Origin of the sequence: Curtobacterium sp. SP.BCp, assembly GCF_051903255.1 — a bacterium.
Taxonomy (GTDB): domain Bacteria; phylum Actinomycetota; class Actinomycetes; order Actinomycetales; family Microbacteriaceae; genus Curtobacterium.
On the sequence record NZ_CP194338.1, the window covers coordinates 1,288,229 to 1,517,344 of the forward strand.

At 71.0% G+C, this 229,116-nt stretch carries 195 protein-coding genes, 3 rRNA genes, 2 pseudogenes and 1 riboswitch (2 of these 201 only partly in view); of the genes and pseudogenes, 113 read left to right on the forward strand and 87 right to left on the reverse strand.

Features of this window, described 5'->3' with window-relative positions; translation table 11 throughout:
- The 4 genes from ACRQ4C_RS06370 to ACRQ4C_RS06385 all read left to right on the forward strand — a co-directional run.
- Positions 1-849: the 3' portion of a helix-turn-helix transcriptional regulator gene (locus ACRQ4C_RS06370; protein ID WP_439690523.1), read on the forward strand. It extends 141 nt beyond the left edge of the window; only the last 849 of its 990 coding nucleotides appear in the window; its start codon lies beyond the left edge, outside the window; the stop codon is at positions 847-849.
- Positions 850-889: 40 nt separating this feature from the next.
- Positions 890-2,542, forward strand: coding sequence for a long-chain-fatty-acid--CoA ligase (locus ACRQ4C_RS06375; protein ID WP_439690524.1), 1,653 nt, complete (start codon positions 890-892; stop codon positions 2,540-2,542).
- 120 nt (positions 2,543-2,662) lie between these two features.
- Positions 2,663-4,117 carry an MFS transporter gene (locus ACRQ4C_RS06380; protein WP_439690525.1) on the forward strand — a complete coding sequence of 485 codons (1,455 nt, stop codon included), beginning with the start codon at positions 2,663-2,665 and terminating at the stop codon, positions 4,115-4,117.
- 153 nt (positions 4,118-4,270) lie between these two features.
- A complete protein-coding gene (locus ACRQ4C_RS06385) occupies positions 4,271-5,065 on the forward strand; it encodes an alpha/beta hydrolase (RefSeq protein WP_439690526.1) in 795 nt (264 codons plus the stop codon).
- 52 nt (positions 5,066-5,117) lie between these two features.
- Here ACRQ4C_RS06385 and ACRQ4C_RS06390 read toward each other — a convergent pair whose 3' ends face one another.
- From ACRQ4C_RS06390 to melA, 5 genes are all read right to left on the reverse strand, one after another.
- The gene (locus ACRQ4C_RS06390) at positions 5,118-5,810 is read right to left on the reverse strand and encodes a DUF6766 family protein (protein ID WP_439690527.1); all 693 of its coding nucleotides are present in this window, start codon (positions 5,808-5,810) and stop codon (positions 5,118-5,120) included.
- A gap of 113 nt (positions 5,811-5,923) precedes the next feature.
- A complete protein-coding gene (locus tag ACRQ4C_RS06395; protein WP_258027681.1) occupies positions 5,924-6,802 on the reverse strand; it encodes a carbohydrate ABC transporter permease in 879 nt (292 codons plus the stop codon).
- Positions 6,802-7,761, reverse strand: coding sequence for a carbohydrate ABC transporter permease (locus ACRQ4C_RS06400; RefSeq protein WP_439690528.1), 960 nt, complete (start codon positions 7,759-7,761; stop codon positions 6,802-6,804). The genes ACRQ4C_RS06395 and ACRQ4C_RS06400 overlap by 1 nt, the downstream gene beginning before the upstream one ends.
- Positions 7,745-9,064, reverse strand: coding sequence for an ABC transporter substrate-binding protein (locus ACRQ4C_RS06405; RefSeq protein WP_439690529.1), 1,320 nt, complete (start codon positions 9,062-9,064; stop codon positions 7,745-7,747). The genes ACRQ4C_RS06400 and ACRQ4C_RS06405 overlap by 17 nt, the downstream gene beginning before the upstream one ends.
- A 126-nt stretch (positions 9,065-9,190) precedes the next feature.
- Complete coding sequence (melA, locus tag ACRQ4C_RS06410; RefSeq protein WP_439690530.1) at positions 9,191-10,618, reverse strand: alpha-galactosidase; 1,428 nt, start codon at positions 10,616-10,618, stop codon at positions 9,191-9,193.
- 113 nt (positions 10,619-10,731) lie between these two features.
- Here melA and ACRQ4C_RS06415 point away from each other — a divergent pair, with 113 nt between their 5' ends.
- Positions 10,732-11,565 (forward strand): helix-turn-helix domain-containing protein, encoded by an 834-nt coding sequence (locus tag ACRQ4C_RS06415; RefSeq protein WP_290132247.1) that lies wholly within the window; start codon positions 10,732-10,734, stop codon positions 11,563-11,565.
- A 48-nt stretch (positions 11,566-11,613) separates the two neighbouring features.
- Here the strand turns inward: ACRQ4C_RS06415 and ACRQ4C_RS06420 are convergent, their stop codons facing one another.
- Positions 11,614-12,222, reverse strand: a complete 609-nt coding sequence (locus tag ACRQ4C_RS06420) for a dihydrofolate reductase family protein (protein WP_439690531.1) — start codon at positions 12,220-12,222, stop codon at positions 11,614-11,616.
- A gap of 151 nt (positions 12,223-12,373) precedes the next feature.
- Here ACRQ4C_RS06420 and ACRQ4C_RS06425 point away from each other — a divergent pair, with 151 nt between their 5' ends.
- The gene (locus ACRQ4C_RS06425) at positions 12,374-13,873 is read left to right on the forward strand and encodes a protein kinase domain-containing protein (protein WP_439690532.1); all 1,500 of its coding nucleotides are present in this window, start codon (positions 12,374-12,376) and stop codon (positions 13,871-13,873) included.
- A 7-nt stretch (positions 13,874-13,880) separates the two neighbouring features.
- Here the strand turns inward: ACRQ4C_RS06425 and ACRQ4C_RS06430 are convergent, their stop codons facing one another.
- The 8 genes from ACRQ4C_RS06430 to ACRQ4C_RS06465 form a co-directional block, all read right to left on the reverse strand.
- Complete coding sequence (locus tag ACRQ4C_RS06430) at positions 13,881-14,636, reverse strand: hypothetical protein (RefSeq protein WP_439690533.1); 756 nt, start codon at positions 14,634-14,636, stop codon at positions 13,881-13,883.
- Positions 14,621-15,616 carry a hypothetical protein gene (locus tag ACRQ4C_RS06435; protein ID WP_439690534.1) on the reverse strand — a complete coding sequence of 332 codons (996 nt, stop codon included), beginning with the start codon at positions 15,614-15,616 and terminating at the stop codon, positions 14,621-14,623. Before ACRQ4C_RS06435 ends, ACRQ4C_RS06430 begins: the two co-directional genes overlap by 16 nt.
- A 54-nt stretch (positions 15,617-15,670) precedes the next feature.
- Positions 15,671-16,150, reverse strand: coding sequence for a tetratricopeptide repeat protein (locus tag ACRQ4C_RS06440; protein WP_439690535.1), 480 nt, complete (start codon positions 16,148-16,150; stop codon positions 15,671-15,673).
- 105 nt (positions 16,151-16,255) lie between these two features.
- Entirely contained in the window at positions 16,256-18,181 is a 1,926-nt protein-coding gene (locus tag ACRQ4C_RS06445; protein WP_439690536.1) for a DUF6807 family protein, read from the reverse strand.
- A 2-nt stretch (positions 18,182-18,183) separates the two neighbouring features.
- Positions 18,184-19,917 carry a hypothetical protein gene (locus ACRQ4C_RS06450; RefSeq protein ID WP_439690537.1) on the reverse strand — a complete coding sequence of 578 codons (1,734 nt, stop codon included), beginning with the start codon at positions 19,915-19,917 and terminating at the stop codon, positions 18,184-18,186.
- A complete protein-coding gene (locus ACRQ4C_RS06455; protein ID WP_439690538.1) occupies positions 19,917-20,900 on the reverse strand; it encodes a carbohydrate ABC transporter permease in 984 nt (327 codons plus the stop codon). Before ACRQ4C_RS06455 ends, ACRQ4C_RS06450 begins: the two co-directional genes overlap by 1 nt.
- Complete coding sequence (locus ACRQ4C_RS06460; RefSeq protein WP_290132240.1) at positions 20,897-21,856, reverse strand: carbohydrate ABC transporter permease; 960 nt, start codon at positions 21,854-21,856, stop codon at positions 20,897-20,899. Before ACRQ4C_RS06460 ends, ACRQ4C_RS06455 begins: the two co-directional genes overlap by 4 nt.
- Positions 21,857-21,951: 95 nt before the next feature.
- Positions 21,952-23,235: an extracellular solute-binding protein gene (locus ACRQ4C_RS06465; protein WP_439690879.1), complete on the reverse strand. Its 1,284-nt coding sequence runs from the start codon at positions 23,233-23,235 to the stop codon at positions 21,952-21,954.
- 253 nt (positions 23,236-23,488) lie between these two features.
- On the opposite strand from ACRQ4C_RS06465, the gene ACRQ4C_RS06470 reads away from it, so the two are divergent.
- From ACRQ4C_RS06470 to ACRQ4C_RS06485, 4 genes are all read left to right on the forward strand, one after another.
- A complete protein-coding gene (locus tag ACRQ4C_RS06470) occupies positions 23,489-24,490 on the forward strand; it encodes a LacI family DNA-binding transcriptional regulator (protein ID WP_439690539.1) in 1,002 nt (333 codons plus the stop codon).
- Positions 24,491-24,796: 306 nt separating this feature from the next.
- A complete protein-coding gene (locus ACRQ4C_RS06475; protein WP_439690540.1) occupies positions 24,797-26,041 on the forward strand; it encodes a Gfo/Idh/MocA family protein in 1,245 nt (414 codons plus the stop codon).
- Entirely contained in the window at positions 26,038-27,345 is a 1,308-nt protein-coding gene (locus ACRQ4C_RS06480) for a DUF993 family protein (RefSeq protein WP_439690541.1), read from the forward strand. Before ACRQ4C_RS06475 ends, ACRQ4C_RS06480 begins: the two co-directional genes overlap by 4 nt.
- A 35-nt stretch (positions 27,346-27,380) precedes the next feature.
- On the forward strand, positions 27,381-28,271 hold the full coding sequence (locus ACRQ4C_RS06485; protein ID WP_439690880.1) for a sugar phosphate isomerase/epimerase family protein: 891 nt from the start codon (positions 27,381-27,383) through the stop codon (positions 28,269-28,271).
- Between the two features lie 12 nt (positions 28,272-28,283).
- Here the strand turns inward: ACRQ4C_RS06485 and ACRQ4C_RS06490 are convergent, their stop codons facing one another.
- On the reverse strand, positions 28,284-28,931 hold the full coding sequence (locus tag ACRQ4C_RS06490) for a class I SAM-dependent methyltransferase (protein ID WP_439690542.1): 648 nt from the start codon (positions 28,929-28,931) through the stop codon (positions 28,284-28,286).
- A gap of 83 nt (positions 28,932-29,014) precedes the next feature.
- Positions 29,015-29,773 carry a FadR/GntR family transcriptional regulator gene (locus tag ACRQ4C_RS06495; protein ID WP_290132235.1) on the reverse strand — a complete coding sequence of 253 codons (759 nt, stop codon included), beginning with the start codon at positions 29,771-29,773 and terminating at the stop codon, positions 29,015-29,017.
- A gap of 222 nt (positions 29,774-29,995) precedes the next feature.
- On the opposite strand from ACRQ4C_RS06495, the gene ACRQ4C_RS06500 reads away from it, so the two are divergent.
- The 6 genes from ACRQ4C_RS06500 to ACRQ4C_RS06525 are packed head-to-tail and all read left to right on the forward strand — an operon-like array spanning position 29,996 to position 36,136.
- Positions 29,996-31,378 carry an MFS transporter gene (locus tag ACRQ4C_RS06500; protein ID WP_439690543.1) on the forward strand — a complete coding sequence of 461 codons (1,383 nt, stop codon included), beginning with the start codon at positions 29,996-29,998 and terminating at the stop codon, positions 31,376-31,378.
- A complete protein-coding gene (locus ACRQ4C_RS06505) occupies positions 31,375-33,111 on the forward strand; it encodes a dihydroxyacetone kinase family protein (protein ID WP_439690544.1) in 1,737 nt (578 codons plus the stop codon). Before ACRQ4C_RS06500 ends, ACRQ4C_RS06505 begins: the two co-directional genes overlap by 4 nt.
- Complete coding sequence (locus ACRQ4C_RS06510; protein WP_439690545.1) at positions 33,104-33,607, forward strand: ribose-5-phosphate isomerase; 504 nt, start codon at positions 33,104-33,106, stop codon at positions 33,605-33,607. Before ACRQ4C_RS06505 ends, ACRQ4C_RS06510 begins: the two co-directional genes overlap by 8 nt.
- Entirely contained in the window at positions 33,604-34,380 is a 777-nt protein-coding gene (locus tag ACRQ4C_RS06515) for a triose-phosphate isomerase family protein (protein ID WP_439690546.1), read from the forward strand. The genes ACRQ4C_RS06510 and ACRQ4C_RS06515 overlap by 4 nt, the downstream gene beginning before the upstream one ends.
- The gene (locus ACRQ4C_RS06520) at positions 34,377-35,222 is read left to right on the forward strand and encodes a sugar phosphate isomerase/epimerase family protein (protein ID WP_439690547.1); all 846 of its coding nucleotides are present in this window, start codon (positions 34,377-34,379) and stop codon (positions 35,220-35,222) included. The genes ACRQ4C_RS06515 and ACRQ4C_RS06520 overlap by 4 nt, the downstream gene beginning before the upstream one ends.
- Positions 35,219-36,136, forward strand: coding sequence for a phosphogluconate dehydrogenase C-terminal domain-containing protein (locus ACRQ4C_RS06525; protein ID WP_439690548.1), 918 nt, complete (start codon positions 35,219-35,221; stop codon positions 36,134-36,136). Before ACRQ4C_RS06520 ends, ACRQ4C_RS06525 begins: the two co-directional genes overlap by 4 nt.
- 71 nt (positions 36,137-36,207) lie before the next feature.
- Here ACRQ4C_RS06525 and ACRQ4C_RS06530 read toward each other — a convergent pair whose 3' ends face one another.
- Together ACRQ4C_RS06530 and ACRQ4C_RS06535 are read right to left on the reverse strand one after the other, a co-directional pair.
- Positions 36,208-37,161, reverse strand: coding sequence for a DUF1648 domain-containing protein (locus ACRQ4C_RS06530; protein WP_439690549.1), 954 nt, complete (start codon positions 37,159-37,161; stop codon positions 36,208-36,210).
- The gene (locus tag ACRQ4C_RS06535) at positions 37,158-37,508 is read right to left on the reverse strand and encodes a GntR family transcriptional regulator (protein WP_290132227.1); all 351 of its coding nucleotides are present in this window, start codon (positions 37,506-37,508) and stop codon (positions 37,158-37,160) included. Before ACRQ4C_RS06535 ends, ACRQ4C_RS06530 begins: the two co-directional genes overlap by 4 nt.
- 290 nt (positions 37,509-37,798) lie before the next feature.
- On the opposite strand from ACRQ4C_RS06535, the gene ACRQ4C_RS06540 reads away from it, so the two are divergent.
- The 12 genes from ACRQ4C_RS06540 to ACRQ4C_RS06595 all read left to right on the forward strand — a co-directional run bounded on the left by ACRQ4C_RS06540 (position 37,799) and on the right by ACRQ4C_RS06595 (position 54,305).
- On the forward strand, positions 37,799-37,966 hold the full coding sequence (locus ACRQ4C_RS06540) for a hypothetical protein (RefSeq protein WP_400415874.1): 168 nt from the start codon (positions 37,799-37,801) through the stop codon (positions 37,964-37,966).
- Complete coding sequence (locus ACRQ4C_RS06545; RefSeq protein ID WP_439690550.1) at positions 37,963-38,940, forward strand: helix-turn-helix transcriptional regulator; 978 nt, start codon at positions 37,963-37,965, stop codon at positions 38,938-38,940. The genes ACRQ4C_RS06540 and ACRQ4C_RS06545 overlap by 4 nt, the downstream gene beginning before the upstream one ends.
- An 87-nt stretch (positions 38,941-39,027) precedes the next feature.
- Entirely contained in the window at positions 39,028-39,921 is an 894-nt protein-coding gene (locus ACRQ4C_RS06550; protein WP_439690551.1) for an alpha/beta fold hydrolase, read from the forward strand.
- Between the two features lie 328 nt (positions 39,922-40,249).
- Positions 40,250-41,215, forward strand: coding sequence for a C40 family peptidase (locus ACRQ4C_RS06555; protein WP_439690552.1), 966 nt, complete (start codon positions 40,250-40,252; stop codon positions 41,213-41,215).
- Positions 41,216-41,251: 36 nt separating this feature from the next.
- Positions 41,252-41,656, forward strand: coding sequence for a hypothetical protein (locus tag ACRQ4C_RS06560; RefSeq protein WP_290132222.1), 405 nt, complete (start codon positions 41,252-41,254; stop codon positions 41,654-41,656).
- 9 nt (positions 41,657-41,665) lie between these two features.
- On the forward strand, positions 41,666-42,898 hold the full coding sequence (gene rlmN / locus ACRQ4C_RS06565; RefSeq protein WP_439690553.1) for a 23S rRNA (adenine(2503)-C(2))-methyltransferase RlmN: 1,233 nt from the start codon (positions 41,666-41,668) through the stop codon (positions 42,896-42,898).
- A gap of 543 nt (positions 42,899-43,441) precedes the next feature.
- Positions 43,442-44,963, forward strand: a 16S ribosomal RNA gene (locus ACRQ4C_RS06570).
- Between the two features lie 450 nt (positions 44,964-45,413).
- Positions 45,414-48,540, forward strand: a 23S ribosomal RNA gene (locus ACRQ4C_RS06575).
- Between the two features lie 138 nt (positions 48,541-48,678).
- Positions 48,679-48,795, forward strand: a 5S ribosomal RNA gene (gene rrf / locus ACRQ4C_RS06580).
- Together the 16S, 23S and 5S rRNA genes form the textbook arrangement of a ribosomal RNA operon.
- Before the next feature lie 98 nt (positions 48,796-48,893).
- Positions 48,894-50,057: an ROK family transcriptional regulator gene (locus ACRQ4C_RS06585; RefSeq protein ID WP_439690554.1), complete on the forward strand. Its 1,164-nt coding sequence runs from the start codon at positions 48,894-48,896 to the stop codon at positions 50,055-50,057.
- A 73-nt stretch (positions 50,058-50,130) separates the two neighbouring features.
- The gene (locus tag ACRQ4C_RS06590; RefSeq protein WP_439690555.1) at positions 50,131-52,149 is read left to right on the forward strand and encodes a beta-galactosidase; all 2,019 of its coding nucleotides are present in this window, start codon (positions 50,131-50,133) and stop codon (positions 52,147-52,149) included.
- Positions 52,146-54,305, forward strand: coding sequence for an alpha-galactosidase (locus ACRQ4C_RS06595; protein ID WP_439690556.1), 2,160 nt, complete (start codon positions 52,146-52,148; stop codon positions 54,303-54,305). The genes ACRQ4C_RS06590 and ACRQ4C_RS06595 overlap by 4 nt, the downstream gene beginning before the upstream one ends.
- A gap of 59 nt (positions 54,306-54,364) precedes the next feature.
- Here the strand turns inward: ACRQ4C_RS06595 and ACRQ4C_RS06600 are convergent, their stop codons facing one another.
- Positions 54,365-57,082: a glycoside hydrolase family 2 protein gene (locus ACRQ4C_RS06600; RefSeq protein WP_439690557.1), complete on the reverse strand. Its 2,718-nt coding sequence runs from the start codon at positions 57,080-57,082 to the stop codon at positions 54,365-54,367.
- Positions 57,083-57,188: 106 nt separating this feature from the next.
- On the opposite strand from ACRQ4C_RS06600, the gene ACRQ4C_RS06605 reads away from it, so the two are divergent.
- The 6 genes from ACRQ4C_RS06605 to ACRQ4C_RS06630 are packed head-to-tail and all read left to right on the forward strand — an operon-like array spanning position 57,189 to position 64,903.
- Positions 57,189-58,877, forward strand: a complete 1,689-nt coding sequence (locus ACRQ4C_RS06605) for an ABC transporter substrate-binding protein (protein WP_439690558.1) — start codon at positions 57,189-57,191, stop codon at positions 58,875-58,877.
- 29 nt (positions 58,878-58,906) lie between these two features.
- Positions 58,907-59,896, forward strand: coding sequence for an ABC transporter permease (locus tag ACRQ4C_RS06610; protein ID WP_439690559.1), 990 nt, complete (start codon positions 58,907-58,909; stop codon positions 59,894-59,896).
- A gap of 12 nt (positions 59,897-59,908) precedes the next feature.
- Positions 59,909-60,973 carry an ABC transporter permease gene (locus ACRQ4C_RS06615; protein ID WP_439690560.1) on the forward strand — a complete coding sequence of 355 codons (1,065 nt, stop codon included), beginning with the start codon at positions 59,909-59,911 and terminating at the stop codon, positions 60,971-60,973.
- Positions 60,970-61,848: an ABC transporter ATP-binding protein gene (locus ACRQ4C_RS06620; RefSeq protein WP_439690561.1), complete on the forward strand. Its 879-nt coding sequence runs from the start codon at positions 60,970-60,972 to the stop codon at positions 61,846-61,848. Before ACRQ4C_RS06615 ends, ACRQ4C_RS06620 begins: the two co-directional genes overlap by 4 nt.
- Positions 61,845-62,738, forward strand: coding sequence for an ABC transporter ATP-binding protein (locus ACRQ4C_RS06625; protein ID WP_439690562.1), 894 nt, complete (start codon positions 61,845-61,847; stop codon positions 62,736-62,738). The genes ACRQ4C_RS06620 and ACRQ4C_RS06625 overlap by 4 nt, the downstream gene beginning before the upstream one ends.
- Entirely contained in the window at positions 62,735-64,903 is a 2,169-nt protein-coding gene (locus ACRQ4C_RS06630) for a glycoside hydrolase family 36 protein (RefSeq protein WP_439690563.1), read from the forward strand. Before ACRQ4C_RS06625 ends, ACRQ4C_RS06630 begins: the two co-directional genes overlap by 4 nt.
- A 240-nt stretch (positions 64,904-65,143) precedes the next feature.
- Here the strand turns inward: ACRQ4C_RS06630 and ACRQ4C_RS06635 are convergent, their stop codons facing one another.
- Positions 65,144-65,266 carry a hypothetical protein gene (locus ACRQ4C_RS06635; protein ID WP_439690564.1) on the reverse strand — a complete coding sequence of 41 codons (123 nt, stop codon included), beginning with the start codon at positions 65,264-65,266 and terminating at the stop codon, positions 65,144-65,146.
- A gap of 144 nt (positions 65,267-65,410) precedes the next feature.
- Entirely contained in the window at positions 65,411-67,876 is a 2,466-nt protein-coding gene (locus ACRQ4C_RS06640) for an ATP-binding cassette domain-containing protein (RefSeq protein ID WP_439690565.1), read from the reverse strand.
- A gap of 79 nt (positions 67,877-67,955) precedes the next feature.
- On the opposite strand from ACRQ4C_RS06640, the gene ACRQ4C_RS06645 reads away from it, so the two are divergent.
- From ACRQ4C_RS06645 to ACRQ4C_RS06655, 3 genes are read left to right on the forward strand one after another with little or no spacing between them, the layout of a single operon-like run.
- Positions 67,956-68,258, forward strand: coding sequence for a hypothetical protein (locus ACRQ4C_RS06645; RefSeq protein ID WP_439690566.1), 303 nt, complete (start codon positions 67,956-67,958; stop codon positions 68,256-68,258).
- Complete coding sequence (locus tag ACRQ4C_RS06650) at positions 68,258-69,991, forward strand: alpha/beta hydrolase (protein ID WP_439690567.1); 1,734 nt, start codon at positions 68,258-68,260, stop codon at positions 69,989-69,991. Before ACRQ4C_RS06645 ends, ACRQ4C_RS06650 begins: the two co-directional genes overlap by 1 nt.
- On the forward strand, positions 69,988-70,461 hold the full coding sequence (locus ACRQ4C_RS06655; RefSeq protein WP_439690568.1) for a hypothetical protein: 474 nt from the start codon (positions 69,988-69,990) through the stop codon (positions 70,459-70,461). The genes ACRQ4C_RS06650 and ACRQ4C_RS06655 overlap by 4 nt, the downstream gene beginning before the upstream one ends.
- Positions 70,462-70,875: 414 nt before the next feature.
- Here ACRQ4C_RS06655 and ACRQ4C_RS06660 read toward each other — a convergent pair whose 3' ends face one another.
- Positions 70,876-72,048 carry a GTPase family protein gene (locus tag ACRQ4C_RS06660; protein WP_439690569.1) on the reverse strand — a complete coding sequence of 391 codons (1,173 nt, stop codon included), beginning with the start codon at positions 72,046-72,048 and terminating at the stop codon, positions 70,876-70,878.
- A 247-nt stretch (positions 72,049-72,295) separates the two neighbouring features.
- On the opposite strand from ACRQ4C_RS06660, the gene ACRQ4C_RS06665 reads away from it, so the two are divergent.
- The 3 genes and pseudogenes from ACRQ4C_RS06665 (at position 72,296) to ACRQ4C_RS06675 (ending at position 75,635) form a co-directional block, all read left to right on the forward strand.
- Positions 72,296-73,651, forward strand: coding sequence for a winged helix-turn-helix domain-containing protein (locus ACRQ4C_RS06665; protein WP_439690570.1), 1,356 nt, complete (start codon positions 72,296-72,298; stop codon positions 73,649-73,651).
- A 12-nt stretch (positions 73,652-73,663) separates the two neighbouring features.
- A pseudogene (locus tag ACRQ4C_RS06670) lies at positions 73,664-74,434 on the forward strand (McrB family protein); the annotation flags it as partial.
- Between the two features lie 34 nt (positions 74,435-74,468).
- Entirely contained in the window at positions 74,469-75,635 is a 1,167-nt protein-coding gene (locus tag ACRQ4C_RS06675; protein WP_439690571.1) for an McrC family protein, read from the forward strand.
- On the opposite strand, the gene ACRQ4C_RS06680 is transcribed toward ACRQ4C_RS06675, so the two are convergent.
- The 3 genes from ACRQ4C_RS06680 to ACRQ4C_RS06690 are packed head-to-tail and all read right to left on the reverse strand — an operon-like array spanning position 75,625 to position 83,626.
- Positions 75,625-80,400, reverse strand: a complete 4,776-nt coding sequence (locus ACRQ4C_RS06680) for a DEAD/DEAH box helicase (protein WP_439690572.1) — start codon at positions 80,398-80,400, stop codon at positions 75,625-75,627. The genes ACRQ4C_RS06675 and ACRQ4C_RS06680 overlap by 11 nt on opposite strands.
- A gap of 55 nt (positions 80,401-80,455) precedes the next feature.
- Entirely contained in the window at positions 80,456-81,490 is a 1,035-nt protein-coding gene (locus ACRQ4C_RS06685; protein WP_439690573.1) for a 5'-nucleotidase, read from the reverse strand.
- A gap of 48 nt (positions 81,491-81,538) precedes the next feature.
- Complete coding sequence (locus ACRQ4C_RS06690) at positions 81,539-83,626, reverse strand: 3'-5' exonuclease (protein WP_439690574.1); 2,088 nt, start codon at positions 83,624-83,626, stop codon at positions 81,539-81,541.
- A gap of 174 nt (positions 83,627-83,800) precedes the next feature.
- On the opposite strand from ACRQ4C_RS06690, the gene ACRQ4C_RS06695 reads away from it, so the two are divergent.
- Positions 83,801-84,739, forward strand: coding sequence for a hypothetical protein (locus ACRQ4C_RS06695; protein ID WP_439690575.1), 939 nt, complete (start codon positions 83,801-83,803; stop codon positions 84,737-84,739).
- On the opposite strand, the gene vsr is transcribed toward ACRQ4C_RS06695, so the two are convergent.
- From vsr to ACRQ4C_RS06710, 3 genes are all read right to left on the reverse strand, one after another.
- Positions 84,729-85,589, reverse strand: coding sequence for a DNA mismatch endonuclease Vsr (vsr, locus tag ACRQ4C_RS06700; protein ID WP_439690576.1), 861 nt, complete (start codon positions 85,587-85,589; stop codon positions 84,729-84,731). The genes ACRQ4C_RS06695 and vsr overlap by 11 nt on opposite strands.
- A gap of 85 nt (positions 85,590-85,674) precedes the next feature.
- The gene (locus ACRQ4C_RS06705) at positions 85,675-86,364 is read right to left on the reverse strand and encodes a PASTA domain-containing protein (RefSeq protein WP_439690577.1); all 690 of its coding nucleotides are present in this window, start codon (positions 86,362-86,364) and stop codon (positions 85,675-85,677) included.
- Between the two features lie 463 nt (positions 86,365-86,827).
- Positions 86,828-87,523 carry an NUDIX hydrolase gene (locus tag ACRQ4C_RS06710; protein WP_439690578.1) on the reverse strand — a complete coding sequence of 232 codons (696 nt, stop codon included), beginning with the start codon at positions 87,521-87,523 and terminating at the stop codon, positions 86,828-86,830.
- 101 nt (positions 87,524-87,624) lie between these two features.
- Here ACRQ4C_RS06710 and ACRQ4C_RS06715 point away from each other — a divergent pair, with 101 nt between their 5' ends.
- On the forward strand, positions 87,625-88,578 hold the full coding sequence (locus ACRQ4C_RS06715) for an ADP-ribosylglycohydrolase family protein (protein ID WP_439690579.1): 954 nt from the start codon (positions 87,625-87,627) through the stop codon (positions 88,576-88,578).
- Positions 88,579-88,707: 129 nt separating this feature from the next.
- On the opposite strand, the gene ACRQ4C_RS06720 is transcribed toward ACRQ4C_RS06715, so the two are convergent.
- From ACRQ4C_RS06720 to ACRQ4C_RS06760, 9 genes are all read right to left on the reverse strand, one after another.
- Positions 88,708-89,073: a hypothetical protein gene (locus ACRQ4C_RS06720; RefSeq protein WP_439690580.1), complete on the reverse strand. Its 366-nt coding sequence runs from the start codon at positions 89,071-89,073 to the stop codon at positions 88,708-88,710.
- A gap of 5 nt (positions 89,074-89,078) precedes the next feature.
- Positions 89,079-89,645, reverse strand: coding sequence for a hypothetical protein (locus tag ACRQ4C_RS06725; RefSeq protein ID WP_439690581.1), 567 nt, complete (start codon positions 89,643-89,645; stop codon positions 89,079-89,081).
- Positions 89,646-89,655: 10 nt separating this feature from the next.
- The gene (locus ACRQ4C_RS06730) at positions 89,656-90,258 is read right to left on the reverse strand and encodes a TMEM175 family protein (protein WP_439690582.1); all 603 of its coding nucleotides are present in this window, start codon (positions 90,256-90,258) and stop codon (positions 89,656-89,658) included.
- Between the two features lie 45 nt (positions 90,259-90,303).
- Complete coding sequence (locus ACRQ4C_RS06735; RefSeq protein ID WP_439690583.1) at positions 90,304-91,329, reverse strand: MupG family TIM beta-alpha barrel fold protein; 1,026 nt, start codon at positions 91,327-91,329, stop codon at positions 90,304-90,306.
- Positions 91,329-92,831, reverse strand: coding sequence for a PTS transporter subunit EIIC (locus ACRQ4C_RS06740; RefSeq protein ID WP_439690584.1), 1,503 nt, complete (start codon positions 92,829-92,831; stop codon positions 91,329-91,331). Before ACRQ4C_RS06740 ends, ACRQ4C_RS06735 begins: the two co-directional genes overlap by 1 nt.
- A gap of 35 nt (positions 92,832-92,866) precedes the next feature.
- Positions 92,867-93,772: an N-acetylmuramic acid 6-phosphate etherase gene (gene murQ, locus ACRQ4C_RS06745; RefSeq protein WP_439690585.1), complete on the reverse strand. Its 906-nt coding sequence runs from the start codon at positions 93,770-93,772 to the stop codon at positions 92,867-92,869.
- Between the two features lie 6 nt (positions 93,773-93,778).
- Entirely contained in the window at positions 93,779-94,675 is an 897-nt protein-coding gene (locus ACRQ4C_RS06750; protein ID WP_439690586.1) for a MurR/RpiR family transcriptional regulator, read from the reverse strand.
- 112 nt (positions 94,676-94,787) lie between these two features.
- Positions 94,788-95,258 (reverse strand): DUF4395 domain-containing protein, encoded by a 471-nt coding sequence (locus ACRQ4C_RS06755; RefSeq protein ID WP_439690587.1) that lies wholly within the window; start codon positions 95,256-95,258, stop codon positions 94,788-94,790.
- A complete protein-coding gene (locus ACRQ4C_RS06760; RefSeq protein WP_439690588.1) occupies positions 95,255-95,692 on the reverse strand; it encodes a TlpA family protein disulfide reductase in 438 nt (145 codons plus the stop codon). The genes ACRQ4C_RS06755 and ACRQ4C_RS06760 overlap by 4 nt, the downstream gene beginning before the upstream one ends.
- Positions 95,693-95,766: 74 nt before the next feature.
- Here ACRQ4C_RS06760 and ACRQ4C_RS06765 point away from each other — a divergent pair.
- The 3 genes and pseudogenes from ACRQ4C_RS06765 to ACRQ4C_RS06775 all read left to right on the forward strand — a co-directional run.
- Positions 95,767-96,165, forward strand: a pseudogene (locus tag ACRQ4C_RS06765) (arsenate reductase ArsC); the annotation flags it as partial.
- 24 nt (positions 96,166-96,189) lie between these two features.
- The gene (locus ACRQ4C_RS06770) at positions 96,190-96,423 is read left to right on the forward strand and encodes a DUF1653 domain-containing protein (RefSeq protein WP_439690881.1); all 234 of its coding nucleotides are present in this window, start codon (positions 96,190-96,192) and stop codon (positions 96,421-96,423) included.
- Positions 96,424-96,458: 35 nt separating this feature from the next.
- Positions 96,459-99,959, forward strand: coding sequence for a TM0106 family RecB-like putative nuclease (locus ACRQ4C_RS06775; RefSeq protein WP_439690589.1), 3,501 nt, complete (start codon positions 96,459-96,461; stop codon positions 99,957-99,959).
- Between the two features lie 66 nt (positions 99,960-100,025).
- On the opposite strand, the gene ACRQ4C_RS06780 is transcribed toward ACRQ4C_RS06775, so the two are convergent.
- The 4 genes from ACRQ4C_RS06780 to ACRQ4C_RS06795 form a co-directional block, all read right to left on the reverse strand.
- Positions 100,026-100,694, reverse strand: a complete 669-nt coding sequence (locus tag ACRQ4C_RS06780) for a GOLPH3/VPS74 family protein (RefSeq protein ID WP_439690590.1) — start codon at positions 100,692-100,694, stop codon at positions 100,026-100,028.
- A 65-nt stretch (positions 100,695-100,759) separates the two neighbouring features.
- Positions 100,760-101,647 carry a hypothetical protein gene (locus tag ACRQ4C_RS06785; protein ID WP_439690591.1) on the reverse strand — a complete coding sequence of 296 codons (888 nt, stop codon included), beginning with the start codon at positions 101,645-101,647 and terminating at the stop codon, positions 100,760-100,762.
- Between the two features lie 90 nt (positions 101,648-101,737).
- On the reverse strand, positions 101,738-102,157 hold the full coding sequence (locus ACRQ4C_RS06790; RefSeq protein ID WP_439690592.1) for an SseB family protein: 420 nt from the start codon (positions 102,155-102,157) through the stop codon (positions 101,738-101,740).
- Between the two features lie 103 nt (positions 102,158-102,260).
- Positions 102,261-103,049: an SDR family oxidoreductase gene (locus tag ACRQ4C_RS06795; protein ID WP_439690593.1), complete on the reverse strand. Its 789-nt coding sequence runs from the start codon at positions 103,047-103,049 to the stop codon at positions 102,261-102,263.
- A 187-nt stretch (positions 103,050-103,236) separates the two neighbouring features.
- Here ACRQ4C_RS06795 and ACRQ4C_RS06800 point away from each other — a divergent pair, with 187 nt between their 5' ends.
- On the forward strand, positions 103,237-104,085 hold the full coding sequence (locus ACRQ4C_RS06800; RefSeq protein ID WP_439690594.1) for a nuclease-related domain-containing protein: 849 nt from the start codon (positions 103,237-103,239) through the stop codon (positions 104,083-104,085).
- 6 nt (positions 104,086-104,091) lie between these two features.
- Here the strand turns inward: ACRQ4C_RS06800 and ACRQ4C_RS06805 are convergent, their stop codons facing one another.
- Both ACRQ4C_RS06805 and ACRQ4C_RS06810 read right to left on the reverse strand, forming a co-directional pair.
- Entirely contained in the window at positions 104,092-104,865 is a 774-nt protein-coding gene (locus ACRQ4C_RS06805; protein WP_439690595.1) for an HNH endonuclease family protein, read from the reverse strand.
- A gap of 63 nt (positions 104,866-104,928) precedes the next feature.
- On the reverse strand, positions 104,929-108,246 hold the full coding sequence (locus tag ACRQ4C_RS06810; protein WP_439690596.1) for a DEAD/DEAH box helicase: 3,318 nt from the start codon (positions 108,244-108,246) through the stop codon (positions 104,929-104,931).
- Positions 108,247-108,450: 204 nt separating this feature from the next.
- Here ACRQ4C_RS06810 and ACRQ4C_RS06815 point away from each other — a divergent pair, with 204 nt between their 5' ends.
- Positions 108,451-108,900, forward strand: a complete 450-nt coding sequence (locus ACRQ4C_RS06815) for a BLUF domain-containing protein (RefSeq protein ID WP_439690597.1) — start codon at positions 108,451-108,453, stop codon at positions 108,898-108,900.
- A 22-nt stretch (positions 108,901-108,922) separates the two neighbouring features.
- Here the strand turns inward: ACRQ4C_RS06815 and ACRQ4C_RS06820 are convergent, their stop codons facing one another.
- Positions 108,923-109,084 carry a hypothetical protein gene (locus tag ACRQ4C_RS06820; RefSeq protein ID WP_290132189.1) on the reverse strand — a complete coding sequence of 54 codons (162 nt, stop codon included), beginning with the start codon at positions 109,082-109,084 and terminating at the stop codon, positions 108,923-108,925.
- A gap of 173 nt (positions 109,085-109,257) precedes the next feature.
- Positions 109,258-110,685: an amino acid permease gene (locus ACRQ4C_RS06825; RefSeq protein WP_439690598.1), complete on the reverse strand. Its 1,428-nt coding sequence runs from the start codon at positions 110,683-110,685 to the stop codon at positions 109,258-109,260.
- Positions 110,686-110,740: 55 nt separating this feature from the next.
- On the opposite strand from ACRQ4C_RS06825, the gene ACRQ4C_RS06830 reads away from it, so the two are divergent.
- Positions 110,741-111,238, forward strand: a complete 498-nt coding sequence (locus ACRQ4C_RS06830; protein WP_439690599.1) for a DUF427 domain-containing protein — start codon at positions 110,741-110,743, stop codon at positions 111,236-111,238.
- Positions 111,239-111,584: 346 nt separating this feature from the next.
- On the opposite strand, the gene ACRQ4C_RS06835 is transcribed toward ACRQ4C_RS06830, so the two are convergent.
- Complete coding sequence (locus ACRQ4C_RS06835) at positions 111,585-111,917, reverse strand: hypothetical protein (RefSeq protein ID WP_290132186.1); 333 nt, start codon at positions 111,915-111,917, stop codon at positions 111,585-111,587.
- 116 nt (positions 111,918-112,033) lie between these two features.
- On the opposite strand from ACRQ4C_RS06835, the gene ACRQ4C_RS06840 reads away from it, so the two are divergent.
- From ACRQ4C_RS06840 to ACRQ4C_RS06850, 3 genes are all read left to right on the forward strand, one after another.
- On the forward strand, positions 112,034-112,438 hold the full coding sequence (locus tag ACRQ4C_RS06840) for a DoxX family protein (protein WP_439690600.1): 405 nt from the start codon (positions 112,034-112,036) through the stop codon (positions 112,436-112,438).
- Positions 112,439-112,563: 125 nt separating this feature from the next.
- Positions 112,564-112,884: a hypothetical protein gene (locus ACRQ4C_RS06845; protein ID WP_439690601.1), complete on the forward strand. Its 321-nt coding sequence runs from the start codon at positions 112,564-112,566 to the stop codon at positions 112,882-112,884.
- 93 nt (positions 112,885-112,977) lie between these two features.
- Entirely contained in the window at positions 112,978-113,400 is a 423-nt protein-coding gene (locus tag ACRQ4C_RS06850) for a hypothetical protein (protein WP_439690602.1), read from the forward strand.
- 66 nt (positions 113,401-113,466) lie between these two features.
- Here the strand turns inward: ACRQ4C_RS06850 and ACRQ4C_RS06855 are convergent, their stop codons facing one another.
- Positions 113,467-114,084 carry a hypothetical protein gene (locus ACRQ4C_RS06855; protein ID WP_290132182.1) on the reverse strand — a complete coding sequence of 206 codons (618 nt, stop codon included), beginning with the start codon at positions 114,082-114,084 and terminating at the stop codon, positions 113,467-113,469.
- 200 nt (positions 114,085-114,284) lie between these two features.
- A complete protein-coding gene (locus ACRQ4C_RS06860; RefSeq protein WP_290132181.1) occupies positions 114,285-115,745 on the reverse strand; it encodes an APC family permease in 1,461 nt (486 codons plus the stop codon).
- Positions 115,746-115,880: 135 nt separating this feature from the next.
- Between ACRQ4C_RS06860 and ACRQ4C_RS06865 the strand changes: the two genes are divergently transcribed.
- Entirely contained in the window at positions 115,881-116,309 is a 429-nt protein-coding gene (locus tag ACRQ4C_RS06865; protein WP_290132180.1) for a DUF6892 domain-containing protein, read from the forward strand.
- Between the two features lie 150 nt (positions 116,310-116,459).
- Here ACRQ4C_RS06865 and ACRQ4C_RS06870 read toward each other — a convergent pair whose 3' ends face one another.
- Genes ACRQ4C_RS06870 through ACRQ4C_RS06880 form a run of 3 tightly spaced genes read right to left on the reverse strand, consistent with a single transcriptional unit; the run spans position 116,460 to position 119,174 of the window.
- On the reverse strand, positions 116,460-117,113 hold the full coding sequence (locus ACRQ4C_RS06870) for a uracil-DNA glycosylase (RefSeq protein ID WP_439690603.1): 654 nt from the start codon (positions 117,111-117,113) through the stop codon (positions 116,460-116,462).
- Positions 117,114-117,117: 4 nt separating this feature from the next.
- Positions 117,118-118,320, reverse strand: a complete 1,203-nt coding sequence (locus ACRQ4C_RS06875; protein ID WP_439690604.1) for a glycosyltransferase — start codon at positions 118,318-118,320, stop codon at positions 117,118-117,120.
- Entirely contained in the window at positions 118,317-119,174 is an 858-nt protein-coding gene (locus ACRQ4C_RS06880; protein ID WP_439690605.1) for a DUF429 domain-containing protein, read from the reverse strand. The genes ACRQ4C_RS06875 and ACRQ4C_RS06880 overlap by 4 nt, the downstream gene beginning before the upstream one ends.
- A gap of 32 nt (positions 119,175-119,206) precedes the next feature.
- Between ACRQ4C_RS06880 and ligD the strand changes: the two genes are divergently transcribed.
- Positions 119,207-120,247: a non-homologous end-joining DNA ligase gene (ligD, locus tag ACRQ4C_RS06885; protein ID WP_439690606.1), complete on the forward strand. Its 1,041-nt coding sequence runs from the start codon at positions 119,207-119,209 to the stop codon at positions 120,245-120,247.
- Here ligD and ACRQ4C_RS06890 read toward each other — a convergent pair.
- The 3 genes from ACRQ4C_RS06890 to ACRQ4C_RS06900 form a co-directional block, all read right to left on the reverse strand.
- Positions 120,244-120,381, reverse strand: coding sequence for a hypothetical protein (locus ACRQ4C_RS06890; protein ID WP_290132175.1), 138 nt, complete (start codon positions 120,379-120,381; stop codon positions 120,244-120,246). The genes ligD and ACRQ4C_RS06890 overlap by 4 nt on opposite strands.
- 78 nt (positions 120,382-120,459) lie before the next feature.
- The gene (locus tag ACRQ4C_RS06895; protein WP_439690607.1) at positions 120,460-121,503 is read right to left on the reverse strand and encodes an ATP-dependent DNA ligase; all 1,044 of its coding nucleotides are present in this window, start codon (positions 121,501-121,503) and stop codon (positions 120,460-120,462) included.
- A gap of 279 nt (positions 121,504-121,782) precedes the next feature.
- Positions 121,783-123,225, reverse strand: a complete 1,443-nt coding sequence (locus ACRQ4C_RS06900) for an MFS transporter (protein WP_439690608.1) — start codon at positions 123,223-123,225, stop codon at positions 121,783-121,785.
- A gap of 18 nt (positions 123,226-123,243) precedes the next feature.
- On the opposite strand from ACRQ4C_RS06900, the gene ACRQ4C_RS06905 reads away from it, so the two are divergent.
- Together ACRQ4C_RS06905 and ACRQ4C_RS06910 are read left to right on the forward strand one after the other, a co-directional pair.
- Positions 123,244-124,101, forward strand: coding sequence for a helix-turn-helix transcriptional regulator (locus ACRQ4C_RS06905; protein ID WP_439690609.1), 858 nt, complete (start codon positions 123,244-123,246; stop codon positions 124,099-124,101).
- A 62-nt stretch (positions 124,102-124,163) separates the two neighbouring features.
- The gene (locus ACRQ4C_RS06910; protein ID WP_439690610.1) at positions 124,164-125,207 is read left to right on the forward strand and encodes an MBL fold metallo-hydrolase; all 1,044 of its coding nucleotides are present in this window, start codon (positions 124,164-124,166) and stop codon (positions 125,205-125,207) included.
- Positions 125,208-125,241: 34 nt separating this feature from the next.
- Here the strand turns inward: ACRQ4C_RS06910 and ACRQ4C_RS06915 are convergent, their stop codons facing one another.
- The 4 genes from ACRQ4C_RS06915 to ACRQ4C_RS06930 all read right to left on the reverse strand — a co-directional run bounded on the left by ACRQ4C_RS06915 (position 125,242) and on the right by ACRQ4C_RS06930 (position 130,354).
- Complete coding sequence (locus ACRQ4C_RS06915; RefSeq protein ID WP_439690611.1) at positions 125,242-125,874, reverse strand: FMN-dependent NADH-azoreductase; 633 nt, start codon at positions 125,872-125,874, stop codon at positions 125,242-125,244.
- 131 nt (positions 125,875-126,005) lie between these two features.
- A complete protein-coding gene (locus ACRQ4C_RS06920; RefSeq protein WP_439690612.1) occupies positions 126,006-127,685 on the reverse strand; it encodes a putative Ig domain-containing protein in 1,680 nt (559 codons plus the stop codon).
- Between the two features lie 205 nt (positions 127,686-127,890).
- Complete coding sequence (locus tag ACRQ4C_RS06925; protein WP_439690613.1) at positions 127,891-129,195, reverse strand: hypothetical protein; 1,305 nt, start codon at positions 129,193-129,195, stop codon at positions 127,891-127,893.
- 256 nt (positions 129,196-129,451) lie between these two features.
- The gene (locus tag ACRQ4C_RS06930) at positions 129,452-130,354 is read right to left on the reverse strand and encodes a LysR family transcriptional regulator (RefSeq protein ID WP_439690614.1); all 903 of its coding nucleotides are present in this window, start codon (positions 130,352-130,354) and stop codon (positions 129,452-129,454) included.
- A gap of 81 nt (positions 130,355-130,435) precedes the next feature.
- On the opposite strand from ACRQ4C_RS06930, the gene ACRQ4C_RS06935 reads away from it, so the two are divergent.
- A complete protein-coding gene (locus ACRQ4C_RS06935) occupies positions 130,436-133,921 on the forward strand; it encodes a proline dehydrogenase family protein (RefSeq protein ID WP_439690615.1) in 3,486 nt (1,161 codons plus the stop codon).
- Positions 133,922-134,052: 131 nt separating this feature from the next.
- On the opposite strand, the gene ACRQ4C_RS06940 is transcribed toward ACRQ4C_RS06935, so the two are convergent.
- A complete protein-coding gene (locus tag ACRQ4C_RS06940; RefSeq protein ID WP_439690616.1) occupies positions 134,053-134,481 on the reverse strand; it encodes an acyl-CoA thioesterase in 429 nt (142 codons plus the stop codon).
- Positions 134,482-134,876: 395 nt separating this feature from the next.
- Between ACRQ4C_RS06940 and ACRQ4C_RS06945 the strand changes: the two genes are divergently transcribed.
- Positions 134,877-135,365 (forward strand): VOC family protein, encoded by a 489-nt coding sequence (locus ACRQ4C_RS06945; protein WP_439690617.1) that lies wholly within the window; start codon positions 134,877-134,879, stop codon positions 135,363-135,365.
- An 18-nt stretch (positions 135,366-135,383) separates the two neighbouring features.
- On the opposite strand, the gene ACRQ4C_RS06950 is transcribed toward ACRQ4C_RS06945, so the two are convergent.
- A complete protein-coding gene (locus ACRQ4C_RS06950) occupies positions 135,384-135,965 on the reverse strand; it encodes a QsdR family transcriptional regulator (protein ID WP_439690618.1) in 582 nt (193 codons plus the stop codon).
- A gap of 47 nt (positions 135,966-136,012) precedes the next feature.
- Here ACRQ4C_RS06950 and ACRQ4C_RS06955 point away from each other — a divergent pair, with 47 nt between their 5' ends.
- Positions 136,013-137,206, forward strand: coding sequence for an acyl-CoA dehydrogenase family protein (locus tag ACRQ4C_RS06955; RefSeq protein ID WP_439690619.1), 1,194 nt, complete (start codon positions 136,013-136,015; stop codon positions 137,204-137,206).
- 375 nt (positions 137,207-137,581) lie between these two features.
- Here the strand turns inward: ACRQ4C_RS06955 and ACRQ4C_RS06960 are convergent, their stop codons facing one another.
- From ACRQ4C_RS06960 to ACRQ4C_RS06970, 3 genes are all read right to left on the reverse strand, one after another.
- A complete protein-coding gene (locus ACRQ4C_RS06960) occupies positions 137,582-139,675 on the reverse strand; it encodes an alpha/beta fold hydrolase (RefSeq protein WP_439690620.1) in 2,094 nt (697 codons plus the stop codon).
- A gap of 38 nt (positions 139,676-139,713) precedes the next feature.
- Entirely contained in the window at positions 139,714-140,586 is an 873-nt protein-coding gene (locus tag ACRQ4C_RS06965; protein ID WP_290132159.1) for a patatin-like phospholipase family protein, read from the reverse strand.
- Positions 140,587-140,747: 161 nt separating this feature from the next.
- Positions 140,748-141,485, reverse strand: a complete 738-nt coding sequence (locus tag ACRQ4C_RS06970) for a S1 family peptidase (RefSeq protein WP_439690621.1) — start codon at positions 141,483-141,485, stop codon at positions 140,748-140,750.
- A 128-nt stretch (positions 141,486-141,613) separates the two neighbouring features.
- Here ACRQ4C_RS06970 and ACRQ4C_RS06975 point away from each other — a divergent pair, with 128 nt between their 5' ends.
- A complete protein-coding gene (locus tag ACRQ4C_RS06975) occupies positions 141,614-142,441 on the forward strand; it encodes a GAF domain-containing protein (protein ID WP_290132157.1) in 828 nt (275 codons plus the stop codon).
- 41 nt (positions 142,442-142,482) lie between these two features.
- Positions 142,483-142,668: a hypothetical protein gene (locus ACRQ4C_RS06980; RefSeq protein ID WP_290132156.1), complete on the forward strand. Its 186-nt coding sequence runs from the start codon at positions 142,483-142,485 to the stop codon at positions 142,666-142,668.
- 142 nt (positions 142,669-142,810) lie between these two features.
- Here ACRQ4C_RS06980 and ACRQ4C_RS06985 read toward each other — a convergent pair whose 3' ends face one another.
- Positions 142,811-143,839 carry an NADPH:quinone reductase gene (locus tag ACRQ4C_RS06985; protein WP_439690622.1) on the reverse strand — a complete coding sequence of 343 codons (1,029 nt, stop codon included), beginning with the start codon at positions 143,837-143,839 and terminating at the stop codon, positions 142,811-142,813.
- 55 nt (positions 143,840-143,894) lie between these two features.
- Positions 143,895-144,263, reverse strand: coding sequence for a winged helix-turn-helix transcriptional regulator (locus ACRQ4C_RS06990; RefSeq protein ID WP_290132154.1), 369 nt, complete (start codon positions 144,261-144,263; stop codon positions 143,895-143,897).
- Between the two features lie 99 nt (positions 144,264-144,362).
- Here ACRQ4C_RS06990 and ACRQ4C_RS06995 point away from each other — a divergent pair, with 99 nt between their 5' ends.
- On the forward strand, positions 144,363-145,010 hold the full coding sequence (locus ACRQ4C_RS06995) for an NAD(P)-dependent oxidoreductase (RefSeq protein ID WP_439690623.1): 648 nt from the start codon (positions 144,363-144,365) through the stop codon (positions 145,008-145,010).
- Positions 145,011-145,170: 160 nt separating this feature from the next.
- On the opposite strand, the gene ACRQ4C_RS07000 is transcribed toward ACRQ4C_RS06995, so the two are convergent.
- A complete protein-coding gene (locus ACRQ4C_RS07000) occupies positions 145,171-146,496 on the reverse strand; it encodes an MFS transporter (protein ID WP_439690624.1) in 1,326 nt (441 codons plus the stop codon).
- A gap of 129 nt (positions 146,497-146,625) precedes the next feature.
- Here ACRQ4C_RS07000 and ACRQ4C_RS07005 point away from each other — a divergent pair, with 129 nt between their 5' ends.
- On the forward strand, positions 146,626-147,483 hold the full coding sequence (locus ACRQ4C_RS07005; RefSeq protein ID WP_290134258.1) for a LysR substrate-binding domain-containing protein: 858 nt from the start codon (positions 146,626-146,628) through the stop codon (positions 147,481-147,483).
- Positions 147,484-147,632: 149 nt separating this feature from the next.
- Here ACRQ4C_RS07005 and ACRQ4C_RS07010 read toward each other — a convergent pair whose 3' ends face one another.
- Positions 147,633-148,778, reverse strand: coding sequence for a hypothetical protein (locus ACRQ4C_RS07010; protein WP_439690625.1), 1,146 nt, complete (start codon positions 148,776-148,778; stop codon positions 147,633-147,635).
- Between the two features lie 125 nt (positions 148,779-148,903).
- Here ACRQ4C_RS07010 and ACRQ4C_RS07015 point away from each other — a divergent pair, with 125 nt between their 5' ends.
- Positions 148,904-149,884, forward strand: coding sequence for an aldo/keto reductase (locus tag ACRQ4C_RS07015; protein WP_290132150.1), 981 nt, complete (start codon positions 148,904-148,906; stop codon positions 149,882-149,884).
- Positions 149,885-149,965: 81 nt separating this feature from the next.
- On the opposite strand, the gene ACRQ4C_RS07020 is transcribed toward ACRQ4C_RS07015, so the two are convergent.
- A complete protein-coding gene (locus ACRQ4C_RS07020; RefSeq protein WP_439690626.1) occupies positions 149,966-150,613 on the reverse strand; it encodes an NADPH-dependent F420 reductase in 648 nt (215 codons plus the stop codon).
- 51 nt (positions 150,614-150,664) lie between these two features.
- On the opposite strand from ACRQ4C_RS07020, the gene ACRQ4C_RS07025 reads away from it, so the two are divergent.
- From ACRQ4C_RS07025 to ACRQ4C_RS07040, 4 genes are all read left to right on the forward strand, one after another.
- Positions 150,665-150,961: a GNAT family N-acetyltransferase gene (locus tag ACRQ4C_RS07025; RefSeq protein WP_290132148.1), complete on the forward strand. Its 297-nt coding sequence runs from the start codon at positions 150,665-150,667 to the stop codon at positions 150,959-150,961.
- A 29-nt stretch (positions 150,962-150,990) separates the two neighbouring features.
- The gene (locus ACRQ4C_RS07030) at positions 150,991-151,452 is read left to right on the forward strand and encodes a VOC family protein (RefSeq protein ID WP_439690627.1); all 462 of its coding nucleotides are present in this window, start codon (positions 150,991-150,993) and stop codon (positions 151,450-151,452) included.
- Positions 151,453-151,618: 166 nt separating this feature from the next.
- Positions 151,619-152,092, forward strand: a complete 474-nt coding sequence (locus ACRQ4C_RS07035) for a MarR family winged helix-turn-helix transcriptional regulator (RefSeq protein ID WP_290132146.1) — start codon at positions 151,619-151,621, stop codon at positions 152,090-152,092.
- Positions 152,089-152,592, forward strand: a complete 504-nt coding sequence (locus ACRQ4C_RS07040) for a metallophosphoesterase family protein (protein ID WP_439690628.1) — start codon at positions 152,089-152,091, stop codon at positions 152,590-152,592. Before ACRQ4C_RS07035 ends, ACRQ4C_RS07040 begins: the two co-directional genes overlap by 4 nt.
- Before the next feature lie 40 nt (positions 152,593-152,632).
- Here ACRQ4C_RS07040 and thiD read toward each other — a convergent pair whose 3' ends face one another.
- From thiD to thiM, 3 genes are all read right to left on the reverse strand, one after another.
- Positions 152,633-154,084, reverse strand: coding sequence for a bifunctional hydroxymethylpyrimidine kinase/phosphomethylpyrimidine kinase (gene thiD / locus ACRQ4C_RS07045; RefSeq protein ID WP_439690629.1), 1,452 nt, complete (start codon positions 154,082-154,084; stop codon positions 152,633-152,635).
- Positions 154,081-154,797 carry a thiamine phosphate synthase gene (gene thiE, locus ACRQ4C_RS07050; RefSeq protein WP_439690630.1) on the reverse strand — a complete coding sequence of 239 codons (717 nt, stop codon included), beginning with the start codon at positions 154,795-154,797 and terminating at the stop codon, positions 154,081-154,083. Before thiE ends, thiD begins: the two co-directional genes overlap by 4 nt.
- The gene (gene thiM / locus ACRQ4C_RS07055; protein WP_439690631.1) at positions 154,794-155,687 is read right to left on the reverse strand and encodes a hydroxyethylthiazole kinase; all 894 of its coding nucleotides are present in this window, start codon (positions 155,685-155,687) and stop codon (positions 154,794-154,796) included. The genes thiE and thiM overlap by 4 nt, the downstream gene beginning before the upstream one ends.
- Positions 155,676-155,770: riboswitch (TPP riboswitch) on the reverse strand. It overlaps the preceding gene by 12 nt.
- Positions 155,771-155,838: 68 nt before the next feature.
- On the opposite strand from thiM, the gene ACRQ4C_RS07060 reads away from it, so the two are divergent.
- Positions 155,839-156,783 (forward strand): NUDIX domain-containing protein, encoded by a 945-nt coding sequence (locus ACRQ4C_RS07060; protein ID WP_439690632.1) that lies wholly within the window; start codon positions 155,839-155,841, stop codon positions 156,781-156,783.
- Between the two features lie 272 nt (positions 156,784-157,055).
- On the opposite strand, the gene ACRQ4C_RS07065 is transcribed toward ACRQ4C_RS07060, so the two are convergent.
- Entirely contained in the window at positions 157,056-158,315 is a 1,260-nt protein-coding gene (locus ACRQ4C_RS07065; protein ID WP_439690633.1) for an MFS transporter, read from the reverse strand.
- Positions 158,312-158,953 (reverse strand): GntR family transcriptional regulator, encoded by a 642-nt coding sequence (locus ACRQ4C_RS07070; RefSeq protein WP_439690634.1) that lies wholly within the window; start codon positions 158,951-158,953, stop codon positions 158,312-158,314. The genes ACRQ4C_RS07065 and ACRQ4C_RS07070 overlap by 4 nt, the downstream gene beginning before the upstream one ends.
- A gap of 153 nt (positions 158,954-159,106) precedes the next feature.
- Between ACRQ4C_RS07070 and ACRQ4C_RS07075 the strand changes: the two genes are divergently transcribed.
- The 5 genes from ACRQ4C_RS07075 to ACRQ4C_RS07095 all read left to right on the forward strand — a co-directional run bounded on the left by ACRQ4C_RS07075 (position 159,107) and on the right by ACRQ4C_RS07095 (position 162,809).
- A complete protein-coding gene (locus ACRQ4C_RS07075) occupies positions 159,107-159,847 on the forward strand; it encodes a phosphotransferase enzyme family protein (protein ID WP_400415427.1) in 741 nt (246 codons plus the stop codon).
- A gap of 21 nt (positions 159,848-159,868) precedes the next feature.
- Positions 159,869-160,951 carry a winged helix DNA-binding domain-containing protein gene (locus ACRQ4C_RS07080; protein ID WP_439690635.1) on the forward strand — a complete coding sequence of 361 codons (1,083 nt, stop codon included), beginning with the start codon at positions 159,869-159,871 and terminating at the stop codon, positions 160,949-160,951.
- A gap of 118 nt (positions 160,952-161,069) precedes the next feature.
- Positions 161,070-162,026 carry a J domain-containing protein gene (locus ACRQ4C_RS07085; RefSeq protein ID WP_439690636.1) on the forward strand — a complete coding sequence of 319 codons (957 nt, stop codon included), beginning with the start codon at positions 161,070-161,072 and terminating at the stop codon, positions 162,024-162,026.
- Complete coding sequence (locus tag ACRQ4C_RS07090) at positions 162,026-162,397, forward strand: hypothetical protein (RefSeq protein WP_439690637.1); 372 nt, start codon at positions 162,026-162,028, stop codon at positions 162,395-162,397. The genes ACRQ4C_RS07085 and ACRQ4C_RS07090 overlap by 1 nt, the downstream gene beginning before the upstream one ends.
- Before the next feature lie 37 nt (positions 162,398-162,434).
- On the forward strand, positions 162,435-162,809 hold the full coding sequence (locus ACRQ4C_RS07095; protein ID WP_439690638.1) for a hypothetical protein: 375 nt from the start codon (positions 162,435-162,437) through the stop codon (positions 162,807-162,809).
- On the opposite strand, the gene ACRQ4C_RS07100 is transcribed toward ACRQ4C_RS07095, so the two are convergent.
- Complete coding sequence (locus tag ACRQ4C_RS07100; protein WP_290132134.1) at positions 162,803-163,165, reverse strand: RNA-binding S4 domain-containing protein; 363 nt, start codon at positions 163,163-163,165, stop codon at positions 162,803-162,805. The genes ACRQ4C_RS07095 and ACRQ4C_RS07100 overlap by 7 nt on opposite strands.
- A gap of 42 nt (positions 163,166-163,207) precedes the next feature.
- Here ACRQ4C_RS07100 and ACRQ4C_RS07105 point away from each other — a divergent pair, with 42 nt between their 5' ends.
- Both ACRQ4C_RS07105 and ACRQ4C_RS07110 read left to right on the forward strand, forming a co-directional pair.
- Positions 163,208-163,453 (forward strand): hypothetical protein, encoded by a 246-nt coding sequence (locus tag ACRQ4C_RS07105; protein WP_439690639.1) that lies wholly within the window; start codon positions 163,208-163,210, stop codon positions 163,451-163,453.
- 59 nt (positions 163,454-163,512) lie between these two features.
- A complete protein-coding gene (locus tag ACRQ4C_RS07110) occupies positions 163,513-164,667 on the forward strand; it encodes a hypothetical protein (RefSeq protein ID WP_439690640.1) in 1,155 nt (384 codons plus the stop codon).
- A gap of 131 nt (positions 164,668-164,798) precedes the next feature.
- On the opposite strand, the gene ACRQ4C_RS07115 is transcribed toward ACRQ4C_RS07110, so the two are convergent.
- Complete coding sequence (locus ACRQ4C_RS07115; protein ID WP_439690641.1) at positions 164,799-166,331, reverse strand: S1C family serine protease; 1,533 nt, start codon at positions 166,329-166,331, stop codon at positions 164,799-164,801.
- Positions 166,332-166,507: 176 nt separating this feature from the next.
- On the opposite strand from ACRQ4C_RS07115, the gene ACRQ4C_RS07120 reads away from it, so the two are divergent.
- The 7 genes from ACRQ4C_RS07120 to ACRQ4C_RS07150 all read left to right on the forward strand — a co-directional run bounded on the left by ACRQ4C_RS07120 (position 166,508) and on the right by ACRQ4C_RS07150 (position 175,247).
- Positions 166,508-167,539 carry a FecCD family ABC transporter permease gene (locus tag ACRQ4C_RS07120; RefSeq protein WP_290132130.1) on the forward strand — a complete coding sequence of 344 codons (1,032 nt, stop codon included), beginning with the start codon at positions 166,508-166,510 and terminating at the stop codon, positions 167,537-167,539.
- A gap of 5 nt (positions 167,540-167,544) precedes the next feature.
- Positions 167,545-168,549, forward strand: a complete 1,005-nt coding sequence (locus ACRQ4C_RS07125) for a FecCD family ABC transporter permease (protein WP_439690642.1) — start codon at positions 167,545-167,547, stop codon at positions 168,547-168,549.
- 457 nt (positions 168,550-169,006) lie between these two features.
- Positions 169,007-171,523, forward strand: coding sequence for a glycosyltransferase family 2 protein (locus ACRQ4C_RS07130; protein ID WP_439690643.1), 2,517 nt, complete (start codon positions 169,007-169,009; stop codon positions 171,521-171,523).
- Positions 171,523-173,076: a chitinase gene (locus ACRQ4C_RS07135; RefSeq protein ID WP_439690644.1), complete on the forward strand. Its 1,554-nt coding sequence runs from the start codon at positions 171,523-171,525 to the stop codon at positions 173,074-173,076. Before ACRQ4C_RS07130 ends, ACRQ4C_RS07135 begins: the two co-directional genes overlap by 1 nt.
- A 305-nt stretch (positions 173,077-173,381) precedes the next feature.
- The gene (locus tag ACRQ4C_RS07140; RefSeq protein ID WP_242863018.1) at positions 173,382-173,792 is read left to right on the forward strand and encodes an FHA domain-containing protein; all 411 of its coding nucleotides are present in this window, start codon (positions 173,382-173,384) and stop codon (positions 173,790-173,792) included.
- Entirely contained in the window at positions 173,792-174,496 is a 705-nt protein-coding gene (gene ftsR, locus ACRQ4C_RS07145) for a transcriptional regulator FtsR (protein ID WP_290132126.1), read from the forward strand. Before ACRQ4C_RS07140 ends, ftsR begins: the two co-directional genes overlap by 1 nt.
- Positions 174,497-174,686: 190 nt before the next feature.
- On the forward strand, positions 174,687-175,247 hold the full coding sequence (locus tag ACRQ4C_RS07150; protein ID WP_058725924.1) for a MerR family transcriptional regulator: 561 nt from the start codon (positions 174,687-174,689) through the stop codon (positions 175,245-175,247).
- A 529-nt stretch (positions 175,248-175,776) separates the two neighbouring features.
- Here the strand turns inward: ACRQ4C_RS07150 and ACRQ4C_RS07155 are convergent.
- Positions 175,777-176,589 carry a ParA family protein gene (locus tag ACRQ4C_RS07155; RefSeq protein ID WP_027465232.1) on the reverse strand — a complete coding sequence of 271 codons (813 nt, stop codon included), beginning with the start codon at positions 176,587-176,589 and terminating at the stop codon, positions 175,777-175,779.
- A gap of 60 nt (positions 176,590-176,649) precedes the next feature.
- Here ACRQ4C_RS07155 and ACRQ4C_RS07160 point away from each other — a divergent pair, with 60 nt between their 5' ends.
- The 3 genes from ACRQ4C_RS07160 to ACRQ4C_RS07170 all read left to right on the forward strand — a co-directional run bounded on the left by ACRQ4C_RS07160 (position 176,650) and on the right by ACRQ4C_RS07170 (position 180,807).
- Positions 176,650-180,060, forward strand: a complete 3,411-nt coding sequence (locus tag ACRQ4C_RS07160; RefSeq protein WP_439690645.1) for a pyruvate carboxylase — start codon at positions 176,650-176,652, stop codon at positions 180,058-180,060.
- Position 180,061: 1 nt separating this feature from the next.
- Complete coding sequence (locus ACRQ4C_RS07165) at positions 180,062-180,565, forward strand: peptide deformylase (protein ID WP_400415453.1); 504 nt, start codon at positions 180,062-180,064, stop codon at positions 180,563-180,565.
- 110 nt (positions 180,566-180,675) lie between these two features.
- A complete protein-coding gene (locus tag ACRQ4C_RS07170; RefSeq protein WP_290132123.1) occupies positions 180,676-180,807 on the forward strand; it encodes a hypothetical protein in 132 nt (43 codons plus the stop codon).
- A 118-nt stretch (positions 180,808-180,925) separates the two neighbouring features.
- On the opposite strand, the gene ACRQ4C_RS07175 is transcribed toward ACRQ4C_RS07170, so the two are convergent.
- Positions 180,926-182,890, reverse strand: coding sequence for an AMP-dependent synthetase/ligase (locus ACRQ4C_RS07175; RefSeq protein WP_439690646.1), 1,965 nt, complete (start codon positions 182,888-182,890; stop codon positions 180,926-180,928).
- Positions 182,891-183,034: 144 nt separating this feature from the next.
- On the opposite strand from ACRQ4C_RS07175, the gene ACRQ4C_RS07180 reads away from it, so the two are divergent.
- The 3 genes from ACRQ4C_RS07180 to ACRQ4C_RS07190 all read left to right on the forward strand — a co-directional run bounded on the left by ACRQ4C_RS07180 (position 183,035) and on the right by ACRQ4C_RS07190 (position 186,228).
- The gene (locus ACRQ4C_RS07180) at positions 183,035-183,988 is read left to right on the forward strand and encodes an ROK family glucokinase (protein ID WP_290132121.1); all 954 of its coding nucleotides are present in this window, start codon (positions 183,035-183,037) and stop codon (positions 183,986-183,988) included.
- 33 nt (positions 183,989-184,021) lie between these two features.
- Positions 184,022-184,747: a lysophospholipid acyltransferase family protein gene (locus tag ACRQ4C_RS07185; protein ID WP_439690647.1), complete on the forward strand. Its 726-nt coding sequence runs from the start codon at positions 184,022-184,024 to the stop codon at positions 184,745-184,747.
- A gap of 95 nt (positions 184,748-184,842) precedes the next feature.
- Complete coding sequence (locus ACRQ4C_RS07190; RefSeq protein WP_439690648.1) at positions 184,843-186,228, forward strand: class II 3-deoxy-7-phosphoheptulonate synthase; 1,386 nt, start codon at positions 184,843-184,845, stop codon at positions 186,226-186,228.
- 444 nt (positions 186,229-186,672) lie between these two features.
- On the opposite strand, the gene pknB is transcribed toward ACRQ4C_RS07190, so the two are convergent.
- Both pknB and ACRQ4C_RS07200 read right to left on the reverse strand, forming a co-directional pair.
- Positions 186,673-188,742: a Stk1 family PASTA domain-containing Ser/Thr kinase gene (gene pknB, locus ACRQ4C_RS07195; protein WP_439690649.1), complete on the reverse strand. Its 2,070-nt coding sequence runs from the start codon at positions 188,740-188,742 to the stop codon at positions 186,673-186,675.
- Between the two features lie 128 nt (positions 188,743-188,870).
- On the reverse strand, positions 188,871-190,163 hold the full coding sequence (locus ACRQ4C_RS07200) for a LysM peptidoglycan-binding domain-containing protein (RefSeq protein ID WP_439690650.1): 1,293 nt from the start codon (positions 190,161-190,163) through the stop codon (positions 188,871-188,873).
- 172 nt (positions 190,164-190,335) lie between these two features.
- Here ACRQ4C_RS07200 and ACRQ4C_RS07205 point away from each other — a divergent pair, with 172 nt between their 5' ends.
- A complete protein-coding gene (locus ACRQ4C_RS07205; protein ID WP_290132116.1) occupies positions 190,336-190,692 on the forward strand; it encodes an Rv2175c family DNA-binding protein in 357 nt (118 codons plus the stop codon).
- Positions 190,693-190,782: 90 nt separating this feature from the next.
- Here the strand turns inward: ACRQ4C_RS07205 and ACRQ4C_RS07210 are convergent, their stop codons facing one another.
- Positions 190,783-191,901, reverse strand: a complete 1,119-nt coding sequence (locus ACRQ4C_RS07210; RefSeq protein WP_439690651.1) for a polyprenyl synthetase family protein — start codon at positions 191,899-191,901, stop codon at positions 190,783-190,785.
- Between the two features lie 83 nt (positions 191,902-191,984).
- Between ACRQ4C_RS07210 and ACRQ4C_RS07215 the strand changes: the two genes are divergently transcribed.
- The 22 genes from ACRQ4C_RS07215 (at position 191,985) to ACRQ4C_RS07320 (ending at position 218,616) form a co-directional block, all read left to right on the forward strand.
- Entirely contained in the window at positions 191,985-192,377 is a 393-nt protein-coding gene (locus ACRQ4C_RS07215) for a DUF3040 domain-containing protein (protein WP_290132114.1), read from the forward strand.
- A 704-nt stretch (positions 192,378-193,081) separates the two neighbouring features.
- Positions 193,082-193,513 carry a division/cell wall cluster transcriptional repressor MraZ gene (gene mraZ / locus ACRQ4C_RS07220; protein ID WP_290132113.1) on the forward strand — a complete coding sequence of 144 codons (432 nt, stop codon included), beginning with the start codon at positions 193,082-193,084 and terminating at the stop codon, positions 193,511-193,513.
- Between the two features lie 107 nt (positions 193,514-193,620).
- The gene (gene rsmH, locus ACRQ4C_RS07225) at positions 193,621-194,580 is read left to right on the forward strand and encodes a 16S rRNA (cytosine(1402)-N(4))-methyltransferase RsmH (protein ID WP_290132112.1); all 960 of its coding nucleotides are present in this window, start codon (positions 193,621-193,623) and stop codon (positions 194,578-194,580) included.
- Between the two features lies 1 nt (position 194,581).
- Positions 194,582-195,265, forward strand: a complete 684-nt coding sequence (locus ACRQ4C_RS07230; RefSeq protein WP_439690652.1) for a hypothetical protein — start codon at positions 194,582-194,584, stop codon at positions 195,263-195,265.
- A gap of 88 nt (positions 195,266-195,353) precedes the next feature.
- Entirely contained in the window at positions 195,354-197,123 is a 1,770-nt protein-coding gene (locus tag ACRQ4C_RS07235) for a peptidoglycan D,D-transpeptidase FtsI family protein (protein ID WP_439690653.1), read from the forward strand.
- Between the two features lie 14 nt (positions 197,124-197,137).
- Positions 197,138-198,775 carry a Mur ligase family protein gene (locus ACRQ4C_RS07240; protein WP_400414988.1) on the forward strand — a complete coding sequence of 546 codons (1,638 nt, stop codon included), beginning with the start codon at positions 197,138-197,140 and terminating at the stop codon, positions 198,773-198,775.
- Entirely contained in the window at positions 198,772-200,301 is a 1,530-nt protein-coding gene (locus ACRQ4C_RS07245; protein ID WP_439690654.1) for a UDP-N-acetylmuramoyl-tripeptide--D-alanyl-D-alanine ligase, read from the forward strand. Before ACRQ4C_RS07240 ends, ACRQ4C_RS07245 begins: the two co-directional genes overlap by 4 nt.
- Complete coding sequence (gene mraY / locus ACRQ4C_RS07250; RefSeq protein ID WP_290132107.1) at positions 200,298-201,401, forward strand: phospho-N-acetylmuramoyl-pentapeptide-transferase; 1,104 nt, start codon at positions 200,298-200,300, stop codon at positions 201,399-201,401. Before ACRQ4C_RS07245 ends, mraY begins: the two co-directional genes overlap by 4 nt.
- Positions 201,391-202,929 (forward strand): UDP-N-acetylmuramoyl-L-alanine--D-glutamate ligase, encoded by a 1,539-nt coding sequence (gene murD / locus ACRQ4C_RS07255; protein ID WP_439690655.1) that lies wholly within the window; start codon positions 201,391-201,393, stop codon positions 202,927-202,929. The genes mraY and murD overlap by 11 nt, the downstream gene beginning before the upstream one ends.
- Positions 202,901-204,292 (forward strand): putative lipid II flippase FtsW, encoded by a 1,392-nt coding sequence (gene ftsW / locus ACRQ4C_RS07260; protein WP_439690656.1) that lies wholly within the window; start codon positions 202,901-202,903, stop codon positions 204,290-204,292. Before murD ends, ftsW begins: the two co-directional genes overlap by 29 nt.
- Entirely contained in the window at positions 204,289-205,524 is a 1,236-nt protein-coding gene (locus ACRQ4C_RS07265) for a UDP-N-acetylglucosamine--N-acetylmuramyl-(pentapeptide) pyrophosphoryl-undecaprenol N-acetylglucosamine transferase (protein ID WP_290132104.1), read from the forward strand. The genes ftsW and ACRQ4C_RS07265 overlap by 4 nt, the downstream gene beginning before the upstream one ends.
- Positions 205,521-206,939, forward strand: coding sequence for a UDP-N-acetylmuramate--L-alanine ligase (gene murC, locus ACRQ4C_RS07270; protein WP_439690657.1), 1,419 nt, complete (start codon positions 205,521-205,523; stop codon positions 206,937-206,939). The genes ACRQ4C_RS07265 and murC overlap by 4 nt, the downstream gene beginning before the upstream one ends.
- A complete protein-coding gene (locus ACRQ4C_RS07275; RefSeq protein WP_439690658.1) occupies positions 206,936-208,174 on the forward strand; it encodes an FtsQ-type POTRA domain-containing protein in 1,239 nt (412 codons plus the stop codon). The genes murC and ACRQ4C_RS07275 overlap by 4 nt, the downstream gene beginning before the upstream one ends.
- A gap of 170 nt (positions 208,175-208,344) precedes the next feature.
- Positions 208,345-209,511, forward strand: a complete 1,167-nt coding sequence (ftsZ, locus tag ACRQ4C_RS07280; protein WP_400415004.1) for a cell division protein FtsZ — start codon at positions 208,345-208,347, stop codon at positions 209,509-209,511.
- A gap of 115 nt (positions 209,512-209,626) precedes the next feature.
- Entirely contained in the window at positions 209,627-210,304 is a 678-nt protein-coding gene (locus ACRQ4C_RS07285) for a YggS family pyridoxal phosphate-dependent enzyme (protein ID WP_439690882.1), read from the forward strand.
- A gap of 43 nt (positions 210,305-210,347) precedes the next feature.
- Positions 210,348-210,902: a cell division protein SepF gene (locus ACRQ4C_RS07290; protein ID WP_290132100.1), complete on the forward strand. Its 555-nt coding sequence runs from the start codon at positions 210,348-210,350 to the stop codon at positions 210,900-210,902.
- A gap of 117 nt (positions 210,903-211,019) precedes the next feature.
- Positions 211,020-211,319 (forward strand): YggT family protein, encoded by a 300-nt coding sequence (locus ACRQ4C_RS07295; RefSeq protein WP_439690659.1) that lies wholly within the window; start codon positions 211,020-211,022, stop codon positions 211,317-211,319.
- 179 nt (positions 211,320-211,498) lie between these two features.
- Positions 211,499-212,188 (forward strand): DivIVA domain-containing protein, encoded by a 690-nt coding sequence (locus ACRQ4C_RS07300; protein ID WP_290132098.1) that lies wholly within the window; start codon positions 211,499-211,501, stop codon positions 212,186-212,188.
- Between the two features lie 2 nt (positions 212,189-212,190).
- Positions 212,191-212,844, forward strand: coding sequence for a signal peptidase II (gene lspA, locus ACRQ4C_RS07305; protein ID WP_439690660.1), 654 nt, complete (start codon positions 212,191-212,193; stop codon positions 212,842-212,844).
- 10 nt (positions 212,845-212,854) lie between these two features.
- Positions 212,855-213,778: an RluA family pseudouridine synthase gene (locus tag ACRQ4C_RS07310; protein WP_439690661.1), complete on the forward strand. Its 924-nt coding sequence runs from the start codon at positions 212,855-212,857 to the stop codon at positions 213,776-213,778.
- A gap of 559 nt (positions 213,779-214,337) precedes the next feature.
- The gene (gene dnaE, locus ACRQ4C_RS07315) at positions 214,338-217,820 is read left to right on the forward strand and encodes a DNA polymerase III subunit alpha (protein WP_439690883.1); all 3,483 of its coding nucleotides are present in this window, start codon (positions 214,338-214,340) and stop codon (positions 217,818-217,820) included.
- Between the two features lies 1 nt (position 217,821).
- The gene (locus tag ACRQ4C_RS07320; RefSeq protein ID WP_439690662.1) at positions 217,822-218,616 is read left to right on the forward strand and encodes a hypothetical protein; all 795 of its coding nucleotides are present in this window, start codon (positions 217,822-217,824) and stop codon (positions 218,614-218,616) included.
- A gap of 175 nt (positions 218,617-218,791) precedes the next feature.
- Here ACRQ4C_RS07320 and ACRQ4C_RS07325 read toward each other — a convergent pair whose 3' ends face one another.
- Together ACRQ4C_RS07325 and ACRQ4C_RS07330 are read right to left on the reverse strand one after the other, a co-directional pair.
- On the reverse strand, positions 218,792-220,252 hold the full coding sequence (locus ACRQ4C_RS07325; RefSeq protein ID WP_439690663.1) for a glycosyltransferase family 2 protein: 1,461 nt from the start codon (positions 220,250-220,252) through the stop codon (positions 218,792-218,794).
- Positions 220,249-221,622, reverse strand: a complete 1,374-nt coding sequence (locus ACRQ4C_RS07330; RefSeq protein ID WP_439690664.1) for a glycosyltransferase family 4 protein — start codon at positions 221,620-221,622, stop codon at positions 220,249-220,251. The genes ACRQ4C_RS07325 and ACRQ4C_RS07330 overlap by 4 nt, the downstream gene beginning before the upstream one ends.
- 146 nt (positions 221,623-221,768) lie before the next feature.
- On the opposite strand from ACRQ4C_RS07330, the gene ACRQ4C_RS07335 reads away from it, so the two are divergent.
- Together ACRQ4C_RS07335 and ACRQ4C_RS07340 are read left to right on the forward strand one after the other, a co-directional pair.
- On the forward strand, positions 221,769-222,587 hold the full coding sequence (locus ACRQ4C_RS07335) for an ABC transporter permease (RefSeq protein ID WP_439690665.1): 819 nt from the start codon (positions 221,769-221,771) through the stop codon (positions 222,585-222,587).
- The gene (locus ACRQ4C_RS07340) at positions 222,584-223,312 is read left to right on the forward strand and encodes an ABC transporter ATP-binding protein (protein WP_439690666.1); all 729 of its coding nucleotides are present in this window, start codon (positions 222,584-222,586) and stop codon (positions 223,310-223,312) included. The genes ACRQ4C_RS07335 and ACRQ4C_RS07340 overlap by 4 nt, the downstream gene beginning before the upstream one ends.
- A gap of 67 nt (positions 223,313-223,379) precedes the next feature.
- Here the strand turns inward: ACRQ4C_RS07340 and ACRQ4C_RS07345 are convergent, their stop codons facing one another.
- The 5 genes from ACRQ4C_RS07345 to ACRQ4C_RS07365 all read right to left on the reverse strand — a co-directional run.
- Positions 223,380-224,486, reverse strand: a complete 1,107-nt coding sequence (locus ACRQ4C_RS07345; protein WP_439690667.1) for a hypothetical protein — start codon at positions 224,484-224,486, stop codon at positions 223,380-223,382.
- Positions 224,487-224,624: 138 nt separating this feature from the next.
- Positions 224,625-225,728: a glycosyltransferase domain-containing protein gene (locus ACRQ4C_RS07350; protein WP_439690668.1), complete on the reverse strand. Its 1,104-nt coding sequence runs from the start codon at positions 225,726-225,728 to the stop codon at positions 224,625-224,627.
- An 11-nt stretch (positions 225,729-225,739) separates the two neighbouring features.
- Entirely contained in the window at positions 225,740-227,155 is a 1,416-nt protein-coding gene (locus ACRQ4C_RS07355; protein WP_439690669.1) for a glycosyltransferase family 2 protein, read from the reverse strand.
- Positions 227,152-228,318: a rhamnosyltransferase WsaF family glycosyltransferase gene (locus ACRQ4C_RS07360; RefSeq protein WP_439690670.1), complete on the reverse strand. Its 1,167-nt coding sequence runs from the start codon at positions 228,316-228,318 to the stop codon at positions 227,152-227,154. The genes ACRQ4C_RS07355 and ACRQ4C_RS07360 overlap by 4 nt, the downstream gene beginning before the upstream one ends.
- 281 nt (positions 228,319-228,599) lie before the next feature.
- Positions 228,600-229,116 carry the 3' portion of an FkbM family methyltransferase gene (locus tag ACRQ4C_RS07365; protein WP_439690671.1) on the reverse strand. The gene runs 458 nt beyond the window's last position, so only the last 517 of its 975 coding nucleotides appear in the window; its start codon lies off the right edge, out of view — the gene reads right to left on this strand; the stop codon is at positions 228,600-228,602.

A 229,116-nucleotide genomic window follows, 5' to 3' on the forward strand; every position in this document is an offset into this window, starting at 1 on the left:
TACGTGGGAGCCGGTGACGCCGACGTGTCGATGCGCGGCGCCGAGGTCGAGGGCACCCGCTCGGGCCGGCTCGACCCCCGCCCGGACCACATCGTCTTCTGGATCGGCGACGGCACCGCCACCATCGAGGACTGCACGGACGGCTCGACCCTCACGGCCGAGCCCGGGCACCCCGTGGTGCTCTCGGCCTCCGTGCCCTACCGGTTCACCGCGGACACCCGCAAGATCACCATGCTGCACCTGTCCGACCGGATCCTCCGGCAGGCCCTCGCCCGGCGGGACCAGGTCGTGCACGGCCCACTCGTGTTCGGCCAGCAGCCGGACATCGCGTCCGCGCTCGGACCCCTCCGCGCGATCCTCCGCGACCGCGCCGCCGCGCTGACCGATGAACAGGTCGACGGCGCACACCGCGACGAACTCAACGCCGAGATCGCCGCGTCGGTCGTCGACGCGTTCCCGCTGCTCGGCGCGGACCCGGAGGAGCAGTCCTCGGCAGCGCTCCGCGCCGCCCACTGGATGCACGAGCACGCCGCGGACCCGATCGTCCTCCGCGACATCGCGGCAGCCGTCGGGCTGAGCGAACGCGGACTGCAGAGCGCGTTCCGCCGCCGGTTCGACGAGACCCCGATGGAACGGCTGCGTGCCGAGCGGCTCGACGGCGCCCGCACCGACCTCCGCTTCGCCGAGCCGGGGACGCACGTCCGCGACGTCGCCCGACGGTGGCGGTTCGGCCACTTCGGCCGCTTCGCCGCGAACTACGCGGAGCGGTTCGGCGAGGCGCCGAGCGAGACGCTGCGACGCGCCCGTGGGGACCACGGCGACGGAACGCCGTCCGAGCGGCGGCCGTAGGATCGGGCCACGCGTCCGTCGACGGAGATGAGAGACCGGTATGACCGACACCCAGCACAGCCCCCGCCGTTCCCAGGCCACCGCCTCGGTCGCGGCGATCCTCGCCGAGTCGGCGCGCCGGTTCCCCGACGACGTCGCCGTGGTCGTCGGTGACCGACGCACCACCTACGCCGAGCTCTGGTCGCAGACCCTCGCGTACGCGGGCGCACTCCGGGCGCGCGGGATCCGGGAGGGCTCGCGGGTCGCGATGCTCGTCCCGAACGTCGAGGACTTCCCCCGCGTCTACTACGCGACCCTCGCCCTCGGGGCCGTCATCGTCCCGGTGCACGCGCTCCTGAAGCGCGGCGAGATCGAGTACGTGCTGCGGGACGCCGACGTCTCGCTGCTCGTGTGCGCGGCGCCGCTCCTCGGTGAGGGTGCGGCGGGCGCGGCGCTCGCCGGGGTCGACGTGGTCACGGTCCTGGCTCCGCCGGCCGCGGGGCCCGACGCGTCGGCAGGCGCCGGAGCCGACGCGACGGCCGGTCCCGACGCGCAGGCCGCTCTCGACGCGCCCGACCGGCTCGAGGACCTCGCGCAGGCCGCCGAACCGCTCGACACCTACGTCCCCCGTGACCCGTTCGACACCGCCACGATCCTCTACACGAGCGGCACCACCGGCCACCCGAAGGGCGCCGAGGGCTCGCACTTCGCCCTGCTCGAGCAGGCGAACACGAACCTGCTCAGCACGTTCGACCTGCACCGCGGCGACGTCCTGCTCGGCGCGCTCCCGCTGTTCCACACGTTCGGCCAGACCTGCACGATGAACACGGGCTTCCGCGTCGGCGCGACGATCGTCCTGCTCCCGAAGTTCGACGGCGACGGCGCCCTCGCAGCGATGGTCGAGCACGGCACCGGCGTGTTCATGGGCGTGCCGACGATGTACATGGCGCTCCTCGACGCCGCCACCCGCACCGATGCCCGGCCCCCGCTGCGGTACGCGATCTCGGGTGGGGCGTCCCTGCCGCTCGCCGTGCTCGAGAAGTTCCAGCAGGTCTTCGACGCCCCGGTGCACGAGGGCTACGGCCTCACCGAGACCTCGCCGGTCGCGTCGTTCAACCACGTCGGGACGACACCGCGGCCCGGCACGATCGGCACCCCGGTGTGGGGCGTCGACGTGGAGATCGCCGACCCGGAGACGCAGGACCGCATCGTGATGCTCCCGCACGGGCAGATCGGTGAGCTCGTCATCCGCGGCCACAACCTCATGAACGGCTACCTCGACCGTCCGGAGGACACCGAGGCCGCGATCGTCGACGGCTGGTTCCGGACCGGTGACCTCGGCACGAAGGACGACGACGGCTACCTGACGATCGTCGACCGCACGAAGGACATGATCATCCGCAACGGGTACAACGTGTACCCGCGCCAGGTCGAGGAGGTCCTCGCCCGGCATCCCGACGTCGCGATGGCCGCCGTGTTCGGCACGCCGCACGAGCAGCACGGACAAGAGGTCGAGGCCGCGGTCGTGCTCCGCGCCGACGCGACGGTCACGCCGCAGGAGCTGATCGACATGGTGGCCGCGGAGATCGCCGCGTACAAGTACCCACGCGTGGTGCACGTGCTCGACGCGCTCCCGCTGGGGCCGAGCGGCAAGGTGCTCAAGCGCGAGCTCGTACAGCAGTTCAGCGCGAAGCCCGCGGCGACGACCGCCTGACCCGCGGCTTGCGCCGGCGCCGCCGGCGTGTGACACTCACCCCAGAGGGAAAACCGCCCGCGAGGGCGCACGGACACGGCACCGAACGGGCCGCTACTTCTTCACCACGAAGGAGTCCCGATGTCCGTCACGTCCCGGTCCACGGCCCCCGCCCGCACGGAGCGCCCAGCCCCCGCCCGTCTCAGTGACGCCTGGCTCGCTCTCGCCGGCCTTTCCGCGGTGTTCCTGTTCGAGATGCTCGACAACGCCGTCCTCACCGTCGCGCTGCCCACCGTCGGCCGTGAGCTCCACGCCTCCACCGTCGGCCTCCAGTGGGTGACCAGCGCGTACTCGGTCGTGTTCGGCGCCACGATGCTCCTCTTCGGCGCCGTCGCCGACCGCTTCGGCCGCCGCCGGGTGATGCTCACGGGCCTCGTCCTGCTCGCCGTCGCCAGCGCGGCCACCGCCCTCGTGCACACGCCGGGCGAACTCATCGCCGTCCGTGCGGTCACCGGCCTCGCCGCCGCCATGACCACCCCCGGCTCGATGGCCCTGGCGTTCCGGCTGTTCGACCGGCAGGACCTCCGCATCCGCGCCCTCACCGTCATCTCCACGGCGGGCCTCGTCGGCTACGCGGTCGGTCCCACCGTCGGCGGCTTCGCGCTCGCGGTCGTCCCCTGGCAGGCGCTGCTGCTCGTCGACGTCCCGGTCGCCCTGCTCGCGATCGTGGGCATCCGCGCCGGCATCGCCGCCGACCGCCCGGAGGACCTCCACCCCGACCGCATCGACGTCGCCGGGGCCGTCCTCGGCACCGTCACGCTCGTCGGTGCGCTCCTCACCCCGACGGCGTTCGTCGAGGCCGGGCCCGCCGTCGGCACCGCGGCCCTCGTCGCCACGATCGTCGCCGCGGGGGCGCTCGTGTGGCGCGAGTGCGCGGCGGCCCGTCCGCTCCTCGACCTCGCCCTGCTCGCCCGCCCCCTGGTCGCGAGCGGCCTGGCGTACAAGGCCGCCGCGGGCCTCGCCGTGTCCGGCCTCACCTACCTGACGACCCTGCAGCTCCAGTACGTCTGGGGCTGGGCGCCCTCCGCCGCGGCGATCGCGATGCTGCCGATGGTCGTCGTCCTGCTCGTCGGCGGCCGGTTCGTCGGTCCGTTCGTCGAGCGGGTCGGCACCGGCACCGCAGCCTGGACGAGCGCCGCCGCCGTCGTCGCGGGCCTCGCCGTCGCCGCCGCCGGCAGCCGTGCCGGCTACGCCTGGATCGCCGTCGCCCTCGTCCTCGTCGGGGCGGGCATGCGGGTGGTCGGCGCGGTCGCCGGCAACGACGTCCTGCACGGCCTCCCGGCGGACCGCACGTCCATCGGCGCCGCCCTCGTCGACACGTCCAGCGAGGTCGCGACCGGCGCCGGCACGACCGTCGTCGGGACGGTCCTCGCCGCGCTCGTCCCGGGGAGCATCACCGCCGGCGCCTCGTCGGCGGCCCGGCTCGCCGACTTCCAGGACGGACTCACCGTCTCAGGGGTCCTCCTGACGGCGCTCGCGGCAGGCATCGTCGTCGCCGGTCTGCTGCGGTCGCGCAGGGGCCGCGTCGCGGCGTGACGGCCTGGAGGCGCGGTGCCGGTGCGCGGACCTGCTCACCTGCACCGTGCCTCCGGACCGCCCGCTGCCGGCGCAGCGCGCCGCCGTCGTCCGGTACCGTGACGGCACGCACCGCCGCCGACCCGCGGCCCGACGTGACGAGGACGACACGACATGACGACGACCGAACGCACCCTCGACGGACCCCACGGGCGGCTGCGCATCCGGGTCCACACGACCGACGGCCCCGCGCGCGCCGCACTCGTCTGGTCGCACGGTGGCGGGTTCATGTTCGGCGACCTCGACATGCCCGAGTCCGTGCAGACCGCCCGCGAGCTCGCTGCCCGCGGCGTCACGACCGTCGAGGTCGAGTACCGCCTCGCGCCGAGCGACGAGCGCCCCGACGGCGTGCACTTCCCGGTGCCGCAGGACGAGGTGCGGCACGTCCTCGCCACCGTCCGCGGCGATGCGTCCCTCGACACAGGGGGCCGGGACTGGGCGATCGGGGGAGCGAGCGCCGGGGCCTCGATCACGGCCTCCGCAGCGCTCCGGCTCGTCGCCGACGGCGAGGCCCCGAGGCAGGTCCTGCTCGCGTACCCGACCGTGCACGCCGAGCTGCCGCCGCTGTCCGACGAGCTCGCGGCGGCGATGGTCGGCGTCGAGCCGGCACGACGCTTCACTCCGGAGGCGGTGCGGCAGATGAACGCGAACCACGCCCACGGCGCCGGTGACGGGGTGTTCGCGGGCGGGGCGGACCTCACGGGGTACCCGCCGACCTGCATCGTCGACTCCGAGCGGGACGACCTGCGGGCGAGCGGTGCGGCGTTCGCCGAGGAACTGCGGGCTGCGGGTGTCGCGGTGCGTTACGCGGTCGAGCCGGGGACGTTCCACGGGCACCTCAACGACGAGGGCAGCGCCGCGGCGTTCCGGACGATCGACCGGTTCGCGGCGTTCCTGCTGGCGGACTGACGGGCCTGGGCCAGGGCCTGGGCCTGGGCCTGGGCCTGCCGGAGCGTCGGGGTCAGTCGCCGGTCTGGGTGTCCGGTGCCGCCACCGGCTTCGACTGGCTCGACCCGCGCTGCCGGAGCCACACGGTCGCGACCACCATCACGGTGATGACCAGGAACTCGGACTGCCAGTTCTGCATCGACTCGAACCAGAACTGCGACGTGCCGAGGTACTGCCAGCCGGTCACCACCGCGCCGCCGTGCTCGACCTGCTCCTCGTTGTACGCCGCAGCACCGCCGAGGACGTGCCCGACGACGCTGGCGACGAAGAGCACGGCGAAGAGGAGCAGCAGCGAGTTCTCGTACAGCACGAGCGCCACCCCGCCGCGACGGACCGGCCACGGCGCGCGGCGCTCGCCCGCGTGCTCCCGTGGGTCGGCGTCCTGCGGGGCGTCGTCGTCGAGGGACTTCGACTCGCTCGACCCCTTCTGGAAGAGGAACGTCGTCAGCACGACGTACGACCCCATCTGGAGGAACTCGCTCTCCCAGTTCTCGAACGTCGCCTCGGCGAAGTCACCGCTCGCCAGGAACCCCCAGAGCGACTCGACCGCCTCGCGGTGCAGCAGCGCGTCGTGCACGGACACCCGCCAGCCGGCGAGGACCATGCCGACGAAGCACAGCAGGAACACCGTCGCGTTCGCGAGGAACAGGCCGTTCCGGCGGGCCCACGTCCACTCGCCGGGGCGATCCCGGAGCAGCACACTCATCAGCTCGGCCTCCCGTCGTCGTCGGTCGGGCCCGACCGTACTGCGGTCGGCCCGACCGTCGGCGCAGGAGGGGACACCGTGCGCGGGCGGCTCGGGCCGCCCGCGCACGACGCCTACTTGATGCCGGTCGACGCGATGCCCTGCACGAACTGCCGCTGGAAGGCCAGGAACACGACGAGCAGCGGCAGCACCGTCACCGTCGCGATCGCCATCACCGCGCCCCACGGCGAGCTGAACGCCGGGTTGTTCGTCAACGTGGACAGTGCGACCGGCACGGTCAGGTTCTCGTTGCCCTGGAGCACGACGAGCGGCCAGAGGAAGTCGTTCCACCGCGTCATGAACCCGAGGATCACGAGTACACCGACGAGCGGACCGCACGTCGGCAGCACGACACGGAAGAAGGTCTGGAACTCACCGGCGCCGTCGAGCCGCGCAGCTTCCATCAGGGCATCGGGGACGCCGAGCATGAACTGCCGGGCGATGAAGATCCCCACCACGTCGAACACCGTCGGCAGGATCACCGCCCACGGGGAGTCGACCAGTCCGATCTTCGCGACGACGAGGAAGCTCGGCACCAGCGTGACCTGGATCGGGATCATGATCGTCACGAGGAACGCGGAGTAGAGCAGCCCGCGACCCACGAAGCGGAACTTGGCGAGGGCGTACCCGGCCATCAGCGACACGACGACGCTCAGTGCCGTACCGACCGAGGTGATGAGCGCGGAGTTGCCCAGCCACCGCCACACGGGCTGCGTGCTGAACACCTGCGTGTAGTTCTCGAACGTCGGCCTCGTCGGGAAGAGTGAGAACGTGCCGCTCTGCGACTGGCCGCCCGGGGTGAGCGCGGAGACGACCATCCAGTACAACGGGAAGACCATCAGGATCGCCAGCGCGGTGAGTCCGGCGACGAGGACCCAGCGGCCCGGGCGAGGCTTCCGCCGCGCGGCGGTCGGACGGGAGGCGCGGGTCGAGCCCGCGACGGACAGCGCCATCAGATGGCCTCCTCTGCCTTCTTGGTGGCCCGCTGACGGAGCAGCGTGAACACGAGCAGGATCGCCACGAGCACCAGCCCGAGCGCTGCCGCGTAGCCCATGCGTGCGTCGATGAACGCAGACCGGAACACGTACTGGATGAGGACGGTCGTGGAGAACCCCGGGCCGCCACCCGTCATCACGTAGATGACGTCGAAGGCCTGCAGCGAGAACACCACGTTGAGGATGAGCAGAATCGACGTCGTCGGTCGCAGCAACGGCCACGTGATCGTCCGGAACCGCACCCACCGTGAGGCGCCGTCGATCGCGGCCGCCTCCTTGAGCTCTGCCGGCACGGACTGCAGCGCGCCGAGGTAGATGACCATGCAGAACCCGATGCGGGTCCACACCACGACCACGACGAGGGTCGCCATCGCCCAGCCCGGCGCGGTGAGCCACGGCACCCGCCCGAGCCCGAGGGCGTCGAGGAGGTTGTTCACGACGCCGTAGTCACCGTTGAAGATCCACGACATGATGACGCCCACCACGACACCGGCGGCGACCATCGGGACGAAGAACAGCGCTCGGAACACCGACCGCCCGGGCAGCGGTCGGTTCAGGGCCACCGCGAGGGCGAGTCCGATCGCCATCGCAGTGGGGACCGTCCCGATGGTGAAGACGAGCGTGTTGCGGAGCGCCGTGCCGATGAGCGGGTCGGAACCCATGTCGACGAAGTTCTTCCCGCCGACCCAGGTGCCGTCGCCGAGCGAGGTGCTGGAGTCCTGGAAGCTCAGGGCGATCGCGGTGACGATCGGGACGAGCGAGAACCCGAGGAAGAGGAGTGCCGCGGGCCCGACGAACACCCACGGGACGAACCTGCCGTGGCGTCGCCGGGCGGCACCGCCGACGGGCAGTCCTCCGGTGGGCGGTGCGGTCGACGCAGTCGTGCGGACCGGCCCGGTCTCAGTTCGCAGTGACACTGCGCATCGCCTCCATCATCTGGCTCGAGGCCTCCTTCGGGCTGAGCTGCCCGAGCAGGCACAGGTCGAGGTAGTCGGCGAACACGGCGTTCAGCGACGAGAAGTACTGCCCGCTCTCGGCCTTCACCATCGACAGCGGGATCGTCGATCCCTGGTCGATGAACCGCTGCATGGTGTCCGAGTTGGACGCGTACCCGATGTCCGCCGCGTCGAGGGACTTCCGGGCTGGCAGCCAGTTGCCGTCGTGGCAGAACTGCTGCATCTTCGACCGCGAGGTGATCATCGCGACGAGTTCGGCCGCGAGCTCCGGGTGCTTGCTCGACTTGGTCACGGCGAGGGCGTTGCCGCCGAGGTCGCTCGCCTCGCCGACGTTCCGGATCATCGGCGCCGTGCCCCAGTTGTCCGGCATGTCGGTGTCGAGCTGCACGATCGACTCCGGGTTGTTGAGCATCATGCCGATCTGCCCCGTGAGGAACAGGTTGCGCGAGACGTCCCCGCCGCCGCTCTTCGACAGGTTGCCGGTGGTCGCGAGGCCCTCGGCGTACCACCGCCGCCCGAACGCCAGGGCGTCGATCGCCTCCGGCGTGTCCATCGAGGGGGTGGCACCGTCCTCACCGAGGAACGCGCCCCCGTTCTGGTACACGAACGGCAGCCAGCGGTAGGCCGTCTCCGGCGCGGACCAGCCGTAGCCGAAGGCGTACTTGCCGGTGACCTGCTTGACCTCCTTCGCGACGTCGAGGAACTGGTTCCAGGTCCATGCGTCGTCGAGCCGGGTCGGCGGCGTCACCCCGATCTGCTCCATCACGTCGCGGTTGTAGTAGGTGATGAAGTTGTCGGTGTGCTGGAAGACGCCGTAGATGCCGTCCTCCCGGGCACCGATCGCCCAGAACGGATCGCTGTAGTCCGATCGGTAGTCCGCCGGGATCGCCCCGGAGATGTCGACCAGGCTGCCGTTCGCGGCGTACCGGCCGATCTGCTGCGGCGTGATGCGGATCACATCGGGAGCGAGGTCCGCCGCGAGCCGTGTGATGAACCACTGGTGGAACTGGCCGGTCGTGACCTCGACCGCGACGCTCGTCCCGGGGTGCTCCGCGACGAACTCGTCCGCGATCGCCTGGTAGCTCGTGATGTCGGTCGGGATGTTCCAGGTGGACAACCGGATGTGCTTCGTGCCGCCGGTGGCTGCTGTGACCTGGCCGGCGCAGGCCGCGAGCGCGCCGGCCATCGAGATGCCGGCGAGCGCGAGGAACCCGCGTCTGGCGAGCTGCCCTCCGGCGGGTTGACGGGGTGGTCGGGTCGGCATGGTCCTCTCCTTCGAGGTCGTGGTGCCGTTCGGATCGGCCGGGAGGCGCGGCGTGCGCACCCGGGTCATCGCGCGCTGCGACGTGGGGTCGCGTCCAGGACCCGACCCCACGTCGGGCGCGACGGTTCAGACCAGGGCGGGGCGGGCCTCCCGGCCGGTCGTCGCCTGCGGCGCCGCGACCGCGTCCACCGGACGCAACGACTCCGGGAGCAGCGCCGCGTGGGCGTGCAGGAGTTCGTCGGTCATCTCGGCGATGCGGTCGAGCGTCAGGTGCGCGGCCGTCAGCGGGTCGAGTGCCACCGCGTGGTGCACGTGCTCGACGTCGCCGGTCAGCGCCGCGCGGACGGCAAGGGTCTGCACGTTCGTGTTCGTCCGGTTGAGGGCCGCGAGCTGCGGGGGGAGCTCGCCGAACGAGGTCGGGGTGACGCCGTTGCCGTCGGCGAGGCAGGCGACCTCGACACAGGCCTCCGCGGGGAGGTTGCTGATCACGCCGGTGTTGTTCGGCACGTTGCCGTAGACCACCGCGGGGACGCCCGTGACGATCGCGTTGACGATGCTCGCGCCGTACTCGACGGACGGCGACAGGTCGGCCTTGAGCTTCTCGAGCTGCTGGTCGACGTCGCCCTGCTCGTCGTGCGCGAGGCAGATCTCGAAGTAGTCCCAGCGCTCCGGGATGTACTCGAGCACCGTTTCCGGGTCCTTGCGGAAGTACGGCACGTATTCGCTCGCGTGGTGGCTCGACTCCGTCTCGAAGTACCCGAAGGACCGCATGAGCTGCGTGCGGACCTGCTCGTTGCCACCCTCGTAGTTGCTCGCGGCGGCCGCGGCCTCGCTGTGGTCGCCGTCGTCGTCGTGCAGGTCCGCCGCCGCGACGCCGCGCTGGTGCTTCGCGGTCATGACCTCGCGGAGCCGCGGGTACAGGTCCTCACCGCTGCGTCGCTTGAACTCGAGGATCCACGCCTGGTGGTTGATGCCGGCGCAGACGTACTCGATCTCGTCGTAGGGGACGTCGAGGGTGCGGGCGAGCATCCGTGTCGTGCCCTGCACGCTGTGGCACAGACCCACCGTCCGCAGCCCCTTGGCGTTGAGGAAGGCCGTGGCCATGGCCATCGGGTTCGCGTAGTTGATGAACTGCGCGTCCGGGCAGAGTTCCAGCGCATCGCGTGCGATGTCCTCGTAGGCCCGCACCGACCGCAGGAACCGGAACACCCCACCGGGTCCGACGGTGTCGCCGACCGCCTGGTCGATGCCGTACTTCCGCGGGATCTCGACGTCCCACCGGTAGGACTCGACGCCGCCGACCTGGAACGTGATGATCACGACGTCGGCGTCGGCCAACGCCTCACGACGGTCGGTGGTCTCCAGGACCTCGACGCCGAGGCCGTGGTGTGCGACCAGCTCACGGGCGGCGTTCGCGGTGCGGGCAACCCTGCCCGCGTCGAGGTCCATGAGGTGCAGGGTCGCGTCCTGCAGGGCGGGGAAGCTGACGAGGTCGCCGATGAGGCGGAAGGGGAAGACGAAGCCGCCGGCGCCGATGATGGTGATCTTGGTCATGGTCCGACGCTAGGAAACGGGGCGTCGACGGTGCATCCGGCTTCGGAGGCCACGGTTCCAGGATCCTCCGGTGCGGCCGTCCGGCCATCGGTGCGCTCACGTAGGCTCGGGCCGTGCTCGACGTCGAGACGGTGGAAGCGGCCTACTGGAGCCATCGCGGCCCGGCGCCCGTCATGCTGTCCTCCCACCGGCACGACGACCTCGAGATCAACCTCGTGCTCGACGGGCGACTCGACTACCGCTTCGGCGGCACCGACGTGTCCGTCCACGCAGGGGAGGTCGCGCTCTTCTGGGGCTGGACGCCGCACCAGCTCGTCGGCGAGGGGCCGGGTGCCGGAGCGGGATCAGGGGACTTCCTGTGGGCGCACATCCCGCTCGGGGACGTGCTGGCGTGGGGGTTGCCCGACCACGACCTCGGCGCGATGCTCCTCAACCGGCCGGTGCTCGTCCCGGCGATCGCCGCCGGACGCGATGTCGAGTCGATGTTCCGGTCGTGGCAGCGTGACTTCGCCGACGACGGGGCCGAGCTGATCGCCGGCCTCGAGGCGCAGGCGTTCGTCCGTCGACTGCTCCGGCACCACCGGGACACGATCGACCTCCGGCCGGACGGCGGGCACGGGCCGGCCGGCATGGACCGGGTGATCGACATGGTCCGGTTCGTGGTCGACCGGTTCCGAGAGCCCATCGGGGTCGCCGACGTCGCCGCGGCGGCGCACCTCCACCCGAACCACGCGATGACGGTGTTCCGGCAGGACGTCGGGTCGACGATCGTCGAGTACCTCACCCGGTGCCGGGTGGCCGAGGCACAGCGGTTGCTCGCGACCACGTCGATGACGACGGCCGAGGTCGCGCACGCTGCCGGGTTCGGGTCGCAGTCGAGCTTCTACGCGCACTTCACCCGTGCGCGGGGGTGTGCGCCGGGGGAGTACCGGGCCCGGGTGCGGTGAGGTGTGGCGTGCGTCGGAGGGTCCACCGACGCCGTGCCGGCCTGCACGTCACCGAGACCGCAGGACATCCCACCGTCGCAACACCACGCCCGACGAGAAGCGCTGTTCCTCGAGCAGCCCGAGCCGCACCGGAGCCCGCTCACCCGCCCGCGGCGGGTCGAACAACGGCCGACCGCCGCCGAGCACCGCGGGGTGCGTGAACAGCAGCAACTCGTCGATGAGCCCCGCGTCGAGCAACTGCGACGCGAGGTCCGCCCCACCGACCCCGACGTCGCCCTCGGTCTCCTGCCGGATCCGCGCGAGGGCCTCGATCGCCCGGCCGTCGGACCCGATCACGCGCGTGTTGTGATCGGCGGTCGTCCGGGTCCGCGAGACGAGGACCTTCGGCTGCGCGACGTAGATCTCGCCGTACTCGCGTTCGACGGGGAGGAGGGACTCGTCGAAGCGGGCGTCCGGCCAGTACGGGTCCATCATGTCCCGCACGACGCGGCCCTCGACGGAGAGCGTCATCGCCGCAGCGCGCCGGTTGAACTCGCGGTGCAGCTCCTCGTCGATACTGACCCACTCGGGGCCGTCCGGGCCGCTGTGCTCCCCGGGCGCGCGCTCGATGAAGCCGTCCACGGACACGTTCATCCAGTACACGAACCGTGCGGGCATGGCGACTCCCTCGTCGGACCTGCGATGCCGCGAGACTACGCCCGCAGCGCGCAGCACGGTCCGCTGCGCGAAGCCGGGCGGAGCGTTCCGGGCACCGGACCGGCGGGGATGGGAAGATGCAACGTCACACCCGCCCGACGACGAGGACCCCATGACGCACGACGACGCAGCGCCGCTCCTCGACGGCCGGTACCGGGTCGAACGGGCGATCGGCCAGGGCGGCATGTCCGTCGTCTACCAGGCCACCGACGAAGTGCTCCGCCGACCGGTCGCCGTCAAGGTGTTCCACTCCGGTTCGGTCGACATCGCCCGACAGGACGCCGAACTCGGGGTGCTGGCCTCGCTCGAGCACCACAACCTCGTCGGCCTCCTCGACGCCGGTGTCCTCACCAACGCCGACGGTGCGCAGCAGCGCTTCCTCGTCATGTCGCTCGTCGTCGGACAGGACCTCGAGGCGCGGCTGAAGGTCGGCCCGCTCGCCGTCCGGCACATCGCCGAGGTCGGGTTCGACATGGCCGAGGCGCTGCACTACATCCACGCGCACGGGGTCGTGCACCGCGACATCAAGCCCTCGAACATCCTGCTCGTCGACTACGGACACGACGCCGACCGGGCCCGCGCCCGGCTCACCGACTTCGGGATCGCGATCGCAGAGGGCGCCGAACGACTCACCGCCGACGGCGTCACGACCGGCACCGCCGCTTACCTCAGCCCCGAGCAGGCCCGCGGCGGCGAGGTCGGACCCGCGAGTGACGTCTACTCGCTCGGCCTCGTCCTGCTCCAGTGCTTCACCCGCCGCCGGGAGTTCCCCGGCTCCGTCGTCGAGTCGGCGATCGCACGGCTCTCCCGCGACCCGGTCGTGCCCGAGCCGCTCCCCGAGCACTGGAAGTCCGCGCTGCGCGCGATGACGGCGCAGGACCCGGCCGACCGGCCGCTCGGGTCCGAGCTCGTCGCGATGCTCCGCGACGTCGTCATCGCGGACACCTCCGCGCCCGACGTGGTGGTCGACCCGGACAGCCTGGAGGCACCCACCGCCCCCGTCACGCAGGTCCCGGGGGCCGCCGCGCCGGTCCAGGGCACGCAGATCCCGCCCGCCGGTGGCTCCGCTCCGGACTCCGTCGCGCCGTCCGGCGCGCACGCTGCGCCCGCGCCGGCGGGCACGGCCGACCGGCCCGCGACGCTCGACGAACTCCCCGAGGAGGCCCTGCACCGCACCACCGCCATGGCGGCTCGCCTCTTCGACGCGCCCATCGCCCTGGTCGAGGTGCTCGACGAGGACCGCGAGTGGTCCCAGTCGTGGATCGCCGAGGGTGTCGACCCGTCGGCGCGCAAGATCAGCTTCCGCAACGGGTTCGCGCCGGTCCCCGAACCCGTCGTCATCCCCGACGGCGCCACCCACCCGGAGATGCGCGAGAGCCCGCTCGTGACCGGCCCCCTCGGCATCCGGTTCTTCGTGAGCGTCCCCCTCGTGAAGCACGACGGCACGACGATCGGCACGCTCGCGGTACTCGACGCGAAGCCCCGCGAGGCGACCGAGGGTGACCTCGCGAACCTGCGCGACCTCGCCGCGCTCGCCGTGGCGCAGCTCGAGCTCCGCCAGGAGTCCCTGCGGACGACGAGCGACGCCCTGCCCCTCGACCAGTCGCGCTGACCCGGTCTCAGCCGATCGCGGCGATGTGCTCTCGGACGAGCGCCGTGAACCGCACCGGATCGACGTCGCCGGCAGCGAAGCGCGGATCGTCGAGTCGGATCCGGGCGGCGTCGAGTCGGCGTCCGATCGCGGGCACACGGTCGAGCGTCCACCCGCCGATCGCCTCGGGTGTGTGGTGCTGGCGGATCTCCAGCAGGTGCCCGAGGTCGACGAGGTCCTTGGCCGCCCGACGGGACGCAGCCGTGTACGCCTTCATCATCGTGGCGATCTCGACGGACGGCACGGGGACCGTGACCCGTGTCGAGGCGCCGTCGGTGAAGACGACCGTCGTGTCGATGGTGATCGGAGCGTGGATCAGCGCGAGGTCGAACCCCGGGCTGGCGTCGTACTGCCGACCGCCCAGGGTCCGTGGGCGGAACCGGCCGTCGAGCGACTCGACCAGCAGGTCGACCGTGCGCCCCGCGCGTTCGAACCGGTTGCCGGCCGTCGGGACGTAGCCCGCGAGTCGCAGCCGTCGAACGACCGAGCCACCGGCCGCGACCTCGGTGCTGAGGCCGGCATCCGCGTCGATGGTCCGACGCACGAGTGCGCCCGGCACCGGGAACGCGGCGAGCAGCAACCCGACCATGTGGCCGCCGACGATGCGGACGTCGTCCGAGTCGCTGGTCGCGCGGACGGCATCGACCAGGGCGCCGAACGCGAGGTCGTCCGCGTTCGACGTGCTCGGCATCGTCACCGTCGCGCGGATCACCGGTCCGACCACCGAGCGAGGGTGAGCCTGCGGAGATGGGCGACGGCGTCCGCCCGGTCAGCGCCCCGCCCGGACCCCACCTCCCAAGCGGTGACCAGGGGGTCGGTGCAGCGGCTGCTCGGTCCACCCCAGGCGGCGGCGGTGGCGAACACCGTCGGGTCCGATGGGACGACGACCGTCAGCGTCTCGGTGCCGGATGCGGCGGGCACGGCGTGCGCGTCGAGATCGAGATCCGTCCGGGCGTAGAGGACGGCCGCGGAGGGGCGTCGGTAGGGGGCCTGTTCGTCCGCTGCGACGTCGCCGGACAGCAGGGCCGGGGTCGAGGACTCGGCCGCGGCCGCGAGGGCTCGCTCCGCCTGCGTGACGACCGGCGCGACCCCGGCCCACCTCCGTCGGAGTCCGTCCGGCCCGGGGTACGTGCCCACGAACGCGTCCCAGAGCGGCGCCGGGTCAGCAGCTGCCCACCCGTGGTCCGACCGCTCGACGCCGAGCGGTCGGAGCCCGGGCAGGGCCAGTGCGACCGCCTGCTGTGTCAGGCCGGTCTCCTGCGCCAGTCGCGCCTGCGTCCGTGGTTCGGCGGTGCGGACGAGTGCACGCAACAGCGCGAGCCGTCCCCAGGGCCGACGGCCACGGGGTCGTGGCCTCTTCACCGGCCCGGTGACCGGCGCCCTGTGCTCCTCCGTGTCGAGGATGACGACACCGTCGTCGACGCCCGCGACGATCAGTCTGGTGTCGCGCAGCGCCGACCACCGCAGGGACGCGGTGACGTGGGGCACGACGTACAAGACGGCAGTGTGCCGAGGCGAGTCGACGAGCCTGGAGAGCTCACGTTCGACGCGAGCAGGGCCGGGGGCGGCGTCGAGCGCACGGATGCGCGCGTCGTGGACGTGGCCGTCGTGCTCCACGTGGACCTCGCTCGCCGACGTCGCCCTGACGCGTGGACTCCCACCGTCGACCGACCCGAGGAGGTTGAACCCGCGCAGCACGTCCATCCCCGAAGTGTACAAGGAAATGCGGCTCTGACCGGATTTCCTTGTACGCCCCGCTCAGTCGGTGAGTGCCGCCGCGTACGCCCGCACCGACCGGTGGTACCGGGGGAGCGTCGGCTCGACGGCCTCGATCGCCACCCGCAGCGCCTCGTCCACCCGTCCGGCGCTGTGCAGCGCGAGCGCGAGGAACACCCTCGGCGCAGCACCGGTCGCCGGGTGCTCGGGCGCGTCCCGGAGCATCGCGATCGCTTCTTCGACCCGGCCGAGGTTCCGGAGCGTGGACGCGTGCTGCACGACCATGCGCGCCGCACGGTCGGGGTCGACCTCGGCGAGGCCAGCGGCGGTGGCGGCGGCGTACTGCGCGTCCGCGTCTGCCTCGCGTCCGGTGGAGTCGTACGCACCGCCCAGCTCGAACGCGGCCAGTGCCGGGTGCGGTGCAGCGGCCGCGAGCGACGTCATCCGCGCCACGAGTCCTTCGTCGTCGAGGTCCGCCGCCCACAGCGTGGCGACGTCGTGCTCCCACGCAGCGTCGGTCATCTCACGACCGTAGCGCGCATGTCGCGACGACAGCTCGCATGTCGCGACGACAGCTCGCATGTCGCGACCGTAGCCCGCCTGTCGCGACCGTAGCGCGCCGGCAGGTCACCGCCCGTCGCGCACCGACGCCCGGAACGACCGCACGAGCGGCACGTCCGGCCGCACGGTCACGGGGGAGCGCCACGCGAGCGCCGACCCGACGGCGGGGTACTCCTCGACACGGACGAACCACGGGTCGTGGTGGTCGAGCGCCGTGACCCGGACCGTCGCCGGCCCACCGTCGAAGTCCGCCGTCCACTCGACCCACGGTGTGACGGACCCGTGCACGGCCGCTTCACCGGCGGCGTCGGCGGTCCGGACGGACACCGGGCCGCACGGGGGGAACCGCCAGAAGAAGCCGCCGTACCCGGCACCGACGCGCCCGTTCGACCCGGGGCCGCCGAGCCGGACGGGGGCGGAGCCCGGCGCACGGAACGACGACGACCAGTCGAGCGTCCAGCCGTCCTGCTGCCCGGCCCAGGTCAGCACCCGGTCCTCGTGCAGGACGACCCCGCCGTCGGGACCGCGCCAGACGAGCTCCTGCCTCAACCAGCCGGGCCGCTGTTCGGCGTGCACGACGTCGACGCGGCCGTGGTCGTCCCGCCACACGTACCCGTCGCCGTGCACGTAGGTGCGGCCACCCCAGCAGTTCACGCCGTCGAGGTCGGGGATCGAGAACCCGACGCCGCAGTGCCAGTCGTGGTCGCCTGGGTGGTGCGCCGACACCGTCACGCCGCCGCGGGTCCGGACGGGGTGCAGGTAGGGCCGCGGCGACGACGTCGGGATGGTCCCCGAGCCGTCGAGGACGGTGGCCACCGGGGCACCGTCGACCCGGAGCGTCGCGAGCACGTCGTCGTGCGCCGTGTGCGCCCACGGTGCTCCGACCTCGGAGAACAGCGCGAGCCGATCGGCCGCCCGGTCGACGATCGCCTCGACGTCGGCGACGAGCGGTCGGCGCGTCGGACCCTCGCCCTCCCACGTGACCCAGGGGTGGTCGATCTGCACGGGCTCGGCGGCGCGGACGGCCTCGAGCACCTCGACGAACGCCCCCGTGGAGGCGAGCGGCACGAGGAGCGGCGTTCCGCTCGCCCGGTGGTCGAGCAGGTTCTCCAGGAGCTCGGTCCGCTCGTACGTCGTGGTCGCCCCGTCCACGGTGACCTCGTCGGTCGTGTAGCCGAGGACGGCCCGTCCCACCGCACCCGTCACCCGGACGGTCGGGAGCACCTCGGTCGGCGCGCAGAGCGTGAGGGCTGCCGTGGCCTCCCGGCCAGCGGTCGTCGTGACCCGGACCGCCGAGGTGTCGTCGCCCTCGATGGCGTTCGCGCGGTACAGCTCGACCTCGACGCGGGCGACCTCCGTGGCGCGACGGCAGCCGACGAGCGCGAGTGCGGTGGCGACGGCGTGCGCGAGCGGGTTCGTCACGACGCCGTCGAGGACGTCGACGCCGGCCACGCGCCGACGGCCGGCCCAGCCCGAGCGGGACCAGTAGGCCTGGTCGCGCGTCCACGTCCCCACTGCGGCAGCCGACCGCACCGGGCCCACGACCGACCCGTCGCGGAGGGCCGGGAGCGCGGCCGAGCCGAGGCTCTGGAACCCGACCTGCACGACCCGGCCGGTGCGGCGCTCGGCGTCGAGCAGCTCGGCGAGTGCGGCCCGGGTGGTCACGGGCGGCTTCTCGAGCAGGACGTCGGCGCCCGCCTCGAGCGCGGCGAGCGCGAGCGGGAGGTGCGCGCCGATCGGCGCGGCGACCACGACGACGTCGACGGCGCCGTGCTCGCGAGCGGCCGTGACGTCCGCGACGACGGGCACGCCGCCGTCGGTGTCCACGCCGAGCGTCGGGTCCACGACCGCGGTCAGCACGCACCGGCCGGCGGCGCTCATCCGGTCGATGGTCGCGCGGTGGTGCAGTCCGTACCCGCGGGCGCCGACCAGGACGATGCCGGGAGGCCCGCCTCCGGTCCGCCCCGCCGGTCGCGGTCCGTCGTCGGGCACGGTCACCCGATCACCGCCGTCGCGGCACCGGTGGTCACGTCCTCGGCGTCGGTCGTGCGCGGAGTGCCGAGCACGAGGCGCGTGCGGCCCGGCGCCCGTCCGGTGACGTGCACGTGCCGGCCCTCGGGTCGGTCGGTGCCGCCGAGGAACGCGTAGTCCTGGCCGGGGGCGTAGAACGCCGGTTGCCCGTACCCGGTGCCGCCGCCCGGTCCGAAGATGATCGTCGATCCACCGGCGCGGTGGGTGCCGGAGCCCGCGACGAGGACGGTCTCCCCGGTCGCGGCGTCGGTGCTCACACCGGTCACCGTACCCCCGTCGCGGAAGGTCAGCTGGAGCGACCACGGCACGTCGGCGCCGTCGGTCTCGAGGTCGAGGACCACCCGCTCGGGCTCGACGGCGAGCGTGACGACCGTGCGGAGCGACACCTCGTCGACCGCGCGGGACCCGAACGCCATGGAGCCGGAGAACCGGCCCTCGTCGCCGAGGGCGTAGTCGCCGTCGGCCCGTCGGTCGGCGGGGACGAGCGGCTGGTGGTAGCCGGCGGAGACGGTCTCGCTGAGTCGCCACCGTCCGTCCCCGAGATCATCGAGCGAGGTCGGCCGGAAGGGGCCGAGGCCGAAGAACTCCCGCGAGAGCCGGACGTCGGAGAGCACGGCGTCGCCGGACAGCACGCGGAGGAACGTGGGGCTGTTCGCGAGCCCGGAGCGCACGTGGCCCTGCGCCGGCACGTCCGACCCGGCGAAGACGACGACGTCCCGGTGCGCCTCGCGGACGTGGACGAGCCGGGCGCCGTCGAACACGGTGGTGCCGAGGGGGAGTGGCTCCGGGGCGGGTAGCGGTTCGGCGAGGAGCGGGTCGGTCATCGCGCGGGCCGCGGTCACGGCGGGCTGCCACATCGGGGCGACGGCCGCGCGGGCCGCCACGGCGGCGAGGTCCCCGCGCTGGTCGAGCACCGCGACGTGCCAGAGCAGCGGCGCGAAGGGCCCGATCCCGAACGGCTCCGACTGGTCCTGTCGCCGGGACTGCACGGTCTCGACGGTGTCGTCGCGGAGGAGCAGCGCGAGGGTGGCGTCGAGCGAGCGCCGGACCGGGTCGACGAGCGCCGGTCGGTCGAGCACGTCGGCGAGCACGAGGAACGACGGGCAGGACACCGCGGCGGCGTAGTTCGGGCTCCGTTCGGACCACAGCCCGTCGGCGTCGATGTCCGGCCCCTCGGCGAGCCACTCGTGGATGCGCTCGACGAGGGCGTCCGACGGGTGCAGGCGGTGGATCCGGGCGAGGGCCGCGCTGATCTCCCACCGGTGGTTCGGCGTGTGCACGCCGCCGGTCAGGAGCGCCGGGGTCGCCCGCTCGACGATCCGGTCGAGGTCGGCGGCGAGTGCCTCGGCGGCCGGGTCCCGGTCGCGCAGCGGCTCGAGCAGCTCGAGGGCGTCGCACACGTCGTTCACCGTGAACGCAGAGTCGGGCGGCGAGAGCACGTTGTCCCCACCGACGAAGGTGCCTCCGGCCGACTGCCGGGTGGTGAGGTGCCGGACGTACCCGTGCGCGGTGGCGAGGTCGTCGTCGGGGAGGCGATCCGGGCCTCCCGGCCGCTCGTGCCGGACCCGGGCACCCACGAAGGCGAGGGCACGTGCCATCAGCTCGCGGTGCGACAGCGCCGCCGGGTCGCCCGGCGCCGTCCGCCACGCGGCGAGCTCGGCTTCGGCGGCGGGGCCGACCGCGTCGAGGAACCCCATCAGTCCTTGAGCCCCGCGTTGAGATCCGCGCCGTTCACGTACTTCTGGAACACCAGGTAGATGAGCAGCAGCGGCAGGATCGAGATCACCGAGGCACCGAGCAGCACGGTCCAGTTGACGTTCTCGGCCCCGACGATGCTCTGCAGGGCGATCTGGATCGTGAACTGGTGCGGGTCGTTGAGGACCAGCAGCGGCCAGATGTAGTCGTTCCACCGCCACTGGAACGAGAAGATCGCGAGCGTCAGCATGATCGGCCGGGAGATCGGCAGCATGATCCGCCAGAAGATCCCGAACTCGCTCGCGCCGTCGATCCGTGCGGCCTCGACGAGGTCGTCCGGGACGGTGAGGAAGAACTGCCGGAACATGAAGATGCCGGTCGCGGTGATGATCGACGGCACGATGATGCCCGCGAGCGAGTCGTACATGCCGAGGTCACGGATGACGATGAACGTCGGCGCGAGGATGACCTCGGTCGGGAGCATGGTCGTGGCGAGGATGCACACGAAGAACACCTTGAGCCACCGGTTGTCGTACTTCGCCAGGGCGTACCCGGTGGCGGCACTCGCGAGGACCGTCAGCACGGTGGTCACCAGGGCGACGACGATCGTGTTGCCGAAGTAGCGGGCGAAGTCGAAGCTCTGCCAGGCCTCGACGAAGCCGGACACCGACCACTGCTCCGGGAACAGCGTCAGGGGGTAGGAGAACAGTTCGCCGCCGGGCTTGAACGCGCTGAGGACGAACCACAGCACCGGGAACCCGAAGCCGATGATGAAGACCCAGAGGAGCGCGCTGACCGCGATCGCCTTGGGCTTCGGCACCCGGTCGAGGCCGCCGCGGGTGGCGGCCCGCTTCGCCGCACGCTTCGCGGCGCGTCGGCCGGCGGTGGTCACGGATCGGGTCATGTCCCCATCGCCCGCGTCGGGGCGGGTGGCGTCCGGGTTCGCGGCGCCGGGTGCGCCGGCACCGGGCAGGGTCGTGGTCATCGGCGCTTCTCCGTCCGACGGTTCACGGCCAGCTGGATCAGGGCGATGGCCATGAGGATGAGCATGAGGACCATCGACGCCGCCGAGGCGTAGCCGATGTGGGCGTTCTGGAACCCGTTCGTGTAGATGTACTGCACGAGCAGGTTGTTGTCGGTGCCGGGGCCGCCGCCGTTGAGGGCCTGGATCGTCGCGAACTCCTTGAACGCGCCGAGGGACGACAGCAGCACGACGATGAACGACGTCGGCGCGATGCTCGGCAGCGTGATGTACCGGAACTGGTGCCAGGCGCCGGCGCCGTCGAGCGCGGCGGCCTCGTAGTAGGAGCGGGGCACGTTCCGGATCGCGGCGACGAAGAGCAGCATGTTGAACGCCGACCCCGCCCACGCGCTCGCGAACACGACGACGAGCAGCGAGAGGTCCGCGTTCGACTGCCACGGGACGGCCTTGCCGCCGAGGGACTCGACGACGAAGTTCGCGAGGCCGAAGTTCTCGCCGAACATCCACCGCCAGATGACGCCGGTGACGATCGGGGAGATCAGCCACGGGACGAAGAACACGATGCGGGCGACGCTCCGGCCCTTGGCGGCGGGACTCGTGAGCATCAGCGCCATCGACAGGGAGAGGACGAACCCGAGGGGGACCGCGACCACGGCGTAGAGCAGGGTGCGGACGAGTGCGGCGTAGAAGGTGTCGTCCTGGAACAGCTCGACGTAGTTCTGCAGCCCGATGAAGTTCGGGGAGACGACGCCGTTGTAGTCGGTGAACGAGTAGCCGAGGCCGATGACGGCCGGCCAGACGAAGAACACCGCGAACAGGACGACGTTGACGCTGACGAAGGCGATCGGTGCCAGCAGGGGCTTCCGGACGCCGGAGCGTCGGCGGCGGGTGCCGCGGCCGGGGGGTCGGACGGTGTCGCTGGACGGCACCGCGCGGGGGACGGCGGTCTGGGTGCTCACGATGGTCCTCTTCGTTCGTCGCGGTCGTCGTGTTCGTCGGGGTCGTCGGGGGGGAAGGCGGACGGGCCGGGCGCTCGCGCGCCCGGCCCGCTCCGTCAGCCGACGTGGTCCTCGTAGTACTTCGTGATCGTCTCGAGCGTCTGCTTCGCCGACTGCTGGCCGTTGATGAGCTTCCCCACCTCGGCCGTCGTCGGGTCGGTGCCGAGTTCCTTGCCCTCGACACCCCAGCGGGCGCTCTCCTTCGCGTAGGAGCTCGAGATCGGTGCCGCTGCCTCGATCTCCTTCTGGTACAGCGCGAACGAGTCCTTCGCCGCCTGCGACTCGAACGGGTACGTGATGTCGAGGCCGGACTCGACGGGCAGGAACCCGTTCGTGGTCACGAGCTTCGCGTAGTTCGTCGGGTCGTACATGTAGGCGATGAACTTCTTCGCCGCGGCGCCACGGGTGTCGGAGTTCTCGAACCCGACGATGTTGCCGCCGTAGTTGATCTCCGTCGCGTGCGTCGGGTCGGCCGGGGTCGCGGCGCTCGCCCAGTCGAAGTCGGTGATGTTCGACGCGAAGTCGGACGACTGCCAGACGCCGGAGAAGTACGCGACGACCTGACCGCTCTTGAACAGCGCGTTCGGGTCCTGCCCGCTGGTCCACACCGACTTCGGCATCGTCTTGTCGTCGTTCATGTCGGCGAAGTCCTGCAGCGCCTTCACGGTCTTCGAGTCGGTCGGGAAGGAGCCGTCCTCCTCCTGCTGCATGAAGTCCGTGCCCTTGGTGAACATGTACGCCCGGAGTCGCGAGGGCGAGGAGTCGAACACGAGGTCGTACTTCGCGCCGGTCTTCTCCTTGACCTGGTCGGCCTTCTGCAGGAACTCGTCCCAGGTCCAGGCCTTCGACGGGTCGGTCGGGTAGGACACCCCGGCCTTGTCGAACAGCGACTTGTTGACGAACAGCCCTGCCGCGGTGACGTCGGACGGGATCGAGGTGACCTTGCCGTCCTTGTCCTTCGCGATGATGTCCTGGTCGATCTTGTTCGCGTCGTCGTCGACGATGGACGCGAGGTCGACGGTCTTGCCGGTCCAGATCGGGTCGATGCCCGCGGCACGGACGACGTCGGGGAGCGAGTTCGCCTGGGCGGACTCACGGAGCTTCGTCTGGAGACCGTCGTAGGGGAGGTTCACGATCTTGACCGAGACCCCGCTCTCCTTCTCGTAGGAGTCGGCGAGGTCCTGGTACCCCTTCTCCTGCGCGGTGGAGGTGGACAGCCAGAAGGTGAGCTGGTCGACCTTCCCGCCGTTCGAGCCGGAGCCGCCGGACGCGCAGCCGCTCAGGAGGGCGAGCGCGGCGATGCCGCCGGCGAGGGCGAGCATTCTCTTCGAGGACTTCATCGTCACTGCTTTCGTTCGGGACCACGGCGTGCGCCGCGGGTGAGCGTTCAGGGGGTCTCGGCCGAGTGCCACAGGTCTACACGAGCGAACGCTGGTTGGCAAGCGCTTTCCAAAATCATGTGATGACAACGCGACCTGCGCCGCCGAACGGCGCGGTCGGCGGCGGAAATCGCTATCCTCGCGCTCAGACCGCGGTCGCGGTCCGGACTGGAGGCACGACATGCCGGAGCGGGGCACGGTCACCCTGGCGGACGTGGCCGAGCGTGCAGGCGTGTCGCTCGCGACCGCCTCGCGGGCGCTCAACGGCAGCGCGCGGAAGGTCCGGCAGGAGTCACTCGACCGGGTGCACGCCGCCGCGCGGGAGCTCCGGTACACCGCCAACGTGCAGGCCCAGGCGGTCGCCCGCGGGACCACCACGACCCTCGCCCTCGTCGTGGGTGACATCGCCGACCCGTACTTCGCCGCGATCGCCGCCGGGGCGATCCGCGCCGCCGACGACGCCGGACTCGTCGTCACCATCACCTCCACGGGCGGGGACGCCTCGCGCGAGCAGGAGGTGCTCGCCGTGGTCGCCGGCCTCCGCCCCCGCGCCGTGGTGCTCGCCGTCAGCCGCAGGCTCGGTGCCGCGTCCGACACCGGAGCCGCGGTGCAGGCACTCGTCGCCGGCGGTGCCGGGGTGGCCGCCCTCGTCTCCGACCTCGACGGCGGGTCGGTGCCGGGCGTCGAGGGGCTCGTCATCCGCAACCTCAGTGGAGCCGCAGCGCTGGCCGGAGCCCTCGTCGAGCAGGGGCACGACTCGTTCGCGGTCCTCGCGGGCGACCCGACCCTCGCCACCGCCCACGCCCGCTACGAGGGGTTCGTCGCCGGGCTCGCCGCACACGGGCTCGCGGTGCCCGACCACTGGGTCGTGCCGTCGGCCTTCACGCGCGACGGCGGTCACCGCGCGATGGAGACCCTCCTCGACGCCGCCGCCGGGGGAGCGGCACCGCTGCCACGCTGCGTGTTCGCGGTCACGGACCTCATGGCGGTCGGGGCGCTCGCCGCGATCCGGGAGCGTGGTCTCGTGCCCGGCGTCGACGTCGGCGTCGCGGGGTTCGACGACGTCCGGATGCTCGCCGACGTCGTCCCGGCGCTCAGCACCGTCCGCCTGCCGCTCGAGGAGATCGGGGCGCGGGCCGTCCGGCGTGCGCTCGGTACCGACGCGGGCGGCGCGGTCGACGGCGAGGTCGTGCTGCGCGCGAGCACGGCCCGGTAACGCGCGGCGAGGTCGCTTCTCGGCACTGGGTCGGCACCGATTGCTGTCGCGAGATGGGCGTGCTGCACCGGTGCACGAACGTCGAGGTTCCACGACACTTCGCGCATTCGGCGCCGAGGTTCCACGGAGCGCCGCTGTGGGCCCCGAGATCCCAAAATGCTGCAACCTCGGGGCGGGCGTCCGTACCGGGTGACACATCGCGATTCGTGTTCGAGGGGCTGCGGAGCGCTCACACCGTGGTGTACGGTGCCTGGCAAGCGCTTTCCGTATCGGTGGAGGCGGCCACGGCGAGCAAGGGAGCACGCGATGACCACACGCACGATCGGCATCATCATGCACGGCGTCACGGGGCGCATGGGGTACCGCCAACACCTCGTCCGCTCGGTGCTCGCCATCCGCGAGGAGGGCGGCGTGCTCCTGCCCGACGGCACCCGCGTGCAGCTCGAACCGATCCTCGTCGGGCGCGACGCCGCCAAGCTCGAGGAGATCGCCACGCGCCACGGCCTCGAGCACTGGACGACCGACCTCGACGCCGCGCTCGCCGACCCCCGCTGGCACGTGTTCGCCGACTTCGCCGTGACGAGCGCCCGTGCCGGAGCCCTCCGCAAGGCCATCGCCGCCGGGAAGGCCGTCTACACCGAGAAGCCGACCGCCGAGACCTCCGCCGAGGCCCTCGAACTCGCCCAGGCCGCTGCCGACGCCGGGGTCCCGAACGGCGTCGTGCACGACAAGCTGTACCTGCCGGGCCTCCGGAAGCTCCGCCGGCTGATCGACTCCGGGTTCTTCGGCCGCGTCCTCAGCGTCCGGGGCGAGTTCGGCTACTGGGTGTTCGAGGGGGACTGGCAGGCCGCGCAGCGCCCGAGCTGGAACTACCGCAAGGAGGACGGCGGCGGCATCGTCGTCGACATGTTCCCGCACTGGAACTACGTCCTCGAGCAGCTCTTCGGTCGTGTCGAGTCCGTCTACGCCCGGGCGGTGACCCACGTCGGGCAGCGATCCGACGAGCAGGGCCGTCCCTATGCCGCCACCGCCGACGACGCCGCGTACGGGGTGTTCGACCTCGCCGGGGGCGTCACCGCGCAGATCAACTCGAGCTGGGCCGTGCGCGTCGACCGTGACGAGCTCGTCGAGTTCCAGGTCGACGGCACCCTCGGCAGCGCGGTCGTCGGGCTGTTCGGCTGCCGGATCCAGCCGCGCACCGCCACCCCGAAGCCGGTCTGGAACCCGGACCTCCGCGACGAGCGCGACTACCGCGGGCAGTGGCTCGAGGTCCCCGACGAGGAGTACGGCAACGGCTTCCGAGCCCAGTGGGAGGACTTCGTCCGCGACCTCGTCGCCGGACGGCCGCACCGGTACGACCTGCTCTCCGGTGCCCGCGGGGTGGCGCTCGCCGAGGCCGGTCTGCGGTCCAGCGCCGAGGGCCGACGCATCGACCTTCCGGAGCTGGACCTGCGCACCCCGGCCGAGCCGCGCCTCCAGGCCGACGCCGAGACGGAAACAGCGCACCCCGCCGCGGCGCGGGCCGCCGACGCCGAGGCCGTCAGCGCATGACCGCCCGCCCCGACCAGCTGACGCTCCTCGCCGCCGACGGCTCCGTCACCACGGAGCCGCTGCGCGAGCCGCTCGCGGCCGTGCAGCCGGCCGCGAAACCGACGGCGCCGCTGACCGAACGCGTCGTGTACGCCGCCGCGCACGTGGTCCCGCGCGCCGCCGCGGACAACACCCCCGGAGCCCCGGCCGACCTCGACTGGGACGCCACCCTCGCCTTCCGGCACCACCTCTGGTCGTGGGGGCTCGGCGTGGCCGACGCCATGGACACGGCGCAGCGGAACATGGGCCTCGATCCTGCGGCGACCCGCGAGCTGGTCACCCGCAGTGCCCGCGAGGCGCAGTCCGTCGACGGCCGGCTCGTCGTCGGGGTGAACACCGACGACCTCCCCGACGCGCCGGCCACCGAGCAGCAGGTCGTCGACGCCTACGTCGGACAGCTCCACCACGCCGAGGACACCGGCGCGGGGGTCGTCCTCATGGCCAGCCGACACCTCGCACGCCTCGCACGCAGCGACTCCGACCCCGCCTCGACCTACCGGCGCGTGTACGCGGCGGTCCTCTCGCGGGCGTCCGCCCCGGTCGTGCTGCACTGGCTCGGCGAGGCGTTCGACCCGGCGCTCGCGGGCTACTTCGGCGCGACCGCCGGCCGGGCCGACGGCGGCGCGACCGGCGCGGACACCGTCCTCGCCGTCATGGGCGAGGCCGGCGACCGCGTCAGCGGCATCAAGATGAGCCTCCTCGACGCCCGCGCGGAGACGGACCTCCGTGCGCGCCTCCCCGAGGGCGTCCGGATGTTCACCGGCGACGACCACCACTACGTCGACCTCATCGCCGGTGACGGCACGCACCACTCCGACGCCCTGCTCGGCGCCTTCGCGGCGCTCGGTCCCGTCGCCTCGGCCGCCGTGCAGGCCCTGCCCGACGAGACGGCGTTCCGCGCCCTGCTCGGCCCGACCGAGGCGCTCTCGCGCCACGTCTTCAGCGCACCCGTGTGGCACTACAAGACCGGCATCGCCTTCCTCGCCTGGCTGAACGGCCACCAGCCCGCCTTCACGATGGTCGGCGGGCTGCACGCGGGCCGCTCGCTGCCGCACCTGTCCGAGACGGTCCGGCTCGCGAACGCGTGCGGCGCCCTCGAGGACCCCGCGCTCGCAGCCCAGCGCTGGCACGACCTGCTCGCGCTGGCAGGGGTCGCGGCGCCGTCGACGTCGTCGTCGGTCTCGTCGGCGTCGTCGTCGGCCGCGTCGGCCGGGAGGCACGGCTCGGCTCCCGACGCAGCACACCTCGCCGGGGTGGTCGCGTGACAGCCGGGGGCCGGCTCGCCACGCCCGCCGACACCGTGGACGCGCCGACGACCGCCGCGCCGCACCCGCGGCTCTCGATCAACCAGGCGACCGTCAAGTACGCGACCCTCCCCGAGGCGCTCGACGTCGTGTCGGCCGCCGGTGTCGGGGCGATCGGCACCTGGCGAGAGCCGGTCGCCGCCGTCGGGCTCGCCGAGGCCGTCCGCATCGTGGCCGACTCCGGACTCCGGGTGTCGTCGCACTGCCGCGGCGGGTTCTTCACGATCCCGGACGGCGCCGGACGCACCGCAGCGCTCGACGACAACCGCCGGGCGATCGACGAGACCGCCGCGCTCGCCGCTGCCGGGGCACCCGGGTCCGCGCCCGTCCTCGTGCTCGTCGCCGGCGGCCTGCCGGACGGCTCGAAGGACCTCGTCGGCGCCCGGTCCCGCGTGTCCGACGCGCTCGCGGCCCTCGTGCCGCACGCGCTCGACGCCGGGGTCCGGCTCGCCGTCGAACCGCTGCACCCGATGTACTGCGCCGACCGTGCCGTGGTGTCGACGCTCGCGCAGGCGCTCGACCTCGCCGCGCCGTTCCCGGCCGCCGCGGTCGGGGTCGTCGTCGACACGTTCCACGTGTGGTGGGACCCGGCGCTCGAGACGTCGGTCGCACGCGCGGGGGCCGCCGGCCGCATCGCGTCGTTCCAGGTGTGCGACTGGACGACCCCGATCGCCGCCGACCCGCTGCTCTCCCGCGGGGTGATGGGTGAGGGGCACGTCGACTTCGGGCCGGTGACCGCTGCCGTGACGGCGGCCGGGTGGACCGGGGACGTCGAGGTCGAGATCTTCAACCAGGCCGTGTGGGACGCGCCGGCGCCGGAGGTCGTGGACCGGGTCGTCCGGGCCTTCGCCGCCGAGGTGCCGCTGCCGCTGCCGCTGCCGCGCTGACGCGACCCGGGCTCAACGTCGCCGGACGAGCACCACGCCGTCGACGGTGTGGTGCTCGTGGCCGTCCTGGGTCGTCGCGGTCCGCGGGCGTCCGGCGGCCTCGAGGACCTCCCACCCGTCGTCGAGCAAGAGCGCCGCGAGGTCGTCCGACGGAGACGGGAACCGGTACCCCTGGAGCTCCTCGGGCAGGTCGCCGTGCGGGGGAGCGGCGTGCGCGGTGACGAGCAGGTGCCCGCCCGGTGCGACGAACCCGGCCGCCCGACGGAGGATCGCCACGCGCGGGATCTCGACCGGCCACGACTGCAGGAACGACGCCGTCACGAGGTCGAACCGCGCGTGGGTCTCCCACGACGCCAGGTCCGCCGCGACGAACGCCGTCCGTTCCTCGACCCCGGCTGCGACGGCCGCCGCCGAGGCCCGGGTCAGCGCGGTCACGGACAGGTCGACCCCGACCACCGACCACCCGCGCTCGGCGAGCCAGACGACGTCACCGCCCTCACCACAGCCGAGGTCGAGCGCCCGACCGACCGGGAGCCCCGCCGCCACCGAGGCGAGCACGGCGTTGACCCGGCCCGACCAGATGCCGTCGCGCTCGGCGTACCGGGCCTCCCACCAGGAGCGGGCGTCGGTGTCGGACGTGGGGTCGTCGTGGAGGTGCACGGGGGTACTCCAGCCGACCGACGCCGTCGACCGCAAGCGGTGTTGCCGGGACGGCAACGCCTCCGCCGCCGCTCCGCTCCGGATCAGCTGGCGTCGGCCTCCGCCGGGACGGGCTCGGCGTTCTCGATGCGGGCGCTCGCCGTGGCCATGTGCTCGTCCATCGCCCGCTGCGTCGCCGCGACGTCCCCGGCGCGCAGGGCAGCGAGGATCGCCCGGTGCTCGTCGTACGCGGCCTCGGTCGCCTGCCGCGTGCGCACCCGTCGACCGACCCAGACGCTCAGCATCGACCGGAGGCTCTGCAGCAGGTCCGCGAGCACGTCGTTCCCCGCGGCCCGGGCCATGAGGACGTGGAACCGGACGTCGGCGTCGATGAACGCGTCCGGGTCGTCGAGTGACTCCTGCTGGCGGTCGAGGTAGGTCTGCAGCTCGTCGAGCTGCTCCGGGGTGGCCCGCTGCGCCGCGAGGATCGCCGCCGTCCGCTCGAGCGAGGACCGCACCTCGAGCAGTTCCCGTGTCCGGTTCGAGGCGAGCATGAGCCCCCACGAGAGCGTCGTGGGCAGCAGGTCCGAGGTGCCGCCACGCAGGTAGGTGCCCGATCCCGGTCGGATCTGCACGATGCCGAGGATCTCCAGCGCCGCGAGGGCTTCCCGCACGGCGGACCGGCCGACACCGAGGCGCTCGGAGAGCACCCGCTCGGACGGCAGCCGGGAGCCGGGCGCCAGGTCACCCGCGGTCAGCAGGGACACGAGCTGCCGCGCGACCTCGGAGGCGGGGGACCCGGCCGGCACCGACTCGAGTTCGAGGCGGATGTTGAGCGGGTCGTTCTCACTGAACGCGGGCATGGGGCGAGCGTACCGGTCGGTCAACCGGTTCCCGCTCGCCCGCGCCGGGCCGGGGGTCGCGGTGGCTGTCCGCGTGCTCTGTCGACCCTCCGACCGCGCAGCATGGTCAACCGGTTGACAAGTCGCGGGGTGAGCGCCCACACTGGACCCCGGCGCACAGCGGCGCCCGCAGGACCCGGCGCGCAGCAGCGTCCGAACCATCCCCCCAGAGCAGGAGTCACCGTGGACATCCCCGCGACCCGAGGCATCCCGACCTCGGCGGTCGAACGATCGGCCATCCGCAAGATCGCGACACGCATCGTGCCCTTCGTGGCGCTGATGTTCTTCATCAACTTCCTCGACCGCACCGCGATCTCGTTCGCCGCCCCGAACGGTCTCGAGGCCGACCTCGGTCTGACGGCGGCGCAGTTCGGGTTCGCGTCCGGGGTCTTCTTCATCGGCTACCTCGTGCTCGAGGTCCCGTCGAACCTGGCGCTCCACAAGTTCGGCGCCCGCGTGTGGCTCGCCCGCATCATGATCACGTGGGGCATCGTCTCGCTGCTCTTCACGTGGGTGCAGAACTACCCGCAGCTCGTCGGCCTCCGCTTCCTGCTCGGTGTCGCCGAAGCGGGGTTCTTCCCGGGCGCGATCCTGTTCCTCTCGACCTGGGTCCCCGCACGTCACCGCGGCAAGATGCTCGCGCTGTTCTACCTGGCGCAGCCGCTCACCAGTGTCATCGGGTCGCCGCTCGCCGGCTGGCTGATGACCCACGAGGGACTGCTCGGCGGCCTCGAGGGCTGGCGCTTCATGTTCCTCTGCGTCTCCATCCCCGCGATCATCGTCGGCCTCCTCTGCCTCGTCGTGCTCAAGGACAAGCCGTCCCAGGCGAAGTGGCTCGACGAGGACGAGAAGACCTGGCTCGAGGGCGCGCTCGCAGCGGAGAACAAGGACAAGCAGGACGGGCACGGCGCGAAGGGCGGTCTCAAGGCAGCCTTCGGGTCCGGCCGGGTCTGGATGCTCGCCGGCGTCTACTTCGGCTTCATCTACGGCCTCTACGCGCTGAGCTTCTTCCTCCCCACGATCATCGACGGCTTCCAGCAGCAGTTCGGCACCACGTTCGACCTGTTCCAGAAGGGCCTCATCACGGCCATCCCGTACGTCCCCGCCGCGGTGGTCCTCTACTTCTGGTCCCGTGACGCGTTCCGCCGCGGCGTGCAGGTCTGGCACATCGCGGTCCCGGCCCTCGTCGGCGGCCTGTCGATCCCCGTCGCGCTCTACATGAACTCGCCGGCGGCCACCGTCGCCGTCATCGCGGTCACCGCCTGCGCGATCTTCGCCGCCCTCCCGAACTTCTGGACCATGCCGACCCGGTTCCTCTCCGGTGCGGCGGCCGCGGCGGGTGTCGCGCTCATCAACACGCTCGGCAACCTCGGCGGGTTCGCCGCGCCGTACATCACGGGTGCGCTCAAGGACGCCACGGGCGGCTACCAGCTCCCGATGTTCGTGGTCGGGTTCTTCATGCTGCTGTCGAGCGTGCTCATGGTCGTGCTCGCCCGCCGCAGCAAGGGCGAGCTGACCGGCAGCATCCGCACGGTCGAGTCCGAGCGGGCGGAGACCCGCGCATGACCCGGCTGTACAACGACCCGGCGGACTTCGCCGACGAGATGGTGGACGGGTTCGTCGCCGCGAACCGGGCGCGGGTCCGGAAGGTGCACGGCGGGGTCGCCCGCGCCACCACGAGCCCCGACGGCACCGTCGCCCTCGTCGTCGGCGGTGGCTCCGGTCACTACCCGGCGTTCGGCGGCCTCGTGGGGCACGGCCTCGCGGCGGGCGCGGCGATGGGGAACCTCTTCGCCAGCCCGAGCGCCCAGCAGGTCACCGCGGTGGCGGCCGCCGTCGACCACGGCGGGGGAGTCCTCCTCTCCTACGGCAACTACGCCGGCGACGTGCTCAACTTCGACGCCGCCGCCCGGACCCTCGAGGCGCGGGGCATCCCCGTCCGCACGGTCCGGGTGACCGACGACGTCGCCAGCGCACCGGCGGACCGGGCGCACGAGCGTCGCGGGATCGCCGGGGACCTCTGCGTGTTCAAGGTCGCCGGCGCCGCGGCCGAGCGCGGGGACGACCTCGACGTCGTCGCCACCCTCGCCGAGCGCGCGAACGACAGGACGCGGAGCTTCGGTGTCGCCTTCTCCGGCTGCTCGCTCCCGGGCGCCGACGAACCGCTCTTCACGGTCCCGGAGGGGCGCATGGCGATCGGCATGGGCATCCACGGCGAGCGGGGCATCGCGGAGGCGGACGTCCCGAGCGCGGCCGGTCTCGCGGAGTTGCTCGTCGACCGCCTGCTCACCGAGCTCCCGACCGGCGTCGTGCCGGACGGTGCCCGGGTCGTGCCGATCCTCAACGGCCTCGGCAGCGTCAAGTACGAGGAGCTGTTCGTCGTCTTCGGCAGCGTCGTCCGTCTGCTCGAGGCGGCCGGAGCGGTCGTCGTCGAGCCCGAGGTCGGCGAACTCGTCACGAGCTTCGACATGGCCGGCGTCTCGTTGACCCTCCTCTGGCTCGACGACGAACTCGAGCACCTCTGGGCAGCGCCGGCCGACAGCCCCGCGTACCGGAAGGGCGGAGCCGTGCCGGCCGAGCCGGTGTCCGAGCGGGAACTCGTCGCCGGCACCCTGGCTCCGGTCACCGTCGGCTCCGAGGCGTCCCGCCGCTCGGCGGCGGTCGTGGCCCGTGCGATCGACGCGATCCGGGCCACCGTCGACGACCACGTCGACGAACTCGGGCGCATCGACGCCGTCGCGGGCGACGGCGACCACGGCATCGGGATGCAGCGCGGCTCCACCGCAGCGGCTGCCGCGGCGCGCGACGCCGTCGAGCGCGGCGCCGGAGCCGGTGGCCTCCTCGCGATCGCCGGGGACGCCTGGTCCGACAAGGCCGGCGGCACGTCCGGTGCGATCTGGGGAGCCGCCCTGGAGGCACTGGGTCGCGTGGTCGGGGACGAGTCGCGTCCGTCCGCCGCCACCGTCGCGGACGCCGTGCACGCCGCCGCCGAGGCGGTCCTGGCCTTCGGCGCCGTCGTCGGCGACAAGACGATGGTCGACGCCCTCGTACCGTTCGACGACGTGCTGTCCGCGCGGGTCCGGGCGGGGGACGACCTCGTCACCGCCTGGTCGGCCGCCTCGTCCGCGGCCACCGCGGCCGCCAGCGCGACCGCCGACCTCCTCCCGCGCAAGGGCCGCGCCCGCACGCACGGCGAGGACGCGGTCGGCACGCCGGACGCCGGCGCGATCTCGTTCGCCCTCATCACCGCAGCGGTCCTCGCGACCCTCACCCCGCAGAAGGAAGAGCAGCATGCCTGACACCGAGCAGCCCGCGCAGCAGTTCCGTCTCGTCGTCGGCTCCGACGACGCCGGCTTCGAGTACAAGGAGACGATCAAGCGCGACCTCGAGGCCGACCCCCGCGTCGCCTCCGTGGTCGACGTCGGGGTGGACGCGGACGGGCACACCGCCTACCCGCACGTCGCCGTCGACGCCGCACGGATGGTCGCGAACGGCGAGGCCGACCGGGCGATCCTGGTCTGCGGCACCGGGCTCGGGGTCGCGATCGCCGCCAACAAGGTCCCGGGCATCCGTGCGGTCACGGCGCACGACTCCTTCAGCGTCGAGCGCTCGATCCTGTCGAACGACGCCCAGGTCCTCTGCATGGGACAGCGGGTCGTCGGTGTCGAGGTCGCGCGACGGATGGCGAAGGAGTGGCTCGGCTACACCTTCGACCCGTCCAGCGCGAGCGCCGAGAAGGTCCAGGCCATCTGCTCCTACGACGGCTCGGCGCCGGTCGGGACCGACGCACCGTGACGCTCGTCGGGGTGTCGCTGAAGACGTACTTCTCGCACGCCAGGACCCTGGAGTGGACGGCCGCGGTCGTGGAGACCGCGCGCACCCACCCCGCGGTCCGGTCGGGTGCGGTCGAGCTCTTCGTGGTCCCGACGTTCCCGGCGCTCGTGCCCGTGCGCGAGGTCATCGGCGATGCCCCGGTGCTGCTCGGGGCGCAGGACCTGGCGTGGGCGGACGAGGGCGCGTTCACCGGTGAGGTGTCCGGTGCCGAGCTGCGTGAGATCGGGGTCGACCTCGTCGAGATCGGCCACGCCGAACGGCGGCGCCTGTTCCACGAGACCGACGAGGACGTGGCGGGGAAGGTGCACGCGGCGTACCGCAACCACCTGCGGCCGCTGGTCTGCGTCGGGGAGCCGCACCGGGCCTCCAGTGCGGACGCGATCGCCGAGGTGACCGCGCAACTGGACCGCTCGCTCGCCACCGCGACCGCGGACGGTCTCGCCGGGCCGCTGATCGTCGCGTACGAGCCGGTGTGGGCGATCGGTGCGCCGGCGCCCGCGCCGGACGACCACATCGTCGACGTGCTCGCCGGGCTCGAGGCGCACCTCGCGTCGCGGCCGGAACTCACCGGCAGCACCGTGATCTACGGCGGCAGCGCCGGACCGGGGCTGCTCACCCGTGGGCAGGGCCGGATCGGCGGACTGTTCCTCGGACGGTTCGCCCACGATCCGGCCGCGATCGCCACCATCCTCGACGAGGTGCTGACCCTGCAGGAGCAGGGGGTGCGCGCATGACGTCCCTGCTCGGTCTCTCCACCTACGCCTACTCCTGGCGCATGTCCGACCGCGTCCCGGACCCGATGTCACTCGACGACGCGATGCGCGACGCGGCCTCCCACGAGGGCATCGACCTCTTCCAGGTCTGCGACCACCTCCCGCTCGACAGCGCGTCGGACGAGCGGCTCGCGGCGATCCGGACACTGGCCGACGACCTCGGCCTCACGCTCGAGGTCGGCACACGCGGCACGCACCCGGACCACCTCGCCCGGTACCTGCACGTCGCCCAGCAGCTCGGCGCGACACTCGTGCGGAGCATGTGGACGAGCGGGGACGACCAGCCCGACGCCACCGAGACCGAACGACGCCTGCGGACCGCACTGCCCGCGTACGAGCGAGCCGGCGTGACCCTGGCGCTGGAGACCTACGAGGTCGTCGCGACCGCGGACCTCGTCGCCGTCGTCGCGGCGATCGACTCCGACCACCTCGGCATCTGCCTCGACCCCGCGAACACCGTCGCGCGGCTCGAACGCCCCGCCGAGGTCGTCGCTCTGACCGCACCGTACGTCCGCAACTGGCACGTCAAGGACGCCGCGTTCACCCGGTCGCCCGGATGGGTCGGCTTCCAGTACACCGGCGTCCGTACGGGGACCGGCCTCCTCGACTACGCGGGCGTCAGCGCCGCGATCCACCCGCACCCCCGGGGGATCAACCGCGTGGTCGAGTTCTGGCTCCCGTGGCAGGACGCCGCGGCCGGGGCCGAGCCGGACGGCGACGAGACCCCCGCACAGACCACCACCCGCACCGAGGCGGAGTGGACCCAGCACACCATCGACCACATCAGGAGCAAGGAATCATGACCGACACCGCCACCACCACGCACACCGTCGCTGCCGGGTCCGGCACGGCCGACGTCACCGTCGCCGTGATCGGTGCCGGCGGCAAGATGGGCACCCGCGTCTCGAACAACTTCGCCAAGAGCGAGTACACGACGCTCTACAGCGAGGCCTCGCCCGCCGGCCAGGAGCGCATCCAGGCCCTCGGCCGGTCGCTCACCGACAGCGTCGAGGCCGCGGCGGCCGCCGACGTCGTCGTCCTCGCGGTCCCGGACGTCCTGCTCGGCAGCATCTCGGAGCAGCTCGTCCCGGCCATGAAGTCCGGCGCGACGATCCTCACCCTCGACCCGGCCGCCGCCTACGCGGGGCTGCTCGCGGAGCGCGAGGACGTCCACTACGCCGTCGCGCACCCGTGCCACCCGTCGGTGTTCCTCGAGCGCACCACGAAGGAGGAGTGGGACGACACCTTCGGCGGCATCGCCGCGCCGCAGGAGGTCATCGCTGCGTTCGACGCCTCCGAGTCCCTGGGCGACGAGGGCGACCGCGCGAAGGCGATCGCCGAGGCCGTCATCACGACCATGTACGCCCCGGTCATCCAGGTGCACTGGGTCACCGTCAAGCAGCTCGCCGTGCTCGAGCCCACCCTCGTCGAGACGATCGCCTGCATGATCGGCGACTTCCTCAACGATGCGCTCGAGGAGACCGTCACGGGCGTCGGTGTGCCCCGTGAGGCCGCCCGCGCCATGCTCTACGGCCACACCTGGATCGCCCTCACGAACGGCCTGCGCGGCTCGAACCCGTTCTCGGACGCGTGCCACATCGCGATGGGCTACGGCCGGGAGAAGCTCATCAAGGAGGACTGGAAGCAGGTCTTCGACGACAGCGAGCTCGACTCGGTGATCGCCAAGATGCTGAAGATCGACGCCGTCAAGCGCTGACCCGCCTCCCCACGAGCCGGAACGCCCCGCCGACCCCCTTCCGGCTGGGCGTTCCCCTGTGTCGGCCGGTGTCAGGCCGGCGTCCGCTCGAGCAACGCCCCGAGCGCGGCCGCACCGCGTTCGGCGTCGTCCACGGTGACCACGCGCGCGCCGCCACCCCGCAGCCGCACCACGATGCCCGGTCCGGACCGGGTGACGTACGCGATGCCCCGCCCGGAGATGCGGTACCCCCACCCGCCCCACTGCCCGGGGGAGACCTGCTCCCACCCGCACGAGTCGATGCGGTCGAGCGGCACCCGCATCACCGGGATCCGCGTCCACGCCGACGTCACCCGGAGCCCTCGACGGTCGACGGTGACCTCGACGCGGGCGAGCCAGAGCAGCGCGAGCCCTGCGACCACGACGGCGGCCCCCGCCACCACGGCGGAACCGGCGCTCGTCGTCGCCGTCCACACGGCGGTCGCGGCGCCCAGGACGACGAGGACCAGGCCGAGCACGGCGAACCACGGGCTCCCGACGTGCGAGCGCCAGGCGACACGGGCCTCCGGGCCGACGTCGAGCGGTCGGGACTCCCGGGCCGGGACCGGCGCCGCCGATCGCCACAGCGGCGGGACCGAGATCGCCGCCGCGACGACTCCGACGGCGAGGAACAGCAGCGTCCACCACGGTTCGAAGCGCTCGCTGCCCGAGCGTGCGAGCACGGCGATCACGATCCACGCCGCCGCGACGATCGGACCGAGCAACGCGGCGACGAGCACCAGCAGCGCACCCGTCCGCCGGTCCCGTGCGCGGAGCGCGAGCACGACCGTGACGGCCGATGCCGCACACACCGCGAGCGTCACCCAGAAGAACGGCCACGGCGACCCGGAGCCGTCCGCGCGTCCGTCGGCACCGAAGTGCGTCGCGATCCGTGCCGGCAGCCGCGGCGCGAGGAGTGCCCCCGTCACCGCGAGCGCCACGAGCGCCACGACGTTCGGCGCCACCACCGCCACTCGTGTCCCGATCGTCGTCCGTGTGGTCGTCATCGTGCCCCCTTCAGCATCGTGAACAGTTCGTCGAGCGGCACCCCGAGGGCGTCCGCCTGGTCACGGAGCTCCCCGACGAGGTCGCGGAGCCGGTCGAACGACGCGTTCCCGGACCGGAGCACCGTCGCTCCGCGTCCGCGTCGCAGCTCGATGAGCCCGTCCTCCTGCAGCCGCGCGTAGGCGCGGAGCACCGTGTGCATGTTGACGTCGATCGACGCGGCGAGGTCGCGGGCGGACGGCAGACGGTCGCCCGCGGCGAGGTCGCCGCGCGCGATCGCGACGCGCACCTGCGTCGCGACCTGGTCGGCCAGCGAGGCGCGCGCAGCCGGGTCGACGGTGATCAACATGTTCGCATTGTATGCGAACAATGCGGCGTGCGCACCATCGAGGTGGGGGCCCGTGGCGGCGCCGCCACGGGCCTCCAGTCCGGAGACCGGTCGTGTCCGGCGGCCCCCGTGCGAGGGACATCCAGAACGCGCGGATACGGGCGGCCTGGATGCCGCATCCGTGTGCGCCGTCCACGCCGCGCGTACCGTCGAGCCGTAGCAACGAGTCCGTTTCGTGTCCAGGGAATGCGCGGATCGACCAGTCGAGCTGCTGTGTCCTGGGCGCCGTAATGCCGTCCAGGGAGCGCACCATGACGAAGTACGAGTCGAACCGAGCAGTCGATCCGGTCCGGATCACGACGTACCGGCACCTCCGCAAGGCTGCCCGTCGCGGCTGGGCGGTCGAACAGCAGGACGCCGCGCCGACGTTGGCCGACCTGAGCTGGTCGCGAGCCACGGGTGGATCGAGCCGCACGTGACGCCGGGACGGTCCGACCGGCACCGCGGTGCCGTGCAGGACGTCGTCCACACGCTGACGGACCCCGGCGAGGCGAGTGCCCTGCTCCGCGACGTCCACAACGGTCGCCACCTGCACTTCGCCGACCACACCGCGTTCCGACTCCGCTACCGCGCGATGAGCGACGGCCGGGTGAGCCTGCGGACGTCCTCGTCGTCGTCGCGCTTCTCCGGTGTCCTGCAACCCGAGCGCCAGTACGTGCTCGCGTGGGCGGTCGACGGCGGGACCGTGATCGATGCGGACGGGCCGGCGCCCGTCACGATGCACGCCTCGGTCCCCGTCGCCTTCCCGACCGGTCGCGAGTTCACCATCGACGCCGTCGCGGGGACGCACCACTTCGTGCACTTCGGGGCGGACTTCCTCGAGGCCGTCGCCACGATGGACACCGGCGCCGCACCGCGCCCGCTGAACCTCCCCGTCGTGGTCGAGCCCGAACGGCTCGGTCCGCTCCAGGAGGTCGTCCGGGCCGTGGCTCCGGCGCTCTTCGACCGCTCGACCGTGGGCGAGGGGCGGGACGCCCTCGACCTCATGCTCGCCGAGGCCGTGCTCGCCGCCTTCGAACCGATGCCCGACAGCCACGTCGCCGGGCCGCACGCGAGCACCGTGCAGCGGGCGAAGACCTTCATGCACGCCCGCTTCGACCGCCCCCTCACCGTCCCGGAGATCGCCGAGGCCGCCGAGGTCAGCGTCCGCACGCTCCAGGAGGCCTTCCAGCGGCACGAGGGGGTCACCCCGATGGCGTTCCTCCGTGAGATCCGCCTCGAGAAGGCCCGGCTCGGCCTGCAGCTCGCCGACCCCGACGTCTCCTCGGTCGCCGCGGTCGCGATCTCCTGCGGCTTCAAGCACATGGGCCGGTTCTCCGGGGCGTACCACGAGGAGTTCGGGGAGTACCCCGGCGAGACACTCCGTCTGCGTGGTCGGACCGCCGTGCGCTGAGCCGGGCGCCGGTGGGCCGCCGCTCGTCCAGGCGATCCGTACCCCCTCCATGGCGCGTCCACGGCACCGCGCGGCTAGCGTCGAGGCATGCACGCCGACACCCGCACCGGACCGACCTCGGACGGTCAGGCACGGGCGCTGCGTCGCGACGTCGTGCGGGTGCGCGGCGAGGGCACACCCGTCCTGGTCCTGCACGGCACCCCTGGCGGGGTCGACACCGCCGACGTGATGGCACGGTTCCTGCCGTCCGACGGGTTCCGGGTCGTCACGGTCTCGCGTCCGGGCTACCTCGGCACGCCCGTCCGCCACGGCCGCAGCAGCCTCGACGACGACGCTGACCGGGCCGTCGCACTGCTCGACCGGCTCGGCATCGACCGAGCAGCCGTGTTCGCGTGGTCCGGTGGCGGACCGAGCGCCTACCGACTGGCCGTGTCCCACCCCGACCGCGTCTCGGCGCTCGTCGTCGCCGCCGGGCTCTCCGCACGCTGGACGCCCCCGCGCACGACCCCCGCCGAGTGGTTCGTGACCCAGACGCGGGCCGGCGCCCTCGCCTCCGCGCTCGCCGCACGGGTCGTCCCCGGGCTCGTGGTCCGCACGGCGATCGCCGGGGTGAGCTCGCTCCGCGGGGCAGCGCTCGACGCCCACGTCCGCGACGTCATGGCCGACCCTGGTCGTCGCCGCTTCGTGCTCGACCTCGCAGCCACGGGCAACAGCTCCGGCGCGCACCGCGAGGGCTGGCGCAACGACGTCGCGAACCTCGGCGCGATCACCTCCCTCGACCTCGGGGCGGTGCGGGTACCGACGCTCCTCGTGCACGGTGACGCGGACACCGACGTCCTGCCGGAGCACAGCGAGCGGGCTCTCCGCGAGGTGCCGGACGCCGAGCTCCTCCGGCTCCCGGGCGGGACGCACTTCGCGGTGTGGGACCACCACGAGGCCGCCGCGGTGCAGGAGCGGGTGCGGGCCCACCTCCGCGGCTGATGCCGCGGCCGACCGGGGGACAACTCGGGGGACAGCCCGGTGCACGTGCCGGTCCGGCAGGTCGGGTCCTGAGCGGACCGCCTCGCGACCGACCGGGAGGCCCGGATCGCCGCCGTCATGCGGCAGACGGCCGCCGGATGGCCGGCACCGCAGCCGTGGAGTCCATCTGAGGACCCTGCAAGGAGCGGCGGTTCCTGTGACCAACCGCAGGATCACGCCGGAACCGCCCAGCATCGCGGTCCGTCGTGACCAATACGTTACTTTCTCGGGTCGTCCCTCCGGTGGGCCGGCCCGAGCCGCCTCTCCCGAGGTCGCGACGGAAGGAACCATGGGACGCCACGCTCTGCCCGCAGCAGCCGACAGCCAGCACGCCGAAGCGCTGCCCGCACCCTCCGCTCCCTCCCCGTCGACGGCCGACCCCGTGCTCCGCCGTCCGCGCGGTCGTCGCTCCGCGCTCGGCCCCGCCGCCGCTCGGTCGACCTTCGTCCAGCCGACGAAGCAGTCCCGCGTCGTCGCGATGCGTCCCGTGCCCGTCGCGGCCGCCGGCTCCGCCGTGCTCTCCCGCACCGCGACGCTCAAGGCCGAGCGCGCCCTCGACCCCCGGCACGTGCGTCGTGCCGCGAACGCCAAGCGCGCCGCGATCCTCCTCGCACCGGCGCTGGCCGTGACCTCGAGCCTGACCCTCGCCGTGCCCGCGAACGCCGCGACCCCGTCGACCGAGGCGCACTCGGGCACGACGACCTCGCAGTCCGCGCTGGCCGGGGTCCCTGCCGCCGAGCTGCAGACCTACACCGTGGCGCACGACGTCGAGGTGCCCGTGACCGCAATCGACGGGGTCTCGACCACGACCACCGTGGTCTCCTACCCGACCGTCGTGACCCGGTTCGGTGTGACCACGGCGCAGGCCGAGTCGGCGATCTCCGCGGCGCTGTCCGCCGGCGGTGACCGTGCGACGATCCTCGCGACCGCGCTCCAGTACCTGGGGGACCCCTACGTCGAGGGCGGCGCCTCCCACTCGGGCATCGACTGCTCGGGCCTGACCATGGTCGCGTACGCCGCCGTGGGCATCCCGCTCGTGCACTACGTCCCGACGCAGGACGCCGCGGCGACGACCATCCCCGAGTCCGAGGCGAAGCCCGGCGACCTCGTGGTCTACGACAACGAGGACCACGTCGGCATCTACCTCGGCCAGGGGCTCGTCCTGCAGGCGCCGCACCCGGGCGAGGTCGTCGACATCGTCCCGATGTACCCGGCCGCGCACCACTTCGCGCGCCTCCTGCCCGCCGGGAGCTGACCCGCACCGGGCCCTCGGCCCCCGTAGGGTGGGCCCGTGACCGACCAGACCGCCGTCCGACCGTCGTCAGCGCGGTGGGCCATCGACCTCGTGGTGATGCTCGCCGCAGCGGGCGGGGTCGTCCTGTCGCTCGTCGTCGCGTGGTTGCTGTTCCTCACCGCCGCGTTCTCGGACGAGGCGAACGGACTGGCCGGTGCCCTCGGGTGGTTCGTGCTCGCGTGGCTCCTCGGTGTCGGCCTGCCCGTGACGTGCCTCGTCACCGGTGCCCGAGGTCTGCGCCGTCGTGTCGGTGCCGCTCACGGCTGGGCGATCGCCACCCTCGTGGTCGGTGTCGCGGCGACCGCGATCGGCGGTCTCGTGGTCGGGGGCGTGACCCTCGCCCTGCTGCCCGCCGCCTTCGCACCGGCTGCCGTGCCCGCCCTCGTCGTGGGCCTCCCGTAAACTGGCGTGATGGCCTCCGAGACCCGCACCCCGTTCGAAGAGCAGCGTTCTGCTCGTCCGCAGGTGCGCCCGCGCACCGAGGGCTGGACCCAGGCGCAGGACTCCGCGGGCCGCCCGCTCCTGCAGTTCGCGTCGCCGAAGCGCGGCAAGCCGCCGGTGCACCTCGCTGACCTCACGGTCGAGGAACGCGTCGAGAAGGTCAAGGAGCTCGGCTTGCCGGGGTTCCGCGCCAAGCAGCTCTCGACCCACTACTTCACGCACCACACGTCGGACCCGGCGAAGATGACCGACCTGCCGGCCGCCCAGCGCGACGAACTGGTGGCAGGCATGCTCCCGCCCCTGCTCACCGAGACCCGGCGTCTGGCGACGGACAACGGCGACACCATCAAGTTCCTCTGGAAGCTCCACGACGGGGCCCTCGTCGAGTCGGTGCTCATGCGCTACCCGGGCCGCATCACGCTCTGCGTGTCGTCCCAGGCGGGCTGCGGCATGAACTGCCCGTTCTGCGCCACGGGGCAGGCCGGGCTCACGCGGAACATGTCGACGGCCGAGATCATCGAGCAGATCGTCCGGGCGAACGCAGCGATCGCCGCCGGTGAGCTCGGGGGCGACCCTCGCAAGGGCGGCAAGGACCGCGTCGACGCCGAACGGGTGACGAACATCGTCTTCATGGGCATGGGGGAGCCCCTGGCGAACTACAAGCGCGTGATGGACGCCGTGCGGACGATGGTCGCGCCGCAGCCGAACGGCCTCGGCATGAGCGCCCGCGGCATCACCGTCTCGACCGTGGGCCTGGTCCCCGCGATCAAGAAGCTCGCGGACGAGAACATCCCGATCACCTTCGCGCTCTCCCTCCACGCACCCGACGACGAACTCCGCGACGAGCTCATCCCGGTGAACTCGCGGTGGAAGGCCGACGAGGCCATCGACGCCGCGTACGAGTACTACGCGAAGACCGGTCGCCGTGTGTCGATCGAGTACGCGCTCATCAAGGACATGAACGACCACGCCTGGCGCGCCGACCTGCTCGCCGAGAAGCTCAACGCGCGCGGTCGGGGCTGGGTGCACGTCAACCCGATCCCGCTCAACCCGACGCCCGGCTCGGTGTGGACCTCGTCCGAGCCCCACGTGCAAGACGAGTTCGTCCGCCGCCTCAACGCCGCCGGCATCCCGACGACCCTCCGCGACACCCGCGGCAAGGAGATCGACGGTGCCTGCGGTCAGTTGGCTGCGGCTGAGTAGACGGCTGGGCAGGTCTGCCTGGAGGCACGGTGCGGTTCCGCACCTGGGCCCACGCCGCCGGTTCCGAGGCGACGCGTCAGCGGCGGATCGGCCGTGCCGGTGGGGAGCCTCCTGTCGTTCCCGGGGTCGCGCTGGCACCGTCCGGGCGGCGCGGTACCCCGACTCCCGCGTGTTCCCGGGGAAGTCGGGGGACGACACGCCCGGGATGCGACACGTGTTGGCGCTGCCGTTCACCTCTGCGTAAAGTAATCACTCGTTGCCGCTGAGGCGGAGAACGGAACGGCCGGAACGGTCGCCTCCGAGTCTCGCCCGGGCAACGAACCAGCCTCTCTGACGACGTCCGCTGAACTGCGGGTCGAGTGGGGAGTGCGTCTGGTCCTTGAGAACTCAACAGCGTGCACATTGTCAATGCCAATTTATTGACCCCGTGGCCGAGCTTGCTCGGTTCGGAGACAATTCCTTTTGGATAGACAGAATTGTCAGTTGACAGTTCTTTTTGTCAGTATCAACTCGGCCATGCTTTCGGGTGTGGTTGGTAATTTTTTTACGGAGAGTTTGATCCTGGCTCAGGACGAACGCTGGCGGCGTGCTTAACACATGCAAGTCGAACGATGAAGCCCAGCTTGCTGGGTGGATTAGTGGCGAACGGGTGAGTAACACGTGAGTAACCTGCCCCTGACTCTGGGATAAGCGTTGGAAACGACGTCTAATACTGGATATGACTACTGGTCGCATGGCCTGGTGGTGGAAAGATTTTTTGGTTGGGGATGGACTCGCGGCCTATCAGCTTGTTGGTGAGGTAATGGCTCACCAAGGCGACGACGGGTAGCCGGCCTGAGAGGGTGACCGGCCACACTGGGACTGAGACACGGCCCAGACTCCTACGGGAGGCAGCAGTGGGGAATATTGCACAATGGGCGAAAGCCTGATGCAGCAACGCCGCGTGAGGGATGACGGCCTTCGGGTTGTAAACCTCTTTTAGTAGGGAAGAAGCGAAAGTGACGGTACCTGCAGAAAAAGCACCGGCTAACTACGTGCCAGCAGCCGCGGTAATACGTAGGGTGCAAGCGTTGTCCGGAATTATTGGGCGTAAAGAGCTCGTAGGCGGTTTGTCGCGTCTGCTGTGAAATCCCGAGGCTCAACCTCGGGCTTGCAGTGGGTACGGGCAGACTAGAGTGCGGTAGGGGAGATTGGAATTCCTGGTGTAGCGGTGGAATGCGCAGATATCAGGAGGAACACCGATGGCGAAGGCAGATCTCTGGGCCGTAACTGACGCTGAGGAGCGAAAGCGTGGGGAGCGAACAGGATTAGATACCCTGGTAGTCCACGCCGTAAACGTTGGGCGCTAGATGTAGGGACCTTTCCACGGTTTCTGTGTCGTAGCTAACGCATTAAGCGCCCCGCCTGGGGAGTACGGCCGCAAGGCTAAAACTCAAAGGAATTGACGGGGGCCCGCACAAGCGGCGGAGCATGCGGATTAATTCGATGCAACGCGAAGAACCTTACCAAGGCTTGACATACACCGGAAACGGCCAGAGATGGTCGCCCCCTTGTGGTCGGTGTACAGGTGGTGCATGGTTGTCGTCAGCTCGTGTCGTGAGATGTTGGGTTAAGTCCCGCAACGAGCGCAACCCTCGTTCTATGTTGCCAGCGCGTTATGGCGGGGACTCATAGGAGACTGCCGGGGTCAACTCGGAGGAAGGTGGGGATGACGTCAAATCATCATGCCCCTTATGTCTTGGGCTTCACGCATGCTACAATGGCCGGTACAAAGGGCTGCGATACCGTAAGGTGGAGCGAATCCCAAAAAGCCGGTCTCAGTTCGGATTGAGGTCTGCAACTCGACCTCATGAAGTCGGAGTCGCTAGTAATCGCAGATCAGCAACGCTGCGGTGAATACGTTCCCGGGCCTTGTACACACCGCCCGTCAAGTCATGAAAGTCGGTAACACCCGAAGCCGGTGGCCTAACCCTTGTGGAAGGAGCCGTCGAAGGTGGGATCGGTGATTAGGACTAAGTCGTAACAAGGTAGCCGTACCGGAAGGTGCGGCTGGATCACCTCCTTTCTAAGGAGCATCTGGTCTCGTGCAGTCCTCGTGGCTCGCAGGGATCCAGGCGCCGATGCAACCCGAATGTGGTTGCCGGTAGCTCATGGGTGGAACATTGACAGTGCAGTCGTCGGCGCGTCTGCCGATCTCAGTACGGCTGGTCCTTCGGGGCTGGTCAGGAACGGGTTGGTGGGCAGGCGGGGTGGCTGGTGCACGTTGTTGGGTCCTGAGGGACCAGGCTTCCCGGCCGCTTGGTCGGGGGTTGAGCCGTGACAGTCGGGGCCTTCGGGTCGTGGGTGTTGCTGGTTCTTCGATGGGCCACATGAAGCTGACGCGAGAGTGTTGGGGGAGTGTGGTGCCGATCGTATGTTGAGAACTACACAGTGGACGCGAGCATCTTAGATCGCTCGTGACGATGACCGGCTTGTGTTGGTTGTTGTTCGAGTCGATCGCAATTTTAATCTTTGTGGTCAAGTTTCTAAGAGCAAACGGTGGATGCCTTGGCATCTGGAGCCGAAGAAGGACGTAGAAATCTGCGATAAGCCTCGGGGAGCTGATAATCGAGCTGTGAGCCGAGGATTTCCGAATGGGGAAACCCCGCCAGGCGACTTGTCGACCTGGTGACTCCCGCCTGAATATATAGGGCGGGTAGAGGGAACGTGGGGAAGTGAAACATCTCAGTACCCACAGGAAGAGAAAACAACATGTGATTCCGTGAGTAGTGGCGAGCGAAAGCGGATGAGGCTAAACCGATCATGTGTGATAGCCGGCGGGCGTTGCATGGTCGGGGTTGTGGGACACGTCGCTCAGTTCTGCCGGACTGGGACGGTTACAGCGCATCATAGTCGAACCGGTTTGAAAGCCGGGCCGTAGTGGGTGCCAGCCCCGTAGACGAAATGGTGTTATGGCCGGATGTGTATCCCAAGTAGCACGGGGCCCGAGAAATCCCGTGTGAATCTGTCAGGACCACCTGATAAGCCTAAATACTCCCAGATGACCGATAGCGGACAAGTACCGTGAGGGAAAGGTGAAAAGTACCCCGGGAGGGGAGTGAAATAGTACCTGAAACCGTTTGCTTACAAACCGTCGGAGCCTCCTTGTAGGGGTGACGGCGTGCCTTTTGAAGAATGAGCCTGCGAGTTAGCGATATGTGGCGAGGTTAACCCGTGTGGGGTAGCCGTAGCGAAAGCGAGTCTGAATAGGGCGGTTCAGTCGCATGTCCTAGACCCGAAGCGAAGTGATCTATCCATGGCCAGGTTGAAGCGACGGTAAGACGTCGTGGAGGACCGAACCCACTTCAGTTGAAAATGGAGGGGATGAGCTGTGGATAGGGGTGAAAGGCCAATCAAACTTCGTGATAGCTGGTTCTCTCCGAAATGCATTTAGGTGCAGCGTTGCGTGTTTCTCGCCGGAGGTAGAGCTACTGGATGGCCGATGGGCCTCAACAGGTTACTGACGTCAGCCAAACTCCGAATGCCGGTGAGTGAGAGCGCAGCAGTGAGACGGTGGGGGATAAGCTTCATCGTCGAGAGGGAAACAACCCAGACTACCAACTAAGGCCCCTAAGCGTGTGCTAAGTGGGAAAGGATGTGGAGTTGCATAGACAACCAGGAGGTTGGCTTAGAAGCAGCCACCCTTGAAAGAGTGCGTAATAGCTCACTGGTCAAGTGATTCCGCGCCGACAATGTAACGGGGCTCAAGCACACCGCCGAAGTTGTAGATTTCGCACACTCGATAAGCCTTCGTGGTTCAGTCGTGCGGAGTGGTAGGAGAGCGTCGTGTGGCGAGTGAAGCGGCGGAGTAATCCAGCCGTGGACGCTACACGAGTGAGAATGCAGGCATGAGTAGCGAAAGACGGGTGAGAAACCCGTCCTCCGAAAGACCAAGGGTTCCAGGGCCAGGTTAATCCGCCCTGGGTAAGTCGGGACCTAAGGCGAGGCCGACAGGCGTAGTCGATGGACAACGGGTTGATATTCCCGTACCGGCGAACAACCGCCCAAGCTAATCCAGTGGTGCTAAGAGTCCTAACCCGGACCAGCGGATCCCTTCGGGGTGATGCGGGCCGGTCTAACGCTCGACCCCATGCTGGTGCGGCTAGCGTATGAACAGGTGTGACGCAGGAAGGTAGCTGAGCCAGGCGATGGTATCCGTAAGGTGAACCTGGTGTAAGGATGTAGGGCTGACGATAGGCAAATCCGTCGTCTGTACGCCTGAGATCCGACGCGTACCCGTTCGGGGAAATCAGTGATCCTATGCTGCCGAGAAAAGCATCGACGCGAGGTTGCAGCCGCCCGTACCCGAAACCGACTCAGGTGGTCAGGTAGAGAATACCAAGGAGATCGAGAGAATCGTGGTTAAGGAACTCGGCAAAATGCCCCCGTAACTTCGGGAGAAGGGGGGCCGGAACCGTGACCGGACTTGCTCCGTGAGCGGTGAAGGCCGCAGAGACCAGTGGGAAGCGACTGTTTACTAAAAACACAGGTCCGTGCGAAGTCGCAAGACGATGTATACGGACTGACGCCTGCCCGGTGCTGGAAGGTTAAGAGGAAGGGTTAGCCTTTGGGCGAAGCTCTGAATTTAAGCCCCAGTAAACGGCGGTGGTAACTATAACCATCCTAAGGTAGCGAAATTCCTTGTCGGGTAAGTTCCGACCTGCACGAATGGCGTAACGACTTCCCAGCTGTCTCAACCGCGAACTCGGCGAAATTGCACTACGAGTAAAGATGCTCGTTACGCGCAGCAGGACGGAAAGACCCCGTGACCTTTACTACAGCTTGGTATTGGTGTTCGGTGTGGCTTGTGTAGGATAGGTGGGAGACTGTGAAGCGGGCACGCTAGTGTTCGTGGAGTCATTGTTGAAATACCACTCTGGTCACTCTGGATGTCTAACGTAGGACCCTGATCGGGTTCATGGACAGTGCCTGGTGGGTAGTTTAACTGGGGCGGTTGCCTCCCAAAGAGTAACGGAGGCGCCCAAAGGTTCCCTCAACCTGGTTGGCAATCAGGTGGCGAGTGTAAGTGCACAAGGGAGCTTGACTGTGAGACTGACAGGTCGAGCAGGGACGAAAGTCGGGACTAGTGATCCGGCAGTGGCTTGTGGAAGCGCTGTCGCTCAACGGATAAAAGGTACCTCGGGGATAACAGGCTGATCTTGCCCAAGAGTCCATATCGACGGCATGGTTTGGCACCTCGATGTCGGCTCGTCGCATCCTGGGGCTGGAGTAGGTCCCAAGGGTTGGGCTGTTCGCCCATTAAAGCGGTACGCGAGCTGGGTTTAGAACGTCGTGAGACAGTTCGGTCCCTATCCGCTGCGCGCGTTGGAAATTTGAGAAGATCTATCCCTAGTACGAGAGGACCGGGATGGACGAACCTCTGGTGTGTCAGTTGTTCTGCCAAGGGCACCGCTGATTAGCTACGTTCGGACCGGATAACCGCTGAAAGCATCTAAGCGGGAAGCCGTCTTCGAGATGAGATTTCCATGCACCTTGAGTGTGAGAGGCTCCCAGCAGACTACTGGGTTGATAGGCCGGATGTGGAAGCGGGGACTAACGACCCGTGGAGCTGACCGGTACTAATAAGCCGAAGACTTGACAACACAACTATTTCCCACACTTTCGGGTGTGGGGCTCGCGTCCACTTTGTGGTTCCCGACAGACGATCGGGAACACGAAACTGAACACCGCGCATGCGCGGAACAGCTTTCGAGATTTCCCAGTGATTGGGTCGAAAGTGTTCCGGTGGTCATAGCGAGAGGGAAACGCCCGGTCACATTCCGAACCCGGAAGCTAAGCCTCTCAGCGCCGATGGTACTGCAAGGGGGACCTTGTGGGAGAGTAGGACGCCGCCGGACTCAACGTTGCAACACCAGGGAACCCCTGACCACCACGTGGTCAGGGGTTTTCTGCGTTTCCAGGGGCGTTATGATCGGCCGACGAACGAAGGGAACCGATGTCCGAGCAGCTCGATCGTGTGTCGATCGCTCCGTGGCCGGCGTGGCCGGTCCTGACGGATGCGACCCGGGCTGCGCTGCGCGAGATCCTCGTGCACGGTGTGCTCTCGCGTGCCGAGATCGCCCGGGCGCTCGGGCTCTCGCGGGCGAGCCTGACCCGGGCTGTCCGGACTCTGCAGGAGTACGGGTTCGTGGTCGAGGTCGGGACGGACGTCCGCGGCGCGACGGGTCGTCCGTCAGAGCTCCTGCGCGCGAGCGAGGGGGTGTGGGAGTTCCTCGGCGTGAAGCTCACGCAGGAGCGCGTGTACGCGGCCGTGACTGACCTCGCGGGCCGGGTGCTGGCCCTGCACGAAGAGGTCTTGCGCGATGCCTCACCGGATGCTGTCGTGGCTCAGGTGGGCGAGGTCGTCGACCAGCTGCGAGGAGCGTCGCCGGCGGTCTGCGCCCTGGGTGTTTCGGTCCCCGGTGACGTCGTCACGCGAGACGGCGTGACGCTCGTCGAAGTGTCGCAGTTCCTCGGCTGGCGGGACGTGCCCCTGTCGGACATGCTCGAGCGCCGGACGGGCTTGGTGACCTACACGGCGAACGACGTCGACGCGCTCACGGCGAAGGAACACTGGATCGGAGCTGGTGCTGGCGTCGACTCCATGGCGCTCGTGACGGTCGGTGCGGGCGTCGGGTTCGGTCTCGTGACGAACGGCGAGGTGTCCGAAGGGGCGCACGGTCGCTTCGGCCGCGTGGGGCACCTGCCCGTGTACGGCGGCGGGCCGGACTGCGGTGTGGGGCACGCGGGCTGCGTGTCGAGCTACCTGCCCAGTTCGATCGTGGCGCGGAACGCCGGGCACGAGGACGACGGGTACAACGTGGTGGTCGACCTGGCGCGCTCCGGCGACGAGCGGGCGTTGCAGGCACTCCGGGACGCCGGGACGGCCTTGGGCGTCCTGCTGTCCACCGTGGTGACGCTCGTCGACCCCGCTTCGATCGTGCTGACGGGTGACGGGCTGCCGGTGTACGACCTCGCGCGGTCCGAGGTGGACCAGGCGTTCCGGCAAGGTCTCCGTCCGTACGAGCCCGCCGTGACGATCGTCGTGCAGCCGTTCGAGTTCTCCGAGTGGGCTCGTGCGGCAGCCGTCCTGGCACTGCGCCGGCTCTTGCGATCCTGACTTAGTTACGCAAGTTGACAAACACCCTCGGCGAACGGGATGCTGGTCCGGTCCACTCGTCGAAGGAGATGTCGTGACCCGTGTTCGTTCCGCGCCCTGGCCCACCGAGGCCCTGTCGTTCGGCGGTGACTACAGCCCCGAGCAGTGGCCGCGACCGGTGTGGGACGAGGACGTCCGACTCATGCGCGAGGCCGGCGTGAACCTCGTCACCGTGGGCGTCTTCGCGTGGGGGTTGCTCGAGCGGTCACCGGGGGAGTACACCTGGGGCTGGCTCGACGACGTGTTCGACCTGCTGCACGAGAACGGCATCGCGGTGGACCTCGCAACGCCGACGGCGGCTCCGCCGAACTGGCTGCTCACCGCGCACCCGGACATCCTGCCCGTCGACGCGACGGAGCGCCGTGAGCGTCCGGGCGGCCGACTCGGGTGGTGCCCGGCATCCCCGGTGTTCCGCGAGCACGCGCTCCGGATCGCCGGGGCGATGGCCGAGCGGTACGGGAACCACCCCGCGGTCCGACTGTGGCACGTGAGCAACGAGCTCGGCGGCGGCAACGGTCGCTGCTACTGCGAGGTCTCCGCGGTGGACTTCCGTCGTTGGCTCCGTGCGCGCTACGACGACGACATCGACACCGCGAACGCCGTGTGGGGCACCGCTTTCTGGGGGCACACCTACACCTCGTTCGACGAGGTCTCCCCGCCGCGCGGCGTCGGCGGCGCGCCGAACCCGGGGCTCGCGTTCGACTTCGAGCGGTACTCGTCGGACGCCCTGCTCGCGCACTTCGACGCCGAGAAGGCCGTCATCGAGCAGCACTCCCGAGCGCCGATCACGACGAACTTCATGGTCGGTGCCGGCTCCCAGGTCGTGGACTACGCCGAGTGGGCCCGACACGTCGCGATCCCGGCGAACGACCACTACACGCTCGTCGACGACCCCGACCGTGCCGAGGACCTCGCCGTATCGGCCGACCGGATGCGGGGGATCACCCGCGACGGCGGTCCGTGGCTGCTCATGGAGCACTCCACGGGTGGTCCGAGCTGGCAGCAGCGGAACCGCGCGAAGGAACCGGGCGAGATGCTCCGGAACTCGCTCGCCCACGTCGCACGCGGGTCGGACGGGGCCCTCTTCTTCCAGTGGCGTGCCTCGACCGCCGGTGCCGAGCAGTTCCACTCCGCGATGGTCCCGCACGCCGGCACACGCGGCCGGGTCTGGCGCGAGGTCTGCGCTCTCGGAGGAGCACTCCGGGCACTCGCGCCGGTGCAGGGAGCTCCCGTCGAGGCGGCACGGGTCGCGATCGTCGTGGACGAGGCGTCCGGCTGGGCGCTGCAGGCCGGGCTGAAGCCCCATCGTGGCCTCCGCTACGGACACGAGCTGCGCGCCTGGCACCTTGCGTTCTGGCGCCGCCAGGTCCTGACCGACGTCGTTCCGGTCGATTCCGACCTGTCCGGCTACGACGTGGTGGTGCTCCCCACGCTGTTCGTCGTGGACGACGCGGCAGCGGCACGCATCAGCGCGGTCGTGGCCGGCGGCGCGACACTCCTCGTGACGTACGCCTCGGGCATCGTGGACGAGACCGCGCGGGTCCGGACCGGCGGGTACCCGGGGGCGTTCCGCGACGTCCTCGGCGTGTGGGCGGAGGAGTTCACCCCGCTGCAGCGCGACGAACGGATCCTGCTCGATGACGGGTCGGTCGTCACCGACTGGGCGGAGGACGTCGTCGTCGAGGACGCCGACGTGGTCATCCGTCACGTCGACGGACCGCTCGCGGGCCGACCCGCGGTGACGCGGCGCGCCGCCGGAGGCGGCGCCTGGTACGTCTCGGCGATGCTCGACGCGGACGGCGTGCAACGGATCGTGGACCGGATCGTCGAGGAGCGAGCGATCGCGCGGACGGTCATCGCGCCTCCAGGCCTGGAGGCTGTGCGTCGCGTCCGGCAGGACGGTACCGGGATCCTGTTCCTGCTGAACCACCGCACCGACGACGTCGACCTGTCGGCTGCCGGGACGGACCTGCTCGACGGCTCGACGCACGGTCCGACGACGGTCGTGCCGGCCGGCGGTGTCCGTGTGCTCCTCGAGGAGGCGTCGGCATGACCGTTGTGGACGGCGAGGCGCAGGCCGCCGTGCCGGCGGTGGCGAGGCGCGTGCACACGGTGCGCAGAGCGGGGGTCGGGGTCGTCGTCGCGACCCGCGTCGACGGACTGCCGGAGGTGCTGCACTGGGGGCGTGACGTCGGCCCGGTGGTGCCGGAGGACGCGGACGACTTCGTGCTCGCGCTCGCCCGGGCGGTGTCGCCGAGTGCGTTCGACGTGCCGTGGCCGCTGACGATCCTGCCCACCGAGCAGGACGGGTGGGAGGGCCGCCCCGCCGTGTCCGGACAGGTCGGCGGCCGTCCGCTCGTGCCGGTTTGGCGCGACGTGCACGTGCACGGGGACGAGCAGCGACTCGTGGTCGACGCCGTGTCGGACGAGGTGTCGCTGCGCAGCGAGTTCGAACTCGACGACGCCGGGGTCCTCCGCGTGCGACACGCCCTGACGAACAGCGGCACGGTCGACGTCGAGGTGCAGGCGCTCGAAGCCGTCCTGCCGGTGGGGGAGCGGGCTGCGGAGGTGCTCGATCTCGCCGGACGGTGGACCCGCGAGCGGACCCCGCAGCGACGGGCGATGACCGACGGGGTGCACGTGCGGGAGAGCCGGCGGGGGCGGACCGGGCACGATGCCCCGACCCTGACGGTGCTCGGCACGCCCGGGTTCGACGACCACTCCGGCGAGCTGTGGGCCGTCCACCTGGCGTGGAGCGCGGACTCGGTGCACCGGTACGACCAGCTCGCCGAGGCTCGTCCCGTGCTCGGCGCGGGCGAACTCCTGCGCGCTGGGGAGCTCGCGCTCCGCCCGGGCGAGATGTTCACCACGCCCGACACGGTGTTCGTCTGGAGCGACGCCGGGCTCGACGGCGTCTCCGCACGCCTGCACGACTCGCTCCGCGCGCGATCGGGGCACCCGCGGACCCCGAGGCCCGTGGTGCTCAACACCTGGGAGGCGGTCTACTACCGGCAGGAGCTCGAACCCCTGCTCGCCCTGGCGCGGGTGGCGGCGGACGTCGGGGTCGAACGGTTCGTGCTCGACGACGGTTGGTTCACCGGGCGTCGCTCGGACACCACCGCGCTCGGCGACTGGACCGTCGACGCCGAGGTGTGGCCGGACGGACTCGGCCCGCTCGTCGCCGGGGTCCGCGCGCTCGGCATGGACTTCGGCCTGTGGTTCGAGCCGGAGACCGTGAGCCTGGAGTCCGAACTCGCGCGTTCGCACCCGGAGTGGTTCCTGCAGGTCCCCGAGCACACGCGCACCTGGCGGCACGAGTACGTGCTCGACCTGGCACGAGCGGACGTCCGCGACCACCTGCTCGACCGGATGTCGGCGATCATCGAGGACCTGCACGTCGACTTCGTGAAGTGGGACCAGAACCGCGACGTCGTGCAGACCGTGCACGCCGGACGGGTCGGACTCGACGCCCACACGCGGGGCGCCTACGCGGTGATGGACGAGCTGCGTCGCCGACACCCCTGGCTCGAGATCGAGGCGTGCGCGTCCGGCGGTGCACGCGTGGACCTCGGCGTGCTCGATCGCACCGATCGGGTGTGGGCGTCGGACTCGAACGACGCGATGGAACGGCTGCCGATCCAGCGCTGGACCGAGCTGCTGCTGCCGCTCGAGCTGATCGGGTCCCACGTCGGCCCCGAGGTGTCGCACACCACCGGGCGGCACCTCGACCTGGACTTCCGGATGGCGGTGTCGCTCTTCGGCAGCGCCGGCATCGAGACCGACGTCACCCGCTGCAGCCCGGCGGAGCACGACCGACTGCGGGAGTGGACCGCGCTCTACAAGCGGGAGCGCGGGCTGTTGCACTCCGGGCGACTGCGCCACCTCGATCTCGGTGACCCCGGGCTCGCGGCGACCGTGGTGGTCGCGGTCGACCGGGCACGCGCCCTCGTGCGGGTCGCCCGGACCGTGACGGGTCCGCGGTCGCTGGCCGTGCCGCTGCGCCTCGGCGGACTCGACCGGGAGCGGCGGTACCGCGTCGCCCCGGTGACCGGGTTGCGGGTGCCGAAGGGCGTCGACGTGACGCGGATCCCGTGGATCGAGCGGGGGAGCGTGGAGCTCTCGGGTGCCGTGCTCGAGGACGTGGGCGTCCGGGTGCCGTCGTTGGCGCCGGGGACCGCGATCGTGCTCGAGGTGCAGGCGATCCACTGAACCCACCCCGGAGCGGACGACGCCCGGCACCCGCAGCGCGGGTGTCGGGTGCCGTCGTCTCAGTGCAGCAGGTCGCCCGCGTGCCGCAGCACGAACGGCCCGGTCAGCGCCGCGGGGTCGATGCCCGCCGCCCGGGTGACCTCGAACACCGTCACCTCGCCCGGCAGCAGCGACACCAGCCCCTGGTCGACCCGGGCCCGGGCATCCTCCCGGTCCGGGAAGAGCGCGAGGTCCCGGACGTACGCCGTGGCCGTCACCTCGACCCTGGCGCCGTCAGCAGTCGCCGTCGCCGTCGCCGTGAAGGGCCGACGCTCCAGCCGCTGGTCGACGACCTCGGCGAAGTCGTGCACGCGGTGCCCCGACGCCGACCCGGTGACCACGAGCACCTCGACCGCGGCATCGTGCGGGCGGGCGACCTCGGCGGGGAGCGTGATCCGGGCCGCATCGGCCGGAGCCACGGTGACCGAAGCCGCCACGCTCGCGAGCACGGTGCCGTCGAACGAGCGGCGCTCGACCACGACCTCATCGGTGACGGCCGACCCGCTCGCGTTCACGACCACGACGTCGAGCCCGGCCGCGGCCCGTGCAGCGGCAGCCGCGGCGACCTCGGCGGCCGGAGCCCACGGGTGCGGCGTCGGCACGGGCGTCGGCTGCACGGTCGCGAGGACCGGCCGGTACGCCTCGCGCACCGCGTACCAGACCGGTTTCCGGTGCCCTGCGTGGTCGACGAGCGCCCACGACACCACGGGCCAGTCGTCGTTCAGCTGCCAGACCACCATGCCGGTGTTGTCCGGCGTGTTCGAGCGGAACCACTCCATGCCGAACCTGATCGCGTGCGCCTGGTTGAGCTGCGCCGCCCAGTGCCAGTCCTCGATCGAGGTCGGCGCGGGCAGGTGTCCCCGCATCCCGTCGGCGAGCTTCCGGTTGCCCTCGTGGGCCTTCTGGTGGACGAGCATCTCGTGCCCGTCCGGGTCGAGCGGCTCGTCGTGCACCACCGCGGTCAGGGTCGACCACGCAGGCGGGCCCTGGAAGCCGAACTCGGCGACGAACCGGGGCGTCCAGTCCGCGTAGGCGGTGTAGTCCTTCGCGTTCCAGACGTCCCAGATGTGCACGCTGCCGTTGCGCTCGTCGTTCGGCTGCAGGTACTCGTCGAACGAGAACGGACTGCCCGGCGTGTAGGGACGGGTCGGGTCGAGCTCCGCGACGATCGAGGGCAGCAGCGAACGGTAGTAGCCGTTGCCCCACGTGCGCCCGACGAGCGAGGGCCGCCACCCCCACTCGGCGTAGGCGACGAGGTTCTCGTTGTTGCCGTTCCACACCACGAGCGACGGGTGCGGGCTGAGGCGGGTGACGGCCTCGCGGACCTCGGGCTCGACCTCGGACGCGAGCCACGGCTCCTCGGCGTAGGCGGCGCACGCGAACAGGAAGTCCTGCCACACCAGCACGCCGAGCTCGTCGCACCGGTCGTACAGGTCGTCGGACTCGTAGATCCCGCCGCCCCAGATCCGGAGCAGGTTGACGTTCGCCTCGACGGCGTCGTCGATCCGCTCGGCGTACCGCTCCGGCGTCATCTCGGTCAGGTACGCGTGGTCGGGGATCCAGTTCGCGCCGCGCACGATGACGGGCTGGTCGTTGACCTTCAAGAGGAACGGCGCACCACCGGCATCGGCCGCGGTCTCGAGGGCGACGGTCCGGAACCCCACGCGGCCGGTCCAGACGTCGTCGCCGACCTCGACGCGGACGTCGTACAGGGGCTGCTCGCCGTGGCCGCGGGGCCACCAGACGGCGACCTCCGGAACCTCGAGGCGGACGACGGCGGTGTCGTCGATGACGGGGCGCGCGCCGGTGACGGTCGTCGGGTCAGTCGGGTCCGTGGTGGACGAGCGGACGGGAGGCGCGGTGCCGGCCCCGACGCCCGTCCCGTCCGCCGCGGTGCCGGTGGGGGACGCGTTCTGGGCGGGAGGACCGCTCGGGGCGACGTGCGGGGCCAGGGTCACCCGCGCCTCCAGGCCCGCTGAACCGACCGTCCCCGCGACCGGAGCTGATCCGATGTGCTGGGTGAACGCGCCGGTGACGCCCGCGTGCTCGACCTCGACGTGCGTCGTCAGGACACCCGTGGAACCGTCGACGTCGACGAGGGGGCGGACCGCGGCGATGCGGACGCCGCTCCAGGACTCGATGCCGATCGACTTCCAGATGCCGCTCGTCGCGACGTCGACACCCCAGTCCCACCCGAAGTTCGACGCGTTCTTGCGGAGCGCGTTGTACGGGTGGTGGTTGACGTGCGGGAGTTCCCCGCCGTGCAGCTCCGACAGCCGGACGGCCGCGGGGACGGGCGCGTCGAAGGTGATCACGAGCTCGTTCGTGCCCGGCCGGAGCAGGTGCCCGACGGGGAACCGGTAGGACCGGTGCTGGTTGGCGGCCGTCCCGGCGACGATGCCGTTCAGGGTGACGGTCGCGAGGGTGTCGAGGCCGTCGGCGACGAGGTCGTGACGGCGTGTGCTCGTCGCGCTCGCCGCATCGGTGTCGGTGTCGGTGCCGGCCTCGGCGCCCGGCCACTCGAAGGTGCGGCGGTACCGCCACACCGTGTCGCCGATCCACTGCGTCGCCGCCTCTCCGTCGCCGTCGAACGGGTCGGGGATCCGGCCGGCCCGGAGCAGGTCGGTGTGGACGCACCCGGGCACCACCGCCGGGAGCGGATCGCGGTGCCCGTCGGCCTCCGGCGGACCCGCCACCGCTTCGAGGGTCCAGTGGCCGTCCAGTGTCGTGCGCTCCATCGCGCCTCCTCACGTCGTCGTGCAAGCTCTTGACCGGGTTAGTTTAGCCGTGTAACAATCACCGTCAACGACCAGGCCTGCGACGGAGCAGACCGAGAGGACAACGATGTCACCACACACCCGTTCCCGACGGCTCGCCATCGCGGCCGCGGCCATCCTCACCACCGCCGGACTCGCCCTCACCGGCTGCAGCTCCAGCGGCACCGCGGCGTCGTCGGACTCCGCGTCGACCCTGATCGCGTACACCGGTCAGTCCGGCGACTACCAGATCAACTACAACCCGTGGTCCCCGTCGAACATCGGCGGCGTCGGGACGATCTACGAGAGCCTCTTCTTCATCACCAACGTGAACACGGAGGACCCCAAGCCGCTGCTCGGCAAGAGCTACGAGTGGAACGGCGACGGCACGCAACTGACCATCACGCTCCGCGACGGCGCGAAGTGGAGCGACGGCGAACCCTTCTCGTCGAAGGACGTCGTCTTCACGCTCGACATGCTCAAGAAGAACAAGGCACTCAACTCGATCGGCTACGACGGAACCGCGAAGGCCGAGGGCGACTCGAAGGTCGTCATCACCTTCGCCAAGCCGTCGTTCGTGCTCGGCCCGAACCTGCTCGGCAAGACCTGGATCGTCCCGGAGCACCTCTGGAAGGACATGGACCCGACCACCGACGTCGTGCGGAAGCCCGTCGGCACGGGGCCGTACACGCTCGGCACCTTCAAGGCGCAGGCGTTCACCCTCGAGGCGAACAAGGACTACTGGGGCGGTGCCCCCGCCGTGAAGACGATCCGCTACCTGTCCCTCTCCGGCAACACCGCCGGCGCCGACGCGCTCTCGCAGGGGTCGATCGACTGGCAGACCGGACCCGTCCCGAACATGGACGACATCCCCGGCAACTACCAGGGCTACGACGGCATCACGATCGGCCAGAACCAGATGGCCCTGCTGACCTGCTCGTCGACCGCGCTCGGCTGCTCCGGCCCGCAGACCGACCCGGCCGTCCGGCACGCGATCGCCGACGCGATCAACCGCAAGCAGCTGAACTCGTTGGCGTTCTCGAACACCGCGAGCGAGATCTCTCCGACGTTCGCGCTGACGACGACCCAGAAGGACATGATCTCGAAGGACGTCTCGCCGGCCGTGATGCCGTCCGGGGCCGACACCGACGCCGCCGACGCCACGCTCGAGGAGGCCGGCTACGCCAAGGGTGCCGACGGGATCTACGCGAAGGACGGCAAGAAGCTGTCCCTCACGGTCGAGGTCGTCACCGGGTGGACCGACTACATCACCGCGATCGACACCATGACGCAGCAGCTCAAGGCCGCGGGCATCGAGCTCAAGGCACAGCAGTCGTCGTGGAACGAGTGGACCGACAAGAAGACCAAGGGCACGTACCAGCTGGCGATCGACTCGCTCGGCCAGGGTCCGACGGCGAACCCGTACTACCTCTACAACAACTACTACTCGACCGCGAACACCGCGAAGGTCGGCGAAGCGGCCCCGATGAACATCGCCCGCTACAGCAACCCCGAGGTCGACGCCGCGCTCACGAAGCTCGCGACGATCAACCCGGACGACACCGCGGCGACCCAGCCCGAACTCGACACGATCCAGCAGCACGTCGTCGAGGACATGCCGTACATCCCGATCATGACCGGCGGCACGACGAGTGAGTTCCACGCCGCGAAGTTCACGGGCTGGCCGACGAAGGACGACCTCTACGCCTTCCCGGCGGTCTGGGCGAGCCCGGACAACGCCGAGATCTTCAAGGCGCTCAAGCCAGCCAAGGGCTGAGACGAGGACGGCGACCGAGGAGCACTCGTATGCACTACTTCCTGCGCAAGATCGGCTTCTACATCGTGGCCCTGTGGGCGGCGCTGACGCTGAACTTCATCATCCCCAGGCTCCTGCCCGGCAACCCGGTGGACATCCTGCTCGCCAAGCTCCAGCAGCGCGGCGGGCAGGTGACCCCGGCGACCCGGCAGGCGTACGAGCTGCTCCTCGGTGGCAACACCTCGGAACCGATCATCATCCAGTACTTCGCGTACCTGGGCAACGTGTTCCGCGGTGACCTCGGGGTGTCGGTCAGCTACTTCCCGGCACCCGTGACCGAGGTCATCGGGAGCTCCCTGCCGTGGACGATCGCCCTCGTCGGCATCGCCACCGTGCTCGCCGCCGTCATCGGGGTCGCCCTCGGCGCCTTCGTCGGCTGGCGACCAGGCACCTGGCTCGACTCGTTCGTGCCGGCCACCACCCTGCTCGCGGCGGTGCCGTACTTCTGGCTCGCGCTCATCCTGGTGTACTTCTTCGCCACGGGCCTGCACCTCTTCCCGGCCCAGGGCGGCTACGACGTGGTGCTCACGCCGGGTTTCAACGGCGAGTTCATCATGTCGGCGCTCAAGTACGGCGTGCTCCCGGCGGCGACGATCGTGCTCGCCTCGCTCGGCGGCTGGCTGCTCGGCATGCGGAACATGATGGTGTCCACGCTGTCCGAGGACTACATCACCACGGCGCTCGCGAAGGGCCTGTCGCACGGCAAGGTCCTGCGCAACTACGCCGCCCGCAACGCCGTGCTGCCGTCGGTCGCCGGGTTCGCGATCTCCCTCGGGTTCATCGTGTCCGGGTCGGTCGTCACCGAGCAGGTGTTCTCCTACCCGGGCATCGGGTCGAAGCTCCTGTCCGCGGTGACGAACAACGACTACGCGCTCATGCAGGGCATCTTCCTGTTCATCACCCTCGCGGTGCTCGGCGCGAACCTCGTCGTCGACCTGCTGTACGGGCTCATCGATCCCCGCACCCGGGCCCGGAGCTAGGAGGCCACGACCATGACGAACATCCAAGAGGACACCGAACCCACCATCGGCGAGCTCGTCGAGGAGGCCGACGGCGGCTCGACCCGCAGCATCGCGACGGCCCGAGCCGTCCGGCCGAAGGGCGGTCTCCGGCGCTTCCTGCCCACCCTCACGCCGTGGCTCGTCACGGGCATCGTGCTCATCGTCGGCGTCGCGCTGTTCGGGCTGCTCGGCCCGCTGCTCGTCGGTGACCCGAGTGCGATCCGTGACTCCGGCATGCAGCCGCCGAGCGCCGACAACCTGCTCGGGACGACGCAGACCGGGCAGGACGTCCTGGCCCAGCTCGCCTTCGCCACCAGGGGGAGCCTGCAGATCGGCCTGATCGTCGGGGTCCTCGCGACCGTGCTGTCGGCGTTCTTCGGCATCCTCGGCGCCTACCTCGGCGGGATCATGGACGAGGCGTTCTCGCTCTTCTCGAACGTCTTCCTCGTGATCCCGGGTCTGCCGCTCGTCATCGTCATCTCCGGGCTGGTGCCGCAGGAGGCCCGAGGGCTCTGGACCATCGCCATCGTCCTGGCGATCACGTCGTGGGCTGGATCCGCCCGGGTCCTCCGCGCACAGACGATGTCGATCCGGAACCGCGACTACGTGTCGGCCGCCCGGGTCGCCGGGGAACGACCGTGGCGGGTCATCGCGGTCGAGATCCTGCCGAACCTGCTGCCGGTGCTCGCATCGCAGTTCGTGTTCGCCGTCATCGCCGCGATCCTCGGCGAGGCAGGCCTGTCCTTCCTCGGCCTCGGCGCCTCGAACTCGTCGACGCTCGGCACCATGCTCTTCTACGCCCAGAACGGGTTCGCCCTCGCCCAGGGCGCCTGGTGGTGGTTCGTGCCGCCGGGTCTGCTCATCGCACTGCTCGGCATGGGCCTGTCGCTCGTCAACTTCTCGATCGACGAGGTCATCAACCCGCGACTCGCCAACGTGCGTGCGCAGCGTCGTCGCGAACGTCGCGCCCGTCGCGCGGCCCGCCGCTCGTCCGGCCCTGGAGGCGCGGCTCGCCCCGCCGGCACCGCCACCGACACGAAGGGGGTCACCCGATGACCCGGGACGCCGTCCTCACCATCGACCACCTCGACGTCGTCTACGAGACCGAGAACCCGGTGCACGCCGTCAAGGACGTCTCGCTGACACTCGCGCCCGGCGAGATCCTCGGACTCGCGGGGGAGTCGGGTTGCGGCAAGACGACCCTGGCCTACGCCATCACCCGGCTGCACAAGCCGCCGGCGAAGGTCACGTCCGGCAGCATCACGTTCCACGACCGTGACGGGAGCGACGTGGACCTGCTCGGCCTCGGCGACGAGCAGCTCCGAGCCGTCCGGTGGTCGAAGCTGTCGATGGTGTTCCAGGGGGCGATGAACGCGCTCAACCCGGTCACCACCATCCGGGCGCAGCTCGACGACGCGCTCGTGGAGCACCGCCGGGGCCTTCCTCGGAAGGAGCGCCGGGCGATCGCGGAGGACGCCCTCCGCCGCGTCGGCGTCGATCCATCACGCATCACGGCGTACCCGCACGAACTCTCCGGTGGCATGCGACAGCGTGTGATGATCGCGATGGCGATGCTCCTCGAACCGCAGGTCATGATCATGGACGAGCCGACCACGGCCCTCGACGTCGTCGTGCAGCGGGAGATCCTGCGCGAGATCGTCCGGCTGCGCGACGAGCTCGGCTTCGCCGTCGTGTTCATCACGCACGACCTGCCGCTGCTGCTCGAGATCAGCGACCGGATCGCGATCATGCTCCGCGGCGAGGTCGTCGAGTGCGCCGCCGCGTCGTCGATCCAGCACGACCCGCAGCACCCGTACACGCAGCGCCTGCTGCAGTCGTTCCCGAGCCTGTCCGGGGCGCGTGGGGACTTCATCCGAACGGGAGCCGGCATCGGCGGCCCGGACATCGACACCTCGGAGGTCGTCCGATGACCAGCGTGACCGTCAGCCGCCTCGGCAAGGACTTCCACACGCGGAAGGGACTGCGTCGCACCACCCTGCGGGCCGTGGACGACGTGTCGTTCGAGCTCCTGCCCGGCCGCACCGTCGCCCTCGTCGGAGAGTCCGGCTCGGGCAAGTCCACCATCGCCCGGATGCTCGCGAAGCTCGAGAGCACCACCCGCGGCTCGGTCGACGTCCGGCTCGACGACGGCACCCCGGTCGTCGGCAGCCTGTACCGCCGGCACGTGCAGATGGTGTTCCAGGACCCGTTCGCGTCCCTCAACCCGTTCCACTCCATCGAGCACCACATCGCCCGGCCGCTCCAGCTGCACCAGCGCACACGGGGCGCCGCGCAGACCGCCGAGCGGGTGCGTGAACTCCTCGACCGCGTCAACCTCGACGAGGACTTCGCCCAGCGCCGCCCCCACGAGCTCTCCGGTGGGCAGCGGCAGCGCGTCGCGATCGCCCGCGCGCTGGCTCCGGGTGCCCAGGTGCTCATCGCGGACGAGCCCGTGTCGATGCTCGACGTGTCGATCCGGCTCAGCGTGCTCAACCTGATGGGCAGGCTGCAGCGCGAGGACCAGCTCGCCGTGCTCTACATCACCCACGACCTCGCCACCGCTCGACACTTCTCGGACGAGATCCTCGTGCTGTACCGCGGCCGGGTCGTCGAGCGCGGGCCCTCGGACGACGTCATCCTCAACCCGCAGCACGACTACACCCGGCTGCTCGCCGACGCCGCTCCCGACCCGGAGCGCACCGACCGTCGGGTGACCTCGGGGCCGGCGCTCGACCGCTCCACGATCGACAACAGCACCTGCTACGACCACGGCATCGGCGCGTGGGTGTCGAGCGACCCGGCACCGGTCGGAGCACGGTGAGCAGGAGCTTCGTCGACTGGGAGACGGCGGGGTTCCGCGCCCGCTTCCGGATCGGCCCGGACGCGCCGGTCGCGCTGGTCTCGTTCGTTCCGGCCGGTGCTGCGCTCGCCGACGGCCCGGAGGACGCGCAGCCCCTCGTCGAGCTCACCACCATCGGCCACGGGCGGTTCCCCGGCGGGTTCCGGCACGTGGACTCCACCATCGGCGCCCGGCTCCGGTACGTGTCGCACGACCACGACCGCGCCCCCGTGTCCGCGGGTGGGACCGGATCAGGACCCGTGGACGCAGGCGCGGCGGTGGAGGCCACCGACCTGTGGTTCCGGATCGTGCAGGAGGACACGGCCACGCGCCTCCAGGTCGTGTCGGTGTTCCTGGCGCGGGAGGGCGTCCCCGCGTTCCAGACGTGGACCGAGGTGTCGGCGGCGGAGGGAGAGCACGTCGTTGACTTCGTCTCGTCCGTCGCGACCGGGGCGTTCCTGATCGACTCCGGCGCGACCGTCGACGAGCTGGCGTTGACGCACGCCGAGAACGATTGGGCCGCCGAGAGCCGCTGGCGCACCGATCCGCTGCGGTCGATCGGTCTCGCCCGGATCGACCGTGAAGCCCAGCACCACCCGCCGCGCAGCCGCGCCGTCGTGCAGAACCGCGGCTCCTGGTCGACCGGCGAGGCGCTGCCGATCGGTGTGGTGCACTCGTCGTCGTCCGCGGACGGCGCGTACGCGCTCGTGTGGCAGGTCGAGCACAACGGGCCGTGGCTGTACGAGCTGGGGGAGACGCGCCGACACGCGTACCTGGTGCTCAGCGGACCGACCGACCAGGAGCACCAGTGGACCGCGGTCGTCGCTCCCGGGCAGCCGTTCACCTCGGTGCCGGTGTCCGTCGGGATCGCCCGGTCGACCGACGACGCCTTCGGAGTGCTGACCCGGCAGCGTCGAGCACGTCGCGCGCTGCGGCCGGCCGACGCCGCGATGCCGCTCGTCTTCAACGACTACATGAACACGCTCATGGGCGACCCGACGACCGAGAAGCTGCTGCCGCTCATCGACGCTGCCGCCGACGCCGGAGCGGACCTGTTCTGCATCGACGCGGGCTGGTACGCCGAGGGGCACTGGTGGGACACCGTCGGCGCGTGGGAGCCCGCGGCGTCGCGGTTCCCGAACGGGCTCGGGTCCGTCATCGACCACATCCGGTCGCGCGGGATGCAAGCCGGGCTCTGGCTCGAGCCCGAGGTGATCGGCGTCAACTCGCCCCTGGCGTCCTCGTTGCCCGCATCGGCGTTCGTGCACCATCGCGGCGTGCGGGTCGCGGAACACGGACGGCACCTGCTCGACCTGCGCTCGCCGGACGCCCGGGCGCACCTCGACGCCGTCGTGGACCGGCTCGTCGGGAGCCTCGGCGTGACGTTCTTCAAGATGGACGACAACACGATGACGGGGCCGTTCGACGGACAGCTCGAGCACCAGCGTGCGCTGCTCGACTGGCTCGACGACGTGCAGGCCCGGTACCCGGAGCTGCTCATCGAGAACTGCGCTTCGGGGGCGATGCGCGCCGACTTCGCGATGCTGTCACGCTTGCACATGCAGTCGACGTCGGACCAGCAAGACCCGGTGCTGTACGCCTCGATCGCGGTGGCGGCCCCGGCGGCGATGCTGCCCGAGCAGGCGGGCAACTGGGCGTACCCGGCGCCGTCGATGTCCGACGACCTGTTCGAGCTCTCCTTGGTGAACGGGGTGCTCGGACGGATGTACCTGTCGGGGTACCTCGGTTCGATGTCGTCCGCGCAGCGGGAGGTCGTAGGATCGGCGATCGCCGCGCATCGCGCAGTGCTCGACGTCATCGGGTCCTCGGTACCGGTCTGGCCGCTCGGGCTCCCGGCGTGGGAGGACACCTGGGTCGCGCTCGGCCTGGCCGTGCCGGACGGGGACCTGTTCCTCTCGGTGTGGGCGTTGCCGGGAGCGCCGTCGTCGGTGTCGGTGCCGCTGCCGGCGCTCGCGTCGTCCGCGCGGGGGTCGGTGTCGGTGTCGCCCGTGTTCCCGGTCGGACTCGGGGCCTGGGGAGTCTCGTGGGACGCCGCCGCCGGGGTGCTGCACGTCGACCACGGCGGGACGACCCCGACGGCGCGCGTGTTCCGCATCCGGTCGGGAGGGGTCGGCGCGGCGCAGTGACCGGGACGTGCGCTGGATGGCAGCCGGCGCGCGTTCTGCGGACGGGAGGCGCGGTGCGGGCAGGCGCCGCGCCTTCCGTCTGGTGGAGCTGGGCTGGGCCCGTTGCGCGGTGCGGACGGGATCGTGCGGTCGCCGGGACCGTCACTGGTTCACGATCCCGGGGGATCGTGAACCAGGACGGTCACGCGCTCAGGGCAGGGGGCCGTGCTCCATCGCGGGTCACGGCACGGTTGCGGTCGATCACGCCGAGCGTCTCGAGCACGTGCCGCGGGCGATCGTGAAGGACACGTCGTCGACAGCGCGCTTGCCGGTGGCGTACTGCTTCTCGAGGTGGCTGACCTCGATGGCTGGGGTGTCGGACATGGGTCCAGCCTGACGCGCCGTGCAGCCCGGCGGTTCGACCGGTCCGGTGGACCGGCATCCTCCGATCGGAGGATGCGGTTGGTGAGAACGGTCGGACGGGAGGCGCGGGGCGGACTGGTGCCGTGCCTCCCGTCCGGCCCGTGGTCAGGACCCGATGGCGGACCGCAGGAAGGGTGCTGTCCTGCTGTCGGCTGACGCGGCGACCTGGGCCGGCGTGCCGGCCGCGACGACGCGGCCGCCGTCGCCGCCCCCGGCCGGCCCCATGTCGACGACGTGGTCCGCCTGTGCGACCACCGACATGACGTGCTCGACCACGACGACCGTGTTGCCGGCGTCGGTGAGCTGCTGCAGCTGCGTCGTCAGGAGTTCGACGTCCGCGGGGTGCAGGCCGGTCGACGGCTCGTCGAGCAGGTACAGCGTGTGGCCCGAGCGTGCACGCTGGAGTTCCGTGGCGAGCTTGATGCGCTGGGCCTCGCCGCCGGAGAGTTCCGGCGCGGGCTGGCCGAGCCGGAGGTAGCCGAGGCCGACGCTCCGGAGAGCGGTGAGCGCGCGGGCCGCCGCCGGGAGGTCGGCGAGTGCGTCCGCCGCTTCGTCCACGGTCATGCCGAGGACATCGGCGATGGACGAACCCTCGCGGCGGACCTCGAGCGTCTCGGCGTTGTAGCGCGCACCGTGGCACTCCGGGCACGGCGCCCAGCTGCCGGGGAGGAAGAGGAGCTCGACGGAGACGGAGCCCTCGCCCTGGCAGACCTCGCAGCGGCCGCCCTCGACGTTGAAGGAGAACCTCCCGGCGGTCCAGCCGCGCTCCTTCGCGTCCGACGTGGCCGCGAACGCCTGGCGGACGGCGTCGAACATGCCCGTGTAGGTCGCGAGGTTCGAGCGCGGTGTGCGGCCGATCGGATTCTGGTCGACCTCGACGACGCGGGTGATGAGCGGGTGCTGGGCTGCGACGGCGGGGAGCACCCCGCCGACGAGGGAGGACTTGCCCGAGCCGGACACGCCGGTGACGGCGGTCATGACGCCGAGGGGCAGATCGAGGTCGAGGTGGTCGAGGTTGTGGAGGGTCGCGTCGCGGATCTCGAGGGTGCCGACCGGCTCGCGCTGGTGGCGGACCGGGCGGTCTCCTGACGGCTGGAGGTAGCGGCGGGTGACGCTCTCCTCGACCTCCGCGAGTCCCTCCGGTGGTCCGCTGTAGAGCACGCGACCACCGCCCGAACCCGCGCCGGGGCCGACGTCGACGATCCAGTCCGCACCTCGGACGATGTCCATGTCGTGCTCGACCACGAAGACGCTGTTGCCGCCGGCGCGGAGGTCGTCGAGCACCCGCGCGAGCGACTCCGTGTCCGCCGGGTGGAGGCCCGCGCTCGGCTCGTCGAGGACGTAGACCACGCCGAAGAGCCCTGAGCGGAGCTGTGTCGCGATGCGGAGGCGCTGCGTCTCGCCGGGGGAGAGCGTCGGGGTCGCCCGGTCCAGCCCGAGGTAGCCGAGTCCGAGGTCGATGAGCACGTTGATGCGGCTGCTGAGGTCGCGTGCGATCGATCGCGCCACCTCGGACCGCTCGCCCGAGGTCACCGTGCTCTGCGCCGGGGTCGGGTCGGTCAGCTCGGCGGCCGGCCGGAGCACCTCCACGAGTTCGGTCAGCGGGAGCGCGTTGAACTCGGCGATGCTCAATCCACCGAACGTCACCGCGAGGGCCGCGCGCGTCAGCCCCGAGCCGCCGCAGAGCTGGCACGGCCCGGACTCCACGAAGCGCAGGGCCTTGTTCCGCTGCGTCTCGCTCTGCGAGTCCGCGAGGGTGTGCAGCGTGTACTGCCGGGCGCTCCAGAAGCGGCCCTTGTAGGGCTTCGCCACGCGGTCGCGCTTCGGGTGCACCTCGACGACCGGCTGCTCCTCGGTGAAGAGCAGCCAGTCGCGGTCAGCCCTCGGCAGGTCCTTCCACGGCCGATCGATGTCGTAGCCGAGGACCGCCGTCACGTCGCGCAGGTTCTTGCCCTGCCAGGCACCCGGCCAGGCGGTGATCGCCCCCTCGCGGATGGACAGCGCGGGGTCGTGGACCGCCGAGGCCTCCGTCACCTCGTGCGCGGTGCCGAGGCCGTGGCAGCGTGGGCACGCTCCCGCGACGGTGTTCGGCGAGAACGAGTCCGAGTAGAGCTGCGTCGCGCCCTCGGGGTAGGTGCCGGCGCGCGAGTAGAGCATCCGGACCGAGTTGCTCAGTGTCGTCAGCGTGCCCACCGTCGACCGTGAGCTCGGGGCGCCTCGACGCTGCTGCAGGGCGACAGCCGGGGGCAGGCCCGTGATCTCGTCGACGTGCGGTGTGCTGCCCTGTGCGATCAACCGTCGGGCGTACGGGGCGACGGACTCGAGGAAGCGGCGCTGGGCCTCGGCGAAGACCGTCCCGAACGCGAGGCTCGACTTGCCCGAGCCGGAGATGCCCGTGAAGGCGACGATGCGGTCGCGGGGGATGTCGACGTCCACGTCGCGGAGGTTGTGCTCGCGGGCGCCGCGAACGCGGATGAAGCCGTCGGGGGCTGTCGTGCTGTCGGCGGGCGGCGCGGTGCTGGCGGTGGGCGGCGCGCTGCTGGCGGCGGGCTGGTCGTGCGGGGCGGGCATTCGTTCGAGCGTAGGCGGGGTGGCTGGACGGCCGGGCCGCACGCTCGGATCTGATATCTTGCAGTACAGTGGTCGAGGTGTGACGAAGGCAACAGGGGGAACGATGGCGGATCTTCGGGTCTCGTACAGCACGCTCGACGGGGTGCACGATGCGCTCGGCACGGCGACGAGGACGTTCGAGGACGCCGAGGTACCTGCGGACGGGGGCGCATTCGGGGCCGACGACGTGACGCAGGCGTTCGCGACGTTCCGGACGGCGCAGCAGCGCTCGACCGAGTGGCTCGCCGACGTCAGTCGAACGCTCGCGCAGTACGCGCACGACACGCAATCGTCTGTCCGGAACGCCGACGAGGACCTCGCCGTGAAAGCTGGACGTCAGTGATGTCGGCCGACCCGTTCGCCGGAGACCCCGGCGCCGTCGGGAAGCTGTCGGCCGCGTTGACTGACCACCAGGACGACATCCGCCGCGGCACCACGAAGGTCGCCCGTACCGCCGACGACGCGGACGACTGGACCGGTGCGGCGAAGGACCGCTTCGCCGCCACCGTGAGCACGATGCCGCCCGCCGGCCAGCGCATGATCGGCCGTCTCGACGCCGCGATCGACGTGCTCGACACCTACGCCGACGCCGTACAGCAGATCCAGGACGAAGCCGAGCGGATCCGGGCGATGCAGCTCACGAACGCGGAGGACGCCGCCGCGAACGTCGTCGCGCTGACCGCGGCGAACACGGTCGCGTCGGGGAAGGACGCCACCGAGGCCGACGACCGGCAGGCTCGACTGCTGCAGTCCGACGCGGACGACCTCGCCGCCACAGCCTCGCGGCTGCAGGGGGAGTGGGACGCGCTCGTCGAACGACGGGCGGCCGCCGACCGAGCAGCGGCGTCAGGGTTGTCCGACTCGGACGTCCTCGGTGTCGCGCCCTCGTACGCGGGCTCGCTCGGTGCGATGAGCAACGCGGAGTTTCTCGCAGCCGTCGCCGGCATGCCGCCCGAGGTCCTCGCGGCGCAGAGCCGGTCGGTCGCCGACCGTCTCGCTGGGATGCCGGCCGAAACCGTCCAGGCCTGGTGGGACGGCCTCGGTGGTCGGGGCACCGCCGGGCAGCACTCGGCGGCGCAGGACGCGTTGATCACGGCGCTGCCGGCGGTGGTCGGGAACCTCGGCGGGGTGCCGTACTGGGCGCGGGACCAGGCGAACCGGTTGGCGGCGCAGCGGGCGTACGCGCAGGCGGAGGACGCGCTGCGGAACGCACGGGACCGGTACGCGAAGTCGGTCGGGACCGCCGCGCAACGAGCAGCTGGTCACGCCCTCGGGGACGCGCTGGAACGGCGGGACCAGCTCGAGAACTTCGCCGCCGGAGCACGCACGATGCTGCCCCTGGACGAGTCGACGCCGCGGCAGATGGTGACGTTCCACGACGGCCAACCACCACTGGGTGCGTTCTCCGTCGGTGACCTCGACACCGCCGACGGCGTCAGCTTCGTCGTGCCGGGGATGGGATCGTCGCTCGCGGACACGACACAGTACTTGCGGGCCGCCGGGAACGTGGTCTTCACACAGCAGCAGGCCGGGGCCGAGAACACCGCGGTGGTGTCGTGGCTCGGGTACGAAGCGCCGCCGAACGCCGCGACGACCGGCAACACCGACGTGTTCGGCGAGTCGTACGCCGAGCGCGGCGCGCCGAAGCTCGCGGAGGACCTCCGAGGCTTCCACGCGACACGCCCCGACGCGCAGCTCGACGTCGTCGCGCACTCGTACGGTTCGACCATGGCCGCCATCGCGCTCCACGACAACCCCGACCTCGGAGTGCACTCGTTCACCACCCTCGGGTCGGCGGGGATCCCGCGGGACATCCCGAACGCCGCAGCGACCCACGCGGAGCACATGTACGCCGCGCAGGCCGCCGAGAAGGGTGACGTCGCCTTCATCGGTCGCAAGTACAGCAAGCGGCTCGACCCGGCCGACGGGTTCGACGGAGCAAGACGGATCGCTGCGTCCGGCAAGCACGGCGTGAACATCCACGGCTTGCTGGCAGGGCCGGGGACGAACGATCGCGGGTACCTCGACCTCGGTACCCCGACGCTCGCAAGCGTGGCGAAGGCAACGACGCCGTGAGCAGGCAGCAGCGCAACGTGCTCGTCGTTACGACGGCGAGCCTCATCATCGTCGGCCTGACGGCCTGTGCAGGAGGGACCCAGTCGATGCAGACCGCAAAGGACGCTCAGAACCACGCAGTCCAGTTTCTCCGTGAGAGCGAGCAGATCGTTGACGTGCAGTGGCCCGAGACGCCGGACCCCGTCGCGGAGCGGTGCGACGGCGGCGTCCGCTTCCAGCACACCGCCATCGTCAAGAGCGACAACGACGCGAAGGTCAACGCACGAGCATTGGCGTCGTTCTGGAAGTCCAAGGGGCTTTCGGTCTCACCGTCCGAGACGGACTTCGGCAGCGACGGCAACCGGCTGTACTCGGCCACAGCCGACCGGGACAGCGGTCCTCGGGCCGCGTACCAGATCAGTGCGACGTCCCTCGTGGTCCAGGTGACGTCCGCCTGCGCCGAAGGTTCGCTCGACGACTACGACGAGTGACGCTGATGATGCGTTCGGGCGCGGTGCTCCTTGCCGCGGTCGTCGTGACGGTTCGATACTGAAGGGGCGCATGAGCGGCTCGAGGCAGGTGGGTCGCGGGGCGGTTCGTGTTGACGTGGTGAGGTGCCGGCGTGGTGAAAGTTCGACAAGGCGTGCACCCGAGGAAAGAGAAGATGTACCTTCACGATGCAATCCGGGAAGTGCTGCAACAGCGAGGCGCTCCAATGAGTAGTAGCGCGATCGCCCAGGCAATTAATGCTGCGGAGCCCTACTCACGAGCAGACGGGCACCCGCTCGAAGCGTCCCAGGTAAGCGCCCGTGTCAGCAACTACGGTCGCCTGTTTGAGCGGACGGCAGACGGCGCTATCGAGCTCCGGCCCTGGAATGGTGAGTCCAGCTCTTAAGCCTGATGACCTACCCCTTCTTGGGGCGTCCCCCTTGCTGCGTCACCAAGTGTCTGATGACGCTGATCACGGTGGGACTGTAATCGCGCCACGCGTCATCGATCTTCGAGAGGTCTACCTTGCCGGTGTGGACCTGCTCGCAAAGGCGAAGCCATCCCTCACCAGCCGCGAGAGTGAGCGCAGCGGCCACTGACGCGTTGACGACACTCCCGACGCCCGGGATCAACTTGATGAAACTGCGTGCGAGAGCACGACCAGCGAGCTGAGCGCTCATCTGTGCTGCCGCTGAGACGGACATCATCGTCTTGAAGTCGAGATCGTAGATCGCGGAAACTCGTCCCATCATGGCGAGCTGAATCGGCGCCAAGGTAACTGCGTCAGCTACCGGGATCGGAACCGCAGCCGCAGCTGCAGCGCCTGTTGAAGCCGCCGCGATGACAGAGCGAGCCATCTGGCGCTTCCAGGGAAGGTTGAGTCGTTGAGCGACGCGAAATGCATCCTTCGCATCGTCTGGCGACAGTTCGAGGGTCTGCGTGAGGAGATCACCGAGTCCGTGACCCGGCCCTTTCCCGTTCTTTGTTTGGGTTGACGTCAGAACGACGCCCTGCAGGGGGATGTCGACTGGCCTCCCGTCCGAATCGACCGGCTCATCCAGCCAGTCCTTGAAAGCCTGTACGCCGTGTGGCGGTTTGAAGGATCCCGCGATGGTCCGGTCCCAGTCCACTTTGGTGAGGACGAGCATCACGGGCAAGCCGGCGCCATCCAGCTCTCGGATCATGTCGATGTCGGCGCGTGTCAGTCGATCTGAGGTGGAGTTCACGCAGAACCAGACGACAGCGATCTGTTCTTCGTTTGGCCTCTGCGCGACAATGCGAAGGTGCTGCCGCAGCAAAGCAGCGGGTGACGCCGTCGAACCGATCTCGAACCCCTCGAAGTCCCAGATCCCGAGAGTGTCGTCGGAGTAGTAGTGGACACCCTCAGTGACGGGAAGGCCTTTGCCGACCTTCGCGAGGTCCCGGCCGAAGACCGCGTTGACCAGTGAGGACTTGCCGACACCCGTGCCACCGACCACCGCAAGGTTGAAGCGCCCGTACTTCACCTTCGCTTTCGCATTGGCCTCGAAGAACGGGCTGTCGTCGATCGACGGGTCATCGTCGAGTTGTTCGCCCTGCGTTTCGGTCATCGTGCGTCGACCCTCCATCTGTCGCGGCACCTCGTGCGAGGAGTCTTTGCGCTTCCACATCAATCTAGCGCCGCGCCATCACGGATCGAGCGGCTCACGGGCCAGTTGACTCATCTTCGGCGGGAGTTGCGGGATGGCGCACTTGTGGGGGAGCGGCCTGCTTCCTCGCAGAGCAACAACCTCAGTGGTCCCATAGCATTTGGAAGGTGAGGACCCCTCCCGATGGTCCCCAGATCAGGAGGTGTCCGTGTCGGATCAGCGACTGCAGGACGAGCGGCTGGTAGCGGCGCTTCGCTTCCTCGTCGACCATCCGGGGCCAGTGCGCCGGCGCGAGGTGTGGGATGCGATCGTCGCCGACCTTCCTATGAGTGCCAGCGAGGCGACGTTCGTGTCGTCGAGGCCCGAGCCGCGCGGACGGAACGCGTTCTGGTTCGGCACATCGATGCTCGGCCGCGCGGGCTTCCTGCAGAAGTCGGGTGATGGTCTGTGGACGATCACTGACGAAGGCCGTCGCGTCGTCGAGGAAGCCCCTGATCCCGCGGAGTTCCGAAGAGAAGCCACCCGCTCCGCGCGTGAGGTCACCAAGACGCTGATGGCTGACCGCGCAGCTCGACTGGGTGTCGCGATCCTGCCGCCGGACGTCGGGGCGGAGCGCGTCCGAGAGGCGTCCGGGCGGTTCCGAGAACGCGGTCTTCGCCAGCTGGGCTCGGTATTCGCCGAGCATCGCTCCGTCTGGCGCACGGACGTCACGACGGAGCTGATCCGTTGCTTCGTCGACCGGGCGGACGTGGCGGGAGAGAGCTTCCTCGACAAGCTCCGTGAACAGTTCGCGGACGCGAGCGATGATGCACGCCTGCTCATGGCCGAATTGGTTGCTTGGCAACTTTTGCCTTTGCAGACCCCGGGGGAGCGGAAGAAGCGGGAACGTGTCGAGGCGCTGCTGAGCCTGATGCACGAGCGAGTCGTGATCCCGGCTGAGGTCGACCAGGCCTTCCGCTCGTGGTCGTTCAATCCGGGCCAGGGGATGGCGCAGGGGGTATTCAATGCGCTCTCGATCGTGGTGCGGCTCGTCGACCAGTGGGTCTCGCTCACGGATGACGAACGAGAAGCGCTCCTCGACGATCCCTGGGCGTGGCGCGACTTCGTTGCCGCAGTCCCGGGCACATCGTTCCCCACACTGCGCAACGAGCTCATGTACCTGGTGCACCCGGACTCCTTCGGTGAGGTCATCTCCGCGGTCGATCGCGAGCGGATCAGATCGGCGTTCCGTGGTGAGGTCGCCGGTGACGTCGACGCCATCGAGGTGACCGACGACCCCGATCGCGAGTTCCTCGAAATCACGCTGGCTCTCCAAACGAAGGACAACGGGCCGGCGGTGTTCTACCGTGAGCCGTTGAGATCGAGGTGGTCAGGCGAGCCCGATCCTGTCCACGTGCTGGACCGCGACGTGCAGGAGCCACAGCCGATCGACCCTTCTCTGAAGGAAGCGCGAACCTCGTTCACGCCGGCGGATGGCGATCTTGCCTCCGCCATGCACATGCCCAAACGCTGGCTCCAGGACACCCTCAACCTCATCGAGCGCCGCAAGCAGGTCATCCTCTAAGGCCCTCCCGGCACCGGCAAGACGTTCCTCGCGCAGGCGCTATCGAAGCACGTGACGGACGGCACCGACGGCGAGACGACGATTGTGCAGTTCCACCCGACGTACTCGTACGAGGACTTCTTCGAGGGCTTCCGCCCGGTCGCCAACGACGACAGCGGGAACCTCGCCTTCAGCCTGCGGAAGGGGCCACTCCGGCGCCTCGCCGACAGCGCCGCCGCCAACCCCGAGGCGAACTACTTCCTGGTGATCGACGAGATCAACCGGGGCAACATCGCGAAGGTGTTCGGCGAGCTGTACTTCCTCCTCGAGTACCGCGACAGCGAGATCTCGCTGCTCTACAGCGACGAGCCGTTCACCCTGCCGAGCAACATCTTCGTCATCGGCACGATGAACACCGCCGACCGCTCGATCGCGATGCTCGACGCCGCCATGCGGCGCCGCTTCGCGTTCATCGAGCTGCACCCGGAGCGCAACCCCGTCCGCGACGTGCTGGCCGGCTGGGCGGCGACCAAGGGCCTCCAGGATGACCGCGCAGAGCTGCTGACGCGACTCAACGTGGCCATCGCCGACCACGATGCCAAGGTGGGTCCGTCGTTCCTGATGCGCGACCTCGATGCGGACGGTCTGGCGGACGTGTGGCGGTACGAGATCCTGCCGCTCCTCGCGGAGCACCACTACGGCGACGGCGTCGACCTGGAGGCCCGGTACGGCCTGGCAGCGCTACGTCGCCAAGCGACGCCTTCCGTCGCGGACGGGGCCGAAGGTGTTGCCTTCGCGGATTGAGTTGCGGGAGGCGGACCAGCCGACGCTGCACCGGATGCCGCGCGAGGTCGCGGCCGGCCTCGTCGCCGCGCGGATCGCGGAAGTCTCGCCGACGTTCGTGGCGGACGAGTACCGCGTCAGCGGCGTACGGAAGGTTGGCGTAGTCCGGATCGCCGGTCACGACGTGTGGATCCGGCCGAAGACGCCGGTGCGGCGGCTGTTCGCGATGCTCGGCTACGCGCGAGCGGGCAGTGCGATCTGGGAAGACGAGGACTTCGGCTTCGCGGCCGACGACGACCTCGTGCCGGCACTGGCGCACGCGTTCGAGCGGCAGGCCTCGCGGGCGCTCGCCGGAGGTGCGCTGCGCGGGTACGTGACGCGCGACGATGCGCTGCCGCTGGTGCGCGGTCGGTGGCGGATCGGGGACCAGCTCACGCGGCGAGGCGGGCAGCCGCTACCGGTTGAGGTGTCGTTCGACGACTACGTGGAGGACCAGCTCGTGCTGACCGCTGCGACGCAGTTGTTGCGACTGCCGGGAGTGCCTGCCGATGTCGTCGGACGGTTGCGGCGGGTGGTTCGGGTGCTCGACGGGGTGACGGTGGTCCCGGTCGGGGCGCCGGTGCCCGTGGTCCGCTCCGATCGGCGGAACGCTCGGTACGCGACGGTGCTGCCGCTAGCGTCACTCGTGCTGTCCGGTGCGTCGATCGAGCAGCGTGCCGGGTCACTCGTGGGCGCCGGGTTCCTCGTCGACATGTGGTCGGTGTTCGAGGACTTCGTTACCGCTGCGCTCCGGGAGGCGTTCCGGCCGTACGGGGGAGAGCTCGTGGCGCAGTACGCGTCGAAGCTCGACGTTGACGGGACGGTCAAGATCGCTCCCGACCTCGTGTGGCTCGTCGACGGGCAGGTGCGGGCGTGCATCGACGTGAAGTACAAGGTCGAGAAGCACGGGCAGTACCCGAATGCTGACCTGTACCAGATGGCGGCGTACTGCCGGAGGTTCGGGTTGGGGGAGGGGTGGTTGATGTACACCGGCGAACGCCGCGACGACTTGCCTACGGTCTTGCTGAGCGGGCCTACCGTCTTTCGCCTTGGAGTCGAGCTCAATAGAGCCGGCGACGCGATCCGACTCGACCTCTCCCGGTTCAGTGCGCACATAGCCGAGAGAGGGTGCCCCGGCCGGCCTCAATGGTTGCCGGCCGGAACACCCAGCCTCACGAAGTAGAACCCGTTCGGTAGTGTAGAGCGGGAAGTGTCGACACGATGCGGACTGTTTCGACACTGACCGTCACGACCCGTTGGATCAGCTCAACGATGTATGCCGAATTTCCGTGTTCGGCGCCCCAGTCGTTCGGGTCGTTGACGATGCCAGATGCTTTGTCGGTCTTGACCTGGTATCGCTCGACGACCCAATCGAGCGCCGAACGGGACCCAAGTTTGTAATGGTGCGCCTCCATCGGAATGCCACTTATAGTCAGACCAGGAGCCACGGTAATCTGAGTCCGGTCAAGGTTGCCGGGCTTCCCGCCGTACTTCATTTTCGTTATCCGCAGATCCGCCGGCACCGGCGCGCTGAACTCGAGCGGGTGGAGTTCCGCATTCTCGTAGCCGAGGTGCAGGTCGGAGAGCGTTCGTCCTGCTTGAGCGAAGGCCCAGAAGTCTCCTGGATCGGTCAGCTCCGGGATCCTGGGCAACATTTTTTTCAGGTCCGCGTCGAACTCGCGTCGGTAGTCCTCGGAGTGAAGGAGTCCGTAGACGGCGACGAAGACGTCGTCAGCGGTGACATCCGCGCCGTACAGCTCCCGGTATCTGGCAAGCGCCGTGTCGTTGATGTTGTCTCGACGATGGGGGTCATCGAATATCGCGAACGCTCCGTCCTGTCGCTCGCCGTCGAACACATATCGCGGGAAAAACTGCCCGCTGCCTGAACCCCAGAGTGCGAGGTCTGGGATCCCATCGACGGCAAGCGCTGACGCCGCGTGGCCCGACCCAGGCGCTGTGAGGTAAAAACCGTGATTGTTGCCACCGGCAGGAAACAGCTTTGGAAGCTGATATTGACGTTCGTTGAGACTGGCATCGAACACGCAATGTTGTTTCTGGAATGGCCGATAAATGCCAACCCGGATGGAGTTTGCATCAAATTGCACCGATCTGCCGCGCTCGGCTGCTGTCCGAAGAACGCCGCCCCAAGCGATTTGTCGCGGATCGGCTGCGAGTGGAGCAGCTGACTGCAGCTTTCGCGCCTGAACCTGCTGCTCGTAAAATTCCACCATCCGAGACATGTTGCGAGCAAGTTTGTCACGCGATGAGTTGTAAGCCCATGCGTCGCGATTCGTCTTCAGTCCGGGAGAGTAAGTTGCGAAGATCGCTGCGCTCGGTGCATTGCGATCTCCGATCGCAGTGAATGCTTCGAACGCGTCATTGCGCTGGTTGATCCAATCGCCGTGCTCGTTCGGGATGATCTGCTCCCACGGCACGCCATCAGAATCGACATACTGCTCGAGCAGATCAAGCTTTTCGTCGCGGGTTAGGTAGTCGCCGATGTCGCGGTAGTGGATCGTACCGGATGACGGCCGATCTGGGTCCTTCACAAGTAGCGATATGACGATCGTTGCCCGACTGCCGGGTCCGAATGTCTGGCCACCTTCCTTGAGTGCCTGTTCGCCAGACGTGCGGGTGTTGCCCCGGAGGTTGAGGATGTACAGCTCGCTGAAATCATCCTGCAGCGTCAGCCGGAGGCCAGCCGCGGTGTTGCCGTCGAGGAAGCCACCGTTGGTGACATAGGCGACGATTCCGCGGTCTTTGATTCGGTCGGAAGCCCAGCGGATTGCACGGATGTAGGAGTCGTACAGGCTGTTCTTGTTCTGCCCAGTCGATCGCGCTGCATACGTGTTGGCGATGCGCTTGTCGAGGTACGGGTACTTGAGGTTCTGATTGTTGTCGTTGGCCGAATCCTGCCCGGATGAGTACGGCGGATTGCCAACGATGACGCTGATGTCAAGGTCGTTCTGCTGCCTGACACGCTCGTTGTTGTCACCGAACACGCCTTGGTCGTCGAACGTGTCGTCGTCCTCCGCGGACTGGAACGTGTCGGTGAGGACGACGCCGGGGAATGGGACGTACTCACCGCCCTGGAGACCGTTGTACGTCGCTTCGATGTTGACGGCGGCGACGTAGTAGGCGAGCAGGACGATCTCGTTCGCGTGGAGCTCGTGCCGGTACTTGTGCGCCAGGTCCGCGGCACTGATCAGCCCGGACTGGAGAAGCCGGACGATAAACGTGCCAGTGCCGGTGAACGGGTCGAGGACGTGCACACCTCGATCGGACAGGCCGGCACCGAAGTGATCTCGGCTGAGCCGGTCGGCACTGCGGAGGATGAAGTCGACGATCTCGTTCGGCGTGTACACGATGCCGAGGCGTTCTGAGGTGTTCCGGAAGGCTCCGCTGAAGAACTTCTCGTAGAGACGCTTGATGATCGTCTGACGGCCCGCGGCGTCGGTGATCCCTGCGACAGTCCGTTGAACGCCCGCGTAGAAGCCAGCGAGGTCGCTGGTCTCGGTCGTCAGGTTCTGCTCCTCGAGCGCGTCGACCATCCGTTGCATGACCTGCGACACAGGGTTGTGGTCACTGAACGCGTGGCCGGCGAAGAGCGCGTCGAACACGGGCTGCGTGATGAGGTGCTGGGAGAGCATCTCGATCGCCTGCGGTTCGGTGACTCCGGGATTGAGGTTGTCCTGCAGGCCCTTCACGAAGCGCGTGAACTCGGTGCGGAGCTCCGCGTTGGATCCGTCAACGAGTCCCGTGATGCGGGCGATCTGTCGAGCGGCGATCTCTGCGACGTCCTTGGCCCAGTTCTCCCAGTAGTCGCGTTCGCCGACCTTGTCGACGATGCGCGCGTAGATAGCGTTCTGCCAGTCGGCGCCGAGCGCGCTCATGTCGAGCGGGACCTGAGACGTTTCGGGAGTCGCGGAGTCCGGAGCGGATTCGGGTAGGTCAGCATCGGAGAAGTTGGTTGCGATGACCGGACCGGTGTCAGTGCGACCGTTGAGGTCGATCTGCTCGATCTTCGCCTCGAAGCGCTCGTCGTGCGCGCGCAGCGCGCGCAGGACGTCCCAAACGACCTTGAACTTGGTGTTGTCATTGAGGGCCTGCTCGGGCGACTGCCCAGCGGGCACCGCAATCGGCAGGACGATGTACCCGTAGTCCTTCCCTGGCGCCTTTCGCATAACACGGCCGACCGACTGCACGACATCGACCTGGCTGTCCCGAGAGTTCAGGAAGATGACGGCGTCGAGGGCGGGAACGTCGACGCCCTCGGACAGGCAGCGGGCGTTGGTGAGGATCCGGCACACGTTCTGATCGCTCGTGTCGGCTTTCAGCCAATCAAGGTGCTCGTTGCGCTCGAGGATGTTCATCCCACCGTCGACGTGCCGGGCTTCGAGCCGGTACGTCTGGGCATCACCATCGTCCGAGACATCGACCCGACGACCGGCGATGCTGTCGGGACGTACTCCATCGACTCCGTCATAGCCGTCGAGGAAGCCTCGCACAGTCTTCGAGTCCTTGATCGATCGGGAGAACGCAACGGCTCGACGCAGCGGCTGATGCGCGTTCGGCGTCGTGGTGTCGATGCCGTGTACGCCGCGCTTGGCGAGTCCGTTGTAGATGCCGACGATCCGGGCGGCGTCCGGGATGTTCAGCTCGCCGTCGGCCGCGAAGGTCTCCTGGAACGCGCTTCCGATGGAGTCTTCGTCGATGGTGAGGACGAGTACCCGGTAGTCGGAGAGGAGGTCTCGCTCAACGGCTTCGCCGAACCCGAGGCGGTGGAAGACGGGGCCGAACACCTTCTCGTTGTCCATCGAATAGATGACCGCGGAGTTCTCGTCAGCCTGGCTCTTCGCGGATTCAGCGTAGATCTTCGGCGTTGCCGTCATGTAGACGCGAGCGGCAGTCTTGATCGCATCGTCGGAGTGCACACGCAGGAACGCGGATTCGTCCACACCTTGACGCGAGAAGCCGGCTGTCCGGTGCGCTTCGTCGCAGATCACGAGGTCGAAGTCCGCCAAACCCTCAGCCTGCGCTTTGGCGACGACATCGATCGACTGGTACGTCGAGAAGAAGACGGTCAAGCCGTCGGGCTCGTCGGCCTTCGCAACTTCCTTGAGGAGCTGTTGTGTGTTCGTGGTGGCTGGGTAGGCGAGATCAGCAACCGTGAAGTCTTCGCTGACGCGCCCGACCTTGCTGTCCGAGCACACGGCGAAGGCCCGGAGCGGCAAGGCACGCTCCCGTGACCACTCGCGCAGTGTCTGGGACAACAACGCGATCGACGGGACGAGAAAGAGTACCTTGCCACCGCGGCCAGCGACTGCTTCCGCGATACGAAGGCTGGTGAACGTCTTGCCGGTTCCGCACGCCATGATCAGCTTGCCGCGGTCAGCGGTTTCCAGGCCGGCCTGCACCGCGTTCAGTGCCTCTACCTGGTGTGGGCGAAGCGACTTCTGAACCGGTGCAGCAAGCGAGTCGGGGTGGTCGAAGGAGTACTCAGACCAATCGATGCCGCTGTGTTCGAACTCTTCGATCGGGATCTGCGCCGTCGGTAGCTGCTGGTCGACGAGCGCCTCGAGAGCGTTCTTCCCGAGGGGAGCGGTGGCGACGATCAGGCGCGATGAGAAGGCTGCTTTCCCCGACGCAGTGAAGAACGAGTCCAGATCACTCTTCTGGATGGTGTTCTCGGGGTCGTGGAACTTGCACTGGATCGCGCACAAGCCGCCACCATGGCGCTCACGTGCAACCAGATCGATGCCGGTGTCGGTCTTCCCGTTCCGTTCGGGCCAGTCCTGCCAGAGCCACACCTCGTCGAAGCGGGCCGTCCACTTCGGATCGGTTGTCAGGTACGCGCGGGTCAAGCGTTCGAAGAGGCGGCCCTTGGTGCGCTTGTCCGGAGCGATGGTCGTGTAGACGTCGAGCAGATCGTGGATGGACATCGCCATGATGCGGTTCCCCTTGAGGTGCGGGCTCGAAGGCCGGGTTGGAGCGAGATCGAGACTAGCTGGCAGAGTCGTCGGGCTGGTCCTGCGGCTCGCTGGCCGGCGGCTGTTGCGTGTCGGCCGCCGCGTCGGAGGACACCCCGTCCGCTGCGTTGACGACCCCGAACGGGACGTGGACACTCGGGACATCGTTCGCTGCGCCGCGTAGGTGGTCCATCTGATCATCGAAGAAGATGTGTGGGCGAAGGACCTGCAAGATGCGTGCCTTTTCGACACCACCCAGGAAGAACGCATCGTTCACTCGGAGCCCCCAACCCTGGAGAGTTCGGACGACTCGTTCGTGCGCTGGGGCATTCCGTGCGGTCACGATCGCGACGTGCACGCGACGGTTGTAGGTCGGGTCGGTCCGGACCAGCTCCTCCTCGATGTCCTGGATGCGATTGATCCCGCGCAGGAACTGTGCCATCAATCCTTCCGGCATCGCTTCCTCGACGTGGGAAGCCTCGTTCTCATGGAACGTCGGAAGGTCGGAAGACTGCATGATGCGCTCGGATGAGTCATCCGTGAGGACGCCATCAAAGTCGAACGCGATGCGCAGATCACGACCGGCTGCATCCTCAGCCGGCGTGCCGACAACGCGACCAGCAGGCAGGCCATGGTGAATTGCGGCTCGTACGTCGTCGTCGTTCGCGGAGAGGAACAAAGACATGTTGAGCGCTGCCATGTATTCGTGCGACGACCGGCCCTGCATGAAGATCGCCCTCGAGATCGCGAGGCCGTGCGCTTGGAGGGACCGCATGACCCGGAGTCCCGTCTCCGGGTCGTTGCGAGAAAGGATGATCACTTCGACCAGCTGCACACCGTCCGGGCCGAGGTCGTTGAGGGACAGCAGGCGGCGGATGAACGGGAACGCGACACCCGGGAGGAGCGTGTCGTCGATGTGCTCCTCCTGGTGCTTCCGGTACTCGTCCTCCCCGTACTCGCGGAAGATCTTGTCCGAATCGGACAGGTCGAACAGCGCGCTCGAGGCGACACCGACGACAAGCATGTCGTCAAGAGGGAAAGGCATTTCAGTTCCTTGTTTGGTGCTCATCAAGAGCGGTTGGACATGTGTAGTCAAGAAAGGGGTCAGCGGCGGTAGTCAGCGAGCATGCGTCCCGACCCACAGGCCGTCCCTCGCCCTCGTCATGCCCACGTACAACTCCCGCCGATCGAGCTCCCGCCGCTCTCGGTCGGCCTCGCTCATCGACGCATGCGCATCGGCGAGCAATCGCCGCCGGACATGCGCGAGCAGCACCTGCTTGAACTCGAGTCCCTTCGCCCGCTTGACGGTGCCGACCTTCACCGCGTCGACCGGCTTCCCGCCGTAGTCCTTGAGTGACACGCAGGGCACGCCAGCTGCGCGGAGCACGGTCATGACGTCGTGCGCCTGCTGGTTCGTCGCAGTCAGGATCCCGACGTCGCCGTGTGAGATCCCGACCAAGCGCACCACTTCGGTCAGACGAGCGAGCATGGCGGCGTTGTGATCGGCGCGCCCGGCAGCGCGGTGAACGATGGGCGGCGGCCCATTCCGCGTGAGGGCTGACACAACATCGCCAGCGCCGTCCACACCCTCGATGTCTGTGAACGAGTCCGCTGCGACCATCTGCTTCGCGAAGTCGAGGATCTCCGCGGTGTTCCGGTGGTTCACGTCGAGCACGACGCCGCGCCCCGCGAGGCTGATCCCGACCTCTCCGAGCGTGTACCCACCCGGGTAGATCGTCTGCTGTCCGTCACCGATCAGCGTCAGCCCGTCCGGTCGGTCCCCGACGAGCGAGTGCAGCAACGACACCATCACGCACGACAGGTCCTGAGCCTCGTCGACGATGACCGCGTGGTACTCCGCGAGGGGCCGCTCGCGGAGTGCATCGCGGGCGAGCAGGACGACGTCCTCCCAATCGGTGACGCCGCGCTCGCGCAATCCGCGGTCGTAGGCAGCGTGCAGGTCCCAGACCGCCTGCCGGACCTCGACGGGCAGCCCGTGCTTGCGCCCGACACGGGCCAGATCCGCGTACTGCTCGAAGCGGGTCAGGCCCCGTCCCTTGATGACGTGCTTTATTTCGTCTTCCCAGTAGCGGCGTGTGAAGCGCGATGCCCGCAGCGGACTGGAGGCCCCGATCGCGTTCCATACGTCGTCGAACGCGAGCCGTGCCTCCCGTTCGTCGACACGGAACCGGATGCCCCGCTGCTTCAGCAGACGCGTCGCGAACTGGTGGACGCCGACGAAGTCGACGCGATCAACTAGGTCGGGCGCGTGACGCTCGAAGAGCGACGCGAGCACCTTCGGGAGCGTGCTGATGTAGGTGGCGAACAACACGCGACCGGTACTCGCGCGGGCAAGGTAGGCGGCGCGGTGGATGCCGACCACGGTCTTGCCGGTGCCGGCCGCCCCGCGGATGCGTGCCGGGCCGTTGAAGTTGCGGCGGACGAGCTTGGCCTGCGACGGGTCGAGGAAGGCCATCCACTCCTCGATGGGGGCCTCTAGGACGCCGTCGAGGAGCTGCTCAGCGAGCTCAGCGTCGTCGATGAGCGCAGGCTGGGTCAGATCCTGGCGGGGGAGGACCGGCTCCGGAACGGTCAGCTGCTGCTCGGGGGACGGGCCGCCGTTGATGACGGGGAAGTGCGCCATCACAGCGGCGAGCACCTGGTCGACCCGGACGGCGGACAATCGCGCGTTCCGCTTCGTGATGTGACCGACGAGGTCGTGGACCCCGATGACGTCGACCGAGGCGACGTGCGCGTGCATCCGCCGCTGGCCGGCGAGGGCGACGACCGCGTGGACCTCGCCGGGCGGGAGACCGATCTCGGCGAGGGCCGCCTCCGCTCCGTACACGAGGTCCGCGAGACGAGCGATGTCGTCGGTGACGTCCTCCTGCCCGCGGTGGATGCGGTCGCCGTGGACCGAGACTTCGCGCCAGGCCTTCGTGTCGACGATGAAGACGCCGGCGCTGCCGACGACGATCATGTCGACCTGGGCGTGCTTGCTCCCGGGCCACCGCCGGTCGGCGAGGAGGTGGTAGCCGATGCCGGCGAGCGGTGCGAGGACCCGTGCGGTCTCGGCTTCGGTGCGCTCGGCGATCTCGTAGCGTCCCGCACGCTGCTCGGCCTCGTCCGCCTGCCGCCGGTGTTCGTCGGCTCGGACGCGGAGTCGTCGGGCTTCAGCCCCGGCCGAGGTACCGGCGATGGTCACGATGGTGCTCCCCTGAGGAGTGTCCTGATCACACCGGCGCCCTCCCCGAACGTTCCGGTACCGAATCATCCTCTCTCCTGAGCAACCGTCAAGGGAGCACCCGTTCTGGGGCTGGTCTGCGTTCGCCTTGCTCCGGAAGCCTCGCTTAGCGTTTCCATAACGAGGGGAATGGAAATGGTCTGGGACATCCCGATCGGAACGAGCATCGGTCGTCGTGAGCTGCACAACCGCCTCGGTGGCGGGAGCTGGCAGGACGGCATCACACGGGTCGTGGCGACGAACGAGATGCTCGTCTTCACCAACGACGGCGGCGGGAAGCACGGCTACGGCGTGCACGAGGGGCTCCGCAGCGATGGCGTCTTCCGCTATAGCGGTCAGGGGCAGGACGGTGACCAGACGCTGACCTCGAACAACAAGGCCCTGGCCGACTCCGAGGAGATCGGTCGTCCCATCCGTGTGTTCCGAGGCCAGGGCACCGTGACCTACGTCGGTAGCTTTGCGCTCGCTGATCCGCCGTTCACGTGGGAGCGGTTCCCGGGGACCGGGTCATCCCCGGAACGGGAAGGACTGGTCTTCAACCTCGTCGCGGTCGACGCGGACACGTCGCTCTTGCCCGTGCTCGTCGCCGAGGAGGGCGGTTCTTCGTCTCGGGAGTTGGTGACCGCTGCGCCTCCGGTCACGACTGCGTGGCAGCCCCTCGACTTCAGCGAGTACCAGGTGCGCCGCGTCGACGAAGGCGAGTCGGTGCGAGCCGTCTCCCGTCGCGAGTTCGAGCTGCAGACGCGATTCGGTGAATGGCTCCGTGCTCGGGGTGAGGACGTGCAGGTGCTGCGTCTCACCGAGGACGGGGTGACGATCGTGCCGGACCTGTACGTGCCGACGCTGTCCCAGGTCGTCGAGGCGAAGAAGTCGACCGCGAGGATCTACGTCAGGACGGCGATCGGGCAGGCGCTCGACTACGCGGCGGTCGCACGACGTCGTGGCCTGACGGTGACTCCGGCGATCCTCCTGCCGGCGGAACCGGGCGCGTCGATGATGGAGCTGGCTACTTCCGTCGGGATCACCGTGTGGTGGCAGTCGACGGAGGACGGCTTCACGAGCGTCAGCCCGTAGGCCGTTCCGCCTGGAGGAGGCGGACTGTCGGCAGGTCTGGTTCTGCCCAGCGGACGTCTGCGAGCTCCGTAGGCGACAGCCATCGCAGTTCGTCATGGTCCGAGCTGGCAACCGGCTGGTCCGACAACCACTGGATGCGGTAGCTCGCGAGGTCGATGCCGGTTCCCCCGACGGTCGTCGTGGAGCGATCGATCCGCTCGCCGACGACGACATCGATGGCGAGCTCCTCGTGGAGTTCACGTGCAAGGGCTGCTTCTGGCAGCTCATCCCGCTCCACCTTCCCGCCGGGGAACTCCCACTGGCCCGCCGCGGACCGGCCTGGGGCCCGTCGGCAGGCGAGGACCCTTCCGTCCATACGCGTGAGGACTCCTGCCACGACTTCGATCACAGGATCCATCCTGCCGTGGTGCGCGCGGCGTCCGGCGGAACGGGCGATGGAGTCCCATCGGTCGATTTCCCGCTCGACTCTCGTCGCGGCAGCCGCCGGGTCACCGTGCTCCCAGAACCGGAGGACCCGCCATCCTTCGGACACGAGGATCGCCTCGTTCTGCGCATCCCGCCGACGGTTCGCCAACAGCTTCCGGCGCCAGAGCTCGGCGTTGGCCTTCGGCAGGTGCGCGTGCGCCTCGCAGTAGTGCCAGAAGCACCCGTCGACGAACACCGCGACCCGGGCGCGCGGGAAGACCAGATCGGGCCGCACTCGGCATCGCCCGCTCACCCGGCGGTCCACGAAGAAGCGTCGCCCGCGGCTGTGGAGCTCACGTCGCAGAGCAAGTTCGGGCGCCGTGTCCCGTCGGCCGAACCGCGCCATGTGCCGCCGTCGAGCGTCGTCAGCTTCCCAAAACTCCATGTCCCGATGGTCGTCGAGACCTGTCGCGTTCGAGGAGCAGAAGTGACGATCTGGGGACGAACTGCGTGACCGACGTCTCGGGCTGCTAGTTCGTCCTCACGAAGATCGTCGCGTCAGCGAACGAGAGCACGCCGCCGTCGAAGTCGTTCGGTACTTCGAAAGCGAGGCGGCCACTCGATGACTGCCCCTTCCCGAGCGTGACGCTCGGGATGTCCTCGACTCCGGACAGGTACGTCTCCTCGTAGACCTTGCCCTGTTTGTCGGTCAGGTTGACGTCCCACGTCTCGATACCCGTGTGGACGCCGGGTTGCAGGGCCTCGACATGCACGACGACCGTCACGTACTTCATCCCTGCGTCCGGAGCGTCCCAGGAGTCGGTCGAGGTCTGGTTGCCGTTGTAGCCGTCGAACCAGATGCGGTAGTCGGGATCGTCGTCCCCGGCGCGGCCCCACGAGTCCATGCCGAACTTCGTGCCGGCCTTCGCAGGATGCGTCACGGAGCTTCCGGCAGGACTCGCCGCTTCGAGTGTCACGGTGCTCCCAGGCTCGACTGAGGAGCCCGCCGTAGGGCTCTGGCCGGAGACCTCGTCGTCACTGCCAGCGCCCGGAGACGCCACTTCCAGCCCGGCCTTCTCGAGGAGGGCACGTGCGTCTGCCACGCTCTCACCCGTCACGTCCGGAACGGAGATCGCTCCGGTCTCCGACTCCGCACCAGGATCGACAGCGACCTGCTCGGACGCGTCGATCGGATCGTCGCTGCTCGCGAGGTTGACCATCCCGAGCGCGATCGCGATGACGAGGCCGCCAGAGCCCATGATCGTGCCCGCGATCCCTCGTCCGGTGCGCTTCCGGAGGGAGATCAGTCCGAAGATGAGAGCAAGGATCCCCAACAGGACCGCGAGGGCCGGAGCGGAGGCGAAGGCGAAGAGGAGCGCGAGGATACCGAGCACCAACGAGGCGGTGGCGAAACTGTTGCCCCGTCGCGCAGGGGGAGGTGGCGGACCCTGCATGAAGGGCGGCTGTCCTCCCGGGGGGAACGGCGGACGCCCGTTCGGAGGAAATGGCGGTCCAGACTGGTACGGGCCCTGTGGCCGATACTGAGGCGGTCCGTTGGTCGGGTACGGCTGTTGCCCGTTCGGCGGTGTGGGTGGTTGACCGTTCGGTGGGTACATCCCGGACATGACGACTCCGTCTTCGAGCAGGTGAGCAGTTGGAGTCAGGCTACGGATGGACGTCCTCTCAGGAAAGGGGTTCATCGCCCCCAAGTCGGGGTGAACCACCACGTGTGCGGTATCGCGCAGCTGGCTTGCCGGGCCCGGACGCGAGGCGCTCGCCCGTCGCCACCAGCCCCGGCAGCATCGCCCTCCGGAACGAGTCCGGCTGCAACGCCCGTCCCGCCACGGCCTCGTGCACCCGCCGCAGCTCGGTCATCGTGAACGGTTCCGCCACGAGCCCGCGCGGGTCCGGCGCCGCAGCGTAGAGCGCCCGCAACGAGGCCACCGCGAACGCCACGATCTCGTCGTGCCCGTGCACCATCCCGGTCGCGTCGTCGATCGGCACGAGCCGCGCGCGCGAAGCGTCCATATCGGATGACAACAGCGACGAGGCCGGCACCACATCGAGGTGCGCCACCGACAACACCCACCCCCGACTGTCCCGCGCGGGATCGTCGAACACGTGCAACTGCGACGGCGCCAGCCCGGTCACATTTGCCTTGTCGGACAGGGATCGCAGCACAGCAACGGCCAACCGTTCGCCCTCGTGCACGAACGTTCCCGGCAACCGCCAGTCCCCGTCCACGGCATCGCGCACCTGGAGGACCGACAGCGGTTCCCCCCCACGCGCGGTCAGGACCGCTGTGTCCACAGCCACCGACGGCCGCGGGTAGTCGACCAGGCGCTTGCCGGAAGGATCGCGGTACGCAGACGAAGTCACGTCGTCGAGTTTACGCACACTTGCGCAAACCGCGACGACGTGGAACAGTGAAGCTCAGTTAGCGCAGAACCGCGCAAACTCATCCAGGAAGGCAGGCGGCCATGAACCCCACCACCCGCGACCGCGCAATCGGCGCCGTGCTCGGCTCCGCCGCCGGCGACGCCCTCGGCGCCGGCTACGAGTTCCGTCCCGCCGTCCCCGAACCCACCCCGATCCGGATGGCCGGCGGCGGCTCCTTCGGCTGGGCACCGGGGGAGTGGACCGACGACACGAGCATGGCCGTACCGATCCTCCGCACCCTCGCCCGCGGCGGCGACCCCGCCAGCGAGCCGGCCCTCGACGGCCTGGTGGCCGCCTGGGCCGACTGGGCACGCACCGCGCCCGACGTCGGCATCCAGACGCGCAACGTCTTGACCGGACTGGAGGAACGCACCGCCGAGTGCGCGCGGGTTGCGGCCCGGCAGGAACACAAGTACAAGGGGCGGTCGGCGGGGAACGGCTCGCTCATGCGGACTGCGGCGCTGGTGCTCGGGTACCTCACGGGCGCGGTCGACGAGGAGCTCCGGCTGGCCGAGGCCGCTCGAGCGATCAGTGACCTCACGCACTACGAGTCCGACGCGGGGGACGCGTGCGTGCTCTGGTGCGTGGCGATCCGGAAGGCGGTCCTCACGGGCGAGCTCGACGTCATGGCGGGCCTCGACCTGCTCGACCTCGACAAGCGGCGCACCTGGGTCGACCGGATCGTGACGGCGGAGCACTCGAAGCCGGTCGACTTCACGGACTCGAACGGCTGGGTCGTGTCGGCCTTCCAAGCTGCCTACGCCGCGGTGCGGAAGAGCACGAGTCTCGAGGATGCCCTCGTCCGAGCGGTCCGCACCGGGAACGACACCGACACCGTGGCGGCGATCGCGGGTGCCCTCGCGGGCGCGTTGTACGGGGTGAGCGCGCTCTCGACGGAATGGCGGGAGCTCCTGCACGGCTGGCCGGCCCTCCGCGCGGACGACCTCGTCGCGCTGAGCGAGCAGGCGTTGTCCGCCCGCGCAGCGGCGGCCTGACCATGTACGGGTCGGCGGTCGAGGGCACGGCCGGGGTCGGAGGGTTCGATGGGGGGACTCTCCGGCACCGGACGGGCGTGGCGCAGGTGATCCGCGCCTCCCGGCCGACCGCTTGCTGGCCATGAGGACTCAGAGCGCGGCGCGCGCCCGCTCAACCGCCTCGATGAAGCGGGGGATGCCCCACATCAGGAACGTCGGCGCCATGCCGCTCCGCATGATGACCCGGACCTTCCTGCGGAGGCCGCTCGAGACGTCGTCGAGCCGGACGATCTCCTCGACGGGTATGCCGAAGCGGGTTCCCGGTGCGTAGTTGATCGGGTGCGCGGCGAACCAGAGGACTTCGGGCGTGAGTGTGAGCCGCCCTCCGATCTCGAACCGGCGAACTGCCCCGTGGACGTAGCCGGGGACGATCTCGGCGGCGCCGGAGTCCTCCTCGTCGGGGAGGTACGTCGCGAGCTTGCCGAGCAGGACCGTGGAGGCGTCGGTGAACGGCACGGGAGCTACTCGCGTCCGACGGCGGCGAGGTACCGGCGGGTCCCTCGGAGCTGCCGGCCGAACCCGATCGTGATGCCGATCGTGATCAGGACGAGAAGGGTCACGAGACCCCGCGCGATCCCGCCGCTCCAGACGTCATCACGCAGGAGATTCGGAAGCTGCGGACCTCCTATGCCGGCGTAGAGCAGCAGGAACTGGGCCCGGGCGGTCGGCAGCGACACCGCCGCGCCCCGCGCGAAGTCGAACGCCCGGTGCGCCGACTCGGAGCCCGGCTCGCCGAGGAGCCGGCCGGAGAACACTGCGCGGCGCACGACCTTCCGCTGCGGTTTGTCGAGCTCGCGGACGGGCCATTGCATTGATGGCCCGAGTTTGGAGGTCGCGGGAAACAGCGAGACGGCGCCGCCCAGTCCACCGATGCTCATACCGAACCCGAGGATGATCAGGCATCGGTTCAGGGCGTCCTCGCCGTCGGAGAAGAGCGCCCCGAACACTGCCCCGACGACGAACCCCGCGATCGCGATCCAGGTCGTCCGCCGCCATGCCCGCCGAGCGATGCCCTCGTAGTCCCCCATGCGCTTCAGCCTACGAGGAGCGCCGGTGCAATAGCCCACCGATCGGTCCCTGCAACAGGAGCAGCAGCACCCAGAACAGCCCGACGTCCGGGAAGAGCACGGCCAGCACGAGAGCAGCCGCCAGGAGCCCTGCGGCGATGAACCCCTTGTCGCTGGTCGCGAGCGGCGTCGACAGCAGCTCGGGCGATCGGCGCAGCGCGAACTCGATCGCCGTGAGCGAGAGGCTTGTGACAAGCATCGTGCCGAGGTACACCGCGTACGCGACCCGGTCGGTGTCGCCGGCGTCGAGCAGGTTCGCGGCGAACGGCAGGAACACGATGCTGATGAGCCACACGAAGTTCAGCCGCAGCACGAGTGGGGTGTACGACTGCACGTGCTCGAACACCTGGTGGTGGAGCCGCCAGAACCGCGAGATCACCCAGAACGTGACGACGAACTCGACGATGGAGCCCCAGTGCTCCCGGAGGAGTTCGCCGGCGCCGGACGCTCCGTGAACCTCACCCGCGAGGTCCACCAGCGGCAGGATCAGCAGGGTGATCGCGATGGCGACGGTCGCGTCGGAGAAGTTGACGAGTCGGTCGAGGCCGCGTTCGATCCGTGCCGGTGCGCTCATGCGACGAGTCTAGGGACGTCCGTGGATGCAGTTCCGCGATCCGGCTCAGTCGAGGACCACGCTGATCCGGTGCCCTCGGGGTCGACCGAGGGGGAGGGGCACCGTTCCGAGGACGGCGACGCGGTCGTCGGCCGGCAGGTCCCGCAGGACGATGGCGACCTCGCCGCAGTACCGGCCGGCGGCGGGCAGCTGCACGGTGACGGCGCCCGCGGGTCGTGGCTGGCCGCCGACGTCGGGGAGGGGCAAGGCAGCGAACCGCTCGCGCGAGTGCTCCAACCGGATAATCGCCGCCGCAGCATCGGGTCGTTCACGGTCCGGGACGGCCAGGGCGCCGATGACCGAACGGTGCACGCCCGTAGCGGCTCGACCGTCGAGGACGACGACGTCATCGCGGACCAGCGCTCCGAGCCGATCCCATGCGTGCTCCGTCAGCGCGGGGTCCCCGACGTACACGTCGTCGACACCCGCCTCGAGGAGGGCACAGGCTTGGAACAGCGGCGGGGTCTCCCGGTGCTCCTCGACGGTCGGCAAGCCCTCACCGAGTGGCCCGCGGCGGGTCGCGTCGCCGGCCACGAACGCTCCGACTCGCCAACCGAAGCGCCGCGCCACGTCGACCGACTCGACCACGGAGGAGTGCGACAGCCCGGTCCACTGTCTGGGGTAGAAGTTGTGGACGAGTTCGACGTCGAGGTCGGCGAAGGGTTCGAGGTCGGCGGCGCGGAGCGTGCTCGCGTTGAGGGCGATCGGCAGCACGTCCGCGATTGCTCGGATCGAGGACTCGGAGAACCCGAAGTCGATGCGGGCGCGGGCGACGCCGATCCTCCGGAGGAACGTCCATGGGTCGTCACCGAGGAGTCGAGCGGTGTTCGGGGAGACGTCGGCGAGGACGGCCAGCCCGGCCTCCCGTGCGGCCGAGACGATCGCGGTCGATGTCGCCCGGGCTGCCGAAGGGGAGTCCTCCGGGATGTGCAACGACGTGAACGCGAGTGTCGCACCTGCCCCAGCCGCAGCCTCGAACGTGGCGGCTGCCAGAGGAGCGTGCGCCAGGTACGCACTCGCGCCCAGGCGCATCAGCGGGCCGCGCTCGCGGCGGTTCCGACGCGTGCGTCGTCCACGTCGATCGGTGCGTCGGGCGCCACGGGGTCACCCGCCGGAGCGGACGACTGGGCCTCGAGGTCGGCCCGCACCGACGCGGAGACGCCGAACAGCACCGTGGCGACGAACCCGACGACGTAGGCGACGATCAACCCCGAGCCGTACCCGAGCAGCGCCCACCCGAACCCGGACGATCCGTTCAGCAGCGGCAGGAGGGAGAGGTCCGAGGCTCCGATCGCGATGGCTCCGACGGTGTGCCCGAGCTGGTCGAAGAGTCCGACCACGCCGCCGCCGAACGCGCCGCCGATGCACGCGGTGATGAACGGCCGGCCCAAGGGGAGCGTGACGCCGTAGATGAGGGGCTCGCCCACACCGAGGAACCCGGCGGGCAGCGCGCCGCGGATGGTCCTCGACAGCGCCTCGTTGCGGCGGAACCGCAGCCAGAGTGCGATCGCCGCACCGATCTGCCCGGCGCCGCCCATCGCGAGGACGGGGAGCAGGACGGTCCACCCGGTCTGGTCGATCAGGGTCGTGTGGATCGGGGTGAGCGCCTGGTGCATGCCCGTCATGACCAGCGGCAGGAAGAACCCGCCGAGGACGAACCCGGCGAAGGCCCCGCCGTTGGCGAGGAGCCAGGTCGCGGCCACGCCGATCGCCGAGGCGACGACACCCGCGACGGTCATGAGCACACCGAGGGTCACCGCGCCGGCGACGAGGACCGTGACGGTCGGCACGACGATGAGGGCGATCACATCCGGCGTCACGCGGCGCATGCCCCGCTCGACGTACGCGGCGAGGATGCCGCCAGCCATGGCACCGAGGACGCCGCCCTGCCCGGGCGCGAGCTGCTCGCCGAAGACGCTCACGTTCGCGACACCGGCCGCAACGACGATGCCGCCGACGGCGCCGCCGAGGATCGGGGTGCCGCCGAACTCCTTCGCGGCGTTCATCGCGACGAACACCGCGAGCAACGACAGGAAGCCGGACGAGAGCACCGCGAGGAACGGCGTGAGACCGGGCAGCCAGCCGAGGTTCGTGAGGATGCCGTTGATGCCCGCGATGAGCCCGCACGCGATGAGCGCCGGGATCAGGGGGATGAAGATCGCTGAGATCTTCCGGACGGCCCGCATCGTGCGGCCGTCCGTCCTCGACCGGGCCGCACTCTTCATCGCGGCACCGCGCGCGGCGAGCTCCTCCGGCGTGACCGACGGCGCGGGATCGGACGGCTGCGCGCGCAGCGTCGAGAGGTCGTTCGCCACCCGGTCGACCAGCCCAGGACCGAGGACGATCTGCAGGTTCGACCCGGCGGCGATCGCGGCCATGACGCCGTCGGTCGCCTTGAGGTCGTCGAGCGCCACGTCCTCCGTGGAGACCACCTCGACGCGCAGACGGGTCATGCAGTTCTCGACGTCGGCGATGTTCGCGGACCCACCGACGGAGTCGAGGATCTGCTGTGCGAGTTGCTGTGCATCGGCCATTGATGTGCTCCTCGGGGAAGGGATCGGGTGGTTGGTCAGATGACGGCTCGAAGCGAGCCACCGGCATCGGACAGCCGCGTGCGGGCGTCCTCGGCGGACGAGCCGGTGAGGATGATCGCGACAGCGGTCTTGACCTCTCCGTCGGACTCCGAGAGCGCGGTCGAGACGTCGGCGTCAGCCGCGCCGGTGATGTCCTGCACGAGGGAGAACGCGCGCGCGACGAGCTTGTCGTTCGTCGCGCGGACGTCCACCATGCGGTTGCCGAAGGTCTTGTTGCTGCGCACCATCGCGAGCGTCGTGAGCATGTTGAGGACGAGCTTCTGTGCGGTGCCGGCCTTGAGCCGGGTCGACCCGGCGATGAACTCGGGGCCGACCACCACGTCGATGGCGACGTCGGCCTCCCGCCCCGCGGCCGAGTCGGCGTTGCACGCCACCGCGACGGTCGTGGCGGAGCGGCGCCGTGCCTCCCGGACGGCGGCGACGACGTAGGGCGTCCTGCCGGACGCGCTGATCCCGACGACCACGTCCTCCGGTGCGAGGCCGAGGTCGTCGAGGTCGCGCACGGCGGCGTCCTCGTCGTCCTCGGCACCCTCGACCGCGGTGGTGAGCGCGACCGGTCCGCCGGCGATCACGCCGACGACCTGGCTCGGGTCGGTACCGAAGGTGGGTGGGCACTCACTGGCGTCGAGCACGCCGAGTCGGCCCGGCGTGCCGGCTCCGACGTAGACGAGACGGCCGCCCCGCGCGAACGCATCGGCGATCAGGTCGGCGGCTCGGGCGATGGCCGGGAGGCACGGCTCGACCGCCAGGGGCACGCTGCGGTCGAGCGCGTTCATGCGTCGGGCGGCGTCGAGCGTCGAGATCGTGTCGATGTCTGAGAGGGAGGCGTCCGCCGCTTCGGTGGTGAGGGTCCGGAGTTCGTCTCGGAGATCGGTCGTCATGGTGCTTCAGCTCCGGTGGTGGGTGCGGACGGCGGTGCGGCTGCGGGCGAGCAGCGGCTGGGAGGTCTCGTCGGTGCGCTGGGCGACGACGATGAAGAGGGCGTCGACGATGGCGAGCTGGCTCATCCGGCTGCCCATCGCTGCGGGTCGGAGGTCGCTCTCGGCGCCGGACACGCCGAGCAGGACGTGGTCGGCGTACCGGGTCAGCGGCGAGGACGCCCGCCCGGTGAGGGCGATCACGATGGCGCCCTGGGCCGATGCCTCGGCGGCGACCTCGAGCGCCTCGGTCGTCGTGCCGGAGTGGCTGGTGATGACGAGGACGTCGCTCCGGCCGAGCACGCTCGCGAGCGTCAGCGCGTTGTGCGGGTCGTCCGCGATCGAGCTGGTGATGCCGATGCGTTCGAGTTTGAGGTGCAGGTCGCGGGCGACGACCCCGCTGGCGCCGACGCCGTAGAGGACGACGCGTCGGGCCTCGCTGACCGCGACCGCCGCGAGCTCGAGGGCGGTCGGGTCGAGCGCCGCGCGGGTGTCGCTCATCACCGTGCGGACGTCCTCCGTGACCTTCGCGATCACGGTCGCGACGTCGTCGTCGACCGCGACGCCGGCGTGGATCTCGGTCTCACGCCGCTCGTGGTCGCTCCGCTCGAGCGCGCGGGTCATGCTGCGTTGGAGTTCGGCGTAGCTGTCGTATCCGAGGTGGCGGGCGAACCGGGACACGCTCGCCGCGCTGACACCGGCACGGAGTGCGAGGTCGGCGGCGTTGCCGGCTGCGGTGGCGCGGGGGTCGCCGAGCACGGTCTCGGCGATCGTCCGCATCCCCGCGGGCATCGCCGCTGCTTGGCTCCGGACGAGCGCGAACGCGTCGGCGCGATCGGAGCGTGGGGAAGCGGTCGAGCTCGGCATGCGGCAATGAAAGCACATTGCGTGATGCACCGTAAAGAGTGAAAGGCAGTTTCTCCTGAAGCGAGGTGTGCCTGGCGGAGGTGAGCTGTGCCTCCCGGCCGCTCGTCCGCCGTCAGGCGGTGGTGCGTCGCGGACGGAGGACGCCCGCGCGGACCAGCCACACGTAGAGGATGCAGCCGATGCAGACGTCGAAGACCGCGTTGAGGAACGCGGCGACGAGGGCGACGGCGGCGCCGACGGGTGCGGCGTACGGAACACCGACCAGGGCGAGGAGGAGCGCGACGGCGGTCACGAACAGGCCGACCTGCTGGGCGAAGGTCGGGGGCTCCGGGGCCTCGAGTTCGGCGGGCGGGGCGAGGCGCGGGCGGACGAAGCGGCGGAAGAGCGCGCCGTAGGGGTGGCGTCGAATGCCGCCGAAGCCTCCGACGGCGAAGAACACGACGATGACGGCGAGCAGGACGATGCCGACGGTGTAGGTCGCCGGGATCAGCGTGAGGACGATCGTCGCCGCGAGGAGGACGGTCGTGATCGCGGCGCCGAAGCGCGGGGAGCGTGGGTCGATGCCGGGCGTGGTGTCGCTCATGCGGGTGCCTCCTGGAGGACGGTCGCGAGGGCTGCGGAGAGTTCCGCGGGACGGGGTGGGCCGCCGAAGCGGGTGCGGACGGTGCGGTCGGCGTCGACGAGCAGGACCGTCGGGGTTTGGAGGACGTTGTAGCGGGTCGCGACCTCGGTTCGCTCGGCGACGTCGATCTCGAGGCGTTCGACCCCGTCGTGCCGGGCGGCGAGGGCGTCGAGCTGGCGGCGGGTGCCGGGGCAGCGGGCGCACGTTGGGGTGGAGAACTGGACGAGGGTGGCGCGGGTGCCGAACGCCTCGGCGGGGGCGATGCCGTGGGCGGTGGTGCTGGTCGACTTGTTGGTGATGCGCGCGCGGCCGCTCCTGCTCCGGAGGACGAGGCCGAGCACGGTGGCGACGGCGAGTACACCCACGAGGACGGCGACGGCCGAGACGACGGTCATGGCAGGACGGTACGTCTGCTCGTCCTCGTCCGGAACGGTCGTGACGCCGCGTGACGTGGTGCAGGCTGGTCCCCATGATCGACGTCCCCACAGTCCTGTTCGTCTGCGTCCACAACGCCGGGCGGTCCCAGATGGCAGCCGGGTACGCGCGGGCGCTCGGCGGGGACCGGGTGCGGGTGCTCTCCGGAGGGAGCGAACCGGGCTCGCAGATCAACCCCGTGGCTGTCGCGGCGATGGCGGAGGAAGGGATCGACATCACCGGGGCGGTGCCGCAGCTGCTGTCGACCTCAGACGTGCAGGCCTCGGACGCGGTCATCACGATGGGGTGCGGCGACGCGTGTCCGGTGTTCCCCGGGAAGCGGTACGAGGACTGGGAGCTGACCGACCCGGCAGGCAAGGACATCGAGGAGGTGCGGGCTATCCGCGACGACATCAAGCGGCGGGTGTCGGCGTTGCTCGAGTCGCTGCTGCCGGAGTCAGCGTCGGCGTCGGCGTCCGTGACGCCTGGGCGCTACCGGCACTTCAAGGGTGGGGAGTACGAGGTGGTCCTCGTGGCGAAGGACGTCGAGACCGAGCAACCCGTGGTCGTGTACCAGGCGCTGTACGGGGAGCGGGGGCACTGGGTGCGGTCGCTCGCGGACTTCACGGCATGGGTGTCGCGGGACGGGTACGAGGGGGCGCGGTTCGTGCGGATGAACGGCGAAGACGAGTGTGTCGGGGGCCGCCCCTAGGCTCGCAGAGCACCACGAGAGACCGGGGGACCCGCATGCAGATCACCACCGACGGCAGCGTCCTGCTCAGCCCGAGCGACCTGTCGACGTGGGCGGCCTGCGAGTGGGCGTTCCTCCGACGCCTCGACGCCAAGCTCGGCCGCGGAGAGCCCCTGCCCGAGGTCCACGACGACATGCTCGAACGGACCGCCCGGCTCGGTGATCAGCACGAGCTCGACTACCTCGACATCCTCAAGAAGACGCAAGAGGTCGTCGAGTTCGACCGGCCCGAGCCCGCCGGGTACGCCGCAGCAGCACAGGCAGCGCTCGAGACGATGCGCACCGGCGCCGACGTGCTGTACCAGCCGACGTTCCACCGACCGCCGGCACCAGGTGCGCCGGGCTTCATCGGCTTCGCCGACTTCATCATCCGCAACGCAGACGGCGAGTACGAGGTCTACGACACCAAACTCGCCCGCCACGCCAAGATCAGTGCGCTCCTGCAGCTCGCCGCCTACGCCGAGCAGATGCAGGCGCACGGCATCCCGACCGGGCGGCAGGTCCACCTCGTCCTCGGCGACCGCAGCACCACCACCCACGACCTCGCCGACATCGCGCCCGTGTACCGGACCCAGCGCGCCGAACTCCAGCGGGTGATCGCCGAGCGGATGGCAGCCGACGAGGAGCTGGCCTGGGGCGACCCGCGCTACAGCAGCTGCGGCCGCTGCCCGATCTGCTCGACCCAGGTCGCCGACCACCGCGACCTCGTGCTCGTCGCGGGCATGCGCCTCGACCAGCGGACGAAGCTCATCCGTGCCGGGGTGCGGACGATTGACGACCTGGCGGACCGCACCGCGGCCGTGCCGGCGATGTCGCGATCGACGCAGGACCGGCTGGTGCGTCAGGCGTGCCTCCAGATCGAGTCCGAAGCCTCCGTCGGCCGCGCGCCCGTCTTCGAGGTGGCGGACCCGCGCGCACTCGACGCGATCCCGGCTCCGGACCCGGGAGACGTGTTCTTCGACTTCGAGGGCGACCCGCTGTACACCGAGGACGGCGTGCACTGGGGGATCGACTACCTCTTCGGCCTCGTCGACCCCGAGGCCCGCTTCACGGCGTTCTGGGCGCACACGCTCCGCGACGAGCGACAGGCGCTGGCCGACTTCCTCGAGTTCGTCCGGGTCCGCCGCGAGCAGTACCCGGACATGCACATCTACCACTACGCGGCGTACGAGCGGACGCACCTGCTGTCCCTCGCCGCCCGGCACGGGGTGGGGGAGGACGCGGTCGACGACCTCCTGCGTGCGGGCGTCCTCGTCGACCTGTACCCGATCGTGCGCAAGGCCCTCGTGGTCGGCAGCCACAGCTACTCCATCAAGAAGCTCGAGCCGCTCTACATGGGATCCGATCTGCGACAGAGCGACGTCACGAACGCCGCCGACAGCATCACCGCCTACGTCGACGCGATCGAGGAGCTCCGCAACGGGGACGCCGCGGCCGGGCAGCACATGCTCGACGAGGTCGCCGACTACAACGCCTACGACTGCCGCTCGACGCTGCGGCTCCGCGACTGGTTGCTGTCGTTGCGCGCGCAGGCGCCGGCTCCGAGCGTCGACGAACCGGCCGAGTTGCTGCCGCCGATCCCCGTCGATCGTGAACCGAACCCGGTCTACACGGCGCTCGCCGCCTCCGTCGAGGGTGTCGACGCCCTCGACCGGACGCCCGACCAGCAGGCGCTGGCGCTCGCCGCAGCCGCGATCGACTACCACCGCCGCGAGGCCAAGACCTTCTGGCAGGACCACTTCGACCGCCTCCGCAACCCCGTGGACGACTGGGCGGACACGCGCGACGTGCTCGTGGTCGAGCGGGCGTCGGTCGATCGCGACTGGGGCACGCAGCCGCGCGCCCGGTCACAGTCACGGGAGATCCGGTTGTCGGGGACGCTCGCGCCCGGCTCGCGGATCCGGCCTGGAGGCACGCCACACCTCGTCTACGATGACCCACTCCCGCCGTCGGTCGCCGCTCCGGCGCCGGGGTCGAAGGGCGCGTCGGCTCGCGCGGTCGTGCTGGAGGCGTTCGACAACGGTGACGCCTTCGAGGTGGTCGTGAAGGAGAGCCTGCCGGTCGGCGGAGGGGAGCCCCACCACGACTTCCCGGTCGCACTCGCTCCCGCAGCGCCGCCGAGGGCCAAGCCGCAGCCCGAGGCGATCGCCGAGTGGGGCCAGGAGGTCCTCGACGCCCTGCCGTCGATGCTGCCCGATCCCGCGTTCGACCTGCTCCGCCGGGTGCCGCCGCGCGGACCCATCGCGCCCATGCAGGGCGACGACACGGTGTCGGCGGTGGTGACGACGCTGCTCGGCCTCGACCGTTCCTCCCTGGCGATCCAGGGGCCTCCCGGCACGGGCAAGACCTACGTCGGGTCGAACGTCGTCGCCCGACTCGTCCGCGAGTACGGCTGGCGCGTCGGGGTCGTCGGGCAGTCGCACGCGACCTCGGAGAACTTCCTCGCCGCGGTCGTTGCTGCCGGGGTGCCCGCCGACCGGGTCGTGAAGGTGCCGCGCTCGGGTGCGGACGCCGAGGACGTCGACGCCGCGGCGTGGACGCCGGTGAAGAACAACGCCGCGGTCGCCGCGTTCCTGTCGTCCTGCGCCGAGACCGGCACCGGGGGCGTCGTCGGCGGGACCGCGTGGACGTTCGCGAACGAGGGCACGATCCCACGGCGCTCCCTCGACCTGCTCGTGGTCGACGAAGCGGGGCAGTTCTCGCTCGCGCCGACGATCGCGTCCTCGATCGCCGCGACCCGACTGCTCCTGCTCGGCGATCCGCAGCAGTTGCCCCAGGTGTCGCAGGGGTCGCACCCGGAGCCGGTCGACGTCTCGGCGCTCGGCTGGTTGACCGACGGCGAACACGTGCTGCCGCCGGAGTTCGGCTACTTCCTGGCGCGGACCCGGCGGATGGAGCCGGCGCTCACGGCCTCGGTGTCGTCGCTCTCCTACGACGGGCAGCTGTCATCGATGGCGTCCGGACGGCACCTCGACGGCATCGACGCGGGCGTGCACCCGGTGCCGGTCCTGCACGCGGGCAACACCACGTCGTCCGCTGAGGAAGCCGCGCGCGTGGTCGCCCTCGCCCGCGACGTGATCGGCCGGTCGTGGACGGACGACGCCGGTGCGCGGGCACTGACGGACGAGGACGTCATCGTCGTCGCGCCGTACAACGCACAGGGCACGCTCATCCGCCAGGAGCTCGACCGCGCCGGACTCTCCGGCACCCAGGTCGGCACGGTCGACATGTTCCAGGGGCGCGAGGCGGTCGTGTCGATCGTGTCCCTCGCGGCGTCCAGCGCTGCCGACATCCCGCGTGGGCTCGACTTCCTGCTCATGCCGAACCGGTTGAACGTGGCGCTGTCGCGGGCGAAGTGGGCGGCGTACCTCGTGTACTCGCCGGCGCTCACCACGGGGCTGCCGCCGTCGATCGCCGGACTGTCACTGCTGTCGCGGTTCATCGAGCTCGTCGAGCCCGTGGCTGGTTCAGCGAAGGTGGACGGCCAGCGCCGCTGACAGTGCTCGGCCGGTCGCGTCGGCGTCGGCGTCGGCGTCGCGCCGCAACGGGGCGTCCTGCGCCGGTCAACTCGAGGCGATGACCGAGGTGGTCGCCGCCGTGCTGGCAGCGACCGTCGCGAGGATCGCGGCCATCTGGATCTCCTCGAGCACGGCCTTGACCGCCGGGCTCGCCCATGCTCCCGAGCTGATCTCCGTGACGAGGTCCCGGTCCACCTTGCCGAACTGCTTGCGGAGCGTACTCGTGGCGCCCAACAGGCCGATGACGGCTGCGGCGAACGGGGTCGGCTCACTCCGACGGGCGAGCACGTCCGCGATCGCCGAACGCACGAGGGCCTCGGGCCCGCCGTCTCGCTCCGGGTACTTGGTGGTGGGGAAGATCCCGAGCGCCTTGCCCTGCTCGACCGACAGGAGGCCCCGTTCGGTCAGACCCGCGAGGACCGCGTCACGCAGCGGGCGCTTCCCGAGGCGTTGCACCCACCACTTCGCCTTCCGCGGCGTCCCCGACGCTGCGATGGTGCCGACGGTCTCGTCCAGGACGGTGTCGCCGGTGGCCGATCCGTCGACGACCGTGACCAGTCCGTCGCGGAGGGAGACGGAACCGCGCAGGGCGAGGTCGGCGAGGACTGCTCCGGCGAGCCCGAGGTCGAGCGTCTGCACATCGGTGGCCTTGCGGCCGTCGGGCTCGAGTTGGAGCAGCGCGAACGCTTGGGGGACGGTCAGCATCTCGGCCATGAGCGCAGCCTGCCACCCTCCGGCAGCGCACGGCCGAGCCTCCCCGAGAACGCCCAGGACGTGGGTCAGCCGGACTGCACGGTACCGATCGTCGAGCTGTAGGTGACCACCGAGCCGTACGACGAGCCCACCAGTGTGATCGACCAGGCCGACCCGTCGGGAGCGACGGAGTAGACCACCCGGGTGGCCTCGGGGAGTGGCGCGAGGACCACGCCGTCCGAGGTCGTCAGTCGCCCGGGATCCTCAGCACGGAGGAGCTGCGCGGGGTACGGGCCTGCGCCGTAGTGCTGCCGCATGGTGAACGCGAGGGTGCCAGCGGACTGCGCGAGAGCACTGCGCTCCTGGTCGGCTGTCCCGGATGCCGGCTCCTCGATGGCCGGTACCGGCACTGCGGCGCTCGACTGCTCGGAAGGAGCGGCCGACGGGGTCCGCGGAGCGGTCGGTGCAGGTGCAGATGCGGTGGTGGTCGGCATGAGCGACTCGGGTGCCGACTCGCTCAGGTCCACTCCCACCGACGGCGGGGACAACGCCGGCAGCGTGACGCCGATCCCGGTGAGGGCGAAGGCGAGGAGCCCGTACAGCATCAGGACCGTGCCGAGCCCGCCGAGGAACGATCCGCCACGTCCGAACGCCCGCGACGCGGCTGATCCCCAGCGGGCTCGACGCACGGCGTGCACGCCGAAGACGATCGCGCTGATGCCGACGGTGGAGACGATGAAGCCGCTCGCGACTCCGTCGTGTTGCGGTGCGGCGACCGCGAGGACGACGCTTCCCGTCCCGAGCACCATCGAGAGCGCGGCGTACGCCCACGGACGGGTCTGGGGAGCGGGCCGAGCAGCGGTGAGCAGCGGTGACGGCGCGTACAGGGGACGCGAGGTCGATCGCCGGGTCGGTGGTGCGTCGTTCGACCCCGACGGCGACCAGTCCCTCGGTCCCGGTCCGCCCAACGCCATGTGCGCCCCTCTCGCTGCTGCTCCATCGTGGCGTGATGGCCAGGTACTGAGGGATCCCCAGAACTGGGAGGGCGTCGCTGGCTGCAGACGTCAGGCGTCGTCGTCGGTCGGGACGCCGCCCCGCATCTGCTCCCGCATCTCGGCGAGGATGTCGGCGTGCAGGAAGTTCGCGTCCGCCGCACTCGTCGGGTCGACCACGATCCCGAACTCGTTCGGGAGCGCGGTCACGAGCTCGTGCATCGGCACCGGGCGTCCCTCGGTGTCGGGCAGGCCGGCAGCGAGGTCCGCGGGGTCGGTGAACACGGGGACGAACGGCTTTTCGCGGATCACCACGTGCGCGACGCTGCCGCCGGCCGGAGTGCCTTCCGGCTTCCACGGGACCCAGGCTGCGCTCCGCAGGAACCCCGCGGGCGAGGCCGCCATCCGCCGTCGGAGTTCCGCGGCCGCGGTCGGCGGCGCCTTGTCGACGCCGCGGCCGAAGGCCGACCGGTGCTGCTCGTTGGTGCTCATGCGTTCCCCTCCGGTGTGTCCGCCGACCATGCTGTCACGGTCGGCGGACACGTTGGAGCCGAGCCGCGCCTCCAGGCGGTTGCCTGCTGCGCGTGACGCGCGCTCAGTACTTGGCGGACTGCCCGCCGTCGATCGGCACGACGGTGGCGTTGACGTAGGAGGCGTCGTCGGAGAGCAGGAACGCGACGACCGCGGCGATCTCGGGGGCCTCGCCGTAGCGCTTGGTCGGGTTGACCTGGATGAACTCCTCGGCGGCTGCACGCGGGTCCGTGGGGTTGATCTGCTTCATCGAGTTCTCGACCATCGGCGTCCAGATCGCGCCGGGAGCGATGGCGTTGATGCGGATGCCGTACTGGCCGTACTCGACTGCGGAGTTGCGGGTGAGGCCGACGACGCCGTGCTTGGCTGCGGCGTAGCCGGACTGGTTGCCGATGCCGCGGATGCCGCCGACGCTGGCGGTGTTGACGACCATGCCCGAGCCCTGCTCGCGCATGACGCCGAGCACCTTCTCGAGGCCGAGGAACACGCCGCGGAGGTTGATCGACACGACCTTGTCGAACTCCGCCGCGGTGAAGGACTCGGTCGGGTTCTGCTTGCCCTCGATGCCGGCGTTGTTGAAGAAGCCGTCGATGCGGCCGAAGTGCTCGGTCGTGTCGAGGACGTACGCGTCGACCTGCGACTCATCGGAGACGTCGGCGACGGTGGTGAGGACGTCGGCGTTGGGGGCGACCTCGAGGACGGCGGCCTTGGTGGCCTCGAGGCCCTCGGCGGAGACGTCCACGAGGGAGAGCGCGGCGCCCTCGGACGCGAGTCGGACGGCGGTGGCGCGACCGAGGCCGGAGCCGCCGCCGGTGATGAGGACGACGCGGTCGGTGAATCGGCTGGTGGACATGGGGGCCTCCTGAGGTCTTCGGCGGTGAAGGGCTCGGGGTCCGCGCCCGGCGCGGGCAGCGAGTCCGTACGATGCGTCTGCATCGCGAGTAAGACTACACATGTTGTCTATATGAACCTCGACGGAGATGAGTGATCCCCAGAAGTGGGGTGCGCGCGGGCTGGTGGACCCCTGGGAAGGTCGTTGCATGGGGGAACACACGACGACCACGGCGCGCGGCGCCGCGAAGCCGACGCTCCGAGCGCGGAAGCCCGGGTACGCGGTCATGCAGGAGTGCCTCGCGATCCAGGCAGAGGGCCCGGGGCTGACCCGGTGGCAGCGGTTCACGGGCGCGGACCCACTGCGTGCCGAGGCCGCTTCCTGGTACAAGGGTGCGCTGGGTGAGCGGCAAGTGGCGGCGGAACTCGAGGCACTGGGCCCGGAGTACACGGTCCTGCACGCGGTGCCGGTCGGCAGGCGGTCGACCGACATCGACCACGTGGTGGTCGGCCCGACCGGCGTGTTCTCGATCAACACGAAGAACCACTCCGGACACACCGTCTGGGTGGGCGGGCGGACCCTGCTCGTCGACGGTCACCGGACGCCGCACATGCACCGGGCACTCCAGGAGGGCGAGCGGGCGACGGCGCTGCTCTCCGCGGCCGCCGGCGGACCGATCCCCGTGCAGCCCGTGATCGTCGTCGCTGCGGAACGGCTCCGCTTCGGCGACAAGCCCCCGGCAGCGGTGACGCTCGAGCCCTCGCAGGTCGGCGCGTGGATCGCCGGACTGCCCCGGGTGCACTCCCCGGAAGCCGTCCGGTACCTCTCGATGCTCGCCGAGGAGCGTGGCACCTGGCACGTCGACGCCGTCGTCGTCCACGACACCCTGCGGCACGTGCAGCGGTTCGAGCGGCTCGAGCGGGACATCGCGGCCGCGACCGCTCGGCGTCGGTTGCTCCGGCGTGCGCTGGGCCTCGGTGTGCTCGCGCTGCCGGCGGGAGCGGTGCTCGGGTACTGGTGGGCAGTCGCGGCGGGTGCACTGGCCGCGGGCGGCTGAAGCGCGTCAGCAGCGGTCGAGCACCCGGATCATGGCGTCGCGCTCGGCGGGCGTCACCCACAGGCGGTACTTCGCCTTCACCATGACCTGGTGCCCGACGTAGGTGCAGCGGAACCCCTTCGCCGCCGGCAGCCACGTCGCGGCGTCGCCGGAGCGCTTCTGGGCGTTCGAGTGCTGGTCGACGGCGAAGAGGTTCGCCGGGTCGTTGGCGAGGGCCTCCCGCGAGGTCTGCGACAACTGCTGCGCGCCCGTCCGCCAGGCGTTCTCGAGTGCGACGACGTGGTCGATCTGCACCTCGGTCGACGTCGTCTGTCCGCGGGTGAACGCGATCGACCCGCCGGTGTACGGCGACACGAGCGTACCCGTCATCACCCTGCACGGCCCCTGCCGGACGACCGCCGTGAGGTCGCGGGCGAGCACGTCGTTCCTCGTGTCGCAGCCGTTGTGGTCGACGTCGAGCCACGCCGTGCCGAACTGAGCCGTGCGGTCGTAGCCGGTCGCCGGCGCCTTCCCCTTGACCGGCAGGGTCGCGAGCAGACGCAGTGACGCTGCCGCGTCGGGGTCCGGACTGGAGGCACGGCTCGGCTCCGACGCGCCACTCGCGCTGGCGGTGCTGCCCGGTCCGGGGTCGCTGGTCGCGTCCGGTCCGCTGGTCGCGGCGTCGTCGGCCTGCGCGGGCGGCAGCAGACCGGCGGAGTGGAGGGCGTACCCCGCGATCGCGAGACCGAGGACGAGGAACACGGAGGTCGCGCTGGTGCGGGCGCGGCGGCGGGACGGCATGGGGGACGGGACTCCAGGTGGTGCTGTGGGGCTGTGGCGCAGAGGACGGTGCGCGGGCCGGGGTCAGGCGAGCAGGGACCGGATGTCGTCGGCGGACAGGTCGTCCGCGAACAGCGCGTCATCGTCGATCATCGTGGCGAACAGCTCGGCCTTCTTCGCGGCGAGGGCGAGCACCTTCTCCTCGATGGTGTCCTCTGCGATGAGGCGGTTCACGTTCACGGAGCGGGTCTGGCCGATGCGGTGCGTGCGGTCGACGGCCTGGTTCTCGGCGGCGGGGTTCCACCACGGGTCGAGGACGAACACCGTGTCGGCCTCGGTCAGGGTGAGGCCGAAGCCCCCGGCCTTGAGCGAGATGAGGAACGCGGGAGCGGTGCCGTTCCGGAAGCGGTCGATGACCTCGGGCCTCCGGCGCGTCGACCCGTCGAGGTACTCGTAGCCGAGGCCGCGGGCGTCGAGTGCCTCGGCGACGATCCGGAGGAACGAGGTGAACTGGCTGAACACGAGCGCGCGACGACCTTCGGCGGCGAGCTGGTCGAGTTCGTCGAGCAGCAGGTCGAGCTTCGCGGCGGGGATGTCCGAGATCTCGGCGGGCGCGTCGAGTTCGCCCGACGGTGCCGCGGTCGGCACGAGGGCGGGGGAGAGCGCGAGCATCCGGAGGAGCGTCAGGGACCGGAACACGATCATGCGGTTGCGGGGCAGGTCGTCGATGAGGTCGAGGACCTTGAGGCGTTCGCGGTTGAGCGTGCGTTCGTAGAGCTCGCGGTGCGCCGGGTCGAGCGTCACCCGGACGACCTGCTCCTGCTTCGGCGGGAGGTCGGCCGCGACGCTCTCCTTCGTCCGCCGGAGCATGAGCGGTCGGATGCGACGCCGGAGTCGCTCGGTGAGCTGCCGACGGGCGTCGCCGCGGAGGTCCGGTGAGCCGAGCGGCTTCACGTAGTCGTCGCCGAACCGCGTCCACGAGGACAGCAGCCCCGGGGCCACGACGTGGAACAGCGCCCAGAGGTCGGTCAGGCCGTTCTCGAGCGGCGTCCCCGTGATCGCGAACTTCACGGGAGCGCTGAGGTCCGTCACGACGCGGTGGACCTGCGACTGCGGGTTCTTCACGAACTGCGCCTCGTCGAGCACGAGCGCGGACCACGACTGCTCCGACCACGCCGGGGCGTCGAGCCGGAGCAGGGCGTACGAGGTCACGACGACGTCGGACTCGGCGGCCGTTCGGGCGACGAGCGTCGGGTCCTTCAACGACGTCGACGTCACGGTCGACACGCGCAGTGACGGGACGAACCGAGCTGCTTCGGACGCCCAGTTCCCGACGACCGAGGTCGGCGCGACGACGAGGAACGGTGCGCCGGACGGTGCCTCTGCCCTGGCCGCGGCGATCATGGCGAGGACCTGGAGCGTCTTGCCGAGGCCCATGTCGTCGGCCAGCACGCCGCCGACGCCGTGCGACCGGAGGAACGACAGCCACGCGTACCCGGCGTGCTGGTACGGCCGGAGTTCGGCCTGCACCGTGTCCGGCACGGGGGTGTCGGCGGGCGGGGTCGCACCGAGCAGCCCCGCGGCGATGGCCTGCCACCGTTCGTCGTGGGAGGTCTCGTCGGCGAGCTGGTCGAACTCGGACCAGAGCCCGGCCTGCAGCGGGGTGACCGTCATCGGCTGGTCGGGCTCCCACTCGCCGAGGTCGCGCGCCTCGTCGATGAGCTCCTTGAGCCGGTCGAACGCCGGGTCGGCGAGGGACAGGTACGAGTTGTCGATGAGCTTGAGCCGCCGAGCACGCCCCGCGAGCGCACGGAGCAGCGGCGTGAACGGGATCTCCTTGCCGTTCACGCTCACGATGATCCCGAGGTCGAACCAGTCGTGCTTCTCCGACGGCATCGTCGTGACGCGGATGTTCGGCCGACCGCTCAAGCGCTCGTAGTCGAGGCGCTCGCCCTGCACGACCGTGCGGACACCGTGCGCGACCAGCTGGGGGAGCAGCTCGTTCGCGAACACCGCGACGTCGGCCCCGTCCACGACCCCGTCGGCGAACCAGTCGAGTCCGCCGCCGGGGCCGATGGGGGCGTCGTCGGCGGCGCGGACCTCGGTGAGGTCGGGGAGGGGACCGTGCAGCGCTGCCGGGTCCTTCCGGCCGTCGACGTGCCACCGCCACTGCAGGTGCACGCGGTCGTCCGTCCGTGGTGCCCGCGCGGGCTCGAACGTGGCCGTCAGCACGAGCTCGGGGGTGCCGCGCTCGGGCAGCTCCACCGACCCGTCCGAACTGACGAGCCCGCGGGCGCCGCGGAGCCGAGGGGACCAATCGGCGAGGAACTCGGCGACCTCGGCCTCGGGCACGGTGATGCGGGCGCCCTCGACGAGCATGCGTCGCTGGTCCTCGGGCACCGGCTCCGGGGTGGGGGCGAGCGAGACCTGGAACGCCGGGCTCTCGCGGAAGGCGTAGACGCCGTGGTCGCCGATGGTCCGCGCGGCCCCGGCGACGACCGGACGCCCGTCGATGACCGCGCTCGCACCGATCACGAGGCCGCCCTCGGAGCGCGCGGTGTCGAGCAGCACCCGGGCCTCGGACCCGAGTGTCACGCCGCCGGCCTGCTTGCCGGTGACGAACGCGACCCCGAGCCCGTCGGCCTGCCGGAGCAGCGGCCAGAGCAGTGGACTCTGGAAGTCGTCGAGGTGGATCCAGTCGCTCTCGCCCGGCAGCCCCGCCAGCGCCCCGGCGCGGTGGAGTGCGGCGAGCTGGAGGAACCACGCGTGCTGCTCCGGCGTGAGCCCGAGCCGGTTCTGCGAGTACGGCAGCGTGCTCCAGGTCAGCTGCCCCCGGACCCAGTTGCCGGCGTCGCTCCGGGTGACCGGCCGCACGCCGAGCCGCACCGTCCGCGACGCCGCGGGCAGCGACCGACCGGCCGCACGCGCCCGCGCGGCGAAGCGCGCCGTGACCGCGTCACGCAACTCGAACTGCAACCCCATGGGGGTGCCCTGCGGCGCGACCGCCTGCTCGGTGTCACCGGCGAGGCGGGCGACCTCGTGCCTCCAGTCCGGGGCCGGCGGAGCCGGGGCCTGCGTCTTCGGACCGGCGGCCGCTGCGAGGGAGCGGGCGTTGACGGTCAGGAGCGCCGCCGCGACGTGCTTGCAGTCGCCGCCGAGCGGGCAGGAGCACGAGCTGCGGACCGGTCGGATGAACTCGCCGCGGGCCGGGGTGGTCTCGATGCGGACGTCGTACGGGTCGTCGGCGGTGCCGGAGACCGACGCGGTGACCGTGCCGTCGTCGTCGTGCCACGTGGCGTCCTCGACCAGGCCCGCGCGGACGACGTCGCGGGCGCGCCCGAACGCCTGCGGTCCGACGAAGCGGATGACGTCGATGGCGTCGATCATCGGGGCGGCTGGCACCCGTCAATCGTGCCAGTACCCACCGACGTCCCGTTCGGGGGCGAACGGCCCTCCGCGGTGCCGCGCTCGGTGTGAGGTTGTTCACACGGTGCGAGGGAACGACCTCGCACCGTGCGCACGACCTCGCACCGTATGGCAGCGCCGACGCGACCCGTCCCGTTCTGGGGCGAGCGGCCGTCCGCGGATGCGGGCAGGATCGACGGCATGCTGCAGTCCCTCGTGTACATGAGCTCGGCCACGACCCGGTTCGACGACACCGAACTCGACGCCGTGCTCGAGCACGCCCGCTCCCGGAACACGGCGGACGGGCTCACCGGGCTCCTCGTCGCTCGGGGTGGCCGGTTCATGCAGCTCCTCGAGGGACCGTACGACGCGGTGATGGCGACCTACCGGCGGATCCTCGACGACGACCGGCACGACAGCGTGGTGCTGCTCGCGGAGGAGGCGATCCACACCCGGCGCTTCCCGGAGTGGTCGATGGCGTACGACCGCGGCGACCACGGCACCGAGCCGCCCGAGGGCTTCAGCGACTTCCTGCCCGAGGGGGACCGGAGCGCGGACCGGAGTCGGTCGCGGGAGCTCCTGCGGTGGTTCCGGTCGCACCCGATGGCCGACCCGGCGGCGGCGCAGGGCAAGCACCGGCGCGAGGGCTGACCCGCGCGCCACCCGCGCGTGGCTACGACCCGCTGCGTTCCGACCCCGGGCGCTGGCGGGAGGCGATGAAGTCGCCGTCCAGTGCCTCACCGATCACGTGCTCGTCGTCCGGGTGCAGCGTCGTCGAGACGATGACGTCGAAGTCGTCGCTCGTCTCATGTTCCTTCGGGTCCGCCTTGGTCATGCTGTCCTCCGGCAGCAGCGTAGGTCGGTCGGCGCTCCCCGACGCGGCCCGGGCCCGTCATCCGCGGTGCGCGGACGAACGGCGCGCGAGCGGCCCGGACGAGCGGCGCGCGTGAGCGGCGCGGACGAACGGGCCGCGCCCCTCGGGAGTCAACCGAACCTACGATTTGCGGACTACTGGCTCTTGACGCCCTCGGACGCCGCCAGCTTGCTGTGCTTCCGCGAGTACCCGAGGTAGACCCCGAGCCCGATCGCGAACCAGATCGCGAACCGCACCCACGTCTCCCACTGCAGGAACGTGACGAGCCACAGCGACGCGATGACCCCGATCGCGGGGATGACCGGCATGAACGGGAGCTTGAAGGTCCGCGGCAGGTCCGGCTGCCGGTAGCGCAGCACGATCACGGCCGAGCACACCACGACGAACGCGAGCAGGATGCCGATGTTCGTGAGCTCCGCGACGATGCTGATCGGCAGCAGGCCCGCGAGGACCGCCGCCGCGATGCCGATGATCCACGTGACGCGGGTCGGGACGTGCCGCTTCGGGTCGGTGTGCGCGAACCACTTCGGCATGAGGCCGTCGCGGCTCATCGAGAACCACACCCGGGACGCGCCGAGCATGAACGTCAGCAGCACGGTGATGATGCCGACGATGGCGCCGATCGCGATGACGTTCGCCACCCCGCCGAGCCCGACCGACGCGAACGCCGACGAGAACCCCGAGGCCGGGTCGATGTCCGTGTACTTCTGCATGCCGGTGAGCACGAGCGTCGCGAGGACGTAGAGGACCATCGCGATGCCGAGGGACAGCAGGATCGCCTTCGGCATGTGCTTCCGGGCGTCGACGGACTCCTCGGCTGCGGTGGACATGGCGTCGTAGCCGAACACGGCGAAGAACACCGTCGCGGCACCGGTCATCACACCGCCGAACCCGAACGGGAAGTACGGCTGGTAGTTCGCGCTGTTGATGTGGAACACGCCGAGCACGACGATGAGCACGACGAGCCCGACCTTGATGCCCACGGCGACGAGCTCGAACCGCGCGGCGCTCCGGATGCCCCGGGTGAGGACGAACGCCGTCAGCAGGCAGAGGATGATCGCGAACACGTCGATCACGTGCCCGTCGCCGGTACCTGGCGCACCGAGCATCCAGGCGGGCAGGTCCACGCCGAACTGACCGACGAGGAACCCGACGTACCCGGAGATCCCGATCGCGACGACGGCCACGATCGCGGTGTACTCGAGCAGCAGGTCCCAGCCGATGAACCACCCGACGATCTCGCCGAGCACCGCGTACCCGTACGTGTAGGCGCTGCCGGCCTTCGGGATGAGCCCGGCGAACTCGGCGTACGACAGCGCTGCCGCGGCGCTCGCGACCCCGGCCACGAGGAACGAGATGAGCACCGCGGGGCCTGCGACCCCGTGCGCGACGGTGCCGGCGAGGGTGAAGATGCCCGCGCCGATGATCCCGCCGATGCCGATCGCGGTGAGCTGCCAGAGACCGAGGTGTCGCTTCAGGCCGCCCTCGCTGCCGGCCTCGTCCTCGATCGTGTCGATGGGCTTCCGGCGGAACAGGGTCGCGCGTGGTGACGTCGATGTCATCCGCCCACTCTGCACCTCTCGGCGGACTCCGGACCGTCGGCGGTAGAACGGGGGCATGCGCAGACCACAGCGGATCGAACCGGGGCCCGGCCAGGAGTCGGTCTGGGACTACCCCCGCCCGCCCGCCGTCGAACCCGTGTCGAAGCGTGTCGTCGTCCGGCTCGGCGGCGTCGTCGTCGCGGACACGACCGACGCCGTTCGGGTCCTCGAGACCTCGCACCCGCCGGTGTACTACCTGCCCGTCGCCGACCTCGTGGACGGGGCGCTCGTGCCGGCGGAGGGCTCGAGCATGTGCGAGTTCAAGGGGCGTGCGCGGTACTTCGACGTGCGGGGTGGCGGCGCCGTGGCCCCGCGCGCGGCGTGGAACTACCCGACACCGGAGCCGGGCTACGAGCAACTGCGGGACCGGGTCGCGATCTACCCGTCGGCGATGGACTCCTGCGAGGTCGGCGGCGAGGTCGTCCAGGCCCAGGAGGGTGACTTCTACGGCGGCTGGATCACCTCGGAGGTCGTCGGTCCGTTCAAGGGCGGGGCGGGCACGTTCGGCTGGTGACCGGACGCGGGCGCGCGCAGCGCACCCTTGTGGCGCGCTGCAGGTCGACGCGGTCGCGTGTCCGTGTCGCGCGCCGCAGGTTCGACGCGGTCGCATTTCCGTGTCGCGCGCCGCAGGTTCGACGCGGTCGCGTGTCCGTGTGGTGACCACGGACCGGCCGGGAGGCGCGGTGCGGGCACGACCCGTGCCTCCCGGCCGGTGGGTGGGCGCGTCGGGCTGGCGCGAGACTCGGTCGGGCTGGCGCGAGACTCGCGCTGGGCGACCGATCTCGGGCTCCGGAGCCCGAGGAACGTCGCTCACCACGAGACTCGGGTCGGCGAGGGCGCCGCGCGCCGCGGCGCGACCGTCAGCGGTTCGCGTAAGGCGACCAGAACGGCGGCGGGAACGCCCCTCCGGTGACGAGCACGAGGACCTGCCAGTAGAGCATCACGAGGCTGAGCAGGCACACGACGCCGCCGATCCACGACCACACGCGCACCGCTCGCCGACGTCCGGCGATGCGGATCGCGCGCCATCCGCACAGCACCCCGACGACGGCGAAGACGGTCCCGAGCACGAGGTGCTTCGCGGTCCCCTCGGCGGGCAGGAACAGGCCGAGGTAGAACGACACCGGGGCCAGGACGACGGCCACGGTCGCGGGAACGGCGGGCGGCTCGTGGTCCCGGGCGACTGCTGCCATGCACCCGACCGTACCGACGGCGGACGCGACCCGCCCGCCGTCCTCGCGCGCGACGGATGTGTCCGACTCCCGCCGGTCGCCGAGCGTCCTGGCTGCGCGACGAGCACGATGGAGGCATGCGCTCCTTCCTCCGGGTCCTGCTGGGACTCTTCCTCGTGTTCGCCGGCGTCTCGCACCTGACGTTCGCCCGGGAGGACTTCCGCGCCCAGGTGCCCGAGTCGCTCCCGCTCGACACCGACGCCGTGGTGCTCGGTTCCGGCGTGGCGGAGATCGGCCTCGGCTCGGCGCTCCTCCTCGCGCCGCGCTCGTCCCGTCGTCGCGTCGGCACGATCGCCGCGTGGTTCTTCGTCGCCGTGTTCCCCGGCAACGTCGCGCAGTGGCTGAACCGCCGGTCGGCGTTCGGCCTCGACACCGACGCCAAGCGCATCGGCCGGCTCTTCGGCCAGCCGCTGCTGATCGCCGCCGCCCTCTGGTCGACGCGCGGGCAGCGGTCGGCGTCGGTCTCGCGGTCCGGGTCGTGAGCGGCATGGGCACGGCAGCGCGCAGCCCCGACCCCCGTCCGCCGGCGGACGTGGTCGCCTCTTCATCCGTCACCACCGGCCGGGAGGCACGACATCCCTTGGCAGGTGGTCGTCGCGTCGCGGACGTGGTCGCTTCGGTCGTGCTGCTGGTCGTCCTCGCGCTCGAGGCCGTCGTCGCCGGGTGGGCGATCGTCTTCCTCTCCCTGGCGTTCGGGTCGTGCAACGCTCCGGGGAACAGCTGCAACGTCGCACTCGGGGGAGCGGTGGTCTACGTCGGGCCGGCGCTCGTCGGCCTCATCGCGCTGGTCGTGATCGTGTGGGCGGTGTTCCGGATGGTCCGGCGATGGATGACGTGGCCGGTCCCGGTGGTGGGCATCACGGCGATCGTGGTGGTGTTCTTCGCCTGCCGGCTGCTCGTGGACGCGGCGGTCACGCGCGGGATCTGATCACTTCCTGCACGGGCCGTCGGCGTCGTCGCGTTCTCCACAGATGAGCGTCCGGGGCCGCTTGGCTGGTTGGGCTGGCGGGACGCTGGGGGAATGCCAGACACCGACATGATCGACCGCCTCACCGACGAACCCGTCCGGACCGACGGCGACGTCCTCGACCTCGTCCGCACGCTCATCGGTCGCCCGCTGACCCGACAGTGCTGGGTCGTCTTCCTCGCCGAGCGGGGCGTGCCCATCCCGCTGCTCCTGCCCGTCTCCGACCTGCCGTACCAGCCGGACGAGCGCGTGGACGACTTCGCCGCGCTCATCGCCGACGTCACCGAACAGGTCGGCGCGGACGACGTCGTCGTCGTGTGGGAACGACCCGGCAACGACCAGGCGCACGCCGTCGACTGGGAGTGGGTGGATGCCGTCGCGTGCTCCTTCGGGGAGCGGCACGTGCGGCTCCGCGGGCAGGTCATCGTGCACGACCGCGGCGTGGAGATGCTCGAGCTCGACGAGGTCACGGCGTGACCAGCACCGACTGGTTCCCGTCCGCCGGGCTCAGCCCTGCGATGCGTGTCAGGCGAGCGGTGGGTGTCAGCCCTGCGGTGCGGTGTCGGGGACCGTCTCGCCGGTCAGGCCCTCGACGACGGCCTTGGCCTCGGGCCAGAACTTCGCGTAGTGCTCCGGGTCCGCGTTGATCTGCACCGCGTGGGCCATCTCGGTGGGGGTCATCGTCTTCCAGCCGGGGATCTTCACGAGCTTCGCGTAGAACATCGACGCGGCCGTGTACGGGTCCATCCGCTGCTCGTACGTGCCCCAGGCCCCGTTGTCGCGCTGCTGGAAGAGCCCGCGGCTGTCCGGCCCGGCGGCGTCCCCGTGGTCGAGGTTCACCAGGCTCGATTCGCCGATCGCGGTCATCACCCCGACGGCCTGGGTGTGTGGGCCGATGCCGAGCGCCTTCGCCGCCTGGATCACCGCGGCGGCGTTCACCAGGCGGTCCTGGCAGAAGCCCGCGATCGGCCCGGCCGGAACGGCGATGCCACCGACGGTCTTCGTCGCTGCCGCGGGGCACGTGGGAGCGGCGACCTCGGCGGAGCGGGCCGCGCCGGACAGCGAGTTCACCGCGACGACGACGAGCACGACCACGCCGATGACCGCGGCCACGACGCCCGCGCCGAACACCGACGCGAGCGTGATGCCGACGCGGCGCATGACGGGTCCTCTCGGGCGGGGCGGTTCGGAGCATGACGAGGGTACGTGCACCTCCTGGAGAACCGCTCCCGCCCGATCGGGTGTCGTCCGTCCCGCGTCAGGTCACTCGTCGCGGCGTCGCCGGAACCAGCCCGCGGCCGTGCCGGCGAGGACCACGACCATCCCGATCGAGATCGCGAAGATCAGGTCGACGCTGTCCATCACACGTCTCGGCTGTCGGACGCGTCCCGGTCGCGCTGCACGGCCGTCGGCTCGGTCACGAGTCCGGTCGGCGCCTTCTCGGCCTGCTTGCGCCCGTGCGTGAACCACGTCACGAGCCACAGCACGATCCCGAGCGCGAGCAACCCGCCGGCGATCTCGTACTGCTGCGGGTCACGACCGGACGACCACGGCAGCACCAGCCACACGCAGGTGACCACGCCGATCACGGGGATGATCACGCCCGCCCGGAAGTGCCGGTGATCGACCTTGTCGCGCCGGAGCACGAGTACGGACAGGTTGACGACCGCGAACACCGAGAGGAGGAGCAGCGACGTCGTCCCACCGAGCACCACGACGATCGGGGAGTCCGGGTTGAGCGACACCCAGCCGATGAGCGCGAGCGAGATCAGCGTCGTGAACACGATCGCGGTCGACGGGGTGCGGCGTGCCGGGGAGACGCGGGAGAGGAACCCGGGGAGCACGCCCTGCTTGCTCATGCCGTACAGGAGGCGCGACGCCATCATCATGTTGATGAGCGCGGTGTTGGCGACCGCGAACATCGAGATGAACGGCAGCAGCGCCGCGATCGGGAAGCCGGGGGCCGCGGTCTGCACCACGGTCACGAGGGGCGTCTCGTTGCCCGCGAGCTCACCGATCGGCACGACGGCGACGGCGCAGATGGACACGAGCACGTAGATCACGGCCGTGATGCCGAGGCCCGTGAGCATCACCTTCGGGAAGATCCGGGAGGGGTCCTTCGTCTCCTCGGCCATGTTCACCGAGTCCTCGAAGCCGACCATCGCGAAGAAGGCGAGCGACGTCGCGGTCGAGATCGAGAGCAGGAGCGTCTTGTCCTCCGGGGTGTCGAACATGACGACGCGCGAGAAGTCCGCGTTGCCGCCGGCGATCGCCCAGAACCCGATGAGGATCACCATGACGAGACCGGACAGCTCCACGAGCGTCAGCACGACGTTCGTCTTCACGCTCTCGCTGACGCCGCGGAAGTTGACCGCCATCACCAGCAGCATGAAGCCCATGCCGATGAGCATCACGACCGCGTTCGGCAGCTCGAGACCGAACCCGGCGCCGAGGTTCGCCGCGAACGCCCGGGAAGCCGTCGACGCCGACGTGATCCCGGAGCACATCACGATGAAGGTGACGATGAACGTGAGGAAGTGGATGCCGAACGCCTTGTGGACGTAGAGCGCGGCACCGGCGGTCTGCGGGTACTTCGTGACGAGCTCGAGGTACGAGAACGCCGTCAGGAGCGCCACCGCGAACGCGATGAGGAAGGGGAGCCACGCTGCTCCGCCCACCTCTGCCGCGACCTGACCGGTGAGCGCGTAGACACCCGTGCCGAGGATGTCGCCGACGATGAACAGCAGCAGCAGTTTCGGACCGATGACACGCCGGAGCTCGGTCTGCTCCCCGGCGGGACGGTCCTTCGTGGTGGTGGCCATGCACCACCATCTTCCGGGGGACAGCACACTGTCCGGTCTCACAGGGTTCTCCCCGCTGATCGCAACATGCCCGTGTCCTGTGCGACGCACGCCGATCGGGCGCGTGTTCGGCTCCCGATGGCTACGCTCCGGTCCATGGACGCCGAGACGAACACCACCGAAGAACCCGTCGAGTTCGCCGACTTCGCCGCGAAGCTGCTCGTGCTCGACGTGCTCTGCTACGACCTCGGCGTGCTCGAGCCGTACGACAGCGACGCCGCGGGGGAGACCGACGAGGACCTCGGTGTCGACGGGCAGGACGACCGGGCACGCGAGTACTACGACGACCTCGACCTGCTGCCGTCGCACCTCGCGCTGGTCACCGAGCTGACGGTCGACACCGACCTCGAGGTCCTCCAGGACGTGCACCCCGGGTGGGAGGGGTCCGACGACCGCTACGACGTGCAGAACTGGGACGACCTGCTCGACCTCCCGGCGCTCGAGGTCGTGTACGCCGCGGCACCGCTGCCGGCGCACGTCGCCGACGCGTTCGCCGCGAAGGACGTCGAGGTGCGCTCCGCCTGACCCCCCGGTCCGCCCGCTCCGCCCGCGGCGTCCGCACAACCGAAGTCACCCGACACCGCGGATCCCCGCGGTGTGGACTGCCTCTCGCTGTGCGCCGGCGATCGGCGCCGCGCCCGTGCACCACGCGGCAGACGTCGGCTGCGCGTGCAGTCAGGCGGTGCCGTCGCGCAGCGCGCGCATCTCCGCCGTGAACTGCGCCGCACCGCCCTGCGCCGGGTGCCGCACGGCGACGGCGTCGATCCCCGCGAGCGCGAGCGCCCCCTGCGCCTTCCGCCCGACGGCCACGACGCGGACATCGGTGCCGCCCCCGGCCGCGCCCGTGCCCGCACCGACGCCCCGCAGCGTCCGCAGGGCATCGAGCAGCGCGAGCGCGACGGGTGCCCCCGCGCGGACCTCCGCCGGCCGCGGCGTCCGGTTCGTCAGCCGGTCCGGCGCGGCGAACGGGTGGTGCGGGAACACCGCCCACGCCACCGGCAGCGGCCCGCTCCACTCCTCGAGGACGGCCTGCACCACCCGCGACGACGCCTCCCACGGCGCGGTCGGCTCCGGCGGCACGAGGTACTCCGGCCCGAGTTCCCGCATGCTCGTGAACGGCACGCCCGTGTTCGCCATGCCACGCCACCCGGGGGCCTCAGCGACGAGCAGCATCGTCGCCGAGCGCCCGACGGTGTCGAGGTACGTGGCGAGGTTCGCCCGACGGAGCCGACCGTCAGCGGTCCCGACGTCGTACAGGGCCTCGGCGTCCGGAGCGACGGGCACCGCGTCGAGCGCCGCCCAGAAGGGGTCGAACACGTCGACGGCCACGGAGCTACGCCCGCCCGAGGACCCGGCGGTACACCTGCTCGAGACCGGCCGCCGACCGCTCCCAGCTCAGCCGCTCGGCGTGCTCCCGACCCGCCGCCGCCAGCCCCGCCGCGTACCCGGAGTCGGTCAGGATGCGCGCGATCTCCGCAGCCCAGACCCCCGGGTCGCGGGACTCCAGCACCACCCCGGTCTCGCCGTCCACCACGGCCTCCCGGAGACCACCGGCAGCGGCGGCCACGACGGGCACCCCGGACGCTGAGCCCTCGAGCGCGACGAGACCGTACGTCTCCGAGTGCGACGGGACCAGCACGGCTGCCGCGCCACGGAACAGGAACGCGAGGTCGGCCCGAGACTGCGGACCGACGAACGTGACGCGGTCGGCGATGCCGTGCTCGGACGCGAGCCGACGCAGCTCCGCCACGTAGTCGCCCGCCTCGCTCGAGGCGTCGCCCGCGATGACGAGGGTGGGGCGGGCCTCCCGGTCGATGCCCGCGATCGCCTCGATCGCCAGGTCGAGCCCCTTCAACGGCTGGACGCGCGCGGCCGCGACCACGTACGGGACGTCCGCGCGACGCGCGCCGGCCGCTGCCGGACGGAACACCGAGCCGTCGACGCCCGGCGGGACGATCCACACCCGGCCGGCGTCGCCGCCGAGCCGGTCGCGGACGGTCTCCGCCTCGGCCGAGGACACCACGACGACCGCGTCGGACTCCCGCGCGAGCAGCTGCTCGCCGGCGGGGCGTCCCGCGGACTCCGGCCGCTCGCCCTCGGACAACGGGGTGTCCGACGCGGCCGCGATGGAGTGGAACGACTGGACGTGCGGGATGCCCCGCTCGCGGGCGACCGGCAGCGCTGCGACGCCCGAGAACCAGTGGTGCGAGTGCAGGACGTCGTAGGGACCGAGGTGGGTGAGCCCCTCGCGGAACGGCTCGATGAACGCGTCGTGCTCGCCCTTCGGCACCGGCTCCGCGGGACCCGCCGACAGGAAGCGCAGGCACACCCCCGGCACGAGCGACACCGAGTCCGGCTGCGTCGGCGAGGACCGCCGCGTCACGATGTCGACGTGGTGGCCGCGGTCGGCCAGGGCCTCGGCCTGGTGACGGACGACGACGTTCATGCCGCCGACCTCGCCGGAACCGGGCTCGTCACCGGGGGAGGTGTGCAGCGACACCAGCCCGATGCGCAGGGGATCGGTGGTGGTCGTCACCGGTCCAGCCTACCGACGGGGCGCCGCTGGGACGCGCGGGCGGGCGCCACCACGACGGGCCGTCGGCCCGCCTCGTCCGGCGGCTCCGCCGGGTCGACCGGGAGGCCCGGATCACGTCCCAGCACCTGCACCCGTCCGTCGCCGTGCCGCTCCCAGAACGCGGCCGTCCAGGCGCACAGGGCCCCGTCGAGCAGGTCCTCCCGGTGCTTGTGCGTCGGGCCGTGCACTCCCGACGGCTCGGCCAGCCCGGCCGTCAGCGGATGCGAGTCGAGCAGGAGCGGCGGGTCGAGCGGCGTCGTGCGGAGCCGGTGCACGAGCGCGTCGAACGCCACCGCGCGGCGGGCCCGGGCCTCGGCGGCGGGGACCCTCGTGTCGAGGCGCTTGTACCGGGGGCGTTCGACGTCGTGGCCGAGCTCCTCGACGCCGACGAGGGTCGTGTACGGGTAGCACTCGAACACCGCCGGGCCGGTGCGCTCCCGCATCGCGGCCGTGCTGTCCACGTACCCGACGCCGAGCGCTGTCAGCCGTTCGAGCAGCCGGGCGCCGGCGCTCGCCGCGGACGCGAGGTTCGTCGGGTTCGCCGCGACCTTCCACCGGCCGTAGCGCTGCCCGACCTGCCGTTCGGCCTCGCGGATGCCGGTCGCGTTCGTCACGACGAGGGAGGCGTCGACGGCGATGAGCGTGCGCGGGCCGAGGTGCTGTTCGATCCACTCGGTCACGGCGTCGACCCCTCGGGCCCAGCCGGCGTCGGTGATCGACCCGTCGGCTGCCATCGCCACGAGGCCGGTCTCGTTCGCGGGCTTCCGCGCCGAGCCGAGCCCCCACGCCAGGTCCACCCCGAGGTACGCCGTCACGGTCCCATCCTGCTCCGTGTACCTTCCGCTGCATGGCGAGCGAGGCGACGACGCTGACGGTTCCGGGCCCGGACGGTGACCGCGAGGTGCGCATCAGCAGCCCCTCCCGGGTGCTCTGGACGGAGCCGGGCATCACGAAGCTCGAACTCGCGGAGTACCTCGTCGCGGTCGGGGACGCCTTCGTCCGGGCGAACGGCGACCGGCCGATCTCCCTGCAGCGGTTCCCGGGCGGCGTCGACGGCGAGGACTTCTTCTCGAAGAACCCGCCGAAGGGCGCCCCGCCGTACGTCCGCGACGTCGAGGTGACGTACCCGAGCGGCCGGCGGCACCCGCAGCTCGTGGTCGACGAGCCGGCGGTCGCGGTGTGGGCAGCTCAGATGAACACGGTCGTGTTCCACCCGTGGGCGTCCCGCGCAGGCGACCCAGACCACCCGGACCAGCTCCGCATCGACCTCGACCCGCAGCCGGGCACCGACTTCCGCGACACCGTCCCCGTCGCGCACGAGCTCCGGAAGGTGCTCGCCGAGGTCGGGTTGACCGCGTGGATCAAGACGAGCGGCAACCGCGGCCTGCACGTGTTCGCGCCGGTGCGACCCGAGTACGAGTTCCTCGACGTCCGGCACGCCGTGATCGCCGCCGCACGCGAGCTCGAGCGCCGGATGCCGGACCGGGTGACGACGGCGTGGTGGAAGGAGGAGCGCGGGCAGCGGGTGTTCGTGGACTTCAACCAGGCGAACCGCGACCGTACGATGGCGGGCGCCTACAGCCCGCGGGCGCTGCCGCACGCGAGCGTCTCGACCCCGATCGCGTGGGAGGAGCTCGACACCGTCGATCCGACGGGGTTCACGGTGCGGTCGGTGCCGGGCCGGCTGCGCGAGCACGGCGACCCGTGGGAGGCCGTGCACGAGGAGCCCGGGGACGTCGGGCCGCTGCTCGCCTGGTGGGACCGCGACCTCGGCGACGGCCTCGGTGAGCTGCCGTTCCCACCGGACTTCCCGAAGATGCCCGGCGAGCCACCGCGCGTCCAACCGTCGCGCGCGAAGAACGCGGCGAAGCGGGCCGAGAAGGACTAGTTGCGCTCGTCGACGACGGGCACGCTGTCGTCCACCCGGGTCGTCCGCATCGGCAGGCTGACGCTCGCCGTGTTGAGCCGCGTCAGACGCGACCAGGTGCCGCGGTGCGTCTCGCTGATGCCGTCGATGACCATGGTGTCCTCCTTGCCCCCGAGGTTACTAGGTAGCCTAACTAAGTCGAGCATAGAAGCGACAATCGGACAGGACAAGCCCTACTCGAGGACTGCTCGGAGATCCCACGCGACAGGGACGTCGAGCTGGTCGTAGCGGCACGACTCCGGGTCGCGGTCCGGACGCCACCGCTCGAACTGCACGGTGTGCCGGAACCGGTCGCCCTCCATCTGGTCGTAGCGGACCTCCAGCACGCGCGACGGCTCCAGCCGGACGAACGACGTGTCGCGACCCGACGAGAAGCGTGACCGTTCCCCGTCACCGGTGACGGGCCTCCCGTCCGGATCCCGGAGGACCACCGGGTCGAGCTCCTCGACCAACTCGACCCGTCGCCTGTCGGAGAAGGCGGACACGCCGCCCACCTGGCGGAGTTCCCCGTCGGCGTCGTACAGCCCGACGAGCAGGGAGCCGACCCCTCGGCCGCTCTTGTGGACGCGGTAGCCGATCGCGACGACGTCAGCGGTGCGGTGGTGCTTGACCTTGAGCATCGTCCGTTTGCCCGGCTCGTACGGTCGCGCACGGGGCTTCGCGACCACGCCGTCGAGTCCCGCACCCTCGAAGGTCGTGAACCACTCGCGTGCGAGGTCGACGTCGAGCGTCGTGCGCGTGACGAACAGCGGCTCGGACAGGTCCCCGCCGAGCTGTTCGAGCCGCTCCCGGCGTTCGTCGAACGGCCGGTCGAGGAGGTCCTCGCCGTCGACGGCGAGCAGGTCGAACGCGACGAACTGGGCCGGCGTCTCCCGACTGAGCTTCGCGATGCGGGACTCCGCCGGGTGGATGCGCTGCGACAGGGCGTCCCAGTCGAGGTGTTCCGCGCCCGGTTCGCCGGAGCGCAGGACCACCTCGCCGTCGAGCACCACCGGGTGGTCCCGGCCGCCGAGCTGCGTGCGGAAGGCCTCGACGAGCTCGGGGAAGTACCGGGTGAGGGGCTTCGCGCCGCGGCTGCCGATCTCGACGTCGTCGCCGTCGACCGTCACGATCCCGCGGAAGCCGTCCCACTTCGGCTCGTACCGCAGACCGCCGCGAACGCTGTCCGGCTCGGGGACGGTCGGGACGGCCTTCGCGAGCATGGGTGCGGTGTCCATGCGGCCTGTCTACTCGCGCGGGGCCGAGTGATCGGTTCGTTCCGTGGCCGATCCGGTGCGCGATCCCCGGGGATCGCGCACCGGATCGGCCACCAGCAGGATCGACGTCCCGCTGCGTGTGCTTCCGGCTCCCAGACGCGGTCGCGGTCCGCCTCGAGGCACGGTGCGGGTCCGGCGGGCCGCGCGCGCGGCCGGCCTGGAGGCACGGTGCGGGTCCGACGGACCAAGCGCGCGGCTGGCCTGGAGGCACGGTGCGGGTCCGGCGAACCACGCTCGCGGTCACGGAGCCGGCAGGCGGAGCGCCTGCGGGACGAGCGCCGCGGTGCCGACGACGAGCACGACCCCGATGACGACCGCACCCGTCTGCACGCCGGCGCCGCCCGCCACCGCCGAGAAGCACGAGCCGAGCCCCGCGACCCCGAGGGCGATGGCGGTCTGCTGCGCCGACACGAGCACCCCGCCGCCGACACCCGCGGATGCCTCGGGCACCTCGCTGAGGACCGACCGGAAGAGACACCCGACGCCGAGCGCCTGCCCGCACCCCACGAGCGCCAGTCCGACCCCGAGCACGACGAGCAGCACGACCTGCCCGGGGCGCACACCCGACGGGTCGATCGCCACCAGCGTCCGCCACCCCCACGCCAGGACGGCGAGCACGACGGCGAGGCCCGCTGCCTCGACGACGAGGCCGCCGACGAGCACCGCGCGGCCGGAGCGGGCCAGGAGCGCTGGCACCCGTGCCGAGGACACGACGTACGCGATCATCACCGGCGAGATCGCGACCCCGGCGGCGAGCGGACCGAGCCGGAGCCCGTCCTGCGCCACGATCGAGAAGGCGAACATGAACGTGCCGAACAGCACGAAGAACACCACGAGCGTCGGGAGTCCGCGTCGCATCGACGTCGCACCGCGGATGAGGTCGACCGGCAGGAACGGCGACACGCCGCGGCATGGGGCGACGACGGACCACCGCACGAGCACGACGCCCGCGACGACCGAGACACCGAGCGCGATCCAGGTCCACCACGGCCAGCCGCTCGCCGGGCCCTCGGCCAGGGCGACCAGCAGGGCACCGAGTGCGACCGCGAAGGCGACGGTGCCACGGACGTCCGCTCCGACCCGCACGGCCGACCGGGAGCGGGGGACCGCCCGCCGGACGGACAGGAGCGCGACGAGCCCCACGGGCACGTTCACCAGGAACACCGCCCGCCACGACAGCGTGGACACGAGCAGACCACCGAGCAGCTGCCCCACGATGGAGGACACCCCTCCGGCGGCGGTGTACAGCGCGACTGCCCGACCGCGCGCCGTCCCCGTCATCACCGCGCGGAACGTCGCGAGGGTCTGCGGCACCATCAGCGCGGCGGACGCTCCCTGCATGATCCTCGCCGCGAGCAGCACCCCGGTGGTCGGCGCAAGTCCGGCTGCGAGCGAGGTCACGGTGAACGCTGCGAGGCCGACGACGAAGAGGCGACGGCGGCCGTACTCGTCGCCCAACCGCCCGCCGAGCACGAGCAGGACGGCGTAGGCGGTGCCGTACCCGGCGACCACGAGGCCGAGGGCCGCGGGGGAGGCTCCGAGGTCGCGGCGGATGGTCGGCAGCGCGACGTTGACGATGAAGAAGTCGAGGCCGGCGAGGAACGGGCCGACGAGGAGGACGAGGATGCCACCGGCCCGGATCGTGTCGGGAGCCTGCGTGCGGGGTGCTGTCGCGGTCGTCATGGGAGTAGCGTCACCCGCATGTCATCCGGGTACCAGACCACTGCTGACACCGGTACCGACACCACCAGGCTCGACGCCGCGGAACTCGGTGCGTTCCTCCGGTCGCGTCGGGCCCGGGTCACGCCGGCCGACGTCGGCCTGCCGGACGGCGCACGGCGTCGGACGCCCGGTCTCCGCCGTGAGGAGGTCGCGCAGCTCGCCGGCATCAGTGCGACCTGGTACACCTGGCTCGAACAGGGCCGACCCATCAACGTCTCCGAGCAGGTGCTGCAGGCCGTCGCCCGGACCCTCCGCCTCGACCGGCACGAGCGGGCGCACCTCTTCACGCTCGCCGGTGCGTCCCTGCCGACGGGCGCGGAGGAGCACGCCGTCGACGCCGCGATGCTGCGCGTGGTGCACGCCGTCGAACCGTGGCCCGCCTGCGTGCAGAACGCCCGCTTCGACGTCCTCGCCTGGAACCGCGGGTACGGCAGGCTCATCGGCGACCTCGACCGCGTCCCGCCCCTCGACCGCAACTCGGTGTGGCTGATGTTCACCGACCCCGACTGGCAGGCCGCGCTCGTCGACCGGGACCGGCTCGCCCGCCAGTCCGTCGCGCGCCTCCGGTCACGCTGGCCCGAGCACCGGGACGACCCCGCCTGGCGCGCCTTCCTGGAGCGGCTCAGGGCGGCCTCCGAGGAGTTCGCCCGCCTGTGGGACTCCCGCGACGTCACCGAGGCGGTGACCGAGCGCAAGCAGGTCCTCAACTCGGACGTCGGCCGCCTCGACTTCGAACTCGCCACCTCGTGGCTGAGCCCCGCCGTCGGCACCCGCCTCGTGGTCTTCACGCCGGCTGACGACGACACGGAGCGCCGGCTCCGCGACCTCGTCGCGTGACGCTCCGGCCTGGAGGCACGGTGCGGCTCCGGCGCGACGGCGCCCGTCGCTAGGGTGGGCGCGTGACGACCGTGCCCCCGCCGGCAGCGCCGGCACCGGAACCGACCAGTCCCGTGCAGGCCGCAGCGCTCCGCGACGGCGTCCTGCCCCCGACCGAGGAGATCCGCCCCGGCGTCTGGACCCTCGCTGTCCCGTTCCGCTTCGGTGTGCCGGACGCCACCCTCGTCTACGTCGTCGGAGGAACCGACGGCGTGCTGACCCTGATCGACCCGGGGTGGTCAGCGGACGACGACCTCACCGTGCTCCGCGAGGGACTGGCCGCGATCGGGCGCTCGCTCGACGACGTCGGGCTCGTCGTGGTCACGCACCTGCACGCCGACCACCTCGGTGCCGCGGCGGCCGTCCGGCGGGCGACCGGCGCCCGGATCGCCATGCACGGGGCCGAGGTCGAGGCGCTCCGCCACGAACGTGCCGACGCCGCCGCGAACGATGCCGACATCGCGTCGTGGGGGCTGCCCGACGACCTCCGTGCCGGCGTCGTGGCCGCATGGGGGAGCGGACGACGGATCGGACTCGGTCGCACGACGGAGCCGTACGCCGATCTGATGCTGGAGGACGGCGACGCTCTGCCCGTCGCCGGTCGGGACATCCGCACGCTGCACACCCCTGGACACACCGCCGGCCACTGCTGCTTCGTCGACGAGGGGGACGGCCTGCTCTTCACGGGCGATCACGTCCTGCCGAGGATCAACTCCGGGATCGGGCTCGGCGGACGGACCGCATCGAACCCGCTCGGCGACTACCTGGCGTCGCTCCGCAGGCTCGACCGGTACGCCGAGCTCGAGGTCTGCCCCGGCCACGAGTACCGCTTCCGGGACGTCGTTGCCCGCGCCCGGACGCTGGCACGGCACCGCGAGGAGCGCTCGCGCCACGTCGCCGAGGCACTCGACGCCCTGCACGAGCCGACGCTGTTCGAGGTCGCGGCGCGGGTGCCGTTCAGCGGCGGGATCGGGTCGATGACGGGGTTCCTGCTCGCGAGCGCCCTGACGCAGACGGCGTACCACGCGGCGTTGCTCGGGCGCGCGGGCGAGGTGCGTCCCGCCTGATCGATGCGGGACGTGACGTGGTGCGCCCGGACGGTCAGACGACGGTGGTGGCGAGGCGCTCCAGGGTGGTCCTCGCGTCGGCGAACTCGGCGGCGGCGTGGTCGGCGAGGGGTGCGAGGTCCGGCAGACGGTCGGCGAGGGTGGCGCTCACCGTCACCGGGTAGTGCTTCATGCCGAGGGCCGTGCCGAGGATGATCTGCAGCACGGGGGAGCCGTGGTCCCATCCCTCGGTGGGGGTGTCGGCGTCGTAGGTGCCGCCTCGGCTGACCACGGTGACGACCGGGCGACCGGCGAGGGGCTGCACGTCGCCGACGAGCACGCCCGGGACGTGCACGCGGTCGAGCCAGGCCTTCAGCGTGGACGGGACCGTGTAGTTGTAGAGCGGCGAGCCGACGAGCAGGACGTCCGCGGCGAGGAGCTCGTCGATGACCTCCTGGCGGAGCGCCTCGGCCTCGGGGGCGACGACCTCGTCCGTGGTGCGGTCGCTCGCTGCCCAGTGCAGCGCCGAGGTCTCGAGGTGGGGGAGCGGGTCGACGTGCAGGTCGCGCCGGACGACGGTGTACTCCGGACCCCGTGCACGCCAGGCGTCGGCGAACGCGGCGGTCAGCGCGCGCGAGCGGGAGTGGGCGAGGTCGGCGGAGGAGTCGAGGTGCAGCAGCGTCGGCATGCCGCCCACGCTACCGACGCGACACCGCCGTGTGACGGAAGCGGCCCCGTCGCGCCGTGAGGGGCGGGACGGGGCCGGGGTGGGCCTCCCGTCGGTCACGCGGGCACGCGACCGACGGGAGACGTCCTGTGTCAGCGCTGGGCGTGACGGCGGCGCAGGGTGCGCGCGCCGATCAAGCCGGCGCCGGCGAGCACGAGGCCGAGGGCCCAGGGCAGGGCTCCGGTCGCGTCGGAGCCGGTGTAGGCGAGCTGGCCACCGGTGCCGGTGCCGGTGGCGGTCGGGACGACCGCGACGGCGGGCGCGACGGTCGGGGTGACCTCGACGTCGAACGAGACCGGCTGGAGCGCTTCGGCGGACACGGTCAGCGTGTGCGTCGAGGCGTGCGGGAACGTGACGCTCGTCACGCCGAAGTCCTCGGCGCCGTCCTCGGTGTACGGCTTGACGACGTCACTGGCGACGTTCGACGTGACCGTCGCCTTGACCGTCGGGTTCCCGTCGTCGTCGGTCGAGTCGACGTCGTTGCCGAACCGGTCGACCGGCGTGCCGTAGACGAGCAGCGTCCCGCCCTGCTTGACCGAGACGTGGTCGAGCAGGTCGGAGTCGTCGGCGAAGAACCCGTCACCGTTCGGGTCGAGGGTGAAGCCCACGACGGTGCCGTCCGGACGGATGACGTAGAGCGAACCCTTGTCACCGTCGAGGAGACCCGCGTCGAGCGCCTGCGCCGCGAGGCCGTACGCGGCACCCGGGTCGACGGTCAGCTCGGCGTAGACCGTGGTCGTGACGTCACCGCTCGTGGCGGTGACGGCGAAGTCGTACGTGGACGCCTCGGTCGCGGTGCCGCTCAGCTCGCCGGTCGTCGGGTCGAACGTGATGCCCTTCGGCAGCTGGTCCTCCGGGGTGTACTCGCCGTCACCGTTGACGTCGCCGTCCTCCTCCCAGCCGAAGCCGAGCGTCGAGTCCGCCTGGGCCTCGGCCTGGTTCGACTCGACGTTGTCGATCGAGTCTTCCTCGTCGTCGTAGTACCAGGCGAGCGCGTACTCCGGCGCGGGGGAGCCCTCGGCGCGGAACGTGTAGGAGAACGCCTCACCCGCGGTCGCGTCCTGCGGGAGGTAGTAGGTGTCCTCGTCGGCTTCGGTGCCGCTGTCGAGCGGCGTGCCCGACTCGTCGACGAAGACCGGATCCTGCGTGACCTCGCTGGTGGTCTTCGCCGTTGCCTCGGCAACCGCGCCGGTCGAGTCCTTGCCCTTGACAGTGACCACGATGACCGAGCCCGCATCGGTGGGCTGGACGTCGTAGAACTGGTCGCTCCCGAGCTCGTCGCCGGTCGCCTCGTTCGTCCAGGAGAACGTCGGCGTCGCGAGCTGCTTGTCGAAGCCCGTCGTCGACGCCTTGAGCGTGGAGCCCACCTTCGCGTCGCCCGTGATCGTCACGGTCGGGGCCGCGGCGGCGGCGGTGGTGCTCGCGTCCGTGGCGTCGCTCGCGGCCGGTGCCGAGGAGCGCAGGTGCGGCAGCAGCGGGAACGTCGGCGCGGTCGATCCCGTCGGCGTCGGCTCACCGGTCGGCGCGGGCGTCGATGTGGGCGACGGCGTCGTCGTCGGGGCGGGCGTGACCGTCGGCGACGGGGTGTCCGTCGGCGCCGGCGTCTCCGTCTGCGTCGGGTCGGCCTGCACGGACACCGAGCCGTCCGTGTCCGACGGCGCGGCGTTCGCGGCCGTCGCGGTCATGATGCCGAGACCGGTCGTCAGGACGACGAGCGCGGCGGTGGTCCCGAGCGCGCAGGCGCGTCGGGCGGTTGAAGTGCTTCGACGCACGTTCTCCCCCAGGGTCCAGGTCCGGTCGGGTTCCGGATCGTAAGAGTTCGCCGAGAATCTTCGGCTCTCGGATCGTAGGGCCGCGTTCCGCGGCTGAGCGGCCTCGAAGCCGAAATGTGACCAGGGTTGGGGGGAACGGTGCGGAAACCGGCACGGGCCCGGTGCCGATCGGCACCGGGCCCGCGTCGTCGGCGGGGCGACCTGCTCAGAGGCGACGGCGACGCAGCCGGAAGCCGAGCAGTGTCGCGCCCGCGGCGAGGAGGCCCGCACCCCAGGCGATCGGTCCGCGCTCGTCGGCCCCGGTGTACGCGAGCGTCGCGCCGGTCCCGGTCGCCGATGTCGCGACCGCGGCGGTGGCGAGCGGCTGCACGGCGACGACGAACGAGCCGGAGACGCCGTCCTGCGACACCGTCAGGCGGTGCTGCGACGCGTGCGGGAACGTGACGAGCACGTACTCCTTCGTGGGGTCCGCCACGATGCGGTCGGACGCGACGGAGCTCGTGACCGTCCCGATCGGCTGCCGGCCGACGGTGCCGGGCGTCACGAGGTTCCCGAACCGGTCGACCGCGACGCCGGTGACCCGGATCGTGCCGCCCTGCTTCGCGGGGATGGACGACACCCTGCCGAGGTCCTTGCCGGTGGCGCTGAACGACTCGATCGCACCGGTCACACCCATCTGGTAGGCCCCGTGGTCGGGGTTCCCGTCACTGACGATGGTCGTGACCCCGACGGCCGCCGCGGGGCGCACCGTGAGCCGGACGTACTCGGTCGCCGTCGCCGTCCCACGGAGGGCGACGACCTCGAAGTCGTACGTACCCGCCGTGGTCTCGGTGCTCGTCAGCACGCCGGTGGAGACGTTGACGGTGAACTTCGACGACGGCGCGTCCTGGATCGCGTACGCGGTGGAGCCGCTGCCGCCGACGACCTGGAAGGTGTGGGTGAAGGTCGTGCCGGCGGTCGCGGTGAGGGCGAGGGGCTGCGCCTTCGTCGACGGCTCGGTGAACGACACCGGCGAGGGCGAGACCGTGACCTGCACGTACTCGGTCGCCTGCGTGCCACCGCTCAGGGCGACGACCTCGAAGTCGTAGGTCCCCGCAGTGGTCGGGGTCGTGCTCAGCACGCCCGTGTCCGACTGCACGGTCCAAGCGCTCGACGGTGCGTCCTGGATCGCGTACGCAACCGTGCCGTCCCCGCCGGTGGTGTGGAACGTGTGGCTGAACGGGGCGCCGACGGTTGCCGTGAGGGCGAGCGGTGCGGCCTTCGTCGACGGCTCCGTGAACGCGACCGGCGTGGTCGCGGCGGGCGTCCCCGCGGCCGGGGCCGACGACGTCGAGCCCGAAGCCGACGTGCCGGCGGCCGGAGCAGTCGTCGACGTCGACGTCGCCGTGCCGGTCGCCGCGTTCGCCGCGGTGACGCCGAACGCGGCGCCGGAACCGACGGTGACGACCGCGATCGCGGTCGCCGCGACGAGCGCGGCACGGCGGCGCGGCGAGGTGTTGGTGGTGCGCATGGATTTCCCCCCTGGGAGGTCCGGGTTCGCAGGGCGGCCATCCGCTCCTGTCGATGCTGACGCTACGGCGCCGGAGCGCCGTCCGGGTGGACCGGAGGTTGCGGTTCCATCACGGAACGATTCGGGTCCACACAGCATCTGACCTGGGGTTTTCCACAGCAAACTGAACATCGGACGGGAGGCGCGGTGCGGGCCCGACCCGTGCCTCCCGTCCGTCGCCGGGTCACGTCGACCAGGCGAGGCGAGCGCCGGTCCGTCAGCTGCCGACGACCGCGGCCGCGCGCTCAAGCTCCGCGCGCAACGCGGTGACCGCGGGCGAGGACGAACCAGCCGAGCGGACGACCGTGAAGATCGTCCGGCGCGGTCGTTCGGGGAGCTCGACGAGCCGGCACGTCGTCGTCCGACCGGTCCACATGAGGTCCGGCATGAGGCTCACCGCGTTGCCGGACTCGACCAGCCGGATCTGCGTCTGCAGGTCGGCGGTCTCGTAGCGGACGTCGGGCTCGAAGCCGTGCCGGCGGCAGACCTGCTCCGCGAAGTGCCGGGACGCCGTGCCGCGTGGCTCCATCACCCACGGCAGGGCCTCGGCGTCCGCGATCGCGGTGACCGGAGCGAGCGCGGTGTCGAGCGGGGGGAGTGCCAGGCGGACGGCGTCGGTGGTGAGGTCCTCGCGGTGGAGGCCCGGCAGCCGCGGAGCCGCGTGCGCTGGGTACTGCTCCGCGATCACCATGTCGAAGTCACGGATCCAGGTCTCGTGGAGTGCGGTCTCCGGCTCGCGCTGCACCATCTCGATCCGGACGTCGGGGTGGTCGGTCGCCATCGCGTGCAGGGCGTTCGGCATGAGCGCGAGCGCGGCGGACTGGAACACCGCGACCCGGACCCGGCCCTGGACGGTCGGCATCGAACCCTCGACCTCGGACTGCGCCTGCTCCAGGACGTCGAGGACGTGTCCGGCTGCCTGCACGAGCACCTCGGCCTGCGGGGTGAGCTGGAGGCGTCGGCCGGCCTTGCGCAGGAGGGGGACGCCGGCCTCGCGTTCGAGGGCTGCGAGCTGCTGCGAGACGGCCGACGGGGTGAAGTTCACGGCTTCGGCGACCGCCGCGATCGTGCCCCGGATGGAGAGCTCCCGGAGGAGGACGAGACGGCGGACGTCGAGCATTGCGTCAGTTTAGGAGAACTGCACGGTACTCGTCACGAAACGTTGCTTCCGCTGATGCTTCGGCGGCTCCACACTGATCCCATGACGACCGTGCACGAGCACCCCGCTGCCGCTCCCCAGCCCACCGGACCGGGCGATCTCGCCGACGAGTCGGTCGCGCTCGTCCGGCAGTGGCTCGCCGAGGCAGAGACCTACCCGGTCGACGGCTCCGCGAAGCAGCTCGCGGGCGTCCTCGCCGACCCGGCCGGCCTCGACTTCGCGGTCGGGTTCGTCGACGGCGTCGTCCGCCCGGAAGACCTCGGCGTCGCCGCGCGCAAGCTCCGCGCCATCGCACCGAACGCGCCCGGGTTCCTGCCCGCGGCGCTCCGCGGACTCGTCCGGCTCGGCGGCGGCATGGCACCGGTGCTCCCCGGCGTCGTCGTGCCGATCGCCCGACGCGTGCTGCGGGGCATGGTGGGCCACCTCATCGTGGACGCCACCGACGCCAAGCTCGGCCCGGCGATCGCGAAGATCAAGCGCGACGGCGTGCGGCTCAACGTCAACCTGCTCGGTGAGGCCGTGCTCGGCGAGAAGGAGGCCGCGCGGCGCCTCGACGGGACGCTGAAGCTGCTCGCCCGCGACGACGTCGACTACGTGTCGATCAAGGTCTCCTCGACCGTGCACCCGCACTCGCCGTGGGCGTTCGACCACGCCGTCGAGGACATCATCGAGAAGCTCCGGCCGCTGTTCCGCCGTGCCGCCGCCGCGTCACCGAACAAGTTCATCAACCTCGACATGGAGGAGTACAAGGACCTCGACCTCACCATCGCGGTCTTCACGAAGCTCCTCGACGAGCCCGAGTTCACCACGCTCGAGGCCGGCATCGTCCTCCAGGCGTACCTCCCCGACGCGCTCGCCGCGATGCAGCACCTGCAGGAGTGGTCCGCCGCGCGTCGTGCCCGCGGAGGCGCCGACATCAAGGTCCGGCTCGTCAAGGGCGCCAACCTCCCGATGGAGCAGGTCGAGGCCTCCGTGCACGGCTGGCCGCTCGCCACGTGGCACACCAAGCAGGACTCCGACACGAACTACAAGCGGGTGCTCGACTGGGCGCTCACCCCGTCACGCATCGAGAACGTGCGCGTCGGCGTCGCCGGCCACAACCTGTTCGACGTCGCGCACGCCTGGCTGCTCGCCGGCCAGCGGGGCGTCCGCGACGGCATCGAGTTCGAGATGCTGCTCGGCATGGCGCAGGGGCAGGCCGAGGCAGTCCGCCGCACCGTCGGGTCCCTGCTGCTCTACACGCCGGTGGTCCATCCCGGCGAGTTCGACGTCGCGATCGCGTACCTGATCCGTCGCCTGGAGGAAGGCGCATCGCAGGAGAACTTCATGTCCGCGGTCTTCTCCCTCGCCTCCTCGCCGGAGCTCTTCGCCCGCGAGGAAGACCGCTTCCGGTCGTCCCTGGCACCGCTCGCCACGCCGGAGGGGCTCCTCGCTCCGGCGTCCCACCGCGTCGCCGACCGCTACGCGGCCGTCGGTCGCCCCTCCGCGGGGCACTTCGAGAACACGCCGGACACCGACCCGTCCGTCGCCGCGTTCCGCGAGTGGGGTGCCGACATCACCGCGCGGGTCGCGTCGTCGACGCTGGGTGCCAAGGCCGTCCAGGAGGCACGGGTCGACTCCGCCTCGACGCTCGACTCGATCCTCGGTCGCGTCCGTGCAGCGGGCAGTGCATGGGCCTCGTGGTCCGGCGCGGCGCGCGGTGCCGTGCTGCACGCCGTCGGTGACGCACTCGAGGCGAACCGCGCAGCGCTCGTCGAGGTCATGGCTTCCGAGACCGGCAAGACCATCGACCAGGCCGACCCCGAGGTGTCCGAAGCGATCGACTTCGCGCACTTCTACGCTGAGCTCGCCTCCGGCCTCGACGACGTCGACGGTGCGACCTTCACCCCGGCTGCCCTGACACTCGTCGCGCCGCCGTGGAACTTCCCGGTCGCGATCCCCGCCGGATCGACCCTGGCCGCGCTCGCCGCCGGGTCGGCCGTGGTGCTCAAGCCCGCGCCGCCCGCCGAGCGCTCGGGTGCCGTGCTCGCGTCGATCATCGAGACCGCGCTCGACCTGCACGGTGCCCCCGTCGACGTCCTCGCGTTCCTGCAGGTCTCCGAGAACGACCTCGGGAAGCAGCTCGTGTCGTCGCCGCTCGTCGACCGGGTGATCCTCACGGGGGCGTACGAGACCGCCGAGCTGTTTCGCTCGTTCCGCCCCGACCTGCCGCTCCTCGCCGAGACCTCGGGGAAGAACGCGATCATCGTCACCCCGTCCGCCGACCTCGACCTCGCAGTGAAGGACGTCGTCGCCTCGGCGTTCGGGCACGCGGGCCAGAAGTGCTCCGCGGCCTCCCTCGTGGTGCTCGTCGGTTCGGTGGCCACGTCGCGGCGGTTCCGGTCGCAGCTCGTCGACGCGGTGTCATCGCTGACCGTGGGCTACCCGACCGACTCGACCACGCAGATGGGGCCGGTCATCGAGCCGGCCGCGGGCAAGCTGCTCGACGGCCTGACGAAGCTCGGAGCGGGCGAGTCGTGGGCCGTGCAGCCCGCGCGCCTGGACGACTCCGGCAAGCTCTGGAGCCCCGGTGTCCGCGACGGTGTCGCCCGCGGCTCGGCGTTCCACCGCACCGAGTACTTCGGTCCCATCCTCGGCATCATGACCGCCCGCACCCTCGACGAGGCGATCGACATCGTGAACGAGGTCGACTACGGCCTCACCTCGGGTCTGCACTCGCTCGACCCGGCGGAGATCGGGACCTGGCTCGACCGCATCGAGGCGGGCAACCTCTACGTGAACCGCGGCATCACCGGTGCGATCGTCCGGCGGCAGCCGTTCGGCGGGTGGAAGAAGTCGGCGGTCGGCGCGGGGACGAAGGCCGGTGGGCTGAACTACCTGCTCGGGCTCGGCTCGTGGTCGTCGGCGCCCGCTGGTGCTGGTGCTGGTGCCGCGGTGTCCGCCCCGGTGTCGGCGTTCGTCCGGGCTGCCGGGGTCGCCTCGGAGTCGCTCGACCGTTCGCTCGCGTCCGACCAGCAGGCATGGGCGTCGCTGTTCGGCACCGCCACGGACGTGTCGGCACTCACCGCCGAGCGGAACATCGCGCGCTACCTGCCCTACCCGGGAGTGCACGTGCGGCTGGCTGCCACCGACGTCGATGCGGACGGTGTCGAGTCGCTCGTGCGCGTCGTGTCGGCTGCGCTCCGCGCCGGGACCACGATCGACGTCTCGGTGGCCGGTCCGCTGCCGGCCGCCGTGCGATCGGCCGTGCAGTCGCTGTCGATCGTCCGGTCGCTCCGTGACGGTGAGACCGACGCGGCGTTCTCGGCGCGGATCGCTGACGGCCCCTCCACGCGGGTGCGGCTCATCGGCGGTGACGTCTCGGCGCTGTACGCGGCGATCGGTGGGCGTCCGGACGTCGCGGTGTACGCCGAGCCCGTGACCGAGGCGGGACGACTCGAGGTGCTGCCGTTCCTCCGGGAGCAGGCGGTGTCGATCACGGCGCACCGCTTCGGGACGCCGAACCACCTGACGGACGCGCTGATCTAGGGCGCCGGGTACCGCACTCGGCGTCGCGCTCGGCCCTCGCTCGGCGCTCGATAGGGCACGACGTTCGCACAACCAAAGACGGCTCGAACCACGAGATGACGTGGTTCGAGCCGTCTCCGGTTGTGCGCTGGTCAGGCGGGGACGGTCATCGTGTCCGTGACGAGTTCGCGCAGCTCGGGCGGCACCGGCACAGGGCGGCGGGCGCCCTCGCGGTCGATGACCACGTGGACGAACTCACCCGTCGCGAGCAGCGCGCCGTCGGAGGCACGGAAGAGCCCGAACTCCCACGCGATGCTGGTGGTGCCGATCCGCTTCGACCGCATCCCGACCTCGATGACGTCCGGCCACACTGCCGACTCGACGAAGTGACAGCTCGACGAGACCAGCACCGCGATCCACTCCGACGCGAACGGGTCGAGTCCGGCGACCTCGCGGAACCAGTACGTCGCCGCGTTGTCCATCGCCGAGTAGTAGATCGTGTTGTTCACGTGCCCGAACATGTCGTTGTCGTTCCACCGCGTGGGGTAGATGCGGGTGAACGGGTACTCGTCGATGGTCATCGGTCTCCGATCGGTCGTGCGGCTCGGCTGGTCCCGGGTCCGAGGCCGGACCGACCGTAGTCGACTCCGGCTCCGTGCCGTCTGATGCTCGGGAGTCCGGATCCCGTCATCGGACCGAGCGGGTACAGCGTGGCAGCCGTCTGCTCAGGGCTCCGTCCGTACCGTGGGGACCATGTGCGAGTCGGTTCAGTGCCCCGTGTGCGGCAAGTCCTCGTGGGCCGGCTGCGGCGACCACGTCCGCGACGTGATGCGTGGCGTTCGTCGCCGTGACCGCTGCCAGGGACACGGCATCCCGCACCACCTGATGGAGACCCGCGGCTTCCGCTGATCGTCGGGAGCTGTCCGGTCGCCGCACCGTGCGGGTGCTCGTCAGGCCGCGGGCGTTGCCTCGACGGGTGCCGGTGACCGCCGGCCGTCCGCCGCACCACGAGGAGCACCGCATCGTGTCCGAGTCCTTCGCCCACCCCACCGCACTCGCCCACGTCCGGGTGACCGTGACCGACATCCACCGGAGCAAGGCGTTCTACGAGCAGCTGCTCGGCGTCGAGCCCGCGATGGACTTCAGCGAGCATGCTGACGAGCCCGGGATCGAGCAGGACCGCGAGCGCCTCTACGGCGGGTGCATCTTCCCGCTCGGCGACCAGCTCTTCGGGCTCCGGCCGGTCGCTCCGCACGGGCAGCGGTTCGACCCGGACACCGTGGGGCTCGACCACGTCAGCTTCACCGTGGACTCGGTCGCCGCCCTGCACGACGCTGCCGCTCGTCTGGACGCTGCGGGCATCGAGCACGGTGCGGTGACGGACCTCGGCGACGCCGGGATCGTGATCCTCTCCGTCCAGGACCCCGACGACATCAACCTCGAGTTCACCGCCGCGAAGGGCTGACGCCGGCACCGGCGGGCGTCAGTCGATCGGTGCCGGCACGGCAGCCGGGCGGAGCACGTACTCGAACGTCGCACGGGCTCGGGCAGCGTCGGGCGTTTCGCCCGAGATGAGGTCGGCGTAGGTGAACGACTCCGAGATCCGGACCAGGAGCCGCGCCAACTCCTCGCTCGACAACGGTGCGGGATCGAACGCGCCGGAGTTCCGCTCGGCGTCGACCAGCGCGGTCACCCGTGCGACGAAGCGACTCTGCACGTCGCTCTCCGACGTCGTCAGGAGCCGGAGGGCCCGTGCGGGTTCCCGGGTGAGGAACGCCCGGAAGTAGGGCGCTCGGATGAGGTCGGCTGTGAACCGGTCCAGGACGTCGACGATGCGCGCGACCCCCGACGGAGCAGCCGCTGCGGCAGCGCCGTCGAGCGTCGGGACGGCCAGTGACCACAGCACCTCGGACAGCAGCTGGTCGCGGTTGCCCACCCACCGGAACAGGGACGTCCGGTCGACGCCGAGCGACGCTGCCAGGGTTCCCATGTCGATCCGCGAGCCGTCGATGAAGGTGTGGCGGGCCTCCCGGAAAGCGCGCAGCGCAGAGTTCGATGTGTACATGCATCCCTCCCTTGCAACGTTTTCGAGAATGATGCACGATCAGGGGTATGTCAACGACGGCAGCCACCACGCCCCTCCTCGAATCGGACTTCTACGGCTTCCAGGCGGGGCTGACCGAGCAGGAGCGTGACTCGCTCGGGCGGCTGCGGGCGTACCTCGAAGCCGAGGTCCGACCCATCGCGGACGCCTACTGGGCCCGCGCCGAGTTCCCGATGCAGGTCATCGCACCGCTCGCCGAGCTCGGCATGTACGGCCCGGGTGTCCCGCTCGTGCGCCAGTTCGAGAACTCGGCCGTCTACCGCGGCTGGGCGGCGCTCGAGCTCGGGCGTGTCGACGCGAGCGTGGCGACGTTCATCGGCGTGCAGTCCGGCCTCGCGATGAACTCGATCGCCGTCGCCGGCAGCGAGGAGCAGCAGCGAGAGTGGCTGCCCCCGATGGCCCGGGGCGAGCTCGTCGGGGCGTTCGGCCTCACCGAACCGCTGTCCGGCAGCGACTCGGCACGCGGGCTGCGGACGACGGCTCGGCGCGAGGGTGACGAGTGGGTCCTCGACGGCGAGAAGCGCTGGATCGGCAACGCCACCTTCGCCGACGTCGTCGTCATCTGGGCGAAGGACGTCGCGGACGACCAGGTGAAGGGCTTCCTCGTCACGACGGACACACCGGGGTTCAGCGCGACGAAGATCGAGGACAAGATCGCCCTGCGCGGCGTGCAGAACGCCGACATCACGATGACGGGCGTCCGTGTCCCGGAGTCGCGGCGGCTGCAGCGCGCAGACTCGTTCCGGGCGACGGCGGAGGTGCTGCGGCTCACCCGCACCGAGGTCGCGTGGCAGGCGATCGGCATCGCGGTCGGTGCCTACGACGCCGCGCTCGACTACGCCCGCACCCGCATCCAGTTCGGCAAGCCGATCGCGTCGCACCAGATGGTGCAGGACCTCCTGGTGAAGTCGCTGGCGAACATCACGGCGTCGATCGCGCTCTGCACGCAGGCCTCGGCCATGCAGGACGCCGGGGTCGGCGGGGACGAGCACTCCGCGATGGCGAAGGCGTTCGCGACGGCGAAGATGCGCGAGACGGTGGGGTGGTGCCGCGAGGTGCAGGGCGGCAACGGGATCGTGCTGCAGAAGGGCGTCGCGCGGTTCTTCGCCGATGCCGAGGCGATCTACTCCTACGAGGGCACGCGCGAGGTGAACACCCTCATCGTCGGACGCGCGATCACGGGGCAGGCAGCGTTCGTGTGAGGGGCTGAAGCTCGGCCGGGGTGCGGCGTCAGCGCTCGCTCCCGGCCGGTTCCGCGTGTGACTTCGGGTGTCGCTGCGGAAGGGCGCGGCCGGTGTCGGACGACATCGGCCGCGTCGCTGTTTGCGCGTGCAACGGTTGTGCGCGCGGGGGAGCGACGTGGTGGTCGTCGTACGACATCGGTCGTGTCGCCCGACAGCGGCGTGCGGTCTGCGGCGTGAGCGCACGCACGAGTGCGACGTTGCACGCGTCGATCGACACGTGCACCGTCGTACTCGCGGCGCGGAACCCGATGCGGGCGCATGCTCCGACGAACCACGCGTCGATCGACACGTGGTTCGTCGGGACGCGCGCGTTTCGTGAACCCCCGGGCCGCGCTACCCGAGCAGCTCGGGCCGCTCCCACTCCTCGTCGAGGACGTGCTGCGCCAGGAACGCGAACACCGTCTCGTACCAGACCTTCGCGTGCTGCGGCTGCAGCACCCAGTGGTTCTCGTCCGGGAAGTACAGGAACCGGTGCGGCATCGTGCCGTCCGCCGCCGCGTGGTGCTCCGCGAGCTCCGACCACAGCCGCAGCCCCTCGCCGATCGGCACCCGGTAGTCCTTGTCGCCGTGGATCACGAGCACCGGCGACGTGATGTCGGCCACGAACCGGTGCGGGTCGTTCTCGCGCATGCCCTCGGCGTCGAAGATCGACTGCCAGTACTGGGACATGTCCGTGGTGCCGTTGAACTGCTCGAGCGCCCAGAGGCTCGCGTGCGTCACGATCGCGCGGAAGCGGTCGGTGTGCCCGGCGACCCAGTTCGCCATGTACCCGCCGAACGACCCGCCCATCGCCGCGGTCCGGGTCTGGTCGATGTCGTCGCGCGCCTCGACCGCGTCGGTGATCGCCATGAGGTCGGTGTACGGCGCCTGCCCCCAGGCGTTCCACCCACGGTTGACGAAGTCGAGCCCGTACCCGGTCGACAGCGCGGGGTCGGGCAGGAGCACCGCGTAGCCGCGCGCGGCCATGAGCTGCGGACTCCACCGCCACGACCACTGGTTCCACGAGTTCAGCGGTCCGCCGTGGATCCAGAGGAGCAGCGGGTGCGGTCCGTCGCCCTCCGGCAGGACGAGCCACCCACGGACGCGCGTGCCGTCCGCCGCGGTGGTCTCGACGTCCTCGACGGTGCTGGGGACCGCGGGGAGCGGCGCGGGGGTCGCGAGGACGGTCACGGAGCCGTCGGCGGCGATCCGGACCGGGTGCAGCGGCGCCTGCCAGGAGGCACGGAGCGCCACGACCTCGCCGGTCGCCTCCGCCACGCGCAGGTTCGAGTACGCCCAGTCGTCATGGGTCAGCTGTTCGACCGGGCCGCCGTCGAGCGGGATCCGGAACACGGGTGCCCGGCCGTCCTGGTCGGCGGTGGCGAGGAGCGCACCGTCCCCGTGCTCGAACACGAGTTCGCTCGGCCAGCGGTCCCAGTCGGCTGCGATCCGTCGGGCTCCGGCGACGTCGACCGTGCCGTCCGCGGCGATCCCGGCGGTCCAGACCTCCTGCTCGTGCGCACCCGCCGGCGTCGAACGCTCCGTGCGGACCCACGCGACGGTGCGGCCGTCGTGGCTGGTGCGGGGCATCTCGTGGTCGACGTCCGGCTCGTCGAAGACCACGGTGCGGCTGCCCCTGGCGACGTCGACGGTGACGAGGACGGACCGGAAGCCCCGGGTCTCCTGCACGCCGACCGCCGCGACGAGCGTCCGGCCGTCCGGGGTGAGCGCACCGTCGACGTGGTCGAGGGTGCGGGCCGGCGTCGGGGTGAGGTCGACCGGGAGCGGCAGGTGTGCCGGGTAGTCGGGTGCGTCCTCGCCGGGAGCCGGACGATCGGCGTCGTCACGCTCGCGCAGACCGCCGAGGTCGAGCGCGAGCACGTGCGTCTCGTCCGGGCCGAGGTCGTGGTCCCAGAAGCGCACCGGGTAGGTCTCGTGCAGGATCGCCCCGACCTTCAGGTCCTTCCGCCGCTTCCGCAGCGCGGCGTCGGCCGCGAGGAACGACGCGGGAGCGTCGGTCGAGGCCTGCGCACCCGGGAGGAGCGACGCGGCGAGGGCGACCACGTCGGCACCGGCGGCCGTCGCGAGGACGCCACCCGCGCCTCCCGGGAGGGCGGTGACCGGACGGGCCTCGCCACCCGCCGCGGGGAGCAGCCAGAGCTGAGCCGCGTCGTCGGAGCCGGACTCGTCGGGCCGGCCGGACACGAAGAGGACGTCACCGGCGCGCGTGACCGCGATGCCGCCCTCGCCCTTCGCGGACCTGGTCAGCCGGACGGGCGTGCCGGACCCGTCGGCGGGGACGCTCCAGACCGAGCGGCGGTACCCGGTGCGCTCGTCGTCGAGGGCGCTGACGGTGAGGACCACCCGCGACCCGTCCGGAGCGACCGCGATGCCGTCGACTCGTGGGAGGGCGGTGAAGTGGTCCAGGTCGGAGAACGGCGTCGTCATGACCCCACGCTAGCCACGTCCGGCGACACCGCGTGGACCTACGCCCAGAACGCGGCGATCTGCTCCGCGACGGTCGAGCCCTGGCGGTGCCCCTGCTCGGCCGACGGCGCCTGTGTGGACAGCGCGAGTGAGTTCGTGCCGAAGGCGTGCTGCGAGGCGCTGTCCGCCACGACGGTCTCGACCGAGCTGCCGCCGGCCCGGAGGCTCTCGACCGCGACGTCGAGCCACGGCCCGAGCGGCGACGGACCCTCGGGGCCGCAGGCAATGACGAGCACCCGCTCGTACCCGGCGGCGACGTCGGCGTTCGTGGCCGATCGCAGCCCGCCGTCGATGTGGGGGACCCCGTCGATGGACACGGGCGTCCAGACGAACGGTACCGAGCAGCTCGCCGCGACCGCGCGGGCGAGCGGCACGCCCGAGTCGGCGGTGAGCACCCGGAACGTGCCGTCGGTGGCGTCGATGGTCGTGACGCCGAGCGGCTTCGACGGCCACCCGGAGCCGGGGATGGTCTGCTCGAAGGTCGCGATGCGTTCCTCGTCGGTCTGGCCGCCGACGGACTGCTGCGCCACCGCGCCGAGTCGAGCACGGGCGTCCTGGTCGTCACGTGCGCCCGCGAGGACCTGCTCGAGGCGGGTCTGGAAGTCCTCCGAGGCGATGACCGGAGGTTCCTCGTACGTCGACGGCAGCGGGGCGTGCTGCTGGGCGTAGGCATCGGCGACCGCGCCGGCGCGCACGAACGTCCCGACGACGCTGCCGGCGCTCGACCCGACCACGAGGTCTGCGGCGTCGAGGTCGACCCCGGCTTCCTGCAGGGCGGTGAGCACGCCGAGTTCCCAGGCGATGCCGGCGACGCCGCCGCCTCCGAGGACGAGTGCGCGGGTGCCGGGGACGGGTGTCGAGACGTCGGTCATGGGTCATGCTTACCAACCCCGCCTGTCCTGCCGGGCCGCGGCGCGCGGCCTGTGGACGGCAATGTGTCCGGGCCAGCGTGTGCAGGAGAGGTGGGGGAGACGGACTGGAGGCCCGTGGCGGCGTCGCCACGGGCCTCCAGTCCGATGCTGGGGAGCGTCGGTCAGACGCCTGCCGTGCTCCGGATCCAGCTGGCGCTCTGCGTCAGCACCGCGTAGTTCGACCCCGCGTGCGTGTTCGCTCCCGGGTCCGCCACGTCGCCGGTCGAGCACACGCCGACGACCTTGCCGTTCACGAGGAGCGGGCCGCCCGAGTCGCCGTGGTTCGAAGCGCCCGAGACACCCGTCACGTGCTGTGCCGTGCCGTTGTAGGCGTCGACCGACCGACCGGTCAGGTTGACGCTCGCCTGGTACAGGCCCGTGCTCGGGGCGCTGTTCGCCCGGTTGCCGTAGCCCATGATCGTGCCCGTGCCGGACGACTTCGTCGTGTACGCGAGGTCGAGCGGTGCGTACGACGAGAGCGTCTTCGCGGTACGGAGGTGCACGAGGGCGATGTCGCCGGACGGTGCCGAGTACAGGCGGTCGGCGGCCGTGGCGGTGCCGCGGTTGGTGGTGCTGTTCGAGTGGTAGACGTTCATCGCGGTCGTGCCGTCGACACAGTGGTTGGCGGTGAGCACCCACGAGGCGTTGATCTGCTCGCCGGTGCACCCGTACGTGCCGGACCCGCCCTGCTGGAAGACGAGTTGCACCTCCCACGGGGTGCTCGGTGCCTGCTCGCCGCCGATGACCTGCGGGGAGACGGTGGCGGCGTTCGCCGCGGAGGCTCCGAAGGTGCCGCCGAGGAGGACGATGGCGGCGGTCGCGAGGAGCGCCGTTGCTCTGGTCTTGAGTCGCTGCTGCATGGGGATGATGTTCTTCCCACCCTCGTTCGGGGGGCAAGTCGGCGTTGCAGGGGACAACACTCGTACCCTCGTGCCGCGCCCTGTGGACAACCCTGCCGACGTCGGTGGGGTGTCCTACCGTCGTCGTCATGACAGGGGAGCGAAGCATGGTCGACCGACGGCGGCGCCGCGCCGGTGCGGTCGTCTGGCCGATCGTCGTGGCGACCGCGCCCACCGCTGCGTTCCAGCTGCCGAACCTCGTCGCGGGCCCCGGGCTGAAGGTCTCGCTCGTCGTGTTCGGCCTCGTGGTGCTCCTCGCCGCGGTCGTCGTGCAGGTCGTCCGCGCCCGCCGGGCCGCTGCCTCGGTGGCCGCGGCCGCAGCCGTCGCCCGGTCCACCGAGCTCGAGCAGGGCACCGCCGTCCGGTACGCGTTCGGCCAGCTCGCCTCGAGGCTCACACGCTTCGCGGAGCTCCGGCGGTACGAGCGTCGGCAGGAACTCCCGGGCTTCGCGGACCGGATCGCCGTCGCGTTGGCGTTCTACCTCCTGCCGGGCGTCCCCGACGTCCGCGCGAACGTGTACCAGCTGTCGGCGGACCTCCGGGCGCTCGAGCCGATCGGGCACGGGGGAGCGGAGGACACCGCCGGGGTGTTCCGGGCAGGTACGCCCTACGGCGACCGCAACCTCGACTGGGTGCTGGTCGGGGGCGGTCCACGTGTCGTCGGGGACCGCACCGCCGACGTCGACGCCGACGAGGACCTGCCCGGGTTCGAGCCCCGCTACCGCTCGTACGTGTCGGTCGTGATCCGCTCCGAGGAGTACTCGTTCGGCATGCTCACCGTGGACTCGCCCGCTCCGGACGCGTTCACGGACCTCGACGCCAAGTACGTCGCCCTGATGGCCTCGTTCATGGCCGTCGCGTTCTCGCTCGCGTCCCCGTTCCCGGACCGGGACCGCAACCACCGGAAAGGCCCGTGATGCGCACACGATTTGTCGGACGCTCGACGTACGATCCACGCATGACCATCGTGACCCCCGAACCGAAGCCCTTCGGTCGGTCCCGGGTGTACACCCCGAACTGGACCGACGACACCACCGACGCCGACTACGAGGACCGCGCCGTCATCGCCGCGAACATCGAGCGTGAGCGGGTCGCTGCCCGTCGTCGCTTCGAGGCACGGCTCGCCGCCGCCCTCGCCCGCTGACCCCACAGCCACCGACCGACGGACGGAGCGCCGCGACCACCGGATCACCGGCGGTCGCGGCGCTCTGTCGTCCCGGGTGCTCCGTCGTCCTCGGCGCTCCGTCGTCCTGGCCGCTCGGTCGTCCGCGGCGCAGGGAGCGGCCTCACTCCCCGCTGACGTCGATGAGCACCTTGCCGACGGCGTCGCCCTCGACGGCGTCGTGCGCCGCCGCGGTCTCCTCGAGCGGGAACCGGGTCAGCGGGAGGCCGGCGCCCTCACCCACCGGCAGGACGCCGTCGTGGAGCGCCGCGGTGACGTCCTCGGCGGCCGCGGCGAGGGCCTCGTCGCCGATCGTGTAGAGCAGCAGGAACTGGTAGCGCGCGTTCACGCCCATGTTCGGCCGGATCGGCAGTGTCGCTTCGTCGCCGCCGTTGTTCGCGTAGATCGACACGACACCGTGGTTGGCGAGCACCTCGGCGACGAGCTGCGCGTTCTGCGGGATCGACACCTCCACGACGATGTCGACGCCGTCCGGAGCGATGCGCCGGATCTGGTCGGCAGCGTCCTCGTCGCGGTAGTTCACCGTGTGGTGCGCCCCGGCAGCGGTCGCGAGCGCGGCCTTCTCGTCGGAGCTGATCGTCGACACGACGGTCGCGCCCGCCCAGCGTGCGAGCTGGATCGCGGCGTGACCGACCGCGCCGGCGCCGCCCGCCACCAGGACGGTCCTGCCGTCCAGCGCCCCGGGAGCGAGTCGGTCCGGACCGTGCTCGTGCGTGGTGAGGGCGCGGTGCGCGGTCATCGCCGGGACGCCGAGCGAAGCGCCGACGTCGTGGCCGGTGCCGTCGGGCAGCGGCACGGCTCGCTCGGCGGGGACGACGGTGTACTCCTGCGCGGTGCCGGTCGGGCGACCGGAGGCGGCCATGAACAGCCAGACGCGGTCGCCGACCGCCAGGTGGCCGACGCCCTCGCCGACCGCGTCGACGACGCCCGATCCGTCCTGGTTCGGCGTGATCTCGGGGAACGGCAGACCGTCGCCGTAGGTGCCGCCGGCGCGGGCCTTCCAGTCGGTCGGGTTGACCCCGGAGACGACGACACGGACGCGGACCTCGCCGGGGCCGGGCTCCGGGAGCGGACGCTCCTCGAGGGTCAGGACGGACGAGTCACCGGGCTTCGAGTAGACGACAGATCGCATGCCACCAGGCAACCACCAGGCCCGGGCGGCGATTCCAGCCGACGTGGAGCGCGGCTCAACCGCGTCGCGCGTCGTACGTCTCGCGCGACCCTGCCACGTCGTCCATGTGGTCCGTGGCCCAGCGTTCGAGCGGCTCGAGCACGGCGCGGAGGGACCGTCCACGCTCGGTGAGCTCGTACTCGACCCGCGGCGGGATCTCAGGGAAGACGGTCCGGGTGACGAGCCCGTCCCGCTCGAGGGCGCGGAGCGTCTGCGTGAGCATCTTCTGCGAGACGCCCTGGACCCGGTTCGCGATCGCCGAGTACCGCTGCGGGCCGTCGACGAGCGAGCCGATCGTGAGGACGCTCCACCGGTCGCCGATGCGGTCGAGGAGTTGGCGCGACGGACAGTCCGCCGCGTAGGGGGTGTACTCGAGAGCGGACACGCTGGCCTCCGTTACGCACCATGAGGTGCCTACTTACCGATGGAGAGTAACACCCGTACAGTGAGTCATGAAGGGCAACCGCTCCACGAAAGGACCGCCATGACCAGCATCGTCGTCTTCGGAGGCACCGGGTACGCCGGCTCCGCCATCACCCGCGAGGCGCTCTCGCGCGGCATCACCGTCACCGCCGTCGCGCGCGACACCTCGAAGCTCGAGCCGGCGGACGGCCTCACCCTCGCCCAGGGTGACGCGTTCGACACGGACTTCGTCGCCGAGGTCGCGAAGGGCGCCGACGTGGTCGTCGTCGCCCTCCACGCCGTGCAGGCCGACGGTTCGGAGCTCAAGGACCGCTTCCAGCACTTCGTCGACGCTGCCTCGGCCGCCGGTGCGCGCCTCGGGATCGTCGGCGGCGCCGGATCGCTGTTCGTCGCGGAGGGCGGCCCGCGCCTCTTCGACACGCCGGAGTTCCCGGACGCCTTCAAGGGGGAGGCCAAGAGCCACGCCGCGATCCTCGACGCGCTCAAGGCGTCGGACACCGAGGTCGACTGGTTCTACGTGAGCCCGGCGGCGGCCTTCGGCAGCTACAACCCGGGCGAGCGGAAGGGCACCTACCGCACCACCGACGACGTGCTCCTCACCGACGCCGAGGGCAACTCGGACATCTCCGGCGAGGACTTCGCCATCGCGTTCGTCGACGAGATCGTCACGCCGGCGCACCACCGGGCGCGCTTCGGCGTCGCGTACTAGACGCGACCGAACTGAAGGCCCGTGGCGACCCCGCCACAGGCCTCCCGTCCGTCCCGCACCACGAAAGCGACATCGAACCAGGTCTCGGGCCCGGTTCGATGTCGCTTTCGTGGTTCGCCGCGGCCGCGGCCGCGGCCGCGGACGCGACCACGCGCGCGCGTCAGCGCTGTCCGACGATCGCGGGCATCGGCACGTGGTGGCGCATCCGCACCGCGAGGTGCAGCCCACCCCGCCGAGCGAGCACGAGCCCCACGACCGCCGCGGCCACCGCGGGGACGCCCCCGGCGACGACCATGCCGACGTGGGCGCCGAAGTGGTCGACCACCTGGCCCATGATCGGTCCGCCGATGGCCTGGCCACCGAGCAGCACGAGGACGTAGAGCGACATCACGCGACCACGGATCGCGACGTTCGACGACAGCTGCACGAGGGAGTTCGACGCCGTCATGAACAGCAGTTGTGACATCCCCACCGCGACGAGCGCGACCGTGAAGGGGGCGATCACCGGGACCGCGCCGGTGACGACGAGCAGTACGCCCGTCCAGAACACGCCGCCGACGATGGTCCGGAGGCGGACGACGGCGCGCCGGGTGGAGAGCAGCGCCCCGGTAAGGGCACCGATCGCGACCGCGGAGTTGAAGACGCCGTAGCCGCCGGCGCCGACGTCGTACACCTCGGACGCGAACGCCGAGAGCAGGACGGGCATCGTCAGCGCGAACACCGAGAAGAACGCCATGAGCACGACGGGCACGAGGATGGTCGGCTTGCCCATCGCGTAGCGGAGCCCCTCGACGAGCTGTCCCTTCGTGCGCGGTGCCGGCGGGGTGCGGTGGAGCTCGGACACCCGGAGGAACCCGAGCGTCACGACGACCGCGGCGCACGCGACGGCGTTCACCCCGAACGACCACCCCGCTCCGACGGCCACGAGGAGCGCGCCGGACAGCGCGGGGCCGATCATCCCGCCGAGCTGGAACACGCTCGAGTTGACGCTGATCGCGTTCCGGAGGTGCTGGTGCCCGACGATCTCGGTGACGAACACCTGCCGCGCCGGGTTGTCGATCACGGTCACCATGCCGACGACGAACGCGATCACCCAGATGTGCCACGCCTGCACGACCCCGGTCAGGGTGAGCACGGCGAGGACGAGCGACAGGACCGCGAACGCACCCTGGGTGAGCATCATCAGCGCACGCTTCGAGAACCGGTCGACGATGACGCCGCCGAACAGTCCGAAGAAGAGCATCGGGGCGAACTGGCACGCGACGGTGATGCCGACCTGCGCGACCGAGCCGGTGAGCTGCAGGACGAGCCAGTCCTGCGCAATGCGCTGCATCCAGCCGGCGGTCATGGCCACGAGGTTCGTCGCGGTGAAGATCCGGAAGTTCGGCACCGACAGGGCGATGAGTGTGTGCCGCCAGGGTGGGCGCTCGGCGACGACGGGGAGGGGTTCGGTGGGCGGGGGGAGGGTCGTCGATGACGCACTCACGGCTGGGGGTCTCCGGAGGTCGAGGCGGAACGGTCGGACGGTACCCACTCGAAACTAGTTGCCCGAGATCCATTCGATCCCCGTATGGTTGCTATCACTCCATTGCGAAGTCGAATGAGGGGGTCCGTCGTGCTCGACCCGGTGCTGTTGCGGACGTTCCTCGCGGTCGCGGAGACGCGGAGCTTCACGGCCGCCGGGGTCCGCCTCGGCATCAGCCAGCCCACGGTCTCGCAGCACGTGCGACGGCTCGAGGGCGCGGTCGCCCGGACCCTCGTCGCGCGGGACACCCGGGGTGTGAGCCTCACCGACAACGGGGACGCGATGGCCGGCTTCGCCCGGACGATCCTCGCGGCGCACGCCACGGCGGACGCGTACTTCTCGGGAGCGGCGACCCGCGGCCGGCTCCGCTTCGGTGCGGCGGACGACCTCGCGATCACGCAGTTGCCGCGGATCCTGCGGGACTTCCGGCGACTCCACCCGCACGTGAACCTCGAGCTGACGGTGAACCAGTCCGCGCCGCTGCTCCGCCGGGTGCACGCGGGCCAGCTCGACCTCGTGTTCATCAAGCAGACCGCGGGGGAGTCGGCCGAGGGAACCCGCGTCGCGACGGACCAGATGGTGTGGATGGCGCAGGACGGCATCGCGCTCGAGGACGGCGAGCCCGTGCCGCTCATCGTCTACCAGGCGCCGAGCATCAGCCGGCAGATGGCGATCGACGCCCTCGAGGCTGCCGGCCGCACGTGGCGGATCACCTGCAACACCCGCGACGTGAACGGGGTGCTCGCGGCGGTCCGGGCGGGGATCGGGGTCGCGGTGTTCCCGCACTCGCTCATCCCGGCCGACCTCGTGAAGGTGTCGCAGCGCCTGGCGCTGCCCGACCTGCCGGCGGTGGACTACGTCCTCATCGCCAACCCGACGACGCAGCGCGAACCGGTCGACGCGCTGACGAACGCGATCCTGTCCCGCGGCGTGATCCGCGCGGTCTGAGCGACGGCGCGCGTGACCCGACGGCGCCGCGCGGCTCGGCGGCGCAGCGCGGCTCGACGGCGCCGCGCAACCCCTGCGGCGCGAGCGTCGGGACGGCGTCGCGCAACCAACCGCCACGGCGCGAGCGTCGGGACGGCGCCGCGCAACCGCTACGGCGCGAGCGTCGGTACGGTCCCGGTCCCCGTGAGGTCGGGGAGCGTCACCCCGGCAGTCGGCAGGAGCGCGGACGCCACCGCCCACAGCAGCACGAGGGTCCCGACGCCGCCGAGCACGGCACCGAGCAGTGCGACCGAGCGCTGCCACGTGGCCGACCGGTCCCGCAGGACGATCCCCGACAGCAGGAGGGCGAGCACCCCGAGCACGAGGCCGACGCCGTGCACGGTGCCCGGCGCGGTGAACCACCACGCCGCCAGGCCGAGCGTCGCGATGCCGGCGACGGCACCGAGGACCGCCCCGGGCGTCGCACCGATCCGGCGCGCACCGGCCCCGGCGTCGGCCGTCGCGTCCGACGCCGCACCGGTCGGGGCTGCGCCGGCCTGGAGGAGCGGCTCGGTCGGGGCGGGTTCGCGCACCACGGGCGCGGCGACGGTGGGGGACTCGTCGACCGTCCGCGCGTCGGTTCCGGTCCGGCTCGACGTGGACGGCGCGGGTCCGGTCGGCGCGGGCACGGACGGCGCGGACGCGGCGGCCGGAGCGGGTGTGGTCGGCGCTGCCACGACCTGGTGCTGCGCGAAGCGTGCAGGGGTGCGGTAGCCGACGGGGCCGGTCGGGGCCGGTTCGCTGCCGGCCACGACGACGTGCTCCAGACCGGGCACCGAGAACCGCGGCTGGCCGACCACCGGGGCGGCCGGTGCCGGAGGCGCTGCGGGAGCGGTGGCCGCGGGCGGGGTGAGCGGCGCGGCGTCGACGGGTGACACCGGTGCCGGCGTCGGACGCACGAGCTGGTCGAACGGGAGTGTGTGAACCGCGGGCGAGGTCGGTGCCGGCGGCAGGAGGTCCTCGTCCGGCGGGAAGTCCGGCACCACGACGCCGAGCGGCGAGTCCACGGATCCAGCCTCACCGAGCGGTGCGCCGGGCACGTCAGGTGCACCGGGCGTGTCAGCGGCGGCGACGTGCTCCGGCCGGGAGACCGCGGCGACGACGGGTGCGGCCTCGGCGGCGGTCGTCGCGGTGGACCCGACCACGTGCTCGGCGGGGGCCGACGCGGCGGAGGCGGGGCGTGCCTCCAGGGCGTCCTCCGGCACAGCGGTGACCCAGGCCGGGACCGGCCGTCGGGGCCGGTCCGAATCCGGCATGCGATGCGACGCCACTGCTGCTCCCTCCGCTGGTCTGATCCATCGTCAGTTCTATCGGGAGCCTCCGGCCTGGGCGCATCCCCAGTTCGGGGCCGCGGACGGCAGCCCGTCGGTACGGTCGGGGCATGACCGGAATCGAACACCGTCCGCTCGGGCCCTCGGGGCTCGTCGTGTCCACCGTCGGCCTCGGCTGCAACAACTTCGGCCGGCCGGGCACCGCCTCGGAGTCGCAGGAGGGGACGAACGCCGTCGTCGGTGCTGCCCTCGACGCCGGCGTCACCCTCTTCGACACCGCCGACGTCTACGGCGGACGACCAGGGCTCAGCGAGGAGATGCTCGGGAAGGCCGTCGCCGGGCGCCGCGACGAGATCGTGCTCGCGACGAAGTTCGGCCTCGACATGCAGGGCGTGAACGGGCCGGACTGGGGCGTGCGGGGCTCCCGGCGGTACGTGCGGCTCGCCGTGGAGTCGTCGCTCCGGCGCCTCGGGACGGACTGGATCGACCTCTACCAGATGCACCGCCCGGACCCGGTGACCCCGATCGAGGAGACGCTCTCGGTGCTCGACGACCTCGTCCGCGAGGGCAAGATCCGCTACGTCGGCCACTCGAACTTCGCGGGCTGGCAGATCGCCGAGGCCGAACTCACCGCCTCGATCGCCGGCACGACGCAGTTCGTGTCCGCGCAGAACGAGTACAGCCCGCTCGCCCGCAGCGTCGAGGACGAGGTGCTGCCGGCGGTCCGGGCCTACGCGCTCGGGTTCCTGCCGTACTTCCCGCTGTACAACGGCCTGCTCACGGGCAAGTACACGAAGGCGGGCGGCCCCGCGGACGGCCGGCTCAGCACGGCGAAGCCGCAGCTGCTCGCGGACGCGCCGTGGGACGTGCTCGACGAGTTCCAGCGGTTCTGCGACGCGCGCGGGGTGACGATGCTGCAGGGGACGTTCGCGTGGCTCCTCGCGCAGCCCGGGCTGTCGAGCGTGATCGCGGGGGCGACGAAGCCGGAGCAGATCACGCAGAACGCGGAGGCCGGCACCGCGTGGGCGCCGTCCGAGGACGACGTGGCCGAGATGACGGTCATCTTCGACGGCGCGGCGGCGGGTCGCTGAGTCGCTCATCGCGACCCGCTGACGGACGGGAGGCTCGGTGCCAGCCGGCACCGAGCCTCCCGTCCGTCGAGTGGTGACGACCTACATGTCGCGGTAGCGCTTCGCGGAGGCGAGCGCCTCGCGCAGCTCCGGCGCCGTCAGGCGCACGACGTACCCGGGGGTGTCGCGCTGGATGCGCCACCCCTCGGCGAGCGGACCGGCGTCGACGACGTCGAACCCGAAGGCGTCGATGAGGTCGGTGACGGTGCGCTTGGCGTCCTCGTCGTCGCCCGCGACCACGAGGGCGCGGCGGCCGGGCGTCCCGGCGGACTCGGCCTCGTCGGTGAGGGCGGGGGCGGCGATGTGGTTGAACGCCTTGACGACCTTCGCGCCGGGGAGGTGGTCCTGCAGCAGCTCGGCGGTGGTGGTCGTCTCGTCGTCGAGCGCCGCGATGTGCCCGTCGCGCTGCGGGTAGTAGTTGTTCGTGTCGATCACGACCTTGCCGACGAGGGGCTCGACGGGGATCGTGTCGATCGCGGCGAGCGGGGTCGTGACGACGACGATCTCGCCCGCGGCTGCTGCCTCGTCACGGGTGGCGGCGCGCGCGGACGGACCGAGTTCGTCCACGAGGTCCGAGAGGGTCTCCGGGCCGCGGGAGTTGGCGATCACCACCTCGTGGCCGTGCTGCACGGCGAGGCGTGCCAGCTGGGATCCGATGTTGCCTGCTCCGATGATGCCGATCGTGGTCATGGAGGACGCAACGCACGGGCCGGGACGGCATTCCCGGAGCATGATGGCGGCATGACCGAGGAGTTCCGCCACGAGGCCGACGAGAGCCGCTACGCGATGTACGTCGACGGCGAGCTCGTCAGCGTCCTCGACTACCGCGAGAACGGCGACGCGATCGCCTTCCCGCACACGTACACCGTGCCGAAGCACCGCGGGCACGGGTACGCCGCTGCCCTGGTGACGCACACGATCGACGAGGTCGAACGGACGTCGGACAAGCGCGTCGTCCCGATGTGCTGGTTCGTCGGGCAGTGGTTCGACGAGCACCCCGAACGAGCAGGGCTCCTCAGCCGCGGCGTCGCGGACTGAGCGGGCAGGACCGAGAGCAGGAGCCGACGATGACCGCGATCACCCCGTTCCTCTGGTACGACGACCAGGCACGGCAGGCAGCCGAGCTGTACGTCTCGCTGTTCCCCGACTCGCGGATCGACAGCGTCGCCGAGACCCCGGACGGCGATGCGCTCGTGGTCGAGTTCACGCTGCTCGGCCGGGGGTTCCGCGCCATGAACGGCGGCCCCGGTCACCCGCACAGCGACGCCGTGTCGTTCCAGGTCGACGTCGACACGCAGGAGGAGCTCGACCGGGTGTGGGACGCGCTGCTCGCCGACGGCGGACGGCCGTCGATGTGCGGCTGGCTCTTCGACCGCTGGGGTGTGGCGTGGCAGGTCACCCCGTCGATGATGGGCGAGCTCATGACCGGTTCGGGCGACCCCGCCGCGAACGCCCGCGTGTACGAGGCCATGATGCGGATGCAGAAGCTCGACATCGCGGCGCTCCAGGCCGCGGCAGCCGGCAGCTGACCCGGCGGGCCGTGCAGTCGGGGGCCGGCAGTCGGCCGGGTCTGGCATTCGGCGGGTCTGGCATTCGGCGGGTCTGGCAGTCCGGTCAGCGACCGATCGGTATCCTCTGACCGCAAGGTACCGGGACGAGCCGGTGCGAGACGGCCCTCGACAGGCAGGAGCCACCATGGACCACCCGAGGTCCGATGTCCGGAACGCCGACGTCGGACGCGCCTACACCGAGCTCTCCCGCATCACGAGGCGGGCCAGCATCCGGGCGCGCGGGTCGGACGAGGTGCTCAGCGTCGTGGACCAGTCGCTCGTGGACTTCGTCGTCGAGCACCCCGGCTGCATGGCCATCGACATCGCCCGCTACCTCCGACTCAACCGGTCGACGATCTCCCGGCAGCTCTCGGGGCTCCTCGCGGCGGGACTGGTGCGGACGACCGACGGTGGTACCGGCAACGCGAAGCCGCTGATCGCGACCGAGGCCGGCTGCGCGGCACTCGAGCGGTCCGTCCGGCTGCACCGCGACGCCCTCGAGGAACGCCTCGCCGACTGGTCCGACGACGACATCGCCCTGCTCGCCGGCCTGCTCGAACGCCTCGGCACCGCGGACGAGGCCGGTCTTCCGATGCCGGCCCGCGGCGCCGCGTCGTGACGACCTCGTTCGTCCTGCTGTCCGACACCCACCTGCCGAAGCGCGCGAAGGACCTCCCGGCCGCGCTCTGGGGCGACGTCGACGCCGCCGACCTCGTCGTGCACGCGGGGGACTGGGTGGACCTCGCGACGCTCGACGCCGTCGCCGGCCGGTCGCGTCGGTTCGTCGGGGTCCGCGGCAACAACGACGGCCCGGAGTTCGACGACCGGCTCCCGCTCGAGGCCCGCTTCACCGTCGAGGACCTCCGCTTCGCGGCCGTGCACGAGACGGGCGCCGCGACCGGACGGGAACGCCGCGCCGCCGCCGCCTTCCCGGACGTCGACGTGCTCGTCTTCGGCCACTCGCACATCCCCTGGGACTCGGTCGCCGACACCGGACTCCGCCTGCTCAACCCCGGTTCGCCGACGGACCGCCGTCGCCAACCGGACCACACGTGGATGCGTGGGACGGTCGACGGCAGCGACCTGACCGTCGAGCTCGTCCGGCTGCCCCCGCGCTGACGCACGCAGCGGTCGCACGGCGGCGACTGCCCCTCGGCGGTCACAGCGCCATCCGGAAGAACGCCTCCTCCCACACGGTCGACCGACGGTGGGCACGCGCCATGCGCCCTCGCTCCTCGGCGGTCGCCACGGCGGCCAGGCGTTCCACCTGCTCGGTGGCCTCGGCGCTCGCCGCGGCGAAGCCCGGGTCGCCGTACGCCGAGACCCAGTCCGCGTACGGGTGCCCCTCGGGCGCGACGCCCAGCCGCGTCCCGACCCAGGCGTACACCCGGAAGCAGGGCAGCACGGCGGCCGCGAGCACGGCCGTCGAGCCGCAGTCCGCCGCGGCCTGCAGGTGCGCCAGGTAGCCGGCGCACACGGGGTGCACCGGATCGTCGGCGTGCGCGTCCCCGAGGCGTCGGTGGTGCAGGTCCCGCGCCTCGGCGGCACACCCGTCGGCGGCGGTGCGCCAGAACGTCGCGGCCGCGCCGGACGACCGGTCGGCCAGGGTTCTGAGGTGGCGTTCGTACGTCCGGAGGTAGTGCACGTCCTGCGCGAGGTACGCGTCGAACACGGGGGGCGGCAGCGTCCCGTCGGCCAGACGACGGAGGAACTCCCCGGCCAGGGTCGCCTCGCGGACGTCGGCGACGTCCTCCCACCACGTCCGGGTCCACGGGACGGGCGGCAGCGCGGCCCGCGTCGCGGCACCGTGGTCGACGGGGCCGTTCCCGGCGCCGACGTCGAGCGCGTCGGCGTGCTCGAGCGCGGTCGTGAGCCACCGTTTGGCTGCCCCGACCGCGAGCTCCCAGTCACCGTGCCGTGCGGTGAGCGTGGCGATCGCGCTCGACAGGGAGCAGCCGGTGCCGTGGGTGTTCGCCGTTCGGATCCGCGGTCCGCGGAAGACTCGCGAGCTCCCGTCCGGGGACACCAGTACGTCGTCGGACGTCGGGCCGTCGTCGTGCCCGCCCTTCGCGAGCACGAGTACGTCCCAGGTCCGGGCCACCAGGGCTGCGTCGTCCGGCGCAGCGTCGCCGTCGGCGGTGGCCCCCGCGCCGGTCGTCCGCCGCGCCAGGTCGGCGAGCACCCCGAGCTCCGCCCGGTTCGGCGTGAGCAGGTCGGCGTGCGCGAAGAGGTCGGTGAGCGCGGCCTCGGCGTCGACGGACAGCAGTCGGTCGCCGCTCGTCGCCACCATCACCGGGTCCACCACGACGACCGGCGGTCGGTGCTCGGCGAGCCATGACGTGACCGTCGACACGACCTCGGCCGTCCCGAGCATCCCGACCTTGACCGCGTCGATCGTCACGTCGTCCGACACCGCGTCGAGCTGCTCGCGCAGGAACGTCGTCGCCGGGAGGTGGACGGCGCGCACGCCGGTGGTGTTCTGCGCGACGAGCGCGGTCACGACGCCCATGCCGTAGCCGTCGTGGGCGGCGATCGCCTTGAGGTCCGCCTGCAGTCCGGCGCCGCCCGTCGGGTCGGTCCCCGCGATCGACAGGACCCGTGGGACGCTCACCGGACACCGCCCTGGAGGCGCGGTGCACCCGGCCGGTCAGCTCCGGTCCGCCAGGCGGTCACGTACGCGGCAGCGGCCGCCCCGGGGTCGGCAGCCGCGCAGATGCCGGAGACGACGGCCACCCCCGCCGCTCCGGCGGCGCGGAGCGGCGCGACGTCGTCGAGGGTGACGCCGCCGATCGCGACGCACGGCAGCCCGGTGACGGCGGCGATCCGGGCGAACCCGTCGACGCCGAGCGGCGCGGGGTGGTCGGGCTTCGTCGTGGTGGGGTGGACGACGCCCACACCGAGCAGGTCGACCGTCCCGGCCGGCAGGGCAGCGACGGCCGCGAGGTGCTCCGGCGTGTTCGCGGTCAGGCCCACGTGGGCCGCCGGTCCGAGCAGGGCACGCGCGGCGGTCACCGGCACGTCGGACTGGCCGAGGTGCACGCCCGCGACGCGGTGTCCGGCGTGCCGCGCGGCGAGCACGACGTCGAGCCGGTCGTCCACCACCACCGTCGCCCGGTCGCCCACCGCATCGGCCACGGCGGCCGCCAATCCCGTGAGGCCTCGCGCCGAGGCATGCTTGTCCCGCACCTGCACGGTGCGGACCCCGGCGGCGACCGCGGCCCGGACCACACCGAGGACGCCGAGGCCGTGCCGTCCGGCCAGTTCCGTGTCCGTCACGAGGTACACGCCGAGGCCGTCTCCCGCCGTGCGAGCAGCCGCGGTCACCGCTCGCTCCGAGCCGGCACGGCAGGGGTGGAGTCCGCCGTGCCCGTGCCGTCCTCGGTGGACACGCGGGAGCGTTCCACGAGGTCCTCCGGTGTGAGGGACGCGAGCCGGTCGAGGAACAGCGGCTGGAACGTCCCCGGACCACCGGCGTCCCGGGCGGCCAGCTCGGCCGCCACCGTGTACGCCACGGTCGCGGCCACGGCGGCGTCGCCGGGGTCGGCGGTGACCGACGCGAACGCGGCGACCACCGCACCGAGCGCGCACCCGCCGCCGGTGATCCGGGTCAGCAGGTCCGTCCCGTTCGCGACCCGCACGACGGTCCCGTCCGGGGCGACCACCAGGTCGACCGGACCGGACACCGCCACGGCGCCCACGCGCCTCCCGGCCGACGCTCTCGCAGCGGCCCTCGCGTCGTCCGTGGTGGCCGTCGCGTCGGTCCCTCGGCCTCCGGCCGCGCCGTCGAGCAGGGCGAGCACCTCCGAGGCGTTGCCCCGCAGGACGGTCGGCCGCAGGGCCAGCAGCTCGTGCGCGAGCGCGGTCCGGACGGGGAGCGCCCCGACCGCCACGGGGTCGAGCACCCACGGCGTCCCGGCGTCGACGGCCGCGGTCGCCGCCTCGACGGCGGCGTCACGGGTCTCCTCGTGCGGTGTGCCGGTGTTCACGAGCAGCGCGTCGGCGACCCGGGCGAACGGACCGGCCTCGGTGCGTACGTCGACCATGGCGGGGGAGGCCCCGACCGCGAGGAGCACGTTCGCCGTCACGTTCTGCACCACGGTGTTCGTGACGCACTGGACGAGCGGGGCGCGGGCACGGACGGCCTCGAGCAGGTCGGCGCACCGGAGCACGAGGTCCGGCGCAGCGGTGGTGGGTACGGGCGCAGCAGTGCGCATGGACGATCCCTTCGCGAGTACGAGCTCGAGCAGGTTCGACGGGTGTGATCTCAGCCGCGGTCGCGGCACCCCGTGTCTCGATCGTCACCGTACACGACGCTCCGTGACCCACGGCGGTCACACGGACAGCCGTGTGTGGGAAGGTGGACCGGTGCCCGACGTCCCTGGTGTGAACCGCCTCCCCGGTGTGGACGGCACCACGCCGCCCGGGCCGCCGCCGGGCCCCCGCGACCCCGGTGATGCGTGGGCGATCGGCCCCGACGGCACCAAGGCGTGGGGACGCTTCGGCGCGGCGGGCCTCCTGGTCGACGACGGCTCCGGACGCGTGCTCCTCCAGCACCGCGTCGAGTGGAGCCACCACGGCGGCACCTGGGGCATCCCCGGCGGCGCCCGGCACCAGGGCGAGGACGCGGTCTCGGGCGCCCTCCGCGAGTCCGCCGAAGAGGCAGGTGTCCCCGAGGAGGGCATCGACCTCCGACACACCGCGGTCCTCGACCTCGGGTTCTGGACCTACACGACCGTCGTCGGACGCGCCTCCCGGCAGTTCGAACCGGTGATCGCCGACCGTGAGAGCCTCGCGTTGTCCTGGATCCCCGTCGGCGAGGTCGCGGACCTCCCGCTCCACCCCGGCTTCGGTGCCTCCTGGCCGGCGCTCCGCGCGTCCCTCGACACCTCGCCCCGGGTCGTGGTCGACGCCGCCAACGTCGTCGGCAGCCGACCCGACGGTTGGTGGAAGGACCGCGCCCGCGCCGCCGCCCGGCTGGTCGACGGCGTCAGGGCGCTCGCCGCGGACGGCGTCGCCTCGGCCGAGCTCGACCTCCCGTTCGCCCACTGGTGGCCGCGCTGGACGGTGGTGCTGGAGGGCGACGCCCGGGAGGCACGGCTCGCCCCCGACACGTCCCCCCGCCCCGTCGACGTGGTGCGGGCAGCGGCGTCGGGTGACGACGCGATCGTCGCCGCCACCCAGCAGGCACTCGCTGACAACGACGCGCCCGTGCTCGTCGTCACGGCGGACCGGGAGCTGCGCTCCCGGGTCGAGGCGCTCGGCGCCGGCGTGCGCGGCCCGGCATGGCTACGCGACGCGCTGCCGCGCTGACGTGCCGCACTGACCTGCCGCACTGACCCGTCCTGCTGTCCGGCCGCGCTTTCCGCGCCGCGCGACGTCCAACCGTGCGGACTCTCGACACGGGGCGCGCCGTCCGGAGGGCTCAGCACGGCCGCGGACGCGACTTGGGTCTGCGCGTTGGCCGATCCGGTTCGCGAACGTCGGGGATCGTGCACCGGATCGGCCACTCGCGGAACGGAACGTCCCGTCGCACCGCACCTGCCCGCACTCGGCGACCCACCGTCGGACGAGGGGCGGCGCGCTCAGGCCGGGATGTGCCTCCCGGACGACACCGCGATCGCGACCCACGAGACCACGCCGAGCGCGACGACCACGGCGAGGACGACCGGGACGGCCACGAACCCGGCGACCGCCGCGATCACGGCGGGCGCGAGGAAGCCGGCGTACGCCGCGGCGTAGAAGACGCCGGTCAGCCCGGCGAGGTCGCGCGTGCCGGCGATCCGCTGGACCTCGAGCAGTGACGACACGAGCGCGAGGCCGATGCCCACGCCGATGACGACGTTCGCGCCGAGACCGATCCACACGGACTGCAGGGCGATCGCGAGGGCGACGACCGCGATGCCGACCGTCATGAGTGCCACCGCCACGGCGAGGCCCCGCGCGGAGGTCACGGAGTGCACGCGCTTCGCGATCGGCTGCACCGCGCTGGAGACGCCGAGGGCGATCACGGTCGCTGCGGTGGCGAACACGAGCCCCCACGTGCCGGTCGCGTCGGCGAGCTGCGTCGGCAGGTAGCCGTAGCCGATCGCCGCCGAGCCGAAGATCCACGGCGCCGCGACGAGCACGACGCGCGTGAAGCGGCGGTGGCCGGCGCTCGGGATGCGCAGCTGGCGCCACCAGGGACCCGGGAGGCCTCCGACGGTGTTCGTCTCCGGGGTCCGCCAGACGATGATGGCGAACGGCAGGGCGACCGCGATGTGCACGAGGAACGGCAGGACCTCGGGGATCGGCCCCCACTGGGCGATGACCCCGGCGACGAGTGCTCCCGACGCGGATCCGAGGGTGAACGCGAGCGACGCCCGTCGGGCCCCCGAGCCGGAGTCGGCGCGGGGGTCGAAGCGGCCCTGCGAGAGCTCCTTCACCCAGCTGTTGCCGACCGCCATCGCGATGCCGACCGTGGCGCCGGAGAAGAGCCTCCCGGCGGCGAGGAACGCGGGACTGAACGGCCCGAGCGCCAGGAGCCCGCTCCCGACGACGGCGGTGCCGATGCCCACGAGCAGGAGCGGGCGGCGGCCGTGCCGGTCGGACAGCGACCCGGCGACGAGCAGCGCCGGCGCGAGTCCGAGGACGTAGACCCCGAGGAACACGTTCACGAGCACGGACGAGTAGTGCTGCCGCTCTTCGTACATGAGCAGCAGCGGCGAGAACTGGTTGCCTCCCCACGAGCACACGAACACGGCACCCCAGGCGGCCACCCACGGCAGGACGCGGCTGCGCGTCCGCGGCAGCGCGACCGAGCCGGTGGTGGGCACGCTGCCGGTGGTGGCGTCGGCCGCGCTCACAGGGCGCCCCGGTGCGACGCGACGTGGGCGCGCAGGACCTCGGCGTACCGGGCGGCGTCACCGGCCTCGATCGCGGCGGCGAGGGCGTGGTGGTCGTCGAGCGACGCCTGCAGCTGTTCGGGCCGGAGCCGCATGAGGTGGTGGCGGAGTCGTTGCTGGCGGTCCCGCAGGGTCTGCGCGAACATCACCGCGATCCCGTTCCGCGAGGCGCCGATGACCGCGCCGTGGAACTCGGCGTCCACCTCGACGAACCGGTCGACGTCCCCCGCGGCGACCGCCTCCTGCTGCTCCGTCAACATCGACCGGAGGACGGGGACGAGCTCCGCCGCCCGGCCGTCGGTGACCACCCGGGTCGCCGCGGTGGACTCGATCGCCTCCCGCATCTCGAGCACGTCGGCTGCCTCGTTCGGGGACATCGGGCGGACGACGGCTCCCTTCCGGGACTCCAGGGTGATGAGGCCCTCGGCCGCGAGCCGCAGGAACGCCTCGTGGACCGGTGTCCGGGACACGCCGATCTCCTGGCAGAGCGCGTTCTCGCTGATCGCGGTCCCGCCGGGCAGGTCGCCGCGGATGACGGCGCGCTTCACGTGGTCGTAGGCGCGGTCCGACGCTGCTGCGGTGCTGATCGAGGCTTCCACGACGAACGATCCTACGCTTTGCATGCAACGCTGCATGCATTTCCTCGACGTGACGTTCCCGTGACGTCGTGCGTCGGATCACTCCAGCGGGCAGGCGGCACGGATACGCTGGCGGCCAACGTCAACGTCGACGCTCAACAGGAGGTACCCCTGATGGAACGCATCACCAGGGCTGACGACCGGGTCCACCGCCCGGCGGGTCCGTGGACGCCCACTGTCCACCGGCTGCTCGAACACGTGCACGGTCACGGCTTCGTCGGGGTGCCGGAACCGATCTCGCTCGGGGACGCCCTCGAGACCGTGTCGTTCGTCCCGGGCACCGCCGGTGACTACCCGTGGAACCAGGACATCGCGAGCGAGGCCGCGCTCGTGACCACGGCACGCATGCTCCGCCACTACCACGACGCCGCGGCCGACTTCCCCCGCAGTGACGCCGACGTGTGGTCCCAGGCGGAGCGCGCCCCGGTCGAGACGATCGTCCACGGCGACTTCGCGCCGTACAACTGCGTCTACGACGGCATCGCAGCCGTCGGCATCATCGACTTCGACACCGCACACCCGGGGCCCCGGGTCTGGGACGTCGCGAGTGCCGTGTACCGCTTCGCGCCGTTCACGACCGGCGTCGTCGAGGGCGGCACCGCGTCGCTCGACCTCCGGCTCGGGCGCGCCGCCGAGTTCTGCCGGGCCTACGAGCTCGACGCCCGTTCGCGATCGGTCCTCGTCGACACCATGGTGTCCTCGCTCGTGGCGCTCGTCACGACCATCGAGACCGAGGCAGCGGCAGGCGACCCGAAGTTCGTCAGCGACCTCGCGCACGGACACGTCGAGCTCTACCGCGCCGACGTGGCGTTCATCGAGCAGCACGCGGACGCCATCGCGGCGGCCGTGGCCTGACGCCCGGTGTCCCGGTCGCCCGTGTCCGTGCAGCCGACCCCTGCGCGGCTCCGGGCCGAGCGTCTGGCCGCGCAGGGCATCGGCGCCCCGGGCACCGCGCCGACCGCGGCGGTCGCACGCATGACGGCCGTGCAGGGCCAGGACCTCGGGCAGGTGCTCTGGGCGATCGGTGTCCGCACGCCCGGGTCCACGCGCGACGACGTCCGGGCCGCCTTCGACCGCGGCGAACTCGTCCGGGGCTGGCCGATGCGGGGCACCCTGCACGCCCTCCGACCAGACGACCTCCGGCTGATCGCCTCGCTCACCGCCGACCGCACCGTGCGCTCGATCGCCCGTCGCGCTGCCGAGCTCGGGATCGACGAGGCGCTCGTCACCACGGCCCGCGACGCCACGGTCGAGGCGCTGGGCGGTGGTCGCTCGCTCGTCCGCGACGACCTCTTCGACCGCTGGCGCGCCGTCGGCATCGACCCTGCCGGTGGACGCGGCTACCACCTCCTGCTCCGCCTGTCGCTCGACGGACTGGTCGTCTGGGGGCCGACCGCCCGGGTCGGCCAGGGCATCGTGCTCCTCGACGAGTGGGCTCCCGCCGTCGAACCCGTGCCGGACCGTGACGAGGCGCTCCGCCGGCTCCTCACGGGCTGGCTGCGGGGCAGGGGTCCGGCCACCGAGGCCGACGCCGCCGCGTGGACGAAGCTCCCGCTCGGGGACGTCCGCCGTGGCATCGCCGCCGCCGGCGACGCCGTGGAGCACCTCGGCGGAGGGCTGCTCGCGCTCGCCGACCGTCCGCCGACGGGCGGCACCCCGACCGGACACCTGCTCCCCGGCTTCGACGAGTACCTGCTCGGTTACGCCGACCGCTCCGCGCAGCTGCCCGTCGAGCACCAGGACCGCGTCGTGCCGGGCGGCAACGGCATCTTCCTGCCGATGGCCGTCGTCCGGGGCGTCGTCGTGGGGACGTGGACCCGAGCGGAACGCGCGTCCGGGGTGCGGGTGACGGTCACGCCCTTCGCCCCGCTCGCCCCGTCGGCCGTCCGCGCACTCGGTGCCGCCGCTGACCGGCACGCCCGCTGGCTCGGCGCCCCGGTGACGTTCTCGGTCGCCTGACCGTCCGCTCGACCCTGCGCACGCGCGGACACGCGCCTGCGCGGACCAACGTCGCCCAGCCAGCACCCAGCGCGTGTGCGGCTGACCCCGACGCTCCCTCGGGTAATGTCGCAGGGCCATGACCGACAGCCCGGCCGACGCCACCCCGTACGAGGTCCTCGGCGTCCCCGCGACCGCCGACGACGACGAGCTCCGCCGCGCCTACCGGAAGGCCGCCCGCGAGTCGCACCCCGACCTCGGCGGCGACCCGCAGTCCTTCCGACGCGTCCAGCTCGCCTGGGAGCGCATCGGCACCCCCGCCGCCCGCCGCGCCTACGACGCGGGCGCCCGCCCCGGCTCGGCCCCGACGTACGAGGCCGGGTCAGCAGGGTCCGGCTCCTCGGCCTGGAGGCACGGATCACCCCGCGACGCCTACGCACCCCCGTCGGCTCGTCGCGACTCACGCCCCCGTGCCCGCTCCCACGGACACCCCGGCGGGCGGTCCCGCGAGGTCTTCCTGCAGGCCGAACGCGAGTGGGTCGGTCTGGGCGACCCCATCGAGGACCCCTACGACCCCGCGCTCATCCGCTCCGCGCCCCGACACATCCGCCGGCTCCTCGGCGAGGCGCTCGCCGAGGAGGCCACGGCGTCGATCGTCGCGGACATGGGCATCGGCGTCACCGTCTGGCACGACCTCGACGCCGGACCCGAGGGCAAGCTCGACCACGCCGTGCTCACGAGTTCGGGGCTGTGGGCGCTCGAGTCCATCGACTGGGGCGGACCCGTGCAGGTCGAGGGCGGCGAGATCGTCGGCGAGACCCTCGCGCCGGGGGAGCGACCCGTCAAGGAACTCGTCCGCGCCGCCCGCGCCGTGCAGAAGCAGACCCGCGTCCGCTTCACCGGCCGGATCCTCGTCGTGCCGGACTCCGCCGTCGACGAGGACGTCCAGCTCGTCGGCTCGCAGCGGAAGCCCACCGCGTTCGTCGTGAAGCGCAGCGCCCTGGCGTACGTGCTGTCCGGCGCACTCTCGCCCGTCGGGTCGGTCGACGTGTTCGACGTCCGCGACCGCCTGCAGCAGACGGTCCGCTTCGTCTGATGCCCGAGCCGGTCGTGGTCGAGGTCGGGGGCTGGGAGCACCTCTGCTGCGGTGGGGCCGTCGAGATCGGGGACGAGGTCGAGTACCCGGTCGTGCAGGCCGACGGCGCGCGGCGGTTCGCGGAGGTCCGACACGGCACCGTCCGGACGCAGACGATCCGCGGGCGGGTCGTCGATCTGTACGCCGTCGGCCGCTCCGGTCGCGTCGCCGTCGAGCGGATCCCGGACGGTCGGTCGCTGCGGGGGTTCGACGAGGATGACGACGGTCACCTCGAAGCACGGTGGACCGGGCAGCCCGTCGAGGTCGAGTGGGACGGGGACCCCGAGTTCGAGGTCGTCGTCGATCCCTCCGGCAGACGTCCTCGTCGCTGACCGCGCCCCGGCACGGGCCTCGTCGTAGCATCACGACATGCGCGAGGAGGTCGAGGTCGAGGTCGGCGGCTGGGAGCACGACTGCTGCGGCCCCGCCTACGAGCGCGACGCCCGGGCGGACTTCACCGCGTACGGCGAGGGGGCGGAGTACTCGGAGTCGCGGCACCACGAGGACGACACCGACATCGTCGAGCTCCGCGGCCGGGTCACCGACCTGTTCGTCGTCGCCGAGGACGGCACTCGGGTCCCCGTGCACCGCATCCCCTCGGGGAGCGCGCTCTGTGGGTCCGACGACCAGGACGACGGCCACCTCGAAGCGCCCTGGACCGGGGAACCGGTCGACGTCGACTCCGGTTGGTTCGTCGTCGTCGTGGACCGGTACGTCCCCGGCAGCAGCAGCAGCCGTCAGTAGCCGCGGAGCTTCTCGAGGTCGCGGCGCTCCCGCTTGCTCGGACGCCCCGCACCCCGGTCGCGCTGCGGCACGAACCCGGCTTCCTCGCGGGGGAGTCGCGGCGGGGTCTTGTCCTCGAAGTGCTTCGCGGCCTCGGGGGCGCTCGTCCGCTTCAGGATGATCCCGCGCACCACGACGATGCGGTCGAAGCCGTTCTGCCGCACCCGGACCTCGTCGCCGGGGCCGATCGGCTGCGCCGGCTTCGCGCGCTCCCCGTTCACCCGGACGTGGCCGGCCTTGCACGCGGCCGTCGCGGCGGAGCGGGTCTTCGTGATGCGGACCGCCCAGATCCAGCTGTCGACCCGCGCCTTCTCCATCCCGACACCCTACGACGCCCCGCCCGCCCTACCCTGGACAGCATGACCACCGACCCGGCCGCCGTCGCACGGGCCCTCGCGCTGGGCGTGCTGCACGACGCGGAACTCGGCGACCGGCTCGTCGTCCGTGCACACCACGGCGACGGCGCGCGGGACGCCCTCGGCGAGCTGCGCGCCCGGACGGACGCCACGGTGACGATCGACACCCGCCGGGGGCCCGTCGAGGTGGCGCTCGCCGACGTCGTCGCCGCGAAGCCCGTGCCGCCCCCGGCCGTCCGCCGCCGCTGAGCCCGACCGCCCGGCGCGCCGCACCCGACCTCCCGGGTGCGCCCCCGTAGCCTCGGAGCATGGCAGTCCCCGTCCCGCTCGGCACCGAGGACCGCACCGCACGCCTCACGCTCCGCCGGCCGGACGCCTGGCGTCGCGAGGACGCCCCGCAGGCCGACCTCCGGCTCACCGGCGACGACGTGGTGCTCACCGTCCGCTCCCGTCCGAGCGACCGAACGATCGCCGAGGAGCACACGAGCCTCCTCGAGCGCCTGCCGGGGTCGGTCGAGGGCCTGCTGCTCGTCGGCGTCGACGTCTGGACCGCCGCGGGCGCCCCCGCACGCCTCGTCGAGTACGTCCGGCCCGACGAGGACGGCGCCGTCGCCGGAGCCCACCTCGTGTTCGTCACCGGGCGGCACCGCGTCGACCTCACCGTCGAACGGCCGCTGGCCCGCATGCTCGCGACCGACGACCTCGTGTTCGCCGTGCTCGACACCGTCCGCGCGACCGAGCCCACCGCGGCACGCCCGCACTGCGACCTCGAGCCCCTGCCCGCTGCACCCGCCGCTCCCGCCCTCGACGGTCCACGACTCGGCGCCGAGGCCGTGTCGACCCTCCGCAGCCTCGCCGGGCGCCGGTGGAACCCCGGCCTCCTCCGCAGCCCCGCCGGCCGCGAGCTCATCGACGCCGGCCTCGTCGGACGCCTCGGCACCCTGCCCGAGGCCACGCAGTCCCTGATCGGCCCCTGGGCCGAGGACACCCAGCCGACCACCCTCGAGCAGCGGCTGCCCGACGGGAGCGAGTCGCGCCTCCAGGCCTGGGACGGCACCGTCGTCGACGGGACGGACGACCAGGTGGTCGCCGCCGTCCCGCCCGAGCGCGTGGTCGCGGTCATGGCCGGGAGGCTCGGCATCCGCCCGGTGTGGACCTTCCCGTTCCGCACGGGGTCGGTCCGGGCAGACCTGGTGGCGCGCCGCCTCGACGGCGGCGACTCCGCGCCGGACCTGCCCGCGGACGTCGCCGAGGGCGACCCACGGCTCGCCCGGTTCTGGGCCGCGCCGTGGACGGTCTCGCACCTGCGACGGCCCGGGGCGCAGCACCCCGTCACGATCGTGCACGCCGAGGGGCAGGGGTTCGCCCGGGTCGGACGCACCGAGGCCGGGGCGACCGCGTTCTCAGCGGACGCCCCGGCCAACGTGTTCCGGTCGGTGGTGCGGGCGGTGCTCGGCGCGTAGGCGGACGACACCGTCACTCGCGCCGACGTGTTCCGGTCGGTGGTGCGAGCAGTGCTCGGCGCGTAGGCGGACGACACCGTCACTCGCGCCGACGTGTTCCGGTCGGTGGTGCGAGCAGTGCTCCGCGGCTCCTAGGCGGCCGGGCCCGCGGTCAGCGTGATCGTCACCGTGTGGGACGTCCCGGCGCTGTCCGTGTAGGTGACCGTCACACGGTCGCCGACGCTGTGCGCCTGGATCGCCGCCGTCAGCGCGTCCGAGGTCGAGACCGCGGTGCCGTCGAGCGCCGTGATCACGTCACCGGCACCGAGGCCGGCCTTCGCCGCACCCGAGCCCTCGACCGTGCCGGCGACGGCGACGCCACCGGTCGTGGCGGTCCCGCTCACCTCGACTCCGAGGAACGCGGGCAGGCCGATCGTGATCGTCGACGAGGACTCACCCGCGAGGATCTTGTCCGCGATCGACTTCGCGGTCGAGATCGGGATCGCGAAGCCCGTGACGTCCGCCGACCCCGAGGACGCCGCGGTCGTCATGCCGACGACCTCGCCCTCGCTGTCGAGGACCGGGCCGCCCGAGTCGCCCGAGACGATGTCCGCCGCGACCTGGATCATGCCCGTGAGGGACTCGGTGCCGGAGCCGGAGTCGCTCTGCACCTGGATGTCCTGGTCGGTCGCGGTGACGGAGCCCTCGGCGGCGACGAGGTTCCCCGTGCCCTCGGCGTTCCCCACGTCGGTGACGGAGTCGCCGGTCTTCGCGCCGCCGTCGTCGTCGAGCGTCACGGTCGACAACCCGGAGGCGTCCTCGAGCTTCAGGACCGCGACGTCGTGGGTGGCGTCCGTGCCGACGACGTCCGCCTTGTACTGCTTGCCGGTCGTCTCATCGGTCACGACGATGCTCGTGGCGCCCTGCACGACGTGGTTGTTCGTCAGCACCGTGCCGTTCGACGTGAGGATCATCCCGGTGCCGGCGGCCTGCGAGGACTCGTCGTAGTTGAGGACGGTGTTGATCGTGACGACGCCCTTCTTCTGGGCCGCGGTCGCGGCGGTGGCGGCGGACTGCGTGCTCGTCCCGGAGCTGCCGTCGCTCGTGCCGGTGCCGTCGCCCGTGCCGAGTCCGTTGCCCGGCACCGTGAAGCCGTTCGTGCCGCTGCCGTCGCTGCTCCCGCTGCCGCTGCCGGTCCCGGGGAGTGTCGTCGTGCCCTGCGACTGGCTCGACGTCGTCGACGTGTGCTGGGAGGAGAGTCCGAGCGCCGTCCCGCCCGCGGCCCCGAGGATCGCGAGCGCCGCGATGCCCGAGCCGATCATGAGCCCGAGGCGGCGCGGGCGCTTCGTCGGCGCGGACGCCCACCCACCGTGGTTCGCGGCGGCGGCCCCGGTCGCCCAGCCCTGCGGGTTCGACCAGCCCTGGCCGTTCGACCAGTGCTGCCCGTCGAGGGCGGGGCTCCCGACGAGGTACGGGCCGCGGCCGTCGTGCGTGTAGGCGTACGGGCCGGAGCCGTCGGGTGCGTACAGGTACGGACCGCTGCCGTCGAAGGCGTAGGCCGGGCGGAGGGTCGACCGGTCGGCGTGCGGAGCCTCCCAGCCGCCCTGCGCGCGGGCGGCGGCTCCGTCGGTCGTCGCGCCGTTCGTCCCGCCAGGGGTGGCGTCGGGGTTCGGGGTCTCGTTCATCGGTGCTCTCCGGTCGTCCCTCGACGGCCCGGTCGGGCGTCGATGGATGCCAGTACAGGCCCGTTCCCCAAGGAGACCCTATGAACGAGCACTGCGCACGCTCACGGCTCGCTCGGGGAAGGCCGAACGTCGGGCCGATCCGCTCGGGGCGCGCACGTTAGGGTTGCCTCACCCCCATGGCAGCTCCCGTCCTCGCTCCTGCGCCCAGCTCCGTCGGCCGGCTCGTCCGCGCCACCGTGCTGGCGGTCGTGGTCCTCGGCGTCGCGGTCGCGCTGTCCGTGGCGTTCGGCTCGCGGCCGATCCCGCTCGGGACCGTCCTCGACACGGTCCTGCACCCCGGACGCCGGGACGAGATCGGCCTGATCGTGCTCGGCAACCGCGTGCCCCGCACCGTCGTCGGGCTCCTCGCCGGAGCCGCACTCGGGGTCGCCGGTGCCGTGATGCAGGGCGTGACACGGAACCCCCTCGCCGACCCGAGCGTGCTCGGCATCAACGCCGGGGCCTCCCTCGCGGTGGTGACCGGCATCGCGGTGTTCGGCATCAGCGGCACGGGCGCGTACCTGCCCTTCGCGTTCGTCGGGGCCGGACTCGCGGCGCTGCTCGTCTACGGGATCGCCGCGGTCGCCCGGCGCGGGCTCTCCCCGGTCGGGCTCGCGCTCTCCGGGGCCGTGGTCGCCGCGGCGCTGTCCTCGGTGACGACCGCCGTCCTCGTGACGAACCAGTCCCTGCTCGACCAGCTCCGGTTCTGGCAGGTCGGCGCGCTCGCGGGCAAGGACCTCGGCACCGCCGGGGTCATCGTCGTCCCGGTGCTGGTCGGCCTCGTCGTCGCGATCGGCCTCGGTCGGTCGCTCAACACCCTCGCGCTCGGCGACGAGCTCGCCGCGTCCCTCGGCCAGCGGGTGGTGCTCGTCCGGGTCGTCGGCGGTGTCGTGACCGTGCTGCTGGCCGGGTCCGCCGTGGCAGCCGCCGGGCCGATCGCCTTCGTCGGACTCGCCGTCCCGCACGCCGTCCGTCGCCTCACCGGCCCCGACAACCGGTGGACGATCCTGCTCTCCGCGCTCGTCGCACCGGCCCTCCTGCTCGCGGCCGACGTCATCGGCCGCGTCGTCGCGTACCCGGGGGAGCTGCAGGTCGGCATCGTCACGGCGCTCATCGGGGCGCCGGTGTTCATCGCGCTCGTCCGGTCCCGGGCGGTGCGGGGACTGTGACGGCTGTGGAACCCCGGAGCCGTCCCCGGGTCGTCGGAGCACGCCGCGAGCTGCTCGTGCTCGGCGTGCTGCTCGTGGTGCTCGTCGCGCTCGTGCTCACCGGCCTCGGCGTCGGCGAGATCCCGCTGTCACCCGCGCAGGTGGCCGCCGCCGCGTTCGGGCACGGGGACGCGATCGCGGACTTCGTGATCGGGCAGCTCCGCGGGCCGCGGGTGTTCGGCGCGGTGTTCGTCGGCGCGGCCCTCGGTGTCGCCGGCGCGATCGTGCAGAGCGTGGTGCGGAACCCGATCGCGAGCCCGGACGTCATCGGCATCACCTCGGGAGCGAGCGCCGCCGGCATCACCGCGATCGTGCTGTTCGGGGCGTCCGGGATCGCGCTCTTCGGTACCGTGCTCGTCGGGGCCGTCGTGGTCTCGCTCGTGATCGCCGCGCTGTCCTGGCAGCGGGGGATCACCGGCAACCGGGTGGTCCTGGTGGGCATCGGCGTCGCGGCGATCTGCCTGGCCGTGACCGGCTGGATGCTCACGAGCGGCACCGTGACCCAGGCGGGCACCGCGCTGCTGTGGCTCTCCGGCAGCCTGAACGCCGTCGACCGGGACCTCGTCGGCGTCCTCGGCATCGCCTTCGTCGTGCTCATGGCGCTCGCCCTCGTGCAGTCGCCCCGGTTGACGGTGCTCGCCCTCGGGGACGACGTCGCGTCGGCGCTCGGTCTCCGTCCCGACCGCGCGAAGGTGCTGCTGCTCCTCACCGCGGTGGCGCTCACGGCCGGCGCCGTGGCCACCGCCGGCCCCGTGTCGTTCGTCGCGCTCATGTCGGCGCCGATCGCGCGGCGGGTCGTCGGCGGCGGACGGGTCGCGCTCGCCCCCGCCGCCGCCGTCGGCGCGGTGGTGACGCTCGCGAGCGACCTCGTGGCCCAGTTCGCGATCCCGGGCACCGCGCTGCCCGTCGGCGTCGTCACCGGGGTCGTCGGTGCGCCGTACCTCCTCTGGCTGCTCGCCCGCGGCCGCTGACGCACCCGGCCGCCGGAACACTCGGCCGCCGACGCGCGCGATCCCGGGGTCGCAACTCCCGGGCGCGCGCCACCCGGGGGTCACGGAACGTCGCTCCCGAGCACTCCGAGCGACCGTTCGTGACCCTCCGCCGGGCGTCGACGGGGCGTCGTGACCACCTGCGCGCGGATCGGGGCGGGCCTGGCGGAGCCGAGCCGTGCCTCCAGGCCGACCGTCGGGGGACCGCGCGCGCAACGTGAGCGGCGCGTCGTCCGGAGCCCCGTCGGGCCCGGAGCGACACGCCGCGGACCGGCCATCCCGCAACATCGTGCGGGTTCCCGCACGAGGAGGCCAGAACCCCCCTTCCGGGTGTCTGCACCGTTCGTTCTGTCCCCATAGGTTCGCAGTCGACCGTCGGGGGCAACCCGACAGCGTTCCGACCCGATGGCGCGCTGACCTCCGCGGAAGAAGGACCGTCATGCCCGAACAGCTCGACGGCGCCCCCGTGCGCCGGAGGCAGTGGGGTTCCGAGCGTCGTACCCGCCCGCTCGACACCATCCACGCCCGTCCCTCCGACCGGAAGCTCGTCTCCGGTCGCGTCGCCATCATCCTGACCATCGCGTTCTGGCTCGCCTACGTCGTCTACACGGTGATCCGCCAGTTCCTCGACTACGGCACCGAGAGCTTCCGCTTCACCACCGAGGCGATCTCGTACCTGGTGGTCGTCACCTTCCTGACCTTCTCCGCCCTCATGCACCTCATCGCCCGCCAGGGTGCGATGGAGCGGTTCGCCGCGCACGTCCGCGTCCCGCGCGCCGAGCTCGACCGCCACTTCGCCGAGGGGCACGAGGCGCCGATGACGGTCCTCGTGCCGAGCTACGCCGAGGAACCCGACGTCGTCGCCACCACGCTCTGGTCGGCCGCGCTGCAGGAGTACCCGGCTCTCCGCGTCGTCCTGCTCGTCGACGACGCCCCCTTCCCGACCGACCCCGAGGTGGCCGACAAGCTCGAGCGCACCCGTGCGGTCGCCGGGCGGATCCAGTCGCAGCTCGCCGCACCCTCCCGGCGCTTCCAGGAGGCCCTGCTCGTCGCGGAGATCGACGCCGACACCGCGCCGTACGCCTCGGTCGACGCGCTCCGGACGCTCGTCGAGCACCACCGCTGGGCGGACGCCTGGCTCCGGCGGCACGCCCGTGAGCACGAGGTCGTCGACCACGTGGACCACTTCTTCCACGACCAGGTGCTCGTCGCGCTGGCCGACGAGTTCCGCCTGACGTCGGAGGCGCTCGAGGCAGCGATCGTGGACGCGGTCACCGGCGGCGCTCCCGCCGGCCGCGCGGACGGTGCCGCCGTGGGCGGCGACGCCTTCACCGAGGTCACCAGCGCCCGTGCCCTCGAGCTCACCCGCCGCCTGGCGTGGACCTTCACCGCCGAGATCACGACCTTCGAGCGGAAGCGGTTCGTGAACCTCTCCGACGAGGCGAACAAGGCCATGAACCTCAACTCGTACATCGGGCTGCTCGGCGGCTCGTACGCGTTCGAGGAGACCGCGAGCGGGACGATCCTCCGCACGGTCGCCTCGCCGGAGGACGCCGACCTCGTCGTCCCCGCGTCCGACTACGTCCTGACGCTCGACGCCGACTCCGTGCTGCTCCGCGACTACTGCCTGCGGCTCGTGTACTTCCTCGAGCAGCCGGAGAACGCGCGCGTCGCCGTGACGCAGACCCCGTACTCGTCCTTCCGGGGTGCGGCGACGCGCATCGAGCGGCTCGCCGGTGCGACCACCGACATCCAGCACATCCTCCACCAGGGCATGTCGCGCCACAACGCGACCTTCTGGGTCGGCGCGAACGCGGTCATCCGCACCCGCGCGCTCCGCGACATCGAGGAGGTCGAGACCGTCGGCGGCTTCGAGGTCAAGCGGTACGTGCAGGACCGCACGGTCATCGAGGACACCGAGTCGAGCGTCGACCTCGGCATGCACGGCTGGACCCTGGTGAACTACCCGGAGCGCCTCTCGTACAGCGCGACCCCGCCGGACTTCGGCTCGCTCATCGTGCAGCGACGCCGGTGGGCGAACGGTGGCCTCCTGATCCTGCCGAAGTACCTCCGCCAGGTCCGCGAGCGTCGGCAGCGCGGGGAGCGGGTCGGCCTCGTCGAGATGTCCCTCCGCGTCAACTACATGGCGTCGATCGCGTGGGGTTCGCTCGGCCTCATCTTCCTGCTGGCCTACCCGTACGACTCGCGGCTCCTCAGCCCGATGGTGCTCCTCGCCGCCCTGCCGTACTTCTGGCTCTTCGCGTCCGACCTGAAGTACTGCGGCTACAAGCGGACCGACATCCTCCGGATCTACGGGTTCAACCTGATCCTCATGCCGGTCAACGTCGCCGGGGTGCTCAAGAGCATCCAGCAGGCGCTGACGGCGAAGAAGATCCCGTTCGCCCGCACGCCGAAGGTCCGCGACCGCACGGCGTCCCCCGCGCTGTACGTCCTCGCGCCGTACGCCATGGTCGTCTTCTCGGTGTTCACGTTCCTGCGGGACTACCAGGCGCAGAACTGGGGCAACGCGGTGTTCGCGGCGTTCAACGCCCTCCTCGCGTTCTACGCGATCGTCGCGTACATCGGCATCTGGAACTCGGTCGTCGACGTCTGGCTGTGGGCCACCCGGTGGATGTACTACGACCCGTCCGCCCGGGCCGCACGTCGCGCCGCCCGTCGGCAGGCGAAGCAGGACCGGAAGGCGGCCCGCAAGGGTCTGCTGCCCGAGGCCGAGCCGGTCGCCGAGGACTGGCGTGCCGTCCTGTACTTCGGGCACGGCGGTGCGGAGCTGCCGACCCGCCACGGTGCCGGGACGGTCGGCGCCCCGGCGACCCGCAGTACCCCGATGGTCGTGACCGCACCCGCCGGGCCCACTGCGTCCGACGCGCCGACCGGGCACGCCGCGACGGCCGCCCCCGCCGCCCCCGCCTCCACCGACGAACGGACCGCTGCCTGATGTCCTCCACCAGACGACTCTCCCCGCTGCGGGTCGGCCTCGCGGTCGTCCTGACCGCTGCCGTAGCGGCCGCGGGCTACCTCGGCTTCGACCGCTGGCAGTCGGCGCAGGCCGCGGACTCCCAGAAGAGCTGGTTCGCCGCGTACACCGACGTCACCGCCACCCCGACGTTCGCCTTCGAGGACGTCAAGTCCGCCAAGGGCCGCGACGTGATGCTCTCGTTCGTGGTCGCCGACCACGACGCGGCCTGCACCCCGACCTGGGGTTCGGCGTACTCGCTGCAGGGCGCGTCCGACTCCCTCGACCTCGACCGCCGCATCGCCCGGCTCCAGCAGCAGAAGGGCGAGGTCGGCGTCTCGTTCGGCGGCCTCGCGAACGACGAGCTCGCGACGACCTGCACGGACACGTCCGACCTGGTCGGCGCCTACGAGACCGTCGTGCAGCGGTACGACGTCAGCACGGTCGACTTCGACGTCGAGGGTGACGACCTCACGAACCACGCCGCGGGGGAGCGCCGGGCTGCCGCCGTGAAGAAGCTGCAGGACGCGCGTCGTGCTGCGGGGCACCCCCTCGCCGTGTGGCTCACCCTTCCGGCAGCGCCCGGGGGCCTGACGAGCGACGGGACCACCGCGGTCGCGCAGTTCCTCAAGGCCGGGGTCGACCTCGCCGGCGTCAACGCGATGACGATGGACTACGGCCAGGCCAAGGGCTCGAGCCAGAGCATGTACTCCGCCTCGGTCCAGACCCTGCAGGAGGTCCACCGGCAGCTCGGCATCCTCTACACGAGGTCGGGCACCCCGCTCACCGACGCGACGCTCTGGCACAAGGTCGGCGCGACCCCGATGATCGGGCAGAACGACATCCAGGACGAGGTGTTCTCGCTCACCGACGCGAGGAAGCTCAACGCCTGGGCGCGGGAGCGCGGGCTCGGCCGCATGTCCATGTGGTCCCTCAACCGCGACACCACGTGCGGCTCGAACTACGTGAACCTGTCGACCGTGTCCGACTCCTGCTCGGGCGTCGACCAGGACGGCGTGCTGTTCGCCGACGTCCTCGGGAAGGGCTTCACGGGCGGCATCGTCGCGGCGGCCTCGGACGTCACGAAGGCCGAGCCGAGCGCGACCGTCCAGCCGACCGACGACCCGAAGACGAGCCCGTACCCGGTGTGGAGCGCGGACGCGTCCTACCTCGAGGGCACGAAGATCGTCTGGCACCACAACGTCTACGAGGCGAAGTGGTGGACCTCGGGCGACCTCCCGGACGACCCGGTGCTCAGCGCCTACGAGACGCCGTGGCAGCTCATCGGGCCGGTGCTTCCGGGTGAGAAGCCGGTCAAGCAGGTCACCCTGCCGGCGGGCACCTACCCGTCGTGGTCCGGTACGAAGCAGTACGACACCGGGGCGCGGGTCCTGTTCGACGGTGTGCCGTACCAGGCGAAGTGGTGGAACACCGGCGACAGCCCGGAGGCGTCGACGAGCGATCCCGACGGCTCGCCCTGGGTGAAGCTCAAGGACGCCGAGATCAAGGAGCTCCTGTCGGAGCTCCAGCAGTGACGGACCGGCGGTGCGTGTCCGCAGGCGGTGACGGTCCGCCGTGGTGACGAGATGACGGCCGGGAGGCGCGGTGCCAGCTGGCACTGCTCCTCCTGGCCGTCTCGGTGCGCGTTTCGTGGACGTTCGCTGATCGCGCACTGCCGAGTTGTGCACAGCCCCGTTCTGGGCTCCCGCGGGGTCACCCGTTTCCGATACGCTGATGGGCCAAGAGAGGGAGGTCCACGATGTCCGATCCAGTGGTCCCGCAGCAGGGTCCGGCAGGCAGCGACGGTCGCACCCAGCAGCAGCGACTCGTCGACACCACGATGACCTTCAGTCTGGAGCAGGCGGCGGCCCTCACGCCCGAGTCCGGCATCTCGACCGAAGAGCGCGACGCCATCACGGCGCTGCCCTCCGGTTCGGCGCTGCTCGTCGTGCGCCGCGGTCCGAACGTGGGCGCGCGGTTCCTGCTCGACTCCGACGTCACGACGGCCGGTCGGCACCCCGACGCCGACATCTTCCTCGACGACGTCACGGTCTCGCGCAAGCACGCGCAGTTCCTCCGGCACGGCACGAGCTTCACCGTGAAGGACCTCGGTTCGCTCAACGGCACCTACTTCGACGGTGCCCGCATCGACGAGGCCCTGCTCACCGACGGGTCCGAGGTCCAGGTCGGCAAGTTCCGTCTGACCTTCTACGCCTCCCGGGTCGACCTGGCGCGCCTGGCGAACGCGTAGTGCCCGCGCGGTCCGCCGCGGCCCGGGCGGGGTCCGCGGCGTCGGAGCTGCTCACGATCGGGCAGGTCCTCGCTCGCCTGAAGCCCGAGTTCCCGGACCTCGCCGGCTCGAAGCTCCGGTTCCTCGAGGAGCGCGAACTCGTGACCCCGGTGCGCACCGCCAGCGGTTACCGCAAGTTCTCGCCTGCCGACGTCGAACGGCTCCGGATCATCCTCGGACTGCAGCGGGACCACTACCTCCCGCTCAAGGTCATCAAGGAGTACCTGGCGGACCTCGACGCCGGGCGCGAGCCGACGCTGCCGGGTGGGGGCGAGGCGCCGAAGCCCTCGATCCTCGGCCGTGAGCGTCGCTACACCCGCGACGAGACCGTCCGGGCGGCGGGAGCCACGCCGATGCTGTTGTCCGACGCCGTCTCGTCGTCGTTGCTCCCCGCGACGGATACCTACGGCGAGGACTCCGTCGCGGTGCTCAAGGCGCTCGTCGAGCTCCAGCGTTCGGGGATCGAGCCGCGGCACCTCCGGACCTTCCGGGCCACCGCTGAGCGAGAGGTCGGGCTGATCGAGTCCGCGCTCATGCCGGTGTCGCGCCGCGGGGACGCCACCTCGAAGGCGAAGGCCACCGAGCTCGCGCGGGAGATCGCCGGGCACCTCGAGACCATCCGGTCGCAGCTCATCCGGTCGGCGATCGGTCGTCTCGACGCATGAGGCTCGCGCTTGGGGAGTCTCGCGTCGCTGGCGGGTGTCGGAGGGCGGGGCGTATCCTCGACACGCCGGACGCGCCGGAGCGGATGTCCCGCGCGCGATGGCTCGGAGTCGCTACCGTGGACCTCGGAACAACTCTCAACCCGGCATTGAAGCTTCGGGTGAGGGCTCGATCGTCGTGGAAGGCAAGCGCATGAGTGGGACTGACACCCCCGGTACCGGGTCGGACATGACGCGGTACGACCTCGGGCTGCTCTTCACCGACGGCATGCCGGAGCACGACGAGCAGAACGGCTACCGCGGCACCGTCGCCGCACGGGCAGCCGGCATCTCCTACCGGCAGCTCGATTACTGGGCCCGCACCGAACTCGTGCAGCCCACCATCCGCGGTGCTGCCGGCTCCGGCTCGCAGCGGCTCTACGGCTTCCGCGACATCCTCGTGCTCAAGCTCGTGAAGCGTCTGCTCGACACCGGCATCTCGCTGCAGCAGATCCGCACGGCGGTGAACCAGCTGCGGGAGTCGGGCGTGTCCGACCTCGCCCAGACCACGCTGATGTCCGACGGTGCCTCGGTCTACCTCTGCACCTCCGACGACGAGGTCATCGACCTGGTCTCGCGCGGCCAGGGCGTGTTCGGCATCGCCGTGGGCAAGGTCCTGCGTGAGGTCGAGTCGTCGCTCGTGGAGCTCGACGCCGCCCCCGCTGCCGATCCTGACGACGAGCTCGCTGCCCGTCGGGCCTCGCGCGCGTCCTGACCCGTCGTCCCTCGGCCAGTCGGCGCCCCGACGTGGCAGTCGTCTGACGCGCCGCGCGTCGTCGCGGCCGCGCCCGGCGTCGTCCGCGCGTCGTCGTCGTGTCTGACGTTGGTCGCACGACTTGCCGCGTGCCGTTCGTCATGGTCGCAGAACGTGCCGCTCCCTCGACGCCGACCCGACACTTCGTGCGACCAGCACGGACGTGAGCGGCACGTCTTGCGACCAACGGCCGGGGCGTCGGGCCAACTCGTTCTGCGACCAATGGGAACGTGAGCGGCACGTCCCGCGACCCCGCTCGGCGCTGGCCGAGGCACACGCGACAGGCCAGCGGGGCCGACGACGATCCGGTTGGTCGCACGACGTGCCGCGTGCTGATCACTGCGGTCGCAGAAGCCGTCGCTGCCGGTGCTCCGAGGCGACACGATCTGCGACCAACGCGAACGTGAGCGGCACGTCGTGCGACCAAGTGCCCGCCGAACGCCTGCGGCCGCCGAACGCCTGTGCCCGCCCGCTCGGACCGGAGCGGACGCTACGCGGCGCCGCCCTCGGCGTAGGGGCCGATCTTGCCCGTGCGCATGATGCGCTCGAGCAGCTGGTCGAAGTTCTTCGCCATCTCCTGCGCGGACTCGCCGGGCCACACGTGCAACGGCTTCGCCGCACCCTGCGCCTGCTGCAGCGACGTGCGCTCCGGCAGCTGCGGCGACAGTACGAGCGGCCCGAACATGTCGCGGAGCTCCTTGATGCGGAACTGGTGCTCGAGCGACTGCACGCGGGCACGGTTCACGATGATGCCGAGCGGCTGGAGGCGCGGCGAGAGACCGCGGCGGATCTCCTCGATCGCGCGGAGGGCACGGTCGGCAGCCGCGACGGAGAAGAGCCCGGGCTCGGTGACGACGGTGACGCGGTCGGACGCGGCCCACGCCGTGCGGGTGAGGGCGTTCAGTGACGGGGCGCAGTCGATGAGGACGAGCTCGTAGTCCTGCTCGACGTTCGCGAGGGCCTCTTCGAGCTTCCAGATGTCGCGGATCGACGGGTGCGGCCCGTCGAAGTTGATGGCCGAGGGCGATCCGACCATGACGTCGATCTTGCCCTGGGAGCCCTTCGTCCACCCGGACGGGGCGATCGCCTGGCGGACGATCTTCTCCTTCGGGTTCTCGAGCACGTCGGCCACGTTGAGGTGCCCGGCGAGGTTGATGTCGAGGCCCGTCGAGACGTCGGACTGCGGGTCGAGGTCCACCACCAGCGTGCGCAGTCCCTTGGCGAACGCGGCCGAGGTCAGGCCGAGCGTCACCGTCGTCTTGCCGACACCACCCTTGAGGGAGCTCACGCTGAGTACATGCACGGTGAGCAACGTTACCGCGACTAGGGTTGTCTCACCTCAACCCGGGCTGAAAGGGACCTCGTGTTCAGCAAGATCCTCGTGGCGAACCGTGGCGAGATCGCCATCCGTGCATTCCGTGCCGCGTACGAGTTGGGCGCCCGGACCGTGGCCGTCTACCCGTACGAGGACCGCAACTCCCTCCACCGGTTGAAGGCGGACGAGGCCTACCTGATCGGTGCGCCCGGTCACCCCGTCCGTGCCTACCTCGACGTCTCCGAGATCATCCGCGTCGCGCGGGAGTCCGGCGCCGACGCCATCTACCCGGGCTACGGCTTCCTCTCCGAGAACCCCGAGCTCGCCGCCGCGGCCGCCGCTGCCGGCATCACGTTCATCGGCCCCGGTGAGCACGTGCTCGAGATGGCCGGCAACAAGGTGACCGCGAAGGAGCACGCGATCGCGGCCGGCGTGCCCGTCCTCGCGAGCACACCGGCGAGTCGTGACATCGAGGAACTCCTGGCGGGCGCCGACGCGATCGGGTTCCCGGTGTTCGCGAAGGCCGTCGCCGGCGGTGGTGGTCGTGGCATGCGCCGCGTCGAGACGAAGGCGGAGCTGCGGGAAGCGCTGGAAGCGGCCATGCGCGAGGCCGACAGCGCCTTCGGCGACCCGACGATGTTCCTCGAGCAGGCCGTCATCCGGCCGCGGCACATCGAGGTGCAGATCCTCGCCGACGCCACCGGCACCGACGAGGGCACGATCCACCTCTTCGAGCGCGACTGCTCCGTGCAGCGCCGCAACCAGAAGGTCGTCGAGATCGCCCCGGCGCCGAACCTCGACCCGTCGATCGCGGCGGCACTCCACCGCGACGCCGTCGCGTTCGCCCGGTCGATCGGCTACGTCAACGCCGGCACGGTCGAGTTCCTGCTCGACACCGAGGGGGAGCGTGCGGGCCAGCACGTCTTCATCGAGATGAACCCGCGCATCCAGGTCGAGCACACGGTGACGGAGGAGGTCACCGACGTCGACCTCGTGCAGTCCCAGATGCGGATCGCCGCGGGGCAGTCCCTCGTCGAGCTCGGCCTGACGCAGGACACCGTCCGGGTGCACGGCGCTGCGCTGCAGACCCGCATCACGACGGAGGACCCGACGCAGGGCTTCCGTCCGGACACCGGGAAGATCACCACCTACCGCAGCCCCGGCGGCGCCGGCGTGCGGCTCGACGGCGGCACGATCGCGACCGGCGCCCAGATCAGCCCGCACTTCGACTCGATGCTCGCGAAGATGACCTGCCGCGGGCGGGACTTCCCGGCGGCGGTGTCCCGCGCGAAGCGCGCCCTCGCCGAGTTCCGGATCCGCGGTGTGAGCACGAACATCCCGTTCCTGCAGGCCGTCCTCGAGGACCCGGACTTCGCCCGCGGGGACGTCTCGACGAAGTTCATCGAGGAGCGACCGCAGCTCTTCGGCGGCCACGTGTCGAAGGACCGCGGCACGAAGATCGTGGGTTGGCTCGCCGACGTCACGGTGAACACGCCGAACGGTGTGCGGCGCCCGCAGACGGTGGAGCCGAGCGAGAAGCTCCCCGCAGTCGACCTCTCCGTCGCACCCCCGCCCGGGCAGCGCGAGCGGCTGCTCGAGCTCGGTCCGGCGGAGTGGGCACGGCAACTGCGTGCGCAGACCGCCCTCGCCGTGACCGAGACGACGATGCGCGACGCGCACCAGTCCCTGCTGGCCACCCGTGTCCGCACGAAGGACCTCGTCGCCGTCGCGCCGCACGTCGCACGGCTGACCCCGCAGCTGCTCTCGATGGAGGCCTGGGGCGGCGCGACCTACGACGTCGCGCTCCGCTTCCTCGGTGAGGACCCGTGGGAGCGCCTCACGGCGCTGCGTGCGGCGATGCCGAACATCCCGATCCAGATGCTGCTGCGCGGCCGGAACACGGTCGGCTACACGCCGTACCCGACCGAGGTCACCGACGCGTTCGTGGCCGAGGCCGCCGCGAGCGGCGTCGACGTCTTCCGGATCTTCGACGCGCTCAACGACGTCAGCCAGTTGCGACCCGCCCTGGAGGCCGTGCTCGCCACCGGTACGTCGGTGGCCGAGGCGGCGCTCTGCTACTCCGGCGACCTCCTCGACCCCGCGGAGGACCTCTACACGCTCGACTACTACCTCCGCCTCGCGGAGCAGATGGTCGAGGCCGGCGCGCACGTCATCGGCATCAAGGACATGGCCGGACTGCTCCGCGCCGGCGCCGCCGAGCGGCTCGTCGGCGCCCTGCGCGAGCGCTTCGACCAGCCGGTGCACGTCCACACGCACGACACCGCCGGCGGCCAGCTCGCGACGCTCCTCGCCGCCGCGCGGGCCGGGGCCGACGCGGTCGACGTCGCCGCAGCGCCGATGGCCGGCACCACGAGCCAGCCGAGCATGTCCGCGCTCGTCGCCGCCCTTGCGCACACCGAACGCGACACCGGCCTCGACCTCGCTGCGGTCGGCGACCTCGAGCCGTACTGGGAGGCCGTCCGCCGCGCGTACGCCCCGTTCGAGTCGGGTCTGCCCGGTCCGACCGGACGCGTGTACCAGCACGAGATCCCGGGTGGTCAGCTGTCGAACCTCCGGCAGCAGGCGATCGCGCTCGGCCTCGGCGACCGCTTCGAGCAGGTCGAGGACTGGTACGCGGCGGCGAACCGCATCCTGGGCCGCCCGACCAAGGTCACGCCGTCGTCGAAGGTCGTCGGTGACCTCGCACTCCAGCTCGCCGCGGTCGACGCCGACCCCGAGCACTTCGAGCAGCACCCCGAGCAGTACGACATCCCCGACTCCGTCATCGGCTTCATGGCCGGCGAGCTCGGCGACCTGCCCGGCGGCTGGCCGGAACCGTTCCGCTCGAAGGTCCTCGCCGGTCGCGACGTCCGCATCGAGGTCACGCCCGTGCCCGACGCCGAGCGCGCGCACCTCGACCGCCCGGGCCCGGAGCGGCAGCAGGCCCTGAACCGCCTGCTCTTCCCGCAGCCGACGCGGCAGTTCGAGGCCGTCCGGCAGCAGTACGGCGACCTCTCGGTCGTGCCGACGGTCGACTACCTCTACGGTCTCCGTCCCGGGCAGGAGCACACCGTGCCGCTCGGGAAGGGCGTCGACCTCTTCGTCGGCCTGGAGGCCATCGGCGAGGTGGACGAGCGCGGGTTCCGCACGGTCATGACGACCCTCAACGGGCAGCTCCGCCCGGTGTCGGTCCGCGACCGCTCGGTCGAGGTCGAGACGAAGGCCGCCGAGAAGGCCGACCCGTCCGACCCGAAGCACGTCGCCGCGCCGTTCTCCGGCGTCGTGACGCTCAAGGTCGCCGTCGGTGACGTCGTCGCAGCCGGTCAGGCCGTGGCGAGCATCGAGGCGATGAAGATGGAAGCGGCCATCACGGCGCCCGTGGCGGGCACCGTCGGCCGTCTCGCGATCCCGGCGACGCAACAGGTCGACGCCGGAGACCTCCTGGTGGTGCTGCAGTAACGTGACCGTCCGTCCCATCCGCCTCTTCGGCGATCCCGTCCTCCGTTCCCCGTCCGACCCGATCCGCCCCGAGGCGCTCGGTTCCCAGGGCGTCCGGGACCTCGTGCAGGACCTCATCGACACCGTCAAGGAGCCCGGCCGCGCCGGGGTCGCCGCGCCGCAGATCGGCGTCGCCCTGCGGGCGTTCTCGTACAACGTCGACGGCGAGGTCGGGTACGTCCTCAACCCCGAGGTCGTCGAGGTCTCCGGCGAGCCCGAGCTCATGGACGAGGGCTGCCTCTCCGTGCCCGGACTCGGCTACCCGACGAGGCGGTACCCGCACGCGAAGGTCCGGGGCGTGGACGTCGACGGGAACGAGGTCGTGCTCGAGGGCGACGGGCTCATGGCGGAGGCCCTGCAGCACGAGGTCGACCACCTCGACGGCACCGTCTACGTGATGACGCTCGACCCGGAGATCCGCCGTCAGGCCCTCCGCGACATCCGCGCGCAGGACTGGTTCCACTGAGTCGTGGGGTGACACCCCCACGGGGGATTGTCGTCTTGTCCTGACGAGGAGGTACCGTACCGTCGTCGGCTTCCCACCGACGACGTATCCCACACCCCCAGGACAGCATCATGGCCGCTCAGGACAACGAGCTCAGCTCGCACCGCACCCGCACCAACCTCCGACCGCAGACGGTCGCCTCGACGACGTCGTCGACGGCCGTGCTCGACGCACCCAGCACGGAGCAGCCCGCGCAGGGCTGAGCGCAGGGGGGCGCGTCGCGCCCCGCGCACACCGCAACCGCCGGGAGGCCCGGTGCCGGTCCCAGGGACCGGCACCGGGCCTCCCGGCGGTTGCGTCAGTGCTGTCGCGTCCGGATCGTCAGCCGCGTCGGCGACGGCTGGTCACCACCGGCGTGGCGGTGGTCTGCACCTTCGAGCCCGAGTAGATGTGCTCGATGTCCGCGGCGAAGTCCCGCATGATGACCGGACGCTTGATCGTCAGCTTCGGGGTGAGGTGCCCGGACGCCTCCGTGAGGTCGGTGTCGAGGATCGTGAACGACCGGATCGACTCCGCACGCGACACCCGCTGGTTCGCGGTGTCCACGGCCTCCTGCACGGCCTGGTGCACCCGCTCGTCGTAGGCCGCCTCGTGCGGGTCCAGCACGGGGGAGATGCCCCGGGCCTCGCACCAGCCGGGGAGCATGTCACGGTCGAGTGTCACGAGCGCGGCGACGAACGGCTTGCCCTCGCCGACGACGATCGCCTGCCCGACGAGCGGGTGTTCGCGGATGCCGTCCTCGAGCGGGGCCGGGGCGACGTTCTTGCCGCTCGCGGTGACGATGAGCTCCTTGGCCCGACCGGTCACCGTGAGCACGCCGTCGGCGTCGAGGCGGCCGAGGTCGCCCGTCCGGAACCAGCCGTCGGCGAAGGCCTTGTCCGTCGCCTCGTCGTTGTGCCAGTACCGGTCGAAGACGTCGACGCCGCGGATGAGGATCTCACCGTCGTCGGCGATGCGGACCTCGACACCGGGGAGCGCACGTCCGACGGTGCCGATCCGGAGCTCCGCGGCCCGGTTGACCGTGGCCGGCGCGGTGGTCTCGGTGAGGCCGTAGCCCTCGAGGATGTGGACGCCGATCGAGCGGAAGAAGTGCGACAGCCGCGGCGAGAGCGGTGCCGAACCGCTGACGGCGTAGCGGACGCGTCCCCCGATGGCGTCCCGGAGCTTGGCGTAGACGAGCTTGTCGAACAGCGCGAACCGCAGCCGGAGCCCGAGCGGCACCCTGCCCGTGTTCAGTGCCTCGGAGTGCGCGACCGCGGCGGCAGCCGCCGCGCGGAAGATCCGGCCCTTGCCGCCGAGGTCGGCCTTCTGCTCGGCCGAGTTGTAGATCTTCTCGAAGACCCGGGGGACGGCGAGGAGGAACGTCGGCTTGAAGGTCGACACGGCCTTCATGAGGTCCTTCGTGTCCGGCTCGTGGCCGACCAGCACGCCCGCGGAGAGCGACATCGCCGCGATGAACCGCGCGAACACGTGGGCCATCGGGATGAACAGCAGGGTGGACGACCCCTCGGCGATGACCTCGGGCATGGCCTCGGACGCGCCCTCGACCGTGCCGGTGAAGTTGTCGTGCCGGAGGACGCAGCCCTTCGGCCGGCCGGTGGTCCCCGACGTGTAGATGATCGTCGCGTCGTCATGCCCGTGCACGGTGGCCGTGCGGGCGTCGAGTTCTTCGTCGCTGACGTCCTCGCCGAGGCGGGCGAGGTCGTCGAGACCGCCGCCGTCCATCGTCCAGTGCTGCCCGAGGTGGGGCAGGTCCGGCGCGATGCCCGCGACCCGACGCGCGTGCTGCTCCTGCTCGACGACGATCGCGACGGCCTCGGAGTCCGAGAGGATCCAGCGGATCTGGTCGGGGGAGCTCGTCTCGTACACGGGGACCGAGACGAGTCCGGCGGTCCACACCGCGAAGTCGACCAGGGTCCACTCGAGGCGTGTGCGGGAGAGGATCGCGACGTGCGCGCCCGGCTCGAGGCCCGCGGCGACGAAGCCCTTCGCGATGGCACGGACGCGGGCAAGCGTCTCGGCCGCGGTGATGGGCGTCCAGGTGTCGCCCTGCCGCTGCGCGAGGATCGGCCGGTCGGGCGTGAGCCGCGCACGCTCGGTGAGGAGGCGGGCTGCCGAGCCGTGGTCGGGCGCGACAGGACCGGCGCTGGGACGCGAGGCGTGCCTCCCGGACGGTGCGGCGTCCGCCGGGGCCGCGGCAGACCGCGTGGTGGGCTCGGTGCCGGTCGCGGCGGCGTCCTGTTCGGCGGCGGCACTGGTGAGGCGCTCGGGTCGCTGATCGTTCACGGTGACTCCCTCGTCGGCCGGTTCGATTCGAGTACGCCTCATCGTCGAGGCGACACCGCCAGCATAGGGGCCGTCGCACGGAGAACCCCGTGGAGCCGGCCGTGCGTTCGGTGTGGACACGGCGAACCGGTAGGCTCGTGGACCGTGCACGCCATCGGAATCGACATCGGGGGCACCAAGATCGCGGGAGCGGTCGTCTCGGAGCTCGGCGAGATCCTCGCCGAGGACCGCGTCGCCACGAACGCTGCGGACCCGGACGCCATGCTCGACGACGTCGTGACGATGGTCACGCGCCTCCGGGCCTCCCACGAGGTCAGCGCGGTGGGGGTCGCCGCGCCGGGCTTCATCGACGCGTCGCAGTCGATCGTCTACTACACGCCGAACATCCGGTGGCGGAACGAGCCCCTGCGCCAGAAGCTCCAGGAGCGCATCGGCGACCTGCACATCACCGTCGACAACGACGCGAACGCGGCCGGCTGGGCGGAGTTCCGCTTCGGCGCCGGTCGGCTCGTGTCGGACATGACCATGCTGACGATCGGTACCGGTGTGGGCGGCGCGATCGTCACCGAGGACCGCCTGTTCCGCGGTGGCTTCGGCACCGGCGGCGAGATCGGTCACCTCCGGATCGTCCCGAACGGCCTGCCCTGCGGCTGCGGCGCCCGCGGCTGCATCGAGCAGTACGGCTCGGGTCGTGCACTCCAGCGCATGGCGAACGACGTCGCGGACGCCGGCGGCATCGGGTCCGCGCTCGCCGACGCCCGCGAGCAGAACGGTGGACAGCTCGACGGCAAGGTCGTCGGCGACCTGATCCTCGCGGACGACCCGGGTGCCCTCGCGGCCCTCCGGCGGCTCGGGCGGCACCTCGGTGAGGCCTGCGCGTCGCTGTCGGCCGTGCTCGACCCGCAGCTGTTCGTGTTCGGCGGCGGCGTCGCCAGCGCGGGGGACCGGCTGCTCGAGCCGATCAAGCAGGCATACCTCAGCAACCTCCCGGCCCGGGGCTACCACCCGGAGCCCGACTTCGTGATCGCGGAGCTCGTGAACGACGCGGGTGTCGTCGGAGCAGCCGACCTCGCCCGGATCCACGCCCGGACGGCGTAGGGTCGGCCACACCCCACCCCCTCGGAGTCATCGATGACCTACTGGCTGCTGAAGAACTTCCTGCTCGGCCCGCTCATCCTCACGCTGTTCCGACCGTGGGTCGTCGGCCGTGAGCACGTGCCCACCAAGGGGCCGGTCATCTTCGCGTCGAACCACATCTCGTTCATCGACTCGGTGATCCTCCCGGCGGTGCTCGACCGCCGCATCTCGTTCCTCGCCAAGAGCGACTACTTCACCGGGCGCGGCCTTAAGGGCTGGGCGACGAAGACGTTCTTCAACGCCATCGGTCAGCTGCCGATCGACCGCTCCGGCGGCAAGGCGTCCGAGGCCTCGCTCCGGACGGGGCTGCAGGTCCTCGCCCGGGGGGAACAGCTCGGCATCTACCCCGAGGGCACCCGCAGCCCCGACGGCAAGCTCTACCGCGGTCGCACGGGCATCGCACGGATGATCCTCGAGGGTCGCGTCACGGTGGTCCCGGTCGCGATGGTCGGCACCCGTGAGGTCCAGCAGATCGGCCAGCGGTTCCCGAAGTTCAAGCGCGTCGGCGTCGTGTTCGGCAAGCCGCTCGACTTCTCCCGCTTCCAGGGGTTCGAGACCGACCGCTTCATCCTCCGCAGCGTCACGGACGAGGTCATGCACGAGCTCGCCGGGCTGAGCCGGCAGGAGTACGTCGACGTCTACGCGACGAGTGTCAAGGAGCGTGCGAGCTCCGCGCGGGAGCAGGTCATGAAGGAGCGCGGCGGGGCCTCCGGACGGTAGGCTCACAGGGTCCGGCAACCCGGCCGGACGGCGGGTCGCGACCGGACATCCGGTCGCCCGACCGGCCGTGAGCCCAGAACACCGAGGTAACGCCCTTGTTCGAGTCGACCGACTTCGTCGCCCTGCAGGATCCGGACGTCATCGAGGGACTCGACCATTGGCGCACGCTCCCCATCAAGCAGCAGCCCACGTGGCCGGACGCGGCAGCAGCAGAGGCCGCCTCGGCGGAGATCGCGACGCTGCCGCCCCTCGTGTTCGCCGGCGAGGTCGACAAGCTCCGTGAACGGCTCGCCGCCGCGGCCCAGGGGAAGGCGTTCCTGCTCCAGGGCGGTGACTGCGCCGAGACCTTCGCCGGCGCCACCGCCGACTCGATCCGCGACCGCGTCAAGACGATCCTGCAGATGGCCGTCGTCCTCACGTACGGTGCCTCGATGCCCGTCATCAAGATGGGCCGCATGGCGGGGCAGTTCGCGAAGCCGCGCTCGAGCGACTTCGAGACCCGCGGGGACGTCACGCTGCCGGCGTACCGCGGTGACATCGTCAACGGGTACGACTTCACGCCGGAGAGCCGGCAGGCCGACCCCCGTCGCCTCGTGCAGGGGTACCACACGGCTGCGTCGACGCTGAACCTCGTCCGCGCCTTCACGCAGGGCGGGTTCGCCGACCTGCGCCAGGTGCACTCGTGGAACAAAGGCTTCGCGTCGAACCCGGCGAACGCCCGGTACGAGCACCTCGCGAAGGAGATCGACCGCGCGATCCGCTTCATGGACGCCTGCGGTGCCGACTTCGAGGCGCTGAAGCACGTCGAGTTCTACGCCTCGCACGAGGGGCTGCTCATGGACTACGAGCGCCCGATGACCCGCATCGACTCCCGGTCCGGCCAGGCGTACGACACCTCCGGCCACTTCATCTGGATCGGGGAGCGCACCCGTGACATCGACGGCGCGCACGTCGACTTCCTGTCCCGTGTGCGGAACCCGATCGGTGTGAAGCTCGGCCCGACGACCTCGGTCGACGACATGAAGGCACTCGTCGAGAAGCTCGACCCGAACCGCGAGCCTGGACGCCTGACCTTCATCACGCGCATGGGCGCCGGCAAGATCCGCGACGAGCTGCCGAAGCTCCTCGAGGCCATCAAGGGCATGGACGCGAACCCGCTCTGGGTGACCGACCCCATGCACGGCAACGGCCTCACCACCCCGACCGGCTACAAGACGCGCCGCTTCGACGACGTCGTGGACGAGGTGCTCGGGTTCTTCGAGGCCCACCGCCAGGTCGGCACGTACCCGGGCGGCATGCACGTCGAGCTCACGGGCGACGACGTGACGGAGTGCCTCGGCGGCTCCGAGCACATCGACGAGGCGACGCTCGCGACCCGGTACGAGTCCCTCTGCGACCCGCGGCTGAACCACATGCAGTCGCTCGAGCTGGCGTTCCTCGTCGCCGAGGAGCTCGGGGCACACCCGCACACCGCGCGCTGAGCGCGGCGCGCTGCGCGTGCGGCGCGTGCGGCGCATCTGCCCGCGAAAGCGACAGAATCCCGTGACCCCGTCGCGGGGTTCTGTCGCTTTCGCGGGGCACCCGGCGGCGCGCCGCTGGCTCCTGTCGCTTCCGCAGTGCGGTCGCGTCGGGTGCGCACGTGACGGCCGGGAGGCGCGGGGTGGGCTGGCACCGTGCCTCCCGGCCGTCGGGTGGTCGCGAAAGCGACAGTCCTGCGCGGAGGGGTGGAGCACGTCTGTCGCTCTCGCGGCGCGGACGGCGGCCGGCAGCGCGCTTCTGTCGCTTTCGCGGGGCGGTCGCCCGCGCGGCCGCGCACCTGCACGTCCGCGCGTCCGCGCGTCCGCGCGTCCGCGCGCCGCGCGCCGCGCGCCGCGCGCCGCGCGCCCGCGCGCCGCGCGCCGCGCGCCCGCGCGCCGCGCGCGGCGCTACTGCTCGTACGCGAGGGTGATCGTGTCGCCGCGGTGCACGGTGGTGCCCGCGGGCGGGTCCGTCCCCGTCACGGGGAGCGTGGCCTTCCAGTCGTAGAAGCCGCAGAGGATGTTCGTGCAGTCCGGGACGGAGACCTTGAGCCCGAGGCCCTCGAGGGTGCTCGTCGCGTCGTTGATCGTCTTGTCGTGCACGTCCGGCAGCTGGATCGGCGCCGGACCCTTCGACACGACGACGTCGACCTTCGTGCCCTGCACCGCGGGGTCGTCGGTCGCGGACGCCGAGATGATCTGCCCCTCGGGAACCTGGTCGTCGTACTTGGCGTCCTGCGACCCGAGCTCCAGGCCGACGCCGCTGAGTGTCGAGCGGGCATCGTCCACGGTCTTGCCGACCACGTCGGGCACGGGGCCGAGCGAGACGGTCAGCGTCACGGGGCCGCGCTCGGCGTAGGTCTCCGTCTTGCCGAGGTCGACCGCGCCGGAGGCATCGCGTCCGGTCGCGGCGATGACGGTGTCCTTCGCGGCGTCCGCGGAGAACTGGTACCGGGTGTCCTGCAGCTCGAAGTCGTCGTCGAGCGCGGCGGTGACGGTCGACTCCGGCTGGCCGATGATCGCGGGGAGGGCGATCATGCGCGGCCCGTCGGAGAGGACGAGCTGGATCGCGGTGCCCTTCCGGACCTCGCGCTTCGCGGCCGGCTTCGTCGTGGAGACCTCGCCCTTCGCGATGACCGCGTCGAACCGGTGGCCGTTCGACGCCGCGGTGCGCAGCCCCTGCGCCTCGATCAGTTGGCGGGCCTGCGACACGCTCTTGCCGGCGACCTCCGGGATGCGGACGTTGCCGAGCGGCCCCGGCCCGTACACCCAGCCGATCGTCCCGCCGATGAGCGCGAGCAGCACGACGATCGCGAGGACGATCCACCCGCGCTTGCGGCGCTTCGCGGACTTGTCGGCGAGCCGCTGCGCCGCGGGGGAGAGCACGCCGGGTTGGCCGCCGGTGCGGCGCGGACCGGGCTGGTTCCGTCCGCGCTGCCGTGGTGCGGTACCGGCTGCGGCGGCGCCCGTGCCGACGCCCGCTGCCCCGGAGGCCGCGCGGTCGAGGACGGTCGTGTCGTCGGCGTCGTCCTCCGGTGCCGAGGCGTACGAGGCCGGGGTGTGCGAGGCCGGTCCGTCGGACGGGAGGATCGCGGTGGCGTTCTCGGGGCGGAGCACGGCGGTCCGGTACTGCCCGGTGGCGCGCTGGGTACCGCCCGACATGTGGTCGAGCATCTCCCGCGCATCGGCCGGCCGGTCGTCGGGGTTCCGTGCGGTCGCCCAGGCCACGAGCTCGTCGAGCTCCGGCGGGACGCCGGGGACCGCCGCGCTCGGGCGGGGCACGGTGTCGTTCGCGTGCTGGTACGCGATCTGCATCGGCTGGTCGCCCTTGTACGGCTGCTCACCGGTGAGCATCTCGTAGAGCATGATGCCGAGCGCGTAGATGTCGCTGCGGGAGTCGGCGGCGCCACGGGTCACGAGCTCGGGGGAGAGGTACGCGATCGTGCCGAGCAGCGCGGCCCCGGTCGCGGTGTTCGCCGTCGTGGCGCGCGCGAGGCCGAAGTCGCCGAGCTTGATCCGACCGTCGTCGGCGAGCAGGACGTTCTCCGGCTTGAGGTCGCGGTGCACGATGCCGGCGCGGTGTGCGGACGCGAGCCCCGCGAGGACGGCGCGGAGGATGTCGGTCGCCTGCTCCGGCGTGAGGGCGTGGTGCTCCTGCAGGAGGTCCCGCAGCGTGATGCCGGGGATGTACTCCATGACGATGTAGGCGGTGTCGTCCTCGGCACCCTGGTCGTACACGCCGACGAGGTTCGGGTGCGAGAGCCGGGCGGCGGAACGGGCCTCCTGGATGAAGCGCTCGCGGAACGCCTGGTCGTCGGCGAGGTGCCCGTGCATGATCTTGATCGCGACGCGCCGCTCGAGTCGGACGTCGGTGGCGAGGTAGACCGTCGCCATGCCGCCGCGGGCGATGCGGGAGCGCACACGGTACCGTCGGTCGATCATCCGACCGATCATGGGGTCCGTGGCGTTCGTGGTCATCTGCGGCATTCTACGAATCCGGGCTGCACGAGCCCGTACTGACGCTCCGACCGTTACCCGATCTCGACCTCTGGGATGAGTCGCACTGGCCGATCGGATGAGCGATCGTCAGGAAGAGGTGCCCGCACTCAGAGCGAGGCGAGCCAGGTCTCCGCCGGGCCGGCCCACTTCGCGTACGCCTTCGGGTACGCCGACACCTGCACGGCCTGCGCGGCGTCCGTCACGCTCATCGACGCCCAACCCGAGACGCCGAGCAACCCGCGGGTCTTGCCGGGGTTCCCCGCGAAGAACCGCTTGGCCGCGGTCGAGGGGTCCTGCAGGGAGGCGGCGCTGCCCCATCCCTGGCTCGGCCGCTGCTGGAAGAGGCCGACCGAGTCGCGGTCGCCGTGCGAGAGGTTCCGGAGGCTCGACTCCTGCATCGCGGCGGCGAGGGCGACGACGAGCCCGCGCTGCGGGACGCCGAGCGAGCGCCCCACGCTGACGATCGTGGCCGCGTTCCGCCACTGCTCGGCGCTGAGGACCGTGCTCGAGACCGATGCTCCGGTGGACCCGGTCGAGGTCGCCGCAGCGGTCGACACGGTGGCTCCCGGCAGCACGAGCGTCTTGCCCGCGTAGATCGTGCTCGTGTAGCTGAGGCCGTTCGCGGCGAGGAGCGCCTTCACCGACACGTGGTGCGCGGCGGCGATGGACGCGATCGTGTCGCCGGAGGCGATCTTCACGTGTCCGCTGCTGGTGGACGCCGTGGATGCGGGCCGCGGGGAGGCACTCGACGACGAGGTGCTCGGAGTGCTCGGGGCCGAGGCGGAGGGCACCCGGAGGGTCTGCCCGGGGTAGATGACGCTCCGCTGCGAGAGGTTGTTGGCGCGGAGGAGGGCCTGCGTCGACACGCCGATCCGGGAGGCGATGCCCGACACGGTGTCACCCGAGCGCACGTGGTAGCTCCCCGTGGTCGCCGTCGTCGTCGTCCGTGCCGGAGCGGCCTGCACCGCGGGGGTGCTGGCGAGGTGGAGGGTCTGCCCGGGGTGGATGATCGTGTTCCAGCCGAGGCCGTTGCGCACGAGCACCTCCTGCGCGGAGAGGCCGTAGCGTGCCGCGATCGCGGAAACGGTGTCGCCCTGCCGCACGGTGTAGTTCGTGGGCACAGCGGTGGTGGGGGCCTTGGAGACGGCGGCGACCGCCGTGACCGTGGTCTCGGCCGGACGCGCGACGGCGGTGGTGAACACCGGGCCGTCGCTCTCGTTGCGGTCCTGGTCCACGTGCCGCTTGTTGGCACCGCCCTCGTCGTCGTGCCGCGCTTCGAGGTGCGCGACCGGTCCGGTCAGGCCGGCGGTCACGGCGATCGTCCCGGCGAGGACGATCGGCATGGTCGCGAAGCGGGCGGATCGCGCGCGTCGGGCGGCCTCGTCTGCAGCGTTGTCCACGGTGGTCTCCTGTCCTCGGTGAGCCGGTCACGCGCGCGTGTGCGCACTCACAGGTGGCTCAACGCTGGCATGGGCTGATTCCCAAGTCAACCAGAGAGTCGAATGTTGCGTGTGTGACTCGTGTGACGAACGGGGTGTACGACACCTCGCGTCGCTCTGGCAACATGGGCGTGTGAGTCCTGCACCCACTGACGACGCGACCCTTTCCGAACGCTGGCTGACGGTCCCCGACCTCGTCGAGTTGTTCGGCGTGACCCCCGGCCGGGTCCACCGGCTCTTCGAGCAGAAGACACTGCTGCCCGCCCGGGTGGACGGTGTGCTCCGGGTGCCGAGCGAGTTCCTCGACGGCTCCGAGCCGCTCCCCGAGCTCCGCGGCACGCTGATCGTGCTCGCCGACAACGGCTTCTCCGACGACGAGGCGGTGCGCTGGATGCTCGCCGTCGACGACGCGATCGGCGACTCGCCGATCAACGCGCTGCGCGCCGGCCGCAAGGCCGAGGTGCGCCGCATCGCGCAGTCACTGCTCTAGCTGCGACCGCGGCTCTGGCGGCGACGCGCTGACGGACTGGAGGCGCGGTGCGGGCCCGCGCTGAGCCTCCAGTCCGTCCGTCGGTTCCGTCTACGCGACGCGGCGCGTGACCGTGTCGGCCAACGACGCGAGCTGCTCACGCGCCGACGGCGTGAGCGGTGCTGCGTCGAGCGCGGCCTTGGCGCGTTGCACGTGCCGGTCGATCGAGCGCTCGACCGCCGCCACGGCGCCCGAGTCGGTGAGGGTCGCACGGAGCATCTGCACCTGCGCCTCGTCGAGGTCCGGGTCGCCCAGCAGCTCGTCCAGCAGCTGTCGAGGGCCGGGGGAGAGCGTCTTTCGGGCGCTCGCGATGAGGACGGTGCGCTTGCCCTCGCGGAGGTCGTCGCCGGCGGGCTTCCCGGTGACCTCGGGGTCGCCGAAGACGCCGAGCATGTCGTCGCGGAGCTGGTACGCCACGCCGAGGGGCAGTCCGAAGGAACGGAGGCCCTCGAGCTGCGACTCGCTCGCGCCGGCGACCAGGGCGCCGATGACCAGCGGGGCCTCGACCGAGTACTTCGCCGACTTGAAGACGATGACGCGCTGGGCGCGGAGGAGGTGCTCACCCTCGTCGATCGCCGGCCACGCGGTCTCCTCGTGCACGTCGAGGTACTGCCCCGCCGTGACGTCGAGGCGCATCGCGTGGAACTCCCGGCGGACGATCCGGGCGCGGGCGGGGTCGAGGAGCGCGAGGCCCTCGTCGAAGACCGCGTCGCTCAGGGAGAGCAGCAGGTCCCCGAGCAGCAGCGCCGAGTTCGTGCCGTACTGCGCACGGTCGCCGGTGAACCCCGAGTCGCTGTGGAGCGCCTCGAACCGACGGTGCACCGCGGGGAGGCCGCGGCGGGTGTCCGAGCGGTCCATGATGTCGTCGTGCACGAGCGCGGCGGCGTGGAACACCTCGAGCGCTGCGGCAACGGTGACGACCGCCTCGGCCGTGGTCTGGCGGGAGCCCTCGGCGAGGGGGTCGAACGACCCGGAACGCCCGGCCACGGACTGCCAGCCCCAGTAGCAGAACAGGGCCCGGAAGCGCTTGCCGCCGGACAGGAGGTCCCGCGCGTACTCGTCGAACGGAGCGAGGTCGGGGCTGATCGCGAGGAGCCGTTCACGCTGCTCGTCCAGGGCCCGTTCGATCCGAGCGGAAACGAGGTCCACTAATCGCGTACTCTCAGCCACACTCCCTACCCTAGTGGAGTGGTCGGGACGTAGAATCGGCCGACCAAGACCTTGCGTCGATCCCAGGAACAGAGGGAACACAGATGCCACTCTCGGAGCAAGAGCAGCGCCTCCTCGAAGAGATGGAGCGCAGCCTCTATCAGAACGACTCCGACTTCGTCGCGCGCGTCACGCGCCGCCAGGGTCGTCCGACCTACACGTCGATCGCGCTCGGGGTGCTCGGTGCACTCGCGGGCGTCGCCGTCGTCATCGTCGGACTGGTCCTCCGCCAGCCGCTCGTCGGGATCCTCGGGTTCGTGATCATGCTCGCCGGCGTGTTGTTCGCGCTGCGCCCGGGCATGCGGGCCCCCAAGGCGAAGCCGGGCCGGACGCCGAGGTCCGGCGGCTCGTCGGGGTCGAAGCGGTCGTCGTCGGGCGGGTCCTTCATGGACCGCATGAACGAGCGCTGGGACAAGCGCAACGAGCAGGGGCAGTAGCTCCACCTCCTCCACCTCCTCCACACGTCGCAACGGGGTCGGTCCTTCGGGACCGGCCCCGTTCCGTGTGTCCGGGGGCGGGGCGCCGTTCTGTTCGAGGTTCCGCAATGCGGGCATGTCGAGCGAGCGCGCCTCGGTCCGTGGAACCTCGGCATGCAACGCGCGGGAAGTCGTGGAACCTCGGCCTGCAACGCGCGGGGAGTCGTGGAACCTCGGCCCGACGGGCGGGACGCAGGTTCGGACCGCTGGCCGTTGGCCGCCGTGGTCACGACACCCCGCGTGCACGTCGTCGAGTGGTCGCGAAGTGTCGCCCGTGACGTTCCGGAGCGACCGTTCGTGACCGTACGACGTGGATCACGCGGGGAGTCGTGACCGCGCGACGTGCGCGAACCAGGACCTCGGCGATGCGGCGCGGGGCACCGGGGTGAGCGCACGGCGGAGGTGAGCGGCGTGGCGGGGGTGCGGCGCGCCTCCAGGCCGTGCCGGGGCCGTGAAAGTCCTCCACTTTCCTCCACGCCCTCCACTGCCCTCCACACCCCCGGATTTCCGGGGGTACTGCGCGTTTGAGCGGCTGAGTATCTCGATGGAAGCCGCCCCAGAAGGGGGCACAGGGGTGTTTTCGGGAGCGGAAACCTGGGCACGGGGAGGGGAGTGGAGTAAAGTGGGGCCAGCAACGGTCCGGTGGAGCGGAGGGGAGGCCCGACGTGCTGCTCGGTACCTACGCCCCGAAGCTCGACGAGAAGGGTCGCGTGATCCTCCCCGCCAAGTTCCGGGACGAGCTGTCCGGGGGGCTCGTGATGACCCGCGGGCAGGAGCGCTGCGTCGTCGTCTTCAGCGCGGACACGTTCGAGGAACTCCACGAGCGCATCCGCACCGCTCCGATGACGTCGAAGCGCACCCGGGACTACATGCGTCTGTTCCTCTCCGGAGCGAGCGCCGAGCAGCCCGACAAGCAGAACCGCGTCACGATCCCGCAGAACCTCCGCGACTACGCGGGGCTCGAGCGGGACCTGACGGTCATCGGCTCCGGTGACCGTGCCGAGATCTGGTCGACCACCGCGTGGGAGGCCTACTACGCCGAGGTCGAAGAGGGCTTCGCCGACAACGACGAGGAGGTGATCCCGGGGATCTTCTGATCCGCGGATCGGGACTCCCAGCCGTGGTGCCCTGACGTCACTTCCCCGACGTCAGGTCGCATGGATGGGGATCCGGACCCGCGGCCCGGAAGGACACAGGGGCTGACATGGCCGAAGACCAGAGGGAACGCTTCCCGCACACGCCGGTGATGCTCGAGCGCATCGTCGAGCTGTTCACACCGACCCTCGAGGGACCCGGCAAGGTCGTGGTCGACGCGACGCTCGGCATGGGCGGCCACTCCGAGGGACTGCTCGAGCGATTCCCCGAGCTGACGCTGATCGGTCTCGACCGGGACACCGACGCCCTCGGGATCGCGGGGGAGCGGCTCGCACGGTTCGGTGACCGCGTCCGGCTCGTGCACACCGTGTACGACGGCATCGCCGACGCGATCGCGGGCGAGGGCTTCGACGAGGTCGACGGTGTGCTGTTCGACCTCGGTGTCAGCTCGCTGCAACTCGACCGTGCCGAGCGTGGCTTCGCCTACAGCCAGGACGCCCCGCTCGACATGCGGATGGACCGCACCGAGGGGCAGACCGCGGCCGACGTCCTCGCGACGTACGACGAGGGTGAACTCCGTCGGATCTTCCAGCGCTACGGCGAGGAGAAGCTCGCCGGCCGGTACGCCCGGGCCATCGTCGAGCGTCGTGCGACGAAGCCGTTCGAGATGTCGGGCGACCTCGTGCAGGTCCTCCACGACGCCACGCCGGTGGCCGTCCAGCGCCAGGGCCACCCCGCGAAGCGCGTGTTCCAGGCGCTGCGCATCGAGGTCAACGCCGAGCTCAGCGTGCTCGAGCGGGCGATCCCGGCAGCGCTCGACGCGATCGCGGTGGGCGGCCGGATCGTCGTCGAGTCGTACCAGTCCCTCGAGGACCGCATGGTGAAGCGCGAACTCGTGGCTCGCACGACCTCGAGCGCCCCCGCGGGCCTCCCCGTCGAGCTGCCCGAGCACCGTCCCACCTTCCAGCTGGTCGTCAAGGGCGCCGAACTGGCCGACGAGGCCGAACGCGCCGCCAACCCCCGAGCCATCCCCGTGCGCCTGCGCGCGGCCGAACGGATCCGGAAGTGACATGAGCACGAACCTCGCACTCGTCGACCCCGTCGTCCCGTCCCGCGCGCCCCGACCGTCCCGCCAGGACCAGCGTGACCGGCCCGAGCTCGTCGAGGTCGCGCCGAGCAAGGCGCAGCGTCGTGCCCGGCCGCGGATCGCGTACGCCATCGTGGCGGTGTCGGCGCTCGGCATCCTGCTCCTGGCGCAGCTCGGGATCAGCATGGTGCTCAGCCAGGGGGCCTACACGCTGAACTCGCTCGACGCCGAGCAGACCAAGCTCACGCGGACGCAGCAGTCGCTCTCCGAGGAACTGCGCGTGCTCGACTCGCCGCAGAACCTCGCCCGGAACGCGCAGGGCCTCGGGATGATCGCGAACTCGACGCCGGTGTACCTCGACCCGAAGACCGGGCGGGTGTACGGCACGCCGACGCCGGCGAAGGCGGACGAGGCGACCGCAGCGACGGAGAACCTCGTGCCGAACTCGCTCCTGCAGGACGTGCCGCTCGTCACCAAGGGCAAGGGGACCGAGAAGGCCGCAGCGGAGGAGGGCGACGCGACGAGCAAGACCGACGCGACGAGCACGACCGACACTGCGAAGACCGACGCTGAGAAGACCGGCGGCGCCAGCGCGTCGGACGGGGCAACGTCGAAGTCGTCCGTAGAGTCCGACCCGAACCAGCTCCAGGCACCCACCACCCGGTGACCGTGGCGCTGGTGGCCGCCACCACCGGCACCGCCATCACTGGGACCGGCACCACCGGGACCGCCACCACCGGGAAGGACCGCGCCGCGTGACCAAGACGATCCGCAACCGACGACTGCGCTACAGCGTGGTGATGATCGCCGTGATCGCCCTCGTGGCGGTGTTCGTCGTCCGGCTCGTCGACATCCAGGTGGTCCAGGCGGCCGACCTCGACAAGGCGTCCGAAGCGAAGCGGAGCATCCCGGTCACGGTGTACGGGGACCGCGGCGCGATCGTCGACCGCAACGGCGTCGAACTCGCCGACAGCGTCACCCGGTACAACATCACGACGGCGCCCCGCCTGGTCTCGAAGTTCACGGGCAAGCTCGGTGGCACGCGGGTGAAGGAGGTCAGTGTCGACACGGCCCTGGACGCCCTCGTCAAGGCCTCCGGCGGCGACCTGAAGACCATGCGCGAGAACATCGCGGCCGACCCGAAGTCGGACTTCGCGTACCTGGTCAAGGGCCTCGACGTGAAGCACTACGAAGCCGTCATCGCCCTGCAGATCCCGTGGGTCTACGCCGCACCGCAGGCCGCCAGGGTGTACCCGACCGGCGCCACCACCGGCAACATCACCGGCTTCCTGGGCACCGACGGCGCCCAGGCCGGCCTCGAGTACGCGTACGACAAGTGCCTCGCCGGGGTGAACGGCTCGCAGACGTACGAGCGCGGCGCGGACGGCGTGCAGCTCCCCGGTTCGACCGTGACGACGAAGCAGGCCAAGGACGGCGGGACGCTCGAGACGACGATCGACAGCGACCTGCAGTACATGGCGAACCAGACGATCGCGTCCGCGGGCAAGCAGCTGCAGGCGCAGTCCGCGACCGCCACGGTCACCAACGCGAAGACCGGCGAGGTCCTCGCGGTGGCCGACTGGCCGACGGTCGACCCCAACGACGTGGACGCGACGACCGACAAGGGCGCCTACGGGTCCAGGGCGATCACCGACACCTACGAGCCCGGGTCGACGATCAAGGCCGCCATCGCCGCCGCCCTGATCAACGAGGGCAAGTCGAGCCCGACCGACGGCACCACCGTCCCGTACTCGCGGACGTTCCCGTGGGGTGGGACCATCCACGACGCTGAGTTCCACCCGACCGAGCAGCTCACGCTCACGGGGGTCCTGCAGGACTCGTCGAACGTCGGCATCACCGAGCTCGGTGAGCGCCTGACGAAGCAGCAGCGCTACGACTACATGAAGAAGTTCGGCCTGTTCGAGCCCGAGTCCGCGATCGACTACCCGGGCCAGCCGGGGATGCAGTACGGCTCGACCCCCGACTGGGACTCCCAGACGAACATCAACTCGATGTTCGGGCAGGGCATCTCGACGACGGCCCTCCAGGTGGCGAGCATCTACCAGACGCTCGCGAACCAGGGTGTCCGGATCCCGCTGCACTTCGTCAAGGGCTGCGAGACCGCGGACGGCAAGACGATCGACGCGCCCGACGTGCAGCCGGAGCGGGTCGTCTCGGCCAGCGCGGCCCAGCAGACGGTCAAGATGCTGCAGAGCGTCGTCAAGGGCGGCACGCTCGTGGGCATGCAGCCGATCTCGGGCTACAACGTCGCCGCGAAGACCGGTACCGCCGAGGTGGCCGAGGGCTCGAAGGGCTACGGCGGCCAGCGCATCATCTCCGTGGCCGGAATGGCACCTGCGGAAGACCCCCAGTATGTTGTCACGGTGACGTTCACGAAGCCGCAGACGAGCAAGTTCTCGTCCGGTGCGGCTCCGGCGTTCCGAACCCTCATGTCCCAGGTGCTCGAGAAGTACCGAGTAACCCCCTCCGCGTCCGAGGCGAAGCTGTACCCGTCCACGTGGTGAGGAAGAAGGAGCACTTGTCCGCACGGATCCCCCCGGTCCTCCGGCCCGAACACCCCACCCCCCGATCGGTCGCCGAACTGGCGAACGGCTTCGGGCTGCGCGTCGTCGGCTCGCTCGACGGCGTCGAGACCACGGGTGTCACCCTGAGCGCTGCCGAGGTGCAGCCCGGTGACCTGTTCGTCGGTGTGCACGGCGCGAACCGCCACGGCGCCCAGTTCGCGACCGAGGCCGCCGAGCGCGGTGCGGTCGCGGTCCTCACCGACGCCGACGGCGTGGCGCTCGCGGAACCGTCCGGCCTGCCCGTGCTCGTGGTCGACGACCCCCGTGCGGCGCTCGGCGACGTCTCCGCGTGGGTCTACCGGACCCACCCGGACGAGGCGACCGACCTCCCGCAGCTCTTCGCGACGACCGGGACGAACGGCAAGACGAGCACCTCGTACATCCTCGAGGGCATCCTCAAGCAACTCGGCCTCGTCGCCGGCCTGAGCTCCACCGCCGAACGGCACATCGGCGCCCTCAGCGTGACGAGCCGTCTGACCACACCCGAGGCGAGCGAGATGCACGCGCTCCTCGCCCGCATGCGCGAGGCCGAGGTCCGCGCCGTGGCCGTCGAGGTGAGCGCGCAGGCCCTCAGCCGCCACCGTGTCGACGGGATCGTGTTCGACGTCGCCGGGTTCACGAACCTCTCGCACGACCACCTCGACGACTACGCCGACATGGAGGAGTACTACCAGGCCAAGCTGCCGCTCTTCCAGCCCGAGCACGCCCGCCGCGGGGTCGTCTCGCTCGACACCGACTGGGGTCACCGCGTGGTGCAGGACTCCCGCATCCCGGTGACGACCATCACGGTGCACCCCGAGGTCGAGGCCGAGTGGCACGTCGACATCCTCGAGGCGCACGCGGCGTACACCGAGTTCCGGCTGACCGGGCCCGAGGGCCGCGAGCTGACCACCCGCGTGCCGCTCATCGGCTGGCACATGGCCGCGAACGCCGCGCTCGCGATCGTGATGCTCGTCGAGGGCGGGTTCGAGCTCGGCGCGATCGCGCAGGCGCTCGAGACCGGCCACCGCCGCTACCCCGACGAGGACGAGCGTGAGGAACGCGGCGAGCGGACGAGCGCCATCGAGTGCTACCTCCCCGGACGCACCGAGCGCGTCTCCGGTGAACACGGCCCGAGCGTCTACGTGGACTTCGGCCACAGCCCCGACGCGTTCGAGAACACCCTCGCGGCCGTCCGCCAGTTCACGCCCGGTCGGGTCCTCATGCTGTTCGGCGCCGACGGCGACCGCGACACCACGAAGCGTGCGGACATGGCGCGGGTCGCCGCCGCCGGCAGTGACGTGCTCGTGATCACCGACCACCACCCGCGCTTCGAGGACGCCGCGTCGATCCGGAAGACCCTGGTCGACGCCGCGCGCGAGGCGTACCCGGACCACGAGCTCTACGAGGTCAGCCCGCCCGAGGCCGCGATCCGGAAGGCCGTCGGTCTGCTCGGCGAGGGCGACTCGATCCTCTGGGCCGGCCCCGGCCACCAGGACTACCGCGACATCCAGGGTGTCCGCACGCCCTACTCGGCTCGCGACGAGGCCCGTCAGGCCCTGCGCGAGGCCGGCTGGGAACCGAACAGCGGCCCGGTGGAGGAGACCCGATGATCCCCATGACCCTCGCCGAGATCGCCGCCGCGGTCGACGGCGAGCTGATCGGTGGCGCCCAGGCGGACCTGGTCGTCGACGGCTCCGTCGAGACGGACTCCCGGCTCGTGACCCCCGGCAGCGTCTTCTTCGCCCTCCCCGGCGAGGTCACCGACGGCCGCCGCTTCGTCCCGGCCGCGACCGAGGCCGGCGCCGCCCTGGTCATCACGCCCGAGCGCGTCGAGACCGCCGCGCCGCAGATCGTCGTGGCCGACGGGTACGCCGCCCTGGCCGCCCTCGCCCACGAGGTCGTCGCCCGCGTGCGTGCCTCCAGTGCCGACCGCGTCGACGCCGACGGCCGTCCCGCGCCGCTGCGCGTCGTCGGCATCACGGGCTCGAACGGGAAGACGAGCACGAAGAACATGCTCGCCACCATCCTGTCGACGCAGGGCGAGACGATCGCGCCGAAGGGCTCGTTCAACAACCACGTCGGCGCACCGATCTCGATGCTCCGGATCACGCACGACACCCGCTTCCTCGTGGTCGAGATGGGCGCGAGCGGCAAGGGCCACATCGCCAAGCTCGTCTCGATCGCGGAGCCCGACGTCGGCGTCGTCCTCAAGGTGGGCCTCGCGCACGCCGGCGAGTTCGGCGGGATCGAGGCCACTCAGAAGGCCAAGTCCGAGATGGTCACCGACCTCCCGGAGACCGCCACGGCGCTCCTCAACGTCGACGACGACCGCGTCGCCGCGATGCGCGACCTGACGCGCGCTCGCGTCGTCGGGTTCGGCACGTCGGCCGACGCCGACTACCGCATCGGCGGCATCGAGACGGACCGGACCGGCACGCGGTTCACGCTGACCGGGCCGACGGGCGACCGGCCTGGGCCCACGCCGCCGGTTCCGGATCGACGCGCCAGCGGCGAGCCGGCCGTGCCGGTGGGGAGAGGCACGGATCGCTCCGCCGAGACCGCCGACGTCCGCCTCGCCATCATCGGGGAACACCACGCGATGAACGCCAGCGCGGCGCTCACGGTGGCGAACCTGTGGGGCGTCCCCCTCGCCACCGGCGCCGAGGCGCTCGCGTCGATGACGCGAGCCGAGCGCTGGCGCATGGAGATCCTCCCGGGAGGCCCGGAGGGCGTGACCGTCATCAACGACGCGTACAACGCGTCACCGGACTCGACCGCAGCGGCGCTGCGGACCCTGGCGCAGATCGTGCGGCCGGGCGAGCGCGCGGTCGCCGTGCTCGGCGAGATGAGCGAGCTCGGCGAGTTCGCGACCGAGGAGCACGACCGGCTCGGCCGGCTCGTGGTCCGGCTCGGCATCGGGCAGCTCGTGGTCGTCGGCCGCGGCGCGATGCCGATCCACCAGGCCGCCACCCTCGAGGGATCGTGGGACGGCGAGTCAGTGTTCACCGAGGACGTCGACGAGGCCGTCCGCACCCTCGAGACCATGCTCCGCCCCGGCGACGTGGTCCTCGTCAAGTCCTCGAACTCCGCCGGACTGCGCTTCCTCGGAGACCGACTCGGAGGAGTCACCGAATGATCGCGCTCCTGGTCGCCGGCGCCGTGTCGCTGGTGTTCACGCTGCTGCTCACGCCGCTCTTCATCAAGCTGTTCCACCGTCTCGGGTGGGGGCAGTTCATCCGCGACGACGGACCCCAGTCGCACCACACCAAGCGCGGCACGGCCACGATGGGCGGCATCGTCCTCATCATCGGCTCGGTGATCGGCTACTTCGTCGGACACCTCGTCGGCCGCGACTCGGTGACGCTCTCCGGCCTGCTCGTGCTGTTCCTCATGGTCGGCCTCGGGTTCGTCGGCTTCGTCGACGACTTCCTCAAGGTCCGGCGCCAGCGGAGCCTCGGCCTCGGCGGCTGGGCCAAGGTGCTCGGCCAGGTGATCGTCGGCGTCATCTTCGCCACCGTCGCCCTCGTGGTGCCCTCCGGCAACGGCAAGCCCCCCGCGTCGACGATGATCTCCGCGATCCGGGACATCCCGTGGCTCGACCTCATGGCGCTCGGGACGGTCATCGGGACGATCCTGTTCCTGGCGTGGATCGTGCTGCTCACGGTGTCGACGTCGAACGGCGTGAACGTCGCGGACGGCCTCGACGGGCTCGCGACCGGGTCGAGCATCCTCGCGATCGGCTCCTACGTCATCATCGGGTTCTGGCAGTCCAACCAGCAGTGCGGCAGCCCGCGCCTCGACGAGACCACCGCCCACGCCTGCTACACGGTGTCGAACCCGCTCGACCTCGCGGTGGTCGCCGCGGCCGTCGTCGGCGGGCTGATCGGGTTCCTCTGGTACAACACGTCCCCGGCACAGATCTTCCTCGGCGACACCGGCTCGCTCGGCCTCGGCGGTGCCCTCGCCGGCCTCGCGGTCCTCAGCCGCACCGAGCTGCTGCTCGTCCTCATCGGCGGCCTGTTCTTCATCGTCACCGGTTCGGTCATCCTGCAGCGGGCGTACTTCAAGATCACGCACGGCAAGCGCATCTTCCGGATGAGTCCGCTGCACCACCACTTCGAGCTCAAGGGTTGGGCCGAGGTGACGGTCGTCGTGCGCTTCTGGATCATCGCCGGGCTGTGCGTCGTCGGCGGCGTCGGCCTGTTCTACCTGGAGTGGATCACCCGTGTCGGCTGACGCCACGACCCCCGACCGGCTCACCGGTCTCGACAGCTGGTACGCGGAGGGCTGGAAGGGGCTCCGGGTCGCCGTGCTCGGCCTCGGGTCGACGGGCTTCTCGGTCGCGGACACCCTCGTCGAGCTCGGCAGCGAGGTCACGGTGTACGCACCGGACGGCCCCGCGGACACGATCGAGCTGCTCGACGTGATCGGGGCACGGTTCGAGCGCACCCCGCTCGACGCCGTCCCGGACGCGCTCGTCGAGCAGGCGCCCGACGTCGTCGTGGTCTCGCCCGGTCTGCCGCCGCACAACGCCTCGGTCCGGTGGGCCGTCGAGCACAGCACCGTGTGGGGCGACATCGAGCTCGCCTGGCGGGTGCGCGACAAGGTCGTCCGCGGCCCGGTCGCCGCCCCGTGGGTGACCATCACCGGCACGAACGGCAAGACCACCACCACCCAGCTGACCACCGCGATGTTCGAGGCCGCCGGGCTCCGTGCCGTGTCCTGCGGCAACATCGGTGTGCCGGTGCTCGACGTCGTCCGCGACCCGGACGGCTTCGACGTCCTCGTGGTCGAGCTGTCGAGCCACCAGCTGCACTACATGGCCGACGCCGGCGACGGCGCGGTCGTGCCGCTCGCGAGCGCCTGCCTGAACATCGCCGACGACCACCTCGAGTGGCACGGCTCGGCCGAGGCCTACCGCGCGGCGAAGGCGAAGGTCTACGAGCGCACCGTGATGGCGTGCGTCTACAACACGACCGACGAGGTCACCCGGACCATGGTCGAGGGCGCCGACGTGGTGGAGGGCTGCCGCGCCGTCGGGTTCACCCCCGGGGTCCCCGCACCCGGTGACGTCGGGATCGTCGAGGACGTCCTCTGCGACCGCGCGTTCGGGGAGGACCGCCGGTCGAGCGCCCTCGAGCTCGCGACCCTCGCGGACCTCGAGGAAGCCGGGCTCGCGAGCCCGCACATGACGATGAACGTCCTCGCCGCCGCCGCGCTCGCCCGTGCCGCCACCGTGCAGCCCGCCGCGATCCAGCAGGCCGTCCGGGGCTTCCGCGCCGACCACCACCGGACCGAACTCGTCGCCTCCGCGGACGGCATCACCTGGGTCGACGACTCGAAGGCGACGAACCCGCACGCGGCGACCGCGTCCCTGGCGTCGTTCGACACCGTCGTGTGGATCGTCGGGGGGCTCTTCAAGGGCGTCGACGTCGACGGGCTCGTGCAGCGGTTCGGCCCCGGTGTCCGCGGCGTCGTCGTCATCGGCACCGACCGTGCGCCGGTGCTCGAGGCATTCGCGCGACACGCGCCGTCGGTCCCGGTCCTGCAGGTCGAGGCATCGGACACTGATCAGGTCATGCCCGAGGCGGTCCGGCATGCCGCATCGGTCGCGAGGCCGGGCGACACGGTCCTCCTCGCCCCGGCGGCGGCGTCGTTCGACCAGTTCGACTCGTACTCCGACCGGGGGCGTCGGTTCGCGGCGGCGGTCCACGAGCACCTGGGAGGAAACGGCGATGGCGGACCTTCCGGCGAACGGCCCTAGCGGCGCAGCGGGCGCGCGCGGCACGAGTGCGACCGGCACGTCGAGCGCGCGCGGCACGGGCGCGACCGGCACGTCGAGCGCGACCGGCGCGGGATCGTCGCGGCGCCGCCCGACGGGCGCCGTCGTCGCGGTGAAGAACGTGTTCGTCGCCGAGTCGGCCACGTTCTACACGATCCTCGGCGTCACGCTCTTCCTCGTCGTCTTCGGCGTCGTCATGGTGCTCTCGTCCTCCAGCGTCGAGCAGTACGCCGCCACGCACGACTTCTTCGGCGCAGCGTCCCGGCAGGGGCTCTACGCGGTGCTCGGTGTGCCGCTCATGCTCATCACCAGCCGGGTGCCCGCCCGCGCCTGGCGGAAGTGGGCGATGGGGATCCTGGGCGCGGCGCTCGTGCTGCAGTTGCTCGTCTACACACCGCTCGGCGTGGAGATCCAGGGCAACCGGAACTGGATCTCGATCGGCTCGTTCAGCGCGCAGCCCTCCGAGGCCGTGAAGCTCGGACTCGCCCTCGCGGTCGGCGCGATCATGTACGTCAAGCGGGACAAGCTCGACAACTGGAAGGAGCTGTTCGTCCCGATCGGCATCGCCATCGTGCTGCCGCTCGGCCTCGTGCTCCTCGGCGGCGACCAGGGCACGGCGATGATCATGCTCATCCTCGTCCTCGGCGCCCTCTACGTCGGTGGCGCCCGGGCGAAGCACCTGCTCGTGGTCGTCGGCACGATCGCCGTCGTGCTGCCGTTCATCACGATGACGTCGGCGTCGCGGTCGTACCGCATCAACGCCTGGCTCTCCGGCTGCACCGACTCGAACCAGTTCCAGGACCTCTGCTGGCAGCCCGTGCACGGCATGTGGGCGCTGGCGTCCGGCGGCGTCTTCGGTGTCGGACTCGGCAACTCCAAGGCGAAGTGGTCCTGGCTGCCCGAGGCCGACAACGACTACATCTTCGCGATCATCGGCGAGGAACTCGGGCTCATCGGCGCCGTCGTCGTCCTCGCGCTCTTCGTGGTCCTCGCGGTCAGCATGATCAAGGTCATCCGGCAGAGCCGCGACCCGTTCGTCAAGACCGTCACCGGCGGCATCCTCGCGTGGATCATCGGGCAGGCGCTCGTCAACATCGCGGTGGTCCTCGGGCTCCTGCCGGTGCTCGGGGTGCCGTTGCCGCTCATCTCCGCGGGTGGCTCGGCGCTCATCATGACCCTCGTCGGCATCGGTGTGGTGCTGTCGTTCGCGCGGGACCTGCCCGGCAAGCGCTCCGACGACCCGGGCATCGACCACCGGACCGCCCTGCGCGGCTCGGGCGCCAGCACCGGCGCCCGCGCCGGCACCACCCCGCGCAGTCCGCGCACGAACGGAGCCCAGCGGTGAGCCGCTACCTCTTCGCCGGCGGTGGGACCGCCGGCCACGTGAACCCCCTGCTCGCGGTCGCCGACCGGCTGACCGAGCGCGACCCCGACGCCGAGGTGCTCGTCCTCGGGACCGCCGAGGGCCTCGAGTCCCGGCTCGTCCCGATGCGCGGCTACGAACTGCTGACGATCCCGCGCCTGCCCTTCCCGAGGAAGCCGAACGCCGCAGCGCTGCGCTTCCCCGGCGCCTTCCGGCGCGCGGTGCAACGCACCGAGCAGATCATCCGCGACCGCGGCGTCGACGTCGTCCTCGGGGTCGGCGGCTACGCGGCCGCTCCCGCCTACATCGCGGCCCGTCGCACCGGCACGCCGATCGTCGTGCACGAGCAGAACGCCAAGCCCGGCCTCGCGAACCGCCTCGCCGCGTTCCTCACCGAGCACGTCGGCGTCACGTTCTCGAACACCCGACTCCGGCACGGCCGCGTCGTCGGCATGCCGCTCCGTCGCGAGGTCGAGTCCCTGGACCGCCGTGCGAGCCGGGCCGAGGGGCTCGCGGAGTTCGGCCTCGACGCCGACCGCCCCGTCCTGCTGGTGACCGGTGGGTCCTCGGGAGCCCGGAGCATCAACCGCACGGTGAACCGCAGCGCAGCCGCGATCGTCGGCGCCGGGTGGCAGGTGCTGCACGTCGTCGGTGCGAAGTCGGACATCGGGCCGAGCGACCTCGACGGCTACCACGTGCTGCCCTACTGCGACCGCATGGACCTCGCGTACGCCGCGAGCGACTTCGTGGTCTCGCGGTCCGGCGCCGGCATGGTCTGCGAGCTCACCGCCGTCGGTCTCCCGAGCGTCCTCGTGCCGTACCCGGTCGGCAACGGCGAACAGCGGCACAACGCGAAGGACGTCGTCGACGCCGGGGGAGCGGTCCTCGTGGCCGACGGGGAATTCGACCAGGACTGGGTGACGTTCCAGCTCCTGACGCTCCTGCAGGACCGCGCCCGCGTCGCGAGCATGGCGGTCCGCGCGGGCAGCGTCGGACACCGCGACGGCGCCGACCGGATGACCGACCTCGTGCTCGACGCCGCACGGAGCGCAACCCGCGCCGGGCAGAGCGAGACGACCGGCGACGCAACCCGCGCCGGACAGAGCGACACGTCCGGCGACGCAGCACGGAACGCACCGCGCGCCGAGACCGGCGACACAGCACGCGACGCCGACGGCCGGCCGACCACCGGCAGCACCACGGAGGAACCATGACCATCAAGCCGGACCTGACCCAGCCGATCCCGGGCGACCTCGGTGCCGTGCACTTCGTGGGCATCGGTGGTTCCGGGATGAGCGGCATCGCCCGGATGTTCCTCGCCGCCGGCCACCGCGTCAGCGGGAGCGACGCCCGCGAGACCGCGACCACGCAGACCATGCGAGAGCTCGGCGCCGACGTGCACATCGGTCACGACGCCGCGAACGTCGGCGAGGCGGACACGCTCGTCGTCACGAGCGCGTTGTGGCCGGACAACCCCGAGCTGCTCGAGGCCCAGCGCCGCGGCATCCCGGTGCTGCACCGGTCCCAGGCCCTCGCGGCGCTCATCGCCGGGCAGCGCCTCGTCGCGGTCGCCGGTGCCCACGGCAAGACCACCTCGACGGGCATGATCGTCACCGCCCTCGTCGAGCTCGGCCTCGACCCGAGCTTCGTGAACGGCGGCGTCATCCAGTCCCTCGGCACGAGCTCGGCCCCGGGTTCGAGTGACCTCTTCGTCGTCGAGGCCGACGAGTCCGACGGCTCCTTCCTGCTCTACGACGTGGCCGTGGCGCTCGTCACGAACGTCGACGCCGACCACCTCGACCACTACGGCAGCGTCGAGGCGTTCACCGAGGCGTTCGTCGACTTCGCCGCGAAGGCCTCCGAGCGCCTGGTCATCTCGAGCGACGACGGCGAGGCCAAGCGCGTCACCGCGGGAGTCCGTGCCCGACCCGACGCGCCGGAGATCGTCACGTTCGGCGAGGCGGACGACGCCGACGTCCGCATCGAGCGCATCACCGAGTCGGCCGGGGTCGAGGTCGACTTCCGCGCCGGCGGCGAGTCGCACCACCTGACCCTGCGGGTGCCCGGGCGGCACAACGCCGTGAACGCGGTCGGGGCCTTCGCGGTCCTCACCGGCCTCGGCGTCGCGCCCGCCGACGCGATCCGTGGGATCGAGGCCTTCGGCGGCACCCTGCGACGCTTCGAGCTCCACGGCGTCGAGCGCGGGGTGTCGGTGTACGACGACTACGCGCACCACCCGACCGAGGTGGCGGCGGCGCTCCGGGCAGCGCGCAACGTCGTCGGCGACGGCCGGATCATCGCGATCCACCAGCCGCACCTGTACTCGCGCACACGGCTCATGGCCGGCGACTTCGCGAAGGTCTACGAGGAGCTCGCGGACCACACCGTCGTGCTCGACGTCTACGGTGCGCGCGAGGACCCCGAGCCCGGCGTCACGGGCGCGCTCGTGCAGGAGCGCTTCGCGGACCAGTCCCGCGTCGATTTCCTGCCCGACTGGGACGAGGCCTCGGCCCGCGCGGCCGCAGTCGCGCAGGACGGCGACATCATCATGACGCTCAGCTGCGGTGACGTGTACCGGATCATCCCGCAGGTGCTCACAGCGCTGCACGACGGAGCGCAGTCCCGGTGAAGCGTCCCGAGGGGTTCGACGAGCGTCCGGAGTCGACCGCTCCGGACGAGGGCGCCCCGGCGCCCCGGCAGCGTCGTGCCCCCCGGCTCCCGCGTCGACCGGTCGCGCCGACACCCGAGGACGGCCTGGAGGCACGGGTCGACCCCGCCCCGCCGGCTGCGGGACCCGAGGCGGCCGGGCCGGAGGACGAGGCAGCGCCGTCCTCGCGTGACCGCGCCTCCGCCCTCGCCGGTGCCGCCGGCCGCCGCCTGGGCGCCGGGCTGTCGTCCGTCGCCGGGCGACTCCGCGAGTACGCACCGGACGAGGACCACCCCTCCGACGACCGCCGCGAACCGCGCCCCCGTCCGGACACCGCGCCACACCACGACGGCGCGACGTCCGACGGCTCCGTCCACCACGACGGCCGGGTCACCGACGTCCTGGAGACCCCGATCGGGATGAAGGTCCGCGCCGCCGAGACCGCTCGAGAGGCCCGCATCGCCAGGCGCCGCCGCCGTCTCCTCGAACGCGCCGAGGTCCGCCGCTTCACCCGGCGCAGCCGCCACCGCCGTGCCGCGTGGATCACGGCGGCCGGGATCGTCGTGGTGCTCGGCGCTTCGATCCTCGTCGCGGTGTACTCGCCGCTCATGGCCCTGCAGACGATCGAGGTCAAGGGCACGAACCGGGTGGACGACGCCGCGCTCCGACGGGCGCTGTCCGGTCAGATCGGCACGCCGCTCGCCCGACTCGACTTCGACGAGGTCAAGCGCGACATCGCGCAGTTCCCGCTCGTCGAGAGCTACGTCACCGAGGAGGCGCCGCCGCACACCCTCGTCGTGACCGTCACCGAGCGCACGCCCGTGGTCGCCGTGAAGTCCGGCCGCACCTTCGATCTCGTCGACCCGGCCGGCATCGTCGTGCAGTCGGCGAAGGACCGCCCGGCGTCGATGCCCCTCGCCGACATCGGCAGCGCGAAGCTCGGTTCCCCGGTGTTCCGCACCATGTCCGAGGTGGTCTTGGCGCTCCCGTCGTCGGTGCGCTCGCAGACGAAGGCCGTCAAGGCCTCCACCGCGGACGACGTCACCCTGACGCTCAAGGACGGCTCGAAGGTCGTCTGGGGGAGCCCCGACGCGTCGGACGCGAAGGCCCGGCTCCTGGCCGCGCTCGTGCGGGACCACGAGACCCGTGACCCGGGGTCGGTCGTCGAGTACGACGTCAGCGCGCCCGACAACGGCGTCATCCGCTCGGCGAAGTAGGCGTCGGAGCCGTCCCGGGCACCGGAGTCGGGCGGAATCGGGCGACACGCGGCGTGGCGGCTGTGCCTCGTCGGGAGGGCACCCGTAGCGTCGACGCAAGCACCACACCTAGCAGCAAAAACCCTGACTTTCAAGTAGAGGTTGAGGGTTCAACCGGAGGCCGGACTGACGTGACCACGAACCACAACTACCTCGCCGTCATCAAGGTCGTCGGTGTCGGCGGCGGCGGCGTCAACGCCGTGAACCGCATGATCGAGCTCGGCCTCCGCGGGGTGGAGTTCATCGCGATCAACACCGACGCGCAGGCCCTGCTGCTCAGCGACGCCGACGTCAAGCTCGACGTCGGTCGCGAGATCACCCGCGGCCTCGGCGCCGGCGCGGACCCCGAGGTCGGCCGTCGCGCCGCCGAGGACCACGCCGAGGAGATCGAGGAAGCCCTCGCGGGTGCCGACATGGTCTTCGTCACCGCGGGCGAGGGCGGCGGGACCGGTACGGGTGGTGCTCCCGTGGTGGCCCGCATCGCGAAGTCGATCGGCGCGCTGACCATCGGCGTCGTCACGAAGCCGTTCAGCTTCGAGGGCAAGCGTCGGCAGTCCCAGGCCGAGAACGGCGTCGCCTCGCTCAAGGACGAGGTCGACACGCTGATCGTCGTCCCGAACGACCGCCTCCTCGAGATCTCCGACCGCGGCATCTCGATGGTCGAGGCCTTCGCGACCGCCGACCAGGTCCTCCTCGCCGGCGTCCAGGGCATCACCGACCTCATCACGACCCCCGGCCTCATCAACCTCGACTTCGCCGACGTCAAGTCGGTCATGCAGGGTGCGGGCTCGGCGCTCATGGGCATCGGCTCCTCGCGCGGGGCCGACCGGGCGATCAAGGCCGCCGAGCTCGCGGTCGCCAGCCCGCTGCTCGAAGCCTCGATCGACGGCGCGCACGGCGTGCTCCTGTCGATCCAGGGCGGATCGAACCTCGGCATCTTCGAGATCAACGACGCCGCCCGCCTGGTGCAGGAGGCCGTCCACCCCGAGGCGAACATCATCTTCGGTGCGGTCATCGACGACACCCTCGGCGACGAGGTCCGCGTGACCGTCATCGCCGCCGGCTTCGACGGTGGCGAGCCGACCGCGCAGCAGAAGGAGCGTCGCTCGAGCTGGGTGGAGGCGGACGGTGGCGCGTCCACCGGCGCCGCCGCCGGTGCCGCCGGCGCGACCGGTGCCATCGAGGACTCGTCGTCCTCGTGGGCGTCGCAGGAGCACGAGGCGCCGGCGCAGCGCGCCGCCGACCCGGCCTTCGACGATGACGACGACGAGCTCGACGTCCCCGACTTCCTGAAGTAACACTGCCGTGGCAGGTGATCCGCGCCTCTCCCAACCGGCACGGCCGGATCGCCGCTGGCGCGTCGATCCGGAACCGGCGGTCGGGGCCCAGACCGACTCGTCTCCAGACGACGGACTGGAGGCGCGTCTCGCGTCCGTCAGGAGCGGCATCGCCGACGCGGCGCGGGTCGCGGGGCGCAGCCCCGACGAGCTGACGCTCATCGTCGTGACGAAGTACCACCCGGCGTCGCTCGTCCGCGAGCTCGCCGCGCTCGGCGTCACCGACGTGGGGGAGAACCGCCACCAGGAGGGGCAGGCGAAGGCCGCCGAGCTCGCCGACCTGCCGCTCACGTGGCACTTCGTCGGGCAGCTGCAGTCGAAGAAGGCGCGGCAGGTTCGTCGGTACGCGCACGTCGTGCAGTCGCTGGACCGGGATTCGGTGGTGGACGCCTTCGCCCCGACGGACGCCGAGCCGAAGCCGCCCGTGATCGACGGTTTCGTGCAGGTCAACCTCACGGACGACCCCGAGCGCGGAGGCGTCCGTCCCGATGCCGTCGAGGCCATGGTCGACCGCGTGCTCGGCACCGGGACGATCCGGCTGCGGGGCGTGATGGCGGTCGCGCCGCTCGACGAGGAGCCCCGGGCGGCGTTCGCCCGGCTGCGCGGGATCTCGGAGCGCGTGGTCTCCCTCGCGCCCGGTGCGACGGACATCAGCGCCGGCATGAGCGGCGACTACGCGGAAGCGATCGCCGAGGGCGCGACACACCTCCGGATCGGGACCGCAATCACGGGGAAACGCCCGGACGCACCGTAGCCTCGACAGCAGGGCAACCACGAGCACGAACCCGGGAGGAACCATGGCTGGTCCGCTGAAGAAGACGATGGTCTACCTCGGCCTCGCCGACGAGGAACTCGAGTACGAGGACGAGCCGCAGGCCGCCCCGGCGCGTGCCCAGGCCGCCCCGGCCGCGACTCCCGCTCCGGCTGCTCAGGAAGCCCCGGCGGCGGCTGCACCCGCACCGACCCCGGCCCCCGAGCCCAAGGCGCACACCCCGCAGCGCGGTGCCCAGGTCACCCCGCTCCGCCGCTCGCACACGACCGCACAGAAGGCGACCCCGGTCCAGGAAATGAACGAGATCCTCACCGTCCACCCCCGTGAGTACAAGGACGCGCAGTCCATCGCCGAGAGCTTCCGCGACGGCATCCCCGTGATCATCAACCTCACGCAGATGACCGAGGCGGACGCGCGGCGCATGATCGACTTCGCCTCGGGGCTGTCGCTCGGCCTGTACGGCAAGATCGAGCGCGTCACCAACAAGGTCTTCCTGCTCTCCCCGGCCCACGTCGCAGTGAGCGGTGAGGCGCCTGAGGTAGAGTCCGACATCGAGGCGAACTTCTTCGCCCAGTCCTGAGCCGGACCCGGCGCGTGCTCACCGCCTGCGCCGTACCGGCCGGCCCACCCGCCCGTGACCGACAGTCCGTGAGCAGCCAGCGCGGCTGACGGTCACCCGAGACGAGCGAGCCCCACCGTGACCGCGATCCTCCTGGTCCTGTACTACGCACTCCTGCTCTACATCATCGTGCTCTGGGGTCGGTTCGCCCTGGACCTCGTGCAGACCTTCAACCGGCAGTGGCGTCCGCGGGGCGGGCTGCTCGTCGTGGCGGACGTGGTCTACACGATCACCGACCCGCCCATCCGGTTCGTGCGCCGGCTCCTCCCGCCCATGCGGATGGGGCCCGTGGCGCTCGACTTCGGCTGGACGATCGTGCTGCTCGTCGCGATCATCGTCCGGTTCATCGTCGGACTGCTCATCACGGCCTCGGCCTGATCGACAGCCCCGACACGCGCCACGCCAGGCGCGGTGACGACTCCCCACCCCCGTCGGTGTACGGTGGTCGGGATCGATGCTCGCCCCGGCGCGGCATCCGCACCACACGGTACGACTGGTAGATTCGGTCGCACCGGTAGTGGTTCCACACGTTCAGCAGTTCTATTGAGGTGACGGCAATGGCTTTGACGCCGGAAGACGTAGTCAACAAGCGGTTCCAGCCGACGAAGTTCCGCGAGGGCTACGACCAGGACGAGGTCGATGACTTCCTCGACGAGGTCGTGGTCGAGCTCCGCCGCCTGACCGCGGAGAACGACGAGCTCCGTCAGCGCCTGCAGGCCGCCGAGTCGGCGCCGAAGCCGGCCGCGACCGAGCAGGCCGCGGAGCAGCCCGCCCCGACCCCCGAGCCCGAGCCGGCCCCCGTCGCCGCCGCTCCGGAGCCCGCGCCGGTCGCCGCTGCCGCACCCGCCGCTGCCACGGTCTCCCCGGACGAGGACACCGAGGGCACCACGAACCTCCTCACGCTCGCTCGTCGTCTGCACGAAGAGCACGTCCGCGAGGGCATCGAGAAGCGTGACGCGCTCATCGCCGAGGGCACCGCGCAGGCCGCTCGCCTCGTCTCCGACGCCGAGGCCAAGCAGCGCCAGATCATCGCCGACACCGAGAACACCAACCGTCAGCGTGTGGCGGTGCTCGAGCAGGAGCAGCGCCAGCTCGAGGGCAAGATCGACGAGCTCCGCACGTTCGAGCGCGACTACCGCGCTCAGCTGAAGAGCTACATCCAGGGGCAGCTCAACGAGCTCGACACCTCTGGCGGCACCGAGCAGTCCGGGTTCGCCCCGGCCTCTGCCTCGGGCGTCGGCAACTGACGTTGTCACGACCAGCACCACGAGCGAAGGTCAGTGTCCGCGCGATCGCGGCACTGGCCTTCGCCGCTGTCGTCGTGGTGGCACTCGACCAGGTCGTCAAGGCGATCGTCGTCGCGAACCTGCCGTACGGCCGGCCCGTGGCGGTGCTCGGGAACGCCCTGCAGTTCTTCTACGTCCGGAACCCCGGGGCCGCGTTCTCCTTCGCGGTGAACATGACGTGGGTGTTCTCGATCGTCTCGGCGGCCGTCGTCGTCGCGATCATCGTGTTCGCCCGACGGATCCGGTCGATGTGGTGGGCGATCGTCCTCGGCATGCTGCTCGGTGGCGCGCTCGGGAACCTGCTCGACCGGCTCTTCCGTGAGCCCGGCTTCGGCCGCGGGCACGTGGTGGACTTCATCTCGACGCCGTGGATGATGCCCGCGATCTACAACATCGCCGACTCGTTCATCTGCGTCAGCATGATCATCTTCGTGCTGCTCGTCATCCTCGGGGTGAACCTCGACGGCACACGCGCGGTCAGCGAGAAGCAGCGTCGCGAGCAGGACGCCGCGGTCGCGACCAGCGAGGCGGAGGCGAGCACTGCCTCCCGGCCGCTCGTCGAGGACCCGCGTGCGCCGCGCGACGGCCGCGACCAGCTCGGCCACGACGCGACGTGAGGTCCCGCACGTGACCGAGTCCCGTTCGCTCCCCGTCCCCGACGGACTCGCCGGTGAGCGCGTCGACGCCGCCATCGCCAAGCTGCTCGGCTTCAGCCGGTCGTTCGCGGCCGACGTCGTCGCCGCCGGCGGCGTGTCCGTCGACGGCGTCACCGTGGACAAGTCCGATCGATTGCACGCCGACTCGTGGCTGCAGGTCGAGTGGACGCCGAAGGAAGCCCCGCGGATCGTCCCGGTCGAGGTGCCCGGCATGACGATCGTGCACGACGACGAGGACATCGTCGTCGTGGACAAGCCCGTCGGCGTCGCCGCGCACCCGTCTCCCGGGTGGGACGGCCCGACCGTCCCCGGGGGCCTCGCCGCCGCGGGCTTCACGATCGCGACCTCCGGGGCCGCCGAGCGGGCAGGCATCGTGCACCGGCTCGACGTCGGCACGTCGGGGCTGATGGTCGTCGCCAAGACCGAGCTCGCGTACACGCACCTGAAGCGGGCGTTCAAGGAGCGCACGGTCGACAAGGTCTACCACGCGCTCGCGCAGGGCCACCCGGACCCGACCTCCGGCACGATCGACGCCCCGATCGGCCGGCACCCGTCGAGCGACTGGAAGTTCGCGGTGACGGCGGACGGCAAGCCGAGCGTCACGCACTACGAGACCCTCGAGGCCTTCCGGTCGGCGACCCTGCTCGAGGTGCACCTCGAAACCGGGCGGACGCACCAGATCCGCGTGCACATGGCGGCGACGCGGCACCCGCTCGTGGGCGACACGATGTACGGGGCCGACCCGGTGCTCGCCGAGGAGCTCGGGCTGACCCGGCAGTGGCTCGACGCCGTGCGGCTCGGGTTCGAGCACCCGCGCACCGGGTCGTGGGTGGAGTTCGAGGCCTCGTACCCGGACGACCTGCAGCAGGCGCTCGACCGCATCCGCGCGGCGTAGGGGCGCCGGGGGCGCTCGGCGTCGTGCCGAGGTTCCGGGATCGCGGCATCTCGCGCCGCGTACGGCCGATCCGTGGAACCTCAGCACCACGGGGGCGGTGAGTCGTGGAACCTCGGTGGGCCCCCGGCGGGACCGCTCGGCGTCGCGCCAGTGCTGCGCCACGCGACCACGGCCTGGAGGCGCGGTGCCCGGCCGCCACGCGCCTCCCGTCCGTCAACGGGGCGCCCTGCCGGCGTGCGCCGCGCCGGCTGGTGGGCGACGGGCCGGCTGGTGGGCGACGCGCCCGACCACGTTCGCCGGGGTCGCAGGATGTGTCGCTCTCGACTGTCCGAGGCGACACTCCGCGCGACCTCGGCGGCACGCACGCGGCGTGTCGTGCGACCTCGGCGATGTGCAGTCGCGCGCGTCGCCGTGCACGCACGCACCGCCACGCCGACGCGCCGTGGATGTGGGTGGTCGCGGTTAGGCTGTTCCCACACCGCAGCAGCTCCCGCGAACCGGAGGTTCCGTGTCGGATTCCGACTCCTTCGTCCACCTGCACGTGCACAGCGAGTACTCGATGCTCGACGGTGCCGCGCGTCTCGGCGACCTCGTGGCCGAGACGGCCGCGCAGGGCATGCCCGCCGTCGCCGTCACCGACCACGGCAACATGTTCGGCGCGTTCGAGTTCTGGAAGGCCGCCAAGGCCGGCGGCGTGAAGCCGATCATCGGGACCGAGGCGTACATCACGCCCCGCACGCACCGCTCCGACAAGACCCGCGTTCGCTGGGGCGACGGTGGCGGCGACGACGTGTCCGGTGCGGGTTCGTACACGCACATGACGATGTTCGCCGAGAACACGACGGGCATGCACAACCTGTTCCGTCTGTCGTCGAAGGCTTCGCTCGAGGGGTACTACTTCAAGCCCCGCATGGACATCGAGCTCCTGCAGGAGTACCACGAGGGCATCATCGCGACGACGGGCTGCCCCTCGGGGGAGATCCAGACGCGCCTGCGCCTCGGACAGTACGACGAGGCCGTCAAGGCAGCGGCGGACTACCGCGACATCTTCGGCAAGGAGAACTACTTCGCCGAGGTCATGGACCACGGGCTCGAGATCGAGCGGCGGATCATGAGCGACCTGATCCGCCTCGCGAAGGACCTCGGGATCCCGCTGGTCGGCACGAACGACCTCCACTACACGCACGCCCACGACGCGAAGTCGCACGCGGCGCTCCTCTGCGTGCAGTCCGGCGCGACGCTGAACGACCCCAACCGGTTCAAGTTCGACGCCGACGAGTTCTACCTGAAGACCCCGCAGCAGATGCGGCACCTCTTCCGCGACACTCCCGAGGCCTGCGACAACACGCTGCTCATCGCCGAGCGGTGCAACGTCGAGTTCGACACCGCCGCGAACTACATGCCGAAGTTCCCGGTGCCCGAAGGCGAGACCGAGCACTCCTGGTTCGAGAAGGAGGTCCGCAAGGGCCTCGAGTACCGCTACCCCGACGGCATCACGCCCGAGGTGCAGGAGCGCGCCGACTACGAGGTCGGCATCATCAACCAGATGGGCTTCCCGGGGTACTTCCTCGTGGTCGCCGACTTCATCAACTGGTCGAAGAACAACGGCATCCGCGTCGGCCCCGGCCGTGGATCCGGCGCCGGTTCGATGGTGGCGTACGCGATGCGCATCACCGACCTCGACCCGATCCGGCACGGCCTGATCTTCGAGCGCTTCCTCAACCCCGACCGCGTCTCGATGCCCGACTTCGACGTCGACTTCGACGACCGGCGCCGCGGTGAGGCGATCAAGTACGTCACCGAGAAGTACGGCTCCGAGCGCGTCGCGCAGATCGTCACCTACGGCACGATCAAGGCGAAGCAGGCGCTCAAGGATTCGTCGCGCGTCCTCGGCTTCCCGTTCGGCATGGGCGAGAAGCTCACGAAGGCGATGCCGCCGCCCGTGATGGGCAAGGACATCCCGCTCACCGGGATCTTCGACAAGGACCACCCGCGCTACAAGGAAGCCGTCGACGTCCGCACCGTCGTCGAGACCGACCCGGAGGCGAAGACCGTCTTCGACACCGCGCTCGGGCTCGAGGGGCTGAAGCGCCAGTGGGGCGTGCACGCGGCCGGCGTCATCATGTCGAGCGACCCGCTGATCGACATCATCCCGATCATGAAGCGGGAGCAGGACGGCCAGATCGTCACGCAGTTCGACTACCCGGCAGCGGAGTCGCTCGGCCTGATCAAGATGGACTTCCTGGGGCTCCGCAACCTCACGATCATCAGTGACGCGCTCGACAACATCCGCACGAACCGGGGGATCGAGCTCGACCTCGAGACCATGGGCCTCGAGGACGACGACGCCTACAAGCTCCTGCAGCGCGGCGACACCCTCGGCGTGTTCCAGCTCGACGGCGGCCCGATGCGCGGCCTGCTCCGACTGATGAAGCCGGACAACTTCGAGGACATCTCCGCGCTCATCGCCCTGTACCGTCCGGGGCCGATGGGTGCGAACTCGCACACGAACTACGCGCTCCGCAAGAGCGGCGAGCAGGCGATCACGCCGATCCACCCCGAGCTCGCCGAGCCCCTGGCCGACATCCTGGACCAGACCTACGGTCTGATCATCTACCAGGAGCAGGTCATGGCGATCGCGCAGAAGGTCGCCGGCTTCTCGCTCGGACAGGCGGACATCCTCCGTCGCGCGATGGGCAAGAAGAAGAAGTCCGAGCTGGACAAGCAGTTCGCCGGCTTCGAGCAGGGCATGAAGGACAACGGGTACTCCGACGCGGCGATCAAGACGCTGTGGGACATCCTGCTGCCGTTCTCCGACTACGCGTTCAACAAAGCGCACTCGGCGGCCTACGGCGTGGTCTCGTTCTGGACGGCGTACCTCAAGGCGCACTACCCGGCCGAGTACATGGCGGCGCTCCTCACGAGCGTCGGGGACGCCCGCGACAAGCTCGCGCTGTACCTCAACGAGTGCCGGCGCATGGGCATCAAGGTCATGCCGCCGGACGTCAACGAGTCGATCGGCTTCTTCGCGGCCGTCGGCGACGACATCCGCTTCGGCATGGGCGCCATCCGCAACGTCGGCTTCAACGTGGTCGACGACATCGTGAAGGCCCGCACCGAGAAGGGCGCGTTCGAGTCGTTCCACGACTTCCTCCGCAAGATCCCGATCTCCTCGGCGAACAAGCGCACGGTCGAGTCCCTCATCAAGGCCGGTGCGTTCGACGAGTTCGGCAACACCCGGCGCTCCCTGGTCGAGATCCACGAGGGATCCGTCGAGTCCGCGGTGAAGGTCAAGCGCGACGAGGCGAACGGCAACGTCGGGTTCGACTTCGACTCGCTGTTCGCCGAGGTCGCCGAGGAGCAGCCGTCCGCCGCGCCGGTGTCGCAGGTGCCCGACCGACCGGAGTGGTCGAAGCGCGACAAGCTCGCGTTCGAGCGGGACATGCTCGGCCTCTACGTGTCCGACCACCCGCTGGCCGGCCTCGAGATCGAGCTCGCGAAGCACCAGTCGATCACCATCGCCGACCTCATCGCGGCCGACGACTCGGTCGAGGGCGAGACCGTCACGGTCGCGGGCCTCCTGACGAGCGTGCAGCACCGTGTGGCGAAGTCGTCGGGCAACCCGTACGGCATCGTGCAGATCGAGGACTTCGGCGGCGAGATCGGCGTCATGTTCCTCGGCAAGACCTACCAGGAGTTCGGCCCGTCCCTCGTGGCGGACTCCATCGTCGTGCTCCGTGGGCGGGTGAACGTCCGCGACGACGGCAAGGCCCTGCACGCGGTGAGCATGTTCCAGCCGAACGTGGGCGACGTCATGGGTTCCGGCCCGCTGACCCTCAGCCTGCCCGAGCGTCAGGCGACGACCGAGATCGTCACCGAGCTCGCGGCGGTGCTCGGACGGCACAGCGGCGCGACCGAGGTGCGGCTGAAGCTGCTCAAGGACGACGTCGCCCGGACGTTCGAGCTGCCGTTCCCGGTCAACCTGACGCCGGACCTCTTCGGCGAACTGAAGAGCCTGCTCGGTCCGCGCTGCCTGGTGTGACGTGACGCCCGACCGCCCCGACGACGCCGTCCTGCGCGCCTTCGGGGCGGCGGGCGCCCCCGTCCGGCTCCTGGGCGGCCGCGGGCTGACCTGGCGTGCCGGAGCGATCGTGCTCCGACCGGACGACGGCGCAGCCATGACCGACTGGCGCGCGGACGTCCTCGCGACGCTGCCGCACACCCCGGAGTTCCGCACACCCCGCCCGGTCGCGACGGCAAACGGTGCGTGGCGGTCCGGCGGCTGGGAGGCCTGGGAGCACCTCGACGCCCGAGCCGACCCCACGCGCGTCGAGGACGTCCTCGATGCCGGTCGCGCCTTCCACCACGCGATCACGGACCTCGCACGGCCGTCGTTCCTCCATGACTCCGCGTCCGAGCGCTCCGGCAATGCCTGGTCGCGAGCCGACCGTATGGCCTGGGGCGAGCAGCCGCTCCCGGCAGACCCGACACTCGACCGGCTCGCGCACGCGTTCCGCCCCGTCGACCTCCCGTCGCAGCTCGTGCACGGCGACCTGCTCGGCAACGTCCTCTTCGTGCCCGGCGCACCTCCCGCGGTCATCGACTGGCCGCCGTACTGGCGGCCCGCCGCCTTCGGCGAAGCCGTCGCCGTCGTCGACGCCGTGTGCTGGCACGGCGTGCCGACGGCACGCATGCACGCGCTCGGCAGTGGTACGGCCGACTGGCCGCAACTGCTCGTCCGCGCCCTCGCGTTCCGCATCGCGACGCTGCACCTGCTCGGCGCGTGGGACGCGGCCGCTGCGGCGCACCACCGTCCGGTGGTCGGCGCACTCACGTGACGGCGCCGACGTGATGGCCCGACGTGACGGCGCCGACGTGCCGGCGCCGGCAGGGCGGGGCCAGCGCGGGCCGGGTCCGTCAGCGGCCACGTGACCAACAATCGGACTGGAGGCGCGGTGCGGTCCCGCCACGGGCCTCCCCGTCCGGTGATCGGGCGCGTGGTGCTCGTCGGACTCAGACGCCTCGACCGGTGATCGCGCGCAGACGTGCGGTGAGGCGGGGGTTCCGAGCGCCGAACGCGAGTGCTGCGAGCCGACGGACTGAAACGCTCGCTGGGTGGACCATGAGTCCGGTCGCCTCAGCGATGTCGGCGACCGCGGTCCACCGGGCGCGAAGTCGCCCCGCGACGATCGGCTCGGAAGCTGCCGCCGCAACGACGCTCACCAGATCTTCCGGACCGGTCCACGCAACCGCTCGGTCCTCGAACCGACGAATGATCCGGTCGAGCGCGGTCGACCGATGATGCGCGACCGCCATCGACCAGCGGGCGAGCGGAGCGATCGCGTCGACGAGGACCCATCGCGGCGCACTCGCGTTGAGCGCTGTCAGGGACGCGAATGAGGTCACGGGCCCCATGGCGATCGCGACGTCGTAGACCTGACGGGGGCGGACGCCGCTGACGATGCGCGCGTCCGGGAAAGCCGCCCGTGCTGCGCGCAACTGCTGTCTGCCGACGACCACGGTCAGCACCATGCTCTCCGGAATAGCGGCGAGGAAGGCCTGCACACGCAGCACCATCGCTGCGTCGACGACCGTGGGGAGGTGCAGGGACGCACGCACCACGCCGTCGTTCGGCGCGAAGGTGTCGGCGAAGGCGTCGACCGCGTCACGGTACCGGCTCTGGAAGAGCGCGAGAGCGCCGCTGTAGAAGGGGTACCGCTCGAGCAGGATGCGCTCGTGCGCGAGCCGCAAGGAAGGGCCACGGTCGCCGCTGAAACTCGTCGATCCGGTGTGGATCACCATCGCTCGGTTCGCGAAGACCGACTGGAAGCCGTGCGCGTTGATGCGGAGGCAGTAGTCGTTCTCCTCGCCGTAGCCCGGCGAGAAGACGTCGTCGAACAGCCCGAAGCGTTCGATGAGCGACCGCCGAGTCAGGAAGCAGAACCCCATCGCGACGGGAGCGGCCGTCAAACGCGGGAGCAGGTCGCGGACGGTCGCGTGCACGGTGACCGCGCGCTCCGCAGTGAACCGCGCGGACGGGTTCCTCTTGGCGAAGGGGATCGACGCGATCGTCGCGTTGTCGCTCCGGGCACAGACGACTCCGATGGTGTCGTCGCTCGCGAGGACGGCGGCCATCTCGTCGACGAACCCGGCCGAGGGCAGAGTGTCGCTGTTCAGCAGCAGGACGTCGTTGCCGGTCGTGTCGACCTCGAGGACCGCACGGTTGCAGTTCCCGACGAAGCCGAGGTTCCGGTCGTTCCGTACGTACTCGAATCCGTCGTGGTCCGCGATCAGTTCGAGGACCCGGTGCTCGATGGTGTCCGCGTTCGGACCGACGTCGTTGGCGAGCAGCACCCGGTCGACGTCGAAGTCCACTGTCTCGCGGAGCGCCACGATGCAGCGTTCGAGGCCGGGGAGGTCGTCGTAGATCGGGACGATGATCGTGACCGGGCGGCGTGGCGTGCTCGTCGTCATCGGCGTGCGAGCTTCCGCAGGAGCACGCGGGGGAGCGCGAGTGCCCGACCGACCGTACCGGTTCGCGTCCGGAGGCGGTTCAGCAGGAGACCGACTGCTGCACGAGCGCTGGTGTCACCGAGCGAGGCGTAGGCGGCCGGGAGGGAGAACCAGTACTCAGCGATCGCAGGGAGCTGATAACCGCTCCCCGATCGCGCAACCGCCTGGAGGCGTCGGATCGCCGCGTCGTTCGTGTGCTCCCCGGCCATGAGCGCGTCCAACCGGCCCGGGGCGGCGGCACCGTGACGCTCGACCAGCGATCGGTCGCGAGCGTAGCGCTCGACGGCACCGGCGAGTGTCGAGATGTCATCGATGTCGAACAGCGTGCCGGTGATGCCTTCCTCGACGAGCTCGGCACTCCCTCCGGTGGCGGACGCGATCACCGCCCGACCGAGTGCCATGTACTCGGCGGTGGTCCGCCCGAACGCTTCGAGCGTCGACGGGGTGACACAGACGTCGGCAGCGAGGACGTACGGAGCAGGGTTGCGTTGCTCACCGGCGAACACGATCTGGTCGCGGACGCCGAGCCGCTCAGCGAGGTCGAGCAGGTGCTGGTCGTAACCCGGGTGCTTCCACGAACCGACGAAGCAGACCGCGACCCGCAGTCCTCGATCCTTCAGGACCCCGACAGCTTCGATGACCCGGTGCTGGCCCTTGCCCTCCTCGACCCGGCCGACGACGGTGAGCCGGAGATCGGGCGCGTCGCTAGGGAAAGGTGCCACTTCCGGGACATCGTCCCTTCCGGCGAGCAAGCTCGTGATGTCGACGACCGGGTACGCGACGCTGATCTTCTCCGACGGCATGTACTGCGCCAGGTGGGTCCTCATCGCCTCGGAGTTCGTGATCACGGCACCGGACATCAGGCCGATGTCGTGGAACGTCGACGCTCGGCCCGACTGGAAGTGGAGGCCATGGTCGAGGTCGCCGTACTCCCGGACGATCCAGGCCTGGGGGATGCCGAGCGCAGCAGCTGCGAACGAGGCCCACGGCGCGACGAGTGTGTTCGTCACCACGAGGTCCGGCCGGTTCTTGCGGAAGAGCTCGATCATCGCCCGGGTCGACGCATAGTCCACCGTTGCGAACGCCGCGCGCTCGGCAGCCGGAGCCGGCTGCGGGCTCGGCAGCGCCCAGCCGCGGAAGCGGTAGGCCTTGAACGGCCAGCCGCGATCCTTCAGCTCCTTGATGAACGTCCCTTCTGGCGCCTTGGTGACGAAGACGGGTTGCAGCTCCGGGTCGATGCGCTGCCAGTCGTCCACGAAGCGGAGGAGGGACCGCTCCGCCCCTCCGAGGTTCACCGGCGCCGAACTGTGGTTCGCGAAGATAACTCGCACCTGAGAAGCCTAGACGACTTCGTCCAGTGGACATACATGCAACGCCCTCGTCGGCCCGTTCAATGCCGAGGCTGCCTCGGAGTCATGACAGAATGGAGCATCCCGATCAGCCGCGGCGCCGTTTCCGCGCCCCTGGAGAGAACCGAATGACCTACCTCACAGAGCTCGCATCATCGCGCGAGCTCCTCGCCAACCTGATCGCGCGGGAGGTGAAGGGGAAGTACCGGCGGACGCTCTTCGGGCAGTTGTGGTCGCTCATCAACCCGCTCGCGCTGATGCTGATCTACACGCTTGTGTACTCGTTCATCTTCAAGGCGCGCACCGAGGTCGGCGACCCCTCCGGCCTCTCGATCTACCCGCTCTGGCTGATGTGCGGGCTCCTGCCGTGGACGTTCTTCACCGCCGTGGTGAACGGAGGCATGTCCTCGATCGTGTCGAACGGATCGCTCGTCAAGAAGGTCTACTTCCCGCGGATCGTGTTGCCCGTGTCCGCCACGGGGTCGGTGGGGTTCACCTGGCTGCTCGAGATGGGTGTCCTCGCGGTGGCGCTCGTCATCTTCGGGGCGCAGATCTGGCTCTGGATCCCTCTGACCATCGTGCTGATGGTCCTGCTCGCGATGTTCGCGGTCGGACTCGCGATGATCTTCGCGATCATCAACGTCCACTTTCGCGACATGCAGCACCTCGTCGGGATCCTGCTCCGGCTCTGGATGTACCTGACCCCGATCATCTACCCGATCAGCCTCGTGGAGAACGCGGTGTCTCCGCGGACGGCCTGGCTCGTCGACCTGTACCACGTGAACCCCATGGAACACTTCGCCGTGGCGTTCCGGAACCTGCTCTACGACAACAGACTGCCCGCGACGAGCGACCTCCTGTGGTGTGTCGGCGCCGCGTTCGGCATGCTGGCGCTCGGGTTCTGGATCTTCGCGAAGAACGAGAAAAAGTTGGCTGAACTCCTGTGAACGACGTCGCAGTCTCCGTCGAGAACGTGTCCAAGCGATTCCGGCTCTACCACGAGCGCAACAGCTCCCTGAAGTCCGCCGTGATGCGCGGCAAGAAGAGCGTGCACGAAGACTTCTGGGCGCTGCGCGACGTGTCGTTCGAGGTGCCGCACGGCTCGACGTTCGGACTCATCGGCAAGAACGGGTCCGGCAAGTCGACACTCCTGAAGTGCCTCGCGAAGATCCTCTGGCCCGAGCAGGGGCACATCACCGCCAACGGAAAGCAAGCATCGCTCCTCGAGGTCGGATCGGGCTTCCACCCCGAGCTGTCGGGCCGCGAGAACATCTTCCTGAACGGCTCGATCCTGGGTATGAGCCGTAAGGAGGTGACGCGGAAGTTCGACGACATCGTCTCGTTCTCCGGAGTCGGCCACTTCATCGACCAGCCGGTGAAGAACTACTCGTCGGGCATGTACGTCCGTTTGGGCTTCTCGGTGGCGATCAGTGTCAGTCCTGACATCCTCGTCGTGGACGAGGTCCTGGCGGTCGGCGACGCAACGTTCCGGAAGCGGTGCCAGCGGAAGTTCCGCGAGATGCAGCAGGAGGGGCGGACGATCATCCTGGTCTCGCACTCCATGGGGATGGTCGAGTCGATGTGCGACCAGGTCGCATGGCTCGACGACGGCGAGCTGAAGCAGGTCGGCGACGCGAAGGACGTCATCGCGGCGTACAACCAGACGGTCTGACACGAACGGCGGACGCCTGGTGCCTGAGCACCGGGCATCCGCCGTTCCGTGCACCGGTCAAATCGACTCAGCCGACCTTGCTCCAAGTGCCGCACCCGCTGGTCGAGAACGCGTAGACGTCGCTGGAGATGTCGACCGTCGTCGATCCGCGGCCATCGAGGTAGTCATTCGCGATCACCACGTCGATCGAGCCGGACGCGGACGAAAGCGTCTCCCAGTAGCAGCCGTCCGTGAAGGACGTCCGCCACGAGCCAGGACCGACCTGTTGTCCGACCTTATACACGCCGTCTGCGGGGATCTTGGCCAGCCGCGGACCCGCCGAGGCGATCGGGTACCACGAGCCACAGTCCGAGAACGAGACGTACCGGTCGTCATTGCCGACGCGGATCATGCGCTGCCCGCTCCCGAAGTCGTTCTCGATGACGTCCTCGAAGTCGCCGGAGGCGCCGCTCAGCCGCTCCCAGTAGCAGCCTCTCGTGTTGGACGAGAAGTAGGTGCCCGGCTTGATCTTCGAGCCGACGGCGAAGACCCCGTTCCCGGAGAACGCGGCCGCCGGGCGTCCGATCTTGCCGGTGACGGCGCTGCGCGCGCTTCCGTCTGCGTAGCCCGACTTGGAGACGATCACGCGCGATGCCAACGTCGCACCGTAGTCCGCACTCGACACCGGGTACGTCCGCTTGGTCTGGTCCTTGACGATGGAGCCGTTCCTGAGCCACTGGTAGCGCACGGACAACCCGGAGGTGTTCCAGGTTCCCGAGGTCGTCGTCAGGGTGCCGCCAGCGGTCGCCGAGCCGCTCAACTTCGGTCCGATGGTTGCCTTCGGGGCGGCCCCGGTCGCGACGATGCCGAGGTCCTTCGTGCGGGTCGCCTGCGAGTAGCCGCTCTTGGCTCCGATGATGGTGAGGAAGAGACGGTGCCCTCTGTCCTGTGCGGTGGGGGTGTACGTCGACTTCGTGGCGCCGCTGATCGTCGAACCGTCGCGCAGCCAGCGGTAGCCCTTCGCCGTCGGCATTGGCTTCCACGTCGGGAAGATCGCGGTGATCTTCGATCCCACCTGTACTGCACCGGAGATCCGCGGCGCTTGGGTGGTGAACGTGCTCGCGGCATCGGCTGGGCCGGCTGTGGCGAGCAGGAGGCCCGCTGCGCTCACCAGCGCCGCGAGCGGAACGAGCATGCGCCGGCTGCGAGCAGTGGCGCGTTGAGGGTGATCCATGAGGGTCCGTTCTCGTGGACCGCTTCGGGTGGCGGTCCTGGAACGCCAGCTTAGAAGAGCGAACCTCAGTATGAGAAGCCCCTCACAGCCGGATGCGGATCACCGCACACGCCGCAGGAACTGAACCGTCCGCCAGGCACGAGACTCCTCGATCGTCGTGATGCGGTCCTGGAGCGCATCGCGTTCTTGTGTCAACGCTCGGAGACGTGCCTCGACAGCTCGGAGCCGATCCTCCGTCACGATCATCGAGTCGAGGCGCTCCTGGAGCTGTTCGGCCTTCCGGCGTGCACGGCCGGCAGCGCGGCGCTGCGCTCCGGCGACGTCGCGAGCCTCAGCGAGCTCGTTCGACACCTCCTCCACCCGAGCCTCGGCTCGTCGCGCTCGTCCGTGTGCTCGCTCGATCTCACCGTTGATCCGTTCGAGGTCACGTCGGTGGTCGTGCTCCAACGTCGCCACACGACTGGTCGCGTCCTTGAGTTGCTCGAGCGGAGCGAGGAGGAGCTGCCTGATCGATGCACGGTCAGACCTGCCCAGTTGAGGGGAGAGGCGTGGCCACTCGTGGAAGTCGGACGCGCGGTTGTCGCCGACGAGGACGTTCCTCCTGACGTCGCAAGCGGCCAACACGAAGGGCAACGACAGCTGGTCGCGGCGCGAGTACCGGAGGACGTGCTCCCACCATCGCCGCATCGCGACGTCGACGGTCTCGACCGTTCGTCGCGCCAGGAGCCCGGTCCAGATCGGGGCAGAAGCGAGCATCTCGTCGCCTCCGATCGGCGACCGGGCGTAGTGGAACAGCTGTTCATGGACACGCGCCGTGTCGTCGAGGCCGGCTTCCGCGACCGCTACGAACTCATCGAGGAGTGTGTCGTGGAAGCTGTGCGCGAACGCTGCGAGGTCGGCGTCCCGCAGGAGACCGGGGACGAAGTCCTCGGGCGGCGCTACGAGCGTCACGCGGTTGTCGATCCACAGGGAGAGTGCGGTGTCGAAGCCGCCGTCCGGGCCGAGGATCTTCAGTCGACGTGCGCTGCGTACTTGATCCGGAGCCCACACCGGATCCACGCGGACGACCTCCCAGTCATCGGACTCGAGATCAGGATCGTCCGTGAAGCAGACCCACCGTGCTTTCGACAAGCGCGCGAGCGGCTGCGGCTGCAGGATCTCGTGACGGCCGATGAGCGCGGTGTAGACCGTGACGTCTTCCATGGTCCTCCTCGTCAGCGCCTGCGCCCGGAACGCAGCGCAGCCGCCCGGGAGATCCGCTGCGCCAAACGGTAGGAACGACTGGCCTTCACATCAGCGAGTTCTTGCACGGCCTTCGCCCGTTCTGCTTCTGCCCGCACGTCACGAACCGGCTTCTCGGCCGTTGTCGAGAGGGCCAGATCGTGCCGGGTCTCGAGCAGCGCTGCCTGGCGGCGGAACGCTTCACCGAGGAAGTCGGGAACGGTGCCGTCGATCGCATCGGCGTCCGGTACCACCTGGTCCGCCACACGCCGCAGCGCATCGGCACGTCGTGCCCGAACCGCGTCGTAGTCCGGGCCGCTCCCGGTGCTGACGTCGTCGACCAGTACGAGCTGCACGCCCCTGGCGTCCGCCTGACGGAAGCGGTCCGCCGACAGCGCGGACGAGAGCGGCATGACGATGCGCGTCACAAGGTCGTCGGCATTGGGCTCGCCCGAGTCGTCGACGACCTCGAGGTCCCACTCCTGGTGCACCGGCTTGACGGCCCGCGTGAGCGTTGCGGCGGTGCCGGCCGGAACACCACGGAGGTCGAGGGCGACTCGCGGCTTCTGCGCCGTCGGGACGACCGCATCCGCGAAGTGGTCGACACGCCGCTGGCCGTCGAGGACAAAGCCCCGCACGAGCTCCGCCCAGTTCGGGTACCGCGCCTCGAGCACCTTCTGGTGAGCCGCCCGGAGCGCGTTGCGCGACCGGCTGGCGAAGCTCGCCGAACCGGCGTGGAACACCAGCGCACGGTTTGCCATGAGCGACCGGTAGCCCTCTGCTCCGATCCGCATGCAGAAGTCGTTCTCTTCCCCGTAGCCGGGGGCGAAGACGTCGTCGAAGAGTCCGAACCGCTCGATGAGCGATCGGCGGATGAGGAGACAGAATCCCATCGCGGTCGGCGCCACGTACCACTGGGGGAGATGCTCACGGAGGGCCGCATGCACCGTTGCGGTGCGCTCGAACGTCCTCGGAGCGCCCCGGTTGGTCTGTCGGTACGGCAGGCTCGCAACCGTGGCGTTGTTGCTCCGTGCCGTCACTGCGCCGTGTCGCTCGTCCGCGTCGAGCACGGCGAGCATCTCCTCGATGAACCCGGCGGTCGGCAGGGCGTCGCTGTTGAGCAGGATGACGTCGGCATCGGACCGGTCGAGTTCGCCGACCGCCCGGTTGCACGTGCCGACGAATCCCAGATTCTCGGCGTTCCGCTCGTACCGGAAGTGCTCGAGCTCGGCGATCTTCTCGACGACCGCGCGCTCGATCGCGTCGACGTCCGGCCCGCAGTCGTTCACGATGAGGACGCGATCACGGTCGGCTTCGACGGTCTCGGCGAGTGCTCCGAGGCAGTCGAGGACGGACGGGAGGTCGCCGTACACGGGTACGACCACGAGGACCCCGCGTCGGGCCGTCATCGGGCGGCCTCCGCCAGCGCGATGACGAGGTTGTCGATCGCAGTGTCGATCGGACCGCCCAGTCGACCCGCCGGGATGTCCTCGAAGGGAGCAGGTCCGCTCGCCGCGGCCTCGCGCACCGCCTGGGCGATGGCCAGTCCGAGCGCCCGCGGTTCGGCGTTCGCCGGCACGATCCGAGGGTGCATCCCGCCGCGCGTGCCGTAGAACTCGTTGGTGACGACGCGAGCTCCTGAGATCGCGCCGTCGAGCGGCGGATGGCTCGGGTGCGGGCTGTACTGCAGGGAAAGCACGACGTTCGCGCCGGAGACGAAGTCGAAGTACTCGTCCCACGGAAGCGTCCCCAAGCTGGTCAAGCTGCGGTCGTTCCCCAGGCCGACGGTCTTGTGCTTCTCACCGGCGGACACGAACTCGACCTGGACGGAGGGGTCGAGTTCGGCCGCAGCGACCTTGAGTGCGGCGACACCGAGTCGGAAGAGGTTGCGGTGCTTGCTGGGGCGTCCGTAGAAGAACACCCGTGTGGCCTCCGACCGATCCCGGCGGGCCGCGACGGACCGGAGGAGATCGAGGTCGAGGTGCGGTGCGAAGACGCGGTCGTCCGGGACGTGCACCCCTTCCTCCCGGGCGAGGAAATCACGGAGGGGGCTCGAGTTCACGATGAAGGTGAAGCCTGCATGGTACGTGGAACGCGCGATCGCGAACTCCGTCGACCACGGGCTGAAGCCGGGTTCGTAGTCCTGCACGAGGTAGGTCACGTTCTCGCGGCGGATCTTGCCGGCCGTCGCCGCGACGTCGACCGCGTGGGCGGTCTTCCAGTGCGTCGCGAGCCAGACGTCGTCCGACCCGAAGGTCGCGCCGACGAGGTCCTCACGCGCGAGTACCTGCGGAGCCTCCTCGTCCGGGAAGCGCGAACGGACGACCTCGGCGGCGGCGGCGGCGCTGTTCCCGGACGAGGTCCAGCCCACCATGACGATGCGCATCGGCAGCCCGAGGCGCCGGGCGAGCGCGAAGCCCACGGTGACCGCGGTCTGGATGCCGGCGAAGGCGCCGCCGGCCCGGATCTCACCGATGACGACGTTGACCGACCGGCTGTCATCGAGCGTGATCGGGCTCAGGGCGAGGCTCGTCTCGACCAGTTCGTGGTACGGCCGTGCGGCAGCGGGCACGGCGTCGAGCTCAGCACGCGCGTGCTGGCGACGGGCGCTCGGTCCAGCGACGGGCCCGGGCCGCGGCACTCGGCCGAGGACCGATGCACGGAACTCGCTGTTGCGGAGGTACCGCGCGTTCAAACGCGCGATGTCGCGTAGCACTCGGGGGACGTCGGACGGTCGCACGGAAGGGCTCCTCGGGCTGTGCGGGCGCAATCATCACACGAAGTCGTCGCGCGCGGTCGGATCGGGGCTGTCGTCGTCCCACTGGTTTGAGGGGGACTCGGGTCAGGACGAGCCTAACGGTCGTGCGAGCGGCCTCGCCGCATCCACCCGGAAAGGCTGTCAGTCACCTGGGTGGCGAGCTTCACGGAGCGACGATCGAGGGACGCACGGAGCCGGGCGATCTCGCGGTCTTTCCTCCTGATCGTCGCTCGAAGGTCCGGCGCCGCTGTGTCGATGGGTGCCGCCGTCCTCTGCAGCTCCTGGCGCGCGGCGATGAACGCGGCGGCCTCACGACCTGCGATCAGGACTGCGTTCTCACGGTGGACGGTCCCTTCGTGCAGGATCATTCCGGTCTCCAACGGAGCATTCGTCGGGAGCCGGACGAGGTCTCCGGATCGTTCCACGAGCACGTACGTCGGCCAGACCTTCGTAAGCTCGCTCACCTGTTGGACGCTCATGTGCAGGATCTCGAGCATGATGACGACGAGGTCGGCCTCGTTCATGAGTCGGTGCATGCCGCCGATGACGTCGAGCTCTGCGCCCTCGACGTCGATCTTGACCGCGAGTGACGTCGGCGTGCGCGCCACCTCG

Excerpts from the sequence above, each read along its gene's own strand:
- ACRQ4C_RS06725 (WP_439690581.1), bottom strand. The coding sequence starts at position 89,645 with ATGGGGGACTACGAGGGCATCGCTCGGCGGGCATGGCGGCGGACGACC.
- ACRQ4C_RS07130 (WP_439690643.1), top strand. The coding sequence starts at position 169,007 with ATGCCCGAACAGCTCGACGGCGCCCCCGTGCGCCGGAGGCAGTGGGGT.
- ACRQ4C_RS06395 (WP_258027681.1), bottom strand. The coding sequence starts at position 6,802 with ATGGCGCTGTCCGTCGCGGGCTCGACCCGCGCCTCCCGTCCGACCGCC.
- ACRQ4C_RS06790 (WP_439690592.1), bottom strand. The coding sequence starts at position 102,157 with ATGAGCACCAACGAGCAGCACCGGTCGGCCTTCGGCCGCGGCGTCGAC.
- ACRQ4C_RS06440 (WP_439690535.1), bottom strand. The coding sequence starts at position 16,150 with ATGACCGACGCTGCGTGGGAGCACGACGTCGCCACGCTGTGGGCGGCG.
- ACRQ4C_RS06540 (WP_400415874.1), top strand. The coding sequence starts at position 37,799 with ATGACGAAGTACGAGTCGAACCGAGCAGTCGATCCGGTCCGGATCACG.
- ACRQ4C_RS06980 (WP_290132156.1), top strand. The coding sequence starts at position 142,483 with ATGACCATCGTGACCCCCGAACCGAAGCCCTTCGGTCGGTCCCGGGTG.
- ACRQ4C_RS07345 (WP_439690667.1), bottom strand. The coding sequence starts at position 224,486 with ATGCTCGTTCCGCTCGCGGCGCTGGTGAGCGCAGCGGGCCTCCTGCTC.
- ACRQ4C_RS06435 (WP_439690534.1), bottom strand. The coding sequence starts at position 15,616 with ATGGACGTGCTGCGCGGGTTCAACCTCCTCGGGTCGGTCGACGGTGGG.
- ACRQ4C_RS06405 (WP_439690529.1), bottom strand. The coding sequence starts at position 9,064 with ATGCCGACCCGACCACCCCGTCAACCCGCCGGAGGGCAGCTCGCCAGA.
- rsmH (WP_290132112.1), top strand. The coding sequence starts at position 193,621 with ATGGCCGAAGACCAGAGGGAACGCTTCCCGCACACGCCGGTGATGCTC.
- ACRQ4C_RS06675 (WP_439690571.1), top strand. The coding sequence starts at position 74,469 with ATGCCGCGCGAGGTCGCGGCCGGCCTCGTCGCCGCGCGGATCGCGGAA.
- ACRQ4C_RS07245 (WP_439690654.1), top strand. The coding sequence starts at position 198,772 with ATGATCCCCATGACCCTCGCCGAGATCGCCGCCGCGGTCGACGGCGAG.
- ACRQ4C_RS06890 (WP_290132175.1), bottom strand. The coding sequence starts at position 120,381 with ATGGTCATCGACGGCATCAGCGAGACGCACCGCGGCACCTGGTCGCGT.
- dnaE (WP_439690883.1), top strand. The coding sequence starts at position 214,338 with ATGCTCGACGGTGCCGCGCGTCTCGGCGACCTCGTGGCCGAGACGGCC.
- ACRQ4C_RS06505 (WP_439690544.1), top strand. The coding sequence starts at position 31,375 with ATGACCCGGCTGTACAACGACCCGGCGGACTTCGCCGACGAGATGGTG.
- ACRQ4C_RS06600 (WP_439690557.1), bottom strand. The coding sequence starts at position 57,082 with ATGGAGCGCACGACACTGGACGGCCACTGGACCCTCGAAGCGGTGGCG.
- ACRQ4C_RS07015 (WP_290132150.1), top strand. The coding sequence starts at position 148,904 with ATGACCGGAATCGAACACCGTCCGCTCGGGCCCTCGGGGCTCGTCGTG.
- ACRQ4C_RS06375 (WP_439690524.1), top strand. The coding sequence starts at position 890 with ATGACCGACACCCAGCACAGCCCCCGCCGTTCCCAGGCCACCGCCTCG.
- ACRQ4C_RS06510 (WP_439690545.1), top strand. The coding sequence starts at position 33,104 with ATGCCTGACACCGAGCAGCCCGCGCAGCAGTTCCGTCTCGTCGTCGGC.
- ACRQ4C_RS07290 (WP_290132100.1), top strand. The coding sequence starts at position 210,348 with ATGGCTGGTCCGCTGAAGAAGACGATGGTCTACCTCGGCCTCGCCGAC.
- ACRQ4C_RS06950 (WP_439690618.1), bottom strand. The coding sequence starts at position 135,965 with ATGTACACATCGAACTCTGCGCTGCGCGCTTTCCGGGAGGCCCGCCAC.
- ACRQ4C_RS06905 (WP_439690609.1), top strand. The coding sequence starts at position 123,244 with ATGTCATCCGGGTACCAGACCACTGCTGACACCGGTACCGACACCACC.
- ACRQ4C_RS06380 (WP_439690525.1), top strand. The coding sequence starts at position 2,663 with ATGTCCGTCACGTCCCGGTCCACGGCCCCCGCCCGCACGGAGCGCCCA.
- ACRQ4C_RS06635 (WP_439690564.1), bottom strand. The coding sequence starts at position 65,266 with ATGTCCGACACCCCAGCCATCGAGGTCAGCCACCTCGAGAAGCAGTAC.
- ACRQ4C_RS06970 (WP_439690621.1), bottom strand. The coding sequence starts at position 141,485 with ATGCAGCAGCGACTCAAGACCAGAGCAACGGCGCTCCTCGCGACCGCC.
- ACRQ4C_RS06830 (WP_439690599.1), top strand. The coding sequence starts at position 110,741 with ATGCGCAGACCACAGCGGATCGAACCGGGGCCCGGCCAGGAGTCGGTC.
- ACRQ4C_RS07025 (WP_290132148.1), top strand. The coding sequence starts at position 150,665 with ATGACCGAGGAGTTCCGCCACGAGGCCGACGAGAGCCGCTACGCGATG.
- ACRQ4C_RS06795 (WP_439690593.1), bottom strand. The coding sequence starts at position 103,049 with ATGTCCACCAGCCGATTCACCGACCGCGTCGTCCTCATCACCGGCGGC.
- ACRQ4C_RS06680 (WP_439690572.1), bottom strand. The coding sequence starts at position 80,400 with ATGGCGATGTCCATCCACGATCTGCTCGACGTCTACACGACCATCGCT.
- ACRQ4C_RS07035 (WP_290132146.1), top strand. The coding sequence starts at position 151,619 with ATGGACCACCCGAGGTCCGATGTCCGGAACGCCGACGTCGGACGCGCC.
- ACRQ4C_RS06660 (WP_439690569.1), bottom strand. The coding sequence starts at position 72,048 with ATGACCGAAACGCAGGGCGAACAACTCGACGATGACCCGTCGATCGAC.
- ACRQ4C_RS06535 (WP_290132227.1), bottom strand. The coding sequence starts at position 37,508 with ATGTTGATCACCGTCGACCCGGCTGCGCGCGCCTCGCTGGCCGACCAG.
- ACRQ4C_RS07230 (WP_439690652.1), top strand. The coding sequence starts at position 194,582 with ATGAGCACGAACCTCGCACTCGTCGACCCCGTCGTCCCGTCCCGCGCG.
- ftsW (WP_439690656.1), top strand. The coding sequence starts at position 202,901 with ATGGCGGACCTTCCGGCGAACGGCCCTAGCGGCGCAGCGGGCGCGCGC.
- ACRQ4C_RS06390 (WP_439690527.1), bottom strand. The coding sequence starts at position 5,810 with ATGAGTGTGCTGCTCCGGGATCGCCCCGGCGAGTGGACGTGGGCCCGC.
- murC (WP_439690657.1), top strand. The coding sequence starts at position 205,521 with ATGACCATCAAGCCGGACCTGACCCAGCCGATCCCGGGCGACCTCGGT.
- ACRQ4C_RS06525 (WP_439690548.1), top strand. The coding sequence starts at position 35,219 with ATGACCGACACCGCCACCACCACGCACACCGTCGCTGCCGGGTCCGGC.
- ACRQ4C_RS07095 (WP_439690638.1), top strand. The coding sequence starts at position 162,435 with ATGCGCGAGGAGGTCGAGGTCGAGGTCGGCGGCTGGGAGCACGACTGC.
- ACRQ4C_RS06985 (WP_439690622.1), bottom strand. The coding sequence starts at position 143,839 with ATGCGATCTGTCGTCTACTCGAAGCCCGGTGACTCGTCCGTCCTGACC.
- ACRQ4C_RS07010 (WP_439690625.1), bottom strand. The coding sequence starts at position 148,778 with ATGCCGGATTCGGACCGGCCCCGACGGCCGGTCCCGGCCTGGGTCACC.
- ACRQ4C_RS06785 (WP_439690591.1), bottom strand. The coding sequence starts at position 101,647 with ATGGCGTTGGGCGGACCGGGACCGAGGGACTGGTCGCCGTCGGGGTCG.
- ACRQ4C_RS06865 (WP_290132180.1), top strand. The coding sequence starts at position 115,881 with ATGGACGCCGAGACGAACACCACCGAAGAACCCGTCGAGTTCGCCGAC.
- ACRQ4C_RS06780 (WP_439690590.1), bottom strand. The coding sequence starts at position 100,694 with ATGGCCGAGATGCTGACCGTCCCCCAAGCGTTCGCGCTGCTCCAACTC.
- ACRQ4C_RS06685 (WP_439690573.1), bottom strand. The coding sequence starts at position 81,490 with ATGAGCACCAAACAAGGAACTGAAATGCCTTTCCCTCTTGACGACATG.
- ACRQ4C_RS06625 (WP_439690562.1), top strand. The coding sequence starts at position 61,845 with ATGACCAGCGTGACCGTCAGCCGCCTCGGCAAGGACTTCCACACGCGG.
- ACRQ4C_RS06925 (WP_439690613.1), bottom strand. The coding sequence starts at position 129,195 with ATGCGCACCACCAACACCTCGCCGCGCCGCCGTGCCGCGCTCGTCGCG.
- ACRQ4C_RS06425 (WP_439690532.1), top strand. The coding sequence starts at position 12,374 with ATGACGCACGACGACGCAGCGCCGCTCCTCGACGGCCGGTACCGGGTC.
- ACRQ4C_RS06730 (WP_439690582.1), bottom strand. The coding sequence starts at position 90,258 with ATGAGCGCACCGGCACGGATCGAACGCGGCCTCGACCGACTCGTCAAC.
- ACRQ4C_RS06975 (WP_290132157.1), top strand. The coding sequence starts at position 141,614 with ATGACAGGGGAGCGAAGCATGGTCGACCGACGGCGGCGCCGCGCCGGT.
- ACRQ4C_RS06695 (WP_439690575.1), top strand. The coding sequence starts at position 83,801 with ATGGTCTGGGACATCCCGATCGGAACGAGCATCGGTCGTCGTGAGCTG.
- thiM (WP_439690631.1), bottom strand. The coding sequence starts at position 155,687 with ATGCGCACTGCTGCGCCCGTACCCACCACCGCTGCGCCGGACCTCGTG.
- ACRQ4C_RS06965 (WP_290132159.1), bottom strand. The coding sequence starts at position 140,586 with ATGACCGACGTCTCGACACCCGTCCCCGGCACCCGCGCACTCGTCCTC.
- ACRQ4C_RS06735 (WP_439690583.1), bottom strand. The coding sequence starts at position 91,329 with ATGCGCCTGGGCGCGAGTGCGTACCTGGCGCACGCTCCTCTGGCAGCC.
- ACRQ4C_RS07110 (WP_439690640.1), top strand. The coding sequence starts at position 163,513 with ATGGCAGTCCCCGTCCCGCTCGGCACCGAGGACCGCACCGCACGCCTC.
- ACRQ4C_RS06420 (WP_439690531.1), bottom strand. The coding sequence starts at position 12,222 with ATGCCCGCACGGTTCGTGTACTGGATGAACGTGTCCGTGGACGGCTTC.
- ACRQ4C_RS06610 (WP_439690559.1), top strand. The coding sequence starts at position 58,907 with ATGCACTACTTCCTGCGCAAGATCGGCTTCTACATCGTGGCCCTGTGG.
- ACRQ4C_RS07085 (WP_439690636.1), top strand. The coding sequence starts at position 161,070 with ATGACCGACAGCCCGGCCGACGCCACCCCGTACGAGGTCCTCGGCGTC.
- ACRQ4C_RS07325 (WP_439690663.1), bottom strand. The coding sequence starts at position 220,252 with ATGACGACGAGCACGCCACGCCGCCCGGTCACGATCATCGTCCCGATC.
- ACRQ4C_RS06595 (WP_439690556.1), top strand. The coding sequence starts at position 52,146 with ATGACCGTTGTGGACGGCGAGGCGCAGGCCGCCGTGCCGGCGGTGGCG.
- ACRQ4C_RS06930 (WP_439690614.1), bottom strand. The coding sequence starts at position 130,354 with ATGCTCGACGTCCGCCGTCTCGTCCTCCTCCGGGAGCTCTCCATCCGG.
- ACRQ4C_RS06850 (WP_439690602.1), top strand. The coding sequence starts at position 112,978 with ATGCCAGACACCGACATGATCGACCGCCTCACCGACGAACCCGTCCGG.
- ACRQ4C_RS06740 (WP_439690584.1), bottom strand. The coding sequence starts at position 92,831 with ATGGCCGATGCACAGCAACTCGCACAGCAGATCCTCGACTCCGTCGGT.
- ACRQ4C_RS06620 (WP_439690561.1), top strand. The coding sequence starts at position 60,970 with ATGACCCGGGACGCCGTCCTCACCATCGACCACCTCGACGTCGTCTAC.
- ACRQ4C_RS07185 (WP_439690647.1), top strand. The coding sequence starts at position 184,022 with ATGACCTACTGGCTGCTGAAGAACTTCCTGCTCGGCCCGCTCATCCTC.
- ACRQ4C_RS06760 (WP_439690588.1), bottom strand. The coding sequence starts at position 95,692 with ATGACCGTCGTCTCGGCCGTCGCCGTCCTCGTGGGTGTACTCGCCGTC.
- ACRQ4C_RS07100 (WP_290132134.1), bottom strand. The coding sequence starts at position 163,165 with ATGGAGAAGGCGCGGGTCGACAGCTGGATCTGGGCGGTCCGCATCACG.
- ACRQ4C_RS06805 (WP_439690595.1), bottom strand. The coding sequence starts at position 104,865 with ATGCCGTCCCGCCGCCGCGCCCGCACCAGCGCGACCTCCGTGTTCCTC.
- murQ (WP_439690585.1), bottom strand. The coding sequence starts at position 93,772 with ATGACGACCGATCTCCGAGACGAACTCCGGACCCTCACCACCGAAGCG.
- ACRQ4C_RS06995 (WP_439690623.1), top strand. The coding sequence starts at position 144,363 with ATGACCAGCATCGTCGTCTTCGGAGGCACCGGGTACGCCGGCTCCGCC.
- ACRQ4C_RS06715 (WP_439690579.1), top strand. The coding sequence starts at position 87,625 with ATGAACCCCACCACCCGCGACCGCGCAATCGGCGCCGTGCTCGGCTCC.
- ACRQ4C_RS06840 (WP_439690600.1), top strand. The coding sequence starts at position 112,034 with ATGCGCTCCTTCCTCCGGGTCCTGCTGGGACTCTTCCTCGTGTTCGCC.
- ACRQ4C_RS06860 (WP_290132181.1), bottom strand. The coding sequence starts at position 115,745 with ATGGCCACCACCACGAAGGACCGTCCCGCCGGGGAGCAGACCGAGCTC.
- ACRQ4C_RS07105 (WP_439690639.1), top strand. The coding sequence starts at position 163,208 with ATGACCACCGACCCGGCCGCCGTCGCACGGGCCCTCGCGCTGGGCGTG.
- ACRQ4C_RS07150 (WP_058725924.1), top strand. The coding sequence starts at position 174,687 with ATGAGTGGGACTGACACCCCCGGTACCGGGTCGGACATGACGCGGTAC.
- ACRQ4C_RS07140 (WP_242863018.1), top strand. The coding sequence starts at position 173,382 with ATGACCTTCAGTCTGGAGCAGGCGGCGGCCCTCACGCCCGAGTCCGGC.
- ACRQ4C_RS06960 (WP_439690620.1), bottom strand. The coding sequence starts at position 139,675 with ATGACGACGCCGTTCTCCGACCTGGACCACTTCACCGCCCTCCCACGA.
- ACRQ4C_RS06705 (WP_439690577.1), bottom strand. The coding sequence starts at position 86,364 with ATGGTCAACCTCGCGAGCAGCGACGATCCGATCGACGCGTCCGAGCAG.
- ACRQ4C_RS06520 (WP_439690547.1), top strand. The coding sequence starts at position 34,377 with ATGACGTCCCTGCTCGGTCTCTCCACCTACGCCTACTCCTGGCGCATG.
- ACRQ4C_RS07300 (WP_290132098.1), top strand. The coding sequence starts at position 211,499 with ATGGCTTTGACGCCGGAAGACGTAGTCAACAAGCGGTTCCAGCCGACG.
- rlmN (WP_439690553.1), top strand. The coding sequence starts at position 41,666 with ATGGCCTCCGAGACCCGCACCCCGTTCGAAGAGCAGCGTTCTGCTCGT.
- ACRQ4C_RS07120 (WP_290132130.1), top strand. The coding sequence starts at position 166,508 with ATGGCAGCTCCCGTCCTCGCTCCTGCGCCCAGCTCCGTCGGCCGGCTC.
- ACRQ4C_RS07115 (WP_439690641.1), bottom strand. The coding sequence starts at position 166,331 with ATGAACGAGACCCCGAACCCCGACGCCACCCCTGGCGGGACGAACGGC.
- ACRQ4C_RS06465 (WP_439690879.1), bottom strand. The coding sequence starts at position 23,235 with ATGAAGTCCTCGAAGAGAATGCTCGCCCTCGCCGGCGGCATCGCCGCG.
- ACRQ4C_RS06935 (WP_439690615.1), top strand. The coding sequence starts at position 130,436 with ATGACGACCGTGCACGAGCACCCCGCTGCCGCTCCCCAGCCCACCGGA.
- ACRQ4C_RS07075 (WP_400415427.1), top strand. The coding sequence starts at position 159,107 with ATGGAACGCATCACCAGGGCTGACGACCGGGTCCACCGCCCGGCGGGT.
- ACRQ4C_RS07090 (WP_439690637.1), top strand. The coding sequence starts at position 162,026 with ATGCCCGAGCCGGTCGTGGTCGAGGTCGGGGGCTGGGAGCACCTCTGC.
- ligD (WP_439690606.1), top strand. The coding sequence starts at position 119,207 with ATGGCGAGCGAGGCGACGACGCTGACGGTTCCGGGCCCGGACGGTGAC.
- mraY (WP_290132107.1), top strand. The coding sequence starts at position 200,298 with ATGATCGCGCTCCTGGTCGCCGGCGCCGTGTCGCTGGTGTTCACGCTG.
- ACRQ4C_RS06585 (WP_439690554.1), top strand. The coding sequence starts at position 48,894 with ATGTCCGAGCAGCTCGATCGTGTGTCGATCGCTCCGTGGCCGGCGTGG.
- ACRQ4C_RS06915 (WP_439690611.1), bottom strand. The coding sequence starts at position 125,874 with ATGCCGACGCTGCTGCACCTCGACTCCTCCGCCGACCTCGCCCACTCC.
- ACRQ4C_RS06530 (WP_439690549.1), bottom strand. The coding sequence starts at position 37,161 with ATGACGACCACACGGACGACGATCGGGACACGAGTGGCGGTGGTGGCG.
- ACRQ4C_RS06550 (WP_439690551.1), top strand. The coding sequence starts at position 39,028 with ATGCACGCCGACACCCGCACCGGACCGACCTCGGACGGTCAGGCACGG.
- ACRQ4C_RS07215 (WP_290132114.1), top strand. The coding sequence starts at position 191,985 with ATGCCACTCTCGGAGCAAGAGCAGCGCCTCCTCGAAGAGATGGAGCGC.
- ACRQ4C_RS06480 (WP_439690541.1), top strand. The coding sequence starts at position 26,038 with ATGACCGCCCGCCCCGACCAGCTGACGCTCCTCGCCGCCGACGGCTCC.
- vsr (WP_439690576.1), bottom strand. The coding sequence starts at position 85,589 with ATGGAGTTTTGGGAAGCTGACGACGCTCGACGGCGGCACATGGCGCGG.
- ACRQ4C_RS06835 (WP_290132186.1), bottom strand. The coding sequence starts at position 111,917 with ATGGCAGCAGTCGCCCGGGACCACGAGCCGCCCGCCGTTCCCGCGACC.
- ACRQ4C_RS06800 (WP_439690594.1), top strand. The coding sequence starts at position 103,237 with ATGGGGGAACACACGACGACCACGGCGCGCGGCGCCGCGAAGCCGACG.
- ACRQ4C_RS06815 (WP_439690597.1), top strand. The coding sequence starts at position 108,451 with ATGCTGCAGTCCCTCGTGTACATGAGCTCGGCCACGACCCGGTTCGAC.
- ACRQ4C_RS07355 (WP_439690669.1), bottom strand. The coding sequence starts at position 227,155 with ATGACGGCCCGACGCGGGGTCCTCGTGGTCGTACCCGTGTACGGCGAC.
- ACRQ4C_RS07020 (WP_439690626.1), bottom strand. The coding sequence starts at position 150,613 with ATGACCACGATCGGCATCATCGGAGCAGGCAACATCGGATCCCAGCTG.
- ACRQ4C_RS06775 (WP_439690589.1), top strand. The coding sequence starts at position 96,459 with ATGCAGATCACCACCGACGGCAGCGTCCTGCTCAGCCCGAGCGACCTG.
- melA (WP_439690530.1), bottom strand. The coding sequence starts at position 10,618 with ATGACCAAGATCACCATCATCGGCGCCGGCGGCTTCGTCTTCCCCTTC.
- ACRQ4C_RS07350 (WP_439690668.1), bottom strand. The coding sequence starts at position 225,728 with ATGGAAGACGTCACGGTCTACACCGCGCTCATCGGCCGTCACGAGATC.
- ACRQ4C_RS06475 (WP_439690540.1), top strand. The coding sequence starts at position 24,797 with ATGACCACACGCACGATCGGCATCATCATGCACGGCGTCACGGGGCGC.
- ACRQ4C_RS06940 (WP_439690616.1), bottom strand. The coding sequence starts at position 134,481 with ATGACCATCGACGAGTACCCGTTCACCCGCATCTACCCCACGCGGTGG.
- ACRQ4C_RS06455 (WP_439690538.1), bottom strand. The coding sequence starts at position 20,900 with ATGACCACGACCCTGCCCGGTGCCGGCGCACCCGGCGCCGCGAACCCG.
- ACRQ4C_RS06825 (WP_439690598.1), bottom strand. The coding sequence starts at position 110,685 with ATGACATCGACGTCACCACGCGCGACCCTGTTCCGCCGGAAGCCCATC.
- ACRQ4C_RS06385 (WP_439690526.1), top strand. The coding sequence starts at position 4,271 with ATGACGACGACCGAACGCACCCTCGACGGACCCCACGGGCGGCTGCGC.
- pknB (WP_439690649.1), bottom strand. The coding sequence starts at position 188,742 with ATGACCACGAACGCCACGGACCCCATGATCGGTCGGATGATCGACCGA.
- ACRQ4C_RS06640 (WP_439690565.1), bottom strand. The coding sequence starts at position 67,876 with ATGCCCGCCCCGCACGACCAGCCCGCCGCCAGCAGCGCGCCGCCCACC.
- ACRQ4C_RS06650 (WP_439690567.1), top strand. The coding sequence starts at position 68,258 with ATGTCGGCCGACCCGTTCGCCGGAGACCCCGGCGCCGTCGGGAAGCTG.
- ACRQ4C_RS06820 (WP_290132189.1), bottom strand. The coding sequence starts at position 109,084 with ATGACCAAGGCGGACCCGAAGGAACATGAGACGAGCGACGACTTCGAC.
- ACRQ4C_RS06900 (WP_439690608.1), bottom strand. The coding sequence starts at position 123,225 with ATGACGACCGCGACAGCACCCCGCACGCAGGCTCCCGACACGATCCGG.
- ACRQ4C_RS06955 (WP_439690619.1), top strand. The coding sequence starts at position 136,013 with ATGTCAACGACGGCAGCCACCACGCCCCTCCTCGAATCGGACTTCTAC.
- ACRQ4C_RS07170 (WP_290132123.1), top strand. The coding sequence starts at position 180,676 with ATGGCCGCTCAGGACAACGAGCTCAGCTCGCACCGCACCCGCACCAAC.
- ACRQ4C_RS06450 (WP_439690537.1), bottom strand. The coding sequence starts at position 19,917 with ATGGGGTTCCTCGACGCGGTCGGCCCCGCCGCCGAAGCCGAGCTCGCC.
- ACRQ4C_RS06615 (WP_439690560.1), top strand. The coding sequence starts at position 59,909 with ATGACGAACATCCAAGAGGACACCGAACCCACCATCGGCGAGCTCGTC.
- ACRQ4C_RS06895 (WP_439690607.1), bottom strand. The coding sequence starts at position 121,503 with ATGGACACCGCACCCATGCTCGCGAAGGCCGTCCCGACCGTCCCCGAG.
- ACRQ4C_RS06555 (WP_439690552.1), top strand. The coding sequence starts at position 40,250 with ATGGGACGCCACGCTCTGCCCGCAGCAGCCGACAGCCAGCACGCCGAA.
- ACRQ4C_RS07135 (WP_439690644.1), top strand. The coding sequence starts at position 171,523 with ATGTCCTCCACCAGACGACTCTCCCCGCTGCGGGTCGGCCTCGCGGTC.
- ACRQ4C_RS06750 (WP_439690586.1), bottom strand. The coding sequence starts at position 94,675 with ATGCCGAGCTCGACCGCTTCCCCACGCTCCGATCGCGCCGACGCGTTC.
- ACRQ4C_RS06495 (WP_290132235.1), bottom strand. The coding sequence starts at position 29,773 with ATGCCCGCGTTCAGTGAGAACGACCCGCTCAACATCCGCCTCGAACTC.
- ACRQ4C_RS06855 (WP_290132182.1), bottom strand. The coding sequence starts at position 114,084 with ATGCGCCGCGTCGGCATCACGCTCGCGTCGGTGTTCGGCGCGGGCGTC.
- ACRQ4C_RS07335 (WP_439690665.1), top strand. The coding sequence starts at position 221,769 with ATGACCTACCTCACAGAGCTCGCATCATCGCGCGAGCTCCTCGCCAAC.
- ACRQ4C_RS07030 (WP_439690627.1), top strand. The coding sequence starts at position 150,991 with ATGACCGCGATCACCCCGTTCCTCTGGTACGACGACCAGGCACGGCAG.
- ACRQ4C_RS06605 (WP_439690558.1), top strand. The coding sequence starts at position 57,189 with ATGTCACCACACACCCGTTCCCGACGGCTCGCCATCGCGGCCGCGGCC.
- ACRQ4C_RS06755 (WP_439690587.1), bottom strand. The coding sequence starts at position 95,258 with ATGAGCGACACCACGCCCGGCATCGACCCACGCTCCCCGCGCTTCGGC.